This is a genomic window from Paraburkholderia sp. GAS333, from assembly GCF_050435665.1.
GTDB classification, from domain to species: domain Bacteria; phylum Pseudomonadota; class Gammaproteobacteria; order Burkholderiales; family Burkholderiaceae; genus Paraburkholderia; species Paraburkholderia fungorum_A.
In genome coordinates this window covers 743,578-974,263 of record NZ_JBNDKS010000001.1, presented here as the reverse complement: position 1 = coordinate 974,263, position 230,686 = coordinate 743,578, and the positions used below count along the sequence as shown (strand labels likewise).

Sequence of the window (230,686 nt, the reverse complement as noted above, 5' to 3'; positions counted from 1 at the left end):
CGCTCCCCGCCCCAATAATGTCCGTATCGGGCGAATGATCCGCACGGCGCGCAGCGCGCGTGCGCCACCCCGCCGATTACCCGTTCACCCGCGTCAGACAGGAAGCCTTATGTCCACTACCCCCTCGAATCACGACAATCCGCTCCTCGATTTCTCCGACCTGCCGCGCTTTGGCGAAATTCGCCCTGAACACGTCACCCCCGCCCTCGATGTCCTGCTCGCCGACGCAGCCGCCGCTGTCGAACGCGCGGCGTTGCCGATCACTCCCGCGTCGTGGGCCGACGTGGTCGAGCCGGTTGAGCGCGCCACCGAACCGCTGTCGCGAGCATGGAGCGTGATCGGTCATCTGAACGCCGTGGCCGATACGCCCGAACTGCGTGCCGTCTATGGCGAAAACCTGCCGCGCGTCACCGAGTTCTGGTCGAGCGTCGGACAAAATCTCGCGCTGTACGAAAAGTACAAGGCACTTAACGCGAGCAGCGATTTCGCATCGCTGACCGGCGAGCGCAAGAAAATCCTCGGCAATGCGTTGCGCGATTTCCGCCTGTCCGGCGCGGAATTGCCCGAAGACAAAAAGCCGCGTTTCGCTGAATTGCAGGAACAGCAGGCCGCGTTGTCGAAGGCGTTTTCCGACCATGTGCTCGATGCGACCAACGCGTATGCGTACGTCGTCGAAGCCGGCAGCGAAGCGCAACTCGCGGGGCTGCCCGAAGACGTGATCGAAGCCGCGAAAGAGGCCGCCGAACGCGAAGGCAAGACCGGCTACAAATTCACGCTGCACTTCCCGTCGTATTTCCCGGTGATGCAGTATTCGGAAAATCGTCAGATGCGCGAAGCGATGTATCGCGCGTACGTGACGCGTGCTTCCGAACTGGGGACGCAATACGGCAACGGCAAAGCCGAATGGGACAACACGTCGGTACTCGCCGACCAGTTGAAGCTGCGCGCCGAAGAAGCGCACATGCTGGGCTACAACAACTTCGCCGAAGTGTCGCTCGCGCCGAAAATGGCCGAGTCGCCGGCGCAGGTCATGGCGTTCCTCGAAGACCTCGCCACTCGCGCGCGGCCGCACGCCGAGCAGGACTGGAAGGAGTTGCGCGAGTTCGCCGCGAACGAACTCGGCATGACCGACCTGCAACCGTGGGATACGACGTTTGCCGCCGAGCGTCTGCGTCAGAATCGCTATTCGTTCTCCGAGAACGAAGTCAAACAGTATTTCCCTGAAGACGCCGTATTCAAGGGCCTTTTCAAGGTGACCGAGACGCTGTTCGGCGTGCGCATCCGTCGCGACGACGCGGCTGTCTGGCATCCCGATGTGCGCTTCTTCCGCGTCGAGAACCAGGACGGCGGTCTCGTCGCCCAGTTCTACCTCGACCTGTACGCACGCGAAGGCAAACGCGGCGGCGCCTGGATGGACGACGCGCGCGGCCGTCACAAGCACACGCACGGCAGCGTGCAAACGCCGGTCGCGTATCTGACCTGCAACTTCTCGGCACCGGTCGGCGGCAAGCCAGCCTGTTTCACCCACGACGAAGTCATCACGCTGTTCCACGAATTCGGCCACGGGCTGCATCACATGCTCACGCGTGTCGATGAACTCGGCGTGTCGGGCATCAACGGCGTCGAGTGGGACGCAGTCGAACTGCCGTCGCAATTCATGGAGAATTTCTGCTGGGAGTGGGACGTGCTGTCCGACATGACTTCGCACGTCGAAACCGCGAAGCCGCTGCCGCGCGACCTGTTCGACAAGATGCTGGCCGCGAAGAATTTCCAGAGCGGTTTGGGCACGCTGCGTCAGATCGTGTTCTCGATGTTCGACATGCAGTTGCACACCGGCTTCGATGCAAGCGGCACGAAGAGCGCGACCGAACTCGCGAACGAGATCAACCAGCGCTTCCACGTCGTGCCGCAGGCCCCGTTCTCGCGCTGGCCGAACACGTTCAGCCACATCTTCGCGGGCGGCTATGCGGCGGGTTACTACAGCTACAAGTGGGCCGAAGTGCTGTCCGCCGACGCGTACGCGGCCTTCGAAGAAGCCGCGCAGGCGGCGAGCGGCAGCGTGCTCGATCAGGCGACCGGCATGCGTTATCGCAAGGAGATTCTGGAAGTAGGCGGCAGCCGCCCGGCGATGGAATCGTTCAAGGCATTCCGCGGACGCGAGCCGAATATCGACGCCCTGCTGCGCCACAACGGCATGACGCCGGGCGCGGCGCATTGAGCGGTCGATGAAAATGTTCGCGCGTTGATTTTCGCGCGCGCTTAACAAAAAGCCGGTGCCTGTTCGTTCAGGTCACCGGCTTTTTTATGTCACCCACGCACACGCGCCGTCGCGGCAAGCACGCTTTAGCTCAGCCGCGATGCAGCTTGAAATCCACCTGCTGCGGCCGACCTTCGAGCGACAACGCCGCCCGCGCCGCCGGCGCACGACTCACCACTTTCCCGCGACTCACCACGGCTAACCGCGCGGCGCGCAAACGGATCGCCTCGACCGGATCGCGTGCGTCGAGCAGCACGAGATTCGCCGCGCAACCCGGCGCGATGCCGTAGCCTTCGAGGCCGAGAATGCGCGCGGCATTCACCGTCACCGTATCGAAACACGCGTGCATCGCATCGACGCCCGTCATCTGCGCGACGTGCAAACCCATGTGCGCGACTTCGAGCATATCGCCCGAACCGAGGCTGTACCACGGGTCCATCACGCAGTCGTGGCCGAACGCGACGTTGATGCCGGCCGCCATCATCTCCGGCACGCGGGTCATGCCGCGCCGTTTCGGATAGGTGTCGCTGCGGCCCTGCAACGTGATGTTGATCAACGGATTCGCAATCGCCGATACGCCTGCCTCGCGGATCAGCGGCAATAGCTTGCTGACGTAGTAGTTGTCCATCGAATGCATCGACGTCAGATGCGAGCCCGTTACGCGGCCATGCAAGCCGAGCCGGTGCGTTTCGGCGGCGAGCGTTTCGATGTGCCGCGACATCGGATCGTCCGATTCATCGCAATGCATGTCGACGCGCAAGCCCTGCTCCGCCGCGTACTCGCACAGCATGCGCACGGATTGCGCGCCATCGGCCATCGTGCGCTCGAAATGCGGAATGCCGCCGACCACGTCGACGCCCATTCCGATCGCCCGCTTCAGATTCTCGAAAGCGCCTGGGCTGCGCAGCACGCCGTCTTGTGGAAACGCCACCAGTTGCAGATCGAGATACGGCGCGACGCGGCGCTTCACTTCGACCAGCGCCTCGACGGCAAGCAGGCGCGGATCGCACACATCGACGTGGCTGCGAATCGCCAGCAAGCCGCGCGCGACCGCCCAATCGCAATACTGCAACGCACGATCGATCAACGCCTGCTGCGTCAATTCAGGTTTCAGTTCGCCCCAAAGCGCGATGCCCTCGAGCAGCGTGCCCGATGCGTTCACGCGCGGCAAACCGTACGACAGCGTGGCATCCATGTGGAAATGCGGATCGACGAACGGCGGCGTGACGAGCGAACCGGCGGCGTCGATTTCTTCGCGTGCGGTCGCGGCCAGATTCGGCTCGACGGCCACGATGCGCCCCGCATCGATACCGATATCGACGTGTTGCCCGGCATGTCGGGACTGCGCCTGTTGCGTCTGTTGTGGCGAGGCGCCAGGCGGCAGCACTGCGCGGCGGATGATCAGATCCATATGTCGCTCCCTGTTGATCGCTTGCGGGTCGCTTGTGGGTTACTCGCGGGGCGCCTGATTTGCGCATGGGCCGCGCCCGCCTGAGTACGATTCTATCGATGCCAGAAAGTCGGCGCCCGCGTTTTCTCGACGTGCCGTACCGGCAAGCGGCACCTAATCCGTACCGGCTGCGCGTGGTGCTGCGCGCCTATACTCGACCTTCGGCGAGTCATCAGCAAACGGAGACAGTATGAAGACGATCGGCGTGATAGGCGGCATGAGCTGGGAGTCGTCTACCGAGTATTACCGGTTACTCAATCGCCATGCGAAGGCGCGCCTTGGCGGCCACCATAACGCACGTAGCCTGATGCTCACGGTCGACTTCGCGTCGATCGAAGCCAGTCAGCGAGCGGGCGACTGGACCACGCTCGGCCAGCAGATGGCCGATGCCGCGCGTCAACTCGAACGCGGCGGCGCCGATCTGGTGATGCTCGCGACCAACACGATGCATCGCGTGTATGAATCGATCGAGCAGGCAATCGGCGTGCCGTTTCTACATATCGCCGATCCGACGGGTGAAGCACTGCGCGCTGCGGGAATCGAGCGCGTCGGCCTGCTCGGCACGCGCTATACGATGGAGCAGACGTTCTACACCGGACGCCTGCGCGAGCGCTACGGTCTGGACACGGTGATTCCCGACGAGGCCGAACGCGCGGACGTGCATCGCATCATTTACGACGAGTTGTGTCACGGCAAGGCGCTCGATGCGTCGCGCGCGGTGTATCGAAGCGTGATCGAATCGCTGGCCGCGCGTGGCGCGCAGGCGGTGATTCTCGGTTGCACGGAAATTACGTTGCTGATCGCGCAGGAAGATTCGGCGCTGCCGGTGTTCGACACGACTGCATTGCATGCGCAAGCGGCAGTGGAATGGGCGATTGAATCGGAATGAGGTTGAAGCGTGCCGAGGTGTGTGATGCACGCTCTGCCTGACATTCGAAATGTCGCGCTTGGTACGCGATAAAGACACGACAAGCACGCGCTAAAAATCGAAAAGCCCGCATGGCTTGCGCTATGCGGGCTTTCAACAATACTTGGTTGCGGGGGTAGGATTTGAACCTACGACCTTCGGGTTATGAGCCCGACGAGCTGCCAGACTGCTCCACCCCGCGTCAGAGAAAAAGAGTATAGCCTGCTGTCATCCAAACGTCAAACACTTGCGCGAATTATTTCTCGAATACGCTGGACGTGCACGTGAATCGGTATCAAAGATCCTGCACAGTCGCGCCTTCCACCTTGCCGTCGATGATGTCCGCGCCGTACTGGCTTGCACTACGTTTTGCGACGCCAAAATCGGAAATGGTGGCTGGCAGCACGAGACGGAATACGCGGCTCGCCTTCGATCCGCTGATCGCGCCAGGCCGGCACACTCGCACCGCGACGTCGTAACCTTCGGAATGACGCTTATGGCCGTCGAATTTGTCGAAGGCACGCGAAAACACCAGCGGGTGCACTTCGAAGTCCTTATAGAGCGCGGGATAAAGTTCGGCCATGATGACTCTCCAACTCGCGAGAGCGAGTGACTGTGTGGACCCACTATACGCTGTGGCATGAGGCGTCCGCGCTTTTATTTTCCGGCCCGCGAACAGGCAATTTTCACAGTCGCCTGTGTCGCGCGATAAGATGCTGGGCTAATGGAATCGCACGCAAAAATCCGCTGTGCGACTGGCCGCATGATTGCCGCTTCGTTTCCTGTGCGACCGTATAACCCGCCGCCGTGCCGTCAACCGATACGCGCGGCAGGCCGGGATGGTCGGGCGAAATCAGAAGATCGGGATCGAGGCCACGATAAAACCTTGCCCCGCAAGAATGTGAGAATGTCATGAAAATCGCTACCTGGAACGTCAACTCTCTCAAGGTCCGCCAGCAACACGTGATCGACTGGCTCGGCACCAGCGGCACCGACGTGCTGTGTCTCCAGGAACTGAAGTTGACCGACGATAAATTCCCGCGCGCCGAGCTCGAAGAGAAAGGCTACCGGAGCTGGTTCGCCGGTCAGAAAACCTATAACGGCGTCGGCATTCTGGTGCGCGACGGACTCAACGTCGACGAAAGCAGCGTGGTGCGCAACATCCCTGGCTTTGAAGATCCGCAGCAACGCGTGATCGCCGTGACGGTAGAAGGCGTGCGCATCATTTCCGCCTATTTCCCGAACGGTCAGGCGCCGGGCACCGAGAAGTTCGCGTACAAATTGCGCTGGCTCGACGCGCTGCACGACTGGGTCGCGAGCGAAATGGCGCAGCACCCGAAGCTCGCGCTGCTCGGTGATTACAACATCGCGCCGGACGACCGCGACGTGCACGATCCGAAAGCGTGGGAAGGTCAGAATCTGGTGTCGCCGGAAGAGCGAGCAGCATTCGTTCGCCTGATCGCACTGGGTCTGCTCGACGCGTTCCGTCAGTTTGAACAGCCCGAAAAACTCTACTCGTGGTGGGACTACCGGATGATGGCATTCCGCCGGAATGCGGGCGTGCGCATCGACCATATTCTGTTGTCGAAGGCACTGGCCGACGTGTGCACGTCGTGCGATATCGACAAGGTGCCGCGCAAGTGGGAACAGCCGTCGGACCACGCGCCGGTCTTCGCGCAACTCGGCTGAGTATTCAACGTAGTAGCCAACGTAGTAGCGCGCCGCATCGAATCCCGTGCAGCGCGCCAAGCGTTTGTCATCCGGCCGAAGAACCGGAGCCGTTCAACACGCTCCACAGAAACTCGAACACCATCGCATCGTGCTCGGCCTGCTCCAGTTCATCGGAGCCGCCGTGGCCGCCTTCCGTGTTCTCCCGGTACCAGACCCTGTCCGCCCTCTCCGCGCTCAACGCCTGCATGCGCGCAGCCATTTTGCGCGCGTGACCGGGATGCACGCGGTCGTCGGCAGTCGAGGTCGTGAACAGCACTTGCGGATAAACCACGTCCGCCGAAACCAGGTGATACGGTGAATAGGCAGCGAGCGCACGCGCGTCGTCAGGGTCGTCGGGATCGCCGTATTCGTCGATCCACGACGCGCCCGCGTGCAGCAGATGGAAGCGGCTCATATCCAGCAACGGCACTTCGCAAACCACCGCGCCGAACAACTCGGGACGCTGCACCATGCACGCCGCGACCAGCAGGCCGCCATTGCTGCCGCCCTGAATGCCGAGTTGCGCGGCACTGGTCACGCCGGTGCTCACGAGCGCTTCAGCCACCGCGATGAAATCGTCGAAAGCACGCTGACGGTGTTCGCCTTGCGCCGCCGTATGCCAGCGCGTGCCGAACTCGCCGCCGCCACGAATATGCGCGACCACGTAGACGCCGCCGCGTTCCAGCCAGCCGATGCCCTGCCCCGTCAAATAACTCGGCAGCAACGGAATCGCGAAGCCGCCATAGCCGCTCAGCAAACACGGACGCGGACCGGGCTGCGTGGAACCCGCACGCGGCGCAATCACCGTGTACGGAATCTGCGTTCCATCGGCCGATAAAGCATGCCCATGCGTGACGGCAAAGCGCGTCGCGTCGAACTGCGTCGGCCAGCGATCGAGCAACTCCCACTCGCCCAGATCATCGCGCGCGAGATCGGTGAGCCAGTATGCAGGCGGCTGCAGATAGTCATCGGTATCGACGAATACTTCGTCGTTCAGCGTCGATTCGATCGGCGACACATCGGCCTGGGTATCGTCGCGCGATGGAAACACGCGCTGCTGCCAATGCCACTGCTGCTGCGCATCCTGCGATGCCGTCCACAGCACGGTCCGGTTCTGCACATCTTCGAGATACGACACGATCAGATGATTGCGCGTATGCGTCCACTCGCATGCCGAGGTTTGGGAAGTGGGCGTGAACAGCGGCACCACGTCGCGTTCGCCACGCAAAAATGCGTCCTCGCGGATCGCCAGCAACGAGCCGCCCGGATAGCACGCGCCCTCATGTTCCCAGTCGAGGCGCGGTTCGAGCAGCAGCCAGCCGTGCCAGCCGCCGACCGCGACGTGCGCGGACAAATCGTACTTGCGCCAGGCGTCGGGGGCACCGTCTGCGGTATCGAGGTAATACGTGTGCGAATCGAAAAAGTCGATGCTGCTGATCACCGAATGCCGGCGTTCGAGCGGATCGTAATGCGCCTCCACGCCGATATCGCCGAACGCGCCCCTGAACACCACCGGCGCATCGGCCAGCGCCGTGCCGCGCGTCCAGCGCCGCACTTCACGCGGATAACCGGAGCGCGTCAGCGTCTTGCGGCCATTGTCCCAGCCGATATAAAGCGTGTCCCGATCGATCCACGATGCGGTGTGCTTGCCGGCCTTCGCGATCGCGAAGCCGTCGTCGACGAAACGCTGTGCTGCGATATCGAACTCGCGCACGACCAGCGCATCGGAACCGCCCGGCGACATCGTGATAAGCGCGCGATCGCCATCGGGATAAAGAATGTCCAGTTCGACGCAAACCCACGGCGTGCCTTCAGCCGCGCCCAGCGCGTCGAAGTCGAGCAGGGTCTGCCAGACCGGCGCACCGCTGCGCCATGCCGCCCACGTCGTACGACGCCAGATGCCTTTGGGATTGCACTCGTCCTGCCACAAGTCGTACGCCCAATCCATCCAGCGGTCGGGGATCACCGGGCGTTCACGCGGCAGGTAGGCATCCGCGAGACGCTGCCGCAGCAGTTCGAATGGCGGACTGCTGCACCACGCGGCGCGCGTTCGGGCGTTCTGCTGCTCGACCCACGCGAGCGCATCGGGGGCGTCGAGCGCTTCGAGCGACAGAAAAGGATCGGGGGAAAGCGGCCAGGAAAACTGAGTGGGAGATGCGGGCATCGTCGGCTGTCGAATGAAAACAGCGTTGATTATGCCTTGTGATGCAGGAAGGCCCGCTCGACGCGCGATCTTCGAGTCCACAATGGAAAACGGACCGGGGACGCCTGCGCGCCAACCCGGTCCGTCAATACCGCGCAACTCAACGCCAATCAGGGTTCGAGATTCAACTCCTGAATCTTGCGCGTGATCGTATTGCGGCCGATACCGAGACGCTCGGCCGCTTCGACTTTGCGTCCGCGCGTGAAGTCGAGCGCCTCGCGAATCACCGCCGCTTCGAAACGGCGCGCGAGTTCGTCCATCACGTCTGCGGCGTTTTCACGCAGCATCCGCGCGACTTCGGTGCGCAAACCGCCTTCCCATGCACTGACGGGCGTCGCGACCGGCATGCCGGTCGAACCCGCGGGCAGAGTCGCCGCGCTGGTGCCGTTGATCGGCGCAATGCCGGTCAAATTGCCGTCGCCCGCAGCGGCCACACCGCCGCCTGCACCGCTCAGATCGCTGACGCCGGCCTGCGCCGGTCCGAGATCGGGCGGCAAGTCCTTGATCTCGATGGTCTGCGCGGGCGCCATCACCGTGAGCCAGTTGGCGAGATTCTCCAGTTGACGCACGTTGCCAGGAAACGGCAGCGAAGCAAGATGCGCGAGCGCCTCTTCCGACACACGCTTCGGTTCGACGCCGAGATCGCGCGCGCTCTTCTGCAGAAAGTGTCGCGTGAGCAGCGGAATATCTTCGCTACGTTCGCGCAGAGCCGGCAGGCGCAAACGGATCACATTGAGCCGGTGATACAAGTCCTCGCGGAACAGGCCCTGACGCACGCGCGATTCGAGATTCTGGTGCGTCGCTGCAATCACGCGCACGTTGGCGCGCAACGGGTTATGCCCGCCGACGCGATAGAACTGCCCGTCCGACAGCACACGCAACAGACGCGTCTGCAAATCGAATGGCATGTCGCCGATTTCGTCGAGGAACAGCGTGCCGTTCTCGGCCTGCTCGAAACGCCCCTGACGCATGGCCTGCGCGCCGGTGAACGCGCCGCGCTCGTGGCCGAACAATTCGGATTCCAACAGATCTTTCGGAATCGCGGCGGTGTTCAGCGCAATGAACGGACCGTTCGCGCGTGGGCTATGTCGGTGCAGCGCGCGCGCGACCAGTTCCTTCCCGGTGCCTGATTCGCCGGTAATGAGCACGGTCGCCGCCGAATGCGACAGGCGTCCGATCGCGCGGAACATGTCCTGCATCGCCGGCGCCTGGCCGAGCATCTCGGGCGCTTCGGCCGGACGGTCGTCCCACGTCTGCTCGCCGCGCATGCTTTCGTCGACCGCGCGGCGGATCAACTCCACCGCCTTGTCGACGTCGAACGGTTTGGCGAGGTACTCGAACGCGCCGCCCTGGAATGCGGCGACCGCGCTATCCAGATCCGAGAACGCGGTCATGATGATGACGGGCAAGCCCGGCACCTTGTCGCGTACGGTTTGCAGCAATTCGAGGCCCGAGCCGCCCGGCATCCTGATGTCGGACACCAGCACCTGTGGGCTGTCGTGATCGAGCGCGGCCGATGCCTCGCGCACATTCGCGAAGCTGCGGGTCGCGAAGTTCTCGCGTGCGAGCGCTTTTTCAAGCACCCAGCGAATCGATTGGTCGTCGTCTACTATCCAGATCGGCTTCATATAGGTCGGTCAGAAGTCTTGAAATGCGTGTGGTGTTAGCAGTCGAGCGGCAGCAAAATCTGAAACTCGGTGTGGCCCGGCCGGCTTTCCACTTCGATCAGACCGTCGTGCTGCTGCACAAAAGTCTGCGCGAGCGTCAGACCGAGACCGCTACCGTCCTCGCGCCCCGACACGAGCGGATAGAAAATGCGGTCACGGATTTCCTCGGGAATGCCAGGGCCGTTGTCAGTGATATGCAAGTCCAGTGCCAGCTTACATAAGCGTTTCGACACGGTGATCTTGCGTGCAATGCGGGTGCGCAATTCGATGCGCGCGTCGCCTTGCGAAATACGTTCGCGCAGTGCTTCGGCTGCATTGCGCACGATGTTCAGCAGCGCCTGGATCAACTGTTCCTTGTCGCCGCGCAGGTCGGGCACGCTCACGTCGTAATCGCGCTCGATGGTGAGGCCGCGCGGAAACTCCGCGAGAATCACCTGACGCACGCGCTCGCATACTTCATGAATGTTCACGTCGCCGACGATATGCGGATGACGGTGCGGCTCAAGCAAGCGGTCGACCAGTGTCTGCAGCCGGTCCGATTCCTTGATGATGACCTGCGTGTACTCGCGCAATTCGTCGCGCTGACGCTCGCCGAGTTCGAACTCCAGCAGTTGCGCCGCGCCGCGAATGCCGCCGAGCGGATTCTTGATCTCGTGAGCGAGATTGCGGATGAGTTGCTTGTTGACCGCCGTGAGGTCGTTGATGCGCTCTTCACGATCGGTACGCAGATGCCGCTCGTTCTCGAACAGTTCGAGCAGCACGTAGTCTTGCGCGCTTTCCAGAAAGCCGACGATCGCGTGCACGTGCAGCGGTTCGTGGCCGGGACGTTCGAGCACGGCGTCCAGATGGGTCGCGTGAAAACGGTGGGCGGCGATCGCGGTGATGGTCGCGACCAGTTCGTCCGCATTGGAGAAGATGTCGGGCCACGTCATCTGCGTCAGTTGACGTCGCGACATCTCCAGCATCGACTCCGCCGAAGGATTCGCGAACGCGACGCGCAGCGAGCGTTTTTCGAGCACCAGCACGACGGTGGGCAGCGTCTCGAAGCCCGGCAGCAGACCGGAACTGACGAGCTGCGCATCGTCCGACAGTGACTGCTCGTGCCCTTTCCTTGCCTTGATCAGATTCTTGAGAACCATCTTGCAGTCTGGCCGATAGGAGATGGTGATAAATCAGGGAGTGCTGCTTCGGGGAAACCTGGCGTAGTGCCTTCTGCTCCCTCATTGCAAACATAGGCAGCAAACGAAGGCATCGCCAACGTTCGGTCCGGTCCAACAAAAAAGGGACGGCGCCGCCGTCCCTTCGTGACCGATCGCGAGCGTCGGGCAGAGTGCTTCGCCGTTTGAAGGGCGAAGCACCATTGCCGCTTACAGCGAGTAGTACATTTCGAATTCGATCGGGTGCACCGACTGACGATAGCGTTGCAGCTCGCCCGTCTTCAGTTCGATGTACGCGTCGAGCATCGAATCCGTGAACACGCCACCGCGCGTCAGGAACTCGCGGTCGCCGTCGAGTGCGTCCAGAGCCTGGTCGAGGCCGGCACACACGGTCGGGATCTTTGCATCCTCTTCCGGCGGCAGGTCGTACAGGTTCTTGTCGGCAGCTTCGCCCGGGTGAATCTTGTTCTGCACGCCGTCCAGACCCGCCATCATCAGCGCGGAGAAGCACAGGTACGGATTCGCCAGCGGATCCGGGAAACGCGTTTCGATACGACGGCCCTTCGGGTTCGACACGTGCGGAATACGGATCGATGCCGAACGGTTGCGTGCCGAGTAAGCCAGCTTGACCGGTGCTTCGAAGTGCGGCACGAGACGCTTGTACGAGTTCGTACCCGGGTTCGTGATCGCGTTCAGCGCGCGAGCATGCTTGATGATGCCGCCGATGTAGAACAGCGCGAATTCCGACAGACCTGCGTAACCATTGCCTGCGAACAGGTTCTGGCCGTCTTTCCAGATCGACTGGTGAACGTGCATGCCCGAACCGTTATCGCCGACGACAGGCTTCGGCATGAACGTTGCCGTCTTGCCGTACGTGTGCGCGACGTTGTGGATGATGTACTTCATTTGCTGCAGCCAGTCGGCGCGCTGAACCAGCGTCGAGAACTTCGTGCCGATTTCGTTCTGGCCTTGACCAGCGACTTCGTGGTGGTGCACTTCGACCGGGATGCCGATCTGTTCGAGCAGCAGACACATTTCCGAACGGATGTCCTGGAACTGGTCGACCGGAGCAACCGGGAAGTAGCCGCCCTTCGTGCCCGGACGGTGGCCGGTGTTGCCGCCTTCGAATTCCTTCGCCGACGACCACGGTGCTTCTTCCGAACCGATCTTGATGAAGCAGCCCGACTGATCCGTGTTCCACTGGACCGAGTCGAAAATGAAGAATTCGGGTTCCGGACCGAAGAAGGCGGTGTCGCCGAGGCCCGTGCTCTTCAGGTACGCTTCAGCGCGCTTTGCCAGCGAGCGCGGGTCGCGCTCGTAGCCCTTGCCGTCTGCCGGTTCGACGACGTCGCAGGTCAGCACGAGGGTCGATTCTTCGTAGAACGGGTCGATGAAAGCCGTGTTTGCGTCCGGGATCAGCAACATGTCCGATGCTTCGATGCCCTTCCAGCCGGCAATCGACGAACCGTCAAACGCATGGCCGCTTTCGAACTTGTCTTCATCGAATGCCGACACCGGCACCGAAACGTGTTGCTCTTTACCGCGCGTGTCGGTGAAGCGAAAGTCGACAAACTTGACGTCTTCGTCTTTGACGAGTTGAATGACGTCGGCCACGGATTTACTCATAACCTATCTCCTGATTAACGAATTCGGCGGATTCAGCCGCCGCCCAATCTAGCTGACCCGTCCCGGCACGTCCACCCCTGAATCGAGGGAGTGAGACAGAAACTCTTGTCAGGACAAATCGATCGGCACCAATAAAGCAGCTTCTGTGCCACCTCTGCGCCAACCCGGCGCAATTCCTGACTGCACGCGCGTTTGCGGGGAATCTCCCGATCGAACGACGTGCATTGTCCAAATCTTCGAGCGCCATCAAGCACCATTTCTGTGCAGTCACTATGCGCGAGAAGTTCGATAGTTCCATTCTGGTGCATTTATCCTTATTTGCACCAGAATAAAGCATCGACGCAGCGAGTCTGGGTCCGCGTAGCACGGTCAGCCGGGCGCGCGGCGGCGGGTTACCCCGCGCTAGAATGTTCATTTGGTCCGAAGGAGACAGGCACTCATGAGCACGCTCGAACAGCTGTACGCCCAGGCGGAAACCCGCCGCACCGAGAACCAGTTGCCGTACGCAGGCGCGCTGTCGCCCGCCGAAGCATTCGAACTGTTGCAACTCGATCCGCGCACGCGCCTGGTCGACGTGCGCACCCGCGCGGAACTCGACTGGGTCGGCCGGCCGGTGATCGGCGACGGGCAGTACGCGCACGTCGAGTGGACCCGCTACCCGGGCGCGGTGCCGAATCAGGAATTTCTCACGCAGTTGGGCCAGATAGCGTCGTCCGATACGCCGGTGCTGTTCCTGTGCCGCAGCGCTGCGCGCTCGAAGCTCGCCGCGATCGCCGCTACCCAGGCCGGCTTCACGAAGGCGTATGACCTGCTGGAAGGCTTCGAAGGCGACAAGGACGGCCAGGGGCATCGAAAGACGGTCTCGGGATGGTGTTTTCGCGGCTTGCCGTGGCTCGGCGCGTGAGGCTGCGTAGCAGCGCGACTCATGAGCGCGTTTGGGGAACCGCTGAAACCCAGTGGCGGTTGCGTAAGCCCGCTGAAATAGAACGCGCCGACGACACATTGACTGCATCGTCGGCGCAGGGTGTGACACTGCGATGTCGGGGCGAAGGCTTCTGCTCGCGACCGGCAGCCACCTATTTATCGGGCGTTGCCGCCCGATCACCCCACCGCTGCGCTTACTGCGCCGCGGCAATCCCGAACACGTGCAACTTGCCGGCGCTAACCTGCTTCGGCAACGTGACGCTCGCCACCGTCTTGCCGGGAGTCAGCGGCACGGTCTGCGCGAACAGATAAGTCTTGACGGCGTTGTTCGTGCCGTCGCCACTGTTGCGGTACGTCGTGGTCAACGCGATCGGGTTCACGGGTGCTGCGCTGCCGCCGTTGAGCGTCCAGTCGTCGAACGAGAGCGTGAAAGGCGTGGTCGTGCCGTCGGCGTAGGTCACGAGCGCCGCGCCCGAACCCGGCCCATTGTTGGCCGAACCCAGCAGAACCAGCGAGCTGCCTCTCGTACCGCGCGGCATCGCGATGGTCTGCCCGACTGCGACGGCGTTATCGAGCGGGCCGCCTGACAGCATGAAACTGGCGCCGTCGAAAACGAACGGCTTACCCGGCGACGCACCCGCGCTCGCCAATGCCTGCGACGAGTAGCTGTAAATCGAACCGTCGAAGTCCGCACCCTGGCCGTCGGTATTCGTGCTGCCGTCCGTGCTGATGCCGTGGTTATTGAATGCATCCGCGACGTTGCGCGCGACCGGCAGACCGTACGACGGCGGCGCATCGGCGGCATCCGTTCCCCACTGCGACGGCGTCGAGCCCATCGCGAAGTTCAGCGTCGCCCCGCGCGACAGCGCGTTGATGTCGAGCCACGAACTGTTATGGGCCGCACCATTCACGGTCAGGCTTTGCACGTACGTGGCGCTGGGCGCGCCCGGCGCATTGATGCGCAACGTCTTGCCATTGCCCAGATGCACGGTGATCGACGAGAACTGCGGGCTGCCGATCGCGAAGCCGCCCACCCCCGGAATTTCCGGATACAGACCCAACGCGCCCCACACATACCAGCCGGATACCGCGCCGAGATCGTCGTTGCCCGGCAAACCGTTCGCGTCGGTGCTGAACGCGCTTGCCATGATCTGCTGGACGGTGCTCTGCGTGCCAGACGGCGAACCGGCCCAGTTGTACAACCAGGGCACCTCGAAAGTCGGCTCGTTGCCCATATAGAAATTGGGCAGGCTCATCCCTGCATTCAACACCGTGAAGAACGTATTCAACCGCGATACCACGGTCGTGTTTCCGCCAAGCTGCGCGAACAGTCCGGCCGGGTTGAACGGCACCATCCACGTGTATTGCTCGGCGTTGCCTTCCACGTAGTTGTCGGTGCTGGACGGCGTTTCGGGGATCCAGCTGCCGTCAGCGTTGCGACCTGCGTTCAGAGGCGGCGTCAACGATGTGTTGAGCACGTTCTGCCAGTAAGCCGAGCGGCTCAGCATCATTTTCTGGAAGGTGGAATTGCCCAGTTCGCCGGCAAACTGCGAAATGGCGAAATCGCTGCTCGCATATTCCAGCGTGGACGATGCCTGCCCCCACTCGCCGCTCGTGATGTAGCCGGTTTGCAGATAGCTGGCGCGGCCGCCGTTGGTGGTGACCCCGTTGCACGCAGTGCCGGGAATGTTGGCCATCCTGATCATGTGGTTCAACGCGCCCGACGTATCGAAATTGCGCGCGCCGAATCCGTACGCACCTGCCAGGATCAGCGACCCGGCGTCACCCGGCATCACGCCGTCTTCGACGTTGTCATTGACCCAGTGCGGGATCGCGCCGCACTGATCCGCGTCGTTGACGAGCGACTGCGCCATGTCGCTGGTTTCTTGCGGATACAGCACGGCCTTGAGCGGAATCAGCGAGCGATAGATGTCCCAGCCCGAAAAACTCGTGTATTGCGCCGCATGTCCCGCGCTCACCTTATGGACTTTCTGGTCGAAGCCGACGTATTGACCGTTGATGTCGCTGAATACGCTCGGCGCCCACGACGCATGGTAGAAGGCGGTATAAAACTTGGTCAGCGCGGTGGTGTCCTGGCTCGTTACCTGAATGGTATTGAGGCGCTGATTCCATATCGCATCGGCCACCGCCTTTACACCATTGAAATCCCACGAAGGATTTTCTTTTTCCAGATTATCTTTTGCATTAGCGACACTGACGTATGAAATACCGATTTTCATCAGCACCGTTTCACCTTTACCGAAATTCATTACCGCACGGCCATTGGTAAAGGAGGAATTCGTTGCAAACGGCTGATTGAATTGCGCGTAGAAATACACCGGGACATTGGTGGAATTTCCGCAGAAATGTCCGCCGGTGGTATTACCCGAAATAGTCTTTGCATCTACCTGCGTGACCGAGCCCGCCACGCCGGTTGCCGTGTTCGTATAAGTGGTATCGAGCACGAGCGCCGCGCCCTGCTGATCCGGGTAGATGAAGCGGCCGAAGCCGGTGCGCAGGGTCGCCGTCAGTTCGACCTTGATCTGGTTGTCGAGCAGCACGGAATAGGCGCCCGCCACCGATTTTTCGTTGGCGTGACTAAAGGTTTGTGCGAGCGGTTTGGTAGCATCCAGCGTCGGCATGACGGGGAATTCGCCGTCGTTACCCGAGCAACCTGCGCCGCTCATATGCGTGAGGCTGAAGCTCTGGATCGAATTGATGTCGTAGTAGTAACCGGCCGGAGAACCAGGCTCCGCGCTGTTTGCCGGAGCCGACGTGGTGTTCGTGTCGGGCGCCCATTGCACCATGCCGTTCGGCAGACCCGCCGCCGGCACCACGCTGCCGGCCTGCCCGGCTGGGACGGGGTTCGGAGAGTTGCTGGCCAGTGTACCGATGAGCGGATTGACGTATTGGGTCAAACGCATCGTGGCGCGATCGGAGCCCGGCGATTGCTGGCTGTTGTCGGTTGCGCTGGCGTTCGACTGACTGGAGCCGGCTGCAGTGCCGCCCTGACTCGGTCCCTGAAGCTGGTTCGCGGCGACCGCAGCAGAGCCGGCCTGGCTGCCCGGACTATCTCCTCCACAACCGGTCAACGCGCCAATGAAAATCAACGCAACCGAAAGACGGCGTAAATCTGGCATGGCTGTCTCCTGAGTGTTTTTAAGTCATGCCCAATTATTGATTTTTCAATTGGGGTCAATGACTGAAAGCCATGCTATACGACGCTTTCGAATTGCGTCAATCAATTATCCATTAGCCATTTATGTTTATTTTAATTTACTAAACAAACTAAAAACCTATCAAATCTTTCAATAAACATTAAATAGAGATGTGTTGCATTGTCAGACATGATCCAGTCATGCGCGACGGATTTTATTTAATAAATTCGAGAAAATTTATTGCAATGCCGCAATAGCGGCGAATGATGATTTATGGGGATTGACGCGAAGCGACGAGGAATCGGCTCCGGCTCACCGGAAATGACCGGCAAGCCGCGCGACAAGAATGGGATGGAAGCCGGACCTGCCGCGAGCGGCATTGTCCGGCCTTGCGCAGCCCGTCAGCCAGGCGCGGGCCGCGCGTGCGCCTAGCCGCGCGGTTTGCCCGCAGCCGCTGCAGCGGCCGCCGCTTCCGGCTCGACAATATCGCCGCCCAGCAGATGCACGCCTTCCCGCAGCTTGACGAACGCCGCCGCAACGGCTTCCGGCTCGCCCTTCACGCCCAGGTCGATGTGATGTCGCGCATACACACCACCGCGCTCCGCGTCGCCGACGCTCGGCAGACTGAATACCCGCACACCCGGAAAATCGTGTTCGATTTTCTCCATCAGCGGCGTGATGCGCGACTCCGGCAACTCGAACACCAGCAGCGACTTTTCCGCATGCGGCATCGCGTGATGCAGGTGCGCGTAATGCGTATCCAGCACCCACTCGATCATCGGCCACGCCATCACCGGAAAGCCCGGCACGAAATGGTGTTCGCGGATCGAAAAACCGGGAATCTTGTTGTAGCCGTTCGGGATGATCGACGCGCCCTGAGCATACGTGCCCATATTCAGCCGATGCCGGTTCTCCGGCGACTCCAGATCGAGCGGCGCCGCGGCATTCGCCGGATGCATGTCGCGAATGCGCTCCTGAATCAGCTTCGCGGCTTCAGGATGCAATTCGAGCGGCACGCCGAGCGCGGCCGCCGCGCATTGCCGCGTGTGATCGTCCGGGGTCGCGCCGATGCCGCCCGTCGAGAACACGATGTCGCCGGAAGCGAACGTGCGCCGCAGCGTGGCCGTGATCCGCTCCGGGTCGTCGCCGATGTACTCCGCCCAGCCGAGCGACAGTCCACGCGCGCCCAGCAACTCGATAACCTTCGGCAGATGCTTGTCGACACGCCTGCCCGACAGAATTTCATCGCCGATGATGATGACGCCAAATGCCATTGTCGCCTCTTTCACTCAATCAATATCAATAGGGAACCGGCGCCGTGTGACGCACGCCGCCATGCTCTTCCGCGCGCATGCGCTGCAGCGCGCGCAAACAGTAATAGCCGAACCACAAAGCCGAAAACACGAGGATGAACGCATAGATCCAGATCGTCACCGCAGTGATGACCGGGAACAGAACGATCAGCCAGACCGACGACGCCCAGATCAGCGTCGGCAGCGAACCGAGCAGGCCGCTCGCGATACCGATCAGCAGCAACGGCAGCCGGAAGCGCTTCACCAGCGCGCGACGCTCGTCGGCGCTTGCATGCAGCGCGAGCGCGTCGTACGTCATCACGCGGTAGGTGAGCCAGCCCCACAACAGCGGCGGAATCAGCGCGAAGAATGGCGGCACCAGCCACAGCGGCAACGTCACGATCAGCAGCACCAGACACACCAGCGTCGTCCATAGCGCCTGCCCGAGGCTACCGTACCACGTTCCGCCACGACGCATTTCCAGCGCGGGAAACTGCCGCGCGGACAGAAAACGGATCACGGCTGGCATCGACAGCGTGGCGATCAGCAGCAGCACCGTGACGACGATCAGCGGAATCGCGATCGCGATCACGAAGAACGGCGCCATGACCGCATGCAGCGCCGAAAAACCGAGCCAGTCGAACAGGTGATAAAGCGTGACCGTGAACGACCAGTTGTCGAGCCAGCCGCGAGTCGCGCCGATCAACGTCTGCCAGGAAAACCACAGGAGCACGCCCCAACCGATCGTCGCCGCGAGAAACGGCATGAAGGTCAGCCAGAGCATGCGCGGGTGGAGCGCGCTGGCGAGCGCGCGCCCGAACGAGCGCAAAAGATCATTCATGCGAGCCAGTGCCCTTGAACGGAACGACGGAATAAAAGGAAACGCGCGACGATCCGGCCTGCAAACCAGAAGCGCGCGAACGGACGTGCACAGGATAAACCACGTGACGCGCCGCCGGGGAAACCGGCGGCACACGAGAAAAGAGACGAGAAAGGAGACTCAAACGGCGGCAGTGTCGCTGCGTTCGCCCGGGGCGGTATGGTTCTTCGATGTCAGGCGTTTCGCGATGCGCACGAACGCGAGCCAGTGCTGCGCCCAGAAACCGTCGCCGTAACGGCGGCCGTCCAGCTGGTCGGCGATACCGGTCGGTTCCATCTCGCGGCTCCACGACACGCTGCGGAACAGCATGTCCCACCACGGGAACAGCACACCGAAGTTGCAGCCGTATTTCAGCCCTTCATGGCCGTAACCGATTGCATGGTGACGTCGATGAAAAGTCGGACTGACCAGCAGCCGCTCGCCAAGCCAGCCGAAGTACAGGCGGATATTTGCGTGCTGCACGCTCTGCGCGAGGTTGGTGATCGCCACCAGCACGACGAATTGCGACGGCGGCACGCCGATCACCAGCGCGATCACAGCGAAAAACGACGCCTGCATCAGATCGTCGAGCAGATGATTGCGGTCGTCGGCCCACAGCGACATCTGCTGCTGGCTGTGATGCACCGCGTGCAACTCCCACCACACGCCGATCCGGTGTTCCCAGCGGTGATACCAGTAACCGGCAAAATCGAGCACCAGCAGATACATCACGAACGTGACCAGCGGCTGCGTGGTGACACCCGGCCACAGATTGTCGAACTCGATGTTCGCGATGTTGTGCATCCGCAACCAGCTCTGCACGCTGTCGAAAAACGGCTGCAGCGCGAAGAAAAAGAACAGGTTGAGAATGCCCAGCTTGGCGATCCACGTGTACAGCACGTCGACGCGCACCGCCTTGCGGTTTTCCCACTGCTCGACCGGACGCAGCGCCTCCAGCGGGCGCAGCACCGCGTACATGGCGAGCACCTCGAACACGCCCACGATCACCCAGTACAGCGCGTCGTACGTGTCTTCGTCGTAACCCATCAGGTCGAAGCGGAACAGCAGCGGCTGCACCACGTTCACGTACAGCAAGGTCTGTACGGTTGAAACGAAGCTGTCGAGCGATGAAAAAATCAGATGGAACATGGAACTGACCTGGTGACTTCGTCCGTCATGGCTTGCCGCGACGCCGTATTGCTACGGCGCTCAGGCGCCATTCGGCGCCGTAACCGGCGCACGATTGAAGAAATAAATACCGTGTGGCGAACGGCCGACGGCAATCGTCTGGATCAGCTTGCGCGTAGTCAGATCGATGATGCCGATGTGCTTCGCGAAACGGAACGTAACCCACAGATAGCGTTTGTCCGCGGAAAGTTCCATATCGTCCGGCCCCGGCATCAGACCGGTGATGTCGCCGACATTGGTCAGCGACTCTTCGTCGATGATACTGATCGTGCTCGCCACACGGTTCGACACCGCGACGTGTTTGCCGTCGGCGAGCGAACGGAAATTGTGCGCGCCCTTGCCTGTCGGGATGGTCTTGACGATTTTCTGGTTGCGCCAGTCGACCACGGCGACGTAATCCGCGCCGGTCATGCCGATCAGCAGATATTTTTCGCCCGGCGTCATCCACAGACCAGCCGGTACCTTGCCGACCTTCATCTTCCACTTCACGGTTTGCGTGGCCAGATCGATCGCGGCGAGTTCGCCCGACACCTGCAGCGTGACGAACACCGTCTTGCTGTCGTTCGTGAACGCCATATGGCTCGGCATAACCGCGAGCGGCAGGCGCGACGCCAGCGTCATCTGGTTCTTGCTGTCGTAGTGATAAATGTCGAGGCGGTCCAGACGCAGACCCGTCGTGACGAGCCACTTACGGTCGGGCGAAAAACCGATCTGATACGGGTCTTCGATATTTTCGACCCATCGTTGTACCTGACCCGATTTCGGGTCGACGAACATCAGGTTGTTCGATACCGAGTTCGCGACAATCAACGACGAATTGTCCGGCGTGGCCATCAGGTGATGCGGCTCCTTACCCGTTGGCACCGTGCCGACGACCTGGCGGCTGGCCTCGTCGATCAGGCTCAACGTGGCTTCGCCGGAATTGAGCACGATCACGTTGTTGGCGAAAGCCGCCGGAGAAAAAAAGCCTGCGGTGGCTACCAGAGCTACGCCCGCTGCGAACGTGGCAGTCAAGCCGGGAAGAAGAAATTTGCGCATGAAAACTCACTTCGGAGAACAACTGTCATTGTAGAACGTTTGCTGGTGCCTAAGGTTGACCCAGATGGCCCCTGATGCAGAGTAAATGACGGGCGCGTTGATTTAAAACAGCCGCCGCGCGGCAGCGCGCGCCGCGCTGTCGAGAAGTGCTTGCGGCGTGGCAAAGGAAGAAAAAGGGTGCGCCGTTTCGCGCTATAACTTCGGCACGCGCTCTCAAAAATCCAAATGCTTGAATTATTTTTTATAAGAACAATCACGAATATTAACGACCCTAATTAATAAAACTCAAATTCACGAAACATATATTCAGATCGAAATTTCGCGTTATTTTTATTTAGGATTTTACTGATATAACGCTGCGAAAGCCTGCCAGAAAATCCCTTTAGCTCATCGCCAAAACAGTTATTCGGCGGACTTAAGAGCGTAATGTGGGTGTCTCGAACGTACCTGAAAACAAAAGCACCAGCGCGTGACGACCGCGGTTCATTTGCCATTTATTTCGCGCGTTTTATAAGGGCGATGACGCCTCTGCGATTCCCTGCATTCGCGCGCTGTCCGCAAAAGTACCGTGGAGACTCTCACACAATGAATAGAAGTATTTCAATCGTTCAATGCAAAACGACCAGAATCCGGCTGACTGCTCATAAAAACGTTGGCGGCAAAGAGACTCTCGCCACGGCGCGGAAAAAGGCCGTCGTTCGTGCCGTGCTGGCTGCGGCGGCGTTGGCGGGAGGAACATCGGCCTCACACGCTTCCGACGATCTCACCGGTACCGGTATCGGCTCGATTCAGGCCGGTCCAGAAGCTAGTGCATTGAGCGACCACACAATCGCGCTCGGTCAATTTACGACCGCGACCGGCGAAAGCTCGGTTGCACTCGGCGCGCAAGCCCGGACGGAATCCGAAGGCGCGGTTGCGGTTGGCCTGAACGCCCGTGCGTCGGGTGCCGGCGCATTGGCTATAGGAGCGGGATCGGTCGCCTCCGAGAAGACCGCCTCGGCATTCGGCTCGCTCGCGACGGCATCCGGCTTCGTGTCCGCCGCGCTCGCCTATGGTGCAACGGCCAGCGGTGCCGCAACCTTCGCCGCGAGCGCGTGGGCCACCGCAATGGCTGACAACAGTATCGCAATCGGCACCTATTCAAACGGAGCCGCCACTGGCGCGGTGGCGCTCGGCGCGTTCGCGGAGGCCGGCGGCGTCAATTCCGGTGCATTCGGCTTCCAGGCAACCGCGACGGGCGCCGATTCGATCGCATTCGGTAGCTACGCCAAAGCCAGCGCCGACAACAGCATTGCATAGGGTGCCAATTCCACCACCACGGCTGATCCGGCTCTGCACGGTTTTGTCCCGTCCGGTGCGGACACAACCCTGATAGCGGCACCGGACACGCAAGGCGAAGTCTCGCTCGGCTCGTCGAGCAACGAGCGGCGTTTGACCAACCTCGCAGCAGGAGCAGCGCCGACCGACGCAGTCAACGTCAGCCAGTTGAGCGCGGTGGACGGCAAGCTCGATGCGCTAGCCCAAAGCGGCACTCAGCGTTAATTCAAGTCCACCGGCAACGATGCCGACGACGCCGTGGCAAGCGGCGAACATTCACTCGCTGCGGGCGCCGGCGCTGAAGCCACCATCGACAACGCGATAGCAGTCGGGGCGCAGGCGAGCGCGAGCGGAACCGGCTCTGTCGCGCTCGGGGCCGCAGCAAACGCTGGCGCGGACAATTCAGTCGCGCTAGGTCAAGGCTCGGTCGCGGACAGGGCGAACACGGTGTCGGTCGGTACGGCAGGACAGGAGCGTCAGATCACCAACGTCGCCGCGGGCATTCAAGGCACCGACGCGGTCAACGTCAACCAGTTACAGCAGAGCGTCGGCAGTGCGGTTAGCTAGGCCAACAGCTACACCGACGATCAGATCCGCTCGGCTCGCCGTGACGCCAACGGGGGTACGGCATCCGCGTTAGCGATGGCGGGCTTGCCGCAGGCTGTACTGCCGGGTCGCGGAATGGTTTCGATGGCAGGCGGTACATATGGCGGCCAATCGGCTTTGGCAATCGGCGTGTCGCAGCTCTCTGCCACCGGCAAGTGGGTCTACAAGATGCAAGGCACTACCGACTCCCGTGGTCAATTCGACGCGTCGATTGGCGCGGGGATGCACTGGTAAGCGCAATCCATCTGGCCACAGTTCGCCCTTTTGAAGTTACGGTCAAGATGGTTAGAACTTCGTGCTGGAGAAGCGGGCTGGGCTAACAAAGCCTGGCCTCTCGTTGGGTAACGTCGTTCGCATAAGTAATGACGTCCCGCTCTGCGTTCAGCCACTCGAACACGCATCCGGCGGCGCTGAAGCTCTTGCAGCCGAAGCCGAAGCCGAAGCCGAAGCCGAAGCCGAAGCCGAAGCCGAAGCCGAAGCCGAAGCCGGCAGAGTTTAAGCGGTTGGCGGTTGGCGGTTGGCGGTTGGCGGTTGGCGGTTGGCGGTTGGCGGTTGGCGGTTGGCGGTTGGCGGGTAGCAATTTACCCTTCATCACAAACACCCCCAATCAACCACTAACCCCCAAACGCAAGAACCACGCCCCACCCTCACCGCTGCATCGACTCCCAAACCTTATACAACCGCTTCACCGAAACCGGCATCGGCGTACGAAGTTCCTGCGCGAACAACGAAACGCGCAACTCCTCCAACAGCCAGCGAAACTCCGACAAACGCGGGTCAAGCACGCCACCGCGTTGCGCAACCGCCCGCTGATAGTTCTGCAACAGCGGTTGAAACTCCGCGAACTGCCGGGCATCGCGTGCAGAATCGGCCTTAAGCTTGTCGACGCGCAACGCAATCCCCTTCAGATAGCGCGGGAAATGCGCCAACTGGGCATACGGCGTATCGACGACAAAACGCTTGCCGATCAATCCGTCAAGCTGGCTCTGCATGTCAGCGTGTGCTGCCGTGAACGACTTGGCCTGCACCAGCTTCTTCGTCACGCCCGCGTATTCGGTGAGAATCTGCCCGACCAGACGGGCGATTTCCTGCGCCAGCAACGTCAGACGGCTGCGTCCTTCGTCACGTCGCGTGTGGAAACTGACATCGTCGGCGGGAAGCGGGTCTTGCAGACAGGCCCGATCGAGCGCTGTATCGATCAACTGATCGCGCAATTCCTCCTGCGTACCGCGCGGCATGAACTGCATCGCCATTTCACGCAGGCCTGGCAGATTTTTCTCCAGATACTTGATCGGCTCTTTCAACTGCAACGCGAACAGCCGGCGCAATCCCGCGCGATGAATCCGCGCGGCTTCGTCCGGCGAATCGAACACTTCCACGTCGCAATGGGTGCCGCGATCCACCAACGCCGGATAGCCGAACAAGGTCTGGCCGCCACGGCGAATTTCCAGCAACTCGGGGAGCTTGCCGAAATTCCACGTCGTCAGTTTTTCATACAACGCCGTGCCCGCCGCGCCATCCTGCGACGTGGTTTGCGGACCTGACGCAGCGGCTCCCTTGCCGCGCTGTGCAGCACCGCCACTTGTCGCGCCGCCAGCCTGCGAAGGCGGTGCGACGCCACCGCCGCCGCCCGCATCCGCCAATGCCGCGCCCGCCGCACTCGACGCAATTTTCTGAAAATGCTGTTGCGCCTGGCCGCCCAGTTCGGCTCGCAGTTGCGACATATTGCGGCCCATCGCGAGCTGTCGTCCGTGCTCGTCGATGACCTTGAAATTCATGAACAGGTGAGCCGGCAACGTCTCCAGCTTGAAGTCCGACTGCTTCATCGCGACCTGGGTCTGCTCGCGGATATCGGCGATCAACGACTCGAGCAAACCGCCCGCGCCAAATCGCGGACCGCTCTGCCGCTCCACGAAACCTGCCGCGAATTCCGGCAGCGGAACGCAGTGCCGACGCAACTTTTGCGGCAGCGACTTCATCAGCAGTTGCGCTTTTTCCTTCAGCATGCCGGGCACGAGCCATTCGCAGCGGCGTGCGTCGACCTGATTCAACGCGTATAGCGGCACGGCGAGCGTGACGCCGTCGCGCGGCGAACCCGGTTCGAAGTGATACGTGAGCGCCATTTCGACGCCCGCCATCGTCATCCGTTTCGGGAACAGATCCGTCGTCACGCCAGCGGCTTCGTGGCGCATCAGATCGTCGCGCGACAGATACAGCAAACGTAGCTTGTCCTCGCTCTGTCCGCTCTTTTTCACCTCATCGCGATACCAGCGCTCGAAGGACGCGCCGGTATAAATGCCATCCGGCAGCGCCTGATCGTAGAACGCAAAGATCAACTCGTCGTCCACCAGTACGTCCTGGCGACGCGACTTGTGTTCCAGTTGCTCGATATCGGCGAGCAGCTTGCGATTGTGCGCGAAAAATGCGAGTTTCGTATCGAATTCGCCTTCGACCAGCGCGCCGCGAATGAACAACTCACGCGCCCGCGACGGGTCCTGCTTGCCGAAGCTCACGCGTCGACGGTGATAAATCGGCAGGCCGTACAGCATCGCGCGCTCGAACGCAGAAACCTGCGCGGCGCGCTTCTCCCAATGCGGCTCGGAAAGCGACTTCTTCAGCAGATGCGCGCCAACCGTCTCGACCCACTCCGGTTCGATCTTCGCGATGCAACGCGCGTATAGCCGGCTCGTCTCGACCAGCTCGGCGGCCATCGCCCACTTGCCCGCTTTCTTCACGAGCGCCGAGCCCGGCCACAAATAGAACTTGATGCCGCGTGCACCGAGGTAATACGGCTCGTCGTCGGCTTTGAGGCCGATGTTGCCGAGCAGGCCGGTCAGCAGCGCCAGATGGATCTGCTCGAACGTGGCTTCCGCTTCGTTCACGCGCCAGCCGTGCTCGCGCACCACGGTCAGCAACTGCGAGTGCACATCGCGCCATTCGCGCAGACGCAATTGCGACAGGAAGTTCTTGCGGCACTCCTCGTGCAACTGCTTGTTCGACTTCTTGTGCGCGATCGCTTCTTCGAACCAGTTCCAGATTTTCAGCCACTGCAGGAACTCCGAACGCTCGTCGGCGAACCGCTTATGCGCCTGGTCGGCCTGCTCCTGCGCCTCGATCGGCCGGTCGCGCGGGTCCTGCACCGACAACGCGCTCGCAATGATCAGCACTTCCTTCAACGCCTGCTGATCGCGCGCGGCCAGAATCATCCGGCCAACCCGCGGATCGAGCGGCAGGCGAGCGAGTTCGCGGCCGAGCGGCGTCAACTGGTTGTCGTCGTCGACGGCACCGAGTTCGTTGAGCAACTGATAACCGTCGGCAATCGCGCGACCCGGCGGCGGCTCGATGAACGGGAAAGTTTCGATCGCCGTCAGATGCAGCGACTTCATCCGCAGAATCACCGACGCGAGCGACGAGCGCAGAATTTCCGGATCGGTAAAGCGCACGCGCCCCTGGTAGTCGCTTTCCTCGTACAGACGAATACACACGCCATCGGCGACACGGCCGCAACGCCCCGCCCGCTGATTCGCGGCGGCCTGCGAAATGGACTCGACCTGCAACTGCTCGACCTTGTTTCGATACGAGTAGCGCTTCACGCGCGCGAGGCCTGTATCGACCACATAGCGAATGCCCGGCACCGTCAGCGAGGTTTCGGCGACGTTGGTGGCGAGCACGATCCGGCGCGCGTTCGATATGCGGAACACGCGCTCCTGCTCGGCCGCGGATAAACGCGCGAACAGCGGCAGAATTTCCGTATGCGGCGGATGATGCTTGCGCAGCGCCTCGGCGGCATCGCGAATTTCGCGCTCGCCGGGCAGGAACACCAGCACGTCGCCGGGGCCTTCGCGGCAGAGTTCGTCGACCGCGTCGACGATGGCGTCCATCAGATCGCGATCGGTTTCGCGCTGGGTTTTCGGGCGTTCACGCGACGACGCAGCCGTCGACGTGCCCTGCGCCGCCTTCACGGCCGGGCTGTCTTCGACGACCGGCCGGTAACGGACTTCGACCGGATACAGACGCCCGCTCACTTCGATCACCGGCGCGGGCTTTTCCTCGCTGCCGAAGTGCCGCGCGAAGCGATCGGCGTCGATGGTCGCCGAGGTCACGATCAGTTTCAGATCGGGACGCTTGACGAGGATTTCCTTCAGATAGCCGAGCAGAAAATCGATGTTCAGGCTGCGCTCGTGCGCTTCGTCGATGATCAGCGTGTCGTACGCCTTGAGCAGCGGATCGGTCTGCGTTTCGGCGAGCAGAATACCGTCGGTCATCAGCTTGACGGACGCGCCCGGCGACAGGTTGTCGGTAAAGCGCACCTTGTAGCCGACCACTTCGCCGAACGGCGTGCCGAGTTCTTCGGCGATCCGGCGGCCGGTCGCCGACGCGGCGATCCGGCGCGGCTGTGTATGGCCGATCAGACCCGCGCCGCCGGCACCGAGGCCGCGTCCGAGCGCGAGGCAGATTTTCGGCAACTGGGTGGTCTTGCCGGAGCCGGTTTCGCCCGACACGATCACCACCTGGTTTTCGGCGATCGCTTTGGCGATCTCGTCGCGGCGGCCGGAAACCGGTAGCGCTTCGGGGAACGTGATCGGCGGAATCGGGTTGGGTTCGACGATGCGTTGCGCGCGTGGCGGACGCTGGTCGCGCGGCGGGCGTGGTTCGCGCGAGCCGCCTGTTGCGCCCGTTTGTCCCGACTCCTGTCCGGCGTGCCCGCGTCGGTCCTCGCCACGCTGCGGCCCTTCACCGCCGACCCGCGCGGCCCGCTGACCGCCCGCGTCACCGCCACCCTGCCGCCGCTCGCCATGCCCCGCATTCTGCTTGCCGCCCCGCTCATCGCGTGAATGGCGGCCGTTCTCGCCACGCGCAGACGATGATCGCAAATCACCGCCGCTCACATTCGCCGACGCACCAGCGTCAGCGCCTGAAACGCGCGAAGCCTCCGGCACATTTTTCTGTTGCTCCGACGCGCGCGCGCCCTCCACCGCACGGCGCGTTTCGCGCGCCGTGTCCGGCGGGTTGCTTTGAGCGTCCTGCGCAGGGCGGCGATGGGCGTCGCCGGAGTTCTTTGGATCGGCGGCCGAAGCCGGATTCTCGTTCGCCGCAGCGGGACTTTTGGGTACATTCGACATGGGGGCGCATTATAATCCCCGGCATGAATTCCCAAACCGACCTCGTCCCCGCGCCTGCGAGCGTTCCGGCCCCCACCGGAACACCGGAAGATCTCGCACAGCATGCGCAATTCGTCGACTGGATGCGCTCAGTCGCCCCTTACATCCATGCGTTCCGTAACAAGACATTCGTTGTCGGTTTCGGCGGCGAAGTGGTGCATCAGGGGCTCCTGAATGCGCTCGTGTCCGATATCGCGCTGCTGCAGGCCATGGGCATTCAGATCGTGCTGGTGCACGGCTCGCGACCGCAGGTCGAAGAGCAGATGAGTCTGCACGGCGTGGAGTCCGAGTTCTCGCACGGCATGCGAATTACCGACGCGCGCGCGTTGGAATCCGCGAAAGAGGCGGCCGGTGAAGTGCGTCTGGATATCGAGGCGGCGATCAGCCAGGGCTTGCCGAACACGCCGATGGCGCACGCGCACATCAGCGTGGTTTCTGGCAATTTCGTGACAGCACGGCCGGTCGGCATTCTGGACGGCGTCGACTTTGCGCACACTGGCGTGGTCCGCAAGATCGACGCGGATTCGATCCGCCATTCGCTCGCGAGCCGCAAACTGGTGCTGCTGTCGCCGCTCGGCTTCTCGCCCACTGGCGAAGCATTCAATCTGTCGATGGAAGACGTGGCTTCGGCCGCGGCCATCGCGCTGCGCGCCGACAAGATCGTGTTCCTGACCGAAACGCCGGGCCTGATGGAAGTCGGCGAAGAAGGTCCCGAACTGGTCCGCGAACTCTCGCTCGACGACGCGTACAAGCTGCACGAAAGCGGCGAAGTCACCGGCGACGCAGGCTTCTATCTGAAGCATTCCATTCGCGCGTGCCGAGGCGGGGTTGCGCGGGCGCACATCATCCCCTATGCGCTCGACGGCAGCCTGCTGCTCGAACTGTTCCTGCACGATGGCGTGGGCACCATGATCTCGTACGAGAACCTGGAGAGCCTGCGCGAAGCCACGCCGGACGACGTCGGCGGCATTCTCTCGCTGATCGAACCGCTCGAATCGGACGGCACGCTGGTGCGGCGCGGACGTCACCAGATCGAACGCGACATCGACCACTTCTCGGTGATCGAGCACGATGGCGTGCTGTTCGGCTGCGCGGCGCTTTATCCGTACACGCAGGAACGCATCGGCGAAATGGCCTGCCTGACGGTCGCGCCCGAAGCGCAAGGCACCGGCGACGGCGAACGCCTGCTCAAACGCATCGAGCAACGCGCACGGGCGCGCGGCCTGACGCGTATTTTCGTGCTCACCACGCGCACCGAACACTGGTTCCTCAAGCGCGGCTTCGTCAAGGTCACGGTCGACGACCTGCCTGAAGACCGCCGCCGGCTCTATAACTGGCAGCGCAAATCGCTCGTGCTGATGAAACAGCTCTGAGCGTCGCCCTATCAAGCGACTGCCCGCCCCCAATACCGATTAAAGGAGAAGCACAGCATGACTCGTATGGTTCAATGCGCGAAGCTCGGCAAGGAAGCCGAAGGTCTCGATTTCCCGCCGCTGCCGGGCGAACTTGGCAAGCGGATCTACGAAAGCATTTCGAAGGAAGCCTGGCAGGCCTGGTTGAAGCAGCAGACCATGCTGATCAACGAAAACCGCCTGAACATGGCCGATCCGCGTGCGCGTCAGTATCTGATGAAGCAGACCGAAAAGTTCTTCTTCGGCGAAGGCGCGGATACTGCGCAAGGGTATGTGCCGCCGTCCGCCTGATTGGCGCACGACCCGCGTTCTCGCGGTAGAAGCTGAAAAATCCGCGCCTTGGGCGCGGATTTTTTTTGCCCGCGGCGGCAGGTCGCCGCCAATTTTTATCGCTGATTTCGCCGCTGCCGGTTCTCGCTACCAGCTTTCCGCCGCCTTCGCGCCGGCTCCTGGTCGCACTTTCACCCTGGTTTTTGCCCGTCGTCTAGCGCGTATATTCGCCACGCACACCCCTAGTTTTCGCGACGATCGCCGCTCCATCAGCTGCCATCAACTCCGCCGGAAAACCTACCTCAGATCCGCTCCAAAAATTAACCAAACAGTTCATTTCACCTGCTTTTAAGCCCCCTTTCCAAACCCTCTGAATCCGCCTGAATCCCCCACCCCACAAGGGCTTGAGCGCCCTCGACCCACTCCCCGCCGGACACCGGGTTTGCACGATCCTCCGTCATCGTGCTATCATGTGCATCGTTCCAACAGCAATTCACCTTCATTCACGTTCGTTTCAACATGGCGCGCAACGCGTGTGCCAACCCGGATCGAACAGTTTTTATACAAGAAGGCTCGTCGGTCGCATCACCGCCTCATGTCATTTCAATGTCACTGCGTGGCATTGCATGAGCGGCGAATAAAGCAACCGGCCTTTTTCGTTTCAAGCCTTCCAGCGGCGCGTGGGCCAGCTTCCAGCCACCCCAGCGTCCTCATGCATCTGCCCCCCTTCCACGGCCACGCAGGTGCAACAGCAAGCACAATCTAGACGAGTGTTTTTTCGCGACATGTCTCGCGACGCACGGGCGTTCTGTTTTTTCCTTTGCGCCCACCCATCTCATCGCCGGCTTTGGCGAGGAGTTGCCGTCGCCTTGCTCGCGAAATTACACTTCCCCAGCACCCGTGGCGGAACGTTCATGCGCAACATGAGTTTCGTCGCAGTCATTGGAGTTTTCACCTTGACCGCTTCCAGCAACGGCTTCTGGCGACACCACAAAGAAGAACAACGCCTCTCCCTCGACGACATCACCGTGGTCGACAAATCCCTCCTCAAGCGGGCCGTCGGCGCGATGGCGCTCGGCAACGCGATGGAATGGTTCGATTTCGGCGTGTACAGCTACATCGCTGTCACGCTGGGCAAAGTGTTCTTCCCGTCGGCGAGTCCGGCTGCGCAGTTGATCGCCACGTTCGGCACGTTCGCCGCGGCGTTCCTCGTGCGCCCGGTCGGCGGCATGGTGTTCGGGCCGCTGGGCGATCGCATCGGCCGTCAGCGCGTGCTGGCGATGACCATGATCATGATGGCGCTCGGCACGTTCGCGATCGGTCTGATTCCGAGCTACGCATCGATCGGCATTTTCGCGCCGGTGCTGCTGCTGGTCGCGCGTCTGGTGCAAGGCTTCTCGACCGGTGGTGAATACGGCGGCGCCGCGACCTTCATCGCCGAATTCTCGACGGATAAGCGCCGTGGGTTCATGGGCAGCTTCCTCGAATTCGGCACGCTGATCGGCTACGTGCTCGGCGCGGGCACGGTCGCGGTGCTGACCGCGACGCTCTCGCACGACGCGCTGCTGACGTGGGGCTGGCGTGTGCCGTTCCTGATCGCGGGTCCGCTGGGTCTGGTGGGTCTGTATATCCGGATGAAGCTCGAAGAAACGCCCGCGTTCAAGAAGCAGGCTGAAGAGCGTGAAGCCGAAGACAAGGCCGTGCCGAAGCAGTCGTTCCGCGAATTGCTGATGCAGCAGTGGAAGCCGTTGCTGCTGTGCGTCGGCCTCGTGCTGATTTTCAACGTGACCGACTATATGGCGCTGTCGTATCTGCCGAGCTACCTGTCGGCGACGCTGCACTTCAACGAAACGCACGGCCTGTTCCTCGTGCTGCTCGTGATGGTCCTGATGATGCCGATGACGCTCGCCGCCGGCCGTCTGTCGGACACGATCGGCCGCAAGCCGGTGATGCTGTTCGGTTGCGTGGGTCTGTTCGCGCTGTCGATTCCCGCGTTGCTGCTGATCCGTATGGGCACGGTGCTGCCGGTATTCGGCGGCCTGATGATTCTCGGCATGCTGCTGTCGTGCTTCACCGGCGTGATGCCGTCGGCGCTGCCGGCGCTGTTCCCGACCAAAATCCGCTACGGCGCGCTCGCGATCGGCTTCAATATTTCGGTGTCGCTGTTCGGCGGTACGACGCCGCTGGTGACCGCGTGGCTGGTCAACAGCACCGGCAATCTGATGATGCCCGCGTACTACCTGATGGGTGCGTCGCTGATCGGTATCGTGTCGGTGCTCGCGCTGCGCGAAACGGCTCGCAAGCCGCTGCTTGGCTCGGGTCCGTCTGTGGCCACGCGTGCCGAAGCGCACGCGGTGCTGCGCGGCGTGCGCGAGGCGGCGGAGATGGATGAGGTTTATGCGGCGGCCGCTACGGCGCGTGCGTGATCCTGAAGGATTGAAGCCGCGCGATTGGCTGAGAGTTCGCGTTTTAGTTTGACGCTTCGGCGCTGACTCCAAGGCGCTTTCAAGCGCTTCGGCATCCAGCCAGAATCGGCAGCCTCAAAAAAAAACGGGCCGGCAAATTTATTTTGCCGGCCCGTTTTGCTTTCAACTCACGTCAACAGCGAATCGAAGTTTGCCCTCGCCTGCGCACCGTCGACGATCAGCATCCCCGCGCTCACCGGCAGCTTGAAACGCCGTGGCCCCGCACTGCCAGGATTGACGAACAGCACGCCGTCTCGCTCGACGATCGACGGCTTGTGCGAGTGACCGCTCACCACCACGCCGACACCCTCACCGCGCGGATCATCGCCCAGATCGGCGATATCGTGAACGACGCGGATCTTCACCTGCTGCACGGTCAGAGTCGCATGCGTCGGCAGCGACGCGGCCCAGTCGCCGGTATCGTTATTGCCACGCACTGCCGTGACCGGCGCTATCTGTGTCAGCGCATCGAGCACGGCCTCGTTGCAGATATCGCCTGCGTGAATGATCGCGTCGCAACCCGCCAGATACGCCAGCGCTTCGGGACGCACGAGATTGTGCGTATCGGAGATCAACCCGATTCGCGTGATTGAAGAAGCTGGTTTGAGAGCAGTCATGCTGTCATGTTGGTCGGGCATTGCAATCCGAGGGCTGCACGCAGTACATCGCGCATCGGCCGGTGTACCCGGCAGCTCACGCCGACGCGCGTCATTCCTTCATCAGAGTCTCGATCCGCTGGTCGGGTACCAGCCACCATGCGGCGGCGAGCGCATACAACACAGCCGAGGCCCAGGGCGCCACGAACGCAAGCCCGACGCCCACCAGATAGATCACCACCGACACCTTGCCCTTGAAGTCGTTGCCCAGCGCTTTGGCCAGCGTGGAGTTCTCGCCGTGGTTGCCGATCAGCGTGCGCGTCAGAATGAAGTACGCAATCGCCGACATGAACAGCACGATGCCGTACAACGCGGTCGGCCACGCCGCCATATGATTTTCGCCAACCCAGTGCGTGACGGCCGGCAGCAGCGACAGCCAGAACAGCAAATGAAGATTCGCCCACAACACCGAGCCGTTGACCTTCTGCACCGCGTGGAACATGTGATGGTGATTGTTCCAGTAGATGCCGACGTAGATAAAGCTCAACACGTACGCGCAGAAAACCGGGATCACCGGCCGCAGCGCCGCGAGATCGAAGCCTTCCGGCACTTTCAATTCGAGCACCATGATCGTGATGATGATGGCGATCACGCCGTCACTGAAGGCTTCGACACGTCCCTTGCCCATCGTTGGTTTTCCTGATGATGAATGCGGTTGGGCGCACAACCCGGCGGCGTCTGCCTGACCAAACGCACGAGCCGCGCCGCCGCCGATTATCCGCGATGCTGTCGGGCTTTGTCGATCCGCTTGCAGCGCGCTTTCAATGCTTTTAATCCGCTCGACACGTTCAGCGCCCGTGGCCGCCGGGGTAGTAAACCGCAAGCCACACACTCGGCTCGCTGTCGCTGGTCCAGGCCACACGGTGTCGGCAATGCGCGTCGATCAGTACGTGATCGCCGGGCTTCATCTGACGTAGTTGATGGTCGCATTCGAACTCCAGCGTGGCCGCGCCGCTCAGCAGGACCACCCATTCGGCGCGCGGGCTGTCGTACCAGAAGTCCGGCGGACTCGCGTGCCCCATCGAGACAATGCGCTCGATCGTCATGCCGCCCTGCTCGACGAGCGTATCGACCTGTTCGTCCGCGGATTTCGGCGCGAGCGCGTCGAACAGGTTGCCGCCGGGAAGCGGACGTTTGGTCATGGGTGAATTCGGCTGGTCGCTCATTTCATCGGCTTGAGGCCGTCGAGCAAAGTCGGCACCAGTTCGCTGATGGTCGGATGAATGTGCATCGCGTATTGCAGCGTCGGATACGGCGCCCCGGCGGTCATGATGTCGATGAACGTGTGGATCGCTTCGTCGCCTTCGACACCGTGAATCGCCGCACCGAGAATGTTTTTGCTCTGCGCGTCGACCATCACCTTCATGAAGCCGTCGGTCTCGCCGCGTTCGCGGGCGCGGCCCACGCGCGACATCGGCATCGTGGCGATCAGCGCGTCCTTGCCCGCCTTGCGCACGTCGGCTTCGGAAAGGCCGACGCGAGCCAGCGGCGGATCGACGAAAACTGCGTACGCCATGATTCGTGTATCGACGCTGCGATTGCCGCCGCCCAGCACATTGGCCGCGACGATCTGGAAATCGTCATACGACGTGTGGGTGAACGCACCGCGCCCGTTGACGTCGCCGATCGCCCAGACGCCGGGCACATTGGTACGCAACTGACCGTCGACTGGAATCGTGCCGTGTTTATCCACGGTGATGCCGGCGGCGTCCAGGCCGAGATCGTCGGTATTCGGCTCGCGGCCGGTGGCGAATAGCAGGTGCGACGCTTCCATCGCCGGAATGTTCTGCTCGAAGCCCACGCATACGTCGTTCTCGCGATGCGGATGCGGCTCGACCCGCGACGGCTGCACGCCGAAGCGGAACTCGACACCTTCGCGGGCGAGCACCTTCTGCACCGACTCCGCGAAATCGGCATCCTCGCGCGTGAGCACACGTTCGCCGCGCACGAGCACGGTCACGCGGCTGCCGAAACGTCGAAAGATCTGCGCGAATTCGAGCGCGATATAACTGCCGCCGACAATCACCAGATGCTCCGGCAATTCCGTCAGTTCGAGCAGATTGGAGTTGGTGTAATAACGAATCCGCTCGATACCGTCGAGCGGCGGCACGACGGCGCGCGTCCCAGTGTTGATAAAGATTTCATCGGCGCTGATCTGGTCGGTCACCGAACCGTCCGCGCCGCTGATAGCAAGCTCGTGTGCGCCCGTGAAGCGCGCGTGTCCGTTGAAGACGGTGACATTGGCCGTGTCGCGCAGCCATTTCTCGACGCCGTCGCGCGACTGTCCGATGATTGTGTCTTTACGCGCCTTGACCGCCGCGAGGTCGACGCTGACCGAACCGCTCACCTGCACGCCCAGTTCCGCGGCATGGCGCGCGACATGTGCCGCGCGGGCACTGGCCACATACGACTTGGTCGGCGTGCAGCCGACGTTCACACAGGTCCCTCCGAACGCCGCGCGTTCGATCACTGCGGTCTTACGACCGCTTTCACCTAGCCGGACCGCGAGCGGCGAGCCGCCTTGTCCGGTACCGATCACAACTGCGTCGAAGTGCTGTGGCATGGCAACTCTCCCCGGGCTGGGATGCAGGTCGTAGCATCTTACGCTCAGTGCTTCGCGCCGTTATTCGTTTACCGTGCGCGCCGTGAAGTTGCGATGTCTTTGAACAGTAGCCGAACCGGTTCCCGTTTTATTTCAGACCTGGCAATGCGCGGCGCAGATCAATTCGCGCGAACGTTGCAGCGCGACCCGCGCGCCACGTGCGGCGACCACCCAGCCGACCTGCCCGAGATTGAAGTCCTGCGACACCATTACCTGCATGAGCGCGACCATCGGCAGGACCACCGAAGGCCGGTATAGCTGATTCCTGATCAAGTCCGGCATGACTGCTCCCATCGCGCGCCGCCGCTTTGGCCACGCGCTCCACTTACATTGTCGATGGGTGGATTCTAGAGAGCGCGGGCGCGCGGATAAATACCGCGAACGCGAAGGCACTTGTTTGGGAAACTGAACAATCGGATTGTCGAATCTGTGCGGAACCGCCGCCGCAAAAGGGCTGCGGTTGCGGCCGCGCCTCTCAGGCAGGCAACATGCCCGGAAGATACCCATACGCCGGCCGGGGCTAATCCGCGTTGGCCATGCCCATCTGCGGGTCGCACAAACTGCGTGCATACGCGCTCGCTCCGACCGGCCGGCTGTACAGATACCCCTGCTGCTTGTCGCACGCGATCGCCCGCAGGAAAGCCGCCTGCTCGGCCGTCTCGACACCTTCGGCCGTGACGTTCATCCCCAGCGAATGCGCCATCGCGACCACCGCCTGCGTGATCGCAATCGAGTCCCGATGATCCGGCAATCCCGCGACAAACGAGCGGTCGATCTTCAGGTTATGCAGCGGAAAGCGCTTCAGATACGACAGCGAGGAGTAGCCGGTGCCGAAGTCGTCGACGGAAATGCGCACGCCCATGGCGCTCAGCGCGGCCAGCATGGGGAGCACGGATTCGCTGTCGCTCATCAGCAGCCGCTCGGTGATTTCCAGCTCCAGCGCCGACGGTTCGAGCCCGGATTGCTTCAGACAGCGTTCGATCCGCTCCAGCAGCCCGTCGTTGAATTGCCGTGGTGACAGGTTCACCGCGACGATCAGATCCGGCGCCAGCTCGCGCCGCCATTGCGCGACCTGCTCGCACGCGCGCGCGAGCACCCAGTCGCCGATCTCGATGATCAGACCGGCGTCCTCGGCCACCGGAATGAACTCCGCCGGCGACACGTTGCCCAGCTCGCTGTTGTACCAGCGCAGCAGCGCCTCTGCGCCGATCGTCCGGCCGTTCTGACTGTCGACGATCGGCTGGTAGACGAGGCTCAGTTCGTTCGAAGCGAGCGCGCGCCGCAGCGACTGCTCGATCGTGAAGCGGCGCTGCAGATGCTGGTTCAGCTCCGCGGTGAAAAACTGAAAGTTGTTCCGGCCGCGCTGTTTCGCGTGATACATCGCCGAGTCCGCATTGCGCAAAAGCGTGGCGACGTCCTGGCCGTCGTCGGGAAACAGGCTGATCCCGATCGACGCGCCGAGGTAATACTCGTTGCCCGCCACCGCGAACGGCACCGCGATCATGTCCAGAATGCGGTGCGCGAGGCCGATCAGATGGCCGGTGTTGTCGTAGTTGCTGTTCACTATCACGAACTCGTCGCCGCCCACCCGCGCGAGCGTGTCGTCGCGGCCGATGCACGCGGAAAGCCGGTCGGCGACGCTGCATAGCAACGCGTCGCCAGCCTCGTGACCGGCGGTGTCGTTGACCTTCTTGAAGCCGTCGAGATCGACGAACAGCACGGCGACGCTGAGCAGTTCGCCGGCGCGGTCGAGGCGGCCCGGCTCGACCAGTTCGCGCATCCGCTCCGTGAGATAGGCGCGGTTGTAGAGGCCGGTGAGCGAGTCGCGGGTCGCGAGGAATTTGAGTTGCCGCTGCGCCTCGCGTACCGGGCCGATGTCGGAGAACGAGATCAGCACCGACTCCGGCTGCGTGTCGCCGGGCCGGAAAATCGGCACGATATTTTCAGTGATCCAGACGATATCGCCGTCGATCAGCTCAAGCCCGATCGTCACGCCGAGCATTGGCTTGCCGGATGCCAGCACCACCTCGGTCGGGCGGCTGGACTCGGTCACGGGCGTGCCGTCCTCGTAAAAAGCGCCCGACAACACCGTGGCGATACTGCGGCCGATGATCTGCGGCGTAGTGCGCAACATGCGCTGCGCACTCGGATTGCAGGCCATCACCACGCCGTCGCGCGACTGCACGATGATGCCTTCGCGCAGATGATCGACGACTAGCCGGTAATGTTCCTCGCTGTGCGCGAGACGTTGCGCCATGGTGTCCTGATGAACCGCGAGCCCGACGCTGCTGCCGATGTCGCGCAGCATCGCTTCTTCTGCGGGGCTGGGGCGCCGGCCGGTGCGGTAATAGACCGCGAATGCGCCGAGCACGGTGCCGGCGTCGTTTTCGAACGGCACGGACCAGCACGCGCGCAAACCGATGGACAACGCGATGTCGCGGTGGCCGGCCCACAGCGGATCGGTTTCGATGTCTTCGACGACGACCAGGCGGCGCTCGTACATCGCGGTACCGCACGAGCCGGCTTGCGGACCGATCAGAAGGCCGTTGATGCTGGCGCTGAAATGCGGCGGCAACGATGGCGCGCCGCCGACTCTGGCGTGTACGCCGTCGGCGTCGAGCAGCAGGATTGAACAGGACGCACCGACGCCCAGCAGCGCTTCCGCGCGCCGGCAGACTTCGTCGAGCAATTCCGGCAGCGGCGTGTTGCGGGTAATCAACCGCAATACGCTGCGCTCCGACGCCAGCATCTCTTCGGCGAGATGCTGGCCGTAGCGTGTGCCTTCCGGCGTTGCTTTGATCGTGCCATCTATCGTGCCATCTGATGTCGCTTCGCGATTCATAGGTGCGCCCCCCAACCCAACATCGGCAAATCAGTGTAATCGGCGTAGCCGGGTTTACGCTAAGCCAGTGAAGAAAACTCGAGATGCATGACGAACGGCTGGTGTGGCATGTGATGACACGATAATTGCTGGCGCAGGGTTATCTGGTTCTGTTGCTCGATGGCTCTGTGCTTCATCGGCGGAGTTGCTGGATTGTTCCCGACGAAGGAAATGGCTTCGACGATGGATTGCGTCAGCTCCGGCATCGTCGCCGACAGGTGGCTCGTCGGTTTGAGCCCGCCTTGGCCGCGTTTGCGAGGCGGGCTCGCAGCCTTGAAGCATGCAGGCCGGTCGATGATGGAAGCTGTTTGAGGCGGTTGTTTGAGGCGTTTGATCCCCGCGGCTTATTCGCTTGCCCGGTCAGGTCATGCAAGCGATCGAACCGGGCACCGTGTTTGGACAGCCGGGGTTAGCCCAAGCTCTCCCACGAGCCGGGACGGCTTTTCCAGCCGTCCCGGCTCGCGAGTATCAACTTCCCGGCGGCCTGCCTCCACCGCCGCCCCCACCTCCACCACCTCCACCACCGCCGCCTTGAGAACCGCCACCCTGAGGACGATTGCCGCCACCGCCCTGTCCACCTCCTCCAGGCGGACGACCGCCGCCGCCATGCTCACCACCTTGCGGCGGACGACCACCCGCATTCCCCGGTTGCTGACCTCCCGGCGGACGACCACCTTCGTTCCCCGGCGGACGGCCGCCCGGATGCCCACCGTCATACCCCGGGTGCCCACCCGGCGGACGTCCCCCCGGATACCCGCCGCCCGGCGGCCGCCCCGCGCCAGGTCGCGGCGGCGGTGGCGGCGGATGGTGCGACCAGCGCGACTGCTGGTTATACCAGGGCCGGCCGCGATAATAATTGCCCCAATACTCGTTGATCGAAAAGCCGAGAATCGGCAGTCCAAGCATCCCGCCATAGGTCATCAGCGGGACGTTGTTGCCTTGATACGGAGAAGTGAGCCGCGACGCATAAACCCAGCCGCGCAGATTCGGGCCAGCGACATCGCACCACTGAAAATTGCTGATGCAGCCCATCACCGTCACCGGAACGCCGCCGGGCAATTGCTGCACGATCGGGTAATCGGAGGCGGGGCCCGCCCGCACGTTGACGACGCTATTGGTATAAGCCTGCGACTGGGCGTTGGCCGCAGCGGGCAGCGCCAGCAAACCGGCCGCCACGTAAAGACATCGGACCAGGTGTTGTTGCATTCTTTCTCCCGTTTTCAAAGGCGGCATTCAAGCTGCCGCCTTGCCTGCATGGTGACTAGTCGTTAGGAATAGTTCGGAGCGTTTCGAATTCTGCTTCATGCCTCTGAATCGAAGACCTTTGCCTTCGCCCATGCTTCATCGTGCTCCGGTCGCACGGCGCATGCCTGAAAGCGCCCAGTCAACATTTCCTCTGATACCTCGGTGCGCTCGCGCCGTCGTCGTGCGAGGCAATATCTGGTAACAACCTCGCCGAAGTCACGCGTTTTCCGGGCGTCTGCGTTTCGACATTACGGCGATCATCCTTGGCATCGAAAACCCTCGCACTGCCGGGACCGCCATGAAAATCTTCCGTCCACTCCTGATCGCCGGCCTGATGCTCACGCACCTGGCTGCCCACGCCACCAGCTTCGACTGCAACCGGGGACGCTCGCTCACCGAAAAAATCATCTGCAACGATCCCGCGCTGTCAAAACTCGACGACACGCTGGGGCAACTTTACTGGAAAGCGCGTCGGCGGGTCATCAACCGTCGCGCCTTTCTCACCGACAGCGATAGCAAGTGGAGCTGGCGGGAAGAGAACTGCCGCGACGCGGCATGTCTGGGGACCTGGTATGCAACGCGGATCGATCAGTTGCAACGGCTGATCGAAAGCATGCAGACAGGGGAAGCGGCGGAGCAGCCGGAGGTGCAGCCGATCAGGACACAGCCATCGCCGGAACCGGCTATTCAGCGCAAAACGTCGCTGGCGACAGCGCGCCCGATTGAACCGGCGCTGCTTCAGTGCACGGCCGCGAATCCTGGGCTGGTGGTCAACGATCAATGCTCCACGGTGCTGAAGCAGGCGGGTGCGGGTGGTCAGTGGAAATATCAGCCGCGCGGCGGCGACTGGTTCTGCGGCGTCGCCACGCTGCCGCAGCCGTCGATGCAAACGCAGGTGGATGCGGCGCAGTGAGATCGTAAGCGCCGATGGATGAACGGGCGACGTCAGCAGGCTCGTGGCGTCGTCGTGCTCAGTGAACCGTCTTAGGGGGATGTGGCGGAGCGCGGCAATGACGCGGCCTGTGCAACATGCAACGACTCAACAGTCAGGTGCGGTCGTGATTGCACCGTCTTGTACATCATGGCGGCATGAAGTCTCCTTCATGTCCGCTGCATGCAGTTCGATGTGTCGAGAGCGCCCCCGCTCGCAACGGTGCGGCGGCGAACGGCACGCTATCTGCCGCTCCAGAACCTTCGCTGAACCTCCATCACCTCGGCTTCCACCTCCGCAACCGGCCCGATCACCTCGACCGGCTTCTGGCAATGATCGAAGACATAGCGGCAATCCACGCTCATCGTCGGATTCTCCGAATGATCGCCGGTTGCCTCCAGCAAACGCTTCTCGGTCATCCCGAATACGACCCGGCCGATGTTCGCCCAATACATCGTGCCCGCGCACATGCAGCACGGTTCGACCGACGTGTATAGCGTGCAGCCCCACAAATACGCCGGCGTGAAGTTCAACGCCGCCACGCGAGCCAGCACCGATTCGGCGTGATTGACCGTATCGACATTGCCCTGCTCCATCAGCACGGTCTCCTGATCGGGGCCGACCAGCACCGCGCCGAACGGATGATGACCCAGCAAGGTCGCCCGCTCGGCCACCCGGCTCGAATGCCGCAGATGCCGGACGATCTGCTCGGGCGTCGGCGTCAATCCCTGCGGCGGATAGCCCTCCGGCACACCTGCGCCAGCGGCATCGTTCGAAACGGTCAGACTCACGGGCGATCTCCTTGTCGTGATGTAGTCAGGCAGTCACGCACTCACTTCGGCAGCGCACCGTCGACACCCTGCACGAACCAGTTAAGGCGCAACAATTCCGCATCGCTCAAAGACTGGCCCGCCGCGACCTTCACCGTGCCGGACTGATCCGCGATCGGGCCCGCGAACGGGTTGAACTTGCCGGAGATGATGTCGTCGCGCTTCTGGCTCAGCGCCTTCTGCGCAGCCGGGGAAACCGCTTGCGTGTTGATGTCGGCGAGATCGATCGCGTGTTCTTTCAGGCCCCACCAGACCGGCGCGTTATTCCACGAACTCGACATCACCTGATCCACCAGATGCGTGTAATACACGCCCCAGTTGCTCACGCACGCACCCAGTTGCGCGTTCGGGCCGAACTTCTTCATGTCGGAATCCCAGCCGAATGCATGCACTTTCTTCTGCTCGGCGGTTTGCATCGTCGCGGTCGAATCGGTGTTCTGGATCAGCACGTCCGCGCCCTGGCCGATCAGCGTTTCGGCGGCCTGCTTTTCGCGGCCCGGATCGAACCAGCTGTTGATCCACACCACCTTCACGCGCGCGTTCGGATTGACCGAGCGCGCGCCCATCGTGAACGCGTTGATGTTACGCACCACTTCCGGCACCGGCACCGAGCCGACAAAGCCCAACGTGTTCGACTTGGTCGTATAGCCCGCGACCAGTCCGGCCAGATAGGCGCTCTGATAAGTGCGCACGTCGTAGGTGGCGAAGTTCGCGGCTTTCTTGTAGCCGGTCGCGTGTTCGAACACGGTGTCCGGGAAATCCTTCGCGACCTTCAGCTCGAAGTCCTGGAAGCCGAAGCTCGATCCCACCACGATCTTGTTGCCCTTGGCCGCGAGATCGCGGAACACGCGTTCCGAATCCGCCGATTCCGGCACGTTCTCGACGCGCGTCACCTTGATCTTGTCGCCGAACTTCGCCTCGACTTCCTTGACGCCCTGCTCGTGCGCATAGGTCCAGCCAGCGTCGCCCGGATTGCCGAGGTAGACGAACGCGATGCCGACCGGTTGCGTGGCCGCTGCCGACGCCGTCGCGGCGCTGAACGCGAGAGACACGCCGACGCCCGCGCCGATGGCAGCAGCGAGCACGGTACGGACAGTTTTGATGCGCAACGAACGATGCAGCGCACGCGCCAGCTTTGTTTTCATGGACTCTCCGAAGTGATTTGAAGGCGCCCGCCACGGTATTCGAGGTTCCGTGGATCAGGCTCCGGCATAGGGGTCATATTCGAAGGCCAAATTCATAGGAAAAAATAGTATTCGTTATCCCCTTCATAACGGATCGCGTATTCTGGTCGCGCCCTGATGACTCGAGCGGTCGCCAGAAACATGTTCGATATCTTCGAACGAGTACATCGGCAAAGTGGTACGGCAAGCGTCCCTGAGAAGCGCACTATCCCAATCACCAACCCGCAACACTCTTTCGGAGAAACAACATGACTCGCTTTCAAGGTAAATCGGTTCTCGTCACCGGCGGCAGCAGCGGCATCGGTTTTGCAGCGGCAAAGGCATTCGCCAGTGAAGGCGCACGCGTCGTCATCACCGGACGCGATGCGGATGCGCTCGACACCGCGCGGGCCGCTCTGGGCGCGAATGCCGTAGCGGTGCGCAACGACGCGGGCTCGGTCGCGGCAGCTCGCGAACTGGCCTCGGCCATCGATGCCGCAGGCATCCGGCTCGATGCGTTGTTCGTCAACGCGGGCACGGCGAAATTCGCATCGTTCGCGGACGTGGACGAAGCCTTCTGGGACGCCACCTTCAACACGAACGTCAAGGGCGCGTACTTCCAGATTCAGGCACTGCTGCCGCTGTTCAACAAGGGCGCGTCGATCGTGATCAACGGATCGATCAATGCGCATATCGGCATGCCGTCGTCGTCGGTGTATGCGGCGAGCAAGGCCGCGGTGATCTCGCTGGCGAAGACGTTGTCGGCGGAATTGCTGCCGCAGGGGGTGCGTGTGAACGTGGTCAGCCCGGGGCCGGTTCAAACGCCGCTGTACGGCAAGCTCGGACTCGACGCCGCCCAGCTCGAAGCCACCGCCGCGCAGATTCTCACGCAGGTGCCAGTGGGCCGCTTCGGCACGCCGGATGAAATCGCGTCGACCGTGCTGCATCTGTCGGCGCCGGAATCGGCGTTTATCGTCGGCACCGAAATCATCGCGGATGGCGGGATGAGCCAGCTTTAACGTGTGAGAGGAAGGGCGCGGTTCTCATGTCGCCGCGCATCGGCGGCGACGCGAGAACGGCCCGTGTCGATCTCAATGAATGCTTGGCGGCGGTTCGATGCCGCCGTCTTCGTCCGGTTCGTCTTCGGCGAACAACTCCGCGCACAGCCCCTGGCCGATCTCGCTCAGGCGCGCCGACCCGGCGCCCTCCTCGTTGAACGAGGTTTCCACGAAACCGTTGTCGACCAGCGCCGTCAACTGCCGCCGCAACCCGCTCATCGGCACGCCCGCCTGCTTCGACAGCTTGGCGAGCGACCACGTGCCGCCCGGCTTCTCCTGATGCGCGCGCCAGAGTTGCGCGAGCACGGCGACCAGAACCGGGTCGATGTCATCGTCATCCATGGGTCTCTCCCTTGTATCGTGTTGCGTCGTCGTGTTGCGTCCTGCGTCACGCCATCTGCGTGACCAGCTCGCCCAGGGTCCTCAGCGCCGCCTCACTTTGCGCGGTCCACGGGTAGCTGTAGTTAAGCCGAATAAAATGACGGAAATCGTTTCGAGTAGAAAACATCATGCCCGGCCCCACGGTAATGCTGCGTGCAAGCGCCGCCTGATAAAGCCGCATCGAATCGACACTCGCGGGCAATTCGACCCATAAGACATAGCCGCCCTGCGGCGTCGACATCCGCGTGCCGACCGGGAAAAACCGCTGCACCAGCGCCATCATGATGTTCGCCTGCTGCCGGTACACCTTGCGCACATGCCGCAAGTGGCGATCGTAGCCATCCTGCCGCAAATAATCGGCGACGGCGACCTGCGGCACCGACGGCGTGGTCAGCGTATTCAGGAATTTGAGCTTCTCGACCTGCGCCCGGTAACGGCCAGGCATCGCCCAGCCGATCCGGTACGACGCGGTCAGGCTCTTCGAAAACGACGCGCAGTGGAGCACCAGGCCTTTGCTATCGAAGTTCTTCAAAGTAGAAGGCCGCGTGTCGCCGTAATACAACTCCTGGTACACATCGTTTTCGATCGCCGGGATTTCGTGCGCGGCGAGCAGTTCGACCAGTTGCCGCTTGCGTTCGTCAGGCATCTGAAAACCGAGCGGATTCTGGAAATTCGGCATCACCATGCACGCGGCGATTTTCTGCTTGGCGATGACCTGCGCGAGCGCATCGATATCGATTCCGTGGACCGGATGCGTCGCCACTTCGATCGCGCGCATGCCGAGCCGCTCGATCGCGTGCAGCATCGCGTAATACGTCGGCGATTCGACCGCGACCGTATCGCCGGGTTTGGCGACCGCCTGCAAGCTGAGGTTGATGGCCTCGGTCGCGCCGAGCGTGATAACGATTTCATCGGGATCGACCGGCACGCCGTTCTCGGCATAACGGCGCGCGATCTGCCGGATCAACTCGGGGTTGCCCGGCGGCAGATCGTCGATCAGATTCCAGCTCGCATGCCGCCGCGCAATCGCGTTTGCATACTGGTTGATGCGCCGCCACGGAAACAGCGAGGGATCGGGATACGGCGAGCCGAACGGCACGGCGTCGTGCGCGCGGATGCTGCGCAGCGTGGACAGCACCAGCCGGCTCACGTCCACCTCGGCGGCGACCGGCGGCGTTTCGCGCGCGGCTTTGCGGCCGGCGGATGGAATCGCATCCGCCGCGAGCGCCTTCGCCGCCGCCTCGCGCACGAAATAGCCGGACTGCGGACGGCTTTCGACAATCCCCCGGCTCTCCAGCAACGCATACGCGTGCAGCACCGTCTTGATGCTGACGCCGTGCTGCTGGCTCGCCTGCCGTACCGACGGAATCCGCTCGCCCGACGCGAACACGCCGCGGCGTACGGCTTCGGTCATCTCATCGGCGAGTTTTTCGTACAGTTTCAAGGACTTGGCTCAGGCAAATCGCGGCTTGGAGCGCCAGTGTATGCCGAAATCCGCCAACTGTATCCCTCTCTTTTCCAAATTTCTGTATGCAGCGCACCATTTGGAACACAGTAGGCTGGCACTTATTGGCATAAAAGCCTCGTCCAGACCGTCTCCAGCGGCATCGTCATGAAGAAACCTGAAGCTCGCATCGAACCGTACACGCACCCGGCCGCGGGCTGGGGCGCCCTGAAGTACGTCGCCATCAACCTGATCAAGGAGAAGGTGACGGGCGGCAACTACCGCACGCTGCTCAAGCAGAACCAGCCGGACGGCTTCGACTGCCCCGGCTGCGCATGGCCGGATCGCGAACACGCGTCGACCTTCGAATTCTGCGAGAACGGCGTCAAGGCCGTGGCTGCCGAAGCGACCAGCAAGCGCGTCACGCCCGCGTTCTTCGAACAGCACACGGTCGAAGAACTGATGGCGCAGTCCGACTTCGAACTGGAACAGCACGGCCGCCTGACCGACCCGCTCGTCTACGACGCGCTGCGCGACCGTTACGTGCCGATCGGCTGGGACGAAGCGTTCGATCTGATCGCGCGTCACCTGAAGCAACTCGACGACCCCGACCGCGCCGCGTTCTATACGTCGGGCCGCGCGAGCAACGAAGCCGCCTTCCTGTACCAGTTGTTCGTGCGCATGTACGGCACCAACAACTTCCCCGACTGCTCGAACATGTGCCACGAAGCGACCAGCCGCGGCTTGCCGGGCACGGTCGGCATCGGCAAGGGCACGGTTACGCTGGACGACTTCGAACACGCGGACACGCTGCTGATCTTCGGCCAGAATCCGGCCACCAACCATCCGCGCATGCTCGGCGAATTGCGCGAGTGCGCGAAGCGCGGCGCGACCATCGTGTCGATCAATCCGCTGAAGGAGCGCGGGCTCGAACGCTTTGCGAGCCCGCAGCACGCGCTCGACATGCTGTCGCCGAAGGGCACAAAGATCAGCTCCGTGTTCATCCGTCCGAAGATCGGTGGCGATTTCGCGTTGATCAAGGGCGTCGCCAAGCGCGTGATCGAACTCGACGACGAAGCACTCGCGTCCGGCCTCGAACGTGTGCTCGACGTCGGCTTCATCGCCGAACACACGGTCGGCTTCGACGCGTTCGCCGACGACCTGCGCGCCGAGAACTGGGACACCATCGTCGCCGAAGCGGGCGTACCGTTCGACGACGTGCTGAAACTCGCCGACATCTACGTGAAAGGCCGCGCCGTCATTTCGACGTGGGGCATGGGCATCACGCAGCACAAGAACTCGGTGGCGACGGTGCAGTTGCTGTCGAACCTGATGATGATGCGCGGCAATATCGGCCGCCGTGGCGCGGGGCTGTGCCCGGTGCGCGGACATTCGAACGTGCAGGGCGACCGCACGGTCGGCATCGAGGAAAAGCCGACTCAGGCGTTTCTCGACCGCCTCGGCAAGGCCTACGATTTCGAGCCGCCGCGTGAACACGGCTACGACGTTGTCGAAACGATTCACGCGATGCTCGAAGGCAAGGTGAAGGTGTTCATCGGCCTGGGCGGCAATTTTTCGATTGCGACGCCGGATACGCCGCGTACGTGGGAAGCGATGCGTTCGTGCGATCTGACCGTGCACATCACGACCAAGCTGAACCGCAGCCACCTGATTCACGGCCGCGACGCGCTGATTCTGCCGACGCTCGGCCGCACCGAAATCGATCTGCAGAACGGCATTGCGCAAGGCGTGACCGTCGAAGACTCGATGAGCATGGTGCACATTTCGTACGGCATGAACAAACCGGCGTCGGAGAATCTGCTGTCGGAAATCGCGATCGTCGCGCGGATGGCGCACGCGACGCTAGGCAGCAACAAAGTGGACTGGCTCGGGCAGGCGGCCGATTACTCGCTGATTCGCGACGGCATCGAGAAAGTATTCGACGGGTTTCAGAACTACAACGAGCGGTTGAAGAATCCGGGTGGTTTCCACCTGGGTGTCGCGTCGCGCGATCGCGTGTGGAAAACGCCGACCGGCAAGGCGCAATTCATGGTCCACGCCATTGCTCTCGATACACCGATTCACCAGGCGCGCAACGAACATGGCGAACGCCTGCTGACGCTGATGACAACGCGCTCGCACGATCAGTACAACACGACGATTTACGGCCTCGACGATCGCTATCGCGGCGTCTACGGTCAGCGCCGCGTGCTGTTCGCGAACAAGGACGATCTGGCGATGCTGGGTTTCGCCAACGGACAGTGGGTCGATATCACCAGCGTGTGGGCGGATGGCATCGAGCGTCACGCCGATGGCTTTCTGCTGGTGGAATACGACATTCCGCGTGGCTGCCTCGGCGCTTACTATCCGGAGACGAATCCGCTGGTGCCGCTCTCGTCCATTGCGGACGGCGCGGGTACGCCGACTTCGAAGTCGATTCCGGTGTTGCTGAAGGCGTCGGCGGTTCCGCTTCAGGCAATCGCGGCCTGATTACAGGAGGACGTCGAGCGCCTCACGTCACCCGTGAAGCGCTCGATTTTCAACTCTGGTTCTTCGTCAAATCGCGATGCGTCAGATAAAGACGCAGGTCGAATTCGATCTGATGGTAGCCCGGCTGCATGAACTCGCAGAGCCGGTAGAAAGCCTTGTTGTGATCGCTTTCCTTCAGATGCGCGAGTTCGTGAACGACGATCATTTTCAGAAACTCCGGCGCGGCCGCCTTGAATAGCGACGCAATGCGGATTTCCTTCTTCGCCTTCAGCTTGCCGCCCTGTACGCGGGAAATGCTCGTGTGCAGACCCAATGCGTGACGCACCACATCGAGCTTGCTGTCGTAGGTGACCTTGTCGATCTGCTCGGCGCTGCGAAGATGCTCGCGCTTCAATTCCGCACAATATGCGTAGAGCGCGCGGTCCGTTTGCACGTCATGCGTGGCCGGATATTTCGAAGAAAGATAGGAACCCAGTTGCTCGTCGGCGATGAGCTTCCTCACCTTCTCCTGCAAGGTCGGCGGATAACCGGTCAGGTATTTCAGTTGGGACATGATCAGGCGATGCAGTCTTCCCAATACCGCAGCGGATCGCGATGGTCGGGGAATTTCTTGTCGAGCCAGTCGGAAACGACTTTCCATTGCGGATGATTCGGGCCGCTGCGGGTATCCCAGAACGAATCCTTCAGCACCGCGTTTTTACTCGCGCGATCTCGCACGACGATCCGGCAGTGATCGTCGGAATCGTGAAACTCGGCTTTCAGGTAATAGCGCGGCAGGATCTGCAACGCGGCGCCTTCGACCAGCCGCCCTTCGGCGCGCACCACGCCGCCCCGCTCGATCCGCAGCACGCCGTCCACCGATTTATCGGCGCGCCAGCCGACCGGCAGCCTCACCACGCACTCGTCCTTGCCGATCTTGATCCAGTCCATCCGCCAGATGCGGGCCAACGCATCGCGCATCGCCGCGACATCTTCGTAGCCAGGCGGCAGTTCGATGTCGGGCGGCAGTTTCACCAGTTCGTCGTCGAACGGCGAATGGCTGGTCGACCCTTTGAACGGATCGTCACCGAACGGATTCGCGGGACGGCTCGCCGATGTGCTGCTCCTGCTGCCCACATTGCCCTTGCTGCCCGTGGCCGCGCCGGGCGGGTCTCCGAACAGGCTTTCGGCCGCAAGACGTGCGCGCTTCGATTTTTCGGTGGCCATGAGTTCTCCGTGGGATGGGGTATGCGGCAGGCAGATAAGAGATTTATACACTGATCCGGCGGCAGCCCGACGCCGTCAGTTCGCAGCCCGGGATACCGATGGCCGCGAGGCGGTCCGCGAATAAAAAAACCCGCACAGACGCATCTGATGCGGGTTTTCGCTGTGTTTCCAACGCCATGCAATATGCAACGGGAACCTGGTGCCGGGGACCGGACTTGAACCGGCAAGCCGTGAGGCGGCGGATTTTAAGTCCGCTATGTTTACCAATTTCATCACCCCGGCAGGGGTCGCAATCGCGCGTGGTCGCGAATTCTACCACTGCCCGGCAGACGCACCAAACTGGTGTGAACGGCCGCCGTTTCCCACCCTCGCCTGCTCGTTGCGCCGATAAAAATGGAGCTCGCCCGGAGTCATCTGGAAGTCACAGAGCTTCCCGATAATCCGCTCACGAAAACGTTTACAGCAGAGCGGAAACCATGATCCCGACGATCAAAGATGTCGCCGCCCACGCGGGCTTTTCCATTGCCACGGTATCGCGCGCGATCAATGCGCCGCACACCGTGAACCCTGTCACGCTCGACAAGGTGCGCCAATCCATCGACGCGCTGAACTTCCGCCCGAGCCCCCTCGGCCGTCAATTGCGCGGCGAGCGCACGCGTCTGATCGGCGTGGTGCTGCCCACGCTCGCCAATCCGGTATTCGCGGAATGTCTGCAAGGCATCGACGAACTCGCGTCGGCGCAAGGCTACCGGTTGATGCTGATGACCACCCAGTACGACGCGGACCGCGAACGCCACGCCATCGAAACGCTGCGCGAGCAACGTGTGGAAGGGCTGATCCTGACCGTCGCCGATGCCGACACGCATCCGCTGCTCGACGATCTGGACCGCGCCGGACTGCTCTACGTGCTGATGCACAACGACACGGTCCGTCGCCCATCGGTGTCGGTCGACAACCGCCTCGCCGCATACGACGGCGTGCGTCAACTGATCGCGCACGGGCATCGCCGCATTCTGATGCTGGCGGGCACGCTGGCCGCGTCGGATCGCGCGCGTCAGCGGCATCTCGGCTATACGCAGGCGATGCAGCAAGCCGGCCTCACACCCGCGCCCGCGCTCGAAGTCGATTTCAACGCGGCCGAACTGTCGCCGTCGGTACTCGCGCATCTGACCAGCGGCCCGAACCGCCCCACCGCCCTTTTCTGCAGTAACGACCTGCTGGCGATGGTCGTGATGCGCGGGCTGCGTCGCGCGCGTTTGCAGATTCCGCACGACATGTCGATTCTCGGCTTCGACGGCCTCGCGATGGGCGAGCTTTTGTCGCCGCCGCTCGCGAGCATCTGCGCGCCGAATCGCGAGATTGGCTGCGCGGCGTGGCGGCGTCTGCTCGCACGCGTCACCGGGAATTACGAGGCGCTCGGCGAAACGTCGCTCGCGCTGACGTTGCCGCACAGCTTGCGCGAGGGCGCCACCATCGCGGCGATTTCGAATCGCGATGAAACCTCGACGCCGCCCAAGGAAGCCAATTCTGAAAATACCTACGCGCGCAATGTCGCGTGAATTTCAGCGCGTCGAGCTTTTAACCAGACACACTTCGAACCACCCGCTCTCTTCTTCTCCAGGAGACCCGCAGTGATCCGCTCTTCTTCACACTTTGATTCGTCATCCAGATCATTATGGCGACGAGTCGTTCACTCGACACAAGCCGCGCTCGTGATCGCCGCCACCGCGCTGACCGTGCTCGCACCACAATCCGCGCACGCCGATGAAACCGCGATCTGCTACAACTGCCCGCCCGAATGGGCCGACTGGGCAAGCCAGATCAAGGCAATCCAGCAGAAGACCGGGATTCGCGTGCCGTTCGATAACAAGAACTCCGGCCAGTCGATTGCGCAACTGATGGCCGAGCAGAAGAGCCCCGTCGCGGATGTGGTGTATCTCGGCGTGTCGTCGGCCTTCCAGGCGAAAGACAAAGGCGTGATCCAGCCGTACAAGCCCGCGCATTGGGACGACATTCCCGCGAACCTGAAGGACCCGCAAGGTTACTGGTTCGCGATTCACTCGGGCACGCTGGGCTTTTTCGTCAACAAGGACGCGCTCGAAGGCAAGCCGGTGCCGCGTTCATGGGCCGATCTGCTGAAGCCCGAATACAAAGGCATGATCGGTTATCTCGATCCGTCGAGCGCGTTTGTAGGCTATGCGGGCGCGGTCGCAGTGAACCAGGCGCTCGGCGGCACGCTCGATAATTTCGAACCTGGCCTCGACTGGTTCCGCAAGCTGAAAGCAAATGCGCCGATCGTGCCGAAACAGACTGCGTACGCGCGGGTGATGTCCGGTGAAATTCCGATTCTGCTCGACTACGACTTCGACGCCTATCGCGCGAAATACAAGGATCACGCGAACGTCGAATTCGTGATTCCGAAGGAAGGCACGATCTCGGTGCCGTATGTGATGAGCCTGGTGAAGGGCGCGCCGCATGACGCGAATGGCAAGAAGGTGCTTGATTTCGTGCTGTCCGACGAAGGTCAGAAGCTGTGGGCCGAAGCCTACCTGCGTCCCGTTCGTGCAAGCACGATGAGCGCGGAAACCGCCGCGAAATTCCTGCCCGCGAGCGACTATGCCCGCGCCAAACCGGTCGATTTCGGCAAGATGGCCGAGAAGCAGTCGAGCTTCGGCGAGCGCTATCTACAGGTGATGCATTGAACGACATCACGTTCCCGCTGCGCTGGCGCATCGCGTTGATCGCGCCCGCACTCGCGGTTTTCATCGCATTCTGGCTGCTGCCGATGGCCGCGCTCGCGCAAATCAGCGGCGACGGCCACGCGTTCGCCACCTATCGCGCGATGCTGACGAATCCGCGCTACATGTCGAGCCTGGGCGCAACGGTCGTGCTATCCGCAGCGGTCACGGCGACGACGCTGGTGCTGTCGGTGATCGCCGGTTTGCTGCTGGCGCGCCGCGAGTTTCCGCTCAAGCGTACGCTGCTCGCGTTGCTCACCTTTCCGCTCGCGTTTCCCGGCGTGGTGGTCGGCTTCATGGTCATCATGCTCGCGGGACGCCAAGGGTTGATCGGCGCGTTGTCGCTGAAACTCACCGGCGACCGCTGGGTGTTCGCGTATTCGATGAGCGGCCTCTTTCTCGGCTACCTGTACTTCTCGATTCCGCGCGTGATCGTCACCGTGATGGCGTCGGCGACCAAGCTCGATGCATCGCTCGAAGAAGCCGCGCGTTCGCTGGGCGCATCGCCGTGGCGTATTACGCGCGACATCGTGTTGCCCGCGCTTTCGCCCGGCCTGATCGCGGCGGGCGCCGTGTGCTTCGCGACCGCGATGGGTGCATTCGGCACCGCGTTCACGCTGGCCAGCGACATCGACGTATTGCCGATGACCATCTACACCGAGTTCACACTCAACGCGAACATGGTGACGGCTGCGGGTCTCTCGATCGTGCTCGGCATCGTCACGTGGGCGGTGCTCGCGCTGGCGCGCAACGTGAGCGGTTCGGCGGTGGCGGCGAGTGCCTGACATGAAAGCAGCTTCACGACCCGGCCTCTCCAATCCGGATGACGACAACACGATGAATTCCATTCCTCGCGCCTTGCATGAAGCGACGACACCGCGAGCGCGGCTGCGTTTGCCCGACACGCGAACCTGGCTAGCAGTCGGTCAATGGTGCGTGACCTTGCTGCTGTGTGCGTTTCTGATCGTGCCGGTGATCATGTCGATCATGGCGGGACTGACGGTCAATTACTTCAAGGGCATTTCAAGCGGACTGACGTTACGCTGGCTCATCGAAGTGTGGACCCAGTATCACGATTCAGTGTTTCTCTCACTCGAAGTCGCGGCGGCGACACTGTTCATCACGCTGCTGATCGGCGTACCCGCAGGCTATGTGCTCGCGCGCAGCAAGACGCGACTGTCGCGTGTTATCGAGGAATTTCTGGTGCTGCCAATCGCGCTGCCCGGCCTCGCGTCGGCGCTCGCGCTGCTGGTGGTGTATGGCGGCTTTACAGCGTTTCGGATGAGCGTCGCGTTCATCGTCGTGGGCCATGTGGTGTTCACGCTGCCGTTCATGGTGCGCGCGGTCGCGGCCGTGTGCGCGAGCAGCGATCTTCGCACGCTCGAAGAAGGCGCAGCGAGTCTCGGCGCGAGTTTCTTCCAGCGCTTCGTGACGATCGTGCTGCCGAATGCGCGGCCGGGTATCGTCGCGGGCGCGCTCGCCGTGCTGACGCTTTCGATCGGCGAATTCAATCTCACGTGGATGCTGCATACGCCCGACACGAAAACCCTGCCGGTCGGTCTCGCCGATACGTACGCGTCGTTGCGGATCGAAATCGGCAGCGCGTACACGATCCTGTTTTTCATCATGACGATGCCCTTGCTCGTCGCCATGCAATGGCTCGGCGTCGATGCAACCGGCCAGCGTAGCGCCGCGAAAAAGCGCGCTGCCGCTTCCTCTTCGACCTCCATCAAGACGCCATGAAACTCGCTTCTTCCCTGGTTCCCGCTTCTGTGCCCGCTTCTGTTCCTATCACGCTGACGCAATGCGCGAAAACGTTTCGCGGCACGCGTGTGCTCGAACCGCTCGACCTGAAGATCGATGCCGGTGAAACGCTGGTATTGCTCGGGCCATCCGGCTGCGGCAAGACCACGACGCTGCGTATAATCGCAGGACTCGAAACACCCGACGCGGGCGGCCGCATCGCATTCGGCGACGACGACGTCACTACGTTGCCGATCGAAAAGCGCCAGGTCGGCATGGTGTTTCAGAGCTACGCGCTGTTTCCGAATCTGACGGTGCGCGGCAACATCGGCTATGGATTGAAGATCAAACGCGTGGCTGCCGATACCGCACGCAAGCGGGTCGACGAATTGCTCGACATGATGCGCCTGACCGCGCACGCCGATAAACCCATCGATCAACTCTCCGGCGGTCAACGGCAACGAGTCGCGCTGGCTCGCGCGCTCGCCGTGCAGCCGCGCGTGCTGCTGCTCGACGAACCGCTCACGGCTCTCGACGCACGTTTGCGCGACACGTTGCGCAGCGAAATGAATACGCTGCTGCGCGAGTTGGGCATCACGACCATCTACGTCACGCACGACCAGGCCGAGGCGATGGAACTCGGTGACCGCATCGTCGTGATGAGCGCGGGCCGTATCGAGCAGATCGGCTCGCCACGCGATATCTACTACCGCCCCGCCAACCGGACGGTCGCGCAGTTCGTCGGCACGATCAACCGGCTGGCGGGCGAACTTCACGACGGCATGCTCAAAACCACGGGGGGTGCGGTGCCCGTGCCCTCACGCACCGCTACCTCAGGCACGCTTTCGTCACACGAAATTTTCTTCCGGCCCGAGGATGCATGGCTCGCCGATCCCGCTGACGCGCAATTGCGCGGCCACGTCGAAAGCACTGCGTTTCTCGGTGAACGCACGCGCCTGACTATCGGCGGCGCAGCACCGGACGCGTTGCTGATCGATGTCGCGGGCCGTGTCGAACTGGCGCGCGGCACGCCCGTCGGCATTTCGATCGCGCAGGACGCGCTGATTGCGCTATTGTAAAAACGCCGCGCTGTGTTTTTAGCGCGCAACAAAAGGACTTCCCCATGCTGCTGGCTCAAATTAGCGATCTGCATATCAAGCGGCCGGGCGCGCTCGCTTACCGGCGCGTCGACACCGGTGCGTATCTCGCGCGTTGCGTCGCCGCGCTCAATGCGCTCGAACCGCGCCCCGACGCAATCATCATGACGGGCGATCTCGTCGATCAGGGTGACCCCGAGCAATACGAGTACCTCAAAACGCTGCTCGCACCGCTTGAAATCCCCTACTTCCTGTTAGTGGGCAATCACGACGAACGCAACGCGTTGCGCGCGGCATTCCCCGATCGCGCGGAATTGCGCAGCGGTGGCGAGTTCGTGCAATACGCGGTCGATGTCGGTCCGTTACGCGTGATCGCGCTCGATTCGATGGTGCCGGGACAAAGCGCGGGCAATCTGTGCGAGTCGCGCCTCGCGTGGCTCGCGGCACAACTCGATGCGGCTCAGGGCAAGCCGGCTATCGTGGCGCTGCATCACCCGCCGTTTGTGTGCGGCATCGGACATATGGACGAATTGCGACTCGACCCCGTCGCCGCCGACAAACTCGCCGCGTTGATCGCGCGTTATCCGAATGTGGAGCGCGTGATGTGTGGACACGTGCATCGGCCGATGTTCGTGCGCTTTGGCGGCACGATCGCGTCTGCAGTGCCTTCACCCGCTCATCAGGTCGCGCTCGATCTGCGCGACGATGCGCCGTCGGCATTTATGATGGAACCGCCCGCGTATGCGCTGCACCGCTACGATCCGGCGACCGGCATCGTCACACATCACGCGTATGTCGATGCGGCGGACGGCCCGTACCCGTTCTACGAACCTGAGGGCGATCTGATCGATTGAATACGCAGACGCAAAACTCACGCGTCGATGAACGTCTGCTGCACGCGCCGGGACCATCTGAAATACGGTATCCCGAGCGCAGCGGCGACAGCGGCCTGAGCAAGACCGTCTAGCGGCACGGCGATGTCGATACCGATAGCGCCCGTCATATAGGCGCCCACCAGAAACGCGCCGGTACGCATCAGCAGAATCATCAGAAGCCAGGCCTGCACCTGGGTCCTGAAACGCGCCGACTTGCGCGATACCAGCAGCGCCAGCCAACCCGCTCCGGCAACAACAAACACGCTGACGATCACGTCGAGGCCGACCATGGTTAATACCGTGCGATACCAGCCATGCGTCTCATGACGGATGAACACCGCCAGCAACTCCCATTCGAGCATCAGCTTCAGCGGTTCCCGTACCACAAACGCGGTGAATAGCGCCCATGCGGCGAGACAGATCAGGACGAACAGCAGGCCGCCGCCGATTGGGCGGGACTCGCGTTGAGGGGTCGATATCATGTTATTCGCTGGCGCGATCGCTGCTGATGGGGCGCCGATTCTACGAACTAAATCCAGAAGACCATCTCAATTTGACAGCGGCGCGTTCGGTCGATGGACAGGCGAACCAGGCGGGCTCCATGCAGGCGGCAGAAGCGTTGAGGGATCCGTTATTGCTGGCATCGACCTCCCAGCAGCAGTGACAGCGATAAGCACTCCCGGCACACATCCCGCCATTCCCGCGAATTGCGCCCCCGTAGCGGCCGTCAGCAGGAACCGCCCCGCTCCGGTATGATCGGCACGCTCGAGACCGCGCATGGGCCGGTCCGCCGATCCTCCTCTCTCATGGCCACTCCCGACGCTTCCTCCCCCGCTTCCGCCGACCGGTCGTTGCGCGGCCTGCTGTTTCTGCTCGCCACCATCGCCGGTGTGTCGGTCGCGAACATCTATTACAACCAGCCGCTGCTGGATAACTTCCGCTCGTCGTTTCCCGCCAGTGCGTCGTGGGTGGGTGCGGTGCCGGCCGTCACGCAACTCGGCTACGCGGCCGGCATGCTGCTGCTCGCACCACTCGGCGACCGCTTCGACCGGCGTCGTCTGATCCTGCTGCAGATTGTCGGCATGTGCGTCGCGCTGATCGTCGCGGCCACCGCGCCGACGCTGTTCGTGCTGATCGCCGCGAGTCTAGCGATCGGCGTGCTCGCCACCATCGCGCAACAGGCGGTGCCGTTCGCGGCCGAACTCGCGCCGCCTTCCGAGCGCGGCCACGCGGTCGGCACGGTGATGAGCGGTCTGCTGCTGGGCATTCTGCTGGCGCGGACCGCATCGGGCGTAATCGCACAATATCTCGGCTGGCGCGCGGTGTTCGGCGCGTCGGTGGTGGCGCTGCTCGCGCTGGCCGTCGTCATCATCCTGCGTCTGCCGAAAAGCCAGCCGACTTCGACGCTGCCGTACGGCAAGCTGATGGTGTCGATGTGGCATCTGATCGTCGAGCATCGCGCACTGCGTGAAGCGTCGCTGACGGGCGCGGCGATGTTCGCCGCGTTCAGCATCTTCTGGTCGGTGCTTGCGCTGCTGCTCGCCGGTGCGCCATTTCATCTCGGGCCGCAGGCGGCGGGGCTGTTCGGTATCGTCGGCGCGGCGGGTGCAATGGCCGCGCCGCTCGCCGGCAAGTTCTCCGACAAGCGCGGACCGCGCGCGATCATCACGCTGTCGATCGCGCTGGTGGCTATTTCGTTCGTCGTGTTTGGTGCGTCGTCAAAGAGTATCGCGGGCCTGGTGGTCGGCGTGATCATTCTCGACATCGGCGTACAGGCCGCGCAGATTTCGAATCAGTCGCGCATTTACGCACTCAAGCCCGATGCGCGCAGCCGCGTGAATACGGTGTACATGGTCGCGTATTTCATCGGCGGAGCGCTTGGCTCGGGCGTCGGCGCCGTGGTCTGGCCGATGTTCGGCTGGCTGGGCGTGAGTGCAGCGGGCGTGGTGTTCGCGGGGCTTGCCGCGTGGAATCATTTACGGCTTCCGGCACGGATTGCCGCGCAATAAAGCCGTTGGGTATGAATGTGGTTTGTTGTCGGGCGCGTGGCGAGGATGGGCAAGGCACTAGTAACGGCCCGCTCGCTGCGGCCTCGACAGACCATCCGGCTCCGTCACGTCACTGATGGTCGACCCGAACGGCGAACGCCCACGCGCCGCTCAATGCCCGCTTCTCGCCGACGCATACTCATGCAGCGCGTCAAGCACGCGGTCGAATTCGAACGACTTGTCGTAGAAGTGGCGCACGCCATATTGTTCGCAGCGTTCCCGATATGCGGGCAATGCATGGTTGGTCAGCACCGCCGCGAACACCGAGTCGATCAGCCCTTCTCGCTGCAAATAAGCCAGCACCGGCACGCCCGACCCCTGCTTCAACTGCAGATCGACGATCACTGCGTCGAACGCTTCGTCGTTCAGCAGCGCGATGGCCTGATCGGCGGAATCCGCGTAAGCGGCCACCCGCAGCAAGCCGGAGGAATCGATTGCTTCCACCAGGCTGCGGCGGATCAGCGGCGAATCCTCGATCAGCAACACGCGCAACGGTGCGCGGCCGGCTCGCTCGTCAACGGTGTTCGGTTCGCTGTTCATCAGGATTTCTCGATCGTCCATTATTCGATCAAGCCGTTCTTGATCGCGTAATAAGTCAGATCGGCATTGTTCGCCAACCGCATCTTTTCGAGCACGCGTGCGCGGTACGTGCTCACCGTTTTCACGGACAAATGCAATTCCTCCGCGATATCAGTGGGAATCTGCCCCGCCGCGAGTTTGCAAAAAATCTGGAACTCGCGCTCGGACAGCGCTTCATGCGGCCGCCCCGCTGCGGGCTTGTCGAGATTGTCAGCGAGCGTGTCGGCAACCGCCTCCGACAGATAACGGTGACCGCGCGCCACCGAGCGAATTGCCCGCACGATTTCGTCGGGCTCGCAGTCCTTGTTCAGATAACCATTCGCGCCCGCGCGCAGCAGGTTGATCGCGTACTGGCTCTCGGGATAGCCCGACAGAATCAGCACGCCCTGCTCGGGACGCACCTGCTTGATCACGCGCAACGTGTCGATGCCGTTCTTGTCCGGCATCGCAATGTCGAGCAGTACTACGTCGAACGCCTGCTCGCGCACGAGGCTGATGACCTGGTCGCCGGTCGCGGCTTCGGCAGCGACGCACATATCCGGTTCGTCGGCGACGAACTGTTTAAACCCGCCCCGGACGATCGCATGGTCGTCGGCTATTAACACTCGAATCATCGGCTTGGTGTCCGTGCAATGGAATCGGAAGCGCTCCAGAGCAGACATTGTAATGACCTCCGGCAGGTTTTTAACCGGAGAGTCCCGAACCGGGCGACGCCTGCCCACGCGGACCCATCAACCTGCAGACCCGCCCGCGCCCGCCGCGCCGCCCGAATTGCCGTTCTCACTCGCGACCTTCGAGCAGGTCCGCCATGTCGTCGGCATGTTCTTCTTCGACTGCGAGAATTTCTTCGAACAGACGGCGCGTGGTCACGTCCTTCTCGCCGATATAGCGAATGATCTCGCGGTACGTGTCGATCGCAATGCGCTCGGCGATCAGGTTTTCCTTGATCATGTCCGTCAGATTCTCGCCTTCCTGATACTCGGAATGCGAACGCGCCACCAGGCTGTCAGGCGCGAAATCGGGCTCGCCGCCGAGTTGCACGATGCGTTCGGCGATGCTGTCCGCGTGGCCCTGCTCTTCGTTCGCGTGCTCCAGAAACTCCGCGGCCACGGCTTCCGAATTGATGCCCTTTGCCATGAAGTGATGGCGCTTGTAACGCAATACGCAGACAATTTCCGTCGCCAGCGAATCGTTGAGCAACTTCAGCACCGTCTCGCGATCGGCACCGTAGCTCGGCGTGACCGGGCCGTCCGACATATGCTTGCGGGCGTCTTCGCGAATCTTTTTAAGGTCCATCACGAACGGATCTTTGGTTTGAGCCGACATTGAACTTCTCCTTTAACCGGTATGGGGGAACTGCGCATCCCGCACGAATCGCGCCTGATGCGCCGGTAGAGGGATTGGCACGATTACGTTCGCGCCGTTATGTTCGGAACACGCCGAGCAGCAACGTGACGACGAACACGACCAGGAAAATGTAGAACAGGATCTTCGCAATTTCTGCCGCCCCCGCCGCAATGCCGGTAAAACCGAACACGGCGGCAATGATGGCGATCACGAAAAAGACGATGGCGTAGTGAAGCATGGCGACTCTCCCTGCTTGAGTGATTGACCGGGTACCTGCCTGTCGTTATTACCCTGAATGAATATCAGGAGAACACGCATCCGCACGGGCCGGCGCTAATCGACGATTTTCTTCGTCACCACGAATCCGAGCACGAGGAACACCACGCACAGAATCACGAACACGACGAACAGGAATTTCGCGATTGCCGCTGCGCCGGCGGCTATGCCGGTAAAGCCGAGAAGGCCGGCAATCACCGCCACGACGGCGAATATCAACGCCCACTTCAACATGATGGCTTCCTCCGAAACGATGGTTTAACGATCAGACACATCGTATCGATCGACAACGCCGCGCGCATTCCGACGCACGCCGGTTTTCGTGTGAGAATCCGCTGACATTGGATTACGGTGACGTTACGCCGGGTCGTAGAGCACGGCGATCGCCCCGCTCGTTCCATGACGCGAACCTGCATCGAAGCCGCGGACGTTACACTGGTGCCCCACTTCAGGAGCCGAATGTGCCGAATGTTCAGAACGTGTCGACCACGCCGAATCCCGGGGCCGCAGCGCGTCTGAGCGACTGGATGCGCAACCGGAGCTGGGCGATCGCGATGACGGTGGCGATCGTCATCACCGTGGGCGGTCTCGTGATTCTCGAAACCGCGCGCGAGCGCATCGCCGCCGAATACGAAACCGCGCTCGGCGCGCGCGACGTCACCGTGCAACTGAGCACGCTCGCGAGCTTGCTATCGCGTCTGAGCGCCCAGCAGAACCATTTTCTTCTGACAAAGGAAGAGGCCTCGGCGAACGACTTCTGCGCGACCGTCGCGCGAATCCGCCAGGGCAAGCAGCAGTTGAACCAGTTCTACCGCAGCGGCAACGCAGACAGCGCCGAACTCGCGAGCTTCACGCAGATTTTCGCGCTGATCGAAGGGCGCATCGGCGCGGGCGCGGCCGCAATACAACGCGCGTCGCCGCATCCGCTCGATCTCGGCGCGTGCGGCAGCACCCGCGAAGTGAATGCCGCCGATGCATCGCTGATCGACAGCACGCTCACGCTGCTGCGCGACAACGAGGAGCGCCGCGCGCAACACGCGCTCGCCGCGAGCCGCGCCGATCAGCGCATTTCCACGCTGGCGGCGGCAGGGTTGTCGGCGCTGAACATCGTGCTGTTCATTCTGCTGTTCCGCAACCTGGGCATTCAGATCGACCGGCAGGCGCGCGTGCAGCGTCAATTGATCACGCAGCAGGAAGAACTCGACCAGCTCGTCAACGAGCGCACGCGTCAGCTCGAAGCGCTCGGCTGGCACCTGCAGGCGGTCAGCGAAAACGAGAAGACGCAGCTAGCGCGCGAACTGCACGACGAACTCGGTGCGATTCTCACCGCCAGCAAAATGGACGTGGCCTGGGCCAATCGCAAACTGAAAGACACTGAGCCCGACATCTCCGACAAACTGAAACGCGCGCTCGCCAATCTCGACCAGGGCATCGCGCTGAAGCGGCGCATCATCGAAGACATGCGGCCTACCGTGCTGGCGAATTTCGGCCTGGTCACCGCGCTGCGCACACTCGCCGACGAAGCCGCGCAACGCAACAGCTGGACGCTCGAACTGCACCTCCCCGCCGACGACATCAAGCTCGACGAACAGACGGAGATCGCGCTGTTCCGCGTCGCGCAGGAGTCGCTGACGAATGCGGCCAAGTATGCGCGGGCATCGAAGGTGTCGATCGCGCTGCAGGTCGGCGACGGCCAGGTGGCGCTGCATATCGCCGATAACGGCGTCGGTATCATGCCCGCCGATCTGAAGCGCACGCACACGCACGGGCTGCTGGGCATGCGTCAGCGGGTCGCCGCGCATGGCGGGCGGTTCGATATCCGGCGCGGCGTGCCGAACGGCACCGACATCGACGTGGTCATGCCGAGCGTGAGCACTGCCACGCCGTCGATCGATCTGCCGCCCGCTACGCCGTCGCGAACGCCGGTGTAGAGGCGCGTCGCGGCTCGCTCGCGACGCGCGGAAAAAACCCTTGTAGGAGTGCGCCGACGCAAACACCGGCATGCGCCTACACGAAAATCGCAGCGCAGCCGACAGCGCCGCCTCCGCCCTTTTTTTAACATGCAGTCAGACCGGTCGACTGTGTACAGGCTCAAGGCCCCGGTCGGACGATAGCTAGCGCGTGCCGTAAAACACGGACACGTCAACCGATGCACTCTCGACAAGGAGAACTTTCATGACTCGACTGATCGCTTTGCTTCTCATTGCAGGGACGGCCATGCTTGCCGGTTGCAATACGATGGCCGGCGCCGGCCAGGATATTTCGAAGGGCGGCGACGCGCTGACGAACTCGGCGGACAAGGCCAAGTAAGTTCGCGATGGCAGCGCGCAGATTGGCGTGCTGCCATGTAGGAGAAAACGAAAAACCCGTCGCGGGAAACCGCGACGGGTTTTTTCATGGGGGTTTTATCGATTGGGCTTGGGCTCACACCTGATTGCGAACAGAACAAAACCAGAAACAAAACGGCGACCCACTCACGTGGATCGCCGCTCCGTCCTCCCCAGGACTTACCGCTTTTTGCGCAAACTCGCGGACTTAAACGCCCGTCAACGTATTCGTCAACTCGATGCTCGGCGTGCTCGTATTGCCGTTCTGCACGACCAGCAGATGGATCTGGCCCGGCAGAAGCTGCGACAACGTACCGGCGATCGGCACCGACGTCACGATCCAGTCGGCGTTATTGCCGAGCGCGAACGAAGCCGACTGGAAGATCGGCGTCTTGCTGCCGGCCGCGGTCGCGATCAGCACGTACTGGCCGCCGGTTACGTAGAGCGAGTCCGCGCCGCTTGCCGGCACGGCGTTATTGAACGCGAGACCGGCCATGGTCGGCGATACGTTGGTGATGTCGGTCGCGTTCGCCTGGACCAGGTACAGGTCGAGGTTGGTCGCATTCGCCGACGCGTTGAAGCCGCGTACGCGCGCGCTGTTGGACAGCAGCCCCTTGTCGAACGGATCGTCGATCAGGCCGATACCCGAGCCGGTCAGGCTCGGCAAGCCGATCACCGTGTATTCATGACCGTTCGCGGCATCCGGGAAATTACCGCTGGCAAGCGCAGTCGTCGTGCCGGTGAGCGCATAGCCCACGTTGGTGTTACCCGACTTGATATTGGTGAGATTCGTCACGCCCTTGTAGCTGACGTTGGTTTGTCCCGAAGGCGCACTGCCGTTCACGAGAAAGTCGACTGCCGGGCTGCTCGGAACGGCGTTGACGAAGTGGATCTCCGGATCGGTCAGCCCCAGTTCCTTGGCCGCGTCGTCGCTGCCGCCACCGCACGCGCTCAGAACAGATGCAACCGCCGCTACAGCCGCCATGGTTCGGATCATTTTCATTGTGTTCACCTATATCGATACTGGGCTCTCAACCCAATTGGTTTTTGTGAGCGTTCTGCTTCGGACAGCGGTTTCAAGCGCTCTCCCAAGCAGACACTCCCTCCTATCCCTGCCGCACATTGCGCCGGTTTTCTCGACTGACGCTGTCCGTGTCGATGGACGCTCGCTATGAGCAATGCGTGTGCCGCAGGCGTTCGATATGGCTGACGACGGCTGATGAATGTCTTACGGAGTAAAGAATTGCGAGGTTTAGAATTTTTCCTCGGCGGATTGGCACAGGTGCGCGGTGTATTGTTCGTGCGCACCCAATAATTACACGGCTCCCTGCATGTCTTACCAACACTTACTCGCCGAACTCGACCTGGGGTTCACCCGTCTGCGCAATCGCGTCGTGATGGGTTCGATGCATACCGGCATGGAAGACCGCTTCTGGAATTACCCGAAGCTGGCCGCGTATTTCCGCGAGCGCGCGAAAGGCGGCGTCGGTCTGATCGTCACGGGCGGGATTTCGCCGAACCGACAGGGATGGCTGCTGCCGTTCGGCGGCACGCTGAACTCCGTGTTCGATCTGCGCAATCACCGGTTGCTGACTGAGGCTGTGCATGCCGAAGGCGGCAAGATCGCCTTGCAGATCCTGCACGCGGGCCGCTATGGCTATCAGCCGTTCGTCGTATCGGCTTCGGCGCTCAAGTCGCCGATCTCGAAGTTCAAGCCGCGCGCGCTGAGCATCGGCGGCATTGCGAAGACCGTGCGCGACTATGCGCGCTGCGCGCGGCTCGCTCAACGCGCGGGTTATGACGGCGTCGAGATCATGGGCAGCGAGGGTTATCTGCTCAACCAGTTCCTGTGTCCGCGCACCAATCGCCGCGACGATCAATACGGCGGCAGCATCGAGAACCGCATGCGGCTCGCGCGCGAGATCGTCGAACAGGTTCGCGCGACGTGCGGCGAGCGCTTTATCGTCGTATACCGCATTTCGTTGATCGATCTCGTTGAAGGCGGCAACACCTGGGAAGAAACCGTGCAGGTCGCGCAGGCGCTCGAAGCGGCCGGCGTCACGATCTTCAATACGGGAATCGGCTGGCACGAAGCGCGTGTGCCGACCATCGTGACCTCCGTGCCGCGCGCCGCCTTTGCTGAACTGAGCGCGCGTCTGAAGGCGGCGGTCAGGGTGCCGGTGATCGTGTCGAACCGGATCAATACGCCGGAAGTCGCCGAAGAACTTCTTGCGCAACGCGCGGGCGATCTGGTTTCGATGGCGAGACCGCTGCTCGCCGATCCCGATTTCGTCGTGAAAGCCGCTGAGGGGCGCGCGCAGGAAATCAACACCTGTATCGCGTGCAATCAGGCTTGCCTCGATCATACGTTCAAGAATCAGCGCGCAAGTTGCCTCGTGAATCCGCGCGCGGGACGTGAGACCGAACTGGTCTACCGCCCTGTTTCCGGCGCGCAGGCGGTGCGCTCAATCGCGGTGGTCGGCGCGGGACCGGCGGGCCTGTCTGCGGCGACAGTCGCGGCGTCGCGCGGGCATCGCGTGACCTTGTTCGATGCGGGGGCGGAGATCGGCGGACAGTTCAATCTGGCGATGCGCGTGCCGGGCAAGGAAGAGTTCAGCGAGACGATCCGCTATTTTCAGAGCCAGTTGCAGCGTCACCGGGTCGACGTGCGGCTCAATACGCGCGTCGATCCGGCGTTGCTCGCGGCGGGCGGCTACGACGACGTGATCGTCGCGACCGGCATCGTGCCGCGACGGCCGTCGATTGCGGGCATCGACGGGCCGAATGTGCTGTCTTACGTCGACGTGCTGCGTGGTGCGCCGGTCGGCAAACGCGTGGCGGTGATCGGCGCGGGCGGTATCGGCTTCGACGTGAGCGAGTTTCTGCTGCATCGCGCCGATGAACCGCTGCCTACGCCGCGCGATGCGTGGCTCGACGAATGGGGTGTCGATCTGACGGTACGCGAACGCGGCGGGCTGAAGCCGCCGGTTGCTGCACATCCTGCCCGCGAAATCTGGCTGTTGCAGCGCAAGGCGGGCAAGCTCGGCATGGGGCTTGGGAAAACGTCGGGCTGGGTGCATCGCGCGACGCTCGCGAAAAACGGCGTGAAGATGCTGGCCGGCGTGTCGTATCTGGAGATCGGCGCGCGCGGTCTGAAAATCGCGCGTGACGGAGCCGAGGAATGGCTCGAAGTCGATTCGATCGTCGTATGCGCGGGACAGGAGTCGCTGCGGTATCTGCATCCGGGCGACGCGGCTAGCGCTGCCGGTCCGCGTTTTCATCTGATTGGCGGAGCGAAGGTTGCGACCGAACTGGATGCGAAACGCGCGATTCGCGAAGGCGCGGAGGTGGCTGCGTCGCTGTGAAGGGAACGGGCCGCGCTCACGGGGTGAACCGTAAGCGCGGCTTGGTGGGTTGGGCTCGGTGGATTAGGCTCGGCGGTTCAACTCAGGCCAGCCCCTTCTTCCGGTAATCGAACCAGAACGACAAACCGACGCTCGCCAGAATCACGACAGTCGCGATGACCGTCGAATGCGTAACCGGCTCCCCCAGCAGCAGCGCGCCGAGCGCGACGGCGACCACCGGGTTCACATACATGCAGCTGCTGGCAATGATCGGACTCGTATGGCGGATCAGGAACCCATACGCGACATACGCGGCCATCGTCCCGATCAGCATCAGGTAGAGAAACGCCAGCAAGGGCAGGAAGTGCATCTCGAGCATCCGTTCGCCCGACACCCACGCGACCAGCGTCGACATCGCGCCGCCCAGGCCGATCTGCAAGGCAGTCGACAGAAACAGGTCCGAAGGCAGCTTCAAACGCCCCGCCAGATGCGCGCCGCCCGCCCAGAACAGCGCGCCGCACAGAATCGCGAGACTGCCACCCGCCGAGCCGGGCGCGCTGTCGCCGTGGCTGAGAATCGCGATACCCAGCAGCCCCAGCCCGACAGCGAACCACTCGCCCCGCCCGATCTTGCGGCCCGCGACCGCTGCGATCACCGTGGCGAACAGCGGCACGGTCGCGACCATCACCGCCGCGGTGCCGGTGCCGACAGTGCGCATCCCGTAGGCCAGCATGCCGCTCGACAACCCCACCAGCATCGTGCCGACGATCCCGGCATTGCGGACCTCGGCGGCAGTCGGCCAGACCGGCTTGCGGCGCGCGGCGAACACGAACAGCCCGATGCCGGCAAACAGGTTGCGCAGCCCGGACATCAACAGCGGCGGGAACGAGCCGAGCGCGACATGCACGGCGAGATACGTCGAGCCCCAGACGAGATAAACGACGGCGAGAGCCAGCGCGATCTGACCGTTACGCGATTGCGGCAAACGGATCGGGAAACCACGCGAAAAACGGTTTGGGAATTGCAGCGACATGGTTCAACCCGCCCATGCCGCTCGAGGTGCTGCGCCCCCGCTGAAAACCCTGTGGCGGGATGGCGGATACCGCATCGGTGATGCGGTCTGACGGGCGAGGCTGGCGGACATGTCGGTGGAACGGAAAGACGATAGATGGCCAATGGGGCCACAACGCCGCGGCAAACGGGAGAATCCGGGCCTCGGCGAACACGCGCCTAAAGGTTGGCGCGCACGGCATTATGCAGTAAGCGCCCACCGCGTCGAGCGAAAGAATCGTAACTTTTTTGCGTGGTTACAACAGGGAATTTGGGGCGCGTGTTGCGGCGTTTTTTCGGGATGCCGGCGCGGGTTTGCTTTAGTTATCCCGATTGCATTTAAACGGCGGCGGATGGCCACCGGTTGTATTCAGGGCCGTGAAAGCGCAGGCAGCATTTTCCGCCTGACCGGCTTTCGTCAGCAGCGCTTGAGTATGAAATTGCAGACGTCGATGCACCGCCGTTCGCACGCGCCTGCGTCAATCGCAATCCTGACGATTAGCCGGCCGCACGGCCGGCTAGCTGCTCGCCCATTCAGTCATAACTCATGACGACAATCACCGGCGTAGCCGAACCAGCCCGTTTCGGCGATAACGACAGCACCCCACCGTCGCGGCCAACCCGGTAGTGCCCGTCGTGCGCAGCGCCTACCCAGCGCCCGGCGTCGACGAAACGCGCCGCCACGGCATCACGCGACGTCCCGGCGCCGACAACCTGCAGCGCCACTCAGCGCCCCCTCTCGCGATGCTGGATGACGGCCTCTCCCAAACCTGCTTTAACGGCATCGCCACAACGAGCTTGAATTGCCGCGCGATCCGGGGCTGGGCATCAAAGCGGGGATAAACCGAGATCCGTTCGCCGCCATGCCGAATAAAGATACAAACGCCCCGTGCTAACATTCACCTTTCGATCGCGCTGCCTTATTCGTTGTCCGCGCGTGCCTCACCCTCCTCTATTCGACATTCCGGCTATCACGATGCGCTTTCCGACTTCCCGTGTGTTCACCCGCTTGCGCCTGCGCCGCGCAACCGGTTGCGCGCGCGCGGATCTCGCACCGCGTCGCGCCGGCAAGCCGTCCCGAACGCTCCCGCTTCACGCCGCCCGGCGCCCGATCTAACGCTGTTCGCTCCATCACCCGAGCCGCGTTTGTCAGGCTCCGGGCCGATCTCATCCGCACGCAGTTCCCTTATATGCAGATCGAATTGGAGTATCCATCGTGAAAAAGACGAAAACCTGTTACCTCACCGAACTCGACGTCGCCCGTTTGGAGAAGCATGCGGCCGCGCCCGGTGCCGACGCCCGTCTGCAGGACATGCTTGACGACGTGCTCGAACGCGCCGTGATCGTCGACGCGCGCGAGATTCCGGCCAACGTCATCACGATGAATTCGCAAGCCACGCTGATCGACGAAACCAGCGGCGAGCAGATGACGTGGACCGTGGTCTATCCGCCCAATGCGGACTTTGGGCAAGGTCGGCTGAACGTGTTCTCACCGGTCGGCCTGGCGCTGCTCGGCGCGAAGCGCGGCGAACGCATCCGCTTTACGCCACCGAGCGGCACGGAGAAGGTGCTGAAGCTCGACAAGATCCTCTACCAGCCCGAAGCCGCCGACGACTTTTCGTTGTGATTTTTTGCTGTTTTTCGCTGCAATTCGTAGCGCATAAGACACGAAATAACCCATGACGACACATGGATTCGCTCGCAAAAATCGTCGTGAATCCGCTCTCAAAGACGCGGGCCTGCGGCATTGAAAACACCGCCCCGCGCGTCGTTCCGCCCGCTTTGAAACCGGCATAAAAGCTCGCCCGGGCTTTGCCTGACAACTCGCTGACTTCTCCTGCACAGGTTGCCAAGCCCCCGGCAGCCGGTGTATCGTGTGCGCTGCTAACGCGGGGGTCCTGCGTCGCACGGAGGTTGGAAGTCCGTGCCGCGCGGGTGAGAAATACCCTTTGAACCTGATCTGGATAATGCCAGCGCAGGGAAGCGTACGGATTTCGCACCCAAGCCTTATTGCCTCATTTCCTCGCGATTTCCGACAACTTCCGTCTCGTCTCCTGCTTAGCCGCCCCACATTGCATTTGCAAGCGGCCAGAGTGAGACGTCAAAGCGTCAACTCCGGCCGACACACGGAGATACGCATGAACGCCAACCCGAAGTTTCTTTCCGCCGACGCCCACGTCGATGAAGCCGCCGTCGCGCCGCTGCCCAATTCCCGCAAGATCTACGTGACCGGTTCGCGTGCGGACATTCGCGTGCCGATGCGCGAAATTTCGCAAGCCGACACGCCGGACAGCTTCGGTGGTGAAAAGAATCCGCCGGTTTATGTCTACGATACGTCGGGTCCGTACTCGGATCCGGACGCGAAGATCGACATTCGCGCAGGTTTGCCCGCGCTGCGTCAGGCGTGGATCGAAGAACGCGGCGACACCGAAGCGCTGACGGGTCTGTCGAGCGATTTCAGCCGCGAACGCGCCGCCGACACCGCCACCGCCGACCTGCGTTTCCAGGGCCTGCACCGCACGCCGCGCCGCGCGATCGCCGGCAAGAACGTGTCGCAGATGCACTACGCGCGTAAAGGCATCATCACGCCGGAAATGGAATACATCGCGATTCGTGAGAACCAGCGCCGCGCGGAGTATCTCGAGACGCTGAAGACGAGCGGCCCGAACGGCGAAAAGCTCGCCGCGATGATGGGTCGTCAGCATCCAGGCCAGGCGTTCGGCGCGAGCGCATTCGGCCCGAACGGCCTCACCGCGATCACGCCGGAATTCGTGCGCGAAGAAATCGCACGCGGCCGCGCGATCATCCCGAACAACATCAACCACCCGGAAAGCGAACCGATGATCATCGGCCGCAATTTCCTCGTGAAGGTCAACGCGAACATCGGCAACTCGGCGGTGACGTCGTCGATCGGCGAAGAAGTCGACAAGATGACGTGGGCGATCCGCTGGGGCGGCGACACGGTGATGGATCTGTCCACCGGCAAGCATATTCATGAAACGCGCGAGTGGATCATCCGCAATTCGCCAGTGCCGATCGGCACGGTGCCGATCTATCAGGCGCTCGAAAAGGTCAACGGCAAAGCCGAAGATCTGACGTGGGAAATCTTCCGCGACACGCTGATCGAACAGGCCGAGCAAGGCGTCGACTACTTCACGATTCACGCGGGCGTGCGTCTGCAATACGTGCCGCTCACCGCGAAGCGGATGACCGGCATCGTGTCGCGCGGCGGCTCGATCATGGCGAAGTGGTGCCTCGCGCATCACAAGGAAAGCTTCCTGTACGAGCATTTCGAAGACATCTGCGAAATCATGAAGGCGTATGACGTGGCCTTCTCGCTCGGCGACGGCCTGCGTCCCGGTTCGATCTACGACGCGAACGACGAAGCGCAGCTCGGCGAATTGAAGACGCTCGGCGAACTCACACAGATCGCGTGGAAGCACGACGTGCAGACGATGATCGAAGGCCCGGGCCACGTGCCGATGCAGTTGATCAAGGAGAACATGGACCTGCAACTGGAATGGTGCGACGAAGCGCCGTTCTACACGCTGGGACCGTTGACGACCGACATCGCGCCCGGTTACGACCACATCACGTCGGGCATCGGCGCGGCGATGATCGGCTGGTTCGGCACGGCGATGCTCTGCTACGTCACGCCGAAGGAACACCTGGGCTTGCCGAACAAGGACGACGTGAAGACCGGCATCATCACGTACAAGCTCGCCGCGCACGCCGCCGATCTCGCAAAGGGTCACCCCGGCGCGCAGGTGCGTGACAACGCGTTGAGCAAGGCGCGCTTCGAATTCCGTTGGGAAGACCAGTTCAATCTCGGCCTCGACCCGGACAAGGCTCGCGAATTCCACGACGAAACGCTGCCGAAGGACTCGGCGAAGGTCGCGCATTTCTGCTCGATGTGCGGCCCGCATTTCTGCTCGATGAAGATCACGCAGGACGTGCGCGAGTTCGCGGCGCAACAAGGCGTGACCGACGACGAAGCGCTGAAGAAAGGCATGGAAGTGAAGTCGATCGAGTTCATGAAGAAAGGCGCTGAGATCTATCAGCGGCAGTAAGGTAGGGATCGCGGGCCGGCTATCTTTTTTACGCCAGCCGGCCCGCCAGATCACTGCGTTGCAGCATCGAAGCCCGCCTCCGGCGGGCTTTTCCGTTTGTGGCGGGGCGGGCACGTCGCATGCTTGAACAGGGGAAACATTTGATTACGAAACCGTCAGTCCGCTGACAAGCGCACACATCCGGATACGGACTGCGCCGCTAAGATCAAATGCATAGGGGACATGGTTATCTGTCCATTTCGACGACTGCTTCCAACGACATAAATGGAGTCAACATCATGAAATCGATTCGAACCCTCGGCACGCTTGCGGCTCTCGTTGCGCTCGTTGGGAGCCTCTCGGCATGTGACGGTATGAGCCGTCAGGGCCGCGACACGGCAATCGGCGCAGGTCTGGGTGGCGCAGCGGGCGCGGCGCTCGGCGGTAGCGCGCTGTCGACGGTGGGCGGTGCGGCGGCGGGCGGCATCATCGGTAATCAGGTGGGTAAGTAAGCGGGCTTTGGTGATGCGGTGACTGCTGCCTCGACCTCGGCCGCGCGCTTCAGTTCGCGTTTTGCAATGACGCGAAATACGCAGTTACGCTTTTGCAATCGTGTTCGCGTAGCGGGAGCGTAAGCTCGGAAAACGACGCCCCGGTACCGGCGTCGATTTAACCAGGAGCGCGTCATGAAGTCCCGCGTCATCAACACGGATCGCGCGATGAGCCTTTGGCCATCGCGCGGTCTTTCACGTTGCTTTTCAGATTTTCCGCGAGCAAGGCGTGCAGGTCTTGCCGTCGGCGCCGCCATTTGCGCGATGACGCTGTCGGGTTGTTATTACCCGTATGGATACTATCCATCCGGCTATTACGCACCGGCCTATGCCACGCCACCTGCTCTCCCCCCGCAGCAAGCCGCCGATCAGGCCGATTCGGCGGACACGCAGCAGCAGGTCCAGGCTCAGGCACAAGTTCAGCCAGTCCAGCAGGTCCCGCCGCCAACGTACGCCGTCGCCGCGCCGCCGCCCGTTTATGTGGCGCCGGCTTATCCCGCGTATTATCCGCCGCCGGTGTATCCGGCCTATTACGGATACGGCTATGGCTACCCCGGCTACTACGGACCGTCGGTTTCGATCGGTATCGGCGGATATTGGGGTGGTGGCTGGGGACATCATTGGCATTGAATTTTTACGGCGTTTAACGGCTCGCGTTACGTCACATCACGCCGCATCACGTCACATCACGCCACGCGGATCTACTTCACCCAGGATGCAGATCCGCGACGGCAGCCGCTCCGCCCCCCTCCGGTAGTTTCCCTTCTTGACGCGCCCGACCAGCGCTCTATGCTTCGAAAGTCACACACAGTATCTGCTTAAAAACGACGAGATTCCCCGTGCGCGTCGAGGATGCTCATCCACACTGCCATCGCGACGCGCCCTGCCCAGCGTAGCTCCGCGTCGATTCGGATAACAACGAACAACAACGAAGGAGACATGATGTTTCACCAACTACTCACTCCTGTCGGCAACTCGCTATTGCCGTCGTTTCTCGTCGCTGCCCTTCCCATCTTCGTCGTGCTGCTTCTGCTCGGCTGGGCCCGCAGACCGGCCTGGCAGGCGTCGCTCGCCGGATTGATCGTCGGCCTGGTGGTCGCCGTTTTCGTGTGGCAGTTTCCGGTCGGGCTCGCGATCAACTCGGTATTCGCGGGTGCGGTGTTCGCGTGCTGGCCGGTCATGTGGATCGTGTTCACAGCGATCCTGCTCTACAACATCGCTCAGCGCTCGGGGCGCTTCGCGGCCTTCCGCATGTGGATGATCGACAATCTGCCGAACGACCGGCGCGTCGTGCTGGTCGTGATCGGCTTCTCGTTCGGCGCGCTGCTCGAAGGGATTTCCGGTTTCGGCACGCCGGTCGCGATCACCAGTTCGCTGCTGATCCTGCTTGGCTTTCCCACACTCGAAGCACTCACGTTCACGCTGATCTTCAACACCGCGCCAGTCGCCTTCGGCGCGCTCGGCGTGCCGATTACCGTGCTCGGCGCGGTCACGCATCTGCCGTCCGATCAGCTCGCCAAAATGGTCGGCCGTCAGTTGCCGTTCTTCGCGTTCCTGCTGCCGTTCTACGTGATCGGCGTGTACGCGGGATTTCGCAACATGCTGCGCGTGTGGCCGGTGCTGCTGGTGTCGGGTGCGAGCTTCGCGCTGACCCAGTTCGTCGCGTCGAATTATGTGAACTACAGCCTGACCGACGTGCTGTCGTCGATGGTGTCGCTGATCCTGACCATCGCGTTCCTGCGCGTCTGGAAACCCGCGGCCGATCCGAAGTTCGCGATCAACATCGACCGTGTGGGTGAAGTGCGCGGGAAGATCGGCGGAGCGCAGGGCTGGTATCCGTGGATCATCGTGTCGGTCGTCGTGATCATCTGGACGGTGGCGAAGGTGTTCACGATCGGCGATATCAAGGTGCCGTGGCCCGGCCTCGACAAAGCGGTGTTCATCACGCTGTACAACACGCCGTACGGCGCGATCTGGGACTTCCAGCCGCTTGCCACGGGTACCGCAATCCTGGTCGCGGCGCTCATCACGACAGCCGTAGTCGGCCTGAGCGCGGGTGAATTCGTCAAGGCCATCGGCGATACGTGGGTACAGACGCGGATCGCCATTCTCACGGTGGCGACGATCGTCGGCCTCGCCTATCTGATGAACTACTCGGGACTCACCTACACGCTGGGGCTCGGCGTGGCGTCGGTCGGACCGTTTTTTCCGCTGGTGTCGGCGTTCCTCGGCTGGGTCGCGGTGTTCCTGTCCGGCAGCGATACGTCGGGCAATGCGCTGTTCGGCAATCTGCAGGTGGTCGCGGCCAATCAGCTCAATCTCAATCCTGTACTGATGGCGGCCACCAATTCGTCGGGCGGCGTGATGGGCAAAATGATCTCGCCGCAGAACATCTCGACCGGCGTGGCGACCACCGAACTCAAGGGCAAGGAAGGCGTCGTGTTCGCGAAAACCTTCAAGCACTCGATTCTGTTGACGGTGCTGCTCGGCGTGCTGGTCTGGCTGCAGCAGAATTATCTGCAATGGATGATTCCACATTGACCGTGGGCGGTGCGTGCGGCGGGTTCGGCCCTCTCTGAAAGGCCCCCGCTACGTACGCACTGCTGCAAAATAACTCACGATTTTCCAGGTACGCGCCCTCGGGGAGTGGGCGCAACACCTCTGCGCAGTGCATCTGATCGTAATTTTTCTCACATCAGCGTGAGAATTGCTCGCTTTGCAACCGAACCGCTGCAGCCTACGATCACGATTAGCCAACGTCCCCTCATCTCCCGAAACTTGCCGTTTCATTCCAGACTGAAACGTTTCGCGTAGTCGCGCTGTTACGATGCGCGGGCGTCTCGACTCAACCGTGCGCGGCGCCACCTCAATGAAACCTGCCAATCTCGTCCAACTGTTGATTCTCGCTGCCCTGTGGGGCGCGTCGTTCCTGTTTATCCGCGTCGGCGTGACCGACTTCGGCGTCGCCCCGCTGATGGCGCTGCGAGTCGGCATCGGCGCACTCTTTCTGCTGATCGTGCTGGTCGCGCGACGCCCGCTCAGGCAATCGGCGACGATCCTGCGCACGCACGCGTTCCCGCTGCTGGTGGTCGGCATTCTGAATTCGGCGGCGCCATTCTGCCTGTTCGCGTATGCCGAGTTGACGCTATCGGCGGGCGTTACGTCCGTGATCAACGCGACCACGCCGTTGTGGGGCGGACTGGTCGCCTTTCTCTGGCTGCGTGACCGGTTGAGCGCAATGCGTACGCTCGGTCTGGTGATCGGTTTCCTCGGCGTACTGATGCTGGTCTGGGACCAGATCGCCGCGCCAAACGGCTCCGCCACCACGCCGACGACCACCGCGCTCGCTGCCGCCGCCGCGCTCGGCGCGACGCTGCTGTACGGCATCGCCGCCAACTACACCAAGCGCTATCTGACCGGCGTCGATGCGTTGACCGTCGCCGCCGGCACGATGACCGGCGCAACGATCGTGCTGCTGCCGCTCGCGGTGATTTTCTGGCCGTCCGCGCCGGTGTCGCTGCATGCGTGGGGCGCGGTGATCGCGCTCGGCGTCGCCTGCACGGGCGTTGCGTACATGCTGTTCTTCCACCTGATCGCGGTAATCGGACCGGCGCGCGCGATCACTGTGACCTTCGTGATTCCGATCTTCGGGATTCTGTGGGGCGCGCTGTTCCTCGGCGAAGGCGTGTCGCCCGGCATGCTGCTCGGCTGCGGCGTGATTCTGGTCGGCACCGCGCTCGCTACCGGCGTAGTCAAACGTCTGCCGGGGATCGGCACGCGCCACGCCGATACCTGAACCGCCAAGCTTTTCCGCGCGACGCCTCCCCGGCGTCGCCGCCTTCAGTCCCCTGAAGTTTCATCGATCTTCGTGGTTTCCGTGGCCGCTTCTGGTGACCGCATCAGGTGACCGCCCCCACTCCCCAGTCGCAAATTCCCGCCACAAAAAAAATAGCCCGCACTCCAATCGGAGTGCGGGCGAAACCGTCGCCCTACGAGGATAGGCGACGGGGCCACCGGGGCCGCGCGCAACGCGCGCAGGCCAACATCGGGTACGGCACCGGCTGGTCGGCCGCTGCCAGAAATGCCTGGGAACCGTTTGAGCGCGGATTCGCTGCAAACTCAGGTCGGCTGATTCAATCCGGCCCCATGAATCTTTAAAAGCAGCTTGTGTGCCAGTTTCGAAAAATTCTCAGGATATTTTATTAACCCATTGATTTTTATGAGAATTTATCTTTAAGGCAGAGAACGAAACGAGGGGAATTGAGGCGCTTAGGAAGGTTTTGAAAGTTACGTCACAGGGGTAACGTCACGTTACGTACGCCGCACAGAGCGGCCGTACGTAACGACGATTCACGCGAATCGCATATCAAACACGACGAGCCGGCCACTTCGCGCGCGAGTGAGCGCCGTGGACATCCCGTGCCAGCAATCTCGCCGGCTTCCGCGATTCGCGCGGATTCAATGCTGCGCCGCACACGAGCGCGAGGACAAGGAGGCTCGCCGCCCACATCCAGTAAGGGATCACGTCGAACATGGCCAACTCCGCTGGTTCAGGTTAGTAACGCTCAGCCGGTGTCAAGCAAAACACGTGCGCGTTTCGTGCGGCCATAAAAAAACCGTCCGGGAATATATCCCGGACGGTTTTTCGTGACTGCGATTCTGGCTGACGGAGCCTCGTCACCAACGCAAAAACGCCGAAGCCTCGCTGCCAGTGGCCTCGATCAGTGAAGCTGATCGACCATCAGACTCATGATCTGCTTGGCCTGCGAGCTTTCGTCGATCGCACCCTTGTCGTCGACCACTGCGACACGCGTCTGGTCAGGCGTCACCGCGCGCACATTCACGCGATATTGCTTGGCAACTTTTTCCTTCTTGCCGTGGAAAACCTGGTTCCAGAAGCCCTGTTCCGCCGACGACAGATCCTTCGGATCGACGTAACGGACGAAATAGAGGCCACGGCTCAGATCGCGGTCGTCGACCGTGAAATTGCTGCGGTCGAGCGCGAGGCCCACACGCAACCATGCGCGATCGTACGGCTCGCCGAGCGTGACTTCGGTCGACGTCACCTGCGCCGGCTGATTACCCGCGTCCAGATCCGGAATGGGTTGCTGTGCCGACAGCGACACGTTGCGCGCCGCGTTAGCCGCTGCCGCCGAGTTGGCACCCGCCGCCGCGTTCGGCGCGACCTGCGCACCGGCCGGCGACAGAACGGCGTTCTGCGTATCGCCCGACGCGCGCGAATCGGCTTGCGACAGCGCCACCATCAGGCGCTTCAGGTATTCCTGCTCGAGGCCCGGATCATTCGGCTTCGGTTCCCACTTGCTCGAATCGTTGTTCGTGCCGGTGAGCGCTTCGCGCATACCTTTCTGGCTGACGAACACGTAAGTGCCGCCGTTCGGCGCCGCTTCGAGGCGCGTGCGGTACTTGTTGCGCTCCGACGTGACGTAGCTCGTGCCCATCGCCTTGGACAGCGTGTTGCGGAGCAGGCCGTCATTGATCTGCGCGTGCGACTCGTTCCAGTCCGTTTCCATCACGCCCTTGTCGCGCTGGTCGACCACCAGCAGGAAGCCTTGCTCCTGCCAGAAACGGCGAATCTGCGCCCACGCCTGTTCCGGCGATTTATTGTCGATGACGAGCCAGCTTTCCGTGCCGTCACGCTGGATGTGCATGTTGCTGACCTGCGGGACCACCGTCAGCGTGTTGCTGCCGGCCGGCGCCTGCGCCTGAACCTGCTTGAGCGCGGACAGCGAGGTTTCGCCGCCTTGCGGGGGCAACGAACGCTGATCGGACGTCTCGTCGATCATGTTCGGCGGAACGGCAAGCGACACCTGCTTGGATTTGGAGTCGCTCTTGTAGTCGATTTTGGTCGGCGACGAAGTACCGCAGCCGGCGACCAGCCCGCCCGCCATCAGCATTACTGCGAACCGCTTGGTAAGACGAAGATCAGTCATGTTCGGGGAATCCTTCCGCTACGTACGCCACGGCAAGTTTCCGTGGATCAACCCAACATTTTACCGATCCCGGCGGGTCATGTGCAAAAACCGGGGTTTGTCGGCGAAATGAGTCGCGTCGGGGACGGCCGGGACGCGCTGTGGCGCGGCATCCGGCACGGTATCGGCGGATTCCTTCCACGCCATTTTCCGACGACGAACACCCCCTGCTTATTGCTCCACGAGCCCCTCCCCGATCCGCGGATTTAACATTTCCAGACATTTCCCAAATAGCTGTAGGACTAGTAAGAAAATTCAGCGTAAGCGTTGTTTTAAAACGGACTTCCCGATTCCGCCGCAGGTCGTTTTTGAGATCGGCATACCCCCGGAGAGGCGCACCAGGTAACGATCTGGACGCCTCGCTGCTATCTTGAATTCACCCTTTCAACCACTGTGAGCGGCCTCATCATGAAATCCATCGACCTTCCCAGATTCTCCCTTTCGACCGCTTTCGCCGCGACCTTCATCGCACTTGCCACGCTGACTGCCAGTCGCCCTGCGCGTGCGGAACTGGACGGCGCGATGCCGGCCCAGACCACCCGAACTGTTCAGGCGACTACAGCGTCCCAGCCCTCCGCCTCCATGGTGCAACCGACCCTGATGAACGGCGCGATCCGCCTGCGCACGCTGACCGACGCCGGCGGCACGACCCTCAACGAGTACGCGACGAGCACGGGCCGGATCGTCGCCTACACATGGGAAGGGCCGACCATGCCGGATCTGCGCGCACTGCTGGGCGGCTACAACGCGTCCTATCTCGCGGGCGCGGCGGCAGCGCCGGCGGACAGCAACCTGCATTCGTCGAGGGTCGTCCGTTCCGACGTGATCGTGGAATCCGGTGGCCCGATGCGCGGTTATGTGGGCCGGGCGTGGCTGCCTGCGGCCTTGCCGCCCGGCGTCGCCATCGACGATCTCCAGTAACCCGCTGTGCCACCTGGACACCATTGCCATGACAGACCATCAAGCAACCCATTCCGCAGCCCAGCTGCACACCCTGCTCCTCGTCTGCGCGATCCTCGCCGGTTGCGGCGGCGGAGGGGGCGGAGACGGCACGGTCGCAAGCGCTTCTCCGAACACATCGGCGTCTTCCACGACACCCGCGAGCGGTGCGGGCACGTCCGTCACTTCAGGCCTATCCGGCACGGCAGGCGCGCCGCCGGCCAGTTCGTCCCCGAGCGTGCCGCAATCGACCATAGCCAATATCCAGCCGATCTCGGTGACCACAGCCCCCGGCCTGACCCGCAACATGCTGACGACGAGCGTCACCGTCTGCCAGTCCGGCACCAGCAACTGCGCGACGATCGACGATATTCAGGTCGACACCGGCTCGAACGGTCTGCGGATTCTGGCCTCGGCGCTGCCGGCGAGTCTCGCGCTCCCCGCCATCAGTTCGGGCAGCGGCGTCACCGGCGAGTGCGCCGTGTTCGGCGGCGGCTATGCGTGGGGAGCCGTGCGCAGCGCGGACGTGCGCATGGCAGGCCAGGTCGCCGCATCGCTGCCGATTCATGTGATCTCCGATCCCACAGTGCCCACCGTTCCCACCGTTCCCGCCGATTGCGCGAGTGCCGGGCCGGCCATGCTGCAGCTGTCAACCCTGCGCGCCAACGGCATTCTCGGCATCGGCCTGTTCGCGACCGACTGCGGCAGCGGTTGCGCAGCGACCGCGCTGCCGCGCTGGTACTACAGGTGCGACGCGAGCGGCGCCTGCACCGCCAGCACGCAGTCGCTGGCGCAGCAGGTCACCAATCCGGTCGGCCGCTTCCCGCTCGATAACAACGGCGTCGTGATCGACCTGCCGGCCATCGCCGACGCGGGCGCCGCCAGCGTGACCGGATCGCTGACTTTCGGCATCGACACCCAGGCGAACAACACGCTGGGCGCCGCCAGCGTCATCAGGACGAATGCCTCGAACGGCTACATCACCACGAACGCGGCGGGCTACACGAACACCTATAGCTACATCGACAGCGGCTCGAACGGCATCTTCTTCCGCAACAGCCAACTGCCGCAATGTGGCTACTGGTACTGCCCCGCCTCTGCGCAGGCGACGACCGCCACGATTTCCGGCAGGGACGGCGCGTCGAGCACCCTTTCGTTCTCGATCGCCAACGCAAGCTCACTGTTCGCGTCGTCGAATAACGCGTTCAGCAACCTCGCCGGGGTTGCCAGCAGAAGCTTCGGCTGGGGCTTACCCTTCTTCTTCGGACGACGCGTCTACACCGCCATCGCCGGGCGCGAAACATCGGCCGGACAGGGACCCTACTACGCGTTCTAGCCGCGCCATCGCCTTCCACGCGGAAAATTCGCAAATTCGTCGAAGCGGAAATTATGGTGTCCTGAGGCTGCGATAATCGCGGGCTTTTCGACCGACCTGATGTTGGTTAGTCATGCATATCTTGAAAAGCGGCCCGATGGAACAACCCACTTTTTCGCTCGACGATTTCGAGCAGCTCGTTTATACGCGGCAGTATGTGAAGGCCTCGCTCCAGTTCATCGCCGCGCTCGCGCTGCTCCAGCAAAAGCGCGGCGAACTGGACGAAAGTTTCCTGGCCTCGGGCATGACCGGCCTGTCGTCCGCGGAGCAGCAACGGCGCTTTTTCACACGCCTCGCAAGCGCCGCGTCGACGCTGTTCGCCAACCCGCAATTCGAATTACCCCCCGGCTGCCTCGATCTGCTTCTGACGCTGCACGAATGGATCGGCCTGATGTTCGGCGCCACGCCGTTCGGCAATGCCGATCACGTCACGCGTCATCTGAATCCGCGTGGGCCGCACGACATGCAGTTTCTGACCGGCGACCGTTTTGTCGAAAAACTCTGCGTGTTGTATTCGACCGATTCCGAACTCGAACTCGACCTTGCCGCGCTGTGGACGTACGACAAAACGCTCGCCGCGAGTCTCGCTCTGGTGCTGCTGTCGCCGGTATTTAACGGTTCGGCGAATGCGCATCTGAAGCGCGAGGCGCTGATCGAGTGGCTGCCCGGCAAGCTGCAACAGATCGACGACCTCGACGATCTGCCGAGCGCGCTGCTGCACAACGCCTACATGTTTTGCAGTTACGCGGATACGCCGCGGCGGCACGAGATCAAACGCGATATCAACGTGCTGGTGCGCCGCAAGCTGAAGCGCCTCGGTTTGACCGACCTCCCCGCGCGGCAGCCGAAAACCGTCGGCGGCCACGCGCAACGCGGCAAACCATCCGGCAGGAAGCCGCTGATGATCGTCGTGCTCGAATGGTTTGGCGGCGCTCATTCGATTTATCGCACGCATTCGCGCACGCTCGAAGCGGCGCGCGAGCATTTCGAGTTGGTGGGCTTCGGTTTCGGCTACGCAGTCGACGACGCCGGGCGAGCGGTGTTCGACCGGTTCATCGAACTAGAAGACCCCACTTACATCGGTGAATGCCTGAAAACGATTCGCGAGTTTGCCGACGCGGAACAGCCCGATGTGCTGTATATGCCGAGCGTCGGCATGTTCGTGCTGACCATCTTCATGTCGAACCTGCGGGTGGCGCCCGTGCAGATTGCCGGAATCGGCCACCCGGCCACGACGCATTCCGACCGGATCGACTATGTCAGCGTCGAGGAAGATTATGTCGGCGACCCCGGTTGTTTCAGCGAGCGCTTGCTGAAATTGCCGAAGGACGGCCAGCCTTACCGGCCATCGGTTGCGCTGCCGGATATCGCCGCCAGCATTCCGCCAGCGCGCGAACGGCTGGCGATCGTGATCACAGCGAGCGCGATGAAACTCAATCCGGGTTTTCTCGATACATGCCGCGAGATCGCCGCACGCGCGACGACACCGGTCGAGTTTCACTTCATGAGCGGCGTGCCGAGAGGTGTGCGGCTGGAGCGGATACGCGAAGTGATCGGCGCAACGGTGCCTGGCGCGACCGTGCATGGCTTCCACGGCTATGGCGCGTATCTGGCGCGGGTCAATTGCGCGGATCTGTTTCTCAGCCCGTTTCCGTTCGGGAATACCAACGGGATCGTCGACGCGTTGACGATGGGCTTACCTGGCGTTTGCAAACGAGGACCGGAGGTGTTCGAGCGGATCGACGGAGCGCTGTTCGAGCGTGTGGGGATGCCGGCGTGGGCAATCGCGGATAGCGTCGACGAGTACGTGGCGGCTGCCGTGCGGATGATCGATGGGCATGCTGAGCGGGTCGAACTGCGGCAGCGTTTGATCGATACGAAGGCTGTAGAGCGATGCTTTGAAGGCCGGGCGGAGGCTTTTGGGGAGAGGGTGTTGGGGTTGGTGGCAGGCGGGGTGGATTAGGCTTGGGCTGGGGCTGGCCTTAGAGCGGCTCGGGCGGAGTTGCCCTTTGGTTAAGGCTCGGGGCCGCGTGATTTTTCCAACTCGCTCTAACCCGCCAAAGCGTCGTGCCAAGAACCTGCGCGGCCTGATCAATGAGAAACAAGCCCGGTACGCGACAACGCGTAATCAAGGAACACGTGTAGCGAAGCGCCCCCCGCTCATCTGAAGTCGCAACGACGCGTGTTATCGAAGTTATGCAGGTTAGCCAGATGTCGCGCTGGCCGCTTCGTCGGCGGGTGTTACAAGCTTTGCCGGTGCGAGCCAGCGGAACACGTTCAGATCCGCGCCGTGAAACGTGCATTCGGCGGCCGTTGCGGTAACGACCGTGGTTGGTTTAGCCGGTTTCGTCGAGACACTTTTGGCTTCCGAAGCGCTTGAAGCAGCCGATGCGTCCACCGATACAGCCGAGGCCGGCGACGTCGCCGACACTGCCGACGCGACGCCCACCCCCGATGCTCGCGTCGCCGATACCCCCGAAGCCCCGTGCGCCGAAGCCGCCGCAACCCGAGCGGCAGAAGCCGCCGTGGCCGCCGTCGCTGCCGCTTCCGACGCCGTCGTCACATGCTCGATCGAACCTTCGATCACCACTCGCGAGCCGTGGATGCCCGCGCCCCGATGGGCGACCTTCAAGGTATCCGCCGATGTATCGGCCAGCTTGCCACGCATCAACTGCTCGCACGCGTCCGAGTTCCTGAACGTGGCCGTGCAGGCCGCGAGCAAGGCGACAGCGGCCGTGATGCAGGCGATAGAAAGAATCCGAATCTTCATTGATGTTCCGTTTTTCAAGCCGTCGGGAATTGTAGCTTACGGGGTCCTCACGCGACGATGGATTGGGGCCGGTGCGACCTCTCCTTTCTTACGTCGGCTCAAACAGCGCAAACATGCGCCGTTTGCATAACCCAACGCGCTCGTCGCTTCCGGCATTCCCAACCTTCCAGCCGTAAGAAAACGTAATCGCTTGACCTCGGCGGCTCGCGTCGGCATCGTGTTGCCCGGCGATGTCTCCGTCGATCCGCCGCCGCTCCTGTCGCGGCCATCAAGATGACGCGCCGCCATCCCTCATTTTGCATCGACAGGCTTTTTCCGCATGCTCAGCCTTGCCCTGCTCGCCATCGCGGCCTATGCCGCGACCAACGTCGACAACCTGTTCGTCCTGCTCGCCTTTCTGGCGGAAGCGGGGGCTGAGCGGCGTCGTGTGGTCGTCGGGCAATATGCGGGCTCGCTGGTCCTGATCGCAGGGTCGCTGATGCTTGCGGCACTCCTGACGCATTTGCCCGCTGGATATGTCGGCCTGCTCGGCGTCCTGCCGATATGCGTGGGCCTGAGCAAAGCGTGGGAACGCTTCGGTCCCCGCCACGCGCGTAGTCAGGACGACGACTTGCCTGAATCCGTCCGCGAATCTGGATCCGCCAGATCCGGCGCGCCGGCCGGCAGCGGCTCTTCATGGTGGACGGTTGCGTGCGTGGCGCTCGCCAATGGTTCGGATAACGTCGCCGTCTACGTGCCGTTGTATGCGAGTCATTCACACGGAGATCGCGCGTTCATCTCGCTGGTGTTCGTCGCGATGATCGGGCTGTGGTGTGTCGCCGCCGTGCAACTCGTGGAGCACCCGCTGCTCGGCGCGCCGATCCGGCGCTACGGTACGGCCTTGCTGCCACCGATCCTGCTGACGATCGGCGCGTCGGTGATCGTTCAGAACGATACGCTGCGAATCGTGTTCGGGATGTGAATCGGCGAATCGGCGGGCGAAGAAAGGCATTGGCCACGGTCTGTGTCAGGATGCGCCGCCGTTAGGCGAGCGATGCGGCAACGACCGTCGTTTGCTTCAAATCGTCAAAATCGTCAATTGGCCGGAGCCTGCGGCTGCACGTAAGTACGCACACCGGCAAGCGGGGCGCCGTATCCGCCCGCGTTGGTGTGGTTCGGCAAACCGTTGACCAGCTGTGCACGCGGATCGGTCGGATTCAGATTCAACTCGCCCGCCTGCTGATTGCCATGCGTCGGATATTCGCTGCCGCGCGCCGCGTTCGGCATGAGCCGGGTGCTGTTTTGCGGCGCGTTCATGTCGTCCTGCGGACTCAAGCCCTGCGCGTGCGCCTGTGCGGCGAGCCCGCACAGCGCCGCCGCGCACAGCAGAATCCGCGTTGCTCCCGATGTCCTCGATATTCGTTTCATACCTGCCTCCGGCAAAGTGAAATGAAGCGATCGCGTCCGCGTTTTCGTGCGATTGCATCAAATGCGGCAAACGCTGATCACTTCATTTATACGCACGACGACGTGCTTCGGTTTCGGCGAGTTCGGGGTTTGGTTCGATGAAGCGGAGGCGCGCACCCGCGACACCGCGCGATACCCGCGACACCCGCGACACCCGCGACAAAATGCAGCCCCATGCCGCCCGCCGCTGCCTTGTCCCGGGCAAATTCACCTGCTGCCTATCCTTATGCCTATTGGCGGCTTCCGTCCGTCACGATCGCGCCCGATAATGGGCGTCATGAACGCCCAACCCAAATCCAGCCGACGCGCGGTGCGCACGACCCTCGCGACATTGGCCGCAGTGTTGCTAATGGCCGCCTGCGCCGCCCCGGGAACATCGACAGGGCCGTCGGCATCGACCATATCGTCAACCGCCAGTTCAGCCTCCCTCGATGCCGCAATTTCCGGACCGCAACGTGACACGAAGGCGCGGCAGCGCGACATCTACCGTCATCCGGAAGAAACCTTGCAGTTCTTCGAGCTGATGCCGTCGCAAACGGTGCTCGAAATCGCGCCCGGTGGCGGCTGGTACACCGAAATACTCGCGCCTTACCTGCATGACCACGGCAGGCTCTACGAGGCGGAATACGACGGCCCGCAGGGTGCGCCTTCCGCGGAAGCCCAGGCCGGACGCGCCGCGTTCGCCCGCAAACTGGCAGCCACGCCCGACGTCTACGGCAATGTTGTGGTCGGCACATTGCATAAGGGCCGATTCACCGGCTTTCCCGCCGACGCCAGCGTCGATCGCGTGCTGACGTTCCGCAACATCCACAACTGGATCAAGGACGGCGAAATCGATGCGAATCTGCGCGCCTTTTACGCGGCGCTCAAGCCCGGCGGCATCCTCGGCGTCGAGGAACACCGGGCCGCGCCGGGCACATCGCTGCAACAGACCATCGATACCGGCTACGTCACCGAAGACTACGTGATCGCCCACGCCAAGGCTGCGGGCTTCGAGCTGATCAGCAAAAGCGAGGTGAACAGCAATCCGCGCGACACGAAAAATTACCCGCATGGCGTGTGGTCGCTGCCGCCGAGCTACGAAGGCGGAGATGCCGATCGGGCGCGGTTTGCGTCAATCGGCGAGTCGGACCGCATGACCCTGCGCTTCGTCAAACCGGCCCATTGAACACGGACGGCGCTTGACGCCGTCCCGATAATATGTTCCTATTGCGCTCTATGTACCGCGCCCAGACCATCCTATCGCTACTACTAGCCCCCTCTTCCGGGCTAGGTCTGCTGCTGCGCGCTTCCATCTGATACACCGAAGCATCGCTTGATTCCCCAGTAACTGACCCAGCCCCGGTTCCCGACCGGCGGCCCAGCATCACATCTTCGTCGTCCGGTCGACACCAGCCTTCTGGTTCCAACTCACGGATGATGAAAATGTTGAAAAACCCTGCTACCAAATACCGTTCGTTCAAGCCGATCAATTTGACGGATCGCCAGTGGCCGTCGCGCGTCATCGAGCGTGCGCCGATCTGGATGAGCACCGACCTGCGCGACGGCAATCAGGCATTGTTCGAGCCGATGAACGCGCAACGCAAGATGCGCATGTTCAAGACGCTGGTGCAGATCGGTTTCAAGGAAATTGAAGTCGCGTTTCCGTCCGCATCGCAGACCGACTTCAATTTCGTGCGTGAACTGATCGAAGGCGGCCACATTCCCGACGACGTCACGATCGAAGTGTTGACCCAGGCGCGCGACGATCTGATCGAACGCACCTTTGAATCGTTGAAGGGCGCACCGCGCGCCATCGTCCACCTGTACAACGCGACCGCGCCGGAATTCCGCAAGATCGTGTTCGGTCTCGATCAGAACGGCGTGAAAGAACTCGCGCAGAAGGCCGCACGCACCATGAAGCGTTTCGCCGATGCCGCGCCGGAAACGCACTTCACGTTGCAATACAGCCCGGAAGTGTTCAGCGGCACCGAACTCGAATTCGCGAAGGAAGTCTGCGACGCGGTGTTCGACATCTGGCAACCGACGCCGGAACACAAGGCGATCGTCAACCTCCCCGCTACCGTCGAAATGGCGACGCCAAACGTCTACGCCGACCAGATCGAATGGATGCACCGCAACCTCGCGCGCCGCGATTCGCTGATCGTGTCCGTGCATCCGCATAACGACCGCGGCACCGCTGTCGCGGCGGCAGAACTCGCGGTGATGGCCGGCGCGGACCGCGTCGAAGGCTGCCTGTTCGGCAACGGCGAGCGTACCGGCAACGTCGACCTCGTCACGTTGGCGTTGAATCTGTACACCCAGGGCGTCGATCCTGAACTCGACTTCTCGAACATCAACGAAGTCGCGCGTACTGCTGAAGAATGCACGCAGTTGCCGGTGCATCCGCGTCATCCGTATGTCGGCGATCTGGTGTTCACCGCGTTCTCGGGCTCGCATCAGGACGCGATCAAGAAGGGCCTCGCCGTCCAGAAGCCGGACGCGATGTGGGAAGTGCCGTATATGCCGATCGATCCGAACGATCTCGGCCGCACGTACGACTCCGTGATTCGCGTGAACAGCCAGTCGGGTAAAGGCGGCATCGCGTATCTGCTGGAGCAGAGCTATGGCGTCGTGTTGCCGCGCCGCTTGCAGGTGGATTTCAGCTCGGCCGTGCAGCACTTCACCGACGACAGCGGTGGCGAAGTCACGCCGTCGCAGATCTTCGAATTGTTCCAGCAGGAGTACGTGCAGAACGTCGAGCCGATTCGTTATATCGGCCACAGCCTGTCGGAGAATGACGGCCGCGAACACATCAAGCTCAAGGTCGAAATCAACGGCACACCGCGCGTGTTGAACGGTGCAGGCAACGGTCCGCTCGACGCGCTGATGCACGCAATCGGCGCACCCGTGCGCATTCAGCATTATGAAGAACGCGCATTGACGCAAGGCGCCGATGCCCGCGCAGTGGCGATCGCAGAAATGGCCGGCGCCGATGTGACCGGCAGCGCGTTCGGCGTCGGTATCGACGCGAATCTGGTGACGGCGTCTATCCGCGCCGTGATCAGCGGCGTCAACCGTGCTTATGCTCGCGCCAACGCAAATGCGAAAGAAAGTTTCTTTGACGCTGCATTGAACGATGCAGCGGAAAGTGCCGCGGTTTAAGGCCTTACAAGGGCATTGACCGGGGCCTCGCCCAGACCCTACCCGGGTGTTCGATGAGGCCGATTTGAAGTTTCAATAGGCTTGAGCCAACGCTGCCGATCCAGCGTATTGAAAAAAAGGGGAGCGTTTTTAACGCTCCCCTTTTTCATTTGTCAGCCACTCAGTGAAGCACATCCTCGCCGAAGTACTTCTGCGAAATCTTCTGATACGTACCGTCTTTCCTCATGCCCGCGAGCGCCGCATTGATCGCCGCGCGCAATCTCGGGCTTCCCTTGCGCATCAATACGCCTGACTCGTCGGTACTGCCGGGCGCGTTATCGAATGCGACGATTTTCACGTGGGCATCCGGCCGCCGTTTGATGAAGTAAAAAAACGATAGCGAGTCGTTCACGGTTGCATCGACCCGTCCCGAGATCAGCAGATCGAGCGCTTCGTTAAAGCCCTGCACGGGTATCACCTGCGCGCCATAGGCGCTTGCAACCGCGCCGAAGTGACTGGTCAGCGAATTGGCGGACTTCCTGCCTTTCAGATCACCGAACGATCTGATCCGGCTGTTGCTCGACGCGACGATCAACGCCGGATATGACGTGATGTACGGGTCGGAGTAATCGTATTTGGCCTTGCGCGCCTCGGTGATCGACACCACGTTGATCACCACGTCGTAGCGATTCACGTCGAGGCCCGCGATCAGACCGTCCCACTGACCTTCAATGAATTGCGGCTTCGCGCCGAGACGCTTCGCGATTGCCGTGCCGATCTCGACGTCGAAACCTGTCAGCTTGCCCATTTCGTCGTGATACGTGAACGGCGCATAGGTGCCTTCGGTGCCGATCCTGAACACCCCGGAGGATTTGATTCTATCGAGGTCGTCGGCTGCGAAAAGCGGGCTGATCGTCACGGCCTGCAATAACGCGATCAGCAGAATGCAACGAATCGACTTCATCAGGAGGCTCCGTCAGTGTGCTACGTCATAGGCGAGTTCTGCCGACGCTCAGGATCGGCAGAATGGGCGGACTGTAGCAAACCGGACGGAGTTTGACAAAAAACCGGTAGTTGGATCGATAGGCGCACAGCGGATAAAGACAAGCCGCGACGCCAGAGGCGCTGCGGCTCGATAAACCTCAAACCCTCTACCGCTCCACCGGATGCGGCTCCTTGCGCTTGTTGGCAACGCGGATCGCGTCGAAATAAGCCGGGTTCGGCGGCCGTTTCAGATAGCGGCCCGCGCCGCGCTCCGCGCGCAATTCGCCGTTGGTCCACGCGAGCGCGCCACGTGTGAGCGTATGCATCGCGACGCCCTGCACCGTCATCCCTTCGAACACGTTGAAGTCGACTTTCTGATGATGCGTCTTCACCGAAATCGTCTTGCTGGCGTTCGGGTCCCACACCACGAGGTCGGCATCCGCACCAACCTGCACCGCGCCTTTACGCGGATACAGGTTGAAAATCTGCGCAGCATTCGTCGACGTAATGCGCACGAATTCATTCGGCGTGAGGCGTCCTGAATTCACGCCGTGATGCCAGAGCACCGCCATCCGGTCCTCGACCCCGCCACAACCGTTTGGAATCTTCGTGAAGTCTTCGCGGCCCATGGCCTTTTGCGACGCGCAGAACACACAGTGATCGGTTGCCGTGGTATGCAACTGGCCGGCCTGCAAACCTCGCCACAGCGCCTCACGATGCTCGGCGGAACGGAACGGCGGGCTCATCACGTGCGCGGCCGCACGGGTCCAGTCGGGGTCGCGATACACCGCTTCGTCGATGACCAGATGGCCTGGCAACACTTCGCCGAACACGCGCAAGCCTTCGCTGCGAGCACGCGCAATCGCGTCGACGGCATCTTTCGCGGACACGTGCACGATATACACCGGCACACCCAGCACCTGTGCGATGCGGATCGCACGATTGGCCGCTTCGCCTTCGACCTCAGGCGGGCGGGATAACGGATGCGCCTCTGGACCCGTAAATCCTTTGGCCAGCAACTGACGTTGCAACTGGAACACCAGTTCGCCATTTTCCGCATGCACGGTCGGCAGCGCGCCGAGTTCGAGCGAGCGCGAGAAGCTGTTCACGAGCACTTCGTCATCGGCCATGATCGCGTTTTTGTAGGCCATGAAATGCTTGAAGCTCGACACGCCGTGTTCGTGTACGAGCGTCCCCATGTCGCGATAAACCGAGTCATCCCACCAGGTGACTGCAACGTGAAAACCATAATCGGCCGATGCCTTTTCCGCCCAGCCGCGCCACTCCCTGAACGCTTCCATCAGCGGCTGCTTCGGACTCGGAATCACGAAGTCGATGATGCTGGTCGTGCCGCCCGATAGACCCGCAGCGGTGCCGGTATAGAAGTCGTCGCTCGCCGTGGTGCCCATGAACGGCAATTCCATATGCGTATGCGGATCGATGCCGCCAGGCATCACATACTGGCCGCCTGCATCGACAATCGTCGCGCCCGCCGGTGCTTCCAGGTCCGCGCCGATCTGCAGGATCGTGCCGCCGTCCTGCGGGTCCGCACACAATACGTCCGCACGATACGTGTTCTCCGCGTCGATAATCGTGCCGCCGCGAATCAGGGTCGTCATGTTGCCGCCTCCTTTTGAACTGCTGGTTTCGATGCTACGTCATGCATTTTTCTACCGCTATTGCTATTGCGATCGCATCCGGTTCAAGCGCTGGCCGTTCGCGCACTCGGTCCCTTGCTCAGCTTCATCCACGCGCTATATACGATCGACGCCAACGCAAGTCCCACAAACCAGGCATACGTATAGAGCGTATTGAAGAATGCAGGCACATTCGGAAACGAAGCCGGAAACGCGGTATGCAGAAAGCCCGGCAAATTAGGCAATACGCCGATCAGCAACGCCACCACTGCGCCGATATTCCATCCGCCTGTATAGCTGTATTCGCCCTGCTCGTCGAACAGTTCGCGCATATTGAGCCGTGTGCCGCGAATCAGAAAATAGTCGACCATCAGAATACCCGCCACAGGTCCGAGCAACGCCGAGTAACCGACCAGCCAGGTGAAAATATAGCCCTGCGTGGTCGCGAGAATCTTCCACGGCATCATGACGATCGCGATGGTCGCGGTAATCATGCCGCCGACGCGATAAGAAATACCCTTCGGCCACAGGCTCGAAAAGTCATAAGCTGGTCCGACGAGATTGGCCGCGAGATTGCACGACATCGTGTCGAGCGTGAGAATGATCAGCGCGACGCCGACGCCAATGCCGGTCATGCGGCTCGTCAGGTCGATCGGGTCCCAGATTGCCTTGCCGTAGATCACCACCGTGGCGGACGTGACCACGACCGAAATCACCGATAGCAACGCCATCGGCACAGGCAAGCCGATGGTCTGTCCGATGATCTGATCGCGCTGCGTTTTCGCGAAGCGCGTGAAGTCGGGAATGTTCAACGCGAGCGTCGCCCAGAAGCCGACCATCGCGGTGAGGCTTGGCCAGAACGTGACCCAGAACATGCCTTCCTTCTTGCCGCCCGGCACGAATTGCGACGGCGCCGACAGCATCGAGCCGAGCCCGCCCGCTTTCGAAGTCGCCCACCACACCAGCGCGATACACATCACGATCTTGATCGGCGCGGACCAGCTTTCGAGCCGTCGAATTGCTTCGGTGCCGTGCACGATGAAATAAATCTGCAATGCCCAGAAAACCAGGAAGCACGCGAGTTGCGCAATCGAGATGCCGAGGAACGGCAGCGCGTCGCCATGCAATGCATTGTTGGTGAGAATGTTTAACAGCGTGTAGATCGCGCTGCCGCCGAGCCAAGTTTGAATCCCATACCAGCCACACGCGACGATCGCCCGTAGCAACGCAGGCAGTTTCGCGCCGCTCGTGCCGAACGACGAGCGCACCAGCACCGCGTACGGAATGCCGTGTTTGGCGCCTGCGTGGCCGATCAGCAGCATCGGTACCAGCACGATCAGATTGCCGAGCAGCACGGTCACGACGGCCTGCCACGGCGACATGCCCTGCTCGGTCAAGCCGGCGGCCAGCATGTACGACGCGATGTTCATCACCATCCCCACCCACAACGCGGCGAAGTGATACCACCGCCACGTTCGCTGTGCGGGGCCGGTCGGCGCAAGATCGTCGTTGTATAGATCGCTGCCTTGCGCGCCGGCCGCGAATTGCGGATCGACGGATTGCGCTGTCTGCTTCATCGAAAGATCTCCACGTGATCGTTGAGGCCCGCCACGCTTCTGGTGGCGTGTCGGGCCTTTGGGGAACGACAGGTTCAGTACAGCGCGTTGCTAGATCGCTTCGTGTTTCATGCGGCCTTTGCCGCGTGCGCATGTGCGCCTGCAGTAGTTGCAGCTTCGCCTTCGACCTCGGCCGCCGTTGCACCCGATGCAGCATTCACGCGCGCCGGATTGTTCGGATGCGTGGTCCAGTTCGCGTATTCGCCGTTGTCCACGCGCTCCATCGTGATGCACTGCTCGACCGGACACACATGCATGCACAGATTGCAGCCGACACATTCGGAGTCCATCACTTCAAAATGCCGAACGCCATCTTTTTCTTTCATGATCGCCTGATGCGCGGTGTCCTCGCATGCGATATGGCACAGCCCGCACTGAATGCATTTGTCCTGATCGATGCGCGCCTTGATGTCGTATTTGAGGTTCAGGTACTTCCAGTCAGTGACGTTGGGCACCGCGCGGCCGCGAATGTCGTCGAGCGTGGCGTAGCCTTTTTCGTCCATCCAGTTCGAGAGGCCGTCGGCGAGATCGGACACGATGCGAAAACCGTAGTGCATCGCCGCCGTGCAAACCTGCACGCTGCCCGCGCCAAGCACCATGAATTCGGCGGCGTCGCGCCAGGTGGAAATGCCGCCAATGCCGGAAATCGGCAGATCCGGCGTTTCCGGGTCGCGTGCGATTTCGGCGACCATGTTCAGCGCAATCGGCTTCACTGCTGGCCCGCAGTAGCCGCCGTGCGTGCCTTTGCCATCGACCATCGGCAATGGCGACATCGCGTCGAGATCCACTGCGACGATCGAGTTGATCGTGTTGATCAGCGACACGCCATCTGCACCGCCTTTAAAAGCCGCGCGCGAGCCGACACGGATGTCGGTAATGTTCGGCGTGAGCTTCACGAGACACGGCAGCTTCGAGCCTTCCTTGACCCAGCGTGTGACCATTTCGATGTACTCGGGCACCTGCCCCACCGCTGCGCCCATACCGCGTTCGCTCATGCCGTGCGGGCAACCGAAATTCAATTCGACCGCATCGGCGCCGGTGTCTTCGACCAGCGGCAGAATCCATTTCCAGTCGCGTTCATTGCACGGCACCATCAGCGAAACGATCATGGCGCGGTCGGGCCAGTCGCGTTTGACTTGCGCGATCTCACGCAGGTTGACGTCGAGCGGACGGTCGGTGATCAATTCGATATTGTTCAAACCCGCGATACGCTGACCGTTCCATTGCACCGCGCCGTAACGCGAGCTGACGTTCACCACATGCGGATCGAGGCCGAGCGTCTTCCAGACCACACCGCCCCAGCCCGCTTCGAATGCGCGGTTCACGTTATAGGCTTTGTCGGTCGGCGGTGCGGACGCGAGCCAGAAAGGATTCGGCGAAGTGATGCCGGCAATCGTACAGCGCAGATCGGCCATGTTCGGCTCCTTGGGGACTGCTGTTTTTTGTATGCTTGCGGATGCGTTTTTCGTGTGTTCGCGCGGACCAGGCTAAGCAGCCTTGATCGCGGTGCGGGCGAATTGCGCATCGATTGCAGCGGCCGCGATCTTGCCGTCCTGCACCGCCTGCACAGTCAGATCGACACCGCCTGTCGCCGCGCAATCGCCCCCCGCCCACACGCCGGACAACGACGTTTGCCCGCTCGCATCGACCGCGATGCGGCTGCCGTCGAGCGTCAACAACTCGCGCTCGATACCGACCGCCACCAGCGTTTGCCCGATCGCCTTGAGCACCATGTCGGCCTCGACGACGAAGCGCTCCTGCGCGCCATCGCTCGACGTGCGTTCGAATTCGACACCCGTTACCGCGTTTTCTGCACCGATCAAGCGCGTCGGCGTGGCATGGGTGATCAACGTGACGCCGTTGGTCTGCGCGAAATCGCGCTCGACCCACGTCGCGCTCATCGACTCGACACCGCGCCGGTACACCATCGTCACCGATGTCGCGCCGAGCTTGCGGCTTTGCACCGCCGCATCCACCGCCGTATTGCCGCCGCCGATCACGACCACCCGACGTCCCACCGGCACCGTGCCGAGGTCGCTCGCGGTGCGGATCTGTTCGATGAAATCCACCGCGTTCATCACGCCGCTCAGGTCCTCGCCTTGCATCGCGAGCGAGCGCACGCCCGTGAGTCCGATGGCAAGAAACACCGCGTCGTATTGCTGCCGCAAAGTATCGAGTTGAATATCACGCCCAAGCGCGACGCCATGCTCGATTTCAATGCCGCCGACGGAGCACAGCCACGCCACTTCACGCTGCGCGAAATCGTCGACGGTTTTATAAGCGGCGATGCCATATTCGTTCAGGCCACCGGCCTTTTCATGCGCGTCGTAAATCGTCACGCGATGACCCGCCAGCGCCAGACGATGCGCACAAGCCAGCCCCGCCGGCCCCGCCCCGACCACGGCGACGTGCCGCCCCGTTTCAGCGGCACGTCTGAACAGGGGCTCGCCGCGCGCCATCGCCCAATCCGTTGCATGCCGTTGCAATGCGCCGATGGCAACAGGCTTCGCATCCTGGTGATTACGCACGCATGCGCCTTCGCAAAGAATCTCGGTGGGGCAAACGCGCGCGCACATGCCGCCCATCGGATTGGCTGACAGAATATCCACCGCCGCGCCCTTCAGATTGCCGTTGCCGATCTTGCGGATGAAGCTGGGAATGTCGATCTGCGTCGGACACGCGTTCACGCACGGCGCGTCGTAACAGTAGTGGCAACGGCTCGCTGCGGCTGCCGCCGCGCTCGCGTCGAGCAACGGCGCGATGTCGGAGAACTCGCACGAAAGCTGCTCGGGCGATAACCGTTGAGCGGCTATATCGCCAGTTTGCTTGATGGCCATACACGTTCCTTCTTCGATGTGAGGACGTAGCCGTACCTGCCGGCTGCGCTGCGAGCGGAGTCGGGACGGCATGTTTTATGGGCACTACGATGACTGACGGCCAGCGTCTGGCCGGACCCGCTACGGCGTTATGAAACCGGCTCGCACGCTCGTTCAAGCATGGCATGCAGCAAAACGTTCGCGCCTGCCTCGATCCATTCGAAGGTGGCGTCCTCGACTTCGTTATGGCTGATGCCGTCGACACACGGCACGAACACCATCGAAGTCGGCGCGACCTGCGACAGATAACACGCATCGTGTCCCGCACCGGACACCATGTTGCGATGCGGATAACCAAAGCGTTCGGCTGCTGCGCGCACCGACTTCACGCACGCTTCGTTGAACGCGATCGGCGCGTAGTAAAAGATCTGTTCGAGTTCAGTTTGCAGACCGATGCCGTCCGCAATCTCAGCCACGCCTTTGCGCAAGGCGGCGTCCATTTTTGCGAGCACTGCATCGTCGGGATGACGGAAATCGACGGTGAAAAACACACGGCCCGGAATCACGTTGCGCGAGTTCGGATAGACCTGCAGCATGCCGACCGTCGCGCAGGCCAGCGGCGCGTTATCGAGTCCGATACGGTTGACGAGATCGACGACACGCGCAGCACCGAGCAACGCATCGCGACGACGCGGCATCGGCGTCGGGCCCGCGTGCGCTTCCTGCCCGGTCAGCGTGATTTCGTACCAGCGCTGACCTTGCGCATCGGTCACGACGCCAATGGTTTTCTGTTCGGCCTCGAGAATCGGCCCTTGCTCGATATGCAATTCGAACGCCGCATGCAACGGCCGGCCACCGCACGGAACATCGCCCGCGTAACCGATGCGCTCGAGTTCTTCGCCGATGGTTTTGCCGTCGACGTCCTTGCGCGAGAGTCCGTATTCCAGCGAGAACTCGCCGGCGAATACACCGGAGGCGACCATCGCCGGTGCGAAGCGCGAGCCTTCCTCGTTGGTCCAGATCACGACCTCCACAGGGTGCTCGGTTTCGATCCCGTGGTCGTTCAGGCTGCGGATCACTTCGAGGCCGCCCAGCACCCCGTAGATGCCGTCAAAACGGCCGCCGGTAGGCTGAGAGTCCGCGTGCGAGCCGGTCATCACCGGAAGTGCATCCGGGTTGCGTCCGGCGCGGCGCATGAACACGTTGCCCATCTGATCGACGGTGACCGTGCAACCGGCCTCCTTCGCCCAGCTCACGATCAGATCGCGTCCCTGCTTGTCGAGATCGGTGAGTGCGAGACGGCACACACCGCCTTTGGGCGTCGCACCGATCTTCGCCATCGTCATCAGGCTATCCCACAACCGCTTGCCGTCGACCTTGATCGACGTGCTCAATTCCGCGCGCTTCAATGCTTCGGATACCGCATTCATTCGTCTCGCTCCTTTCGGTGAACCGACGTGAAACTGGTGCATCGGCGACGGGTTTTGGGGCGTCGCCGCACGGCGTCGGTGCAGATTCGCCACACCGGATCGCGTCATCAACAAAGGGCTAACCCTGGGGCATCGCCCGCTCTGCCAATCCTGTCCAGTTGGACAGGTTGTAGACGATTAAGCCTGCCAGATCAACACCTTTCGTACGGCGAGAAACATAGCGAGAAGCATGCCATTGCACTGCAGCACGGCGTTTTCACCCATGACGATTGCGCGTGTGAGCGTCGGTCCAAACGACTAGAATGAAGCGCGACGCGGCGCAGATGCCGGCGAAGGCAAACATGAGAGACGACGACGTGGCGGCCGACATCACCGAAACCGACGAAACGCGCGCGCCATTGCGGCGGCGCAAGGCACACATTCGTGAGTCGAACGAGGCGCATCTTCTGGCGTGCGCGGAAGCGGTTTTCGCCGAACGGGGACTCGACGGCACCAGTACGGCGATGATCGCCGAGCGTGCTGGCTTACCAAAAGCTAACGTGCACTACTACTTTCCGACCAAGCTCGCGCTGTACCGGCGCGTGCTCGAAGACCTGTTCGAAGACTGGCATCGTGCAGCGGATACGTTCGAGTGCAGTGACGATCCGGTTGAAGCGATTGGCGGGTACGTCCGAGCGAAAATGGAATTGTCGCGGCGCCGGCCGTTAGGCTCGAAGGTATGGGCCAGCGAAATCATTCACGGCGCCGTGCATATGGAGGACATTCTCACGGGACGTGTGAAGCCGTGGCTCGACAGCCGAGTGAAAGTGATCGACGACTGGATTGCGCGCGGCCTGCTCGCGCCGGTGAATGCGCAGACGTTGATGTACATGATCTGGGCGACCACCCAGCATTACGCCGACTTCGACGCGCAGATTCGTGCACTCAAGGGCAAGCGCGCGTTGACGCAGAAAGCGTTCGAAGCGACGACGGAGGAAGTCGTGCAGTTGGTGATTCGTGCGTGCGGGGCGGTGTCGCCTGCAGTTGCTGGCTCGCGCTCACGGCCGCGTTCGGAAAATGAAAATAGCGCGGAGTCTTCAGGCTGAAGCGTGTAAAGAGACCGCGAGCAGGTCGAACAACAATCATAAGGTGATTCATGCAGAACCCCGTTTCCGGCACTGCCGCCACGATCGTCGATACGTCGGCTAGCAGCTTTGCCGACCTGCCCGCCACGGTCTCGCACGGGCCGTTGCGCATCGAATACCGGTGGATCAACGAGGCAGCAGCAGAGGCGCCGATTGCTGTGTTCCTGCACGAAGGACTCGGCTCGATCGCCATGTGGCGCGACTGGCCGCAAGCACTGTGCGAGCGACTCGGCATGCGCGGCCTCGTCTATTCGCGGCCCGGTTACGGACTGTCTACGCCACGTCCGCGAGAAGTGAAATGGCCCGTCGATTACATGACGGCGCAAGCACGCGAGATCCTCCCCGAGTTGCTCGATTCGCTTCAAATCGGCATCACGGAGCGCAAACGGATGTGGGTGATCGGCCATAGCGACGGCGGCTCGATCGCGCTGCTGTCTGCAGCGTTGCATCCCGATGCGCTGGCGGGCGCAGTCGTCATCGCGCCGCACGTGTTTGTCGAGGACATCTCGGTGCAAGGCATCGTGCAAACGAAGCAGCTTTACGAAACCACCGACCTGCGCGAGAAACTCGCCCGCTATCACGCGGACGTCGACTCCGCCTTCTACGGCTGGAGCGACATCTGGTTGAATCCCGACTTCAGACAATGGACGATCGGCGCGGAACTGTTGGCGATTCATCAGCCGCTACTCGCGATACAGGGACACGACGATCACTACGGCACGATGGCCCAGATCGACAGGATCGCAGAGCGCGTTTTGCATACGCGACTGGTCAAGCTCGACGCTTGCGGACACTCACCGCATCGCGATGCGCCGGACAGGTTGAACGATGCAATTGCGGAATTCATTTCATCGCGGCGTTAATGGGTTATCGGCTCGTCGCGCGACTGAAGCCGCTTTAGGCAGACTTTCTTAAACCGGTTAATTGCCACCGCTGGCATACGCGCAAGAATGACTGCGATTCGATCGGGCGATTCAATATCTCACTCTAAAGAGACCATTGCAAAATCGTTCAATATGCTTGTAGACTTTAATCCTGTTTTGCTCACGCGCCTAATCGTCTCAGGCATCAAGAACAACAAATTCGCTTAAACATCAATACCGCTTCAATGCAAACGAACGACCCGCCGTTCCGCCGTATGAAGCCGCCTCACAGCGACCTCACCCCGCGAATTCATTCTGCCTCCCGCTTTGGCGGCTTCAGAAAAAACCATCTCATTTTCTGTGCGAATTTGCCGTAGCAATTATGTTTTTTGCATGTCACCACCGGGCCGTGAACACGAATCGATTTAACTCGACGGCCTATTCCTTTCTGCCTTCCCAACTGATAAATCATCGACATGGGCCAGATCATCGTTATTCTTTTTTTTGCTATTTTTGCCGGTGCGGCAGTCGTATTTTCATCTAGATCACTGCGTAAAGATCATCAACCGAAAATCGGTTATGGGGTCGCCGCATTCCTCGTCGTTGCGGCTATCGGTATGCTGTTTGCCAGCTTCACTCAGGTCTCGCAATCGCACATCGGCGTGGTAACGACGTTCGGTCACATCGAAGCGGAAACGTTGCCCGAAGGGCCGCATTTCGTGACGCCCGTCTCACGGGTTCACGAAGTCTTCATCGGGCTCGATGTTGCGCGAGTAGAGGGTGCACAGGCAGCGTCGAAAGATTTGCAGTCGGTGCATACTGATCTGACGATGAACTACCGCGTCGATCCGAGCCGGGTGCGCGCGCTGTATGCAATGGAGCCGTCGCTTCAGTATGAGGTGTCGTACGTACAGCCTGCGATGTTCGAAGTGTTCAAGGCCGTCGCAGCCCGCTACACCGCGGAAGAACTGGTCACAAAACGCCAGCAGGTCTCCAGCGACATCATGAGCGGACTCATCACGAAACTCAGAGGTTACGGTTTCCTGATTCAGGACATCAACATCACGAATTTCAAGTTCAGTGCCGCGTTCGACCAGGCGATCGAAGCCAAGGTCACCGCGAGCCAGCGTGCCGAACAGGCAGAACGGGAACTGGCGCGCGTGAAGTTCGAAGCCGATCAGCAGATTGCCAAGGCGCGCGGCGAAGCCGAGTCGATCGCGATTCAGGCGCAGGCGGTCAAGACCAACGGCGGCCAGGAATATCTGCAATTGCAGGCGATCAACCGGTGGGACGGCAAGCTGCCCACTTACATGGGTTCGGGAGCGCCGTTGCCGTTCCTCAATATCGACAAATAACGCGCAGGCTGTGCGTCCTTGCCCGTCATCACTCGCGTCTCCTGATGCTTGTGTTGCCGGGCAAACTTACCGCCGCGTTTCCGCACCGACCGACTTTCCATTCCTCACCACCTCTTCACAAAACTTACACAGGTCAGCGATTAAGCTGCTGCATCGCTGACCTCGGCACACGCATGCCCTGGCAAGCCTTCCCCATGTCGGAGACATTGTCATGTCCGTTGTGCCGAAGCTCGCTCCTGTTTTACAGCGCAAACGTTTGGCATTCGCATTGATCGCCGCGTCGCTTTGCATGTCGATCGCAGCGTGCGGTAACGACGACAAACCGGACGACGCTGCCGCAACCAGTTCGAGTTCCACCGATAGTCCCGCTGACAACAGCAGCACGCAGGCAGCGACGCAAGACAACCCGCTAGCCGCCTCGTCCGCGCCTTCAGCCGTTACGATTCAAACCCCTGCCCTACCCGCATCTGGCTCCGACGCCGCGTTGTCAGCCGCTGCGTCCACCCCGCTCGCCACACCCGTCATCCATACCGTCGACTGATCGCGCGCCGCTCACGCTCGCGCGCGCTGTTTCGTTCTGTTCCGTTCCTCCACCGAAGATCGAGAGCCATAACCATGACTTCAAAAAATCGCCGTGATTTTCTGCGCTCAGCAGCGCATGCCGCCGGTTCCGCCACGGCATTGAGCATGTTGCCGCTGGGCATTCGCAACGCGCTGGCCATTCCCGCCAACAATAAGACCGGCACGATTCAGGACGTCGAACATATCGTCGTGCTGATGCAGGAAAACCGCTCGTTCGACCATTACTTCGGCTCGCTCAAAGGCGTGCGCGGTTTTGGCGACACCCGCGCGATCAATCTGCCGAACGGCAAGCCCGTGTGGTATCAACCGCTTGCAGGGGATCTGGGGGATGTATTGCCGTTTCGCCCCACTGCGCCGAATCTCGGCCTGCAATTCCTGCAAGATCTCGCGCACGACTGGGGCACGACTCACACCGCGTGGAATGGCGGCCGCTACGATCAGTGGGTGCCATCGAAGGGCACCACGACGATGGCCTACCTCACGCGCGACGACATTCCGTTTCACTACCAGCTCGCCGACGCGTTCACCATTTGCGACGCCTACCATTGTTCGCTGATGGGGCCGACCGACCCGAACCGCTACTACATGTGGAGCGGCTGGGTCGGTAACGACGGCAACGGCGGCGGTCCGGTGATCGACAATTCCGAACTCGGCTATGGCTGGTCCACGTACCCCGAAGTACTGCAAAACGCGGGCATTTCGTGGAAGATCTATCAGGACATGGGCACCGGCCTCGATGCAAACGGCTCATGGGGCTGGACACAGAACGCGTACATCGGCAATTACGGCGACAACTCACTGCTCTATTTCAACCAGTACCGCAACGCGCAACCAGGCACCCCGCTCTACGACAACGCGCGCACGGGCACCAACGCGGCGAATGGCGACGGCTACTTCGACATACTCAAGCGCGACGTGCAGAACAACGCGCTGCCGCAAGTCTCGTGGATCGTCGCCCCCGAAGCGTATTCCGAGCATCCGAACTGGCCGACCAATTACGGCGCGTGGTACATCGATCAGGTGTTGCAGATTCTCACGTCGAATCCCGACGTGTGGAGCAAAACCGTACTGCTGATCAACTACGACGAAAACGACGGCTTCTTCGATCACATGCCGCCGCCGTTCGCACCGTCGTCGAGCGCCAACGGTTTGTCTACCGTCGACATCAGCAACGAAATCTTTCCGGGCAACTCAACCACACCAGCGGCTCCGTATGGGCTCGGACCGCGCGTGCCGATGATCGTGGTCTCGCCGTGGTCGAAAGGCGGCTACGTATGCTCGGAATTGTTCGACCATACGTCGGTGATCCGCTTCATCGAAAAACGCTTCGGCCACCAGCACAACCTCGGCGAGTCGAACATTACGCCGTGGCGTCGCGCGGTATGCGGCGATCTGATGTCGGCGTTCAACTTCAGCAACCCGAACAGCTCCGTGCCGGCGCTGCCGAGCACGAGCGGCTACGTGCCGCCCGACCAGAATCGCCACGCCGATTACATTCCGCTGCCGCCTGCTGTCCAGGCGGTGCCGAAGCAGGAACCGGGCATCCGCCCCGCTCGCGCCTTGCCGTATGAACTATTCGTGCGTGTGCAAGGCGAAGCGTCGAGCGGCAAGCTCTCGATGCGCTTCGTCAACACGGGGCGCGCCGGTGCGGTGTTTCTGGTCTACGCCGCGCAGAGCGCCGACGCGCCGCGCACCTATACGGTCGAACCGGGCAAGCGTTTGCAGGATCAGTTTCCGCTCAATGCAGATGGCAGCTACGACTACACCGTGTACGGCCCGAATGGATTCCTGCGGCGCTTTGCGGGCAAGGTGGTCGCGCACAACTGGTGGGGCGGATCGGAAACGGCGCGTCCTGAGATCGCCGAGGGTTACGACGTATCGAACGGCAATCTGCAATTGCGTCTGGAAAACGTCGGCAGTGCGCGTTGCCAGTTCACGATTGTGAATGCGTACGACGCGAACAATGTGATCAAGCATTCGGTACGCGGCGGCGATACCGAGCCGCTTTATCTGGATCTGCGTAATGCTCATGGCTGGTACGACCTGGCCATTACGGTCGATACGGACTCGTCATTCGCACGACGCCTTGCGGGACACGTCGAAACTGGCAAGAGCAGCATGAGCGATCCTGCGTTGGGTAGCTGAGTTTTTGCCGGGCATATGCGTATGTAGGGGTAAAACGGCCGCTGCTTTTTATTCGCAGCGGCCGTTTTTTTAAGTCGCGAGCGCAAGCCTCCGCGATTTCATGCGGCGACTGCCGCTGTCAATGACGCACGCTCTTTCGCTTTCTCACGAATTGCGCGCACGATGAACTCCGCGTCGCGCGCGACGCCGGAGAAGCGTCCTGAACCCCACGTATGCAGCCACGGCAGGCCGACAAAATACAGGCCGTCGATTGGCGTGATACCTCGCGTATGTGCGGGATAACCGCGGCCGTTGAAGACCGGCGCATCGAGCCAGCTAAAGTCCGGCGTGAAACCGATACACCAGATAATCGCTGCGATCCCGCTCGTTTCGACATTGAGCGTGGTCCGCTCTTCCATCGGACGCCAGACAGGTTCGTACGGCTCGCCTTCTGGCGCATCGATAGCATGCTTGACGATGAAGCCGTCGATGCTCGCGTTAATCCGGTTATACGTGTCGTCCGCCGAATCGAGATTCGACGCAAGCGTGGGCGCGAAATGAAACTGTCCGTCGCGCAGATCATCGAGTCGGCCGTACAGTTCCATGCCTTCGGCTGCGAACTTTCGCAGGTCGATATCGCGTCCGCCGTCACGGCCGGTCACATAGTGATTGGTGTTGTCGCGCACGCCCTCACGCAGAGGATGCTTCTCGACCGGCATGTCGTAATACTGCATGTCCGCGAGCCAGTCGACCACGTCGCGGCCCCGATAGAAGCGCGCGCAACGCGGCGCTTCGCCCACCGCGAGCACGACTTTGCGTCCTGCCAGATGCAGGTCTTCCGCGATCTGCGCGCCGGATTGACCGGTGCCGACCACCATCACCGCGCCTTCAGGCAAAGACTGCGGATTGCGATACGCAGACGATTGCAACTGCCCGATATGTGCAGGAAGGCGCTCGGCAAAACGCGGCACGATTGGCGTGTGATATCCGCCCGACGCCACGACGACCTGATCCGCGGTGAAATCGCCGCGCGATGTTGAAATCGTATAAACACCGTCTTCGCGCTGCTTCACGCGGCGCACTTCCGTTCGCTCGAGTACAGGTGCTTCGACGTGTGCAATAAAGCCGTCGAGATATTGAATGATCTCGTCCTTCTTCATGAACCCATGCGGATCATCGCCCTGATACGGATAACCCGGCAACGCACATTGCCAGTTCGGCGTGACCAGACAGAACGCGTCCCAGCGTTGCTCTCGCCATGTGTGCGTCACCGTGTTCTTTTCGACGACCAGATGGTCGATGCCGGATTGCTTCAGGTGATAGCTGACCGACAAACCGGCCTGCCCGCCGCCGACAACGAGCACGCTGTAATGCCCTTCGGCGCGCGCGTGATGTGCTGGATTCGACATGATGCGTCCTCTGAGAAAATGTCCGCCTAGCTGAACTCGATAACCTTGACCGTCGCGTCCGGTCGATCGCGAAAACGCTCAGCGTCGCGCTCGATTTGCGCTAGCTGATCCATCGCCGCCGAACAGGCGAAGCCGTACTTTTCGCGCACTCGATCCGACGCGATATTCAGCGCCTGTCGCGAACGTGTGACGAAATCGTCTAGTGGATAGGCCTCACCGGGTTTAAAAAAATCGCCGATCACGAGCGACGGCGAATAACAGTTTGCTTCGTCGCCGTCGGGCCATTGAATCCGAAAGTGCATGACAGGCATTGCAATTCCTCAAATCAGTTGATGGGTAGCTCGTACGTCGCGAGAAAGTGGTGGTAGGCGTCGACGTGACGCTGCGCACTCGCGCGCCAGTTGAAGCGCGCGAGTAATGCCGGGACGGCGTGATCGAAATCGATCGTCGCAGTGTCGAGCGCATGGAGCAATGCAGACGCGATTGAATCGATATCGGTGGGATCGGCCCAGCAGCATGTCGCGTTGTCGAGGTACTCGGTGAATGGGGCAATTGCCGAGGCCACTACCGGTGTTCCGCTCGCTAACGCCTCCAGTACCACCAGGCCGAAGCCTTCTCGCAGCGACACCATCGACAGCACATCGGCGATTCGAAATAGCGCCGGCATGGCGGCGTCTTCTAGCGGGCCGGTAATCACCACGCTTTCTCGCGGACCGGTAGAGAGGCCCAATTCCTCTACTCGCCGGAGTACGCCGCGAGTGTAGGCGTCGTGGTCTAGCAGACTCGCACCGCCAGCGATAACGAGTTGCACCTCCGGCCGAACGTTACGTATAGAAGCAAACGCTTCCAGCAGGGCCAATGTGTTCTTGCGCCCTTCGATACCGCCCACGGAGAGAACAATCGGTCCATCTCCAATGCCGAAACGTTGTCTGATTTCAGAGTCGTAATCATCGGCACGAGAGGAAAAGCGTTGGATGTCTACCCCGTTCGGGACGGTGATCGCATCGATTCCCCACGCCGCTTTCATCTCGCGAGTCCACGTATCGCTCACACACAGCACCTGATCGGCGTCCTGATACGCGCGCAATTGCCATGCAGCCAGACGCGGATTATCGAAATGGTCCAGATGATGCACAGTGCGCACGAAACCGCGGATCAGCCCTTGCGCCTTCAACTCCGCGAGCGCGTTGCCGCTTATGCTGTCCTGCGCATGCAACACGTCGAACGAAGCCGGATCCTGTTCGATCAACGCGCGATGAAACGCATCGATTCGCGCTTCCACCATCTCCACAGTACTGGCTTGCGACAACGTAATCGGTGCATACACCACACGGCACGGCGGCAATCGGAACAGCGTCTCTCCCGGAGCGGCGGGCACGAACACCGTCACGTCATGTCCGAGCGAAGTCAATGCACTCGCCAATTCAAGCGTATGCACCACGCCGCCACGCGGATTAACCGAATGCGCCAGCAACGCAATGCTTAGCGCCCGATGAAACGTATTCATCGCGCACCTTCCTTTGCAACGATGAACGGCTCGCGTTTGAAGTCCCACAACACAGCCGAGTCGTTTTGCTGATGCAGCGATACTTCGAGCGAATCATCGACGACACCGATTACCGCACATGCCAGCGAGCGAGAATCGAAAAGTGCCTGTACGGCCGCGATATTCTCCTGACGCACAGATAGCAAATAGCCGAAACTCGGAAACGCGGTCACCCAACGCGACAATGCAACATCGGTTGGCTTCGGGATACGCGCGAGATCAATCTGCGCGCCCACCTTCGAACATTCGAGCAACATCAGCGCGGTGCCCAATGTTCCCGCCATGCTAATATCTTTGGCAGCGTCGCAGAGTCCGCTCTCCGCGAGTTGCGGCAGCAATTCCAGATCGGCGCGCAAACGTTCGGACGGCGCATCCACTGAAGCATTCCAGAATGGATAAGGTTCTTCGAAACGGCCACGCAGATCGACCGCCATCATCAGCGCATCGCCCGGCTTTGCATTGAAACTCGATAGCAATGCTTTAGCGCGTCCGATAATCGACACCGCCAGTTGTGCCGCATCGCTGCGCGCATTCGTGTGACCGCCGACAATCGGCACGCCATACGCAATTGAAGCAGCCGCCATCCCTGCCAGCACCTGCTCCGCCGCGCCGATGTCGCGGCTCCATAGCGCGTCGACAACGGCCAGCGGCCTGCCGCCCATTGCATAGATATCGCTGACGTTGACCATCACGCTGCTGTAGCCCGCGAACCACGGCATTGCGCTGACAAAATCGCTGACCATGCCTTCGATCGCGAACAGGAGATAACCGTCTCCATCGGCGAGCGCCGCGCAATCGTCGCCAAGCGCAACGGCTTGAGCCAGATCGTGCGCGCCGCCGGGCAAGCGACGCGCGAGCGAGCCGACCACCCCGGCAATATCTGTCTTGTGCCGGAACCCGCGGCTTTCGCGCAAGCTGGCGACAAGATCGGCCACGCTCATGGTGTTCGCGCCACTCATGCCGCTCATGCCGCTCATGCCGCCCTCCGCAGCGAAGAACGAGCCGACTGCTGCGTCAGCGTGACGAAACCGCCGTGCGGTGTAACGCACGGCGGGTACGCATCCATCTGCGCCTGCATCAGATGATGCGGCCTGCCCAGCAGCATTTCTTCGGCCAGCACGTCCCAGTGCATCGCCTGAAATAGCGGTACATTCTGACTCTGCACGTGAGCGAGAAACGTCTCGCAACCGAGCGCATTTGCACTGCTCACAGCGAGGCGAATCAGCGTCGCGCCGATCTTTCCATAGCGGCGAAACGCTGCGTGAACAGCGAGCCGCGAACCAAACCATACATTGCCGTGATCGCGGTGAATCCGCACCGTGCCGACCACCTGTTCAGGCATACCCGCCACGCAACTGACAGCGACCAGTTGCTGCGCGTGTCGATCGATATCATCCCGGTCGTCGCCGACAAAGATACCCTGCTCGATGCAGAACACCGCACGCCGCAAATGGAACGCTTCTTCTGCTTCCCAATCCAGCGTGGTCCATTTGATGCGGAATTCACTTGGCGAAAAGGGAGCGAAAAGAGCATGACTCTCTAAATCCATTTCGCCTTCGAGCGCTTCGCCTGCAATCGCCTCACCGAACATGATCACTCCTCGTACGACGACAACGACGAACACGCACCGCATTTTCCGCAACCGGCCTTGATGTCGGCCGAACGCATTGCAGCGGCGTTGAGCATGGCGCCAAGCGGTTGCAGCACCGACTTCATGAATCCAGGTGTCGGAGCCGGATGATCTTCGAGTGGCGTGCCGCTGATCGGCACGAACGGCACGACGAACGGATAGACGCCGAGATCGATCAACTCGCGCGACATCGCGAGAATCGCCTCGACGCTGTCGCCCAGGCCCGCGAGAATGTACGTGCTGACCTGTCCGCGTCCAAACACTGACACTGCTGCCTTGAACGCCTCCATGTAACGCGAAAGCGGCACACTCGCTTTGCCCGGCATGATGCGTTCGCGCAAAGCCGGCGTCACTACTTCCAGATGCATGCCGAGCGTGTCGATACCGCTTGCTTTCATTCGCGCGAACCAGCGGTCGTCGTCGGGCGGCTCGCATTGCGCCTGTATCGGCAGATCGACAGCAGCCTTGATCGCGAATGCGCTCTCGCACAGAATCTGCGCGCCACGATCGGGGGTAGGCGGCGTGCCGGTAGTCAGCACCATATGCTTGACGCCATCGAGCAATACGGCCGCACGCGCGACTTCGGCCAGTTGCTCCGGCGTTTTGCGCGCGATCGTACGACCCGCGGCGAGCGACTGACCAATCGCGCAGAACTTGCAACTCTTGCGACGGCTCTCGTAGCGAATACAGGTTTGCAATACCGTCGTGGCTAAAACATCCGCACTATGCAGAGCGGCGATATGCGAATACGGCACGCCATCCAGTGTCTGCAAGCTGGAAAAACGCGGCGGTTTCGGAAAGCTGATATTCGCAATCGGAATTGACCCGCGCAGCAATGCACTCGAACCGGTCGCGTCCGGCGTCTGCGCGACGAACGGCGAGTGCCATGCCGTACTGGTATGCACAGGCACCATGATCGTTACGCCGTCCACCGTCACCGCCTTGTGGTCCGACGGACCCGCACCGCCGCGCCGGCTCGCCGCGCCCGCATCCGGTGACACGAGCCGCAAGCCTGCCGACTGCAATTCGGTCATCAATTGACGGCTTTCAGCCGACAAAGTCTCGCTGGAGTTCATCGCTCGCCCCTACGGTTGAATTGAAATCGGCGCTCTCTGCGTTCATTGCACCGGACCATGCCTGCATCGGCGCAACGGTTTCAGCAGGGCGCCGGTTGATCGCGAGACTCAACAATTCCGGCCGCGCGTAATGGCCGACCGAATCCATCATGCGTTTGCGTTTGGTGATCAATGACATGTCGAGATCGGCAATCACCATGCCCTCGCCTTCGCGCAACGGCTGCGCCAGGTGCTGACCTTCAGGCGACACGATTGCGGTATTGCAACCGCCGCGCAGTGCCTTCTGCAAGTTCGTATCCGGCGTGACCGACGCAATCTGCGCTTCGGTCAGCCATCCCGTTGCATTGACGACGAAGCAACCCGACTCCAGCGCGTGATGACGAATCGTCACCTCGATCTGGTCGGCGAAAATCGGCCCCACCAGTGAGCCGGGAAACTGGCTGCAATGAATTTCCTCGTGCTGCGTCATCAATGCATAACGCGCGAGCGGGTTGTAGTGCTCCCAGCAGGCCAGCGCACCGACACGCGCGACCGCCGTGTGCGCGACTTTCAAACCGGCTGCGTCGCCCTGCCCCCAGATCATCCGTTCATGAAACGTCGGCGTGATCTTGCGGCGCTTAAGCACGAGTTGACCATCCACGTCGAAGATCAATTGCGTGTTGTAGAGGCTGCCGTGATCGCGTTCATTGACGCCAAGTACCACCACCATCCGGTGCAACCGCGCACGCTCGGCTACCGCCTGCGTCACCGGACCCGGCACGACCACGGCTTCCTCGTACAGTTTCATGTGATCCGCGCCGGAGGCGACGGGCGGCCGTACGAAAGAAAAGTACGGGTAATAAGGCACGAATGTCTCGGGGAACACGATCAGTTGCACGCCTTCGCGCGCCGCTTTTTCCATTGCCTCGCAGACTTTTTCAAGCGTGCCGCCGCTGCGCTCGAAGTCCGGTGCGATCTGGACTGCGGCAGCGCGCACGATGCGTTTGTCGGCCGGTTTGTCGGACATGGTGGTCACTCGCCTCTCGTCAAACCGTCCACGTATGAATGATCAGCGCGTTGTCCTTACGATGCAGCAGCTGAATGTCGAGCACGTCGAGCGGACTGATCGGGCGAATACCTTCGATCAGCGACGCTTCGCCATGGCCATATAGCGCCTGCAATGCAAAGCGGCACGCGTAGACCTTGCCGCCCTCTTCCATGAACTTCATCAGTTGCTTGTTGAAATTCAGGTGACCGGGAAACGCTTCGTCGCCGATAGTCGGGAAGCCGCGTTGCAGCCCGAGCGTGACGCCCGGCCCATACAGCAGAACCGACGTTTCAAAGCCTTTTCGTTGCAGACGTGTGGCCTGCAAAAGATTGACGAAGCCGATTGATCCTTCGAACGCGACGGTATGAAACGTGACCAGCGCCTTTTCGCCCGGCTCCGCTTTTACGTCCTCAAAGACTTTCTCTTCGTAGTCGACAAGGTAATCGCCTTTCTGATGCAGCGGTTTGTTGACGGCTGGCATGACACTCTCCGATCAGGTTTGCTAAGTAAAAAAGGAAGCGCGTTCAGGCAGTGCGCGCTTCTTCTAATGCAACGGCTATGCCATTGATCGGCCAGGGAAATGCGATCAATCCGCAATCAATTGCTTGTCGATTCGAAGTGCGACCGGAAAAAATTTTCAGGCGAAGGTTGCACGAAGGTTGCATATAGCTCGAACGTACAGAGCGATCGCCGGAGAAGCCGATAAATCGCACCAGCCGGGTGCGATTCGCGCAGTGCAACGTGTCGGCATGGTGCAGTCATTCACCATGCTCGATCAATCCGATCATTGAGCTCCTGAAAATCCGATCATTGTCTTTTCACCCCGAAACGAAGCCCGCACGCAATGAATAGCCCGACGCATCACTGGATCAAACGTCTCGCCGATATCCGCAAACCGGCTTATCTGGCTATTCCCGATCTGATCGAAGAAGATCTCGCTACGGGACGGCTGCGTCCGCGTGACCGCTTGCCGGGGTTGCGCGATCTCGCCGAAGAACTTGCGCTGAACTACACGACCGTAGCGCGTGCCTATGCGGAAGCACGCAAGCGTGGGTTGCTCGATTCGCGCGCGGGCAGCGGCACTTTCGTGCGCGGCCGCACAGCCACGTTGCCGCTGGCCGGTGGCAGCAGCATCGAAATGTCGATGAACACGCCGCCGGAACCGCCCGATTTCGCGATGCGTCTGCGCGATTCCGCCGCTCGCCAGATGGCCGCGAGCGACCCGTACCAGTTGCTGCGCTATCAGGATTTCGGCGGCTCGGCGGCGGACAGGGAGGCGGGCGCCGAATGGCTCAAGCGACGCGTGCCGCATTGCGATGCGCAGAACGTGCTGGTGTGTCCCGGCATTCACAGCGCCCTCGTCGCACTCGTGTCCCAGTTGGCACGACCAGGCGGCACCATCTGCCTCGATACGCTCGCCTACCCCGGCATCAAGGCGATTGCCGCGCAACTGGGCGTGCGTCTGCAGGCACTCCCCCGCGATGACGAAGGTCCGCTCGCGCATGCTTTCGAAGCGCTGTGCAAAACGGACAAACCCAGTGCGTTCTATTGCAATCCGACCTTGCAGAATCCGAGCACGCTGACGCTCACACATAAACGTCGCGAAGCACTCGCGGATGTCGCGTTGCGCTACAGCGTGCCGATCATCGAAGACGACGCGTATGCAATGCTGCCGCAAACTGCGCCCGCCGCACTCGCGAGTCTTGCACCAGAATTGACTTACTACGTGACGGGTTTATCGAAGAGCTTCGGTGCGGGCTTGCGCGTCGCGCATCTGCATGCGCCTACCGCGCGGCAAACGCAGCGCCTTGCCGGCGCATTGCGCGCGACCACGGTCATGGCGAGTCCCTTCACCGTGACGCTCGCCACGCAATGGATCGCCGACGGCACCGCTGTCGACATGCTCAACGCAATCCGCAACGAATCGCGCGCACGTCAGGCTATCGCGTCGCGCGTACTGGAAACGTGGCCTTACGAAGCGCATCCTGACGGCTTTCATTTGTGGCTGCCGGTGCCGGTGGAAAGCGGCTGGAGCGCGTCGGAACTCGCGCTCCAATTACGCAATCAGGGAATCGCCGCAGTCGCGGGCGCCGCGTTTTCGACCGACGGCAATCCGCCTAACGCAATGCGCGTTTGTCTCGGCGGCTCGAAAACGCGCGACGAATGCGAGCAGGCGCTGCACATCGTGGCGGAAACGCTCGACCATCCGCATCATCTGCATTCGCCGGTGATGTAGCGCGGGCTCGCGATATTGTCATACGGATACAACGACGGCCGACGTTTAGCGCATCCACTATTTCAGCATCGACCGAAAAGACCATCGCACAGCAAAAATTTTTTAAAGAAGCCGTGCACCGCTGCTGGCGGCTTCGCGCACAAGCTTAAGAAACTGAAAGCATTCACTGCTCAAGTCTGTGCGCGCACCGCCGTATACGCGGATGAGGCCACTGCCTCGCCGATTTCGGCTCACCGCTCACTCCAGAAAACTCCCGACATGTTCTCCTCAATTCGTGCGCGCATCGTCGCCTTGTGCGTCGCTATCGTGGTGGTCGCGCTCGCTGCCAACGCGGCTCTCAACTATGTCGTCACCAGCTCGTATAACAACGATGCAATCAATAGCAACCTGACCGCAGTCGAGAGCGGCCACGCCGACGGCATCGCAGATTGGGTCGCCTCCAACAGTCAGATGATCAACTCGTTGCAGGACACCGTTCTGCAAGCCGACCCGGTCCCCGCGTTGAAACAGACGGCGGCAGGCGGCGGCTTCACCAATGTGTACGTAGGTTTCGCGGACAGGACGGCGAAGTTCTCCGACGCGACCGGCATTCCGGCCGACTACGATCCGACTGGGCGCCCGTGGTACAGGCAGGCCGTTGCAGCGGGCAAGCCTGTGGTGACGCCGCCGTATGTCGACGTGGGCACCGGCAAGCTGGTGGTCGCGTTCGCCGCACCCGTGGTGCGCGACGGCGCGGTGAAAGCGGTTATCTCCGGCGACGTCGCGATGGACAGCGTGATCGCCAACGTCAAGGCGATTCATCCGACGCCTTCGAGCTTCGGCATGTTGATCGATGCAAGCGGCCACATCGTTGCGCATCCGGATGCAAAGCTGACTTTGAAGCCAGTGTCCGATCTCGTACCCGCCTTGAGCAGCGACAAACTCGCCGCGCTTTTTAGCGCCGATCGTCCGCTGGAAATGGACGTGAACGGCAGCACGAAACTGCTGCGCGCGCAGGCTATTCCGAACACCGACTGGTATGTCGTCGTCGCGCTCGATAAAAGCGAAGCGACTGCGGGCATGCGCTCGGCGCTGACGAGTTCGTTGATCGCCTTGATCGTGATTGCGGCGCTCGCCGCCGTGATCGTCGCCGCAGTGACGGCCGTTTCGTTTCAGCGTCTGTCGACAGTGCGCGATGCGATGGACGCGATCGGCTCCGGCGAAGGCGATCTGACACAACGACTGCCCGCTATCGGCAACGACGAAGTTGCGCAGATCGCGCGCTCGTTCAATACCTTCGTCGACAAACTCAGTCACGTAATGCGGCAGATTCGCGACGCCAGCGAATCCGTACGCGTGGCCGCCAATGAAATTGCAGCGGGTAACGTCGATCTATCCGGACGCACCGAATCGGCAGCGGCGAGTTTGCAGCAGACCGCCGCGTCGATGGAAGAAATCACGGCGACGGTCACGCAATCCGCAGGCGCCGCGAAACAGGCCGACGATACCGCCGTATCCGCATCGCAAGTCGCTTCGCGCGGCGGAGTGGTGATCTCCGAAGTGATTACGACGATGGGTGAGATCGAGAAGGCCTCGGTGAAAATCTCGGACATCATCGGCGTGATCGATGGCATTGCGTTTCAGACCAATATTCTCGCGTTGAACGCGGCGGTTGAAGCGGCGCGTGCGGGTGAACAGGGTCGCGGTTTCGCGGTGGTGGCCGGTGAAGTGCGCAGCCTCGCGCAACGCAGCGCGCAAGCCGCGAAGGAAATCAAAGCGCTGATCGAAGCCACCGTGGCAAGCGTCACGTCAGGTTCGGGCCAGGTTCGCCAGGCCGGCGAGACCATGACAGAAATCGTCACGAACGTCGCGAGCGTGACCACGATCATTTCCGAAATCACGCAGGCGGCCAGCGAACAGAATCGCGGTATTCAGGAAGTCAATCGCGCGGTTAGCCAGCTTGACGAGATGGTTCAGCAGAACGCGGCACTGGTCGAACAATCGACGGCGGCGGCGACTGCGTTGCAGAGTCAGGCGGTGAGTCTGTCGAGCGCGGTCACGCAATTCAAGCTGGATTAGGCCGCCGGTAAAAACGCGCAACGGGCCGTAGACATTGCGCGTTTCTTACGATTCGAAATCGAGTCCGCCAAGTAATGCCACCGGCTCGCCCTGCGTGTGCGACAGAAAATCCAGTTCGCGCGCGTGGGTCCACGCCTTCAGTTTGCGAGGCAACGCAGCGAGATAGTTAGCGAAACGGGCGTCGCCCGGCTCGTTCATCAGGCGCTCTATCTCGTCGCTATCCCAGGTTAAGTACAGATTCAATGGATGCGGATAGTGGCCCATATCCTCAATCGGTGCCGCGTAAATCCGCACGCGGGTGGGATGACCATGACCGCCATACGGCAGAACTTCGGTATGCACGGTGGTGGGAAAACAGGCGGCAATCGCCTCGGCAATTCGAGGCGCAAACTGTTCATCGAAACGGGCGGCACTCTCCAGGCGCATCTATGTCTCCGATCTTTATACGCGATTAGCGAAGCATCGTAGCATGTGGGCGCTGGGCCACCTGTTGCGTATTCGTTACGGATTCGCTGCGTTTTTCCTGCGTGATCGCGATGTCTGCAGTCGAAGCCTATTCGGTTTTCGGAGAGTTTTCTATAATCCGCGCCTGAACCGCACAATAGAGACTGAAAAATGTTTAACCCCCGGTTCAATACCCGGCTTTTTATTTTTATTGCAGGGAGTGGTTTGCTCGGCAATCACGCTATGGCGGCCGATCTGATCGCCACGAAGCCAGGCGTCATGTGTACTTCGACTCAGGCACTCGCTCAACTCACGCTTCCCGACGGCAACAGCCGCACTCACGGCGACACCGCGACACCCGCTCAAATCGCTGAAGCGCAAACAGGCGGCTGCGTCGATATTCAGCCGGGCATGACGGTGAGCGTGCAAACGGCGCGCAAGAATACGTCGGTAGTCAGCTACCAGCGGCCAGGGTCGAATGCACAGGAAACGTTCGTGATACCGAACGTCGATTTCGTCCCGGTCTTCGCGGAAGACGACGCACCGTAATCACAGCTTCATGCTATTGCACCGGATCAAACTGTCTTCAGGATTCGCGGTCTCGTCTCGTTGACTACAGTTGCAAGCTCCGGTGTTGTATCGGTTGCGCTCGTGCTGTTTTCCTTACGCATCGACAGATAGCGCAAACAGCACACGCGCAGAAACGACGCGAAATTAGTCGGCATTTCGCCGCGCAGCGCGATCAATTCGTCATACAGTTTCACAGCGAATTGACTTGTCGTCATGCTCTCGCGCGCGGCGATTTCATGCAGTACGTCCCAGAACAGATTCTCCAGACGGACCGTGGTGATGACACCGTGAATCCGCAACGAGCGGGTACGCGATTCATACAGTATCGGATCGGCGTTGATGTAAATCCCACACATGGCGTGCACTCCATTGTTTGACGCAGCGTACTGTGGCCCATTGATATGCGCCACAGTACGCCATCCGTCATCGCCAAGATACGCCGGCATCGTGCGTCCGACCATTGCGTCGAACCCGGACGCCGCCCTCCACTACTCCACTTCCGCAGCGCCTACACGGTGCGCTTACTCATCTGCGACGCAATGTGATCGGCCTGGCGGATTGCCAGCGTGACGATCGTCATCGTCGGGTTCTCTGCCGCGCCGGTCGTGAACTGACTGCCATCTGAGATGAACAGATTCGACACTTCGTGAGTCTGGCCGAAGCTGTTGCAAACGCCGTCTTCAGCGCGCGCGCTCATGCGAGCCGTGCCCAGGTTATGGGTCGACGGATATGGCGGCACGCGATACACCGCCTTCGCGCCCGCTGCTTCGTACACCGCCGTGCCCTGTTTGTACGCGTGCTCGCGCATTGCTTCGTCGTTCGGATGGTCGTCGAAATGCACGTTGGCGACCGGCTGGCCGTATTGATCTTTCACATCGCTATTCAACGTCACACGATTGCTCTCGCGCGGCATATCTTCGCCGACAATCCACATTCCCGCCGTGTACGCGTACTGATCCATTGCCTGAGTGAAGGTCGGCCCCCATGCGCCGGGGTCGAGAAACGCCGCGTAAAACGGCAGTCCGAGCGAAATGGTTTCCATGTGATAGCCGCCCGCGAAACCACGTTGCGGATTGAACACCGCCTCGTCTTCGATAATGCCGGCCATCGTGGTGCCTTTGAACATGTCCACCTTGTCGTTGAACACCGCATACACGGAGCCGGTGGTGTGACGCATATAGTTGCGGCCCACCTGCCCCGAGCCGTTCGCGAGGCCTTGCGGAAATTTGCTCGAATGCGAATTCAACAATAGCCGCGGCGTTTCGATCGAATTACCGGCCACCGCGATAATGCGCGCCTTTTGCCGCTGCAATTTGCCCTTACTGTCGTAGTACAGCACCTCTTTCGCTTTGCCGCGCGCATCGGTTTCGATTCGCACGACGTGCGCCTGTGTGCGCAATTCCATATGACCGGTAGCCTGCGCGCGCGGCAGCTCGGTGTAGAGCGTCGACCACTTCGCTCCAGTGCGGCATCCCTGAAAACAGAAGCCGCGCTGAAAGCAATGCGCGCGATCGTCACGCACGATGCTATTGATCGCCATGTGCCCGGTGTTGCATTCCTTGTAGCCGACTTTCATCGCGCCGGCCGACATCACCTTGAAGTTGTTGTTGCCCGGCAAGCCAGGCAAACCATTGGTACGCGTCACGCCCATCTTCGCCTGCGCACGGTCGTAATACGGATCGAGTTCTTCGCGCGTCAACGGCCAGTCGAGCAGACTGGTGTCTTTTATATCGCCGTAAGTCGTCTTCGCCTTGAACTCGTGCGGCTGGATACGCAGGCTCGCGCCAGCCCAGTGCGTTGTCGTGCCGCCGACGGTCTTGCAGATCCACGCTGGCAGATTTGGAAAGTCTTTCGCGACCCGCCAGTTGCCGGAGGTGGTGCGTTTATCGAGCCACGCCAGTTGCTGGAACGACGCCCATTCTTCTGTCACGTAATCGGCCTGCGTATGCAGCTTGCCCGCCTCCAGCACGACCACGTCGATACCCTTTTGCGCCAGCTCGTTCGCCAGTGTGCCTCCGCCCGCGCCCGATCCGATGATTACGACGACCTTGTCGTCGTTGTGCGAAAAACGCACCTTGTTGCTGTCCTGATCCATGCTCTGTCTCCGATGTTTTTTTCGATGCCCTGACTGGTTGCCAACGCTCTAGCTGTCGGTCGGAATCGGACCGCTCGCACCCGGCGGCGGATTGGGCAACCACGAAAGACTGTCGAAGCCTTTGGTCAGGTAACCGCCATCGCCCTCCGATGCGCCGTAGCCGAAATGCGCATACGCCATCGTGTTGCTGTAAAGCGAGACGACGGCCGTGCTGCGCACTGTATTGAAGAACGGCGATCCCGCGAGCGCTGCGACGTCTTCCGCCTGCGCAGCCGGCGTGCGTGTGAGCCAGTTCGAACCGGCTTTTGCGTCGAGTTGTTTGACGCCGTCCGCGAGTTGCTGACGCACCGACGGATCAGCTTTCGCTTTTGCGTCGAGATCTTTAACCACCAGTGCATAGACCGCGCTGTCGAGCGTCGCGTGCGGATAGAGTTGACGGGTGAACGCGAGTATCACCTCGCCTTGATGCGTATCCAGACCCTGTAGTTCGAGCGCCCACGCGCGACTCGGTGCGAGCGTGGACAGCACAGAAGAGAATGCGAGCGTGCCCATTAACACGCCGGTTCCTTTTAGCAGTTCCCTCCTCGTCAGAGGAATGCGCAACGCCGCAGAGGCCGCCTTCGCAGCATCATGTTCATGGGGATGATCGTGATCATGCGCGTGACGCGCGCGATGGGACTCGACGATCGGAATGACCGTTGTTTTCATGTCTGTCTCCTTGTGGGGCAATGCAACTACGCGCGGCGGCCGTCTGGATTACTTTCTATTGATAGTGGCCATAGCGTTCCAGCACTTCGATCTTGTAGCCATCGGGGTCCTGAATGAAAAAGTAGCGCGCCAGCAATTCACCGTTGTCATTGTGAAATTCGCGCAGATCGTTGGGGGTCATGCCGAGATCGATCAGACGTTGGCGTTCGCTCTTCGCATCGTCGACACAGAACGCGACGTGACCGTAGCCGTCACCGTGCGAATAAGGTTCTGTGCGACCTTTATTCCATGTGAGTTCGATTTCCGAGTCGGCTTCGCCATTGCGCAAATAAACGAGCGAGAAATCCGGAAAGTCGAGCCGGTGCGACACATCGAAATTGAAAGCCTTTTGATAGAACTGCAGCGAGCGCGGCAGATCCTGCACGCGAATCATCGTGTGGATGAGTTTGGCCATCGGTGTCCCCTCCTGTTTCAATGAAGTTTAGGAGGCCACTCACGCGAGTGGTAATGCACGGCTAAATCATTCCAGGGACTTGCCCTATGTTGCAAGCGCGTCGAGCGTCTTACGTTTTACGCGTATTGATAGATGCAATCGCTAATGGGCGGGACGTCGCGTGAGGTTGCAACGCAGCACACGGCATCGACGCACGGTCACTGGGGATTACGGCATCAGGCTAAACCCGATAACGATGCAGTGCGTCGATGGTCGTCTTTCTGTTTGCCAAAAGCGAATGCGTGAATGAGATGGCGAATGGTTACGCGCGTGTCGTCTTCATGTTTTCGAAGAGAGCGTGCTCGTATCGCTACCGACTTCCGCGCGCAACGCTTTGCGAATCACCTTGCCAGTCGCCGTCATCGGCAAGCTGTCGACGAAGCGAATCTCGCGCGGATATTCGTGAGCAGCGAGCCGCGTTTTGACGTGCTGCTGAATCTCGCGCACGAGCGCTTCGTCGCCGACAAAACCGGCTTTCAACACCACGAACGCCATGACGATTTCGGTACGTTCGAGATCTGGTGCGCCGATTACCGCAGCCATCGAAACGGCCGGATGACGCAGCAAAGAATCTTCAATCGATGCTGGCCCAATACGATAACCGGCACTCGTGATGACATCGTCACCACGTCCGACAAAACGAATAAAGCCTTCCGCATCGCGTGTGCCGAGATCGCCGGTCACCAGAAACCGGCCGCGAAATTTTTCGCGCGTTGCGGCCTCGTTGCGCCAGTAGCCGAGAAACATCACCGGGTCGGGTGAGGCGACGGCAATATCGCCGATTGCACCGGGTGGCAACTCATCGCCATTCGCATCGATAATCGCTACATGATGCCCCGGTGCCGCGCGGCCAATCGCGCCCACGCTCGGCTCGAAAAGCGCCGCGCACGACGACACCACGACGTTGCATTCGGTCTGGCCATAGAACTCGTTGATCGTCACGCCAAGTGCCCGACGTCCCCAGCCGATCAGTTCCTCGCCGAGCGATTCGCCACCGCTTGCCACTGAGCGCAATGCAAGGTTCCAGCGTTCGGGATGCTCGACTCCACGCATCATCTTCAAAGCAGTGGGCGGCAAAAAAGTATGCGAGACCGCGTGACGCGCCATCAGATCAAAAGCGGCCTCACCATCGAATTTCGCAAAGCGGCGCGCGAGTACTGCCACGCCGTGATGCCATGCCGGTAGCAACACGTCGAACAGGCCGCCGATCCATGCCCAGTCCGCCGGCGTCCAGATCAACGTGGCGTGCGCGGGAAAGCCCTGTTGCGACATCTCGACGCCGGGAAGATGGCCGAGCAGCACGCGGTGACCATGCAATGCGCCCTTCGGCTTGCCGGTCGTCCCCGACGTATAGATGATGACGGCGGGATCGTCTGCATTGGTGTCCGCAGGCGTGAATCCAGCGGACGCGCTATTTAGCGCATGCCAGAACGAATGCACCGGCGCGGCGGCGACAACGTCGTCGTGTCCGATATCGACACTGAACACATCGCGTAAAGCCGGCAACGAAGCGCGGATTTCGTCGATCTTCCGCACGCCGGCCTGATCGGTTATCAACGCCACTGCGCCGCTGTCGCCGAGACGATGTTCGATCGCATCGACACCGAATAGCGCGAACAGAGGCACGGCCACCATACCGGCCTTATACGCGGCGAGATGCGCGATGGCGGTTTCGATCGACTGCGACAGGAAGATGCCGATCCGGTCGCCGCGTTGCGCGCCACACGTCAGCAACGCGTTCGCAAAACGATCGGACAACATTCTCAATTCGTCGAACGTGTAGCGCGTTGCGTTGCCTTCAGGGTCTTCGTAGATCAACGCGAGGCGGCGTGAACCATCGGCCCATTTATCGCAGACGTCGACACCCATGTTGTAGCGCTCGGGAATGCGCCACGCGAAGTTTTCTGTCAGCGATTCATAGGTTTGGCCGTCGAGATTCATCGCGTCTCCTTGGTGTCTTTAAATCGATGCATCTATATGTATCACTTTTAAGCAATCATTTGCTAATGCCGTCAACGCATTTGAAATCAGCAGATTGAATTCGGCATGTATGACATGCGCACCCATTTTCCCGGCCTGATTTACCGACAACCTCAACGATTCGCGACAACTGATGTGCATTTCACGCCGATTGTGCAATGCGATAAATCTGCCCGACTAACTACTATCCGGAGAACGGCTTGCCACGATGCGCTGCCTGAATACCTCTGCCCGTCACTCTCGCTTGTCGTCACCGGGCGCTGTCCCGTTCAACAGAATGGCCTCTTCAGGATACTTTATGAGCAAAGCGCGATTTGCGTCGTTCTGGCATGGCCCTGATCTTTCCCCTTATGAATTGGCGTGCCTGAGATCGTTCACCGCTTACGGTAACGAGGTCGCTTTATACAGTTATCACGAAGTCAAGAATCTGCCGAAAGGCGTCGTTGCAAAAGACGCCAGCGTCATTCTCTCGTCTGATTCACTGAACGATTTCCCGATTCACGGCGTGCCTTCGATGGCGCATTTCACGGACTATTTCCGCTTTGAGATGTTCACGAAGACCGACGAGATCTGGGTCGATACCGACATGCTTCTACTGCGTGATTTCGATCTCGCGCTAGCCGGCGATCTTATCGGCAAGGAATCGCCAACCAGCATTTGCACCGCATTACTGCGACTCGATCCGGCTAACGCGCGTTTGAAGGATCTGGTCAGGCGCGTCGAAGCAATGAAAGGGACCAACATCAATTGGGGCGATACCGGTCCGCGTCTTCTCACCTCTGTCTATGGCGTCAAGGCGGGGCTGCCCGAAAGTGTTTTCTATCCAGTCCATTTCGACGACTACTACAAGGTTTTTCTGCCCAAGTATATGGACGAGTGTTCGGCCTTATGCAAAAGCGCCTATACGCTGCACCTCTGGAATAACCGTGTAGTGAAGATGGGGCTGTTCAAAAGAATCGGACCGCCTGCGGGCTCGTTTCTGCATCACGTGTTCGCCACGTTGGGCGCCAACAGTCTGTTCCGCGATTTCTATCCGGCCAGCGTCATGGAAACGATGATCGATAACGCGGTGCAGAAAGTCGGACGCGATGAAGGCGTTCGCAAACTTCTGCAAGTAGGTGTGCCGCTGGTCAAGACCGCCATTGGACGCAGGCTTCGCCCTCAATAAACAGCCTCTAAACCGGTCCCCCTCTACCGCTTCCATGCGCCTGCTGCAGGATAAATTCGATAAAAGTCGCAGCAGCGCGCGTGTGATGCCGGTTCGGCATATACAGCATGTACATATGCGTGCCGAAGATGCTTAAGCGCCACTCGTCGAGTGCGGTCACCACGTCACCGCGTTTCAGGTCTTCCTGCACGACGTAATCGGGCACTAGCCCTACTCCCAACCCCGCCTGTATCGCCTGACGCAAAAACAGAAAGTTCTCGGAGATGATGGTCGGCTCCAGCAATACTTCGTGCCGTTCGTCTCGCAGATAAGCGGCTACGCGCAACTGCTTGCCGACCACGGCAGCGGTAATCAGCGGCGCGGTGCGCAAATCGTCGAGTTTCGCGGGCATGCCATGCGTTTCCGCAAATTCGGGCGATGCACACGCCACATAGCTCACCGGCCCCATGTCGCGCGCCACCAGGTTTTGCGGCGGCTCGGACATCACGCGCACGGCGATATCCACTTCATCGCGCATCAGGTCTTCGACGCGGTTCTCGAACAGCACGTCCAGCACGATGCCCGGATAAAGCCGCTTGAACGCGATCAGCCAGTCGGACATCACCAGTTGACCGTAGCCGCTCGGCACGCTGAGCCGCACGCGGCCCTGCAGGGTTTGCCCGAGGGTCGTGACCGATTCGCGCGCGGCGAGCAACGCGTTCTGGATCGTGCGGCCGTGCTCGTATAACTGCAGGCCGATCTCGGTCGGCTCGACGCGCCGCGTGGTGCGCCTGACCAGTTGCAAGCCAATCGAGCGCTCAAGCTGGTTCAGGTGATAGCTCACGTTCGCGCGGCTCATTTTCAGCCGGCGCGCAGCCTCGCTCAGATTGCCCGCGTCGAGGATATCGACCAGCAGGGTCAGCGAATTGACGTCCATGGCAGTGCCGTTGTCAAAATAATTTTGACAGTCTGTCAATCGTCCATGTGATTGTCAATAAACCTTGACCACCGCACAATCAGGCCAATTCGCGAGACGCGGCTTGCCCTGCGCCGCCGCCCATAACAGTCAGGAGACGACACCCATGAGCCTCACCCCTTCGACCGACGTTGTCACACGCGAGCTACGTGGCAAGGTGCTGCTGGTGACCATCGACCATGCGCCGGTGAACGCGCTATCCGCCGACGTGCGACGCGGGCTGCTCGCGGCCATCGAAGCCGCCGATATCGACAAGGCCGTCGCGGCGGTGCTGATCGTCGGCGCGGGGCGCAATTTCATCGCGGGTGCGGATATTCGCGAGTTCGGCAAGCCGCCGGTCCCGCCGTCGCTGCCGGACGTGTGCAATCGCATCGAAGCGTGCACGAAGCCGGTGGTCGCCGCGATTCATGGCGCGGCGCTCGGCGGCGGTCTGGAAGTGGCGCTCGCCGCGCATTACCGGATTGCCGTCGACGGCGCGAAGCTCGGCCTGCCCGAAGTGCAACTCGGCCTGCTGCCGGGCGCGGGAGGCACCCAGCGCACGCCGCGCCTGATCGGCGCACAGGCAGCCCTAGACCTGATCCTCAGCGGCCGCCATGCGAGCGCTAAAGAAGCCTTGGCGCTGGGTCTGATCGACCGTATGGGACAGAGCGGCGACGTGCTTGCCGAAGGACTCGCGTTCGCCCAGGAATTGCTGGCAAACCAGGCGCCAGTGCGCCGCACACGCAACGCCACCGCGCTCGACGACCGGACCGCCAGCCTCGCGGCGGTCGCTGCCGCACGGACAGAAACGGCAAAAAAGTCCCGAGGCCTGTTCTCGCCGCTGAAGATCGTCGACGCCGTTCAAGCCGCTATCGAACAGCCTTTTGACGAAGGACTGCGCGTCGAACGTACGCTGTTTCTGCAATGCCTCGAAAGCCCGCAACGCGCCGGTCTGATTCACGCGTTCTTCGCCGAGCGTGAAGTGCTCAAGGCGCCCGAAACGCGCAACTCGACACCGCGTGCGCTCAACACGATCGGCGTCGTCGGCGGCGGCACCATGGGCGCGGGCATCGCCGTCGCGGTGCTCGACGCGGGCCTGCCGGTGACGATGATCGAACGCGACGACGCATCGCTCGCGCGCGGTCGTGCGCACATCGAAAAAGTCTACGACGGCCTGATTGCGAAAGGCCGCATGAGCGCGGAGAAGAAAGCCGGCATCATGACGCGCTGGAACGGCAGCACCTCGTACGATGCGCTCGCCGAAGCGGACCTTGTGATCGAAGCCGTCTTCGAAGATATCGACGTGAAGAAGGCCGTATTTGCGGAACTGGATCGCGTTTGCAAACGCGGTGCGGTGCTCGCAACCAACACGTCCTATCTCGACATCGACGCCATTGCAGCCAGCATCTCGCGTCCTCAGGACGTGATCGGACTGCACTTCTTCTCACCTGCCAACATCATGAAACTGCTGGAAGTCGTGGTGCCGAAACAGGTCAGCGCGGACGTGGTCGCCACCGCATTCGAACTCGCGAAGAAGCTGCGCAAGACACCGGTGCGCGCGGGCGTGTGCGACGGCTTTATCGGCAACCGCGTGCTCGCGGTGTATCGCGGTGCGGCCGACGCGATGATGGAAGACGGCGCATCGCCCTATCAGATCGATGCAGCAGTGCGCGCATTCGGCTTTCCGATGGGGCCGTTCCAGGTTGTCGACCTCGCGGGCGGCGACATCGGCTGGGCGACGCGCAAGCGCCGCGCGGCCACCCGCAATCCGGCCGCGCGCTATGTGCAGATCGCCGACCGCCTGTGCGAGCGCGGCTGGTTCGGCCAGAAAACCGGTCGTGGCTTTTATCTGTATCCCGAAGGTTCGCGCAATGGCGCACACGATCCGGAAGTCGAAGCGATCATCGACGCCGAACGTACGCGTGCGGGTATCGCGCCCCGCGCTTTTTCCGATGACGAAATCATGCGCCGCTATATGGCCGCGATGATCAACGAAGGCGCGAACGTCGTGCACGAAGGCATTGCGCTGCGTCCGCTGGATGTCGACGTGACGTTCCTGTATGGCTACGGCTTTCCGCGCTATCGCGGCGGTCCGATGAAATATGCGGATACGGTCGGCCTGCCGACGATCCTCGCCGACATCCGCGAGTTCGCTAAAGAAGACCCGCTATTCTGGAAGGCATCGCCGTTGCTGATCGATCTCGTCGAACGCGGTGCTGATTTCGCGAGCCTGAATCAAACGGCTTGAATCAAATAGCTCATATTCTGATACATATCGACCGGCGCTGAAACGAAACGCCGGTCGGCTCGAACCTCACGGAAAACCGCCATGGATCTGAACTTCACCCCGGAAGAAGAAACGTTTCGCGCGGACGTACAGGCGTTCTTGCGCGACAACTTGCCCCCGCGTCTGTCGAGCAAGGTACTTGGCGGACGCCGCCTGACCCGCGACGACATGGCCGAATGGCACGCGATTCTCAACGCACAAGGCTGGCTCGCGAATCATTGGCCGACAGAGTACGGCGGCCCTGGCTGGACCCCGGTGCAGAAATTTATCTTCGAAAACGAATGCGCTTTAGCGGGTGCGCCGCGTGTCGTGCCGTTCGGCGTGAACATGCTCGGGCCGGTGCTGATCAAATACGGCAACGAAGCACAAAAACAGCATTGGCTGCCGCGCATTCTGAATGGTGACGACTGGTGGTGCCAGGGTTATTCGGAACCCGGCGCGGGCTCCGATCTCGCGGCGGTCAAGACGACTGCCGTACGCGGCAACGACGATCAGGGCGAGTACTACATCGTCAACGGCCAGAAAACGTGGACTACGCTCGGTCATTACGCGAACATGATTTTCTGCCTCGTGCGTACCGCCACCGATGTGCGCAAACAGGAAGGCATCAGCTTCCTGCTGATTGATCTGAATACGCCCGGCGTCGACGTACGCCCGATCATCACGCTCGACGGCGAGCACGAAGTGAACGAAGTCTTTTTCACCGATGTGCGTGTGCCGGTCGCGAACCTCGTCGGCGAAGAGAACAAGGGCTGGACCTACGCGAAATATCTGCTCACGTATGAGCGTACGAATATTGCGGGCGTCGGTTTTTCGGTGGCCGCATTCAGCCGGCTGCGCAAGATCGCTGCCAGGCAGCGGCGCAATGGACGCCCGCTTTCCGAAGACCCCGCATTCGCCGCGCGCATGGCACGCGTCGAAATCGATCTCGAGAGCATGAAGACTACCAACCTACGCGTGATCGCCGCGGTAGCAGGCGGTGGCGTGCCTGGCGCCGAGAGTTCGATGCTGAAGATTCGCGGCACAGAAATCCGTCAGGAAATCTCGTCGCTCACGCGGCGCGCGATGGGGCCCTATGCACAGCCGTTTATCGAGGAAGCACTGCACGACGGTTACGACGGCACGCCGGTGGGTCCCGACGAAGCCGCGAGCGCAGCATCGCTTTACTTCAACAATCGCAAGCTGTCGATCTTCGGCGGTTCGAATGAAATCCAGAAGAACATCATTTCCAAAATGATCCTCGGACTGTAAGGGGCGCATGTCATGAATTTCCAGCACACCGAAGATCGCCGCATGCTTGCTGACACGCTCAACCGTTTTATCAGCGAGCAATACGGGTTCGACATGCGCGACCGGATTGCACGTTCGGCGCAAGGTTTCAGCAGCGAATTGTGGGGCCGTTTTGCGGAACTCGGCATCATCGGCGCATTGTTCGACGAAGCGGACGGCGGCTTCGGCGGCGGCGGCTTCGATATCAGCGTGGTATTCGAAAGTCTGGGCCGCGGACTCGTAGTCGAACCGTTTCTCGATACGTTGATCGTCGGTCGAGCTATTGCAAAGAGCGGCAACGAAGCACAAAAAACGCTGGCTGGCGAATTGATCGATGGATCGCGAATCGTTGCGCTCGCGCATGGCGAACCCGACAGTCACTATGAACTGGCGCGCGTCACCACGCGAGCGCAACGCAACGGCGATACGTGGCACCTGAACGGCGCGAAGGCGGTGGTTCAGCAAGGAGAACACGCAGCCGTGTTTCTGGTGTCCGCGCGCACCGGCGGCGAAGACGATGCGCAAGAAGGCCTGACGCTTTTTCTCGTTCCTCGTGACACGGCGGGCGTGAACGTGCGCGGCTATCGCAAGATCGACGGCGGGCGCGCTGCCGAAGTGACATTCGATAACGTCAAACTCGGAGATCACGCCCTGCTCGGTGCAACGGGTGAAGGCTTTGCGACGCTCGAATACGCGATTGGTTTCGGCGTGCTGGCGTTATGTTCCGAGGCAATCGGTGCGATGGACGTCGCCAAGGAATACACGCTCGAGTACTTGCGCACGCGTAAGCAATTCGGCGTGCCGATCGGCAGCTTCCAGGCGTTGCAGCACAGAATGGCCGACATGCTGCTCGAAATCGAACAGGCGCGTTCCTCGGTGATCAACGCGGCCGCCGCGCTCGGGGCCGAACGCAAGGTGCGTGAACGCGCGTTGTCTGCGGCGAAATACAGCGTCGGCAGAATCGGCGCGCTGGTGGCGGAGGAATGCATTCAACTGCATGGCGGAATCGGCATGACATGGGAATTGCCGCTCGCTCACTACGCGAAGCGCCTTGTGATGATCGACCATCAACTCGGCGATGAAGATCATCACCTTGAAAGGTTCATTGCGCTTGGTGCCGACTGAAGTCAATTCAAACGGATTCTGTTAGATTCATGCGGGAGAACGGCCTTGCAGACGCCGCTCTCCCGCATTTTGCGTTTTCGACGCCGTCGCGTCGCGGCAAAGCGGCCTTGGTGACACCACAGTAGAAAGCAGCACGAGTAAGAGTCTGCCCCCGTAGCGGAGGAAACATGGATTTCCTGAAGACGCTTCTCGAACATCAGCCTTTGATGACGCTGTTCCTCACCATCGCCATCGGCTATTTCGTCGGCGAAATCAATATCAAGGGATTCTCGCTCGGTGTCGGCGCGGTGTTGTTCGTCGCACTCGCGGCCGGCTGGTTCGCACCGAAATCTGCACCCGCGCCTATGGTCGGCACGCTCGGTCTTTCGCTGTTCCTCTACACCGTCGGCGTTCAGTACGGCACACAGTTTTTCCTCGGACTCACCAGCGCGGCCGGACGGCGCGCGAACCTGCTCGCACTGATCGGCGTGCTATGCGCAGGCGCGACGAGCTTCGCGATCCAGCGAGTCATGCAGATCAATCCAGGCCATGCGCTCGGCCTCTTCTCCGGTGCAGGCACCAGCACCGCTGCATTGCAAGCCGCCATTGCCGCGCTCGGTAATGACGATGCCGCAGTGGGTTATTCGGTTTCCTATCCATTCGGTGTGGCGGGTCCGATCCTGTTGCTCTATATCGCGTTCCTGATACGTCCGCAAAAGATCGCCGCTGCGGCAAACGCCGGACTCGAAATCCTCGAAATCGCGCTGCGCAACCCAGCGTTCTGCGGCAAGACGCTCGCCGAAGCACTCACGGGTCTGCCTGCCAACGTGCAGATCGTCGCCGTGCGTAGCGCTCACCATAACGCGCCGGCGTCGCCCGAACTCGTGCTGGCGGAGAACGATGTCGTGCTCGCCGTCAGCCCGGATGGCGCAGCGCTCGCGGAGACTCGCAGGAGCCTCGGCGAAGCCGCGCCCGGACGCGTACTGCGCGATCGTGGTGATCTGGACTATTTGCGCGTGTTCGCGTCACGCGCGACGGTGGTGGGTCGACAGCTTGGCGAGCTTGAATTACCGGACGGCTCGATCGTCGCGCACGTGCGGCGCGGCGATGCGGACATCATGCCGAATCCCGAGTTGGTCCTCGAATACGGCGACCGGGTGGGCCTGCTGACCGGACGCGCGACCTTCCCCGAGGTGCGCGCTTTTTTCGGCGATTCGATTAAAGGCACCGCGGAATTCAGCTACGTTTCGGTCGGGCTCGGGATGGCGTTGGGTTTTCTGGTCGGCGCAATCCAGATTCCTTTGCCGGGTATCGGCAAGCTTGCGCTGGGTTTGTGCGGCGTGTTGATCGTCGCGCTGATACTGGGGAAATACCGCCGAACCGGCAGCATCCACTGGACCATGCCGTTGCCTGCAAACCTGGTGATGCGCAATCTCGGACTCACGATTTTTCTGGCGCAAGTGGGTATGTCGTCAGGACCGAAATTCGCGGCGACGGTTTCGCAAACGGGACTGCTGATGCTCGGCCTCGGCGCGATCGTGCTGATTGCGCTGGTGCTGCCGATTCTGATTCTCGGCTTGCTGGTGTACCGGCTTCCCTTCGACGAAGTAGCGGGCATTGTCACGGGTGCTTGCGGCAATCCGGCGATTCTGGCGTTTGCGAACAAGCTCACGCCGACCGAGAAGCCCGACATCGGCTACGCGATGATTTTCCCGGCCATGACGATCGTGAAGATATTGTTTGTGGACATTCTTCCGGCGTTTTGGTGACGGGCCGTGCTGCGAACGCACAGTGCCTAAAAACGCGGCGCCGAAACGAAAAAGCCGCAATGCTTTGTGAGCATTGCGGCTTTAATCTTGTGGTCGGGGCGAGAGGATTTGAACCTCCGACCACACGCCCCCCAGGCGTGTGCGCTACCAGGCTGCGCTACGCCCCGAACAGAGAAAAATTATAACAGACACTTTATTCGATTAGAACCATCTCACGCGAACAAAGCGTTAATGGCCCAACAAATCGATGACCTGCAGCAATTCCTTACGCAACTGCTCGACATCAACCGCGGCGGTCGTAGCAGCGGAGGCTTGCGCAGCGACTGCGCCCTCGCCTTCCTCAACCATCGCATCCGGCGATCCACCCGGGCCGCCATGCGCCCCACCACCATGCGAATCCAACCGGTTGCGCGCACCGTTGATCGTGAAACCCTGCTCATAGAGCAACTCGCGAATCCGCCGGATCAGCAGCACCTCGTGATGCTGGTAATACCGGCGATTGCCGCGTCGCTTGACCGGCCTCAACTGCGTGAACTCCTGCTCCCAGTAACGCAACACATGCGGTTTGACGCCGCATAGTTCGCTGACCTCACCAATCGTGAAGTAGCGCTTCGCCGGAATCGGAGGCAAGACGACTTTTTCGATCGTCGCTGTCATCGTCAGTTAGCCGTCGTGGTGGGTTGCGCAGGAACGCGCCGGTCGATCAGCGCGTGAAGCTTGCCTCAGCGCCGTTCTCAACCAGCGCTTTCAGCTTTTGACTTGCATGAAACGTCACAACACGGCGCGCGGCGATTGGAATCGCCTCGCCGGTCTTCGGATTTCTGCCGGGACGCTGGGGTTTGTCACGCAACTGAAAGTTGCCGAACCCCGACAGCTTCACGCTGTCGCCACTCTCCAGCGCATCGCGGATCACCTCGAAAAACGCTTCGACCATGTCTTTCGCTTCCCGCTTGTTGAGTCCGACATTGTCGAACAGCAACTCGGCAAGTTCAGCTTTGGTCAGCGTCGGCGTTTCTGTGGAAACGACGGCGGGTGATGTCGGAATATCGCGAATCATGGCGCTGCGTTGCGCCGTAAGAAGGGCTTCGAAATCACTCGAGTTCATTTCATTCATATCTATCAAATGGCGCGCCAAGCAAAAAACAATGGATGCGGAAACAGCCGTGCAATTGTTAAATGCGGGTTATCCGCGCAACCGTGCGCCATATACTCGAGCCAGACGTTCCACCAGAGTTTGAATGGCCAGATCGACCGTTTCATCCTGAAGGGTTCCGCCAGTATCTTGCAAGGTCACACGGAACGCAAGGCTTTTCTCGTGAGCAGCCAGGCCACCGGAAGTGTTTGATTTTGGACGGAATTCGTCGAAAAGCACAACCTTCTGGACGCTCTTGCAAGCGGCTTCGGACTGGGCCTTCTGAAGCTCGTCGAGCAGTGCCTGAACCTCGATTTTCTGGTCCACGACAACCGCAATATCGCGACGCACCGGCGGGAATTTAGAAACTTCCGACGGAATCGGCAATACGCGCTGCATTAATGCTTCAGCTTCGATTTCAAACAGAATCGGCGCATGCGGTAAATCATATTTTTGCATCCAGCGCGGATGCAATTCACCAATCCAACCCACTGCGCGGCCATTAACTTCAACGCGCGCACTGCGTCCCGGATGCAATGCCGGATGCTCCGCTTTCACGAAACGAGCCACCGCCGGCGACAGCAGCGATTCGAGGTCGCCCTTCATATCGAAGTAATCGACGGTGCGTGTTTGCGCGCCCCACTGCTCGTCGAGCGCGGGACCGTACGCGAGCGCGCCGATCATCTTCGGCTGCGCGAAACCTTCGACCGTCAATTCGCCTGCCTTGATCGACGGATCGTGCAGGAACACGCGTCCGGCTTCGAACACACGCACGCGATCTGCCGCGCGACGATTCAGGTTCGTACGCAGCACGTTGATCAGGCTGCCGAACAACGTCGTGCGCATCACCGACAATTGGCTCGCAATCGGATTCAGCAGACGGACCGGCTTGTCGTTACCGGCAAAGTCCTGTTCCCACTCAGCGTCGACGAAACTGAAGTTGACCGTTTCCGCGTAATCGCGTGCGGCGAGCGCGTGACGGATCACGTGGACCGAGCGCTGCGTTTCGTTGGTCGCCAGCATCTCGCTCGTGGCGACCGGCGGACGCGCCGGGATCTTCTCGAAGCCGTATATGCGCGCGACTTCTTCAATCAGGTCTTCTTCGATTTCGATATCGAAACGATACGACGGCGGCATCACCGAGAACGTGTCGCCTTCGTGCTCGAACGTGAGGCCGAGGCGCGTGAAGATTTGCGCGATTTCGTCAGCGTCGATCTTGATGCCGATGATGCGGTTCGCGCGCGAAACACGCATTTTCACGGGCTCGCGCTGCGGCACGTTGACGGTCTGGTCGTCGACCGGACCCGCATTGCCGCCGCAGATATCGAGGATCAGTTGCGTGATGCGTTCGATGTGCTCGACGGTGGTTGCATAGTCGACGCCGCGTTCGAAGCGATGACCGGCGTCGGTCGAGAAGTTGTACTTGCGCGAGCGGCCACGGATGCTATCCGGCCACCAGAACGCAGCTTCGAGGTAGATGTTGGTGGTGTCGAGCGTGACGGCCGTGCTGTCGCCGCCCATGATGCCCGCGAGGCTTTCGATGTGCTGCTCGTCGGCGATCACGCCGACGGTTTCATCGAGTTCGACCCTGTTGCCGTTCAGCAGCTTGAGCGTTTCGCCCTTGCGACCCCAGCGCACATCCATGCCGCCGTGGATCTTGTCGAGATCGAACACGTGCGACGGACGGCCCAGTTCGAGCATCACGTAATTGGAGATGTCGACCAGCGCCGAAATGCTGCGCTGACCCGAGCGTTCGAGACGTTGCACCATCCACGCCGGCGACTTCGCGCGCGCGTTGACACCGCGAATCACGCGACCCGAGAAGCGGCCGCACAGATCCGGTGCCGAGATTTTGACGGGCAGCGTTTCGTTCAGCGTCACTTGAGCCGGCTTGATGTCCAGCGGACGCAGCGATGCGCCAGTAATCGCCGACGTTTCGCGCGCGACACCGAACACCGACAGACAATCCGCCTTGTTCGGCGTGAGCTTGATTTCAAAAACGGTGTCGTCGAGATTCAGCGTCTCGCGGATATCCTGGCCGATCGGCGTATCTTCCGGCAGGATCATCAGCCCGCTATGATCTTCCGATAGCTTCAGTTCGCGTGCCGAGCACAACATGCCCTGGCTTTCCACGCCACGCAGTTTCGAGAGCTTGATCGCGAACGGTGCGCCGCCCTCTTCGGCCGGCGGCAATTGCGCGCCCACCAGCGCGACCGGCACCTTGATGCCCGGCGCCACGTTCGGCGCGCCGCACACGATGTTCAGCGTTGCGCCCGTGCCGGCGTTGACCTGGCACACGTTGAGTTTGTCCGCGTCCGGGTGCTTGACGACTTCCAGCACCTGGCCGACGACGATCTTCGTGGTCGGCGGCGCAGCCGGTCGCAGGTCTTCGACTTCGAGACCGGCCATCGTCAACGCGTGCGACAGTTCGTCGGTCGTCAGTTGCGGATCGACAAAGGTTCTCAGCCAGGATTCCGGGAATTGCATGGTTCTGTGTACGTTCTGATCAGGTTAGGTCCACGTCCGGCGGCGGCTTCATGCATCTCGGTATTCGTGAGACTGCAAGCCACTGCCGGGGACGCTGGCGGCACGCATCGAATCCGTGCCGCGCTCTATGCTTGTCGCGTTCGACCGCGCAGGTTCACGCGAATTGACGCAGGAAACGCAGGTCGTTTTCGAAGAACAGACGCAGGTCCTGCACGCCGTAACGCAACATCGTGAGGCGCTCGAGGCCGCTGCCGAAAGCAAAGCCGATGTAGCGCTCCGGGTCGAGGCCCATGTTGCGGATCACCGTGGGGTGAACCTGGCCCGAGCCGGAAATTTCAAGCCACTTGCCAGCGTTCTTGCCCGTTTCGAACAGCATGTCGATTTCGGCCGACGGTTCGGTGAACGGGAAATACGACGGACGGAAGCGCACCTGAATGTCGTCGCGTTCGAAGAATTTCTTGAGGAAGTCGGTATAGACGCCCTTCAGATCCGCAAAGCTGATGTTCTCGTCGATCCACAGGCCTTCGACCTGGTTGAACATTGGCGAATGCGTTGCGTCGCTGTCCACACGGTAAGTACGACCCGGCACGATCACCTTGATAGGCGGCGTATTGGTGCGTGCATAACGCACCTGCATCGGGCTGGTGTGCGTGCGCAGCAGCAGCTGACGGCCGTCGGCATCTTTGCCGTCGACGTAAAAGGTGTCCTGCATGGAACGCGCCGGGTGGTTTTCCGGGCTGTTCAGCGAGGTGAAGTTGTACCAGTCGGTTTCGATTTCGGGGCCGTCGGCCACGTCGAATCCAATCGACCGGAAAATCTGTTCGACGCGCTCCCACGTGCGCATCACCGGGTGCAGGCTGCCTGCACCGGTGCCGCGACCTGGCAACGTGACGTCGATGGCTTCAGCGGCGAGACGCTGATTCAGCAACGCGTCGGCCAATGCCTGACGGCGAGCCGTCAACGCGGCTTCCACCTGTTGCTTGACGAGGTTGATCCGTGCGCCTTCGGTCTTGCGCGTTTCGGGATCGAGTTTGCCAAGGCCCTTCAATAGCTCGGTCAGCGCACCCGATTTACCAAGAAAGCGGGCTTTCTCGTTCTCGAGGGTGGTGACGTCGGAGGCTTCTGCGAAGGCTTTTTGCGCGTCGGCGACAATCTGGTCCAGATCCATTGATCCCATCATTTCAACGTCAGTGTTCAATTGAAGCAAAACTGGTTCTACCAACAAAAACGGGGCTCGGTGAGGAGCCCCGTTTTTGCTGCAGCGTCACCGAGACTACCGGATGTTCGCTGCAACGAACCACGCAGTTTTAATTGCCAGAAGCGCAATCAGGCTGCAACGGCGGCTTTCACCTGCTGAACGATCGCAGCAAAAGCAGCCTTGTCGAACACAGCCATGTCGGCCAGCACCTTGCGGTCGAGTTCGATCGAAGCCTTCTTCAGGCCGTTGATGAACACACTGTACGTCATGTCGTGCTGACGCACCGCCGCGTTGATACGCGTGATCCACAATGCACGGAACACACGCTTCTTGTTGCGGCGATCGCGGTAGGCGTATTGGCCTGCGCGCATGACCGCCTGCTTGGCGATGCGATAGACGTTATTGCGACGGCCGCGGTAACCCTTAGCCAGCTTGATGATCTTCTTGTGACGGGCCCGTGCGGTAACCCCACGTTTTACTCGAGGCATATCTTGCTCCTATGAGTTTCAGTTAAGGGTTAAGCGAACGGCAGCATTGCGCGCACGGAGTTCATATCTGCATCATGAACTGCCGTCGAACCGCGCAAATGGCGTTTGTTCTTGGTGGTCTTCTTGGTAAGAATGTGGCGCTTGAAGGCCTGACCGCGCTTGACGGTACCGCCCGGACGCACCACGAAGCGCTTTGCAGCACTCTTCTTGGTCTTCATCTTCGGCATGACAACTCCATTATTAGATGGATATGGGTGTGCGGTCGGCCTGATGGCCATTACCCGCCCTTCGAAACCCACTCCACTTGGTATGCAGACCGCCTATCTTGCCGACGGCCGCTTTTCGGGAAAGGCGTTAAACACCCACCTTTCCGAAACCTGCCGATACTGCGCCAGACACCCAGCACAGCATCGTTCAAAACTTCAGTCACTGGAGCGCGCGCCATTTGGCGCGCCGCTGCTCCAGCGACTTACTTCTTTTTCTTAGGAGCGATCACCATGATCATCTGGCGACCTTCCATCTTCGGCATTTGCTCGACCTGACCGAATTCGTCGAGGTCCGTGCGCAAGCGCTCAAGCACGCGCATACCGATTTCCTGGTGGGCCATTTCGCGGCCACGGAAACGCAACGTGATTTTCGTCTTGTCGCCGTCGTCGAGGAAGCGAATGAGGTTGCGCAGTTTGACGTTGTAGTCACCGTCATCCGTACCTGGCCGGAATTTGACTTCCTTAACCTGGACGATCTTCTGCTTGAGCTTGGCCTCGTGTTGTTTCTTCGCTTCCGAGTACTTGAACTTGCCGTAGTCCATCAAGCGGCAAACCGGCGGAACCGCTTGCGGAGCGATTTCGACCAGATCCACATCTTGCTGTTCCGACATGCGGAACGCATCAGCGAGTTTCACGATGCCGAGCGGTTCGTTCTCGACGCCGACCAGACGCACCTCGGGTGCCGTAATTTCACCGTTGATGCGGTGCGCAGACTTATCAGTAGCGATGTTACGTTTCCTCTAAAAATTAAAAAAACGAGCCGGGCTGCAAGTGGCTCACTTGAACGACTGCACGTCCTGGCGCAGACGCTCAAGGAAGGTATCGAGGGGCATCACGCCCAGATCGACACCACCACGGGCACGCACGGCTACCGTTTGGGCTTCACGCTCTTTGTCGCCGACCACAAGCAGGTACGGCACCTTTTCCAGCGTGTGCTCACGTATTTTATAGCTAATCTTCTCGTTGCGCAAATCGGCCTCAACTCTAACCCCTTGTTTTTGCAACGATTGGGCTAAAGACTGCGCATATTCGGTCTGACTTTCCGCGATATTCATCACGACAACCTGCATTGGCGCGAGCCAGGACGGCATTGCACCAGCGTGGTGCTCGATCAGAATGCCGAGGAAACGCTCCATCGAACCGACGATCGCCCGGTGCAGCATGATCGGACGGCGGCGGCTGTTGTCTTCGGCAACGTATTCCGCGCCCAGACGCTCCGGCAGCACCATATCGAGCTGCAACGTGCCGCATTGCCAGGAGCGACCCAGCGCATCCTTGATGTGATATTCGACCTTCGGACCGTAGAATGCACCTTCACCCGGAAGCTCTTCCCACGTCACGCCGCAAGCGGTGAGCGCCTCGCGCAAGCCCTGCTCTGCGCGATCCCACGTTTCATCCGTACCTGCACGGGCGTCGGGGCGCAGCGACAGCTTGATCTCGACATTGTCGAAGCCGAAGTCCTTGTACACGCTCATCGCCAGCGTGTTGAACGCGATCGATTCGCTGATGAACTGGTCTTCGGTACAGAAAATGTGCGCGTCGTCCTGAACGAAACCGCGCACGCGCATCAGGCCATGCAACGCGCCCGACGACTCATTGCGGTGGCACGAACCGAATTCCGCGTAACGCAGCGGCAGATCGCGGTACGAGCGCAAACCGTGGTTGAACACCTGCACATGGCCCGGACAGTTCATCGGTTTAATCGCGTAATCGCGCTTTTCCGACTCCGTCGTGAACATGTTTTCACGATAGTTCTGCCAGTGACCCGACGCCTCCCACAGCGAGCGGTCCATGATCATCGGCGTCTTGATTTCGAGGTAGCCAGCATCGTTCACGCGACGACGCATGTACTGCTCCACCTGCTGCCACAACGTCCAGCCGCGCGGATGCCAGAACACCATGCCCGGCGACTCGTCCTGCATATGGAACAGATCGAGTTGTTTGCCGAGCTTGCGGTGGTCGCGCTTCTCCGCCTCTTCGAGCATGTGCAGATACGCTTCCTGGTCTTCCTTCTTCGTCCAGGCCGTACCGTAAATGCGCTGAAGTTGCTCGTTTTTTGAATCGCCGCGCCAGTAGGCGCCCGCGACCTTCATCAGCTTGAAGACTTTCAGCTTGCCGGTGGACGGCACGTGCGGTCCACGGCACAGATCGGTGAAACCGCCGTGCGAGTACAGCTTGATGTCGTCGCTGGACGGAATCGATTCGATGATCTCGGCCTTGTACTTCTCGCCGATGCTCTTGAAGTATTCCACCGCCTCTTCACGCGACACCACGCGGCGCGAAACCGGCTCGTCTTTCTTCGCGAGTTCCTGCATGCGCTTTTCGATCTTTTCGAGATCTTCGGGCGTGAAGGGACGGTTGTATGCGAAGTCGTAGTAGAAACCGTTATCGATCACCGGGCCGATCGTGACCTGCGCTTCCGGATACAGATCCTTCACCGCGTACGCGAGCAAATGCGCCGCGGAGTGACGGATGATATCGAGGCCGTCTGCGTCTTTTTCAGTGACGATGGCGAGCGCCACGTCATGATCGATCAGAGCTGACGTGTCGACCAGCTCGCCGTCGATCTTGCCGCCAAGCGCGGCCTTTGCGAGGCCGGGGCCAATCGAGGCCGCCACTTCGGCGACGGTCACTGGATGCTCGTACTGTCGAACAGAACCGTCAGGCAGACGTATCGAAACCATTGCGTTCTCCGTGGTGCCGACCGGCGGCGGCACATACAACCAGATCAAAAATCCCAAAAAAAATGCGGCCCCGCTTTCGAGGGGCCGCATTCACATTTCCTGCAAACTACCTTGGCGAAATTGGTCCTCGACTAGCGTCGCTCCGAAGTGGTTTCGGTCAACGTTCGCGGTGTCATAACCGTATTCGCCTTTTGCGCCAAAGGCGCTTACTGCAGTTTGCGAAACCCCGGAAAACCGGAATTTCTCTTTCGTTGGTAGGCTCGATTGGACTCGAACCAACGACCCCCACCATGTCAAGGTGGTGCTCTAACCAGCTGAGCTACGAGCCTGAAGAAACGAGATTATATGGAGCGCCACACCGCTTGGCAAGTACTTTTATGCATCGACTTTAAATTTTCTTCTTCACCACCGCTGCGGCTTCGCACGTGCGCGCCACCTGTCAGCCACACATCAATTTTTTCGCGACGCGCGCACCACGCCCGTGATTTCGCCAAGCACCGTACACGCGCGCTGAATTTGCGAAGCGCTTGACACCTCGACGGTGAATTGCATGAACGCGGTGTTACGGCGCGATTGAGTCTTCACACCGATTACGTTCATTTTCTCGCGCGCGAAAACTTCGGAGATATCACGCAACAATCCCTGACGGTCCGTTGCCTCGATACTCAGATCGACGGGATAAACGGATTGACCGCGCCCGCTCATTACGTCTGCCGACCACGCCGTTTGCAGCACACGCTCCGGCGCGCGGTCGGCCATGCGCTGGAAGGTTGGGCAATCGCTACGGTGAATCGACATGCCTTTGCCGCGCGTGACAAACCCGCTGATATCGTCGGGCGGCGCAGGCCGGCAGCATCGCGCGAGTTGTGTGAGTAATGCGTCGACCCCGACCACCAGCACGCCGGTGGACGCGCCGCGCGCCACGCTCGCTCCGCTGCTGCGCTTCTCGAACTGCTCGGGCGCCTCGACCACGGGTTCGGGCGGCGGCGCATCGTGCAACGCCTGCTCGACGAGCCGCAGACTGAACTCTTCCTTGCCGACCACGGAAAACAGGTCGTCGGTCGTCTTGAAGCCCAGCTTCGCCGCCAGCTGATCGAGATTGACCGATGTCTTGCCTTCGCGCTGCAAGGTCTTTTCGACCATCGCGCGGCCGCTCGAAATGTGCTCCTGCACCTCGACCGCGTTGAACCACGCGCGCACCTTCTGCCGCGCGCGCGGACTATGCAGATAGCCGAGTTGCGGGTTGATCCAGTCGCGCGACGGACCGCCCTCCTTCACCGCAACGATCTCGACCGTCTGGCCGTTCTGCAATTGCGTGTTGAGCGGCACCATCGCGCCGTCCACGCGTGCGCCACGGCAGCGGTGCCCCAACTCGCTATGCAGGTGGTATGCGAAATCGACAGGCGTGGCGCCGTGCGGCAACGGAATCACCCGCGCCTGCGGCGTCAGCACGTAGATATGGTCGTCGTCGAGTGTGGCCTGGCGCAACTGCTCCCACGGTTGCGCGGCACGCTTTTCGCCATGCTCGCCCTCGGAGACTTCATCCTTCCACGCGAGCAGTTGACGCAACCACGCAATCTTCTCGTCGTACTTCTCGTTCGCGGTAACCTGGCCACCGTAGCCGCGCGAACCCGCTTCCTTGTAGCGCCAGTGCGCTGCCACGCCATACTCGGCGAACTGATGCATTTCCTGCGTACGGATCTGCACTTCGAACGCGCGACCGTCATCGCCCACGACGACCGTATGCAGAGACTTATAGCCGTTCGGCTTCGGCCGCGAGATGTAGTCGTCGAACTCTCTGGGCACCGGTTGCCACAGGTTGTGCACGATGCCGAGCACGGTGTAGCAATCCTTGATGTCCGGCACGATCACGCGAAAGGCGCGCACGTCGTACAGTTCCGCGAAATCGAGTTCCTTGCCGCGCATCTTGCGCCAGATGCTGTAGATGTGCTTCGGCCGCCCGCTCACCTCCGCTCGAATATGAGCGGCGGCCAGCTCCTGCTGCAGACGCTCAATAGCCTGCGCCACATAGCTCTCGCGCTCGATGCGCTTTTCGTCGAGCAGCTTGGCAATGCGCTTGTAAGTGACCGGCTCTTCGAAGCGGAAAGCGAGATCTTCGAGCTCCCACTTCAGTTGCCAGATGCCCAGCCGGTTAGCAAGCGGCGCATAGATGTCCAGCGTTTCGCGCGCTACGTCCGGCGAAGGCATGATCTTCGCCGCCGCGTAATAACGCAGCGATTGCAAACGCGACGCGAGCCGGATCAGCACCACGCGAATGTCCTGCGCGAACGCGAGCAACATCTTGCGCAGCGCCTCGACCTGCGCACGGCGCGCGGCCTGTGCGTCGCGCCCGGCCTCGGGCATCGCATTCTGCGCGGCGCGCAGGCTGACTGTACCGAGGCGCAGCAACTTGCGCACGTCGCTGACCAGTTGCGCGACCTCTTCGCCGAAGTTGTCGGCGATCACACGCTCCGGGTCCTGCAAATGCGGCGTCAGTGCGAACAGCGCCGCCGCGAGCACCGCGGGCGGATCGACGTTCAACGTACGCATGATCGAAGCCGTCCCCGCCGCATGATCCGCCAGCAATTCGCCCGAAGACAGCCGCACCTCGCCCGCATGCTTGCGCACGAAGGTCATCGCTTCGTCGAAAGAAGGGATGGGAGGAGGCGTGCTCGTAGCGATTTCGGTATTCATGGTGCGACGGCCCACCGGGCCAGACGAATCAAAAGGGTTTCAATAACGACAACGGGCGCTTAACGCTGCGCAGCGACCACGACGATCTCGACGAGGCACTTCGGGTTCGCCAGCTTCGCCTCGACCGTAGCGCGCGGCGGCGTGTTGCCTTGCGCGACCCACTCGTCCCACACGGCGTTCATGCCGGCAAAGTGTTCCATGTCCGCGATGTAGATCTGCACCGACAGCAGATGCGCCTTGTCGCTGTTCACTTCGCCCAGCAGACGGTCGATATGGCCGAGCACTTCGCGCGTCTGACCCGTGATGCCCTGATCCGTGTCTTCGGCGATCTGGCCCGCGAGGTACACGGTACCGTTATGCACGGCGATTTCCGAGAGGCGCTTGTCGACGTAATGACGGATAACTGCCATGGAGAGTCCTGAATTTGGTTGAAAATTAACGGGCATGCATCTCGCATGACGCCCCGCGTGGGCGCCGCGCGAAACCGCATATTATGACGCGTCAAGCGTCTGACCGATAAAGAACTGCCGCGCGATGTCAATCTGGTCGGCCGCGAGAAACGCCGGTGCGTGCCCGACCCCGGCAATCTCCACGCTCGAAACCGCCTTGCCTGCTTCGACCATTCTGCTCACCGTTTCACGCGAGAGCAGATCGGAGTGCTCACCCCGCACTACCAGAACGGGCCCTTGAAACGACGCTAGCGAATGCCATAGCGCGACCTCGCCGAGCTTCGCGGATTCTTCAGTTATCGCGGTAAAAGGCTGCGCGATACGCGGGTCGTAACGCAAACGCCAGGCACCACCCTTCTCGTGCAACAGCGGCGTGTTGATCTCCCGCCATTCGTCCGGCGACAGCGGACCGAATGTCTGCGCGAGCAACGCGGCGTAGTCGATACCCTGTTGAAGCGTTTCGAACTGCACGGGCTTGCCAAGGTAATCGCCGATACGCTGCACGGCCACAGGCTCCAGATGCGGGCCGACGTCGTTCAGCAACAGCTTGCGGATTGGCGTGTCGGGCAGGCCCGCGAGCGCCATGCCGATCAAACCTCCCATCGACGTGCCGAACCAGTCGACCGTTTCGACGTTCAGCCGTGCGATCAGCGTGACCATGTCGGCAACGTATTGCGGCACGCTATAGAAGTTTGGGTTCGCGAGCCACGATGACAAGCCCCGCCCCGCGACGTCCGGGCACACCACGCGATACGTGCTGGCAAATTCCTCGGCGACACGATCGAAATCGCGCCCGGAGCGGGTCAATCCGTGCACACACAGCAGCACGCGCGGATTGTCCGGGTCGCCCCATTCGGTGTAGGCGACGCGATGCAGGCCACCTCCGCTCGCGCACTGCACGTGACGCTGGCGCGGCGCGAGCCGCCCGGTGTTGGAAGCGGATGTCGTTGCGGTCATCTGGGTTCCTTGCAAAAGCGCTGCGGAATTGGCCCCGGCACGGCCGGGATCGAACGGTATCAAACGGAACAGACAGGCACTCAATCTTCAAACGATTGTAAACCGCTTTGCCGCGCGACAAGGATCGTCCGAACGGCCTAGGACGCCCCAGGAATCGAGGGAAAAACCTCCGCAAAAAGCAAAGCGGGCAAGACTCGCGTCCTGCCCGCTTCACAAACCAGTTTGCCACCAGTTGCTCGTCAAAACGAGCCTAAGCCCACCTACTCAGCTCACCGCGCTCACATCGAGCGGTGCGCCAGTCTTGGCCTTGATTTCCTCGACCGTCACGCCCGGAGCCAGTTCCGTCAGCTTCAAACCATCTTCCGTCACTTCGATCACGCCGAGGTCCGTGATGATCTGATCGACGACAGCCACACCCGTCAGCGGCAACGTGCATTCTTCCAGAATCTTGTGCTGGTCGCCCTTCGCGACGTGCTCCATCAGCACGACCACGCGCTTGACGCCCGCGACCAGATCCATCGCGCCGCCCATACCTTTGATCATCTTGCCGGGGATCATCCAGTTCGCCAGATCGCCCTTCTTGCTGATCTGCATCGCGCCCAGAATCGCCAGGTTGATGTGGCCGCCGCGAATCATCGCGAACGAATCCGCCGACGAAAAAATCGACGAACCCGGCAGCGTGGTGACCGTCTGCTTGCCCGCGTTGATCAGGTCGGCGTCCACTTCCTCTTCGGTCGGCGACGGGCCGATACCGAGCAGCCCATTCTCCGACTGCAGCCACACTTCGACGCCGGCCGGCACGTGATTGGCCACCAGGGTGGGCAAGCCGATACCGAGGTTCACGTAAAAACCGTCCTGCAATTCCTTCGCCGCGCGCGCGGCCATTTCGTCACGAGTCCATGCCATGATCAGTCTCCTTTCGCGCGGATAACGCGTTGTTCGATGCGTTTTTCCGGATGCGCATTCAGCACGATGCGCTGCACGAAGATGCCTGGCGTATGGATCGCGTCCGGATCGAGTTCGCCTACCTCAACGATCTCCTCGACTTCGGCGACCGTGATCTTGCCGGCCATCGCGCACATCGGGTTGAAGTTGCGCGCGGTGCGGCGATAGATCAGGTTGCCCGACTTGTCGGCCTTCCACGCTTTCACGAGCGCGACGTCGGCGGTCAGCGAATGTTCGAGCACGTAGTGGTTCTCGCCGAACTGGCGGGTTTCCTTGCCCTCGGCGATCAGCGTGCCGTAGCCGGTATTGGTAAAGAACGCCGGAATGCCCGAGCCGCCCGCGCGCAGCTTCTCGGCGAGCGTGCCCTGCGGCGTGAATTCGAGTTCGAGTTCGCCAGCCAGATACTGGCGCTCGAACTCCTTGTTCTCGCCGACGTACGACGAAATCATTTTCTTGACCTGGCGCGTTTCGAGCAGCAAACCGAGGCCAAAACCGTCGACGCCCGCGTTGTTGCTGATGCAGGTAATGCCCTGCACCTTCGAATCGCGCAGCGCACCGATCAGCGCCTCCGGAATGCCGCACAGCCCGAAGCCGCCGACGGCGAACGTCTGGCCGTCCTTGACGATGTCTTTCAGCGCCTCGGCGGCGCCTGGATAGACCTTATTCATCAGTATGTCCCTTCCTTTATGGAAACCCGAATCCGGATCGTTACGGCTCTCATGGCGTTGTTCGAGCCTGGCTCGACACGTCATTCTAGTCATCCCCGGCAGGCTGTGCGCTCAGGTTGCCCTGACTGCGCCCGATGCCCGCCGCGGACGCTCTCGCCGCGTTGTCATGTGCCCGAAAGAGTACGCTGCGCGCGCCATACGGCACAATACGCAAAACTACATAAGTACTTGCCGCCAACCCATGCCTGCCCTGGATTACCGAACCGCGTTTCACCTTGCCCCGATCGGACTCGTGCTGTCGCGCGAACGCAAAATCGAAGACTGCAACGACGAGCTGGCGTCGATTTTCGGCACCACGCGCGAGGCGCTGCTCGGACAGTCGTTCCAGGTGCTCTACCCGTCGGCGGACGAATTCGAGCGGATCGGCGCACGAATTCCGCCCATCATGACCGCGCAAGGCAGTTACGCGGACGACCGCATCATGAAGCGCGCCAATGGCGAATTATTCTGGTGTCACGTGACAGGACGCGCGCAGCAACGCGCCGACGCGCACGCAGCGGGCGTCTGGACTTTCGAGGATTTAAGCGCGACGCGGCGTGTCGCCGTGGAATTGACGCCGCGCGAACGTGAGATCGCCGCGCAACTGGTGACGGGCAAAACCAGCAAGCAGATTGGCCGCGTGCTGGAGATCAGCCCGCGCACGGTCGACGTCTACCGGGCGCGGCTGATGCGTAAATACGATACGGGGAATGCAACCGAACTGCTGCAGCGGCTGCTAGGTAATTGAAGAAGGAAGTCAGGCCGCTTTGACCAGCGCTGCCCGCTCGATGGTTTCGCGCAGCAGATCGGGCACCGGCACCGACTTGCCCGCCGCGTAATCGATCCATACGCAACGCGCCCCACCGCGCGCATAAACCGTGTGAGGATCGTCGGCGCGCACCAGTTCAAAGCCCGTGTCGAAACTGCTGCGGCCAGGCGTGGCAACCGTCATCCGGCCGATTACGTCGCCGGGATAGTGCAGTTGCTTCAAAAATTCCATCGACGCGTTGACGATCACCGGCCCCTGCCCGTCCGCGTTGCTGCCGGCCATGCCCAATTGTTCGAACCACGAAATCCGCACCTGCTCCATATAGCGGAAATAGACCGTGTTGTTCACATGGCCGAAGGCGTCCATGTCGCCCCAGCGGATCGGCATCGACATTTCGAAAACTGCGTGAAAATCGCTCATCGTACTTCCGTTCTTCTCGTTACTTTAAAGTGCTGAAACCAGCGTGCTGCAAACATAACGCCGCCCCCTCCGCGTGAAAAGGCCGGTGCATGCAAAACACTTTCTTCGGGTTTGGACAAATACGCGCGACGGCCTCAGGCGAGCCCGAAACCGTCGTCGGCGGCGATCACCGAGCCGTTGATGAACTGCGATTCGTCAGCGGCGAGCAGCAGTAACAGCCCGTCCAGATCGTCGGGCTTGCCGACCCGATGACGCGGCAGCATCGACACCAGCTTTTGCCCCTGCTCGGTCGACCAGTGGTGATGGTTGATCTCAGTATCGATATAGCCGGGGCAGATCGCGTTCACGTTGATGCCGTGCTTGCCCCACTCCAGCGCCATCGCCTTCGTCATGTGGATGACGGCCGCCTTGCTCATCGAGTAGAGGCCGATTTGCGGCAGCACACGCAAACCCGCCATCGACGCAATATTGATGATTCGGTATGACGGCTTCTGCGCACCGTTGCCGCGCATGATCATGCGCTTGGCAACTTCCTGCGCGACGAAAAACGCGCCGCGCGTGTTCGTATCGAACACGTATTCGAAGTCGGCGGGCGTGACTTCCGACAGCTTCTGCGTAGTCGATACACCGGAGTTGTTAACCAGAATGTCGATCGTGCCGGCCTCGGTTTCCGCATGGGCGACTGCCGACTTGATGCTCTGATAGTCGGTCACGTCGAGCGAAACCACATGCGCCGCGCCGCCCGACGCCTCGATCTCGGCGCGCAATTCCTTTAGACGCTCAGTGCGCCGGCTCGCCAGCACGACCTTGGCGCCCGCCTGCGACAGCACCTGAGCAAAGCGCTTCCCCAACCCGCTCGAAGCGCCGGTGATCAGCGCGACCTTGCCTTCCAGATTGATCGAACGGCCCATTGTCGTTCCTTGTTCGGTAGTAAAGACAGATGCGGTGGACAGGTACGGTAAGACTTGTCGATGCGGGTCAATACCGTATCATAGAAATAGAACGATCGTGCTAATCTTTGCTCATCTGGTTGCAGTGCGGGAGTCGTTCGCCCACAATACGATCCCGAAAAAAGCATTCTAACGGTAAGAGGAGCATCAATGACCCCCGCAAGTCTCATTGAGCAATACGGTCCACGCGAGTCGATGGAATACGACGTCGTGATCGTAGGCGGCGGCCCGGCTGGCCTGTCCGCCGCGATCCGCCTGAAGCAGCTGGCGGCTGAAAAAGGCGTCGAGCTAGGCGTGTGCGTGCTGGAAAAAGGCTCGGAGATCGGGGCTCATATCCTGTCGGGCGCGGTGATGGATCCGCGCGCGATCACCGAACTGATCCCGGACTGGAAGGAAAAAGGCGCGCCGCTGACGGTCGATGTGACCGAAGACAAGTTCCTGTTCCTGACCGAAACGGGCTCGAAGAGCGTGCCGGTGTGGGCGCTGCCGGACAACTTCAAGAACCACGGCAACTACGTTATTTCGCTGGCCAACGTCACGCGCTGGCTCGGTCAGCAGGCTGAGGCGCTGGGCGTCGAGATCTTCCCGGGCTTTCCCGCTGCCGAGATTCTTTATAACGACGACGGTTCGGTCAAAGGTGTCGCCACCGGCAACCTCGGTATCGGCAAGGACGGCGAGCCGACCGAAAACTTCCAGCTCGGCATGGAATTGCACGCGAAGTACACGCTCTTCTGCGAAGGCGCGCGCGGGCACCTCGGCCGTCAGCTGAACGATAAATTCAAGCTGCGCGAAGGCGTCGATCCGCAGGTCTACGGTATCGGCATCAAGGAACTGTGGGAAATCGATCCGTCGAAGCACAAGCCGGGTCTGGTGATGCACACGGCCGGCTGGCCGCTGGAGAACGACACGTACGGCGGCTCGTTCCTCTATCACATGGACAATAACCAGGTGGTGGTGGGCTTCGTGGTCGGCCTCGGTTATTCGAATCCATATCTGTCGCCGTTCGAGGAATTCCAGCGCTACAAGACGCATCCGGCGATCCGCGCCGTGCTCGAAGGCGGCAAGCGCGTGTCGTACGGCGCGCGCGCGATTACCGCGGGCGGCCTGATGTCGCTGCCGAAGCTGGTGTTCCCGGGTGGCGCGCTGGTCGGCGACGATGCGGGCTTCCTGAACGCGTCGCGCATCAAGGGTTCGCACGCGGCGATCAAGACTGGCATGCTGGCCGCCGAAGCCGCTTTCGACGCCGTGCAGGCAGGCCGCACCAGCGACGAACTCACGGCCTACCCGGAGAGCTTCAAAACGTCGTGGCTGCATACCGAATTGCATCGCGCGCGCAACTTCAAGCAGTGGATGAGCAAGGGCCTGTACCTGGGCACGCTGATGGTCGGCATCGAGCAGAAGCTGCTGGGCGGCAACGTGCCGTGGACGCTGCATCATCAGCACTCGGACCACGAGATGCTGAAACCGGCTTCGCAATGCAAGCCGATTACGTATCCGAAGCCGGATGGCAAGCTGACGTTCGACCGGCTCTCGTCGGTGTTCATCTCGAACACGAATCACGAAGAGAATCAGCCGGCTCACCTGACGCTGAAAGACCCGTCGGTGCCGGTGAACGTGAACTGGCAGACCTATGCGGGCCCGGAAGCGCGTTACTGCCCGGCTGCGGTGTATGAATTCGTGAAGAACGACGACAACACCGAGCGCCTCGTGATCAACGCGCAGAACTGCGTGCATTGCAAGACGTGCGATATCAAGGACCCGACGCAGAACATCGTATGGGTGACGCCGGAAGGTGGCGGCGGTCCGAACTATCCGAATATGTAAGCAGGTTTTTGCATGACTTCGCGACGCCGTCCTGTTTGTCGGCGTTGCGAAGATCAGGTCTTTCAACCGCGCGTCAACGCTTCGATTTTTTTCCGCACCTTCGCCACGACCGGCGTCCAGTCGCCGATTCGCGGCTGCCGAAACACCTCGATCGAGTCATACCAGGCCGTTCGCGCCGAATCGTCGCCCCAGAACCACGCGGAAACGTGATCGATCATCAGACAGGTCGGTACGCCGAGCGCGCCCGCCAGATGTGCGGGGCCGCTGTCGATCGTCACGACGAGATCCAGATTCGCCAGCAACGCGCCGACACCGTCGAAACCGGCCTGGAAATGCCCGGTCATGTCGACGACATCGAGCCCTTTCGCACGCCACTGCGCGACCGTTTCACCCCGTCCCGGCGACAACGCGAAATAGCTGACACCCGGCACATCCAATAACGGCTCGAGTTGGCCGATGGGCACCGAGCGCCGCATGTCGCGGATATGCTCCGGATTGCCGTTCCACACCAGACCCACTTTGCGATTGCCGCCGCACGTCGCGGCCATGTGCGCGTCGACGCGCTCACGCCACGTTTGCACCAGCTCGGAATCGGCTTGCAGATAAGGCGCGCCCCAGCCAGTCGAGTCGACGATACCGAGGCGCAGCGGCAGGCTCATCAGCCCGCAATGAAAATCGGGGCGCGTTTCGAGACTGGTTTCTATCGGCAAATCCGCGGGCAAAATGCGCTCGAACAAATGCCGCAACGGCCCGTCGTGACCGAATATCACGCGCCCTCCTTCGCGCCGCGCCCGTTCGGCCAGCAGCGGCAGAAAGCGCACGGCCCACAGGCAGTCGCCATTGCCCTGCTCGCCATAGACGACCAGCGTCTTGCCGGCCAGCGATTCGCCCTGCCAGTGCGCGCTGATCGCGGCGAGCGCGGTCTGCGCGTTATTCAGGTCGTCGGCGAATGCGGTGCGTGACTCGTAGTGCTGCCAGCCTTGAGCAAAACGTGCACTGCGAATTTCGAGTTCGGACAGATCGAACAACGCATGGGCGTTATCCGGCGAGATGGACAGCACGTGGTTGAGCAACGCCTCGGCTTCGGCGAAACGTGCCTGTTCCTTGACGCACAAAGCCAGCTTGTGAAGTACCACATGATTGCAGGGCGCGACGCGCGCCGCTTCCCGCAGCAGATCCTCGGCGGAGTCGAAGTCGTTGCGCTGCTGGACCGTGGCCGCGCGCCAGACCAGCGCGTTGACGTCCCCGGCGTTATGGGCGAGCAGAATCCCGGTCGCGGAATCGAGCAGCGCCCAGTCGCGCACGACAAACGCCGTCTGCGCAATCGTGCTGAGCAGTGATGGCTCGCAGGCGGGATCGAGTTGATAAGCGCGCACTAGCGCAGCGAGTGCCTCGCGTTGACGGTTTTTGTCACGCCCCGCGCGTTGCACCGCCAGCAGACCGAAGGCTAAAAACTCAGCCGCCGTAGCATCCGGCGACGACGCACGCGCGTGCAACGCCGCCAGGCGGCACGCCACCTGGTCATCGGCATTCAGATTGGACATGACGACTCCGCGCGCGGCGCGTGGCGTTGAGAAGCAGAAGTCGTCAGATAACGGCGATCAAGGCGCGCTGGCCGCGATCTTCGGGGTGGTGACGGCGACGTCGCCGCACTGCGCACGATGACGCAGCGCGTGGTCGATCAGCACCAGTGCAAGCATCGATTCGGCGATCGGCGTGGCACGAATGCCGACGCACGGGTCATGCCGCCCAAAGGTTTCGACGACAGCCGGATTGCCCGCCTTGTCGATCGAACGGCGCGGCGTGCGGATGCTCGAAGTCGGCTTGATCGCGATCGACACGGTGATGTCCTGCCCGGTCGAAATGCCGCCGAGTACACCGCCAGCGTGATTGCCGACAAAGCCTTCCGGCGTCAGTTCGTCGCCGTGCACCGAGCCGCGTTGCGCGACGCTCGCGAAACCCGCGCCGATCTCGACGCCCTTCACCGCATTGATGCCCATCATGGCATGCGCGATGTCTGCATCGAGCCGGTCGAACAGCGGCTCGCCCAAACCGACCGGCACGCCCGACGCCACGACGTTGATACGCGCGCCAATCGAGTCGCCGTCTTTGCGCAGCGCATCCATGTAGGTTTCGAGTTGCGGCACGATGTCGGCATTCGGCACGAAGAACGGGTTTTCTCGTACGTGCGCCCAGTCGACGAACGGCACATCGATCTCGCCGAGCGCCGCCATGTAGCCGCGAATCTCGGTGCCGAACTTCTCGCGCAGCCACTTCTTCGCGACCGCGCCCGCTGCAACCGTGGGTGCCGTGAGACGCGCCGACGAACGGCCGCCGCCGCGATAGTCGCGGATGCCGTATTTTTGCCAGTAGGTGTAGTCGGCGTGGCCGGGACGGAAGGTGTCGACGATGTTGCCGTAGTCCTTGCTGCGCTGGTCGGTGTTGCGGATCAGCAGCGCGATCGGTGCGCCGGTAGTTTGTCCTTCGAACACACCCGACAGGATTTCGACCTTGTCTTCTTCCTGACGCTGCGTGACATGGCGCGACGTGCCCGGCTTGCGGCGGTCGAGTTCGAGCTGGATGTCGGCTTCGTTGAGCGCCATGCCCGGAGGGCAGCCGTCGATCACGCAGCCGATAGCGGGGCCGTGCGATTCGCCAAAGGTCGTGACAGTGAAAAGCGTACCGAGTGTGTTGCCGGACATGGGCGTCGTCCAAAGAAATGCGGGGAGAACGCTATTATGCCAGCCCTGTGGCGTCTGGGCCTTGCCGCCCGGTGGTTCTGGCCGATTGGCCAGGAGTGGGTGGGGCACCGGGTGGGATTTGCCTGACAGGTACGCCCGGCAACGGCACTCACCAGCCGCACCCGCCCCGTCACTTCCGCGCGCCGCGCAACTCAGTCACGATCTCCTGCAACTTCTCAGGCGTCGCCTGCGCGGGATCAATCGGCTCGCCCACGGCAAGGCTCAACCGGCTCATCACGCCCTTCTGGATCGGCCGCGGCCAGCGCGCGTCGTTCGCCCGCGAGAACACGCTGCCCCACAAGCCGCGCAGCGCCATCGGAATGACCGGCGCCGGCGTCCGTTTGATAATCTCAGTCACGCCGTGACGGAACGGGTTCATTTCGCCCGTCCGCGTGAGCTTGCCTTCCGGGAAAATGCAAACCAGCTCACCCTCGGCGAGCGCCTGCGCGCAGCGCTCATAGGCCTGCGCGAGCAGCGCCGCGTCCTGATGCGCCGGGGCGATCGGAATCGCCTTCGCGTGACGGAACACCCAGCCCGCGAACGGCGATTTGAAAATCTGGTGATCCATCACGAAACGGATCGGCCGCGGGCTCTCGGCCATGATGACGATGGCATCGACGAAACTCACGTGGTTGCACACGAGCACGGCCGCGCCCTCCTCGGGAATCCGCTCTGCATGCACCAGCCGGATCCGGTAAAACGTGTGCACCAGCATCCACGCGATAAAGCGCAGCAGAAACTCCGGCACCAGCGAATAGATATAGGTCGCCACGACGATATTCAGCAACGCGGTGACGAGAAAAATCGCCGGAATGCTGAAGCCCGCCGCCGTCAGGCCGATCGCCATCAGCGACGAAACGATCATGAACAGCGAATTCAGAATATTGTTCGCGGCGATGATGCGCGCCCGGTGGCTCGGCTGGCTGCGGCTCTGGATTAACGCGTAAAGCGGCACGCTGTAAAAGCCGCCGAACATCGCGAGCAGAAACAGGTCGGCCAGCACACGCCAATGCGCGGGCCGTGCCATAAATTCGCCGACGCTCAACAGATGCCCTCCCGGCGGCAATGCGTGGCTCGCGAAAAACAGGTCGATCGCGAACACGCTCATGCCGATCGAGCCGAGCGGCACGAGACCGATTTCGATGCGCCGCTTGGAGAGCTTTTCGCACAGCAGCGACCCCAGCCCGATGCCGAACGAGAACGTGCCGAGCAGGACGGTCACGACATCCGGATTCGCCGACAGCACGTTCTTCGCGAAACTGAAAAACGACGACAAAAACGTCGCGCCGATAAACCACAGCCACGAAATGCCGAGCAGGCTCAGGAACACGGTACGGTTTTCGCGCGCGAGCTTCAGATTGCGCCACGTCTCACTGAACGGATTCCAGTTGATGCGCAGATCGGGCTGCGGCGCGGGCGTGACCGGCACGAAGTTCGATACGACACGGCCGATCAGCGCAATCGCGACGCACGCGCAGGCCAGCACGACCGCGCCGTGCTCGACCAGCCCCGCCCCCGCACCGCCGATGATGGTGCCGACCAGAATCGCGACGAACGTGCCCATCTCGACCAGCCCGTTGCCGCCCACCAGCTCCGGTTTCGACAGATGCTGCGGCAGATACGAGTACTTGACCGGGCCGAAGACGGTCGAGTGGACGCCCATCAGAAACGTGCACAAGTACAGCAGCGGTGCGCTATGCAGCCAGAAACCCGCGCCGCCGATCAGCATCACCGCAATTTCGAAGGTCTTGACGAAGCGCGTGAGCATCGCCTTGTCGTACTTGTCGGCGATCTGGCCGGAAGTGGCCGACAGCAGCACGAACGGCAGGATGAAAATCGCCGAAATCAGGAACGCGGCAGTGGCCGGATCGACGCCCGAAAAGCGTGCCGCCTGATACGTGACGAGCGACGTGAAGCCGATCTTGAACACGTTGTCGTTCATCGCGCCGAGAAACTGGGTCCAGAAAAACGGCGCGAAACGGCGCTGACCGAGCAGCCGGAACTGCGATTCGTGCGCCTCGTGCGCGCGGGTGGCGCGACGGGCGGCGGGTAACGGGCTATCGCTCATGAAGTGGAAAGTTAGACCAGAAGAACAACGCGGACGTAAGCGGTAGAAGCGCAGTGGCCGGCGCCACGTACACGCGATTTACCCTGAACGGGTGACGGCCGATTCGCGAGGCAAACTCGCGCGTCGCGCATCGATGCTTTCATACCGCGCGCCGTGCGAGCGGACACAAAAAAAGCGCGCGCTTTCGCGCACGCCCTGGCTGCATTTTCGCGCTCACGGCCATGGCCCGAGCGCGCCGGTAAGTGACCGGACATTAACGCGCCGGTTGCTGTTCCTGCTGCTCTTCCGGCCAATCGCGGATATATGCCTTGAGCATGCGGTTTTCGAAACCCTGCTCCTCGACCACCGCCTTCGCAACGTCGTAGAACGAGATCACGCCCATCAGCGTGCGGCTTTCGAGCACTGGCAGATAACGCACGTGATGCTCGAGCATCATGCGGCGCACTTCGTTGACGTCCGTTTCCGGCGTGCAGGTGAGCGGGTGGTCGTCCATGACCTTGCGAATCGTGGAAGTGCCGACGCTGCCGCCGTTCTTGCTGAGCGTCTGAATGATTTCGCGGAACGTCAGCATGCCGACCAGATCGCCGTATTCCATCACCACCAGCGAGCCGATGTCGTGCTCGGCCATCGCATTGACGGCTTCGTGAAGCGTGGTATCCGGTGTGACCGTGAAAAGGGTGTTGCCTTTGACTTTAAGAATGTCGCTGACTCGCATGATCTGTCTCCGTGATACCCGCTAGCTGGCAATGCAATGAATGATTTTCGATCCTAGCGGAAAGGCCCGTAAAAGGAAAGCGGCCCGCCCACCAAGGCGCAGCGGGCATCCGCGGGCGGCAAACCGCATTGTTTCGCGCCCGTGCCTCGGGAAAACCGCGCTTGAAGCCGCCGATGCCGGTGATAGCATGGCCGCCACTTTCACCCTTCGCGAGGCCGCTCGTGGCCCCGCCGTCCACGATGTCCGCCAACCGTTTCGATACGCTTGCGCTGCATGCCGGCGCCGCCCCCGACCCCGCCACCGGCGCACGCGCCACGCCGATTTACCAGACCACATCGTTCTCGTTTCGCGATTCGGATCACGCCGCCGCGCTCTTCAACATGGAGCGCGCCGGTCACGTTTATTCGCGGATCTCGAACCCGACCGTCGCCGTATTCGAAGAACGCGTCGCCGCACTCGAAAACGGCGCGGGCGCAATCGGCACGGCCAGCGGCCAGGCGGCCTTGCATCTGGCCATCGTGACGCTGATGGGCGCGGGCTCGCACATCGTCGCGTCCAGCGCGTTGTATGGTGGCTCGCATAACCTGCTGCACTACACACTGCGACGCTTTGGCATCGAGACGACCTTTGTCAAACCCGGCGACCACGACGCATGGCGTGCCGCGCTGCGTCCCAATACGCGACTGCTGTTCGGCGAGACGCTAGGCAACCCGGGCCTCGATGTGCTCGACATCGCCGCCGTCGCCCAGATCGCGCACGAGCACCGCGTGCCGTTACTGGTCGACTCGACTTTCACGACGCCGTGGCTGCTCAAACCGTTCGAACACGGTGCCGATTTCGTTTATCACTCGGCGACCAAATTCCTCGGCGGACACGGGACGACGATCGGCGGCGTGCTGGTGGACGGCGGTACGTTCGACTTCGACGCGTCGGGGCGCTTCCCCGAATTCACCGAGCCCTACGACGGCTTTCACGGCATGGTGTTCACCGAGGAAAGCACCGTCGCGCCGTTCCTGCTGCGCGCGCGCCGCGAGGGTCTGCGCGACTTCGGTGCCTGCCTGCATCCACAGGCCGCATGGCAATTGCTGCAAGGCATCGAGACGCTGCCGTTGCGGATGGAGCGGCACGTCGCGAACACACGTCGTGTGGTCGAATTTCTGGCCGCTCACACCGCGGTCGAAAGCGTTGCGTACCCGGAATTGCCGACGCACCCCGACCACGCACTCGCGCAACGACTGCTGCCGCGCGGCGCCGGGGCAGTGTTCAGCTTCAATCTGCGCGGTGACCGTGCGGCCGGACGCAGCTTCATCGAAGCGTTGTCGCTGTTCTCGCACCTGGCGAATGTCGGCGACGCGCGCTCGCTCGTGATTCACCCCGCATCGACGACGCACTTCCGGATGGACGCCGCCGCGCTCGCCGCCGCGGGCATTGCCGAAGGCACGATCCGTCTGTCGATCGGTCTCGAAGACCCGGACGATCTGATCGACGACCTCAAGCGCGCGCTGAAGGTGGCGCAGAAGGCGACACAAAAACCCGCTGGCGCCGCGCCCCAGACCCGCCCGGAGTCCGCATGATCCTCACCGTTCAACACAAAGCCGCGTACGCGTACACCGGCGGCAAACCGTTCGATGCAAGCCTGCCCACGGCGGTATTCATCCACGGCGCAGAGCACGATCACAGCGTGTGGGCGTTGCAAAGCCGCTATTTCGCGCACCACGGCTTCAGCGTGCTCGCCGTCGACCTGCCTGGCCATTGCCGCAGCGACGGCCCGGCGCTTACCACCGTGGCAGACATGGCCGACTGGCTGGCCGCGCTGCTCGATGCCGCCGGCGTGGAACGCGCGTTCGTCGCGGGACACAGCATGGGGTCGCTGATCGCGCTCGACTTCGCCGGCCGCTATCCGCTGCGCGTTACGCACCTCGCGCTGCTAGCAACCGCAGTGCCGATGGCCGTTTCCGATGCATTGCTCGACGCCGCGCTGAATCGTGAAGCGGATGCGATCGGCATGGTCAACCAATGGTCGCATTCGACGCTCGCCGCAAAGCCCTCCTCTCCCGGTCCCGGCTTCTGGCTGCACGGCATGAACCAGCGCCTGATGGAGCGTGTTTCGGCAAGCGGCGAACCGCACCTGTTCCACACCGACTTCACTGCCTGCAACACTTACGCGGACGGCCTCGCCCGCGCCGCTCAGGTGCGCTGCGCCACGCGGCTGATCGTCGGAAGGCGCGACGCGATGACTCCGCCACGCGCCGCCAAAGCAGTCGCCGACACGCTTGCCCAGGCCGGCGTTACGGTCGACACGCTCACACTCGACGCGGGCCACGCGTTGATGACCGAGCAACCCGACGCCACGCTCGACGCCCTCTTCAGCCTGGCTTCCCGCCCGTTCAGGGAAGCGAAATAAAGGGCCGGCGAGTGCTCAGGATATCTACGTTGAATGAGCCGCGCCATTAGCCGGATGGCCAGGTTGCGCACCTGGCCCGATAGCCGCACAATGGCTCAAACCCGTTCTGTTTCAACCAGATGCGTCACGCATCCGGCATGTGTTGAAGCAACTGGGAGCGACGGGTAACAGCGTAGAAAAGCGTCCATACGGAGGCCGTCATGGCTCAAACCGCACATACCGATCACTTCGCGAGTTTCGCGGAGTTCTATCCGTACTACCTGAGCGAGCATCGCAACCTCGTGTCGCGGCGGCTGCATTTCGTCGGGTCGCTCGGCGTGATCGGCTGTCTCGCGATGGCGCTCGCCACCGGCGACTGGCTGTGGCTACCGGCGGCCGTTATCTGCGGATACGGCTTTGCGTGGGTCGGCCATTTCTTCTTCGAGAAAAACCGGCCGGCCACCTTCCGTCATCCGCTTTACAGCCTGATGGGCGACTGGGTAATGTTCAAGGACATTTGCGTCGGCAGGATTTCGTTGTAGTTTTGCGGCGGCTTGTGGACAGGCCGCCTGTTTTGCCTGGTCCGACTGTTTTGCAGTCGAGCGTTGCGTAGCGCCCCCGGCAAATCTCAAATCGCATCACGCCGTTTGATGCGGCATCGTAGTTTCAGCGGGTTCACTTTCGCCAGTGCGTGCCGCGCGAGCCGTCGCGCGCGCCGCGAGTAACGCGGCCAGCGTCACCTTCAACCTGTCGTTGTCGAGCGCGGTTAAAAGCGTCCCGCTATCCACCCGTGTCGATTCGAGTTCGAGCTGATACTGAAGCTCTGCGCGATCGACGATGAACAGGTCGAACAACTGTTCCACCGTGATCTGCGCCGGATTCGCCAGCAACAGAAAATGCGGACGTGCGCCGTCTTCTTCCAGACGCGCGATCCATTCGATCTCCTCGAGTTTCTGCAGCAGATTCACCGTGATGTCCATATCGCGGCGAAGCATGCGTGCAAGCTCGGGCATCGTGTAGCCGCGCTTGCCGGCGTCGCGTGCTTCCGAAAGCCGCGCGAGCAATTCGAGCGAATCGAACAGATTGCTGCCCTCGAACGTGGGCCGATGAAACTGACCGATGCGAATAGCCGGCAATGCCGATGCGATCATCGCGCCCGCCAGCGTGATGAACCAGCACAGATACATCCACAACAGGAACAACGGGACGGCGGCGAACGCACCGTACACCGCCGTATAAGTCGGAATACGCCGCACGTAATAGCCGAAACCGCGCTTCGCCAACTCGAAAGCGATCGCTGCGGTCACGCCGCCGATTACCGCATCACGCCACTGCACCCGGCAGTTCGGCAGATACACATAAAGAATCGTGAAAGCCACCGCGGTAAGCGGAAGCGCCGCGCCTGTGAGCGCCCACTCGATGACCGGCGTCATGCGCTGCGCCGCCGTGAACGTCATGGATTGCGTGAACACGTACGAGGAAATCGACAGGCTCACGCCGATCAGCAGCGGACCCAGCGTGATGATTGCCCAGTACACGAGAATGCGCTGCGCGATGGGCCGCGCCTTGCGCACCCGCCAGATCACATTGAACGCGGACTCGACGGTCATCATGGTCATCACTGCCGTGAGAAACAGCAGGATCATGCCGATCGTGGTCAGCCCTTTCGCCTTCGACGCGAACTGGTTCAGATATTTGAAAATCTGACTGTTCAGCTGCTCCGGCATCAGATGGTCGGCGAGAAAAAACTGCAGCGACTGTTGGAAGGAGCTGAAAATCGGGAAGGCGGTGAACAGCGCGAACGCCACCGTGGCAAGCGGCACGAGCGCGAGCATTGCTGTGAACGTGAGACTGCCGGCCACCTGCGGAATGCGGTCTTCGCTAATACGCTGCGCAGCAAACCGCGCGAGCCGTTTGAGCGTGTCAAGATCAAAACGCACCCTGGACAACAAACCCACCTCCTTGCTTTCTGAACCGGTGTTTCAGGACTTATTTCACGACCCCGGCCGGACCTGGCCGAATGGCTACGAATGGCTTGCAGTGGCCTCTCGCGCGGACCCAGCCCCTATAATACCCGTTCACCGATGAGGCCTATGAAAGACATTCTCGTGCTCTATTACAGCCGTCACGGCGCCACGCGCGAGCTTGCGCTGGCGATCGCGCACGGCGTCGACAGCGTCCCCGGCATGCAGGCGCGCGTGCGCACGGTGCCGCCGGTTTCCACCGTCTGCGAAGCGACCCAGCCGGACATTCCGGCCGAAGGCCCGCCCTACGTCGAGTTGCGCGATCTGGAAGAGTGCGCGGGTCTCGCGCTCGGCTCGCCCACCCGCTTCGGCAACATGGCGGCGTCGCTCAAATACTTTCTCGACGGCACCACGCCGCAATGGCTTTCGGGCGCACTGTCCGGCAAGCCTGGTTGCGTGTTCACGTCCACGGGCAGTCTGCACGGCGGCCAGGAATCCACCTTGCTCTCGATGATGCTGCCGCTTCTGCATCACGGCATGCTGATTGTCGGCATCCCGTACACGGAGAGCGCGTTGAGCACCACGCAAACCGGCGGCACACCATACGGCGCGTCACATTTCGCGCGTGCGGGCACGGCTGGCCAGGGCATTTCCGCGGACGAAAAAAACCTCGCCATCGCACTCGGCGCACGCGTCGCGCGCACGGCAGCATCCATGAGCGAAAGGCCGTGAGCACCGGGCCGGACGTCGAATCGACCGGCACGCCGGATGCGAATTCCGCGATGAAGGCGTCGCTGCGCGCCGCCGCTGTGCCGGTTCGGGCCAACCCGGTTGCCGCGCTCGGGGCGAGCGCTGCGTTGATTGCGCTGATCGTTCTGTCCGTAGCGTGGGAATGGTGGCTCGCGCCGTTGCGTCCGGGAGGGTCGGCGCTCGTGCTCAAGGCGGTGCCGCTTGTGCTCGCATTGCCGGGCGTCTGGCGGCGACGCCTTTACACGCTGCAATGGGCGTCGATGCTGATCCTGCTGTATTTCGCCGAGGGCGTCGTGCGCGGCTGGAGCGATCGTGGCCTGAGTGCGCGTCTGGGCTGGTTGCAGGCGGCGCTTGCGGTGGTGTTTTTCGTCTGCACGTTGGCTTATGTCGGGCCGTTCAAGCGAGCGGCCAAGTGGGCTACGAAACGGAAGGCTTCAGACACGGCTTTGCCGAATACGTCACAGGCGACCTCACAGGCCGACGGGCAATCGGCTTCGCAGGCCAGCGGACACCCGGCGGAAGAGGATGCGCAACAAGCCGGAGCACATACCACGGCGCGCGCTGCATCTCACGCAACAAGCGCCGAAACAACGCTGGCAGCATCTCGCCCGACCGCCGACAACGGCAACGGCAACGCCCCCGGCGCATCGCCCGCTCGACCGTCAGACGCAGCCCGATGACAGCCGCGCGCCCCACCCAACCATTCGCCAGATCCTCAGCCCCTATCCGCTGACCGACCATCATGACCCAGACCGCTTTCCTCGACGCCTGCCGCGACGCCATCGGTGCAGCCCAGGTGCTGACCGATCCGCACGACACCGCCCCGTATCTCACCGACTGGCGCCGCCGCTACACCGGCGCGGCCTGTGCGGTGCTCTGCCCCGGCACGCCCGCTGAAGTCGCGGCGCTCGTCAAACTCGCGGCCGGGCATCGCGTCGCACTGGTGCCGCAAGGCGGCAACACGGGTCTCGCCGGCGGCGCCACTCCCGACGCGAGCGGCGCGCAGGCGGTCGTCAGCTTGCGGCGCCTGAATCGCGTGCGTGACATCGATCCGCATAACAACACGATCACCGTCGAAGCCGGCGTGATTCTCGCCGACGTGCAAAGGCACGCGGAGGAAGCCGGCCGGCTGTTCCCGTTGAGCCTCGCCGCCGAAGGCAGCTGCACGATCGGCGGCAATCTCGCGACCAACGCGGGAGGCACCGGTGTGCTGCGCTACGGCAACACACGCGAACTGTGTCTGGGCCTCGAAGTGGTCACGCCGCAAGGCGAGTTGTGGGACGGGCTGCGCGGACTGCGCAAGGACAACACGGGCTACGATCTGCGCGACCTGTTCATCGGCGCGGAAGGCACGCTCGGCATCATCACCGCAGCCGTGCTCAAGCTGCATCCGCAACCTGCCGCGCGTGTTACGGCGCTCGCCGCGCTGGCGTCGCCCCACGCGGCGCTCGATTTTCTGTCGCTCACGCAAAGTGTCGCCGGGCCGCTGCTCACTGGCTTCGAACTGATGTCGGATTTCTGTCTACGGCTGGTCGGCCGGCATTTCGAGCAGATGCGTTATCCATTCGCCGGATCGCATGCGCAGGTCGTGCTGCTCGAATTGTCGGACAGCGAAAGCGAGGAACACGCACGCGCGCTGTTTGAGCGTCTGATGGAAACGGCGCTCGAAAAAGGGCTCGTGGAAGACGCGGTGGTCGCGGAAAACCTTACGCAGTCGCAGGCGTTCTGGAATTTGCGCGAGCATATTCCGCTCGCGCAGGCCGAGGAAGGTTTGAACATCAAGCACGATATCTCGGTGCCGATCTCGCGCATCGGTCACTTTATCGAGGCCACTGACGCGGCGGTCGCGCAAGCCGCGCCGGGCGCGCGCATGGTGACGTTCGGGCATCTGGGCGACGGCAATCTGCACTACAACGTGCAGGCGCCCGAAGGCGTCGACGCGAAGACGTTCCTCAAGCAGTACCAGAGCCCGATCAACAAGATCGTCTACGACAACGTGCATGCGCATCGTGGCAGCATCAGCGCCGAGCACGGGCTGGGTCAGTTGAAGATCGACGAGGCCGCGCATTACAAGCAGGACGTCGAGGTGCAAATGATGCGCGCCGTCAAACACGCGCTCGATCCGCTAAACCTGATGAACCCGGGCAAGGTGCTACGCTAGGTATCTGAAGAGCCTCCGCTGCCCCGCGCGGAGGCCGTTGCAGGAGCCGTCTTCGTGAAGATTCGAGTGCTGTCCGATCTGCATCTGGAAAACGACGAACCCGAGCTGGTGCCGCACGCGCACGCCGATCTGATCGTGCTGGCCGGCGACATCCACAATCACGCGGCCGGGCCGCGCTGGGCGGCGCAGACCTTCGACGGCGCCGTGCCGGTGGTCTACGTGCCGGGCAATCACGAGTATTACGACGGCGAGTTCGGTGCGCTCGAAACGGCGCTCTACGACGCGGCGGCGCAGGTCGACAATGTTCATGTGCTGAATAACGCGGCGCTGGTCGATCCGCACGGCGAATGGCGCGTGCTCGGCACGACTTTGTGGACTGACTTCGCGCTATACGGATCGAACCCGCAGGCTCTGGCCGGATCGATCGACGCATCGCGGCGGGTCATGCTCGATTTCAAAGGGCTGATCCAGATGAACTGGCCGCACGATACCCGCGACGCCACCCGCGATTTCTCCCCCGACGATTCGCTCGCGCTGCACCGCCACGCGCGCGCGTGGCTGGAAGACGAACTGGCGAAGCCGTTCGGCGGCAAGACCATCGTCGTCACGCATCACGCGCCGCATCGGCTGAGTCTCGCTGAACGGTATGCCGAAGACCGCGTGTCAGCCGGTTTCGTCAGTCATTTGCCGGAACTGGTGCACGAGCCGGTCGCGCTGTGGATTCACGGCCTATGCGCAAGTTGAGGGGCTAAAAGTTCACCTGGCAAGTCACGCTCGAATGGACAAATTCTCCAAACAAGAGCGCCGCCGAAAGTAACTCGAATGTCCCTTCGACCTCACGCCCTCAGAGTGCAGGCGTCCTTTGATGAGTCCGACGACATCGCACACTACCGTTTATCAAAAATTAATATATAAATCCGAAATAGCTACTGCGGCGCCGACCACGTCACGTAGCGAACCGCCAGCTGCTGATACCTTGGCCTTTATAGACAGACACGTGCCAGTAGTGCATCGATGGTCATAAGCGAACAACGCCGAGTCAGATAATTATGCAAATCCAGTTAGCGTCAGACCTTCACCTTGAAATGATAAACCGCAATTTTCCACGCGAGCGGCTTATCGAGCCCGCGCCGGATGCGGAGCTTCTGGTCTTGGCAGGCGATATCCACAACGGCTCAACAGCATTTAGTCTTTTCAGAGACTGGCCGGTCCCGGTCATTTATGTCGCCGGCAACCACGAGTTTTACGACGGTATTTTCGACACAGTCCTCCAAGAATTGGAATCGGACTCGAAAGGGACTTCAATACATTTTCTCGAACGAGAATCTTTCGTAACTGGTGAGCTACGTATATTAGGCTGCACTCTCTGGACAGATTATCAACTTTATGGCTCAGACCTAGAAAGTCGGCGTAGGGCGCAGGATTATTGCGACAGCCACCTACACGACCGAAGGGCAATTTCGTCGGGTGCCGGACCATTTACAGCGCAGTTAGCATTGGAACAACACTAAAATGCTCGTTCTTGGCTGGAATTAGAATTATATAAACCTTTCAATGGACAAACGGTCGTAGTAACCCACCACGCACCGCACCCTTTTTCAATCAACGAAAAATATCAGGGAAGCCCGTCGAATCCCGGGTTTGTGAGTAATTTAAGCGACTTACTCGGTCGTGCACAGTTTTGGATGCACGGACACTGCCATGACAATGCCGACTATCAAGTCGGAGGCTGTCGCGTAATAGCCAATCCTCGTGGTTACGCACTTGATTCAGGGTCTTCTCGGGTTGCTTCCGAAATGAGTTTTGAGAATCCTCGATTCATCCCGGACCTCGTCATCCGCATTTAAATAGCCGGTTCGGTCTAAATCCCAGTAGAGACGGAAAAGCCATTGCAACTTGGCATTACGCGGCTCTTATTGTCGGTCCTCGGGACATTTACTGTGCATAGGGCGAACGGGCAACGTTGGCATCCGGCCAGAGCCCGTTCAGCTTCTAGCCAATGTGACGTCTCGCCAGCTAAAGGTGTACCTTAACGGCCTCGCTCTTGGCGGCCTTTTTTGCACCTGCGCAAATGCCGACCTGGGGACAATCACGCCGCCTTCGTTGCACCCTCGCTTTTCGCAGCGAACTACCGCTTTGCCTTCATGCCATGCGCCCATGTCTGCCCACCGGTCAATTCACGGGCGGAGCAATTCAATAGGGTCCACACCAAGCGCCATAGCGAGTCTTTGTATGTTGTCGAGCGTGATGTTGTTTGCGCATCGCTCAACTTGGCTAACGTATGACCGATGGAAGCCGCACTGCTCTGCGAGTGCCTCTTGAGAGATTTGCCTTTCCAGACGTAGCCTCCGGAGATGTTCAGCCAGTCGCCGCCTGAGGAAAGGGTCGAAGTCGTTGTTGTCAGTTTCGGTCATGGCCAGGAGGTTGGCGCAACACGACCTTTACGTCTACCGCTTAAACGTCTACTCCATATTCATCTACTGCCTATACATCTACTCTGTATACGTATACAGTAGAAATATGTACCGTCAACTCCTTAAATGCTCGACTGAGGTAACCCCGATGCCACCACGGAAGCGCAATCTCGCCTTGTTAGCGCCTGATGTCTATTTGTCACGCTGGAGAATCTTCGAAACCGATGACGGTTTGCCACGTCTTGTAGGCTATGACTCCGGTGACTGCGGGCACGTGAGTTCTGCTCTCGTCAGGTTCAATACTAAGACGATGCACGTGCAGACGAGCGACGGCCTTACCTACCGACTCCTTGGCGAGCCAGGAAGCTTTCGGGATGTTATCGACACCTGGGACATCTGGTTTCACTCCATCACCGGCGGACAGGGCGGCGCCGTTAAAGATGTGACAGAACAGATGCGCCGAAACGATATGGGTAATGGCGATGCCTAGCGTTCGAAAATCTCATGCGCACGCAGCGCGAGTCATAAGAAGCGCGGAGCCGAGATACCACAGCGAGCCCACTCTCCGCCGACAAGTTTTAGCTTTGTTTAAGTAAAGGAATGGCCATGCCGCAGTCCGCGGATGCTACAAAGAACATCACATCGCTCGATGACGTACGGGTGCAACATGTCATTCGTCGCGTTGTCGTCGCAGCCATCCTGTGTGACCCGAAAGCCACAGAAACGTTTCTGAATATCCCCGACGCGGCGCTCGGCCGTATGTTCAAAAATCATCTCTGTAAAGTCGCCGGCTTAGCCACAGTGTACGGAATTGACCTTGTCGCGCTCCTGGAGGAGGAAGAGAATCTTCGCAAGCGCACCGAACGTGCATCGAAGCAGCCTCCCGAAAGCGAACCTCTGCCTGGACCGAGTAAGTCGAACGCTGAGCGCTACCCTCTTGTGCTTCAGGGTAAGCTCCTTCGCACTCACGACTTCTGCAAGGCAGCCGGCATCACGGAAAAGATGCTGGACAAGCTCATCGCCGCAAATCGGATGTTCCGAGTCTACTTCGGCGCCGAACTCTACTGTCCGGCATTCTTCCTCACACCTATGATTTTCCGCGACGACTTCCGGAAGGTCATTCGTAGTCTTGGCAAAACCGACCCATGGGCCATGTTCGACTTCTTCACGACACCGATTGAGTCGTTGGGACTGGGCGTCCCGGCTACGCCGCTTCAACGGCTATCAGTCGAAGATGTTGAGCCAGTAGTCCAAGAAGCGGCGGCATTTGCCGAACAGTATGCACGCCTGTCTCCATAGGCAAAAGACCGCGGCTCCTTGGGCCCGCTGACCATGAAAGAGCTCCTGGATTACGCCCTCAATCACCCCGCACTTCTGGTCCTGCCGGCAATCGGATTTGCCCTCAGTTTGCTAATACTGCGCATCAAAAGGCGATACGTCCAAGAGGGAATTCTGTTTAGACGCAAGCCTACAACGGAGCGTGATGACCGCACCTCCAAAGGGACGAACGCAACGGTTCCCACGCCATCCGAAACCGATGCGATGGCACTCACTCGTGAGCGTATGGAAGAGATGTTTCGGAATCTGGGCTCCCGGATACCTGCCGAGGTTCAACAAGAACTCTTCAGCGGCGTGGCCGCGATAATTACCGAGATTCAGAACCTGCACTTCTCGCAGCAGCCTGACGCCGACGATTTCATGACTACCGCCGATGCGGCGAATCTGCTATTCGTTTCCCGTCGACATGTGGCGAAGCTGCTCGAGCAAGGAAAACTCAACCTTCATCAAAAGACGGGTAACAACCGATACGTGACAAAGGCATCGGTGCTGGAATATCAAGCCAACCAGCATGCAGCCGAAAAAGCTTACCAGGCCTCGACGGGTGAAGAAGATTGAGCCGAACGCGGCCAACCGGGTCGAACAACAGGTCAGACGGCTCGACTGAGCACGTCGCGGTTAGCAGACTCCTTTCGAAGATTTTGCGCCATAAACCCGAGATGATTGGAATCTGTCTCGACAGTCAGGGCTGGGTATCTGTCGACGAGCTGATAAGGCGAAACTTATGACCACTCCATACGAACGGACCAAGGCGGTTATCGAGACTCGCAGCTTTCTGCAGATGCTCGCGTCCGACGAAAATCTCACTGACCTCAACAAACTCCGAGAGGCGGCCTTACGACTCCTTCGACACTACCCGCTTGACGTCGACCTTGCGGTGTCGGCTGCGGCATTTCCTAACGTTTGGACAGCTCCCGAACGGTCGACAAGAAAGTGACGCAAGGTACTCACCGCTCGATTATTAGGAAAGAGTGCTGCACATTGTTGATTTGAAACTCGCATCCGGCAGACACGTGGCAATAAGACATTCTGCTTCTTGCCGTACGTCTGACCAACCATCACGCAGAACCCGCATGCATTCATCCACTGAATCATAGCTAAGTGCGAAGTTATCGATGTCCGAAATGTTCATCAGCGCTAGGTCACTGGCCGACGCCTCGCCGTTCCAGATTCGGGAGACCAGAATGTCTGCCAGGACACCGGCATCGTCCGTCTCGCCGCTTAAGATGGTTTCGGCCACCAGGCCTCCCATACCAACCAAAACTTTCCAATTCTGGGGTAGCGGGGGAACATCAAACCCTTGCTTCCTCGCAACCTTTTGCATCGCCTCTGGACAGGTGCGCGGACGAAACTGCCCACGCCACGCAGTCTCCTCAGGATTCCCGCTCTGGTTTCGCCAGACGACCGCGTCACCCGCACCGCCAAAGCGCTCATAGAGCATTTTGTGACCTGCTTCATGGTACGCAGCGATGCGGAGTTCGTTCAGCGTTATTTGTTCGTCAGTAACGTCAAGCATTTCAGTTACACCTTTAGATTTCGTGACATCAAGGTATAGCTCGATGAGATGCCATGAAACGGGTGATAGCTACGAGAGATTTCTGCGTGCAAATGCTTCCGATAGCAAAGCCGAATTTCGGCGGAGAATGGAGCCGCGTATGACCAAACTAGACACCACACCCGTCGGAAAGCAGCTATCAGGGGAGTCAGATAACCCGTCCGAGGACTTCAGCCGAAGCTGGCAGATGAGGAAATCCCCTAGCTGCGGCGCCATTTTCTCAGGACCTATTACAGGGAAGTGGTGCGTGTTCGTGCCTTCGTCTGATGTTGACTTAGCGTGGGCGAGAATTAAGGGCGCCGTGGAGGCCGACGAGCTCTTGTTTGCCAAGGTGTCCACGGCGCTGCGCAGCAAAACCCGAGACGGCCATGTTATATGCGTGTACACGCGAGACTGGAACGACACACAGGAACTCATGCGCACACGTGAGGTATTGAGGTCGTTAGGCTTTGTGGAGGAACTCGGATACAAGCGTGACGTTGATACGCTGAACAGGGTTTATGGCCCCGATGAATGGTTCCTTCGTGCTTAGCAAGAGTGGAACCAATATAGCAACGTGGCAGTTCCCGCCAGGCGTACACCGTCGACATGGTGTCGCGCGAAACCCGTTCACAGAGACGCTTTCTAAGATGACCGATTGGCTGAATGAAAAGCTGGAGAAAGCTGCTGGCTGGCTGCGAGAGGCGGATGGGATACTAATCACCGCCGGTGCTGGCATGGGCGTCGACTCGGGCCTTCCTGACTTTCGCGGCCGCGAAGGTTTCTGGCGCGCTTATCCAGCGCTTCAGCATCGTGGCTTCTCGTTCGAAGACATGGCAAACCCTGCAAGGTTTGCGGAACATCCGACGCTCGCGTGGGGCTTTTATGGACACCGCTTGACGCTCTACCGTGAGACCGTCCCGCACGAGGGCTTCGCGATTTTGCGCCGGTGGGCGGACCGCATGCCCCTTGGTGCATTCGTTTTCACGAGCAATGTTGATGGGCAGTTTCAAAAAGCGGGCTTCGCCGCAGACAGGATTCACGAATGCCATGGGTCGATTCACGCGCTTCAATGCATAGAAAGATGCACGAACGATGTGTGGTCGGCCGAGGGGTTCCATCCGCTTGTGAATGAGAAGACATCCGAGTTGGAGAGTCCGATGCCACGTTGTCCCCACTGTGGCGCCCTTGCACGTCCGAATATTCTGATGTTCGGAGACTGGGGTTGGATTGACTTACCTTACGAAAAGCAGCGCGAAGGATTAGCGGCTTGGGCTTCGACCGTTTCGAAGCTGGTTGTCATTGAACTTGGCGCGGGGAAGGCGCTCCCGACGGTGCGGCGCTTCAGCGAGCGAAGCGCGCGCCAACGGCTCATTCGGATAAATCTCCGCGAGTCTGTTACAAACCCAATGCATGGCGTGGGATTTGACGGTGCAGCCGAGGCTACACTTCAGCTAATCGACACGATGATAGCGTGACGAGCCCTAGCCCCAGTTCGGCCACGTAGAATTGTGATTTGAACGCCAAGTCAAGGTGGCAAATTGACTGTCGTCGCTCCGGATGTGCACGAGAATTTTTATCGGCTGTCTTGTGCGCGCTAACGATTGCTATAACGGGCGCAACCTGCAATTGACTGTCGAAAAGCTCAAGCAATCGAGAAATTGGTGTCCCGTGTCAGCGTTACCAGTGAGTCAACAATTTGCAGGGGTTCTCGCGTTCCTAAAACCCACTGGGCCGCTGCAACCGGTTCGCCGCTGCACTTCCATTTGTCTTCGAGACTGCCGCATTTTCTGAAAATAACGCTGAAGCCACCAGAGAAAAAGGGGCCGCACTTTCGAAAAGCGGGCCCAACTCCTTTGGAGACAATCGAAGCATCGTCGGCATATTCAAGTTCCAAGTTCACGCTGCCGGAACGGAGCCTTCCCATGCTCGCTGCAGTAGCGCTCTCAGTGGTTGTTCCTCGATGGGCCGCGGGTTCCAGTATGGATTTGAGAGTGCTACCTCGCACGCCCGGTCCAAGTCCAGTTCTCTCAGGCCAATCTCCCGCAGTCCTTGCGGCACGCCCAGTTCCGCATTCAACTGATAGAGTCCGTCCGGCGCTGACTCAACATTTAAAGCCCTCGCGATTCGACTCATAGCGTCATCTGCGACAGTGCTATTGTAGGCGAGCGCATGCGGAAGGACGATTGCGTGTGTCTCTGCGTGTGGCAAATTGAATGTGCCACCCAACGTATGACAAAGCTTGTGATGCAGTGCCATACCGACATTGCCGAGCACCATGCCGCACAACCATGCCCCGTACAGACACTCGCTGCGCGCCGACTTGTCCTTGCTGTTTTTCTTCACGCCGCGCAATCCATTGGCGAGAGAGCGGATACCTTCTTCCGCCATCAATGACATGACAGGGTTTCCATCCTTCGCATACAAACCCTCTGCTGCATGGGCGATTGCATTCAGTCCACTCACTATTGAAAGTTGGACCGGCAGCCCGACCGTCAACTCCGGGTCGTACAGGACGGTCTTCGGAATCACCCTGACATCGCGGCCTGTCTTCTTCAACCCGTTCTCTGTAATGCCATAAATGGGAGTCATCTCCGAACCAGCATATGTCGTCGGGATGGCGATGATGGGCAGCGAAGATTCTAGCGCTATCGCCTTCCCAAGGCCAATCGTTGACCCTCCTCCAATCGCGACTGCACAGTCCGCATTCACTTCCTTCGCGTGTTCGCGTGCGCGGCGAGCGTTCTCAATTGGGACATGCATCTGCGCGCCGTCGAATACCCCTGCACTTGAAGGGCCGAGGAGCGACGACACGACTTCAGCTTGAGCCTTCTGCTCCGGGGTGCAAAGAACGAGCGCCCGACGCGCGCCAAGAGTCTCAACCTCCTGCTGAATCAGCTTCATACTTCCGGCGCCGAACACAACTCGCGCCGCTTGCGTGGTGTAGGTGAATTCATACATAAGAGTTAGCTTCCTGTATCACCGGCCAATATGGCTCGCTTAGACATAATCGACTTGATGTCGCGCGATGCGAATGTCACCTATGACTTGCTTCACCCGCAGATGCTCAGGATGTGACGCATATGCTTCAAGCGACTCCTGGCTTTCGAATTCCGTGTAAAGGACAACATCGCAGGCGTAATCAACGGCGCTCACGTCTAGACCAACTTCCAGCTTTGTGAGCCCAGGAATCTTCCCACTCAAACTCTCGAACGCAGTCTTTACCAGCAACGCAGACTCCTTCTTTTGCTGGGATGTTTCGCCACGAACGTTCCACATCACGATATGCTTGACCATATTTATTTCCCTTAGTAATGCGTATGACCAGGCCAAATTTTCGAGATGCAATCCCATGCCACAAGTATGCACGTCAGCGAGGCTGAGCCTAGGCGCAGAGCCCAGCTGACTCTATATCTGGTCTGCCGTAGGATTCGATTACGCCTTGTTTTTGTTGTACACGTCGACAAACACAGCCGCGAGCAGGACAACGCCCTTGATGACCTGCTGGTAGTCCACGCCGATGCCCATGATGGACATGCCGTTGTTCATGACGCCCATGATGAAGGCGCCCACAACAGCTCCGACAACCTTGCCAACGCCGCCGGAAGCAGATGCGCCACCGATGAAGCATGCTGCGATGACGTCGAGCTCAAATCCGGTGCCGGCCTTAGGCGTTCCACTATTCAGTCTCGCGGCGAAAATCAGCCCCGCCAATGCAGCCAGTACACCCATGTTCACGAACGTCAGGAAGCTGACTGCAGGAACGCTGACACCTGACAGCCGCGCGGCCTTTGCATTACCGCCGACCGCGTAGATTCGGCGGCCGATTGTCGTGCGATTCATGATGAACGTGTACACACCAATCAGCACACCCATGATGACTAGCACGGTAGGCAAGCCACGGTAGGACGCGAGGAGATAGCAAAAGAACACAATTAGCGCCGTGAGGACGACATTCTTTGTCACGAACATTGAGAACGAGCCACTCCCAACGCCATGTTTCGCTGCGCCCGCCCGGTGCCGAAGCTCAATCAGAAAGAAAAGCGCACCGACAGCCACGCCGAGGAGAATCGAAGTGATGTGCAGGTTCTGTCCGTGAAAGATGTCAGGAATGAATCCCGAACTTACTGCGCCGAAGGCATCCGGAAATGGACCGATGGACTGTCCTTGCAGGACGAGGTTTGTCATACCGCGAAACACCAGCATGCCTGCCAACGTCACGATAAACGACGGCATCCGCCAGAACGCAATCCAGTAGCCCTGCAAAGCGCCAATTAGCGCGCCGGCCACCAGACAGATGATGGTCGCCCAGACATAGTTGATTTCAAACTGAACCATCAATACTGCGGCCAATGCGCCCACAAGGCCTGCCGTAGAGCCAACAGAAAGGTCAATGTGCCCCGAGACAATCACCATGAGCATGCCGAGGGCCATGATGACGATATAGCTGTTTTGAAGCACAAGGTTCGTCAGGTTGAGCGGCTGCATCAGCACGCCACTGGTCGCGACCTGAAAGAACACCATGATGATGACGAGCGACAGAAGCAGCCCATACTCGCTGCCGATACGCTTGACCATTCCGAAAACTTCGCTTTTCTTGACCTCGGTGCCTTCGGCGGCCACCGGAGAGAGTGCCTTACGCATTTTCGATGTCTCCATTTCGCATGATTGCCCGCATGATGTTTTCCTGCGAGGCATCTTCTGCGGTTAGTTCGCCGACAAACCGGCCTTCGTTCATGACATAGATGCGGTCACACATGCCAAGAAGCTCGGGCATTTCCGAGGAAATCATGACCACACACTTACCTGCAGCAACAGCCTGATTGATGATGTTGTAAATCTCATATTTCGCGCCGACATCAATTCCTCGCGTCGGCTCGTCCAGAATCAACACTTCAGGCCCTGAAAATAGCCACTTGCTAATGACGACCTTTTGCTGATTCCCGCCCGACAGATTGCCCACGACGTGGGTGACACCTTGTGCGCGAATTCGGAGTTTCTTGAGAAATTCAGTCGCTACCGTTATCTCTTCATGTTCGTTGACGACCCCGAGCTTCGATATGCCCGTGAGGTTCGCCAGGGTGATATTTCGCTTGATGTTGTCGTCGAGAAGCAGACCATTACCCTTCCGGTCCTCCGTGACGTAAGCGATACCCGCCTTGATAGCTTTCTGGACCGATGAGGTATCGACGGCCTTTCCATGCATCAGCACCTGGCCGGTGATGTCCTGTCCGTAGGTGCCGCCAAAGACACTCATGGCGAGCTCCGTCCGCCCGGAACCCATCAGGCCGGCAATGCCGACGATTTCACCCTTACGTGCCTTCAGATTTACACCCTTGATGACAGCCCGGCTACGCTGCGTTGGGTGCTGGACGCGCCAGTCCTTGACTTCGAAAATAATGTCGCCGATATCTGGCGTACGCGGCGGATAGCGGTCGGACATCTCGCGACCGACCATCGCCTTGATGATGCGGTCTTCGCTTACAGCGTCTGTGCGGCAATCGAGCACATCGACAGTCGAACCATCGCGGATGACGGTGATGCCGTCGGCGACCCGCGATATTTCATTGAGCTTGTGCGAGATGATGATTGACGTAACACCACGCGACTTCAGTTCAAGCAGAAGAGTAAGAAGCGTATCGCTGTCTTTCTCATTCAAGCTGGCAGTAGGCTCATCCAGAATAAGCAGACGAACCTCTTTCGACAATGCCTTCGCAATTTCTACGAGCTGTTGTTTGCCAATCCCGAGGGTACCGACTGCGGCGTCTGGAGAATCCGTAAGGCCAACTTTGGTCAGCAACTCCTTGGCTTTCGCACGCGACACCTGCCAATCGATGACGCCGCGCTTGGATTGTTCGTTACCAAGAAAAATGTTCTCGGTAATCGACAGCATGGGCACAAGAGCGAGTTCCTGATGGATGATGATGATTCCGACAGCCTCACTATCCGAAATATCGGCAAACGAACGCTCCTGGCCGTCGTAAAGGACATCACCGACATAAGTGCCGTGCGGATAGACGCCACTGAGAATCTTCATCAGGGTCGATTTTCCCGCGCCATTCTCTCCACAAATGGCGTGAATCTCGCCTTGGCGCACACTCATGTTCACGTTATTCAGAGCTTTGACAGCGCCGAAGCTTTTCTGAATCCCGCGCATCTCCAGAATGGTATCCATGGTCAATTCCTTTGATTGGTCACGCTCGGGGCGTGCCTGCGTTAGACGGGTGCTTCACCAGAAGACCCCGTCACGCTGGTATTCCGACGGCCTACTTGATTTGCGCCTGCGTGTAATAACCGCTCGTCACCAGTTCCGCCTGATAGTTGGCCTTATCGACCAGCACTGGCTTGACGAGATACGTCGGGACAATCTTCACGCCGTTGTTGTAGCTCTTCGTGTCGTTGATAGGTACCTGTTTCCCGGTGAGCGCATCGTCGACCATGTCAGCTGCGACGCTGGCAAGCTTGCGTGTGTCCTTGAACACAGTGGAGGTTTGCTCTCCGCGGACGATGCTCTTCACGTTCTGAACGTCTGCATCCTGTCCCGTGACGATGGGCATTGCCTGCTGTCCGGAGCCGTAACCGACGCCCTTGAGGGACGAGATGATGCCAATCGCCAACGAGTCATTCGGAGCCCAAACAGCGTCGAGGTGGTCTTTGCCGTAGAAAGCGCTCAGCAGGTTGTCCATCCGTGCCTGAGCCGTCGCACCGTCCCAGTTACGTGTCGCGACTTTTTCGAACGCGACCTGCTTGCTGCGAATGACAAACTTGCCGCTGTCGATGTACGGCTTCAGAATTGACATGCCACCCGCGTACACCATGTGAGCGTTGTTGTCGTCCGAAGAACCACCAAACAGTTCGATATTGAAGGGCGTCTTGCTACCGGCTTTCTGCCATGCGCTGACGATGCTCTGACCTTGGAGGACGCCGACGCCATAGTTGTCGAAAGTCGCGTAGTAGTCGACATCCTTGGTCTGACTAATCAGGCGGTCGTACGAAATCACCTTGATACCTTTCTTCTGCGCGAGTGCCAGAGCGTCCGAGAAAGTTTTACCGTCGATGGGCGCGATGACGAGTGCCTTGACACCTTTGGCGAGCATGTTCTCGACCTGATTCACCTGCGTCGGCACGTCATAATTTGCGTACTGCAGGTCGGCGGAGTAGCCCTTTGCCTTCAGGGCGTCGACCATGCTCTTACCATCGGTAATCCAACGGGACTCGGTTTTGTCAGGCAGGGAGATTCCGACAACCCCCTTATCCTGGGCGGATGCGGTGCTGGACATCGCCGAGAAAGCCGTCGTCGCGGCGAGAATGACCAAAACACTTTTCAAGATTTTCATGACATCGTCTCCTAGTTAGGAATACATAGTTATTGGTTCAGTTTTTTACCTGGAAAGCTCAGTACTGACGCCGGATGGCGTCAGTACTCAAAGCTATCGTTCGATAGCGACCTCGGCACCGGCTTCCTTGGAAGACGCGAACATGGCTTCGATTACGCGGCTGATGTTGTATGCCTGCGTGGCAGGTACAACCGACTGTGTGCCATTGCGCAATGCGTCGAAGAACGCGTTCGACTCGCGGTCGAAGTAGACGGGGTTGCCAATCTCTGCAATGTCCGGCGAATACTCGGTCTTCTTGGTCGCCCAGATTTCCGGGAAGCTGGTTTCCTGCCACTCGGTCCAACCTTCCGGATGGTTACCTTTGCCTGCGTCATAAATCTTGTAGCTCGCGGGCAGCGAGCGTGACGACATGATGCCTTCCGTGCCGTAGGCGGTGATGTCCCAACTTTCGGTCCAGGGCAAAACGTCCCACGACATGAAGTCGACTGTGACAATCTTGTCGTCGTAGTTCAGCACGGCGCCCGCGGCGTCTTCACGCGACTCGTCGCCGTGGAAGTTCGGGAACTTGGTAATGCGAGCATTCACCGACCGTGGCAGGCCAAAATGAAGAAGAATGCGGTCGATAAGGTGACATCCGATGACGAACACGGCGCCGCCAATGTCGCCAGGCTGCGTCATGTGCGGAGTCCCCGCCTCGTCGTGCGAACAGCCCCCGTGAGCGCGCACCTGCACGACCTTTCCAAGACGACCACTTTTGAGAGCTGCCTGCATCGCGTCGACCGATGGTGCGAAGCGCCAGCAGTAGCCGACCTGCACCAGACCGCCAGTACGCTCAACCGCGTCGACAATACGCTTGGCGTCGACAGAACTACGGCCTGCAGGCTTCTCGCACAAAACAGCCTTGCCTGCTTCAAGCGCCTCGATGGTCAGGTCGGCCATCTTTTCGCTCTTCGAGTGGACGAGTACGACATGCACGTTCTCGTCCGCCAGAATGTCTTCCTTCGAGCGTGCTTCAAGGCCAAGCGCATCGACGAACGGTGTAAGCAATGGGCTCTTGTCCCAGGCGCCCAGCATCTTAGCGTCGGTTCGACGCTGGATAGCTTTGACTCGCCCGGAAGTGTGCGGGTGAGTGATGCCAAGGCATGCCACACCCAGCGTTTCATTCGGACCAATCTTTCGTGCCATGACGTATCTCCTCCAGATTTCCTGTTAGACCTTGACCGCTTTGCCCGTCAGCGCGGACTCGAGGGCGGCATCCGCCAGGCGCAACGCCTTCAGCCCGTCCTGCACGGACGTCGGCAGCGGCGATTTCGCGTTGAGCGCATCAACGAAGGCTTCGAGCTCCGCCTTATAGGCGTCAACGTATCGCTCGAGGAAGAAGTTCAGGAGCGGCTCGCGGGCATCCGTGGTTTCCTTCGTCCAGCGGCGAATGGTTGAAGGACGGAGGTTTTCCTGCAGAAGCATCCCCTTGGACCCAGAAACCTCCATACGCTGGTCGTAGCCGTAGACCGCTTCGCGGCAGCAGTTGATGTGGCATTGCTTTCCAGAAGCAGTGCGCAACAGAACCATTACCGTATCGAAGTCTGTCAGTCCTTCCAGCGACGGGTCGATGAGGCGGCTTGCAGTCGCCATAACTTCGACAGGTTCTTCGCCGAGCAGCCAGCGAGCCATATCCAGGTCGTGGATAACCATGTCGCGGAAAATCCCGCCGGAATGCTCCACATAGTCGCGCGGCGGCATGCCCGGGTCCCGGCTCGAAATGATGACCTGACGCACGTCACCCACTTCGCCTGCGTCGATGGCCTTGCGGAAGGCTTGCGAGGTCCGGTCAAAGCGGCGATTAAACGCGAGCATCACGCGACCGCCCTGACGTTCAACCTCGTTCGCAGCGGCGAGCGACTTTTCCATATCAAGGTCAATCGGCTTCTCGCACAGGACGGCCTTGCCGCGCTTCACCGCTTCGAGCATGAACGTGATGTGAGTGTCCGTCGGCGTACCGATGACCACAGCGTCAACGTCGCTGCGCTCAAGAACGCCCGCAGGGTCCGTCGACGCTTCACAGCCAAGCCGGCTAGCGAGTGATGTTGCTGCGCTTTCGACGGGGTCCGCGACGACGACCAATTTGGCATTCGGGCTTGCTGCAACGTTGGCAGCGTGAATGCGACCAATACGGCCAGCTCCGAGTACGGCGATTCGAATCATTTGAGTCTCCAGAAATACGTTGTCTTTTGAACGTCGAAGTCGTCAGGCGGCAGCGGTCGACTCGGCCGAGAACTGAGCGATGGTGGTGTCGTACGCCCGCTTTGCCATTTCGTCGAGCGGAAACTTGCGATGTACCTCAGAGATAAGCTCAACGCCGTAGTAGGGCAATGTGCAGCCTGCCTTGTCGAGGGCATCGACGAACGCGCGGCAGTCGCCCACGCCTTCGCCGCAGAGCTGACGGTTGAAGGTCGAGTCATCGAACAGCGAACCCTGAACCTGCGCGGCAACATCGTCCATTTCCACGCCCTTGATGAATCGCGCGGGGATTTGCGCGACCTCGCTGTAAGGCGTATTGGCGCGTGCAACGTGCCAGTGGTCGACCATCAGGCCGCCGTTCGGCTGATTTGCACCTTCTGCAACCCTCAGCGCTTCAGCGACGTTCAGGATGGGGGAAAAGGGCATGAACTCGATTGCGACTGTTGCGCCGACCGTTGCCACGTCTTCGCAAAGCTTCCCGAATTCATCAGTCATATGGGGAAAGTCGGGCGGGCTCTTGTCGAACGGACTGGCGCCGATTTTTAGATTACGCATTCCGAGCTCCCCGCCCAGTTCAATGAACCGGCGACGGCAATGGTCCGACTTCGCACGTGCCTCACCGGCGAGATACCAGTCCATCAGGATTTCGAGTTCGAAATACTTCATGCCCGTATCATCGAGAATGGCTTTGACGCCTGACAGTCCATATTTCTCGATGCTGTGTTCGAGGTCGTCAAGGATAAGGCCAACTCCGCTCCAGCCGGCACGCATTGCCGCTTCGCAACGGTCGCGCAGTGGGAACGGGCTGATTTCGTTCGCTGCACAGGGATATACATCGCCAGCGAGGGTCCAGTAGGCAGCCAACAGCTCTTTCTTCGCACTCATCTTTAGTACTCCTGTATCTCTCAATTTCATGGACTTGTTCGGATGCACGCTCTAACGTGCAAAGCGACTACTGGATTGCCCGCATGGGCTTGTCAGACGTCGCGAGAGTGAAGTCCCATGACACTGACCAGAACGGCGACGACATCCCGACACGCTTGCCTGCTTCCGGGTCGTCAATCTTGTGGAAATCGGCGATTAGTTCTCGCTTGACCCCGAAGACTGCATCTTCGGGCAGATAGGGGCAGTCAGGCGTGAAGATGTGAGTGATGACCGCTTCGTATCCGGGTGCTGTCACGATGAAGTGCAGGTGCGCAGCCCGGTTCGGATGGCGGCCCATTGCGCCAAGGAGCTTTCCAACAGGGCCATCCGAAGGAATCGGATAGTGACGAGGTTTGACGGACTTGAACCAGTACCGGCCTTCGGCGTCTGAAGTGAATACGCCGCGTAGATTCGACTCAGGTTGGACGCCCTTTTGCTGAACGTCGTAGAACCCGTCGTCGTTCGTCTGCCAAACCTCGAGCTTTGCGTTGGGTATCGGCTTCCCGTTGATGTCCGTTACTCGACCTTCAACGACCATGGGCTCACCTTTTCCATCAAGGCAAATGTTCTCGCCATTAGCATATTCGGGCGCGTTGGCTACGTAGAACGGTCCTAGAATCGTGTTGGGCGTTGCGCCGCTCGGACGACGATGATTGATGGCATCGACCAGCATGGACACACCAAGAATGTCCGAAAGCAGGATGTACTCCTGGCGCCAGTCGGTACACATCTGACCTGTCTCAGTGAGGAAGCGGATAGCGGTGAACCACTCTTCATGCGTTGGCTCAATTTCCTTTACCGCAGCATGCAGGTGTTTGACCAGAACGGACATCACTTGGCGCAAGCGAGCATCAGCACTTTCGCTCATTCGCGCATTGACAACCTCCGCCGAACGGGCTTCCTCAAAATAGGGTGACGTGGACTGAACTGTAGAGGGTGCGCTTTGCATTGAATGTCTCCATCAATCTTTTCTGCAGCTTTGAAACGAGTCTATATTCTCCGTGGCTGGCAAAACAGAGCTAGAAAGGGAAAGTCTTTCGCGCTGAGTGGGAAGAAGCCGCAAGTCCCACCAGGAAAGCATTTACGCTGTCCAATGCCGTTCGTATTCGGCCTGCTGGAAGCGCTCGACAAGCGCGTCAATAAACAGTCGCACCTTCACGGGCAGATGCGAGCGGGTTTGGAACGCGATGTTCATCGTCAAGCGAGGAAGGTCCCAATCGTCAAGCACCGGGACGAGGCGACCAGCTTTGAGGTCGTCGTAGATGATGTATTTAGGTTGAACCAGAATTCCCATGTTATCCAGCGCGGCGATACGCAGTATCTGGCCATCGTTCGACTCCACGAGTGGCTTGACTTTGACGCAAACCGACTCGCCATCTCGTGTGAACGACAGCTCCCGCGGATTGTCCGCAAGCTGATAGTTGAGTAGGCGGTGCTTGGCGAGCTCAGCAGGAAAGCGGGGGCACCCGTTCGCCGCAATGTAGCCAGGTGAGGCAGCCAATATTCGTCGCGTCGAGGCTAGCCTTCGAACCGTTATGCTGCTGTCTGGTTCGAGAACCTTTGTTCGAACTGCGACATCAATTCCATTCTCGATGATGTCGTAGTAGCGGTTGTGCGCGAGAACGTCCACCGTAATGTCGGGGTATCGAGCCGTGAAATCAGGAAGCATTGGCGCGATATGAAGCATGCAAAACGATAGGGAAGCTGTAACTCGAAGGATGCCGCTCGGACGTACCACCGCCTCTTTGATGACGGCTTCAGCTTCACCTAGGTCCGAGAGGATGGACTTGCAGCGCCTATGGAATTCGGCTCCGGCCTCGGTTAGATAGAGGTTGCGCGTCGTTCGTCGCACCAACTGGACCCCGAGCCTCGCCTCCAGCGAAATCAGATACCGGCTTGCTGCTGAGATTGAAAGCTCAACGGCTTCCGCAGCCCGGCTGATACTGCCTGTCTCGGCCACTTCGACGAATAGTTGTAGTTCTTTGAACTGGTCCATGCCATTGCACCATTACGCTTTGTCTCCACCCGCATCCGTGCGGATGCGGCAGCATGTGCGAATCTGGCTGAACCACCTGAGGTCGCACAAGCATCATAATAGTGCTTCAAATCTATCTTTGATTGACAAAAATCCATCAATAATCTATCAAATCTGCGTGTCGTCCGGCGCACGCCGCCATGCCTGAGCAAGCAACGCCTGAGCGAACGCTGGTGGCTCCCAATCTTCCTTTAGAGCTCGGAGCATCAGTTGGTTCTGACTCTCAGGCGCAAGGCCACCCGCCGGCGGGTCCCTATCGAGGTTGGTCGGGAATGAATATCCTTCAGCGCATGAATTGATGACCGACATTACTTCCATTTCGGTCATGTTGCCGGCCTTCAGCTCAGCTCGGAGCACCGGATATAAAACCTCGGACATGCGAGACCGATTGACTACCTCCATTGCTCTTCCATATGCCGACGAGATTTGTAGAAGGTTTGCCATTCTCTGGATGCCGCTCGTCCGGTTTGAACCCGCAGCGTGGAACACGGCTGGATTGAAGAAAATGGCATCACCTTTCGCCAAGGGCATCTGGACATAGTTACTTTCGAAATACTCCCGGAAGTCGGCTCTGCGCCAAGCCACATAGCCTTGAGCATATCGCTGTGAGTACGGCAGCACCTTGGTTGGTCCGCTTTCTACCGGCATATCGCTATGGGCGACAGCCCCCTGCAAAGTCAGGAAGGCCGACATTTCGTGCACATGCGGGGGAAAGGACGCAGCCACTTCAGATGTCTGGAAACCCAGGTGGTAATCGCGATGCGCCTGCTGCGCTTGCCCGCCGGGCCTCACGACATTCACCTGCGACGTAACTTGGTAGAGCGGGCCCAGCCACGCTTCAGCGGCGGCCGACAACCAAGGATTTGAAAAGTAGCGGGCAAAGACGTCAGGCGCAGTCAGACAAAGCTTTTCCTGCGCGTTCCAGATGCGGTCATTTGCACCAGCTTTCGCGAAGTGGTCGGCCTTCCGTCCCGAATTTCGCTCCCGTTCAATGACTGATTCGAAGACCGCCGTGGCGTCATCAATGCACCTGGTGTCAGCAAACGCTCGCTTGAGCACAAAAATACCCGCCCCATCCCGCAACACGGCCGCCCACTCAGCCAGCAGAGCAAGCTTTGCGGTGTGGTTCGAGACCACCTCCGCCAAATCGCCGCATTCGTACAGAGGAATTTCTTCCGTCGACTTCGACGCGTAGCGCAACGCTGGCCCGGTGTGCGCTCGAAGCGCGGCAACAAAGTCGCCCAGAACGCACTCATTTTCATGGTACCAGGCAGGTTGCTCAGCGCGGTAATTTTGAAGTCGGTAGCTCATCCGTGCCTCCTATTTTCGATGTAGGATAGCTTGCAAAGCACCAATGGGAATCTCATAAAAACATCAATAATCTATCAGCGAAGGAGAGTCAGATTGGCTCACCGCTTTTTGATTAAGGAAATCGCCCTACAGGCAGGGCTTGGCGTAGCCACTGTAGACAGAGTTCTGAACGGTCGGGCAAATGTTCGGGAACACACGCGCAACCGCGTTGAGCAGGCGATAAAAGAACTTGAGACACAAGAGCGGAACCTGGCTAATACAGGTCGGAAGCTCATGATTGACGTGGTGGTTGAGGCACCAGAACGATTCAGTGACGAAATTAAGAGCGCGCTCGAAGCGGAGTTGGCGCTCATGCATCCGGTGGTCGTCCGCCCGCGCTTTCAGTTTCGGGAAACGATGACGACGGCCGAGGTCGTAGACACCCTGCGCTCTATTGCTCGAAGAGGCAGTCATGGCGTTTTTCTGAAAGCCCGCGATGTCCCCGAGATTTCGGAGGAAGTTGGTGAACTGCAGCGCCTCGGCATTCCCGTCGTTACAGTATTTACCGATATCCCGCTGTCAGGTCGCATCGCTTACGCCGGACTCGACAATCGCGTTGCGGGAGCGACGGCTGCATATCTCCTCGGTCTGTTGCTCGGCCCACAGCCAGCCAACGTGCTAATAACGATGAGCGACGAGCATTTCCGCGGTGAGGAAGAACGCGAGATTAGTTTTCGGCGAGCGTTGCGCAAGCACCATCCCCGTCTGAAACTGATTGATGCTAGCGGCGGCCATGGTCTCGATTCTCCGACCGAAGAGCGAGTCCGAAGCGTCCTCAATGATGGCGCTGACATCGCCGCCGTCTACTCCATGGGCGGAGGTAACGTTGCAATTCTTCGCGCATTGGAGGCACAGCAGGAAGCTCCGGTGTGTTTCATTGGCCATGACCTGGACAGGGATAACGTACGGCTTCTAACGACTGGAAAAATCCAGGCAATCCTGTATCACGACCTGCGACAGGACATGCGGTCTGCGTGCCATCATGTCATGCATTATCACAAGCTCCTGCCAGCATCATCCGTTGCGTCGTCGTCTTCGGTCGTGGTTGTCACACCGGAGAATATTCCTGACTACATCGCGAGTCGCTTCCGCGAGTGATTCGCGAGCCAAAACCGCGCCATGGCCAGTTCTTTCCTACGTGGCACATGGCTGGTCGGGTGTCTTGAATGTGCAAATCCGAACGGGTGCAACGCTGGGAAGGTCCGGGGGAAGTCTTTACCCGGACCCACCTGAGATATCAAAACTGCGTGGCCACCCCCGCAATCACGCCGAACTGGCTTTTCCCGAAGTTGGGGTTTGTGCTCGAACTGTTGCCGTTGACGGGGTCATCATTGACATTCGCGCCGTACAATCCGCTGTCGAGACCGATGTTCGACGACGAACTGTTCCGGACGTACGCCAGCTCCGTGTACAGGAGGGTCCGCTTGGACAGCGAATAGTTCGCGCCGAGTGTGAAGAGGGTGGCGTTACCGTTGCCTTTGTTTGCATTGGCGTGATAGACGGCACCGGTGATAGCCAAAGCCGGCGTCGTCAACCAGGTTGCCCCAATCCACTCATGATTGACGGTTGTCGGAAGCCCGGCGCCAGCCGGCAACGCGGACGGAGTTGCCGTCCCGAAGTAGCCTGCGTTCGACGCGTCGGGTGCGCTAAGGTGCTGGTAGCCGACGTAAGCAGTTACAGGGCCGAACCCGTATGTAAGGCCGGTGAGAATTGAGCGTGACGTCAGGTACACGTTACTGAACTGGCCGTTCTCGTCACGAACTTCGTCATAGGTGGCTTGCCAGAAGAGCCCCTTGTTGGCGTACGAAAGTTTGACACCGTCCGAGCGACCTTGGGCGCTTCCGAGTCCGCTGGACGTGCCAAGCTGGCCGGGCGCGCTCCCGGGGTTGCCGGCGTTCCACTTCGACGAATTCGTCAAGTCATACTGGCCTTGGAGGGTGAAGCCCGCGAGCGTCGGCGACAGGTACTCCACGCCATTCGCAGCCTGCGAGAAGATGCGACCGCGGACCAACGTGCCAATCGAATACCGCTTTGTTTGCTGAGGGTCAACGTCGCCTGAATACTGGCTGATTTCGGCCGAGCCCATGTTTCCGAGCTTGACCTGCCCCCATGTGTCGTTGTGGAGGCCAACCGTAGCCTGCCCCTCAAAGAAGCTGCCGTTCGCAAAAGAGCCGTTCATCGTGTTAAGACGGGACTCAAGCTGGAAGATTGCGTGAGTACCGCCGCCGAGGTCTTCGGCGCCCTTGAGACCGAATCTTGACTGAGCCCAGCCCCCACTTTGCGCACCGAACACGTGCCCCTTCGGTTGGTTCGTCTCGTACACGATACCGTTGTCCACGATACCGTATAACGTGACGCTGCTTTGAGCCATGGCTGTTGCAGTCGCCGACAGCGCGAACAAGCCAAACATAAGATTCTTCATCAGCATCTCCTTTAATATAGTTGTACTACGCAATACATTTACCTCGAGCACTCTCAAGTTCTACGTTCGCTACGGATTTTTCTCTCTCCGGGGTTCCCGCTTACCGTTTATCAGACGCAACAATCTCAGCATTGGGCAGTCGCACAAGCGAATGGGCTGAAAAATCAGATGGGATTGCAAGCAGATATGCGAGGGCGCGCCCTACGGCGACGATTTTCGTGAAGCACGTCTCCTGCACTGCACTTATCTAATTTGGCCCGAGTCTATATTCCCTATCCGCTTGAACAAAGAGCGGAAGGGAGAAACTCTTTCGCGATACCAGGGAAAATGCACCTCAAAGCAAGCGTGCATCAGCGTTTTAGCCCTAAGCTGTATCGACTCCTCGCGGTTAACCCCTGTATCCCCGTCAGCATGTGTTCAATTACGGTTCAGGCGTTCCGACGCGAAGAAAAGCGTTCTGTGGAACCAATTCAAATCGTCCGTGAGCGAGCAAGCTCACGTCGTCTAACGCGACCGTACGGAGATACTTATGAAGTTCAAGCAACTGTCTCTTTTTGTCATCTCAGCAGGAATAGCTCTGAGCCTTACATCCTTTTCGATGTCTCAGGCAAGCGCAGCCACGAGCGATAGCGCGGCCTCGGACAGCACCATGTCGAAACAGGAGCTGAAGGCACAGAAGAAGGCCGACCGAAAGGCACGGCGCGCTACCAAGAATGCCGAACTAAATAAGCTTGAAAAGAATGGGTATAACCCTGCGGGAAATCAATCGAACTACCCGCAAAATCTGCAAAACGCGCAGCAGAAAGCTGCGGGCCAAAAACCTACCAATGCACCTGCTGTGGCACCCTGACGGTCTCTCGGGGACGGGCTTTTTTGTTCGGCCGAGCCGCTAGCGGCTCGAGCCGCACCAACGCTGTTGCGACAGCACGGTAAGGGAAGTTGAGCCCCGCCATTTCCTAAGCGAGGCCTTCAGACACGCTCCAAGCATCATAAGATGCCCCTCGAAGCCAGCGTCGCCGGTCAGCCGTTCGCCTCAGGGCGATAGTTTCGCCACCCTATCCGGTATCTCAAGGCTATCCCACAGCACCGGTTGTGCCGCAACCACTGCCGGTGATGTCCGACCGGTCGCGCGACCGCATCGAGGGACGGGCAGCAGTGCGTATACCGCCAGACTGGGGTGATGAGTTCGCGTCGGAAGGACGCGCGCGGAAATCTGGCCGTGGGCAAGGGAGATTTGCTCGAAAATAAGTTTCAGCAAACTGGAGCCAGCTATTGACGGCCGGTCGTAAACCCATTCTACTCGCGACGAGCGAGAAGCAACCAAGCCGCCCGTGAACGTGAGGTGCTTTTATTTCCGAAGCCCATGCGCTCTACAGTTAGCCTCGCGGGTCAGCCACGTCGCTGCATCTCAAGTCAGTTTGACGGTCACTCTTTCCATTCTTCCAGAATCTGTTGCGCAAGATAATCGCAAGGAGGCCGATTTGATTTGGCGCTTCGCGCGAGGACTACCTCGACATCATTCATCGCAGGTACGCCATCGCTCTCTGTGAGCTGAATGAAATTTGGCGGGATGCTGCATTTCGCGAGAGGCGCTATCGCGAGACCTGCCTGGACCATGGCGAGCAGACCGAGGAAGCTCGGGCTCTCATAGTTCATCCGGAACCTGATATTGTCCCGCCTCAGCGCTCGCACTGCATGGTCGCGCGCCGTGCTGCCGTCCGCGAATACTGCGATGGGTAAGGGACGCTCGAGCCAAATCTTTCGCTTCTCAGTGCCCGTCCATATGATTGGCTCGTGCCTGATGAATTCGCCGGCCAGTCCCTTTACCTTGGTCAGGCAGGCCAGGTCTATGCTGTTGTCCTTCAACATAGGCACAAGGGCGATGCTGGGTAATCCGATAACGCGAATGTCCACACGTGGATGCATGACCGCGAACCTGGCCAGCACCTGAGGCAACAAAGAAGACACATAGTCATCGGGGACGCCGATAGTGACTTGTCCTTCGACTTCGGGCCGAACGACCGAGGCCCACGCTTCATCGCGCATCTCCAGCATGCGACGTCCGTAGTCCGCCAGTCTCTTGCCTTCCGCAGTGGCCGCCACGTTGCGAGTGTCGCGCACGAAAAGCTGCTTCCCGAGCGATTCCTCGATTGTGCGGATTTGCATGCTGACGGCCGACGGCGAGCGAAACACTGTCTGCGCCGCCTTGGCAAACGAACCCGAGTCCGCCACTGCTACGACCATCTCGAGCACGTCCAAATCGAGCTTTTTCATATTATTCAGAAAATCTGAGGAGTTGACGCAGTTTAATTCGTTTCTCTTCAGATGCGTGTAGTCGGAAAATAGAGTTCTCAAGCTTCTCGAGGTGACTGCAATGCACGGTTCAGCGTCGATGTACCAATTTCTGGCGGTGGGCGGGATGCTCGCGATTACGCCCGGCCCGAATATGGTCTACGTGATGTCACGCTCGATTGCGCAGGGTCGCGGCGCTGGCCTTATCTCGTTAGCCGTTGTAATGCTCGGATACCTCTTCTACATGTTCAGCGCGGCGTTTGGAATCACAGCACTCGTACTTAAAGTGCCGGGTGCGAGCGCGATTCTTGGTGCGGCCGGCGCCGCTTACCTTCTTTATCTTGCATGGCAAGCTGTGAGGCCCGGAGGACGCTCCCCATTCGAAGTGCGTCAGTTGCCGCAGGAGGCACCGCTTCGGCTGCTTGCTAAGGGTGCGACAACCAGCCTGCTGAATCCCAAGTTGGCGATGCTCTTCATTTCGCTGCTGCCGCAGTTCATTGACCACGGACGAAGCGATGTGTTTGGTCAGTCCCTCACGCTCGGCTCGTTGTTGATTGCGGCGTTCGCTCTGGCGAACGGCTCCGTCGCCATTGCGTCCAGCGGGATGGCCAGATTTCTCAAGGGCAGGCCTGGTCTGATGCTCGTTCAGAGATGGGTGATGGGAGTCATGCTGTGCGGGCTTGGAATAAGCCTGGCGATGGACGCTGTGAAGTATCTTGTCACGGTCTGACCGCGGCGCGGCGCCACGACGCTAAGGAGGGTCGTCGTGGTCACCGGTCCGCACTCTGGCGATACGCCTTTCCATTTAGACCATCAATATCGCTGGGATGGCTGCTGACTCGGCAAACAACGTGTCATCGGCTTCCTCGAGGTGTCGCGTTGCCGCGCCCACCACCGGACGGGTTTCCAGTTGTGCTCGGCCAGTTGCCACCGGAAGAGCCCCCGCCCGACCGGCCGCCGCTCCCGGTCGATTTGGCCCCGCTGGACGAGCCCTTCGACGCACCGCCCGAATTGCCGCGCGCGCCACTTTGGCTGCCGCCTGTCCCTTTGCTCATCGCCGCCTCCATTGAACATGTAGGATGCTACTAGCCGCTTCCGATGGGCCGGATTGCACATCGGAATTGCGACCATCACACCAAGATACTCTCAGGGTGCCACTTCCGCGAGTCGCTGGATAATTTAGTCGGAAAATATGTGGTTCACCCGGTACATAATTTCTTCTGCAATGTCTGTTGGAAAGAGCGCGGGGTCATCGGTAACTATTCGAAGCCTTCTATACTTCAGCCTTTTGCCAAGCCGTTATGACCGTTCATGGGAAAAATAAAAATGATAGCCAATGATTTGAAGACCGTTATAAATGATTCGTGGAATACCGCAAAGCTTGAGGGTAAAACTAAAGAGCCGGAGCTTGCAGCTGCCTTCATGAAGGCGTTGCTGTCTCAGCATACGGTAAGCGAAATAGCGCGGTCACTATCGAGCCAGCTACCTAAAGATAGCTCTTTGGTTGTAAGAGGCATCTTTGCTCATCAGAATCCGTATGCGAATTTCAAGAATTCGAAGAATGAGGAAGGCAAATCTGAACTTGCCGACCTCGTTCTGCTGCGTGAACACGTCGCCGATGGAGGGAACGTTCAGAAGCGGGGATTTCTAATCCAGGCAAAATCAAAAGAGCAACCCAATACGGGAGCGATTACCGACTCCAGAGAAATAAGGCAGTTTGAGCTTTATGCATCCTGGCCAAAATTTAAGCTAACAAAAAGCTTTTTAGCAAACTACAAAGCCTTTTCTCCACCGACGGGAGACATTAATTTCGCTACCGGGTATAACTCTCAACAATCCAGATACGGTATCGTTGCAAACAAAGAAGCCGTTCTTGCATCGGCCCCATGGGGCGAAGATTGTGCGTGGGTCATCTGCCAAGATACACTTGGTCCGCCATCCCACACGGCAACATCAGGAGCCGTTTTTGAGGCATCGATGGATGACGTCCTGCAACGCTTCTTTCACTTCGGGTGGGGGCGAGACTATGGCGCAGCGCAACCCGGGGACTGGACGCAATTCCTAGAGTTCTTGTCGAAACTCGTTAAGGCAGACAAATTTCAGCATAGCCTAGTCCAAAATCGAGCCCAAGAGTCTCGAGCAAGAGTTCAGGCGCGTTCTTGGCAAGACGGAAGGTCCTCGTTTATGACGAGGGACGTTGTACGCAGTCAACTTACTTATTTTCATACTTTGAACAGGTTGGGCTGGATACATTTTCCGCCTTCCTATTGGGTGCCATTTTTCTTGGGCAGATACCGTAAAGTGCCGGTCAGTATCCTTTATATCGGCACTACGTCTCCTCAGCCTTGGACTCATGACTAAGGGCGAATCTCTAGTGAAAAAGGGGTGTTCAAATCAGCGCCAATGTGCATGGAAGCGCTAATTGTGGTCGAGGAGTGATACCGACTACTTCCCTATTTGACTGATTAGGCACAGCGCTACCATTTTCAGCAGAAATTCCGACTGACAGCCGTGAGCCCGCCGAGAAGGTGGGACATGTCGACGAGCCGTTGAGCGACGAGGTGGCGGACCTCGCCTTCGCATTGCCACGTCCCATACACCGCGAGCAGTGACGCCCCGAGCGCTTCCAGGCGGAACTTCTCCTGCAGCGACGGCCAGATGATGACGTTCACGTTGCCGGTCTCGTCCTCGATGGTTACGAACATCACACCCTTTGCCGTTCCAGGACGCTGACGTACCGTGACCAAACCACAACCGCGCGCAAGCCGGCCGTCGCGGTAGGTCATGAGCGTTGCTGCCGGCACAAGACGTTGTTCGAGAAGCACCGGTCGCAGTAGCGAGAGCGGATGCCGACCGAGCGTGAGACTCATCGAGTTGTAGTCGGCGACGATGTCTTCGCCCTCCGACGGCGTGCCGAGCACCGGCGTCCCGTCATCCACGCCAGCATCGACAAGGATGTCGCGGTCTGGCACTGCGGCCACGGATGCCCAGAGTGCTTCACGCCGATTGCCAGCAAGCGATGACAGCGAGTTCGCTGCGGCCAAAACCTGAAGGTCTTTCCGGTCGAGCTGGGCGCGCCTGGCGAGGTCGCTGACCGTTGCGAACTGTCTCACGGCTCTCGCCGCTTCAATGCGCTCCGCGGCGCCGTCCTTCATGCCCTTCAGCAGTGACAAACCAAGGCGTACGGCCGGCCTCGACGCCGCGTGACGGTTTTCGAGAACCGAGTCCCAGTTGCTGACAGTTACGTCCGCAGGCAAGACCTTCACGCCGTGCCGCTGTGCGTCCTGAATCAGCTGCGATGCGGAATAGAAACCGAGCGGCATGCTGTTGAGCATCGCTGCAAGAAACGCTTCGGGCTCGTGGCATTTCAGCCAGCTGCTCGCGTACACGAGCAACGCAAAGCTCGCGGCATGACTCTCCGGAAAGCCATATTCGCCGAAGCCGTGAATCTGCTGGAAGATGGCTTCGGCGAACGCCTTCTCGTACCCACGCTCCATCATTCCGTTGACGATGCGGTCGTAGTATTTGTCGAGACCACCCTTGCGTTTCCAGGCTGCCATCGCACGACGCAGTTGGTCTGCTTCGCCGGGTGTAAAACCGGCAGCCAGGATGGCGACCTGCATAACCTGCTCCTGGAAGATGGGCACACCTAGCGTCCGCCCAAGCGCAACCTTTAGCGCTTCGCTGGGATAAGTCACGGGTTCCAGTCCTTGGCGACGGCGCAAATACGGATGCACGGCGCCACCCTGAATCGGACCAGGCCGCACGATGGCCACCTCAATGACGAGGTCGTAGAACTCGCGAGGCTTCATGCGTGGCAGCATGCTCATCTGGGCGCGCGACTCAATCTGAAACACGCCGACCGTGTCAGCCCGAGAAATCATGTCGTACGTCGCCGGGTCTTCGGCGGGTATGTCCTGCATCTCGAAGCGTTCCCCGCGCTGCTCAGACACGATGTCGAGCGTGCGCCGAATCGCCGACAACATGCCCAGCGCGAGAACATCTATCTTTAGCAGGCCCAGCGCTTCAAGGTCGTCCTTGTCCCACTGAATCGCGGACCGGTCCGCCATCGCGGCGTTCTCAACCGGGACGAGCCGCGTGAGCTTGCCGCGACTTATGACGAAGCCGCCCGAGTGCTGCGAAAGATGTCGAGGGAAGTTAAGTAGCTGCGCGGCCAGCTTCGCCCAGAGACCAATGAGCGGATTCTCCGGGTCGAGGCCGGATTCCGCGAAGCGTTGGAGCAGGTCCGCAGAGTGGTCGAACCACTGATGCGACTTCGCGACCTTGTCCACAATCTGCGGGTCAACACCGAGAGCCTTGCCGCTTTCGCGCAACGCGCCGCGCGGCCGGTAGGTCGATACTGCCGCTGCGATGGCTGCACGGTCTCGCCCGTACTTCCGGTAGATGTACTGGATGACCTCTTCGCGTCGCTGGTGCTCGAAGTCGACGTCGATGTCGGGCGGTTCACCACGTTCCTTGCTTATGAAGCGCTCGAATAGCATGTTGCCGCGAGCAGGGTCGACCTCCGTCACGCCGAGGCAGTAACAGACCGCGCTGTTTGCAGCGGACCCGCGCCCCTGACACAGGATGTGCTGGCTGCGCGCGAAGCGCACGATGTCATAGACCGTGAGGAAATATGCCTCGTATTCCAGTTCACGGATGAGCTGCAGCTCATGCTCTATTTGCTCCTGCACGTGGTGTGGAATGCCACTTGGATAGCGCCGGTGTGCACCGATGTATGTCTCCTGCCGCAGATACGCTTCGTGCGTGAATCCATCTGGTACAAGCTCGTCTGGATATTCGTAACGAAGTTCGTCGAGCGAGAAGTTGCACCGCTCGATAATGTTGAGTGTCTCGTACAGCGCGTGCGTCGGATAAAGGTTGCCCAGTCGGAAGCGTGAGCGCAGATGACCTTCTGCATTGGGGGCGAGGTCGTATCCGCATTCGGCGACGGTCTTCCGAAGCCGGATTGCCGTCATCGTGTCCTGCAAGGGCTTACGCGAACGGACGTGCATGACGACATTACCTGTCGCCACAACCGGCACACGATACTGGTCAGCCACATGTTCGACGATGCCGCGGTGGATGTCATCCATCGCGCGCTGGTGCATGGTGAGCCCTACCCATGCACGGTCCGCAAACACATTGTTCATCCACTCGAGTTGAGCCGCTAGCGTATCTTCTTTCGCCGGGAAGTCCGGCACCAGAATGGCGAGGCAATTCTGCATGCCCCTCAGATGCACGTAGCCTTTCTCAGGCTTCGAGATGTCGTGCGGTGTGAGCAGGTATTCACCCTTCGCCGCGCGCATGCGCCCCAACGTGATGAGCTCCGAAAGGTTGCCATAGCCCTCACGGTTCTGTGCCAGCAAGATGAGACCGAAGGCCGGCGTCCGGTCCGCATGCACAAGCTGAAAGTACGAACCGATGACAAGCGGCAGTTTTTCTTTTTTAGCCTCGACATGTGCGCGCACGACGCCGGCGAGTGAACACTCGTCGGTTATTGCGAGGCCCGAATAGCCAAGCTGTGCGGCGCGTTGCACCAGCTCTTCCCCGTGCGAGGCGCCACGGAGGAACGAGAAGTTGGTGAAGGCAAAAAGCTCCGCGTAGTCAGGAAGCGTTGAAGATGGAAGGTCCACGAGCGCACCGTCCTATCCAAATAGGCCGTGGAGAAACCAGCGCACTTCTTCCGTTTTGACGACGGGCCGTTCGCGAAAAATCCAGTAGCAGCTTTTGTCGGCCGCTTCCGCCACGTAGTAATCGCGCGTGACCGCTTCACTGTCGTGCCACCCAGCTTCGATGCGCTCGCCGGTCGAGACGAGCCTGAGGGGCGAGCCGTAGAACGGCCGATGGTTCTTCATCATGAGCTTGATGGGTTCTTCGAGCAGCCAGGTTGGACGTGGCAGCTCAGGGGGCGGGACCTGCGCCTTTGCGTCGTTCTGGATGGGCACCCACCGGTTTGCCATCTCCGGCCGATGGTCGGACGTCGGCGCCGCGCGCTCCACGTTCTCCGCGCCGAGTCGCGCGACCAGCAACTCAATGAGGCGGTTGTGGTCTTCTGCCGAACCGCCCGGCTCGGGAAAGAGCGAATCACTCGGAGGTTCGGCGGGCTGCGTGCTGGTTGCGGTCAGGCGAACCGCGAGGACAGCAGCGGGCAGTTCGGTGCGCCCCAAACGCTCCTTCAGAAGACGGACGAGGTGCTCCTCGTGCCAGGTCGGTTCGGCAAGCGCGACTTCGAGAACAGTCGGCTCAACAGCTTCGCGGCCGCGCTCATGTTCGAGCGACACCGTGGCGTGGGTCAGCGCGAGTTGTTGGGCGCTCAACCATCCGCACATCTGGACGATGAGGCGCTTCGCCGAAAACAGGATGGCCTCGGCGTGTTCGACACGGTCAGGAAGCTCGGTGCGCGCGCTGAAAGTCGGCGGCAGCTCCAGCCATCGATACAGTTCGGGCGACAGTCCATAGGCCCGGTCAAGCGCATCCAGCAAATCCACGCCGCAACGTTTTTTCAGCCCCGCGCGCGGCAGGCGGCGGATGTCGCCCAGCACCCGGCAACCGAGACCTTGAAACCAGTCAGCAAACCCGCGCAGTTCCTGCACGACAGTGAACGGCAGCGCGTTGAGGTTTCGCTCGAGCGATGGCATCTTGAGCACGCGACAGTGGCCGCGCTTTGCGAGCAGGCAGGCGCCTTGTCCAGTGGGTGCGACGCTCATGCGAATTGTCACGCCGATTGACTTCACGACGTCGCGCATCAACGCGCAGACGCGTCGGATGCCGCCGAAAAGCCGCAAGCTGGCTGTCACGTCCATCACGATGGTTTCCTCATCGCAGACGGCGACCTGCGGCGAGAAGCGAAGCAGGCCGAACGCGACCTCGCGCTGCATGTCGCGCTCGCGCTCGACGCTCCGCTCGTACATCAGGGTGTCAGGTGACAGCGTCGTCACACCACCTCGTTTCATTCCCGGGAGCACACCCGCCTCCCGTGCTTTCGAATCCACCACCACAACCTTGTCGCGCTCCAGCACGACGCAGCCATGCTCAGTGCGAGGTGACCACCTCGGACGGAACACCTCCAGCGAAAGCCGGGGCAGGAAGATGGCGACGAACACGGCCATAGGGGCTGAGAAGAATCGGTGACGGTTGCAGGGTGATGGACAACATTTCGCTTTGTGTTGGGCCTCGTCGCTTGACCACATCGACGACGAGGCCACCGTCAGCCGGCCTGACTCCGAGCCGCAAGGTGGCGGGCGACGCGTCCTGTGCACTCGCCAGTGGCCGGATGAGCACAAGAAGCGTTTCTGACGCCTGCGCCGCCAGATGTAATCGCCGCAGCGCCTCAGTCCGGATGTGCTGCTGCCAAAGAATGAGCGCGCCGCAGCTTGCCGCCTGAAGTACGCGCTCCGCGCACCAGAGCGCGTCCGCCGTCTTCGGTGCCCGCAATCTCATGAGTCGCTCTACCGGCAACCCGAGATACGAGAACGCCAGCGAATTGGGTACATGCGGCGGCTGCAGCAGCGCAATCGGCCGCGTGCTCAATTCCGCAAGCGCGGGCTTCAGGAGCCGCATCTCCCCAATTCCTGGCTGCTGAACAAGCAACTCCACGAGTGCGCCCAACGGCCAGCCACCGCCAGGAAGCTCGGCAGACAGAGCCGCGTAGCCGGTATCGACCGTCCTGCCGTGTGCACGCGCGAGTTGCGCCCCGCGCCAGAGCGCTGGGTGAATCGACTCGACGTGTTGGGGCAAGGTGGTCATGTTGCAAAAATACTGTATGGATGTACAGTATCGTATATCAAAAACCCAGTTTGTGAAGTGCCCCTTTTTCGTCGCGACGGGAGACGCCAATGGACATGCCTGTGCGCAAGCACCCGATGCCGGAGATTGCAGCGTTCGTAGCCGAATTGCGTCACGCGTTCGGGGATGCGACCATTGACCAGGCGGTCGCGCGTGGAAAGGCAGGCGAACCGACATTCTTCGCGTGCGAGAACGGCCGGACGGTGGGCACGAAGGCAACAGACGCGGTGAACTGCTGGAGAGTCGACAATAGTGTGCGGGACCGGCACTTCTGCCGGGGATGTGACGGGTCATGCATCGGGACCGAAACACGGTGCAGTCAACGGAGATGACGCATGTGCTACTCGGCTCAAATCCTGGCGGACTACCGTCGCTATGTCCGGATGTTCGGCGCCCACATGGACATCGCCGAATTTGCGCGACTCTACTTCCTTCAGGCAGAAGGCAGTAGCGCGAAGACGCCCAAGGCGCTCGACGAAGCCTTCCGCGACCAGCAGAGCGATGGCGAGCGTGACATTTGGCAACTCATCGACAAAACGCGCGCCCAGCAGAAAACGAAGCTCGAGGAGGAACTCTTCAAGCAGCGAACGCGCCTAACTGACGCCGAGCGCAAGTTGCAATCGAAGGTGACGAAGGCAGCGACCGAGAGCCGACGAATCGCCAACGACAAAATCGAGGCTGCGCTACGCCGCATCGAGGACATCAACCGGACCGAATCGAAGCCTCGCGACTCGCGCATCTTCCCGGGGTGGTACGCACCCGTGCTCGTGATGGAGAACGGCGAGTATGTAGTCAAGCCGATGCGATACCAGTGCCGGGTTGCCGGCACACCGGCCAGTTTCGACGTGAAATATCCAGGCACGTATAACGCCCGAAAAAATTCATTGGAGGGCTTCTGGAAACCGTGCTTTGGTCACACGCATGGCGTGATGCTTGTCGAGGTGTTCTACGAGAACGTGAAGAAGGCGAAGATGGAAAGCACCTTGCTTGAGACGCACAACAAGGACGAGAGCGTCGTCCTCGAGTTTCGCCCGAGTAACCGGCAGTTGATGCACGTCGCCTGTCTGTGGTCGCGATGGACCAAGCCTGGCCAGCCGGACCTGCTCTCGTTCGCGGCCATCACGGATGAGCCACCGCCCGAAATTGAAGCAGCCGGCCACGACCGATGCATCATCCCCATCAAGCCGGAGAACATCGAAGCTTGGCTCAATCCCGAAGCATCAAGCTTGGAAGCGATGTACGCCATCCTCGATGATAAGGACCGGCCTTACTACGAGCATCGTTTAGCGGCTTGAGGTCGCGGCCTCTTTATCTTCTCCTTGGCCCTGTGGCGTCCACCCTCCAGAAAAATGCCGCAATGCGCCGCGAGCCACGTTCTCTCGTTAGCTTGATTCGAACGGTTCCGATGCGTTTTCGGCCCCTTGGACAGCAACACCAATCGCGATGAGAGCTCGCACGAATGAGTCCAACAATTGCCGCGATTGAAAAATATGTAAAGCATCGCGGTCAATGTGTGCACTCTCGTAAGCTCCCGTGAGGTCTTTGCCGCCGAGGTGTGCGTCCGCCAATCTCAAATCGTAGGTGCCAAAAAGTGGACCGACGATTTCGTGAGCTCGTGCTCCGGGAACGAAAGTAGCAAGCACCTTCTCGAGCGACTTCAGAGACCCCCATTTTTGTCCTTGGGGCGGAGCGACGATTTTTTGCAATGCCTGGGCATCGATACTGTCAGCAGTGAGCCGCGCGAGGTCCTTGGCAAGAGCCAACATTCCGTGCTGGTCAACGCCCCTGAACCGGTGGCAGCGGCCGACGATGTCCGAATACTCTTGATGCGGACGAAACAGCGCGGTTCCGTAGCGCTCTCTGAACGCGTTATCGATGAAGCTCAGAACTTCCGGCAGCGCATGTTCGGGGGCTTCAGTGTTCGCCGGAGAAGCGTCCATTTGTGATGCCCAAAGCTCGGCTGATACCTTGCCTTCGGGCGCCACAGAATGCGCCGCCCAGACCTGCTGTTGCCAGTCGTCTAGTTGGCCCATGTCTTTGGCGTAGATGTTAACCAAACCAATATCATTGATGCCGAAATGTACAGTGGAGTCCGAGTTCGCACCGACGGCACCTGTATCACACGTGTACCAATGAAGAGAGCTATCTCTGAAACGCAGGAGCGCATTGACAACGTCGGGTCTGAACCACAGCCATTTACCTTCCGCAGCCAACGTGTCACGGTTCTCACGTTTGCCTGACGCGTCGGTCAGAAAGTACACTGTCGCCGGTACAAGGTCCCGACGAACCCGGGGGCTTTTATCGGCGGGCTCAATCCATTCGCTCTTCCACAGCTTTCCCATCGCGCGAAAAAGCTTCTTACCTTCCGACTTGACGCGCCAGTTCTGGCTTTTCGCGTTCTCGCCACCAGGAACGGAGAATACTGGGACGTCGTCGTTCTTCGCTTCGCTGCTGTTCGCGATGTGAAAGACGGCCGTCTCCGTCCCATAACGGTGGCCGTTACCCTCGTGGATTGGCATGACAATGCCTTCCCACTCAATTCCATCTGACTTGACCGATGCCTTACCGTTTGGCCACGCGATATGTGAAGCATCAGAGAGGATTTCGTCGCGGTCGGTGTAGATGGACGTGAAGAGTCCCATCTTCCTTGCGGCAAGGTAATCCTTCAGATGCTCGGTGCGGATTTTCAGTTCGTTCGGCCGGCCGTCCTTCGAACGGGTCAATTTCGCGACTTCGACGTATCCTTCAGACGGGCGAACCCAAACGTCACCCTCGCGGTAGAGGTCAAGAGCAATGACCAAGTCTTGGCTCAGATGCCATTCTTTGCCTTTTGACCCGCAACCTGGTTGCTCCAGGACGAGGTTGATACCAACAAAGTCACTGCTCCGACGATACAGGTCAACTGGATAGTATTCGTCGTCGTTGATGCCCGGGCTATGTGAGTGACTAATGCCGGCGTCCATCCAGCCAAGCTTTTGCGCATGCTCCTTATCCTCTGCAGCGCAGGCGACCGAGCCGAGCCCGAAGAACGTTTGAATCCAGCCCGGGAATGCATACTTCCCCCGCTCATCTCTGATGCTCGCGCGCAATGGCACCCACGATGAGGTCGCCAGCGCACGACGCTGCGCTTCCCGCAATTCAAACCATTCCTGTTCCATTTGTGGTTATATCTCCCCGCATATTCTTAAGTGCTATGCCGGGCATTATGACCGACCAAGTAGCGCTCACGCTTGAAACCCAAAAATTTGTACGACTGTTTATCGCTTTTATTCAATTCGCATTATGGCCGTTTGAGCCAGCGCCGGAACTGCAGAGTGCAGCAAAAATTTCCGTCACATGCTGCGTATGCTTGGTAAGATTGCTTACGTCGGCGCACGCAGCGCGCATCTATGATTCGCTGCTCCGGCGGACACTTTCTCGAGAAAAGTCACGCTCAAAAAATGGCGGACCACGAATACTCTATTCTTGACCACGACCGGGGAAGAATCTTCCAGTACATTGGCACGGTTATCACCGCCGCGGCCGCGCTGTACACCTCTCATCTCGGTTTAATCACTGACCTAGTCAACCACTTCTATCCTTCGCTGGATAGCGGGATTCCAAAGACCTTGGACGCAGCCATAGCATTCGCCGTCCTGTACTGGATTTTTAATCATTGGTTTTGGCGAAACTGGCTGTGCAGAAAGCTATTCAAGTTCCACGACATCAGCGGTGACTGGAAGGTTGAAGCAACGACCCTAGGCCCGGCTGAAAATCTCGCTCCCGAGGGTAAGCCGCGTCCTTGGACGGCGAATATAAAAATCAATCAGCAATGGACGAAGATTGGTGTGCGGCTGCAGACCACCTCTTCGGAATCGTTCAGTAAGTCTGCGGCGCTACAGGACATTGATGGTCGAGCACTTCTGATGTACTCGTATGCGAATACGCCTTCGGTTCGAAGTAGAGCCACGGACGGGCTGGAGTCGCACTATGGCTACTGCGAGCTGAAGTTCAGTGATGATGGGAAGAGCGCGGAAGGGTTCTATTTCAACAATATGGGGCGCGTCACGCACGGAGAGATGCGGCTGACAAAAGTAGAGTGAGGCCAATGAGCACAAAATATTCGGATAAGCTCCAAAAACTACGGAATCGGCGCACACCAACGGTCAAAGGCATGACGTTTGACTCAGTGCCAAGGCCGGTAACGGAGTCGTTTGAGACGAAGGGCAAAGGGGACGCGACGCGATATGCGTTGGGCTGTATGGCACAGGTGCCGCCTGAATACACAAGGATTTCGCTGCGTGATGGCCAGCGTGTTGCTGACCAACTCACTTCTCAGAAGGTCTATGCAGTTGAAACCCGGCTGCAAGGCTCCGTGCCGCTGAATGTCCACATCTACTCGTCTTCTGACGTTGACTTACTCGTGCTGGCAACTTGGTACTGCCAGGTCGACCAGCCAACCATCCAGCCAAATAGCTACAACTTCGCGACAGGTCCGAAATCGATGCTCAAAGAGCTCATGGACTTGCGAACCTACTGTGAAACATATCTCGCGCAGAAATATCCAGCCGCTGACGTTGACACGAGTGGCGCGAAGGCCATTGCCGTCTCGGGAGGGTCCCTAGCACGCAAGGTCGATGTTGTCCCATCCCACTGGATTGATACGCTCGACTACCAACGTTTGCACCTGGAATACTTTCGAGACGTTGCCATTCTCGATAAACACGCCCACACGACGCTACGCAACAGCCCCTTTAAGCACATGATGCTTATCGATGCAAAAGACAAGGCGACGGACGAATCGGCAAAGAAAGCTATCAGATTATTAAAGTGTCTTTGCCGTGACGCAGATGCCGACATCGGGCTATCGAGCTATGAAATCGCAGGGCTTATCTATCACATGCAGGACGAGAAGCTCAAAGTTAATCCCTACCTTCCTTTGACGCTCCTAAGCCGTGTCGACGAACATCTGCACCAACTGGAGGACCACCCTTCGTACGCCAAGAGTTTGAGAGCGCCGGATGGGAGTCGCTTCATTCTCGATACGGCTCAGAAAGTGAATGCTGTAACGGCGCTACGGTCAGAGTTGAACGATACGATTAACAACGTTGCCGCTGAATATGATACGAGTCAGCAATTCTTATTCGACCGCTCGCTCGCGCTAGCACGTGCAAGGAGAACGCTCGACAGCACACTCATTTATTGACGAATTGTGCGCGGCGGCGAGAACCGTAGCAGACCAAAGGCGACGTCGCCCTGCATTTCGCGTTCGCACTCGATGCTCCAGTGGCGCCTCAAACCGTCAGGCGATAGCGTCGTCACGCCACGCATTCTGCGCAGCAGCCTTTCGAATATCTGCATGTCAAACATCGGGACTGCTCCGGCAGGTATTCGTTCCATTGTGACGCGTTGCAGAAGGTCATATTCGCTCCAGCCTTACCGGCGTTATAGCCAGTGGGCGCCCTTGCGGGATTGCGCGCCATAATGAGCAGGCAGAATAACCATGTACGGAATAAAATTGTCCACCGGTGGCCCACGCCAGAAGTAGGATGACGTCTCGTCGATGACTATCACCTGGTCCTTACTATCCACGGGACCCAGCGCGTGCAAAACGATTGCGATGACGGCCTTCATCGACTCCATGCGCTCGATGGATGAGATAACTTTTTCCATCCGCTTAGCCTCAACACCAGGGCCTTCCAACGTCTCAAATGCGACATGCAGGACTGCGAGTTGGTCGTCGGGAAGCTGGCGTACGGCGCGCGCTATTGTGGTCTTTACGTCTCGGGCTTTCCGCTCGATTGCGTCGTCTGCATTGCAGCTGAACGTCGCGCCGCTCGCCCAATCCACCGTGTCGAGAAACGTCGAAAAAAAGCCAGGAGTCGCGCTAGAGTCTTTTCTCTCGCCTTCCACCGACAGTGATGTAATCGCATTTTCTGGCACCCAGTCGCCGCCGAGTAAGTGACGCAACTTCGAGCCAGCCAACTTCAACGAGCTCCATTTAAGGTCAGATTCGAGTGCTTTACGGTCGATGAGTCGTACCCGAACAGTCGCATTCTCGTCGGACGAAGTTGCTTCACTCTCCTTGAGTGGCAGTAGCGCCGCAATCCGATTTGACAACCAATCGTTCGGCAAGGTCTCTAAGCTAACGTGCGCCACGACATCCAGCCAAACCGACTGACCCTGTCCGCGCAAGGACGGGACGGCTTCCTCCCAATGGCGTCTCCAAAGCGCCTCTTCTTCAATCGCGTACTGGGAGCGCGACGACATTCGCTTGCACTCGATGAGAAGTTTTTCCCCGAACCGTTCGACGCACATATCAGGCGTTGGGTCACTACCCTCAGGGAGGAACTCCACGGTCCATCCCAATTCGGCATACGAGAGCGCCACAATCACTTCGAATATGAATCCATCCGGCTCGCGCTTGCGGTCCGTCATCGTCTCTCGAAGCTTAGCATCCAGATTCTTAACGGACTTTGCATATTGCAGCTTGCGTCCAATGACCCCTATGAATGGAAGCGCTCGCGAGGAGTAGTAAGTCGGCATCTCGTATGGTCGAGCAATAGCCAATTCGCACAAGTAGAGATACCAAGCGATGGTGTCGTCGAATGCAAGCAAGGGCGCATCGACGTAGCCCATGAGCTCGGCAGATTTTCTCTGAAACTCTGCGGCGATGGCATCGCGTCGGATGAGCCAAGCGTCGACTCCAATTTGAACGATAAAAGCATCGAACGCACGGCGCAGTACGACAGGGTCCGGCTCCGAGACTTCGACGTCGGAGTCGTCGGCCGTCAGCGCCGACACCTTCGACCACGTCGCATGCGTACGCATGAGGCTTTCCAGCCGGCGCTCGTTGTCGCTCATTTCTGTATCTGGCTTGGTCACGGTAGCTTTTTTAATATATCGAGTCGAGTTCAGAAGTCTATTGCAGGGCGTCAGGCACGCGAGTCACATATCAGGGAAAGACTGCTGCTTCGCTGCCGGTAGCGCAGCGATGTTCCAAAGCTTCGTCGCAAGTGGATGACGGGCAAGATGGATGAGGCGATACAACGGCCCTTTATTCATGTTGACGAACAGCGGCTTGGATTGCGCTACCTGCATCTTGGTGAGGTCCGTAACGAGCGACTCCCAGTACTCCAGATACGCTCCGACCTGCTCGCGCTTGGGGACCTCTTTCAACCGCAGCTTGCTGCGCCAACCTGGCGCGGCGGCATCGAGCCTCGAACTGGACAGATTGAAGTCGCCGCCGATGTTTCGCTGGACATCCATCACACTGAAGTGAATCAGCAGGTCGATGTTCGGCCGCGCAGCAAGCTTGCGGATAATCTCGAAATCGAGGTGCTCGATATTGAATGGGTCCAGGAAGGCAAAATGCAGTCCATGCGGAAGCTTTCCGAGCACCAAATCGACGGTCGTGGACGCGCTGCCGACATATGCCTGCACCTTGGCGCCGGAGCTTCTGAGCCGCGCAGAACAAGCATCCACGCTTTCACCATCGGCATCCGCGATGAATATCTCGTTAAACGGTGCGCCACCGCGCTCCGACATGCGCCACGCGGAGAGCACGCCACCATCTGATATAACGCCCGATTCACGGTTCAGAACCCTCCCCGGTCCAGAGAAAAGGTCTATAAACGACGCATATGGCCACTTCGCACGAGCCTTCCGAGCCGCGTCGATATAACGAGACAGAGCAAGATGTTTGTCTTCCGACCAGGGACCAACCTTCATGACCGGAAGGCCGTCCGCCGGGTCGATGACAATCTCGTCGTTGTTTTTCATAGTGACGCATCTTCGTGTATTTTGAGCGCTCGGTGGGGAGCTCAAATAGTATGCCGTTATTTCGAAAAATTTACTAAAACCTGATAATCTTTTGCGAGACCAAAAGCCCCACAAAACCAAGAATGGCGAAGACAGAAGACAAGTATTTCTGGCAGGTTGGGCATCGCCCACCTATTCTCGACCAGCACAGTGCCGTCAAGCATTCGATTGTCGAACAGTACGTTCAACAGTACATCGAAACGCTGATGAGTATGCCCACCATGCCCAAACTAACATTAACGTTAGTGGACGGGTTCGCTGGTGGCGGGGAATACCTTAACAACAAAGCTGAGTCCGTCGACGGCACGCCATTACTTATGATGCGCGGCGCATATTTGGCACGTGCCAATCTGAACGTTGGGCGGCGTACACAGCGCGAGGTTGATGCCGAGTTTTTCTTCGTAGAGAAGAAACGAGAATCCGCGGAGTATCTCGTTGAACATCTGGAAAAGCGACGAGCTGAAGGCGGTGTCTCGCAACAGGATTTCGCGCAGTCCAAAGTCCTGAATGGCGGATTTCTCGACGAACTACCGGGTATCGTGAAGCGCATCAAAGAGCGCAAAGGCGGTAACCGGGCGATTTTTCTGCTCGACCAGTACAGCTACAACGCTGTTTCGATGGACAAGCTTCGGTGGCTGATGACGGAGTTGCCGAACGCCGAGGTCATCATGACCTTCAATGTTGACTCTCTCCTTACCTACATCAGTGACAGAGAGGCGAATCGCAAGGCTGTTCGCGGCATCGGAATCGAGCAGTACATCCCTTGGGCCCAGCTAGGCCGAATCAAGGCGGAGCATGGCCGGGCAGCGCTCCAGCGATACGTTGCCCACGGGATAAAGGCTGAAACGGGCGCGCCGTTCATGACGCTGTTCTTCGTCCGGCCAGACTCGGCGACCCCCTGGAGCTACTGGCTCGTGCACTTATCACGGCAGTACAAGGCCCACGACGTCATGAAGTCGCTGCACTGGGAGCATTCGAGCGAGTTCGGACACGAACTCGAGCCGGGGCTCTTCATGCTCGGCTATGACCCGAAACGGGATGAGCAACATACCGGTCAGTCCATCCTCTTCGATGCCGGCGGCGCCGAGCTTTGTATCGAGACGTTGAAGGACGACCTCGGCCGGGTATTGTCGGGCCGACCGGAACCGCTTACCGTGCGGCAATTGTTGACCGAACATATCTCAAACACCATCGCCGACGAAACGCGGCTACAAATGGTCATCCGGGGTCTGCACGCCGAGGGCAACATCGTGGTGTCGAACAAGGACGACAGAAAGCGGCGGCCGTCAAAGCATTACAACGCATCCGACATTATCGAATACTCGCCACAGCGGCGATTCTTCAGGTGAACAGTACGCGGTCGGGCATGTCGTCCCAAGTCCGACCATCAAGGAGTCGGCCATTCGCGCCCTTTGAGCGACGTACACCGTCGCGACCCCACGTACCCCACTGCTTGAAGAAGAACTTCACGCCTTGCTCCTCGCACTGAACCTTGACGTTGTGGACCCATTCCTCGCGCATTGGACGCGCTTTAGGCCCGGATTCTCCGCCGACGATAACCCAATCGATATTCTTAAGATTCAAGGTGCCAAGGTCCTCAAGCAGAGGCTCGACTGACAGGAAGCGCACACCGCCATCCACGTCGCGCAACTCGTCGATTCGAGGTACCCCATATCTGCGGTCCTCCACTGTCACGCCGAGCCAGGCATTCGCCGGAATGTCTCGGCGACCGCAATAGCTCGCCAGGCGCTCTGCACGTTTCGTAAGAATCTGGAAAGTGTGCTGCGGACATGCTCGAATAGAGTCGAACACCTGTGTGATGTACGCGTCGGGGACGGAGCGGTGAAACAGGTCCGACATCGAATTAACGAAGTACACCGTCGGACTCTTGCGCTTCAACGGCTCGTCGAGGCGACCAGGCAGAATATTCAGCTTAAACCCGTTCTCGTAGCCAGGCGTGCCCATGGCGTGCAGGCGCTTTGCCATACCTTCGGCATAACAGTTCTTGCAGCCCTTGGAGATTTTCGTGCAGCCCACCGTCGGGTTCCACGTGCGCTCGGTCCACTCAATCTTGCTTTGCCCACCGCTCATTATTCGACCTCTCAATTTGGTTGCGATTTTATCGGGCTTCCTGCGGCCGCTGCGAAATAGCCATGCTTCTGTCATGTGCTCGCGTGCTCGCGATGCTCGAAATCGACGACATACCGCCCTCCGCCGCAGTTCTGCCTTCGCAGTATAGAGTCGCCACTGTATATTCATACAGTAAGCTGGGAAAATGATTGCCTTCACCTGCGCGGACTATGCTCCAAGACCCATGGGAAACCAGATTCACGAGAGCCGGGACGTGAGCGCACCTGGCCCAGTGATGACATGCGACTGACTGCGCGACGACGAAACGAGCCATTTCTACCGGCCATGTTCGGCTAGCGTTTTCAAACACGTCTTCCCCGTGCTGATGTAGCTGTGCTTCCGGTAAACCCGACCGGTATCGCACCATAGCAGCCAGCTCCCATGTTTGCATTCCGAGCCGTGCACACCCGAGCGTCACCTCGTCACACGTGGCGAGCGGGCCATCGAGTTCGCCGCTATTCCGAATGTATCGCGCAGTCTCTCGATGGGCATTGGGGAACTCATGCAACTTCGCCGCTATATCCATCGGCAACCACTTCCATTGGATTTCCTTCGGGTACGTCAAAGTGGAAGCCGCACCCGACCCAAAGGTTCGTAGCTAGCGTAGCGACTCTCCTCTCCTCCTGTGCTTCGCTGTCTGTGTAAATCATCTGAACGCAGGAACGCATGTAGGCTTAGAGTTCTTCGACCGCAAGCAGCGCAACCAGGAACGCCTCCCGGCCCCGCTACGCCTGTCTTTGCCTCATGCGAACAACCCGTTAATTACAAAGCTCACCACCGAGCCGAAAACGGCCGACGATGCCGCGATTTTCAACAAGTCGTAAGTCTCGAGTGCCATAGAGTTCCATGCGGCTGTCGTTTTGCCGGCCGCTGAATCCAGTGCATTTGTCGCTGGCGGTCGCGCAGCCAAGCTTGCTTGTGGAAGCCGCACGGTCGTCGCAGGGCAGATATATCTTAAAACTCATAAAACGCAAGGCAGTGAACGTGGCCCAAATCGCCATCGACTTCTGCTAGAGCCCGTCCAAGCTTGTCGTCGGTAATATTGTATCTGTGTGACATTCGAGAGTCGGTCGAGGCCCGATACAAGTGAGACGCGGAACCGCGGTATATTGAACTCCGACACCGGTCGGCGTCAGCGTCGGCACTAGCTCCCCCCCGCAATGTTGCGCCGAGGTGTATGTATGCGTGCGGAGAAGCGCACACGCCTCTTTTCTCTCAGAGCTGCTATGACGGTCGCTCACCCGAACGACAAGCCACATTCAGCCTGATGTGGATACGTCAAATGAATCGGTCGACCGCCTTGCGTCGCCCCGTGCGACTCGTTCGTTTTCCAACCATCCACCGACATCACGGGACTCGCCAAGTAATGTTTAACAGCCTAATTGCGTCTGAATTCGAAAAATATACCATCCAATACCGAAAACCGGCGACCAACACCCCTAACTCAATCAATTCTCGCAAATGGATGCCTCTATACTATATTGACTTACACAATCAAGGACCATAAATAAAATAATGAACGTACGAAAGCGCAAATTCTCATAAAAATTTTCGCTGCCCTGTAGTCAGAAAATTGCACGAAATAACTCATGAAACAAAGAGTCATCATGGGCCCGAGGCTACGGAACCCAAACGTGCAAAGATTTCCCAAAGCGCTACGACCTTAGCGCTCCGCTCCTCCCACCACGCAAACAGATAACATTTCGAGAGAGCTTTATTTTGTATAGCATACAAATCGCATTTAGCATCCAGTCAAATTTATATAGCTATCCCTCTTATCATCTACGTAATTATTTTTGAAAACTCTTGCATTCGCTTATCAAGCCAGGATACATTCTCGATTCAGGCGCAATGCCTGGCGGTAAAATAGACACCAATACGAAAACGCAATGCAATCTCGGGCACCCTTTTTATGAAAGGGTATCTTTTGTGAGAATGCGATGCGATGTGAAAAAACTAGATGGCTGTATCTTCTGTGCAAGACATTCGAATTAGCCTCCGAAGCACTGAAGAACGGCTACACCGAGTCCGGACTAAGCTTTCTCTCGACTGTAAAGCATCCCGCGTTAGGCCGGGCGCCTGTCTCCGCGCTTCATGTGTGGCGCGGGCTATCGGCACACCGTCTATCTTCTCGCCTATCCTTTCGCACGACCAGCACGTCCGTCGCGACCAGGGTCTGCGCAAACCCCAAAGGAGTCGCTCAAAACAGTCTAACTTTAGGCATACATGCGCCACGGTCAGGTATCCGGAGTCGTATCACACGTGCGGAACGACCGTTGACGAGGGGCGCTTCTGACACCCACCGAATTCACATAACTTCCAATGACATAAACGTCATTTGGTCGTCCCTTGCTCTACCGCAGGCCAGCGAAAGACTGAACGTCAGGCTGGAAAGCTATGAAACCAGAGAGGAACGCAAATGACTTCTCTGGCCAAAAGAAGAACCTTGCCTTGTCTGCAACTCACGCAGATTGCCAACGCGACTGGCGAGCGTACAACACGCGTTTGCCTTCCTTGTGAGGATGGCGATACGTTTGTCTATCACACAACAACTATAGTCGACGAGACGTCGGGGGAGCGACTAGACCGAAAACCTCGGTGGACTCTCGGCGAATTCCCGCTGTATCCCGCCGTTCTTAACTCCGATGGCTCTCCGTGGCTCGAGGCGAACATTTGGATGATGGACGTTCTGGAAGGAAAAATCGACCCAAACATGCTCACGGCGGCGACTGTCGCAGACGACTTGGCTGCATATCGCCAGTTCCTGGATAACCAGGATGTCGAATGGTTAGTTTTCCCCGTTCATAAGCTAAGGCGCCCGACCTATCGTTACAACGGTTTTTTGAAACTCGCCGTGGAAGCTGGTGAGATTTCAAGCAGTGTCGCCAAGCGCAGAATGGGTACCGTTGTTCGATTCTACCGATGGTTGATTAGCGAGGCATCGCTTAAGCCTGCCCACGCGCCGTGGGTCGACTTCGACCGGTTCGTTAGCTGGAAGAATGCTAGGGGATTCGGCGGCATTCTCGCTGTAACTACGACTGATGTCGCGTTGAAAGACAAGCCTCTTCTCGATGCGTGGAAGGAGTACATCAACGACGGCGGAAAATTGAGACCTCTTCCGCAAGCTGAGCAGAGGATTTTGCTGCAAGTGTTGGCGGATTTAGGCAACACCCAGATGACGCTCATTCATTTGATTTCTCTATTCAGCGGTATCCGTATTCAATCTGTTCTCACCATCAAAGTTCGACATGTGGCGCAGCCGCCGTCAGCATTTATTGGCGACGACTTTCGTCTTCTAGCTGGCCCGGGCACAGGTATCGACACAAAGAACGGTTCTCCTGGCGTCATCCATTTGCCGCGGTGGTTATACGAACGGCTGCATATCTACGCCAATAGTCCAAGCGCGCGCTCCCGTCGACAGAAAGCTATCGACGGAGACCATCCTGAGCAAGCATTGTTTCTGAGTCACAAAGGAGCCGCACTCTATGAGGAAAGGCGCCGCCGCGGCCTTAGGGCTCGTGGCTCGGCCCCCGTTCGACACGCTAAGACCGGGCAAGGCGTTCGTCAGTTCATCAAGGAAAGGTTGCTCCCTGAAATGCGCCGTCGACTGAACAGCCCGCGATACAGCTTTAGCTTCCATGACCTCCGTGCCACTTTCGGGTTGAATACAGCCGATTTCATGAATGGGCAGATTGAAGAGAAGAAGATGACATACGGGCAGGCCCTAGAGCAAGTGCAGACGCTGATGTGGCACACCCGCGTATCAATCACTGAAGACTACCTCAAATATCGGGAAACGCTGGCGCTATTTGATGCCGTTCAGGATGAATGGAACCGCCGTCTAGTCCGTTTGGCCCAAACCGCTCTCGGACAGGAGGTTAGCGATGACGCGGCGGTATGAAGACGTCTTGATGCCGGCATCTGAGAATAGCGTCATTTTGCATCCGGAATTCGCACTTCTTAAGTGGCCGACCCTCGAGCGTCGCCTTGACGTGGGCCAGCTTTGCTACCTCAGTCGTGACACATCAAGCAAACGGCGCGAGCATCATACGTTCGACCCCGAGAGTATTAGTGTCGAACGAATTTCAGCAGTGCGCACGCTGATTGCGCATCTTTCAGAGCGTTCAGCCATCGGCGCTGCTAGGCCCGCGACGGCTTATGAGGATGGACGGTGTGTCGTAAAGTTCGTAAATTGGTGCGACAAAATGGAGCATCACCGGTGTCTGTGCGATAAGCACGAGACGGAAGTTGCCATCGCAGCCTACTTCTCTGCACTTCGGGAACGTGCTTCGCAGAGCAAGCTAAGCCGAAACACCGTCGCGAACGAGCAAAGAATCCTGCTTTCTATTTTTCGAGACTTGTTTGATGACGACCATTTCGCCGTCGGGCTGCAAACAATGCGATTTCGTCGAAGTCATGTTGTGTCAACGGAAGTTCCGAGCAGCGAACGTCAGAGTCTGTTGCTGGCGTGGGCTGAAGCGATTTTTGCGAAAATCAGCGCTCACGTTTTGCAATATGGCCGATATCCGTTTGCCATTCATGGCGCGGCGAGAGAAACAGTCTGGATGCTTCCAACCCAGTACGGCAGTCGACGTGACGGCATGTCACGAGGCCTCCGCGGTTGGAATTTGGAAACCGGGAAATTGATACCCTATAAGGAACTCGCTCAACAATTCAAGCACGAGGAAAAGCGCTTTTTTAGGCAAGCGGCCCAACGCGTCGCGGATGCTGCAAAAAAGCAATTAGCAATAGCTAATGCAGATGCGCGCGCGCCCGTGCGACTCACACATGCCGCTATCGCCGCGTACGCATTCGCGCTCCTGTTCTTGGCTGAGACAGGCGTCAATTTATCGCAACTCCTCGCTATCGAGTGGAGTCCCGAGCTAGAAGAATCCGTTTACACACCCTCCGTTGTCCGACAGAAATTTCGCGAGGTGAAGTATCGCGCAGGGGGAGCGGAGTTTGCGTTCAAAGTATCTGTCGGATTCATGCCAAAGCTGAAGACGTTTTTGGTGCTTCGCAAGTACTTAGTTCAGGATAAAAAGGTTGCTGAACTCTTCATCGGTACGGGACTAACTCGCGGCTTGAAATCTCAGTTCTTAACTATATTCTACAAACGCCTTGAGACTCTTGGCATTACGTTGCCGCAGCTAAATTCACGAAAGTGGAGAGCTGCTAAGCAAGATTGGGCGATTACCAAGCATGGCCCTGCTGTTGCGGCAAGTTTGCTAGGGCACACCCTCGAAACGGCCCTTCGCTCGTATTCGAACGGCACGGATGCAACTCAGACTTCCGAAGTGGGTGCGCTGCTTGCAGCCTTAGAAGAAGTAGTGCTTCCAGCTGGAAAAACGGCACCAAAAGGTGTCAACAACGCTGTGGGGATTTGTCTCAAGTTTCAGAAACCCGAATCCATCAAATCTTCTGCGGCAGTTAAAGCAGACTGCAGGTCATCTGAAGGGTGTTTGTTTTGTAAGCAGTACCGTATCCATGCCGACGCTATCGACATTCGAAAGCTGCTCAGCTGCAGATATTGTCTGCGGATTACCTACGGCCTTGCCGGTTCGTTAGAACAATACGAAAGCTCATTCGACGCTGTGCATAAGCGAGTCCAATTTCTTCTCGATGAACTAAAGAGCCACGACAAAACTCTTGTTGATACCATCGAGCACGAGGTTGACGTATTGGGCAATCTGGATGCCTTTTGGGCTGCCAAACTTGAACAATTACTTGAACTGGGACTCGCATGACTGATTCGCGCACGATTCAAGAAGACACCTCGTCGGACAAAATGCACGCGAAGGATGAGTGGCGCCGCATCGCCGACGACGTTGTTGCTACATTTGATAAGGAGGGTAAGCCAAAATCCTCATTTAGAGAAGACTGTTGGAATTTAGATGCGTACGCTACAGACGCGAGAAATTCAAATCTCCATTTTCGGGGCCATGCATCCGCAGAGTCAATCCGGCGCCTATGCAACGTTTCCAAACAACAGTGGAAGCAGGTCATGTACCTTTTAATGTATAAAGCGACCGATAGCATGCCCGCAAATGAGACTCTGCATAACAAACAGGCAGTGCTAAAGCACTTTATCCGTTTCGCGACTCAGCAAGGAATTACGTTCTATCAAGCGATGTCTGACGCGAAGTTAGTTATTAGATACATACTAGTCAAAGGCAACGAAAAACGGTCGATAAGACTACACGCCATCTTGGTACATTTGCATCGGCTTGGCCCGTTGGTTACCGGAGTTCATATCCCGCTGGTGCAACTTCATGAACCAATGTTGGTGCGTGCAAATGAGCGTACAGAAGATTTGCAGCATCCGGTTATCCCAACACGCATCTACCAGAGCTTTCTAGCCACTTGTGAGAGAGAGCTCGAAATGCTTGAAGGAGTTGCCATCTCGTTAGAACAACAGCTTGAGAACGTGTATGGTGATAGACCACAGTCGCCATGTCCAGAACTTACGCAAGTCGCGAGTTATTTCGATTGCGACGTAAGATTCTACCTTGCAACTTTTGTCAACGAGATTTTCGCCCTCTGCCAAATACTAGTACTGGCCTTTACTGGCATGCGCGCCAAGGAAGCGGATACGCTTCCCTATGATTGTTTGCAGGTATCCGGGCAAAACGGCGTAGACCACTACGTGCTAGAGGGGGTTACAACCAAATTCTCCGATGGAAGACCAAAACGTGCGCGTTGGATTACCAGTCGTACCGCGGCAAGGGCAGTTCGACTTACACAGCGGATATCCGGCGTTGCCCATCGCCTAAATGGTGAAAAAAGCTACATAAATTCGCGTGATGGCCGTCATCTACTTTTCTGTCGTATGGGCTTGTATTCCTCCAGCGAATACGTTTCTGACAAAGTACCAACCAATCTCCAGGCTGCTCTTCGCAACCTTTGCAAGCGAGCCTGCACAGCGATTCGTTCAGAAGATGTTGCTGAGTTAAAAAATATCGAGCCCCATAGAGCATGGGAAACAGAGGCAGAATTCTCTGTCGGGAATCCATGGCCATTTACAAAGCATCAACTTCGTCGAACTCTCGCTCTGTACGCACATCGTAGCGGGTTGGTTTGTCTCCCCTCTCTGAAGAGGCAGCTGCATCACATAACAATCGAAATGTCGAGGTATTACGCGCGAGGCTCGGCATTTGCAAAGGACATCGTTGCCGGACACAAAGGACACTTTGCATTGGAGTGGGCTAATAGTAAAGGTCTGTCTGATTACTTGGCGTATGCTGCGCAAGTATTGTTTTCAGATGAGCGTCTGTTCGGAGGACATGCAACTTGGGTTTCTAGCGAAGCTGTTAAGCAGTCTCCCGTGTCAGTTTTTTCACGTGAAAAGACCATCTCAATGTTTAACAAAGGTGAACTAGCTTATAGCGAAACCGTATTAGGAGGCTGCGCAAGTATTGAGGAATGCAAAATCTCTCCGCTCAATTTTCTTCCAATAGAGTGCTTGGAGAAAGATTGTAAAAACTTAATAGGTTCGCCGGCCAAACTCCATCGAGTAATCGCCACACAAAAAAAACGCGTGGAAAAACTATCAATAATCGACAACAAAAGCGTGGAATATCGTATGGAATATCAAACCTTGACGACCCTCCAAGCGGTACAAAAATCGATTAACGAAAAGGGAAATAGATGACCGACTCACTCGCAGAATATTTCGCTGCTCTCGGTAGGTTGAAAAATAGAAAAGAGAAGATTAACAATGATACTGTTTCGATTGAGGCTGGTCGCAAAAAGGGGAGCATAAAGAAATCCAGACCTCAGTTTAAAGCGCTGATTCTCGCCATTGAAGATGCCCAGACGAGCGCCGAGAATCCTAAGGCGGATGAAACGAAGGAACTAGATGATGCCAAAGAAAACGCCAAAAGTTTAGAGCGTCAGCTCAATGCGTCATTGTGCAGAGAACTCTCGTTGGCTCGCGAGGTCTTCCAACTCCGGAAAGAGTTGGCCGCGCTTCGGGGCGGCAGCGTCATCCCTTTCCAGCCCCCTGCGCAACCATCAGCGTCCGAATAGCCAAGTTTGAAGATGGACATCGATGCAGCGAATCTGTCCATTTTCTTGCTAACGCGATGTACAGCATAGAAATCGCTAAATAGTTGGTTAGTAACGATTTATGCAAGTCCATTCTCGCTACACTTAAGCATAACGGCCACACCCATACTTCGTTCGACTACACCGTGAACGGCACGCGCGTGGTGTGCAATCCGCGCGGCTATCTCGACCGGCGCACCGGGCAGCCGGAGAATCCGCTGTTCGCGTGGGATAAGGTCGTCGAAATCTAGCGCCGGCCTGGTGCCGGTCCGGGTAGCGCGACGCGGGCGAGCGGATTAGGCTGGCGTCGTCGGTCATCCACGGAGGTCGCGCATGTGTGGTCGAATCAGCCAGTACCGCGATCCGCGTCTTTACGCCGACCACCTCGGCCTCGCCGATCCGCTGATGCTGTTCGATGCCGCCGATCGCCGCCCCGGCTATAACCTCGCTCCTGGCACGCATCCGCTCGCGATCTATCCGGATCAGACGCTCCATGCCATCCACTGGGGATATTGCCCCGACTGGGCGCGCGAGCAGCATCTGCCGCAAACCATCAACGCGCGCGCCGACGCCGCGCCGACTGCGCGTTACTTCGAGCAATTGTGGAAAACGGGCCGGGTATTGGTGCCGGCGGATGGCTGGTTCGAATGGCGCGTGGAATCCACGTTCAACGACAGCGACGTGGATGGGGATCGATCGCAACAGGAAGCGTCGGAACGACAGCCCTACTTCGTGCATCTGAAAAACGATGCGCCGATGTATCTGGCGGCGTTGTCGAGCGTGCGCGGCACGGAACCGCAAACGGAGGGGATGGGACTGGTGATCGTGACAGCCAGCGCCGACGCGGGTCTGGTCGACGTGCATGGCCGCCGTCCGCTGGCATTTTCACCGGATGCGGCGCGCCGCTGGCTCGACCCGGCGTTATCGCCCGAAGAACTGGAGCAGCTGGCGCGCGATGCCTGTTTGCCCGCCAGCCGTTTTCGCTGGCACCGGGTAAGTCGCGAGGTGGACCGGGCGCTCAACGATGAGCCGGGATTGATCGAAGCGCTGCATTGAGAAATGCGATGAACGCAGTCCTCGGCTTCGATCAGAAACTTCTCATATAGCGTGAGGCATTTGCCTGTCTAGGCACCGGAGAAGGCGCCGCGACGGAGCAGACAAACCCAAACTCAACGATCGCGCCGCTGACCCTGCACATCCGGGCGCTCGACCTTGATCGGCACCAGTTGAGGCTGCTGTTCGCGCAGGCGGCGCAGCAGGTCGCGCGATGCGGCGATTCCGATCAGTCCAAACATGACAGCCACGCCGATCATCAGATGCGTATCCATGTGTCCCTCGTCCTTCAGTTTGTTGCGGTGTGCCGAACGGCAGCGATCTGGGCGCGTCCGGCTGAAGCGGCCGCGCATGAACGACACATTAGCAAATCGACCCTGCGCGAGAAGTAAGGAAATGTTGCGACGCGGCAGTTGTGTAACACGCTGTCATGCGACCTCGCGCTGCCGCGTCAACCTTGGCGGGACGTCCGTCGCGCCATCGGCTCAGGCACGCGCAAACTGGCGTAATTCTTCCTGATCCACGGCGAGCGTGGCCGGCAATTCATCGCGCAAAAACTCGACCCATGTGCGGATTTTCGCGTCCAGATACTGCCGCGACGGATACAACGCGTACAGATTCATCTCCTGCGACGTGTATTCGGGCAGCAGCCATACCAGCTCGCCGCTACGCAAACCGCTGATCGCGGAGTAGATCGGGATCAGCCCGACGCCCATGCCGCTGCTCACCGCCACGGCCATCGCCTCGGCTACGTTCACCTGGAACGTGGCCGCTCCGAGCACGAAGGTTTCTTCGCCGTTCGGGCCGTCGAACACCCATTTGTCGGTCGGAAAAATCGGCGTGACCATTTGCAGGCACGTGTGATTCGTCAGATCCGCCGGGGTTTGCGGCACGCCGCGCCGCTCCAGATAAGCCGGCGACGCGCACGCGATGCTGAACGCGCTGCCCAGCCGCTGGGACACCAGACCCGAATCCGGCAGGCCGGTGGCGAGCGTGAGCGAGACGTCGAAACCTTCGTCGAGCAGATCGGGCATGCGCTGCGCGAGCGTCAACTCGACGTGCACATCCGGATAGCGCTCCTGATAACGGCCCACTGCCGGCACGACATAGTGCTGGCCGAAGCTCGTCATTGCGTGAACCTTGAGTTTGCCGGACGGACGCGCGTGCGCGTCGCTGGCCTCGGCTTCCGCCTGATCCACGTACGCGAGGATCTGCTCGCAGCGCTGCAGATAGCGCTCGCCGGCCTCGGTCAGCGCGATGCGGCGCGTGGTGCGGTTCAACAGACGCGTGCGCAAATGCGCTTCCAGATCGGAGACCGCGCGCGACGCGTACGCCGTCGTCGTATTCAGGTGCTGCGCGGCACCCGTGAAGCTGCCTGCTTCGACGACGCGGACAAATACGCGCATGTTTTGAAGCGTATCCATACCCATTCCTTTGTCGGCAGGAGTTAGCGCTTTAGCGCTTACTCCTGCCCCATGCAAAGCTGTCGGTGTGAGTTGGCGCTTTAGCGCCTACTCACACCCCATGCAAAGCTGTCGACCGCAGTTAGCGCTTTAGCGCTTACTGCGGTCCCATGCAAAGCTGTCGGCAAAAGTAAGCGCTTGAACGACGCTTCCCCCACCCCATTCAAACCTGCCGGCAGAAGTAGCGCTCTCAGCCCACTCCCGCCCCACACAACCCGCCACTTTCACCCCAAAACCAGTGCTTTAACGCCCACTTCGGCTCAATGCAGCGGAGTTGCGATTGATCGGTAGCGATTGTTACACGATTCGCAAAGGCAATTATCTCACATACTGTAAAAATGCCTTGCATCTTTACCAGTTATTCCCCAATCAATCAAAAAATATAATGACGCACTAGCATCTATAGCCAATTTTGGAGGAAATCGTGCAGTCTCCGGTACAAAAAGGGATCGCCGCAGCAGCGGTTCTTACGATCCTATTAACAATCGCCGGCTGTGCAAGTACCGGAGGCGTCGCGCCGCAAGACCACAGCGTCGAACCCTCCTCGCTCGACGCAGGCAAGGCCATCCGCGCAGCCAACCAGGACGCCCAGTGGCCCGCCACCGACTGGTGGCGCGCCTATAACGATCCGCAACTCGATCAGTGGATCGCCGACGCTCAGGCCGGCAGCCCCACCCTCGCCGCCGCTCAGGCGCGCGTGCGCGAAGCCATGTCGATCGCGGGTGTCGCCCGCTCGGCGCTGTCGCCGCAAGTCAACGGCAGTCTGTCGATCCAGCGTCAGAAGTGGGCCGACAATCTGTACTACGGCCCGGGTGAGCTTGCGGGCGAGCAGTCGTGGAACAACACCGGTACGCTGGGCTTGTCCTATAACCTCGATCTCTGGGGCAAGGACAAGAACGCCGCCGAACGCGCGCTCGATGCCGCGCACGCCAGCGCCGCCGATGCGCGCGCCGCTCAGCTCGAACTCGAAGGCAACGTGGCGCGTACGTACATCGGGATGTCGATGAACTACGCGCTGCTCGACATCGCCAAGGCCACGCTCGCGCAACAGCAACAGATCGTCGATCTCGCGAACCGTCGTCTGAAAGGCGGGATCGGCACGCAGCTCGAAGTGAGTCAGGCCGAAACGCCGATGCCCGAGTACGAGCGTCAGATCGACGAAATCGAAGAAAAGATCGCGCTCGGCCGCAATCAGCTGGCCGCGCTGGCCGGCAAAGGTCCGGGCGCGGGCGATTCGATCCAGCGCCCGGCGCTGTCGCTGGCCGCGTCGCCCGGTTTGCCGAGCGCGTTGCCCGCCGACCTGATCGGCCACCGGCCGGACGTGGTCGCGGCACGCTGGACCGTCGCCGCGCAGGCGCGCGGCATCGACGTGGCGAAGGCCGATTTCTATCCGGACATCAACCTGCTGGCGTCGATCGGCGGTTATGCGGCGATGGGGCCGCTGTTCCAGTTCCTGAAGAATCCGTCGCATAGCTGGAGCGCGGGTCCGGCGCTGTCGTTGCCGATTCTCGACGGCGGGCGGCTGCGCTCGCAACTCGGTGCGGCATCGGCCGGCTATGACGAAGCGGTGGAGCGCTATAACCAGTCGATCGTCGGCGCGCTGAAGGATATTTCCGATCAGGTGATCCGCATCCGCTCGCTCGCGACTCAGGCCGACGACGCCGATCGCTCGGTCGCGGCGGCTCGCCGGAATTACGAACTGTCGCGCGAAGGATATCGGCGCGGTCTGACCGATTATCTGAACGTGCTGGTCGCGCAGAACCAGTTGCTGCGCGCGCAGGAAGGCGTCGCGAAGATTCAGGCCGAGCGGCTGGGCGCGCATGCTTCGCTGGTCACGGCGCTGGGCGGCGGGCTGGACGATCCGACCAACGGTCCGAAGGACAACGAGACGCTGCCGGCGCATGGCAAGGGTAAGGCGAAGCCGGCGGTGGCCGGTGCGGCTTCTGACGCCTCGGCTGATGCATCCGCCAACGCGCAGGCAAAGCCGCAAACGGCGGCAGCCAGCGGCGCGGCCGGTTCCACGCCCGCTAGCGCTGCGACCGGCTCTAAAGCCGTGAACGGTGCGGGCGTACGTAGCTCGAAGACCAACGCCGCATCCAACGCCGCCAAAGCAGCAGGCGACGCAAGCCTCAACACCGCAGCAACCCAGCCGCGCGCCGCCGCGCCTGCGACCGAGTAAGGACGCCGACCATGTCCGCCTCCCCTTCCTCCGTCACGCGCCCGAAGTCGCCCGGTGCGCTGTACGCAGCCGCCGCCGACTGGGCTCGCACCGACGGCCTCACGTGGGTCTATCTGTTCAAGGCGCTCGCCGCGTGTTTTCTCGCGCTCGGCATCGCGATGAAACTCGACCTGCCGCAGCCGCGCACCGCGATGACCACCGTGTTCATCGTGATGCAGCCGCAAAGCGGCATGGTGTTCGCGAAGAGCTTCTACCGGATCTGCGGCACGCTCGTCGGCCTCGTCGTGATGCTCGCGCTGATCGGCCTGTTCGCGCAGACGCCCGAACTGTTCATCATCTCGACCGCGATCTGGGTCGGCATCTGCACGGCGGGCGCCGCGCGCAACCGCAACTTCCGCTCGTACGGTTTCGTGCTGGCGGGCTACACGGCCGCGCTGATCGGCATCCCCGCCGCTCAGCATCCGGATGGCGCGTTTCTGAGCGCGCTCACGCGGGTTGCCGAAGTGGTGCTCGGCATCGTCTGCGCGGGCGCGGTGAGCGGCCTCGTGTTTCCGCAATTCGCGGGCTTGCAGATGCGCAGCACCGTGCGTGCGCGTTTCTCGGCTTTCGTCGAATACGTGTCCGCGTCGCTGGCCGGCCGTAACGACCGCGCGCAGATCGAAGCGACCAACGCGCGCTTCGTCGCCGACATCGTCGGTTTCGAAGCGGCGCGCAGTGTCGCGGTGTTCGAAGGCCCCGATTCGCGGATGCGCGGCGGCCGCCTCGCGCGTCTGAACAGCGAGTTCATGACCGCGTCGACCCGCTTCCACGCGCTGCATCAGTTGATGAACCGGCTGCGCGCGACGAACACGGACGCGTCGACAGTCGCGGTCGATGCGCTCGAACCGTACTTCAAGGAAATCGCCCCGCTGCTCGCGAAATCCGGCGAACCGGTGTTGAGCGCCGCCGACGCCGCCCACGCCGCCGCCCAACTCGACGCGTACAAAGCCGCGCTGCCGGGCCGCGTGCGGGCGACGCGCGCCGAACTGGAAACGCAACCGGACGCGCTGCTGCTCGACTTCGACACTGCCGCCGAACTGCTGTATCGCTTCATCGACGACCTGCATGCGTACGCGGCTACTTACGCGTCGCTCGCCGTCGATACGCACGAGCGTGAACGCTGGATCGAGCGCTACGAACCGAAGACCAACGGGATCGCCGCGGGCGTGTCGGGCGTGCGGGCCGCCATCGTGATGATGGTGCTCGGCGCGTTCTGGATCGCGACCGCGTGGCCGAGCGGCTCGACGTTGACGCTGAATGCCGCGGCCGTGTGCGCGCTGGCGTCGTCGTCGCCGAATCCGAAACGCACTGCGTTCCAGATGGCCGGCGGCACGCTCGCCGCGACGCTAATGGGCATGATCGTGGTGTTCGGCGTGTTCCCGCACGTCGACGGTTTCCCGATGCTGTGCGTCGCGCTCACGCCGTTCCTGCTGCTCGGCGTGTTCATGACCACACGGCCCGCGCTCGCCGGTTACGGCATCGGCTATTGCATCTTCTTCTGCTTCCTGGCCGGTCCGGACAACGTGATTCACTACGATCCGACCTCGTTCATGAACGACGCGATGGCACTCGTGCTGTCGATGCTGGTGTCGTCGATCGCGTTCGCGGTGTTGTTGCCGCCGTCCACGCCCTGGTTGCGCAACCGGCTGCTGGTCGACCTGCGCCGTCAGGTGGTGCTGGCGAGCCGCGCGGGCTTGCGCCGGGTGCGCTCGCGCTTCGAAAGCGGCGCGCGCGATCTGATGTCGCAGATCAACGCGCTCGCGCCGACCGAGCCCGAACTCAAACGCGACACGTTGCGCTGGCTGTTCTCGGTGCTCGAAGTCGGCAATGCGGTGATCGATCTGCGCCGCGAAGTTGCCGCGCTGCCCGCCGATGCGCGTTACGCGAAATCGATGCCGTGGCGCGTGTCGCTGCGGACCATGCGCGATTCGTTGAGCGCGCTGTTCGAGCATCCGCGCGAGGACCGCTTCGACCGCGCGCTCGCTACGACCGCCGACGCGATCGCCGCACTTCAGCAGATGCTGGCCACCTTCACGCCGCCGCGTGACGAGCGGCATCAGTTGCAGCGGATTTTGAGTCAACTGCATTTCATTCGTACCGCGCTGCTCGATCCGCAGTCGCCGCTTGCACCTTTGATGAGCGGACCGGCCAGTGTGTCAGAAGGAGTTCTCCATGCCGCGTGATATCGCCGTTTTCGACGCTTACGTGCCGGCCATCGTGCTGCTGTTTATCGCGGGCGCCGCGCTTACCTGGGTGTTGGACCGCGTGATCGCCTATACGGGCCTGTATCGCGTGGTGTGGCATCCGTCCTTGTTCCGGGCCAGCTTGCTCGTGTGTGTGTGCGGCGTGCTGGGTCTCGCCGTTTATCGTTGATCAGAGTCGAAACATGACCATCCGAAATCTTGTTGGCTTCGTCGCGACAGCCATTATTTTTATCGTCGCGATCCTGTTGGGCCGCGTGCTGTGGGTTCATTACATGGATGAACCGTGGACCCGCGACGGACGCGTGCGCGCCGAGATCGTGAACGTGGCGCCGGATGTGTCGGGCGCCGTGGTCGATCTGCCGGTGAAGGACAACCAGCTGGTGAAGAAAGGCGATCTGCTGATGCAGATCGATCCGTCGCATTATCAGATTGCTGTCGAGCAGGCGCAGGCTGCCGTGGCTGCCCGCAAGGCCGAATTGCAGATGAAGCGCGACGATGCGCAGCGGCGTGCGGATATGGATTCGCTGGTTGTATCGAAGGAGAGCCGCGAGAATGCGACGCACACGGCTTCCGCTGCTGAGGCTTCGTATCAGCAGGCGCTGGCCGCGCTTGATGCCGCGAAGCTGAATCTCGAGCGTACGCGGGTGGTGTCGCCGGTTGACGGCTATGTGACCAACCTCAGCGTGTTTCGCGGCGACTATGCGACTGCTGGAGCGGCGAAGCTCGCGATTGTCGATAGTCACTCGTTCTGGGTTTATGGGTACTTCGAGGAAACCAAGCTTCCGCATGTGCGGGTTGGCGATAAGGCCGAGGTTAGGTTGATGAGCGGGGGCACTTTGCAGGGGCATGTCGAGAGCATCTCTCGCGGGATTTACGATCGCGATAATCCCGAGAGCCGGGAGCTGCTCGCGGATGTGAATCCGACTTTCAACTGGGTCAGGTTGGCGCAGCGCGTGCCGGTGCGGGTGAGGATTGATTCGGTGCCCGATGGGGTTGTGCTGGCGGCGGGGATTACCTGTACGGTTGTTGTTACGCCAGGCTGAAGTGTTGTGCCGTGTGGCTTGGTTGTGGTCTTTGGGGTGTTGGCCTTTCCTTGTTTTCACGGTGGTCTATTAGCACTGCCCCTGTGCGGGGCGGCACTCACTTTCTTTGCCGCCGCAAAGAAAGTAAGCAAAGAAAGCGGGCTCACACCGCTAGCTTTGAAGCGGAGCCCCTGGCTTGGAGGGGGCAGTGGTTCATCTGGAATCCGTGCCCCCGCACACTCCGCGTTCGTGACAAGGCAGTCATTCTTCCGGCGGCGCTTCGCGCGCCCCTGCGGTCGTTCTGATGCGGTCGTTCTTTTTATCGACCGTCTCCTTTCTTCAGTGATTCGGCACCCAGGCTGAAGGCCTCATTCAAAGCCCGGTTTATCACTCCGGTCTTGCTTTCACGGGGTCTGTCGTTGCCACTAACTCCCGGTCTATCAGTTCCAGTTTCAACGGCTCGTCTGCCGAGAGCTTTTTCTTCGGCACTACTCTGCGCCAGCTTCCGTTCGAGTCCGGGTCGCGATAAAACGCGACAATGCCCACGTATTCCGTGTCGGCGTGCATCGGCTGCGTCACGCTCGCGGACGCGCCGGGGTTGACCACCGTCCCCATGCTGTCCTGCAGATCCCGTGCAAGCACGGTCTTGTCGTTCTTCAGCAGATCGTCATAGGACGCCTTGTCGAAGAGCTTGCGATCCTTCAACTGGTACACACGTACGGCGACCGACGTCGAACGCTTCGCTTCGTCGGGATTGATCGACGCACGCGCGGTGAGGTCGACGTTCAACACCTTCACCTGTTTGTAGAAGACGGCGTGATACGCACCCGACGTCGAGTCCGATACGGATTGCCACGCGCCGCAGGCACTGAGCAGCAGGCTGGCGGCAACGAAGGTCGTGGTTAATGTGGCCAGGCGGGTGAACATACAGCTACTCCAGAATCAGGCAGATGGTGCAAGGAACGGATTCGGGCCCGGCGTCGGAAACGCTTCGTAAGAGCCGAGCGGAATGGTAATCATGCGTTCGTTGCCGGAAAGCAGGACCGTGGTCCACGCAAGACGCGGCGCCGGACCTTCGTGCGTCGCGCCGATTTTCGGTGCGGGCGCGATTCGTGACGAGACCTCCATGCGCAGGAACACATCGGCCTTCGTCCCGGCGTAGAGGCGGATAAACGCCATCAATTCGCGGTGCAGCCACGCGCCCGGCAACAGGTCGTGCGCCTGTTCCGCAGATACAGGCCGCAACGTCACGCGTGCAGCCCGGCTGCGATAAGTCAACCGCGTGCCGAGCACGTAGCCGCCACCGAGGCCCCGGCGTCTGCCATCGGTACTGCCCACAGACGTGAGCGGTTGCGGTTTGCCGGCTCCTTTGACAGTCGGGAAGAACTCGTCGACGCGAACCTCGACACCCGGCGCGGCAAGAGCGACGACACCGGCCAGTCCTTCAGACGTGCGCGTTCGCTGGATCAGCAGACCCAGCAGCGCGAGCACCCGCGAATCCGGCAACCCTGCCCGCGCGGGCTTCTCGCCCCAGCCAAAGCCGGCCAGAGACAGCAGCTTGCGCGAATGCGGATCGGTGCCGCCAGCACGGAAGCCGACCGGATAGCGGTACTTCTTCCACGCGCGGTACAGCAGCGTGACGATCCGGTGATTGAACTGATCGAGAAACGCTTCGAGCGCTTCATGCCCTTCGGTGCGCAGCACGATGTCGTCGATCATGTGCGACGGCATGGTCGCATCCACGCCATACAGGCCCATGAACGTCGTGCGCACGGTCGGCGGGACATTGGGTCCGTAGATGGCGCCCTCCTCGTCAAATTCGACCGACGCGATTTCGCCCGCCGGAAAACCGACCCGCGCTCGCGGACGGAATCGCACGGGTTCGTGTTCAGGCGTGTCGCGCGTACCGAAGCCTGGGCGCTCTGGAACGCGCACTTCGAGCAACTGACAGAGCTGCATGAAGTTCATCGTCGGCGCGCGGCGAAGCAGCGACGCGACCAGCGGCTCAAGGTTGGGAGGGTTGGGGATATCGCGGTGCTTCATAGCGGGGAGCGCTCCGCCTTGCTGCGCGGCCATTCAGTGCGTTGCTGCGACGGCAGGCTAACGATCGCGAGCTTCGTGAACAGATTGATTTCCGCGTACAGCGCGAAGAACCGGTGCAGCAGTTCACCGAATAGCATCACATCACCGACGCCCGCGAATGCGTGACTGTCGAGCGTGACTTCGATCAGCACGCCTCGTTCGACTGCCCCACCCGACACCTCTTCAAGCAATTCCTCCGATACATGCAGAATGGCCGCGAGGCGCCGCCGGTTCAGTTCGTCGTTGGTCCAGTCGTAGAGCGCCAATGCGCCGCGCAACACTTCCGCGTCCATCATCGACAGGAAATTCGGCGCGAGGTGCGACAGTACGCGCCACTGGAAGCGGTCGCCGGTCGGCGGATAAAGCGGCAGCGTCGGCGCGGCCAGATTGCGCACGGCCGACACATTCGGCGTGCTCTCCGCCAGTTCGTTGAGGCTCGCTTCGCGCAGCCCTTTTCTTGGCAACAGACCGTTGGTGCCGGTCACGCGCAGCGACAGGTTTTCCGCCGGCAGGTCGGTCATCGACTCCCACGCGTGGCCGCCGAGAATGACCCAGGTGTCGTGCAGACCCGTCACGCCCTGCCTGACGCGAGTGTGGAAATACCGCTCCGGCGCCTCGTGCCGCAACATCCCGCCACGATGACGGAACGTCGCGAACGGCACGTATTCGTAACGTTGAGCGTTGGCATGATCGAACGATTCGATTGCGTCGACCGAATAGGTTTCGATGTTGGCCCCCTGATGACCCGCTGCCACCACACGGTATTCCGCTTCGTGATGGTTCACGTCGATCGGCTCGGCGTCGAGCGGAAACAGGTTGATGACCGGCGTGCAGAAGAGCCGCACGTTCTCCGCCGTGAAGCGCTGGTCGGACGGATAAGCGTGTTCGAGCGCGATCTCAAGTTCGAAGCTGGATGCGTTGGCGGGCAGCTTCGCGATATCGAGACCGCACAGGTCGACGAACAGAAACTTCTCGCGGAACGTGAAGTATTCGAGCAGCAACTGGTACTTGTACAAAGCGGTCACGAGCGGCCAGACGCTGAAGTCGATCGAGATCAAGTGGTACAAGATCGACGATGCGGGCAAGGAGAAGGAGTACTTCAACACCAAGCTCGACAACGTGAAGGTCGTCGCGGTCAAACCGAAAATGCTCGACATCAAGAATCCGTCGTTCGAAAAGCACAACCACCTCGAAGACGTCGAACTGCGTTACGAAAAGATCACGTGGTCGTACAAGGACGGCAACATCATCCACGCCGACAGCTGGAACGAACGCTCGTAAGGCTCTCCGGGAGGCCGGCGCCCATTTGATCCAGAAGATCGAATAGTTGCCGCCTCCATTCGCCAGCGCGTCCTGCGCGCGCTGGCGCTTTCTATTCATATCCTGCGACGCCGGATCGGTCGCAGGCTCTCATTTTCGTGACGATCATGACGCTGCGCGACGACCGAAGGGGGTCCCTGCGGGACTCAACGCATCTGCTTCGCAAGCTCGGGGCGCATTGCGCGAACGCGCTCGCCGATGCAGCCAGCCTGTGCAACGCTCGCCTGCATGGCGAGATTACGCCCGAACACTGGCTGCTGAAACTGATCGAACATGACGATGGCGATATCCCCGCGATCCTTCGCCACTACGGGATCGACATCGATACGGTGTGGGATCCGCTACTCGCGTCGCTTGAGCGGCTGCCGCGCGATCTGCGCGGCAAACCTGCGCTGTCACGAACGCTCGCAGAAATTCTGGAAGGGGCGTGGTTTCACGCATCCGTCGCCGACGTGGCCGCCATACGTTCGAGTCACGTGTTGCAGGCGCTGATCGACGCGCCGCATTGTCTGCGTGCCACCGACGCATGGCCGCTGCTGTCCGTCAGTGCGGTGCAGATCCAGCGGCTCGCGGCCGTGATCGACCGTCATTCGGTCGAAGCCGACGTCAGCGCAAATGCCAATGCAGCCGACAACAATCCATCCGCGCGCCCGACCGCGACGGAAGACGGCTCACGTCCTGACGCATCGGCGAAACCGCAACCCAGCAAGCGTGCGGGACAACCTGAAGGTGAAGCCCTCGCCCGCTTCGCCGTCGACCTGACGGCACGAGCGCAACGCGGTGAAATCGATCCGGTTTTCGGCCGTGATCGCGAAATCCAGCAGGTTATCGACGTGCTCGCGCGGCGCCGCAAGAACAACCCGATCCTGGTCGGCGAACCGGGCGTGGGCAAAACCGCCCTCGTCGAAGGCCTGGCGTTGCGAGTCGCTGAAGGAACCGTGCCGACCGTGATCCGCGATGTACGCATCCTGACACTCGATCTGGGATTGCTGCAGGCCGGGGCCGGCGTGAAAGGCGAATTCGAGCAGCGCCTGAAAAATGTGATCGATGAAGTCCAGCAATCGGAAATGCCGGTGCTGCTGTTTATCGACGAGGCGCACACACTGATTGGCGCCGGCAACGCAACCGGCGGAGCCGATGCCGCGAACCTCCTGAAACCGGCCCTCGCCCGTGGCGAATTGCGCACGATCGCCGCGACCACCTGGTCCGAGTACAAAGAGTATTTCGAGCGCGACGCGGCGCTCGAACGACGCTTCCAGGCGATCAAGGTCGACGAGCCTGATGACGCCGCCGCGTGCCTGATGTTGCGCGGCCTGGCGAGCCGCTATGCGAAACACCACGGCGTACACATCCTCGACGAGGCCATCACGGCGGCGGTCAAGCTGTCGCGCCGCTATATTCCGGCCCGTCAGTTGCCGGACAAGGCGGTCGATCTGATCGACACGGCGGCCGCGCGCGTGCGCATGGGACTGGAGTCACCGCCGGCCGAACTTCAGCGGGCGGGCGCTGCGGTGGCCGCACTCGAACTCGAAATCAACACGCTCGTCGCCGATCAGAAGGCGGGGGCACAAAACCTGCACGAACGTCATGACGCACTGCAGACCGCACTCGCCGAAGCGCGCGCGCAGCGGGATACGCTGCAACAGCGCTACACCCACGAGCTTGAACTGGTCAACGCTGTGCACTCGCAGCGCGATTCGAATCGGGACGCAGCAGTTCAGAACAACGAGGCGCTCTCCATCGCGAGGCGGGCCGTGCTCGACGCGCAAGGCAAAACGCCATTGGTCTTCGTCGACGTGGACGCGCAGGCGATTGCCCGCGTGGTTGCCGAATGGACCGGCGTGCCGGTAGGCAATCTTCTCGACGACGAACTGACCGGACTGCTCACGCTCGAACAGCATCTCGCCACCCGTGTGGTCTCTCAGGACGACGCGCTCGGTGCGCTCGCCGAAAGTCTGCGCACGGCGAAAGCGGGTCTGAAAAACGAGCACTCACCGCTTGGCGTGTTCCTGCTGGCGGGACCTTCCGGGGTCGGCAAGACCGAAACGGCGCTCGCGCTAGCCGACCTGCTTTTCGGCGGCGAAGCTGCGCTGACCACCATCAACATGTCGGAGTACCAGGAGGCTCACACGGTGTCGCAGTTGAAGGGCTCGCCTCCCGGCTATGTCGGATACGGCCGTGGCGGCATTCTCACTGAAGCCGTCCGGCAACGGCCCTACAGCGTCGTGCTGCTCGACGAAGTGGAGAAAGCGCATCGGGACGTGCTCGATATGTTTTACCAGGTGTTCGATCGCGGCACGATGCGCGACGGCGAAGGACGCGAGATCGACTTTCGCCACTGCGTGATCCTGATGACGTCCAATCTCGGCAGCGCGCAGATCGACGAGGTCACGGCGGAGAACCCCGCTATTTCGCAGGGCGAACTGCTCGACGCAATTCATCCTCCGCTCGTCGCACACTTTCAACCCGCGCTACTCGCGCGCTTCCAGACGCTGGTCTACCGGCCGCTCGATGCCAATGCGCTTGCGTCGATCGTGCGCCTGAAAGTCGCGAAGGTGGCCGAACGCCTGCACCGTCTCTACAACGTCGCGCTCACCTGCGACGACGCGCTGACCGCGTCGCTCGCCCAACTCTGCCTCGCGCGCGAGTCGGGAGCACGCAATGTCGACGCGTTTCTCAACCAGCGCATTCTTCCCGCCGTATCGCGCGAGCTTCTGGCGCGGATGGCCGGAGGTAAGCTGCCCGCGGAAATCCATCTGTCGATGTCTGAAGACGAGAGCCTCGTGATCGACTTCATCGACCGCCGCGACACGCCCTCTGCTACGGGCGTGTCGCTGGACGATCCTGTTGCAGTCGCTGTCTGACGGAGCCCGTGATGCCGGTCGGCCCTTCGCTGTATGACAAGCTACTCGGCCAGATCGGCGGAGAGCCTCTGGACGCCCATGACGACAGGACGCTCGAAATTCTGAGCGTCCAGCAGAATATCCGCCGCATCCTCAATGCACGAGCAGGCGCGCTCAAGCATCTGCCCGACTATGGGCTGCCGGATCTCACGAATATCTACAAGGCGTTGCCCGCGTCGGCGCATCTGCTCAGGCAGCAGATGGAAGCGACCTTGCTGGTGTACGAACCGCGCATCCGTTCAATCGATGTGGAGTACATCGACAATCTCGATCCCGGGGTCCTGGTGAGCTATGAGATGACGTGTCATCTGAAGAAGGCTGGACTGGTGCGCTTCGGGACGTACTTCGAACCGCCGGGCCGCATGCGTGTGCAGCGGATCGAGCGTGAGCGTTGACGAAACCGGCATCGGGGAACGCGCATACCGCATGCGCTTCCCCATCCACCGTCTACACCCGGAACTTCCCCACCACGACTTTCAACCCCTTCGCCTGGTCGTCCAGCGAACGCGCCGCCGCCGTCGCCTGCTCGACCAGAGCCGCATTCTGCTGCGTCCCGGAATCCATCTGCGTCACCGCGAGGTTGATCTCCTCGATCCCCGCGCTCTGCTCGGAAGACGCCGCGGAAATCTCGCCCATGATGTCGGTCACACGCTTAACCGCCTTCACGATTTCATCCATCGTCTGGCCTGCATGCTGCGCGAGCGTCGAACCGTTGCCGACGCGCTCGACGGACGTGTCGATCAAACCTTTGATCTCCTTCGCCGCCGACGCACTGCGCTGAGCCAGATTCCGCACTTCGGCGGCGACCACCGAAAAGCCGCGCCCTTCCTCACCCGCGCGCGCGGCTTCGACCGCCGCATTGAGCGCCAGAATATTCGTCTGAAACGCGATCCCCTCGATCACGCCGATGATGTCGCCGATACTGCGCGCGCTCTCGTTGATCTCGTTCATCGTCGCGACCACGCGGTTCACGACCACACCGCCCTTCTCCGCGATCTCCGACGCGTTGTCGGCCAGCGTGCGCGCCTGCTTCGCGTTGTCGGCGTTCTGGCGGACTGTGGAGGTCAGCTGCTCCATGCTGCTGGCGGTGCGTTCGAGCGCCATCGCCTGCTGCTCGGTACGCTGCGACAGGTCCAGATTGCCCATCGAAATCTCACCCGACGCGGTCGCAATCGCATCCGCGCTCGACGCAATATCGGCGACCGTGGTCGCCAGGCCGCTCTGCATGTCGTGCAGCGCGTACAGCATGCTCGATCGATCCTTGCGCGCCAGCACGATCCGGTTCGACAGATCCCCCGCCGCGATCCGGCTGGCGATTTCCTTCGCGTACGCCGGCTCGCCGCCAAGCTGCCCGGCAAGACGACGCACCACCCATTCGCTGATACCGAACGCGAGCACGATCAGCCCGACCGTCATCAGCGCGATCATCACGAACGACGAGTGGTAGATGAAACCGGACGCGTCGATGGTCGCCTTCGCCGCCGTCCCGCGTTGCGCGACGAGTTCGTCGACGAGCTTTTCAAGCTTGCCGGTTTCGACCAGCAACGAGATGTCCTGGGTGCCCACCTGCCAGTTCATCTGCGTGAGATCGAGCGGTTGCGTTTTGACGAGTGTGACGAAGTCCCGCAGATGCCCGCTCCATACGGTAACCGCTGCGGCGAACGCCTTCTGTTGCGCGAGCGCTTTGGCGTCGGAGGTGTCGACGTACTGCTGCAGCGTGCCGAGTTGCGCGGACAGACCGGCGAGCGCCTGATCGACGTCCGCACCAAGTTCGTCGCGCTCCTTCGCGGTGGTCGCGGTCAGCAGCATTTTTTGCGCGCGGCTTGCACGCAACATGTGGCCGCGCGCTTCTTCGGCCGCGCGACTGGCGATATGCCCCTGATCGTAGATGGATTGTGCGGACGCGTTCAGCCGGCTGATCTGCGCAAGCGAAAACACGCCGACGAGCAGCGTGCCGACGAGCAACACCGCGAACGCGAGCCGCAATGTGGTCTTGACCGACATGCCCTTGAACCTCGCCGCGCGCGGCGTCGCGTGCACCGCCTGTGACTGCGGCCCGGACGCCGCACCGAACCCCGCGCCGCGCCGGCTGCCCTGCGAAACTGCTTTCATCTTCCCCGTCCCCACTTTTAGCCTGTTCAGACCTGCCGGAAAGGTCGGTTCCGGCATTACCGCCTATCAGTCCGGGTCTGCGTCGGGGAGATCTGCGATCTTCGATGCCGCTCACGTCCGCCGACCGCTTGCTGCCCGGTCCCTGACGCGCCGCTTTGTAAGCTTCGCGCCCGCGACACGTTTTATACACGGCCAAAAATCGCCCGAACCGTATTTATCAGACGACTTGCCGCGAACCCGGTGCTGCGCAACGCAGGTTGGCGGCGAGACCCAACGCATTTCGCCCGCTCCCGCCGATGTCCGATTCGCGACAAAACTTGTCCTTACAATTCGCTCAAGCCACATTAAACTTCGCTAAATAACGAAATGCACTAGAAGTCGCGTCGAATTGCCGCACCAGACGGGCGTATTCCCACGCGACGCCCCGGTCGCCGCTGAACAATTTTCGCCATCTAATCCGCCACCACCCATCTCTTTTATCCAGCATATGGAAACGAGTCTCGAAAAAAGCGCCCTCGCTGGCGCATCAGCCGGAAGCGGTGCTTCCAACCCTGCATCCGGGGCCGCGCAACCGGCGGCCAAGGTCCAGCGCACGGTCTATTCCGTGCTCGGTGCAATCAGCTTCTCGCACCTGCTCAACGACATGATCCAGTCGTTGATCCTCGCCATTTACCCGATGCTGAAAGACAACTTTTCGTTGTCGTTCGGACAGATCGGCCTGATCACGCTGACCTACCAGATCACGGCATCGCTGCTGCAACCGTTGATCGGCATTTACACCGACAAGCATCCGAAACCCTATTCGCTGCCCGTCGGCATGGGCTTCACGCTGTCGGGTCTGCTGCTGATGTCGGTGGCGTCCAGTTTCGGCGTGCTGCTGATCGCGGCGGCGCTGGTCGGCTGCGGTTCGTCGGTGTTCCATCCGGAATCGTCGCGGGTCGCGCGGATGGCGTCGGGCGGCCGCCACGGCCTTGCGCAGTCGCTGTTCCAGGTCGGCGGCAATGCGGGTTCGTCGCTCGGACCGCTGCTCGCCGCACTGATCGTGATTCCGCACGGCCAGCGCAGCATTGCGTGGTTCTCGGTGGCGGCGCTGGTCGCGATCGTCGTGCTGACGCAGATCGGCCGCTGGTACAAGCGTCATCCGTCGGTGAAGAAGGCACGCAATCAGGCCGGACACGCCACGCTGCCGCGCAACAAGGTCATGTTCGCGATGAGCGTGCTGGTGCTGCTGGTGTTCTCGAAGTATTTCTACCTCGCGAGCATCAATAGCTACTTCACGTTCTATCTGATCGACAAGTTCCATCTGCCGGTACAGGCAGCTCAGGTCCATCTGTTCGTGTTCCTCGCGGCGGTGGCGGCGGGCACGGTGATCGGCGGTCCGATCGGCGACAAGATTGGCCGCAAGTACGTGATCTGGGTGTCGATCCTCGGCGTCGCGCCGTTCACGCTGCTGCTGCCGTACGCGAACCTGTTCTGGACCGGCGTGCTGACGGTGATCATCGGCGTGGTGCTGGCGTCGGCGTTCTCGGCGATCCTCGTGTATGCGCAGGAGTTGATTCCCGGCAAGGTCGGCATGGTCGCGGGGTTGTTCTTCGGCTTCGCGTTCGGTTTGGGCGGCGTCGGTGCGGCGGTGCTCGGGCAACTGGCGGATGCCACCAGCATCGCATTTGTCTACAAGGTCTGTTCGTTCCTGCCGCTGATCGGCGTGCTGACCGTGTTGCTGCCGGATATCGAAGGCAAGCGCGCGAAGGCGTGAGTGAGCCCTCAGTCGATTGCATTGTGGAAAAAGGCGCTGCGGCGCCTTTTTCTTTTTGTGCGAGCGATGATGGTGACAAGTGTGGCGGTGCCGGCTAGAAGCCCCGGTTGAAAATACCGGCTCGCGAGCGAGGTTCGCACGTCAAACCAAATCACCGGAGTAAAGCTGACCGACAAGCACAGGCTGGCCGCCCGCCGCGTCTTCACACCCCAGCAAATCAGCCGCGTCGGCACGCATTGCGCTCATGGTGAACCCGCGTTGTCCGCCGCGTCGCGCGTGCTCTATCCTTGAGCGGACATCGCTGCCGCTTTCGCGCCGCGCAACACGGCGACATGGCTGCCTGACCCGACTGTTCCCTCCCGCCGCACAAGGATCGCCGCAGATGACAAGCTATCGCGACTTCCACCGCCGTTCGATCGAGAATCCCGAGGATTTCTGGCGCGAACAGGCGCAGCGGATTCACTGGCACACGCCGTTCGACGACGTGCTCGACCGCTCGAATCCGCCGTTCGCGCGCTGGTTCGTCGGCGGCCGGACCAATCTCTGTCACAACGCGGTCGACCGTCATCTCGCCGAACGCGCGCAGCAGAACGCGCTGGTGTACGTGTCGACGGAAACCGGGATCGAACGGCGCTACACGTATGCCGAGCTATACGGCGAAATCAACCGGATGGCCGCGGTAATGCGTTCACTCGGCGTGAAGCGCGGCGACGTCGTGCTGCTCTATCTGCCGATGATCCCCGAGGCGCTGTTCGCGATGCTAGCGTGCGCGCGCCTGGGCGCGATTCACTCGGTGGTGTTCGGCGGTTTCGCAGCGCCGAATCTCGCGGCCCGCATCGACGATGCAAAGCCCGTGCTGATCGTGACCGCCGACGCCGGTGCGCGCGGCGGCAAGGTGATCGACTACACGCCGCTGATCGACGAGGCGCTTGTGCGCGCGATGCACAAGACGCCGCACGTGTTGCTGATCGACCGGCAACTCGCGCCCGAGCGCCTGAACGCGCAATATCTCGTCGCCTACGAGCCGCTGCGCGAACAGTTCTTCAACGTGCATGTGCCGTGCGAATGGCTCGAATCGAACGAACCTTCGTACGTGCTGTACACGTCGGGCACGACCGGCAAACCGAAGGGCGTGCAGCGCGACGTGGGCGGCTATGCGGTCGCGCTGGCGGCGTCGATGGAACATATTTTCGAGGGCAAGCCCGGCGACACGATGTTCACGGCGTCGGACGTGGGCTGGGTGGTCGGCCACAGCTACATCGTCTACGCGCCGCTGATCGCGGGCCTGACCACGGTGATGTACGAAGGCACGCCGATTCGCCCGGACGGCGGCATCTGGTGGCGCCTCGTCGAGCAGCACAAGATCAATCTGATGTTCACCGCACCGACCGCGCTACGCGTGCTGAAAAAGCAGGACTCCGCGCTGCTGAAAAAGTCCGATCTGTCGAGTCTGCGCACGCTGTTTCTGGCCGGCGAGCCACTCGATGAACCCACCGCCTCATGGATCGCCGACGCGCTCGGCAAGCCCGTGATCGACAACTACTGGCAAACCGAAACCGGCTGGCCGATGCTGGCGATTCCGCGCGGCGTCGAAGGGTTGCCGTCGAAGCTTGGCTCGCCGGGCGTGCCGTCTGCCGGGTTCAATCTGACCTTGCGCAACGAGCTGAGCGGAGACGCGTGCGCGCCCGGCGAGAAAGGCGTGCTGACGCTGGACTATCCGTTGCCGCCTGGTTGCATGTCCACGGTATGGGGCGACGACAACCGTTTCGTCAGCACGTACTGGTCGAGCATTCCGAACCAGCAGGTTTATTCGACCTTCGACTGGGGCGTGCAGGACGAAGACGGCTACGTGACGATTCTCGGCCGCACGGACGATGTGATCAACGTCGCCGGCCACCGGCTGGGCACGCGCGAAATCGAGGAAGCGTTGTCGAGCCATGCGGCCGTCGCCGAAGTGGCCGTGGTCGGCGTGACGGACGCGCTGAAGGGTCAGGTGGCGATGGCGTTCGTGGTGCTGCGCGGCGCGCAGATTTCCGCGGACAGCAGCGAGCGCGCAAGGCTGGAGGCGGAACTCACGGCGACGGTCGAGCGTCAGCTCGGCGCGATCGCGCGGCCTGCGCGCGTGGTGGTGGTGTCGATGTTGCCGAAGACGCGTTCGGGCAAGATGTTGCGCCGTGCAATCGCGGCGCTCGCCGAAGGACGCGATCCGGGCGATCTGCCGACAATCGAAGATCCCGCGGCGTTGGTTCAGGTTCGGGAAGCGTTGGGCGGGGTTGGGACGGGCTGACGGAAAGCGGTGACGCGCGGAAAAGAGATTGGCCGTTGAAATCCGGAAAGTTCGGCTAAAAACACCCGCTAGTTATGAAACGCGTGGCGGCGGATAAATCCGCCGCCACGCGTTTCATCCGCGAAATTTTTTAAAGCTCAAACCGCTCCGCGCGCGCCGAGAAAGCGCGTCAGGATCGCATTCGAATACGTCCCGGCAATTTCCGTCAAAAACGAGACGAACGATTGGGTCGCGTGATCGTCGGCGGTATCGGAGATCGTGCGCACCACCGCGCACGGCACGCCATATTCATGACAGACCTGGGCGATCGCCGCGCCTTCCATCTCAACCGCGAGCGCGTCCGGCAACGCGTCGCGTAACGCCTGCACGCCGACGGCGCTGGCCACGAACTGATCGCCACTGATGATCAACCCGCGATGCACGCGCGGCTCGCGCGTGCCGAAGCGCGCCGCCGACGCCGCGCCCTCTTCCGCGACAAAACGCTCGCAGGCGGCGGCGAGCCGGTCGGCGAGCGTGGCGTCGGCGGCGAATCGCGACATGCCCAGCAAAGGTACTTCGAAACGCGGAAATAGCGGCGACGCGTCGAGATCGTGCTGAAGCAGTGTATCGGCGACCACGATATCGCCGACTCGCACCTCCGCTCCTACTCCGCCCGCGACGCCGGTGAACACGACCGCTTCGACATCGAATGCATGGATCAGCGCGCTGACGGTTGCCGCCGCCGCGACCTTGCCGACGCGCGCCAGCGTCACGACGCACGGCGTGCCGTGGACGGTGCCGAGGTGATAGTCGCGGCGGCCGTGCGTGATGGTGCGCACGCCGGATTCGGCGCGCATGGCGTCGATCAGATCGCCGAGTTCTTGCGGCAAGGCCGCCAGAATCCCCAGCGGACGATGCGAGACGGGCGCGCCGTTCCGGCTCGGATAGGGTTCGGGTGAAGCTGCCGCGGCGGTGTTGTGTCCTTCGGCCGGGATCGCATTTCCGATGCCTGTAGCGCCGGCGCCAACGCTGACGCCACCGGCGGTTTCCACGCCAGCCGCCGCGCCTGAAGCCGGCGAACCCGAAGCTGCATCACCCTGACTCATACGATCCGCTCCCTCGCCACGCGCGCTCACTCGACCGCCTGCAATTTGGCGACCGCGAGCGCCAGCCACTTCTCGCCGTGCCGCTTGAATTTGACCTGCGCTTTCGCGTCGGTCCCGCCACCTTCGAGCGCCGTAATCGTGCCCTCGCCGAACTTCGTGTGAAACACCTGCTGGCCGACGCGGAATCCCGTTTCCGCTGCGCGCTGCTCATTCGCGAAAGCGGGCAACTGCGCGGGCGTCGACGAAGCCGGGCCGGTGTAACCCGGCCGCGCAAACCAGTCGCGCCCATAACCCGCGTTGTCTGAGCGGCCACCCCAGCGCGCGCCCGCCTCGATCTTCGGCGTGAGCCACTTGAGCGTTTCCTGCGGCAATTCCTCCAGGAAACGCGAACGGATGTTGTAACGCGTCTGACCGTGCAGCATCCGGCTTTGCGCGAACGACAGATACAGCCGCTCCTTCGCCCGCGTAATCGCCACGTACATCAGACGACGCTCCTCCTCCAGCCCATCCGATTCCATCGCGCTGTTCTCGTGCGGAAACAGTCCCTCTTCCAGACCGGTGATGAACACCGCCGTGAATTCGAGACCCTTGGCCGCGTGCACGGTCATCAGCTGAACGGCTTCCTGGCCGGCTTGCGCCTGGTTGTCGCCCGCTTCGAGCGACGCGTGCGACAGGAAACCGGCGAGCGGCGTCATGGTGTCCGGGTTCTGCGCCGGGTCGGCGACGCCGGGCGCGTCGAGCACGACGGTGTTCGGGTCGTCGGTAGCGACGACCAGTTCAGGCGCGGCAGTTGCGCCCGGGCGCAGCGGAATCGACCGCGCCGGCGTGTCCATCCCGTAGCCTTCCTCGCTGACGAAAGCCGCCGCCGCATTGACCAGTTCCTGCAAGTTTTCCAGCCGGTCCTGGCCTTCGCGTTCGTTCTTATAAAACTCCGACAGACCGCTCGTGCCGACCACGTACTCGACGGTTTCCGGCAGGCTCATCTGCTGCGTTTCCGCGCGCATCTTGCCGACCAGGTTCGCGAAATTCGCGAGGCTCGACCCCGCCTTACCCGCAACATACGGAATCGCCGCGGCCATCGAGCAGTTATACAGACGCGCGGCGTCCGCGAGTTGCTCGATCGAACGCGCGCCGATGCCGCGCGTCGGGAAATTGACGACACGCGCGAACGCAGTGTCGTCGTTCGGGTTGTCGATCAGACGCAAATACGCGAGCGCGTGCTTGA

At 60.5% G+C, this 230,686-nt stretch carries 192 protein-coding genes, 4 tRNA genes, 6 pseudogenes and 1 riboswitch (1 of these 203 cut by a window edge); of the genes and pseudogenes, 87 read left to right on the top strand and 115 right to left on the bottom strand.

Annotation, left to right across the window (positions count from 1 at the left end; all coding sequences use genetic code 11):
- Positions 1-109 precede the first annotated feature (109 nt).
- Positions 110-2,218 (top strand): M3 family metallopeptidase, encoded by a 2,109-nt coding sequence (locus ABH945_RS04435; RefSeq protein WP_429249838.1) that lies wholly within the window; start codon positions 110-112, stop codon positions 2,216-2,218.
- 130 nt (positions 2,219-2,348) lie between these two features.
- Here the strand turns inward: ABH945_RS04435 and ABH945_RS04430 are convergent, their stop codons facing one another.
- Positions 2,349-3,668: an amidohydrolase family protein gene (locus ABH945_RS04430; protein ID WP_429249837.1), complete on the bottom strand. Its 1,320-nt coding sequence runs from the start codon at positions 3,666-3,668 to the stop codon at positions 2,349-2,351.
- A 229-nt stretch (positions 3,669-3,897) separates the two neighbouring features.
- Between ABH945_RS04430 and ABH945_RS04425 the strand changes: the two genes are divergently transcribed.
- Positions 3,898-4,596, top strand: coding sequence for an aspartate/glutamate racemase family protein (locus tag ABH945_RS04425; protein WP_429249836.1), 699 nt, complete (start codon positions 3,898-3,900; stop codon positions 4,594-4,596).
- A gap of 143 nt (positions 4,597-4,739) precedes the next feature.
- Here ABH945_RS04425 and ABH945_RS04420 read toward each other — a convergent pair.
- Together ABH945_RS04420 and ABH945_RS04415 are read right to left on the bottom strand one after the other, a co-directional pair.
- Positions 4,740-4,816 (bottom strand) — tRNA-Met (locus tag ABH945_RS04420).
- A 93-nt stretch (positions 4,817-4,909) separates the two neighbouring features.
- The gene (locus ABH945_RS04415) at positions 4,910-5,197 is read right to left on the bottom strand and encodes a hypothetical protein (protein WP_074764460.1); all 288 of its coding nucleotides are present in this window, start codon (positions 5,195-5,197) and stop codon (positions 4,910-4,912) included.
- A gap of 329 nt (positions 5,198-5,526) precedes the next feature.
- Here ABH945_RS04415 and xth point away from each other — a divergent pair, with 329 nt between their 5' ends.
- A complete protein-coding gene (gene xth, locus ABH945_RS04410; RefSeq protein ID WP_429249835.1) occupies positions 5,527-6,303 on the top strand; it encodes an exodeoxyribonuclease III in 777 nt (258 codons plus the stop codon).
- Between the two features lie 67 nt (positions 6,304-6,370).
- On the opposite strand, the gene ABH945_RS04405 is transcribed toward xth, so the two are convergent.
- From ABH945_RS04405 to glnA, 4 genes are all read right to left on the bottom strand, one after another.
- Positions 6,371-8,488 (bottom strand): prolyl oligopeptidase family serine peptidase, encoded by a 2,118-nt coding sequence (locus ABH945_RS04405; RefSeq protein WP_429249834.1) that lies wholly within the window; start codon positions 8,486-8,488, stop codon positions 6,371-6,373.
- 149 nt (positions 8,489-8,637) lie between these two features.
- Positions 8,638-10,155 carry a nitrogen regulation protein NR(I) gene (gene ntrC / locus ABH945_RS04400; RefSeq protein ID WP_074764466.1) on the bottom strand — a complete coding sequence of 506 codons (1,518 nt, stop codon included), beginning with the start codon at positions 10,153-10,155 and terminating at the stop codon, positions 8,638-8,640.
- Between the two features lie 35 nt (positions 10,156-10,190).
- Positions 10,191-11,333, bottom strand: coding sequence for a nitrogen regulation protein NR(II) (glnL, locus tag ABH945_RS04395; RefSeq protein WP_074764468.1), 1,143 nt, complete (start codon positions 11,331-11,333; stop codon positions 10,191-10,193).
- A gap of 228 nt (positions 11,334-11,561) precedes the next feature.
- Complete coding sequence (gene glnA / locus ABH945_RS04390) at positions 11,562-12,977, bottom strand: type I glutamate--ammonia ligase (RefSeq protein WP_074764470.1); 1,416 nt, start codon at positions 12,975-12,977, stop codon at positions 11,562-11,564.
- Positions 12,978-13,416: 439 nt separating this feature from the next.
- Here glnA and ABH945_RS04385 point away from each other — a divergent pair, with 439 nt between their 5' ends.
- Positions 13,417-13,881 (top strand): rhodanese-like domain-containing protein, encoded by a 465-nt coding sequence (locus ABH945_RS04385; protein ID WP_074764472.1) that lies wholly within the window; start codon positions 13,417-13,419, stop codon positions 13,879-13,881.
- Positions 13,882-14,095: 214 nt separating this feature from the next.
- Here the strand turns inward: ABH945_RS04385 and ABH945_RS04380 are convergent, their stop codons facing one another.
- The 5 genes from ABH945_RS04380 to ABH945_RS04360 all read right to left on the bottom strand — a co-directional run bounded on the left by ABH945_RS04380 (position 14,096) and on the right by ABH945_RS04360 (position 21,436).
- Positions 14,096-17,041, bottom strand: a complete 2,946-nt coding sequence (locus ABH945_RS04380; protein WP_429249833.1) for a GH92 family glycosyl hydrolase — start codon at positions 17,039-17,041, stop codon at positions 14,096-14,098.
- A gap of 446 nt (positions 17,042-17,487) precedes the next feature.
- Positions 17,488-18,333 (bottom strand): competence/damage-inducible protein A, encoded by an 846-nt coding sequence (locus ABH945_RS04375; protein ID WP_074764476.1) that lies wholly within the window; start codon positions 18,331-18,333, stop codon positions 17,488-17,490.
- A gap of 25 nt (positions 18,334-18,358) precedes the next feature.
- Positions 18,359-19,192, bottom strand: a complete 834-nt coding sequence (locus tag ABH945_RS04370) for an EI24 domain-containing protein (protein ID WP_429249832.1) — start codon at positions 19,190-19,192, stop codon at positions 18,359-18,361.
- 159 nt (positions 19,193-19,351) lie between these two features.
- Complete coding sequence (locus ABH945_RS04365) at positions 19,352-20,359, bottom strand: sterol desaturase family protein (protein ID WP_429249831.1); 1,008 nt, start codon at positions 20,357-20,359, stop codon at positions 19,352-19,354.
- Positions 20,360-20,419: 60 nt separating this feature from the next.
- Positions 20,420-21,436 carry a beta-propeller fold lactonase family protein gene (locus tag ABH945_RS04360; protein WP_429249830.1) on the bottom strand — a complete coding sequence of 339 codons (1,017 nt, stop codon included), beginning with the start codon at positions 21,434-21,436 and terminating at the stop codon, positions 20,420-20,422.
- A 585-nt stretch (positions 21,437-22,021) separates the two neighbouring features.
- Here ABH945_RS04360 and ABH945_RS04355 point away from each other — a divergent pair.
- Positions 22,022-23,593 (top strand): annotated as a pseudogene (locus tag ABH945_RS04355) (YadA family autotransporter adhesin).
- 82 nt (positions 23,594-23,675) lie between these two features.
- On the opposite strand, the gene ABH945_RS04350 reads toward ABH945_RS04355, so the two are convergent.
- Positions 23,676-23,951 (bottom strand): hypothetical protein, encoded by a 276-nt coding sequence (locus ABH945_RS04350; RefSeq protein ID WP_429249829.1) that lies wholly within the window; start codon positions 23,949-23,951, stop codon positions 23,676-23,678.
- A 55-nt stretch (positions 23,952-24,006) separates the two neighbouring features.
- Positions 24,007-28,482, bottom strand: coding sequence for an ATP-dependent RNA helicase HrpA (hrpA, locus tag ABH945_RS04345; RefSeq protein WP_429249828.1), 4,476 nt, complete (start codon positions 28,480-28,482; stop codon positions 24,007-24,009).
- A 23-nt stretch (positions 28,483-28,505) separates the two neighbouring features.
- On the opposite strand from hrpA, the gene argA reads away from it, so the two are divergent.
- The 3 genes from argA to proP all read left to right on the top strand — a co-directional run bounded on the left by argA (position 28,506) and on the right by proP (position 32,629).
- Positions 28,506-29,894 (top strand): amino-acid N-acetyltransferase, encoded by a 1,389-nt coding sequence (gene argA / locus ABH945_RS04340; RefSeq protein ID WP_074764491.1) that lies wholly within the window; start codon positions 28,506-28,508, stop codon positions 29,892-29,894.
- A gap of 57 nt (positions 29,895-29,951) precedes the next feature.
- Positions 29,952-30,224, top strand: coding sequence for an oxidative damage protection protein (locus ABH945_RS04335; protein ID WP_007181244.1), 273 nt, complete (start codon positions 29,952-29,954; stop codon positions 30,222-30,224).
- Between the two features lie 902 nt (positions 30,225-31,126).
- Positions 31,127-32,629, top strand: a complete 1,503-nt coding sequence (gene proP, locus ABH945_RS04330) for a glycine betaine/L-proline transporter ProP (protein WP_253189676.1) — start codon at positions 31,127-31,129, stop codon at positions 32,627-32,629.
- Positions 32,630-32,796: 167 nt separating this feature from the next.
- On the opposite strand, the gene ABH945_RS04325 is transcribed toward proP, so the two are convergent.
- The 7 genes from ABH945_RS04325 to ABH945_RS04295 form a co-directional block, all read right to left on the bottom strand.
- Entirely contained in the window at positions 32,797-33,285 is a 489-nt protein-coding gene (locus tag ABH945_RS04325) for a metallophosphoesterase family protein (protein ID WP_429249827.1), read from the bottom strand.
- A gap of 91 nt (positions 33,286-33,376) precedes the next feature.
- A complete protein-coding gene (locus ABH945_RS04320) occupies positions 33,377-33,952 on the bottom strand; it encodes a TMEM175 family protein (protein ID WP_074764493.1) in 576 nt (191 codons plus the stop codon).
- A gap of 160 nt (positions 33,953-34,112) precedes the next feature.
- Positions 34,113-34,466, bottom strand: a complete 354-nt coding sequence (locus ABH945_RS04315) for a cupin domain-containing protein (protein WP_429249826.1) — start codon at positions 34,464-34,466, stop codon at positions 34,113-34,115.
- Between the two features lie 20 nt (positions 34,467-34,486).
- A complete protein-coding gene (locus ABH945_RS04310) occupies positions 34,487-35,887 on the bottom strand; it encodes an FAD-containing oxidoreductase (RefSeq protein WP_429249825.1) in 1,401 nt (466 codons plus the stop codon).
- A 132-nt stretch (positions 35,888-36,019) separates the two neighbouring features.
- Complete coding sequence (locus ABH945_RS04305) at positions 36,020-36,208, bottom strand: hypothetical protein (protein ID WP_074764499.1); 189 nt, start codon at positions 36,206-36,208, stop codon at positions 36,020-36,022.
- A gap of 238 nt (positions 36,209-36,446) precedes the next feature.
- On the bottom strand, positions 36,447-38,768 hold the full coding sequence (locus ABH945_RS04300; RefSeq protein WP_429249824.1) for a putative bifunctional diguanylate cyclase/phosphodiesterase: 2,322 nt from the start codon (positions 38,766-38,768) through the stop codon (positions 36,447-36,449).
- A gap of 507 nt (positions 38,769-39,275) precedes the next feature.
- Positions 39,276-40,013, bottom strand: a complete 738-nt coding sequence (locus ABH945_RS04295; protein WP_429249823.1) for an SH3 domain-containing protein — start codon at positions 40,011-40,013, stop codon at positions 39,276-39,278.
- A 337-nt stretch (positions 40,014-40,350) separates the two neighbouring features.
- Between ABH945_RS04295 and ABH945_RS04290 the strand changes: the two genes are divergently transcribed.
- Positions 40,351-40,965: a lysozyme inhibitor LprI family protein gene (locus tag ABH945_RS04290; protein ID WP_429249822.1), complete on the top strand. Its 615-nt coding sequence runs from the start codon at positions 40,351-40,353 to the stop codon at positions 40,963-40,965.
- Positions 40,966-41,225: 260 nt separating this feature from the next.
- Here ABH945_RS04290 and ABH945_RS04285 read toward each other — a convergent pair whose 3' ends face one another.
- Together ABH945_RS04285 and ABH945_RS04280 are read right to left on the bottom strand one after the other, a co-directional pair.
- Entirely contained in the window at positions 41,226-41,774 is a 549-nt protein-coding gene (locus ABH945_RS04285; protein WP_074764511.1) for a nucleoside deaminase, read from the bottom strand.
- A gap of 41 nt (positions 41,775-41,815) precedes the next feature.
- Positions 41,816-42,958, bottom strand: coding sequence for a BMP family ABC transporter substrate-binding protein (locus tag ABH945_RS04280; RefSeq protein WP_429249821.1), 1,143 nt, complete (start codon positions 42,956-42,958; stop codon positions 41,816-41,818).
- Between the two features lie 287 nt (positions 42,959-43,245).
- Between ABH945_RS04280 and ABH945_RS04275 the strand changes: the two genes are divergently transcribed.
- Positions 43,246-43,995, top strand: a complete 750-nt coding sequence (locus ABH945_RS04275) for an SDR family oxidoreductase (RefSeq protein WP_429249820.1) — start codon at positions 43,246-43,248, stop codon at positions 43,993-43,995.
- A gap of 72 nt (positions 43,996-44,067) precedes the next feature.
- Here ABH945_RS04275 and ABH945_RS04270 read toward each other — a convergent pair whose 3' ends face one another.
- Both ABH945_RS04270 and ABH945_RS04265 read right to left on the bottom strand, forming a co-directional pair.
- Positions 44,068-44,376: a helix-turn-helix domain-containing protein gene (locus ABH945_RS04270; protein WP_429249819.1), complete on the bottom strand. Its 309-nt coding sequence runs from the start codon at positions 44,374-44,376 to the stop codon at positions 44,068-44,070.
- A gap of 46 nt (positions 44,377-44,422) precedes the next feature.
- Positions 44,423-45,859 (bottom strand): PLP-dependent aminotransferase family protein, encoded by a 1,437-nt coding sequence (locus ABH945_RS04265; RefSeq protein ID WP_074764519.1) that lies wholly within the window; start codon positions 45,857-45,859, stop codon positions 44,423-44,425.
- Positions 45,860-46,027: 168 nt separating this feature from the next.
- On the opposite strand from ABH945_RS04265, the gene ABH945_RS04260 reads away from it, so the two are divergent.
- A complete protein-coding gene (locus ABH945_RS04260; protein ID WP_429249818.1) occupies positions 46,028-48,349 on the top strand; it encodes an FdhF/YdeP family oxidoreductase in 2,322 nt (773 codons plus the stop codon).
- Positions 48,350-48,398: 49 nt separating this feature from the next.
- Here ABH945_RS04260 and ABH945_RS04255 read toward each other — a convergent pair whose 3' ends face one another.
- The 3 genes from ABH945_RS04255 to ABH945_RS04245 form a co-directional block, all read right to left on the bottom strand.
- Positions 48,399-48,902: a M48 metallopeptidase family protein gene (locus tag ABH945_RS04255; RefSeq protein WP_074764523.1), complete on the bottom strand. Its 504-nt coding sequence runs from the start codon at positions 48,900-48,902 to the stop codon at positions 48,399-48,401.
- 2 nt (positions 48,903-48,904) lie between these two features.
- Positions 48,905-49,555 (bottom strand): hypothetical protein, encoded by a 651-nt coding sequence (locus ABH945_RS04250; RefSeq protein WP_429249817.1) that lies wholly within the window; start codon positions 49,553-49,555, stop codon positions 48,905-48,907.
- A 197-nt stretch (positions 49,556-49,752) separates the two neighbouring features.
- Positions 49,753-49,837 (bottom strand) — tRNA-Leu (locus tag ABH945_RS04245).
- A gap of 194 nt (positions 49,838-50,031) precedes the next feature.
- Between ABH945_RS04245 and ABH945_RS04240 the strand changes: the two genes are divergently transcribed.
- The 6 genes from ABH945_RS04240 to ABH945_RS04215 all read left to right on the top strand — a co-directional run bounded on the left by ABH945_RS04240 (position 50,032) and on the right by ABH945_RS04215 (position 55,987).
- Positions 50,032-51,114: a LacI family DNA-binding transcriptional regulator gene (locus ABH945_RS04240; RefSeq protein WP_074764527.1), complete on the top strand. Its 1,083-nt coding sequence runs from the start codon at positions 50,032-50,034 to the stop codon at positions 51,112-51,114.
- Positions 51,115-51,186: 72 nt separating this feature from the next.
- Positions 51,187-52,257, top strand: coding sequence for an ABC transporter substrate-binding protein (locus ABH945_RS04235; protein WP_429249816.1), 1,071 nt, complete (start codon positions 51,187-51,189; stop codon positions 52,255-52,257).
- On the top strand, positions 52,254-53,078 hold the full coding sequence (locus tag ABH945_RS04230; RefSeq protein ID WP_429249815.1) for an ABC transporter permease: 825 nt from the start codon (positions 52,254-52,256) through the stop codon (positions 53,076-53,078). Before ABH945_RS04235 ends, ABH945_RS04230 begins: the two co-directional genes overlap by 4 nt.
- A 52-nt stretch (positions 53,079-53,130) precedes the next feature.
- Entirely contained in the window at positions 53,131-54,036 is a 906-nt protein-coding gene (locus ABH945_RS04225; RefSeq protein WP_074766472.1) for an ABC transporter permease, read from the top strand.
- A complete protein-coding gene (locus ABH945_RS04220) occupies positions 54,033-55,115 on the top strand; it encodes an ABC transporter ATP-binding protein (RefSeq protein WP_429249814.1) in 1,083 nt (360 codons plus the stop codon). The genes ABH945_RS04225 and ABH945_RS04220 overlap by 4 nt, the downstream gene beginning before the upstream one ends.
- A gap of 44 nt (positions 55,116-55,159) precedes the next feature.
- On the top strand, positions 55,160-55,987 hold the full coding sequence (locus tag ABH945_RS04215) for a phosphodiesterase (RefSeq protein ID WP_429249813.1): 828 nt from the start codon (positions 55,160-55,162) through the stop codon (positions 55,985-55,987).
- 17 nt (positions 55,988-56,004) lie between these two features.
- On the opposite strand, the gene ABH945_RS04210 is transcribed toward ABH945_RS04215, so the two are convergent.
- Entirely contained in the window at positions 56,005-56,490 is a 486-nt protein-coding gene (locus ABH945_RS04210) for a DUF2569 domain-containing protein (RefSeq protein WP_429249812.1), read from the bottom strand.
- A 324-nt stretch (positions 56,491-56,814) separates the two neighbouring features.
- Here ABH945_RS04210 and ABH945_RS04205 point away from each other — a divergent pair, with 324 nt between their 5' ends.
- Positions 56,815-58,017, top strand: a complete 1,203-nt coding sequence (locus ABH945_RS04205; RefSeq protein ID WP_429249811.1) for an MFS transporter — start codon at positions 56,815-56,817, stop codon at positions 58,015-58,017.
- Between the two features lie 150 nt (positions 58,018-58,167).
- Here the strand turns inward: ABH945_RS04205 and ABH945_RS04200 are convergent, their stop codons facing one another.
- The 5 genes from ABH945_RS04200 to ABH945_RS04180 form a co-directional block, all read right to left on the bottom strand.
- Positions 58,168-58,596: a response regulator gene (locus tag ABH945_RS04200; protein WP_074766474.1), complete on the bottom strand. Its 429-nt coding sequence runs from the start codon at positions 58,594-58,596 to the stop codon at positions 58,168-58,170.
- Between the two features lie 20 nt (positions 58,597-58,616).
- Positions 58,617-59,249, bottom strand: a complete 633-nt coding sequence (locus tag ABH945_RS04195) for a response regulator (protein ID WP_074764543.1) — start codon at positions 59,247-59,249, stop codon at positions 58,617-58,619.
- A 166-nt stretch (positions 59,250-59,415) separates the two neighbouring features.
- Complete coding sequence (locus tag ABH945_RS04190) at positions 59,416-59,961, bottom strand: ferritin-like domain-containing protein (RefSeq protein WP_074764545.1); 546 nt, start codon at positions 59,959-59,961, stop codon at positions 59,416-59,418.
- A 97-nt stretch (positions 59,962-60,058) separates the two neighbouring features.
- Positions 60,059-60,220, bottom strand: a complete 162-nt coding sequence (locus tag ABH945_RS04185; RefSeq protein ID WP_006052455.1) for a DUF1328 domain-containing protein — start codon at positions 60,218-60,220, stop codon at positions 60,059-60,061.
- Positions 60,221-60,315: 95 nt separating this feature from the next.
- Positions 60,316-60,492, bottom strand: coding sequence for a DUF1328 domain-containing protein (locus tag ABH945_RS04180; protein WP_074764547.1), 177 nt, complete (start codon positions 60,490-60,492; stop codon positions 60,316-60,318).
- A gap of 227 nt (positions 60,493-60,719) precedes the next feature.
- Here ABH945_RS04180 and ABH945_RS04175 point away from each other — a divergent pair, with 227 nt between their 5' ends.
- Together ABH945_RS04175 and ABH945_RS04170 are read left to right on the top strand one after the other, a co-directional pair.
- A complete protein-coding gene (locus tag ABH945_RS04175; protein ID WP_429249810.1) occupies positions 60,720-62,189 on the top strand; it encodes a sensor histidine kinase in 1,470 nt (489 codons plus the stop codon).
- A 244-nt stretch (positions 62,190-62,433) separates the two neighbouring features.
- Complete coding sequence (locus ABH945_RS04170) at positions 62,434-62,568, top strand: entericidin A/B family lipoprotein (protein ID WP_074764551.1); 135 nt, start codon at positions 62,434-62,436, stop codon at positions 62,566-62,568.
- 225 nt (positions 62,569-62,793) lie between these two features.
- On the opposite strand, the gene ABH945_RS04165 is transcribed toward ABH945_RS04170, so the two are convergent.
- Positions 62,794-63,588 carry a DUF4397 domain-containing protein gene (locus ABH945_RS04165; RefSeq protein ID WP_429249809.1) on the bottom strand — a complete coding sequence of 265 codons (795 nt, stop codon included), beginning with the start codon at positions 63,586-63,588 and terminating at the stop codon, positions 62,794-62,796.
- Between the two features lie 328 nt (positions 63,589-63,916).
- Here ABH945_RS04165 and ABH945_RS04160 point away from each other — a divergent pair, with 328 nt between their 5' ends.
- Complete coding sequence (locus ABH945_RS04160) at positions 63,917-65,950, top strand: FAD-dependent oxidoreductase (RefSeq protein ID WP_429249808.1); 2,034 nt, start codon at positions 63,917-63,919, stop codon at positions 65,948-65,950.
- Positions 65,951-66,032: 82 nt separating this feature from the next.
- On the opposite strand, the gene ABH945_RS04155 is transcribed toward ABH945_RS04160, so the two are convergent.
- Both ABH945_RS04155 and ABH945_RS04150 read right to left on the bottom strand, forming a co-directional pair.
- Positions 66,033-66,962 (bottom strand): EamA family transporter, encoded by a 930-nt coding sequence (locus ABH945_RS04155; protein WP_429249807.1) that lies wholly within the window; start codon positions 66,960-66,962, stop codon positions 66,033-66,035.
- Between the two features lie 551 nt (positions 66,963-67,513).
- Positions 67,514-67,705: a hypothetical protein gene (locus ABH945_RS04150; RefSeq protein WP_429249806.1), complete on the bottom strand. Its 192-nt coding sequence runs from the start codon at positions 67,703-67,705 to the stop codon at positions 67,514-67,516.
- A gap of 490 nt (positions 67,706-68,195) precedes the next feature.
- Between ABH945_RS04150 and ABH945_RS04145 the strand changes: the two genes are divergently transcribed.
- From ABH945_RS04145 to ABH945_RS04120, 6 genes are all read left to right on the top strand, one after another.
- Entirely contained in the window at positions 68,196-68,606 is a 411-nt protein-coding gene (locus tag ABH945_RS04145) for a GreA/GreB family elongation factor (RefSeq protein ID WP_171910222.1), read from the top strand.
- Between the two features lie 254 nt (positions 68,607-68,860).
- Positions 68,861-68,979: riboswitch (TPP riboswitch) on the top strand.
- A 138-nt stretch (positions 68,980-69,117) separates the two neighbouring features.
- Positions 69,118-71,049, top strand: coding sequence for a phosphomethylpyrimidine synthase ThiC (gene thiC / locus ABH945_RS04140; RefSeq protein WP_074764565.1), 1,932 nt, complete (start codon positions 69,118-69,120; stop codon positions 71,047-71,049).
- Between the two features lie 278 nt (positions 71,050-71,327).
- A complete protein-coding gene (locus tag ABH945_RS04135) occupies positions 71,328-71,540 on the top strand; it encodes a glycine zipper 2TM domain-containing protein (RefSeq protein ID WP_074764567.1) in 213 nt (70 codons plus the stop codon).
- Positions 71,541-71,714: 174 nt separating this feature from the next.
- Positions 71,715-72,209: a hypothetical protein gene (locus ABH945_RS04130; protein WP_429249805.1), complete on the top strand. Its 495-nt coding sequence runs from the start codon at positions 71,715-71,717 to the stop codon at positions 72,207-72,209.
- 312 nt (positions 72,210-72,521) lie between these two features.
- A complete protein-coding gene (locus ABH945_RS04125) occupies positions 72,522-74,120 on the top strand; it encodes an L-lactate permease (protein WP_429250365.1) in 1,599 nt (532 codons plus the stop codon).
- Between the two features lie 328 nt (positions 74,121-74,448).
- Positions 74,449-75,375, top strand: a complete 927-nt coding sequence (locus ABH945_RS04120; RefSeq protein WP_429249804.1) for a DMT family transporter — start codon at positions 74,449-74,451, stop codon at positions 75,373-75,375.
- A gap of 570 nt (positions 75,376-75,945) precedes the next feature.
- Here the strand turns inward: ABH945_RS04120 and ABH945_RS04115 are convergent.
- A complete protein-coding gene (locus tag ABH945_RS04115; RefSeq protein WP_171910223.1) occupies positions 75,946-76,113 on the bottom strand; it encodes a hypothetical protein in 168 nt (55 codons plus the stop codon).
- Positions 76,114-76,300: 187 nt separating this feature from the next.
- Complete coding sequence (gene bamC / locus ABH945_RS04110) at positions 76,301-77,530, bottom strand: outer membrane protein assembly factor BamC (RefSeq protein WP_074764575.1); 1,230 nt, start codon at positions 77,528-77,530, stop codon at positions 76,301-76,303.
- A gap of 447 nt (positions 77,531-77,977) precedes the next feature.
- On the opposite strand from bamC, the gene ABH945_RS04105 reads away from it, so the two are divergent.
- The 3 genes from ABH945_RS04105 to ABH945_RS04095 all read left to right on the top strand — a co-directional run bounded on the left by ABH945_RS04105 (position 77,978) and on the right by ABH945_RS04095 (position 81,846).
- Positions 77,978-78,490: a DUF2844 domain-containing protein gene (locus ABH945_RS04105; protein WP_074764577.1), complete on the top strand. Its 513-nt coding sequence runs from the start codon at positions 77,978-77,980 to the stop codon at positions 78,488-78,490.
- Between the two features lie 28 nt (positions 78,491-78,518).
- Positions 78,519-79,844 (top strand): DUF3443 domain-containing protein, encoded by a 1,326-nt coding sequence (locus ABH945_RS04100; RefSeq protein WP_429249803.1) that lies wholly within the window; start codon positions 78,519-78,521, stop codon positions 79,842-79,844.
- A 136-nt stretch (positions 79,845-79,980) separates the two neighbouring features.
- Positions 79,981-81,846, top strand: coding sequence for a glycosyl transferase family 1 (locus tag ABH945_RS04095; RefSeq protein ID WP_429249802.1), 1,866 nt, complete (start codon positions 79,981-79,983; stop codon positions 81,844-81,846).
- 240 nt (positions 81,847-82,086) lie between these two features.
- Here the strand turns inward: ABH945_RS04095 and ABH945_RS04090 are convergent, their stop codons facing one another.
- Positions 82,087-82,653 carry a hypothetical protein gene (locus ABH945_RS04090; RefSeq protein ID WP_429249801.1) on the bottom strand — a complete coding sequence of 189 codons (567 nt, stop codon included), beginning with the start codon at positions 82,651-82,653 and terminating at the stop codon, positions 82,087-82,089.
- Positions 82,654-82,972: 319 nt separating this feature from the next.
- Here ABH945_RS04090 and ABH945_RS04085 point away from each other — a divergent pair, with 319 nt between their 5' ends.
- Positions 82,973-83,614 carry a cadmium resistance transporter gene (locus tag ABH945_RS04085; RefSeq protein ID WP_429249800.1) on the top strand — a complete coding sequence of 214 codons (642 nt, stop codon included), beginning with the start codon at positions 82,973-82,975 and terminating at the stop codon, positions 83,612-83,614.
- A 113-nt stretch (positions 83,615-83,727) separates the two neighbouring features.
- On the opposite strand, the gene ABH945_RS04080 is transcribed toward ABH945_RS04085, so the two are convergent.
- Entirely contained in the window at positions 83,728-84,060 is a 333-nt protein-coding gene (locus tag ABH945_RS04080; protein WP_074764587.1) for a hypothetical protein, read from the bottom strand.
- Between the two features lie 307 nt (positions 84,061-84,367).
- Between ABH945_RS04080 and ABH945_RS04075 the strand changes: the two genes are divergently transcribed.
- Entirely contained in the window at positions 84,368-85,267 is a 900-nt protein-coding gene (locus tag ABH945_RS04075) for a class I SAM-dependent methyltransferase (RefSeq protein ID WP_429250364.1), read from the top strand.
- Positions 85,268-85,524: 257 nt separating this feature from the next.
- Positions 85,525-87,243 carry a 2-isopropylmalate synthase gene (gene leuA, locus ABH945_RS04070; RefSeq protein WP_074766476.1) on the top strand — a complete coding sequence of 573 codons (1,719 nt, stop codon included), beginning with the start codon at positions 85,525-85,527 and terminating at the stop codon, positions 87,241-87,243.
- Between the two features lie 160 nt (positions 87,244-87,403).
- On the opposite strand, the gene ABH945_RS04065 is transcribed toward leuA, so the two are convergent.
- The 6 genes from ABH945_RS04065 to ABH945_RS04040 form a co-directional block, all read right to left on the bottom strand.
- Positions 87,404-88,186 (bottom strand): amino acid ABC transporter substrate-binding protein, encoded by a 783-nt coding sequence (locus ABH945_RS04065; RefSeq protein ID WP_429249799.1) that lies wholly within the window; start codon positions 88,184-88,186, stop codon positions 87,404-87,406.
- A gap of 187 nt (positions 88,187-88,373) precedes the next feature.
- Positions 88,374-89,825 (bottom strand): dihydropyrimidinase, encoded by a 1,452-nt coding sequence (gene hydA, locus ABH945_RS04060; RefSeq protein ID WP_074764593.1) that lies wholly within the window; start codon positions 89,823-89,825, stop codon positions 88,374-88,376.
- An 83-nt stretch (positions 89,826-89,908) separates the two neighbouring features.
- Entirely contained in the window at positions 89,909-91,420 is a 1,512-nt protein-coding gene (locus tag ABH945_RS04055; RefSeq protein ID WP_074764595.1) for an NCS1 family nucleobase:cation symporter-1, read from the bottom strand.
- A gap of 107 nt (positions 91,421-91,527) precedes the next feature.
- Positions 91,528-92,874, bottom strand: coding sequence for an NAD-dependent dihydropyrimidine dehydrogenase subunit PreA (preA, locus tag ABH945_RS04050; protein ID WP_429249798.1), 1,347 nt, complete (start codon positions 92,872-92,874; stop codon positions 91,528-91,530).
- Between the two features lie 72 nt (positions 92,875-92,946).
- A complete protein-coding gene (locus ABH945_RS04045) occupies positions 92,947-94,296 on the bottom strand; it encodes an NAD(P)-dependent oxidoreductase (protein WP_429249797.1) in 1,350 nt (449 codons plus the stop codon).
- Between the two features lie 128 nt (positions 94,297-94,424).
- Positions 94,425-95,705, bottom strand: coding sequence for a Zn-dependent hydrolase (locus ABH945_RS04040; protein WP_429249796.1), 1,281 nt, complete (start codon positions 95,703-95,705; stop codon positions 94,425-94,427).
- Positions 95,706-96,046: 341 nt separating this feature from the next.
- Between ABH945_RS04040 and ABH945_RS04035 the strand changes: the two genes are divergently transcribed.
- The 5 genes from ABH945_RS04035 to ABH945_RS04015 all read left to right on the top strand — a co-directional run bounded on the left by ABH945_RS04035 (position 96,047) and on the right by ABH945_RS04015 (position 101,774).
- Positions 96,047-96,790 carry a TetR/AcrR family transcriptional regulator gene (locus tag ABH945_RS04035; protein ID WP_143026249.1) on the top strand — a complete coding sequence of 248 codons (744 nt, stop codon included), beginning with the start codon at positions 96,047-96,049 and terminating at the stop codon, positions 96,788-96,790.
- 50 nt (positions 96,791-96,840) lie between these two features.
- Positions 96,841-97,692 (top strand): alpha/beta fold hydrolase, encoded by an 852-nt coding sequence (locus tag ABH945_RS04030; RefSeq protein WP_429249795.1) that lies wholly within the window; start codon positions 96,841-96,843, stop codon positions 97,690-97,692.
- A 617-nt stretch (positions 97,693-98,309) separates the two neighbouring features.
- The gene (locus ABH945_RS04025) at positions 98,310-99,047 is read left to right on the top strand and encodes a prohibitin family protein (RefSeq protein ID WP_429249794.1); all 738 of its coding nucleotides are present in this window, start codon (positions 98,310-98,312) and stop codon (positions 99,045-99,047) included.
- 211 nt (positions 99,048-99,258) lie between these two features.
- Positions 99,259-99,588 carry a hypothetical protein gene (locus ABH945_RS04020; RefSeq protein ID WP_429249793.1) on the top strand — a complete coding sequence of 110 codons (330 nt, stop codon included), beginning with the start codon at positions 99,259-99,261 and terminating at the stop codon, positions 99,586-99,588.
- A 74-nt stretch (positions 99,589-99,662) separates the two neighbouring features.
- Positions 99,663-101,774, top strand: coding sequence for a phosphocholine-specific phospholipase C (locus ABH945_RS04015; RefSeq protein ID WP_429249792.1), 2,112 nt, complete (start codon positions 99,663-99,665; stop codon positions 101,772-101,774).
- A gap of 98 nt (positions 101,775-101,872) precedes the next feature.
- Here ABH945_RS04015 and ABH945_RS04010 read toward each other — a convergent pair whose 3' ends face one another.
- Genes ABH945_RS04010 through ABH945_RS03975 form a run of 8 tightly spaced genes read right to left on the bottom strand, consistent with a single transcriptional unit; the run spans position 101,873 to position 108,922 of the window.
- A complete protein-coding gene (locus ABH945_RS04010) occupies positions 101,873-103,162 on the bottom strand; it encodes an MSMEG_0569 family flavin-dependent oxidoreductase (RefSeq protein ID WP_429249791.1) in 1,290 nt (429 codons plus the stop codon).
- Between the two features lie 26 nt (positions 103,163-103,188).
- Positions 103,189-103,473 carry an MSMEG_0570 family nitrogen starvation response protein gene (locus tag ABH945_RS04005; protein ID WP_429249790.1) on the bottom strand — a complete coding sequence of 95 codons (285 nt, stop codon included), beginning with the start codon at positions 103,471-103,473 and terminating at the stop codon, positions 103,189-103,191.
- A 14-nt stretch (positions 103,474-103,487) separates the two neighbouring features.
- Positions 103,488-104,669, bottom strand: coding sequence for an MSMEG_0565 family glycosyltransferase (locus ABH945_RS04000; RefSeq protein ID WP_429249789.1), 1,182 nt, complete (start codon positions 104,667-104,669; stop codon positions 103,488-103,490).
- Positions 104,666-105,649 carry a sll0787 family AIR synthase-like protein gene (locus ABH945_RS03995; RefSeq protein ID WP_429250363.1) on the bottom strand — a complete coding sequence of 328 codons (984 nt, stop codon included), beginning with the start codon at positions 105,647-105,649 and terminating at the stop codon, positions 104,666-104,668. Before ABH945_RS03995 ends, ABH945_RS04000 begins: the two co-directional genes overlap by 4 nt.
- Before the next feature lie 32 nt (positions 105,650-105,681).
- Entirely contained in the window at positions 105,682-106,299 is a 618-nt protein-coding gene (locus ABH945_RS03990; RefSeq protein WP_429249788.1) for an MSMEG_0567/Sll0786 family nitrogen starvation N-acetyltransferase, read from the bottom strand.
- 2 nt (positions 106,300-106,301) lie between these two features.
- Positions 106,302-107,414: an MSMEG_0568 family radical SAM protein gene (locus ABH945_RS03985; RefSeq protein WP_429249787.1), complete on the bottom strand. Its 1,113-nt coding sequence runs from the start codon at positions 107,412-107,414 to the stop codon at positions 106,302-106,304.
- Entirely contained in the window at positions 107,386-108,420 is a 1,035-nt protein-coding gene (locus tag ABH945_RS03980; protein ID WP_429249786.1) for a Nit6803 family nitrilase, read from the bottom strand. Before ABH945_RS03980 ends, ABH945_RS03985 begins: the two co-directional genes overlap by 29 nt.
- A 19-nt stretch (positions 108,421-108,439) precedes the next feature.
- A complete protein-coding gene (locus ABH945_RS03975) occupies positions 108,440-108,922 on the bottom strand; it encodes an MSMEG_0572/Sll0783 family nitrogen starvation response protein (protein WP_429249785.1) in 483 nt (160 codons plus the stop codon).
- 363 nt (positions 108,923-109,285) lie between these two features.
- Between ABH945_RS03975 and ABH945_RS03970 the strand changes: the two genes are divergently transcribed.
- Both ABH945_RS03970 and ABH945_RS03965 read left to right on the top strand, forming a co-directional pair.
- A complete protein-coding gene (locus ABH945_RS03970) occupies positions 109,286-110,677 on the top strand; it encodes a PLP-dependent aminotransferase family protein (RefSeq protein ID WP_429249784.1) in 1,392 nt (463 codons plus the stop codon).
- A 258-nt stretch (positions 110,678-110,935) separates the two neighbouring features.
- Positions 110,936-112,735, top strand: coding sequence for a methyl-accepting chemotaxis protein (locus ABH945_RS03965; protein ID WP_429249783.1), 1,800 nt, complete (start codon positions 110,936-110,938; stop codon positions 112,733-112,735).
- 45 nt (positions 112,736-112,780) lie between these two features.
- On the opposite strand, the gene ABH945_RS03960 is transcribed toward ABH945_RS03965, so the two are convergent.
- Entirely contained in the window at positions 112,781-113,161 is a 381-nt protein-coding gene (locus ABH945_RS03960; protein ID WP_074764626.1) for a DUF5594 family protein, read from the bottom strand.
- Positions 113,162-113,350: 189 nt separating this feature from the next.
- On the opposite strand from ABH945_RS03960, the gene ABH945_RS03955 reads away from it, so the two are divergent.
- Positions 113,351-113,728: a hypothetical protein gene (locus ABH945_RS03955; protein WP_429249782.1), complete on the top strand. Its 378-nt coding sequence runs from the start codon at positions 113,351-113,353 to the stop codon at positions 113,726-113,728.
- Positions 113,729-113,754: 26 nt separating this feature from the next.
- On the opposite strand, the gene ABH945_RS03950 is transcribed toward ABH945_RS03955, so the two are convergent.
- The 5 genes from ABH945_RS03950 to ABH945_RS03930 form a co-directional block, all read right to left on the bottom strand.
- On the bottom strand, positions 113,755-114,105 hold the full coding sequence (locus ABH945_RS03950; protein ID WP_429249781.1) for a ribbon-helix-helix domain-containing protein: 351 nt from the start codon (positions 114,103-114,105) through the stop codon (positions 113,755-113,757).
- Between the two features lie 152 nt (positions 114,106-114,257).
- Positions 114,258-115,844, bottom strand: a complete 1,587-nt coding sequence (locus ABH945_RS03945) for a GMC family oxidoreductase (protein WP_429249780.1) — start codon at positions 115,842-115,844, stop codon at positions 114,258-114,260.
- A gap of 48 nt (positions 115,845-115,892) precedes the next feature.
- The gene (locus ABH945_RS03940; protein ID WP_429249779.1) at positions 115,893-116,552 is read right to left on the bottom strand and encodes a twin-arginine translocation signal domain-containing protein; all 660 of its coding nucleotides are present in this window, start codon (positions 116,550-116,552) and stop codon (positions 115,893-115,895) included.
- 55 nt (positions 116,553-116,607) lie between these two features.
- Positions 116,608-117,006 carry a VOC family protein gene (locus ABH945_RS03935; protein ID WP_429249778.1) on the bottom strand — a complete coding sequence of 133 codons (399 nt, stop codon included), beginning with the start codon at positions 117,004-117,006 and terminating at the stop codon, positions 116,608-116,610.
- A 318-nt stretch (positions 117,007-117,324) separates the two neighbouring features.
- Entirely contained in the window at positions 117,325-118,986 is a 1,662-nt protein-coding gene (locus tag ABH945_RS03930) for an acyl-CoA synthetase (RefSeq protein ID WP_429249777.1), read from the bottom strand.
- 337 nt (positions 118,987-119,323) lie between these two features.
- Here ABH945_RS03930 and ABH945_RS03925 point away from each other — a divergent pair, with 337 nt between their 5' ends.
- Positions 119,324-120,193, top strand: coding sequence for a hypothetical protein (locus ABH945_RS03925; protein WP_429250362.1), 870 nt, complete (start codon positions 119,324-119,326; stop codon positions 120,191-120,193).
- 7 nt (positions 120,194-120,200) lie between these two features.
- On the opposite strand, the gene ABH945_RS03920 is transcribed toward ABH945_RS03925, so the two are convergent.
- Entirely contained in the window at positions 120,201-121,109 is a 909-nt protein-coding gene (locus tag ABH945_RS03920; protein WP_074764640.1) for a LysR family transcriptional regulator, read from the bottom strand.
- Positions 121,110-121,254: 145 nt separating this feature from the next.
- On the opposite strand from ABH945_RS03920, the gene ABH945_RS03915 reads away from it, so the two are divergent.
- From ABH945_RS03915 to ABH945_RS03900, 4 genes are all read left to right on the top strand, one after another.
- Complete coding sequence (locus ABH945_RS03915) at positions 121,255-123,375, top strand: 3-hydroxyacyl-CoA dehydrogenase NAD-binding domain-containing protein (RefSeq protein WP_429249776.1); 2,121 nt, start codon at positions 121,255-121,257, stop codon at positions 123,373-123,375.
- Between the two features lie 81 nt (positions 123,376-123,456).
- The gene (locus ABH945_RS03910) at positions 123,457-124,665 is read left to right on the top strand and encodes an acyl-CoA dehydrogenase family protein (protein ID WP_429249775.1); all 1,209 of its coding nucleotides are present in this window, start codon (positions 123,457-123,459) and stop codon (positions 124,663-124,665) included.
- A gap of 12 nt (positions 124,666-124,677) precedes the next feature.
- On the top strand, positions 124,678-125,808 hold the full coding sequence (locus ABH945_RS03905; RefSeq protein WP_429249774.1) for an acyl-CoA dehydrogenase family protein: 1,131 nt from the start codon (positions 124,678-124,680) through the stop codon (positions 125,806-125,808).
- A 167-nt stretch (positions 125,809-125,975) separates the two neighbouring features.
- Positions 125,976-127,556 carry an aspartate:alanine exchanger family transporter gene (locus ABH945_RS03900; protein ID WP_074764648.1) on the top strand — a complete coding sequence of 527 codons (1,581 nt, stop codon included), beginning with the start codon at positions 125,976-125,978 and terminating at the stop codon, positions 127,554-127,556.
- A gap of 90 nt (positions 127,557-127,646) precedes the next feature.
- Here the strand turns inward: ABH945_RS03900 and ABH945_RS03895 are convergent.
- From ABH945_RS03895 to ABH945_RS03825, 15 genes are all read right to left on the bottom strand, one after another.
- Positions 127,647-127,723 (bottom strand) — tRNA-Pro (locus tag ABH945_RS03895).
- Positions 127,724-127,784: 61 nt separating this feature from the next.
- A complete protein-coding gene (locus tag ABH945_RS03890) occupies positions 127,785-128,213 on the bottom strand; it encodes a MerR family transcriptional regulator (RefSeq protein WP_074764650.1) in 429 nt (142 codons plus the stop codon).
- Positions 128,214-128,259: 46 nt separating this feature from the next.
- A complete protein-coding gene (locus tag ABH945_RS03885) occupies positions 128,260-128,670 on the bottom strand; it encodes an integration host factor subunit alpha (protein ID WP_074764652.1) in 411 nt (136 codons plus the stop codon).
- A 69-nt stretch (positions 128,671-128,739) separates the two neighbouring features.
- Entirely contained in the window at positions 128,740-131,175 is a 2,436-nt protein-coding gene (gene pheT / locus ABH945_RS03880) for a phenylalanine--tRNA ligase subunit beta (RefSeq protein ID WP_429249773.1), read from the bottom strand.
- Positions 131,176-131,329: 154 nt separating this feature from the next.
- The gene (pheS, locus tag ABH945_RS03875; RefSeq protein WP_074764656.1) at positions 131,330-132,343 is read right to left on the bottom strand and encodes a phenylalanine--tRNA ligase subunit alpha; all 1,014 of its coding nucleotides are present in this window, start codon (positions 132,341-132,343) and stop codon (positions 131,330-131,332) included.
- Positions 132,344-132,501: 158 nt separating this feature from the next.
- The gene (rplT, locus tag ABH945_RS03870; RefSeq protein WP_006052502.1) at positions 132,502-132,861 is read right to left on the bottom strand and encodes a 50S ribosomal protein L20; all 360 of its coding nucleotides are present in this window, start codon (positions 132,859-132,861) and stop codon (positions 132,502-132,504) included.
- 29 nt (positions 132,862-132,890) lie between these two features.
- On the bottom strand, positions 132,891-133,088 hold the full coding sequence (gene rpmI / locus ABH945_RS03865; protein ID WP_012433738.1) for a 50S ribosomal protein L35: 198 nt from the start codon (positions 133,086-133,088) through the stop codon (positions 132,891-132,893).
- Between the two features lie 242 nt (positions 133,089-133,330).
- Complete coding sequence (gene infC / locus ABH945_RS03860; protein ID WP_074764658.1) at positions 133,331-133,855, bottom strand: translation initiation factor IF-3; 525 nt, start codon at positions 133,853-133,855, stop codon at positions 133,331-133,333.
- Positions 133,856-133,903: 48 nt separating this feature from the next.
- The gene (gene thrS, locus ABH945_RS03855) at positions 133,904-135,811 is read right to left on the bottom strand and encodes a threonine--tRNA ligase (protein ID WP_429249772.1); all 1,908 of its coding nucleotides are present in this window, start codon (positions 135,809-135,811) and stop codon (positions 133,904-133,906) included.
- Positions 135,812-136,063: 252 nt separating this feature from the next.
- A tRNA-Val gene (locus tag ABH945_RS03850) sits at positions 136,064-136,140 on the bottom strand.
- A 121-nt stretch (positions 136,141-136,261) separates the two neighbouring features.
- Complete coding sequence (locus ABH945_RS03845) at positions 136,262-138,505, bottom strand: RelA/SpoT family protein (protein WP_429249771.1); 2,244 nt, start codon at positions 138,503-138,505, stop codon at positions 136,262-136,264.
- Between the two features lie 59 nt (positions 138,506-138,564).
- On the bottom strand, positions 138,565-138,915 hold the full coding sequence (locus ABH945_RS03840; RefSeq protein WP_429249770.1) for a RidA family protein: 351 nt from the start codon (positions 138,913-138,915) through the stop codon (positions 138,565-138,567).
- A gap of 81 nt (positions 138,916-138,996) precedes the next feature.
- Complete coding sequence (locus tag ABH945_RS03835; protein ID WP_429249769.1) at positions 138,997-139,911, bottom strand: alpha/beta fold hydrolase; 915 nt, start codon at positions 139,909-139,911, stop codon at positions 138,997-138,999.
- A gap of 264 nt (positions 139,912-140,175) precedes the next feature.
- A complete protein-coding gene (locus tag ABH945_RS03830; protein ID WP_429249768.1) occupies positions 140,176-140,817 on the bottom strand; it encodes a CoA transferase subunit B in 642 nt (213 codons plus the stop codon).
- Between the two features lie 2 nt (positions 140,818-140,819).
- Entirely contained in the window at positions 140,820-141,524 is a 705-nt protein-coding gene (locus ABH945_RS03825) for a CoA transferase subunit A (RefSeq protein ID WP_074764675.1), read from the bottom strand.
- A 241-nt stretch (positions 141,525-141,765) separates the two neighbouring features.
- On the opposite strand from ABH945_RS03825, the gene ABH945_RS03820 reads away from it, so the two are divergent.
- A complete protein-coding gene (locus ABH945_RS03820) occupies positions 141,766-142,311 on the top strand; it encodes a LuxR C-terminal-related transcriptional regulator (protein WP_074764677.1) in 546 nt (181 codons plus the stop codon).
- Positions 142,312-142,320: 9 nt separating this feature from the next.
- Here the strand turns inward: ABH945_RS03820 and ABH945_RS03815 are convergent, their stop codons facing one another.
- Both ABH945_RS03815 and ABH945_RS03810 read right to left on the bottom strand, forming a co-directional pair.
- Positions 142,321-142,752 (bottom strand): acyl-CoA thioesterase, encoded by a 432-nt coding sequence (locus ABH945_RS03815; RefSeq protein WP_074764679.1) that lies wholly within the window; start codon positions 142,750-142,752, stop codon positions 142,321-142,323.
- Positions 142,753-142,886: 134 nt separating this feature from the next.
- The gene (locus ABH945_RS03810; protein ID WP_074764681.1) at positions 142,887-143,663 is read right to left on the bottom strand and encodes an SDR family oxidoreductase; all 777 of its coding nucleotides are present in this window, start codon (positions 143,661-143,663) and stop codon (positions 142,887-142,889) included.
- Between the two features lie 189 nt (positions 143,664-143,852).
- Between ABH945_RS03810 and ABH945_RS03805 the strand changes: the two genes are divergently transcribed.
- Complete coding sequence (locus tag ABH945_RS03805; RefSeq protein WP_429249767.1) at positions 143,853-145,526, top strand: electron transfer flavoprotein-ubiquinone oxidoreductase; 1,674 nt, start codon at positions 143,853-143,855, stop codon at positions 145,524-145,526.
- Between the two features lie 62 nt (positions 145,527-145,588).
- Here the strand turns inward: ABH945_RS03805 and ABH945_RS03800 are convergent, their stop codons facing one another.
- The 4 genes from ABH945_RS03800 to ABH945_RS03785 form a co-directional block, all read right to left on the bottom strand.
- Positions 145,589-147,070, bottom strand: a complete 1,482-nt coding sequence (locus tag ABH945_RS03800) for a glycosyltransferase family 9 protein (protein ID WP_429249766.1) — start codon at positions 147,068-147,070, stop codon at positions 145,589-145,591.
- 57 nt (positions 147,071-147,127) lie between these two features.
- Complete coding sequence (aroC, locus tag ABH945_RS03795; protein ID WP_074764687.1) at positions 147,128-148,228, bottom strand: chorismate synthase; 1,101 nt, start codon at positions 148,226-148,228, stop codon at positions 147,128-147,130.
- Between the two features lie 169 nt (positions 148,229-148,397).
- Entirely contained in the window at positions 148,398-150,335 is a 1,938-nt protein-coding gene (locus tag ABH945_RS03790) for an MFS transporter (RefSeq protein WP_429249765.1), read from the bottom strand.
- Between the two features lie 253 nt (positions 150,336-150,588).
- A complete protein-coding gene (locus ABH945_RS03785; protein WP_074764697.1) occupies positions 150,589-151,050 on the bottom strand; it encodes a CBS domain-containing protein in 462 nt (153 codons plus the stop codon).
- A gap of 239 nt (positions 151,051-151,289) precedes the next feature.
- Between ABH945_RS03785 and ABH945_RS03780 the strand changes: the two genes are divergently transcribed.
- The 3 genes from ABH945_RS03780 (at position 151,290) to ABH945_RS03770 (ending at position 153,975) form a co-directional block, all read left to right on the top strand.
- Positions 151,290-152,624 carry an O-acetylhomoserine aminocarboxypropyltransferase gene (locus ABH945_RS03780; RefSeq protein ID WP_429249764.1) on the top strand — a complete coding sequence of 445 codons (1,335 nt, stop codon included), beginning with the start codon at positions 151,290-151,292 and terminating at the stop codon, positions 152,622-152,624.
- Positions 152,621-153,454: an alpha/beta fold hydrolase gene (locus ABH945_RS03775; protein WP_429249763.1), complete on the top strand. Its 834-nt coding sequence runs from the start codon at positions 152,621-152,623 to the stop codon at positions 153,452-153,454. The genes ABH945_RS03780 and ABH945_RS03775 overlap by 4 nt, the downstream gene beginning before the upstream one ends.
- A gap of 200 nt (positions 153,455-153,654) precedes the next feature.
- Positions 153,655-153,975, top strand: a complete 321-nt coding sequence (locus ABH945_RS03770; protein WP_074764701.1) for an Mpo1-like protein — start codon at positions 153,655-153,657, stop codon at positions 153,973-153,975.
- Positions 153,976-154,071: 96 nt separating this feature from the next.
- Here the strand turns inward: ABH945_RS03770 and ABH945_RS03765 are convergent, their stop codons facing one another.
- Entirely contained in the window at positions 154,072-155,385 is a 1,314-nt protein-coding gene (locus ABH945_RS03765; protein ID WP_083379959.1) for a YihY family inner membrane protein, read from the bottom strand.
- A 141-nt stretch (positions 155,386-155,526) separates the two neighbouring features.
- Between ABH945_RS03765 and wrbA the strand changes: the two genes are divergently transcribed.
- From wrbA to ABH945_RS03740, 5 genes and pseudogenes are all read left to right on the top strand, one after another.
- Entirely contained in the window at positions 155,527-156,129 is a 603-nt protein-coding gene (gene wrbA / locus ABH945_RS03760; protein WP_074764703.1) for an NAD(P)H:quinone oxidoreductase, read from the top strand.
- A 50-nt stretch (positions 156,130-156,179) separates the two neighbouring features.
- Positions 156,180-156,593 (top strand): annotated as a pseudogene (locus tag ABH945_RS03755) (DUF2069 domain-containing protein); the annotation flags it as partial.
- 296 nt (positions 156,594-156,889) lie between these two features.
- Positions 156,890-158,308, top strand: a complete 1,419-nt coding sequence (locus ABH945_RS03750; RefSeq protein ID WP_429249762.1) for an FAD-binding oxidoreductase — start codon at positions 156,890-156,892, stop codon at positions 158,306-158,308.
- A 54-nt stretch (positions 158,309-158,362) separates the two neighbouring features.
- A pseudogene (locus tag ABH945_RS03745) lies at positions 158,363-159,037 on the top strand (metallophosphoesterase); the annotation flags it as partial.
- A 320-nt stretch (positions 159,038-159,357) separates the two neighbouring features.
- Entirely contained in the window at positions 159,358-159,819 is a 462-nt protein-coding gene (locus ABH945_RS03740) for a metallophosphoesterase (protein ID WP_429249761.1), read from the top strand.
- A gap of 666 nt (positions 159,820-160,485) precedes the next feature.
- Here the strand turns inward: ABH945_RS03740 and ABH945_RS03735 are convergent.
- Entirely contained in the window at positions 160,486-160,722 is a 237-nt protein-coding gene (locus ABH945_RS03735) for a helix-turn-helix domain-containing protein (RefSeq protein ID WP_429249760.1), read from the bottom strand.
- A gap of 148 nt (positions 160,723-160,870) precedes the next feature.
- On the opposite strand from ABH945_RS03735, the gene ABH945_RS03730 reads away from it, so the two are divergent.
- The 5 genes from ABH945_RS03730 (at position 160,871) to ABH945_RS03710 (ending at position 162,997) form a co-directional block, all read left to right on the top strand.
- A complete protein-coding gene (locus ABH945_RS03730; protein ID WP_429249759.1) occupies positions 160,871-161,212 on the top strand; it encodes a hypothetical protein in 342 nt (113 codons plus the stop codon).
- Positions 161,213-161,328: 116 nt separating this feature from the next.
- Positions 161,329-162,021, top strand: a complete 693-nt coding sequence (locus ABH945_RS03725) for a hypothetical protein (protein WP_429249758.1) — start codon at positions 161,329-161,331, stop codon at positions 162,019-162,021.
- 33 nt (positions 162,022-162,054) lie between these two features.
- Entirely contained in the window at positions 162,055-162,618 is a 564-nt protein-coding gene (locus tag ABH945_RS03720; RefSeq protein ID WP_429249757.1) for a helix-turn-helix domain-containing protein, read from the top strand.
- Positions 162,615-162,788: an RNA 2'-phosphotransferase gene (locus ABH945_RS03715; RefSeq protein WP_429249756.1), complete on the top strand. Its 174-nt coding sequence runs from the start codon at positions 162,615-162,617 to the stop codon at positions 162,786-162,788. The genes ABH945_RS03720 and ABH945_RS03715 overlap by 4 nt, the downstream gene beginning before the upstream one ends.
- Positions 162,785-162,997: a BPSL0761 family protein gene (locus ABH945_RS03710; protein WP_429249755.1), complete on the top strand. Its 213-nt coding sequence runs from the start codon at positions 162,785-162,787 to the stop codon at positions 162,995-162,997. The genes ABH945_RS03715 and ABH945_RS03710 overlap by 4 nt, the downstream gene beginning before the upstream one ends.
- Positions 162,998-163,021: 24 nt before the next feature.
- Here ABH945_RS03710 and ABH945_RS03705 read toward each other — a convergent pair whose 3' ends face one another.
- Positions 163,022-163,576: a hypothetical protein gene (locus tag ABH945_RS03705; protein ID WP_429249754.1), complete on the bottom strand. Its 555-nt coding sequence runs from the start codon at positions 163,574-163,576 to the stop codon at positions 163,022-163,024.
- A gap of 139 nt (positions 163,577-163,715) precedes the next feature.
- On the opposite strand from ABH945_RS03705, the gene ABH945_RS03700 reads away from it, so the two are divergent.
- Positions 163,716-164,147: a putative phosphothreonine lyase domain-containg protein gene (locus ABH945_RS03700; RefSeq protein WP_429249753.1), complete on the top strand. Its 432-nt coding sequence runs from the start codon at positions 163,716-163,718 to the stop codon at positions 164,145-164,147.
- A gap of 97 nt (positions 164,148-164,244) precedes the next feature.
- Positions 164,245-165,072: an SIR2 family NAD-dependent protein deacylase gene (locus ABH945_RS03695; protein ID WP_429249752.1), complete on the top strand. Its 828-nt coding sequence runs from the start codon at positions 164,245-164,247 to the stop codon at positions 165,070-165,072.
- Positions 165,073-165,493: 421 nt separating this feature from the next.
- Here the strand turns inward: ABH945_RS03695 and ABH945_RS03690 are convergent, their stop codons facing one another.
- From ABH945_RS03690 to ABH945_RS03640, 11 genes are all read right to left on the bottom strand, one after another.
- Positions 165,494-166,555 (bottom strand): maleylacetate reductase, encoded by a 1,062-nt coding sequence (locus ABH945_RS03690; protein WP_429249751.1) that lies wholly within the window; start codon positions 166,553-166,555, stop codon positions 165,494-165,496.
- 39 nt (positions 166,556-166,594) lie between these two features.
- A complete protein-coding gene (locus tag ABH945_RS03685) occupies positions 166,595-166,891 on the bottom strand; it encodes a Dabb family protein (protein WP_429249750.1) in 297 nt (98 codons plus the stop codon).
- A 138-nt stretch (positions 166,892-167,029) separates the two neighbouring features.
- A complete protein-coding gene (gene mmsB / locus ABH945_RS03680; RefSeq protein ID WP_429249749.1) occupies positions 167,030-168,238 on the bottom strand; it encodes a multiple monosaccharide ABC transporter permease in 1,209 nt (402 codons plus the stop codon).
- A complete protein-coding gene (gene mmsA, locus ABH945_RS03675) occupies positions 168,231-169,769 on the bottom strand; it encodes a multiple monosaccharide ABC transporter ATP-binding protein (protein ID WP_429249748.1) in 1,539 nt (512 codons plus the stop codon). Before mmsA ends, mmsB begins: the two co-directional genes overlap by 8 nt.
- 91 nt (positions 169,770-169,860) lie before the next feature.
- Complete coding sequence (gene chvE / locus ABH945_RS03670) at positions 169,861-170,931, bottom strand: multiple monosaccharide ABC transporter substrate-binding protein (RefSeq protein ID WP_429249747.1); 1,071 nt, start codon at positions 170,929-170,931, stop codon at positions 169,861-169,863.
- A 93-nt stretch (positions 170,932-171,024) separates the two neighbouring features.
- Positions 171,025-172,116 carry a Gfo/Idh/MocA family protein gene (locus ABH945_RS03665; RefSeq protein WP_429249746.1) on the bottom strand — a complete coding sequence of 364 codons (1,092 nt, stop codon included), beginning with the start codon at positions 172,114-172,116 and terminating at the stop codon, positions 171,025-171,027.
- A 24-nt stretch (positions 172,117-172,140) separates the two neighbouring features.
- Positions 172,141-173,133, bottom strand: coding sequence for an inositol 2-dehydrogenase (gene iolG, locus ABH945_RS03660; RefSeq protein ID WP_429249745.1), 993 nt, complete (start codon positions 173,131-173,133; stop codon positions 172,141-172,143).
- Between the two features lie 42 nt (positions 173,134-173,175).
- Complete coding sequence (locus tag ABH945_RS03655) at positions 173,176-174,054, bottom strand: sugar phosphate isomerase/epimerase family protein (RefSeq protein ID WP_429249744.1); 879 nt, start codon at positions 174,052-174,054, stop codon at positions 173,176-173,178.
- Between the two features lie 67 nt (positions 174,055-174,121).
- Positions 174,122-175,042: an intradiol ring-cleavage dioxygenase gene (locus tag ABH945_RS03650; protein WP_429249743.1), complete on the bottom strand. Its 921-nt coding sequence runs from the start codon at positions 175,040-175,042 to the stop codon at positions 174,122-174,124.
- A gap of 132 nt (positions 175,043-175,174) precedes the next feature.
- Entirely contained in the window at positions 175,175-176,089 is a 915-nt protein-coding gene (locus ABH945_RS03645) for a LysR family transcriptional regulator (protein ID WP_429249742.1), read from the bottom strand.
- A 147-nt stretch (positions 176,090-176,236) separates the two neighbouring features.
- Positions 176,237-177,439 carry a phytanoyl-CoA dioxygenase family protein gene (locus tag ABH945_RS03640; protein ID WP_429249741.1) on the bottom strand — a complete coding sequence of 401 codons (1,203 nt, stop codon included), beginning with the start codon at positions 177,437-177,439 and terminating at the stop codon, positions 176,237-176,239.
- Between the two features lie 93 nt (positions 177,440-177,532).
- Between ABH945_RS03640 and ABH945_RS03635 the strand changes: the two genes are divergently transcribed.
- Positions 177,533-178,576 (top strand): LacI family DNA-binding transcriptional regulator, encoded by a 1,044-nt coding sequence (locus tag ABH945_RS03635; protein WP_429249740.1) that lies wholly within the window; start codon positions 177,533-177,535, stop codon positions 178,574-178,576.
- A gap of 139 nt (positions 178,577-178,715) precedes the next feature.
- Here the strand turns inward: ABH945_RS03635 and ABH945_RS03630 are convergent, their stop codons facing one another.
- The gene (locus ABH945_RS03630) at positions 178,716-179,900 is read right to left on the bottom strand and encodes a porin (protein WP_429249739.1); all 1,185 of its coding nucleotides are present in this window, start codon (positions 179,898-179,900) and stop codon (positions 178,716-178,718) included.
- A 529-nt stretch (positions 179,901-180,429) separates the two neighbouring features.
- On the opposite strand from ABH945_RS03630, the gene ABH945_RS03625 reads away from it, so the two are divergent.
- Positions 180,430-180,750, top strand: coding sequence for a DUF4148 domain-containing protein (locus ABH945_RS03625; RefSeq protein WP_429249738.1), 321 nt, complete (start codon positions 180,430-180,432; stop codon positions 180,748-180,750).
- A gap of 575 nt (positions 180,751-181,325) precedes the next feature.
- Here ABH945_RS03625 and ABH945_RS03620 read toward each other — a convergent pair.
- Entirely contained in the window at positions 181,326-182,174 is an 849-nt protein-coding gene (locus ABH945_RS03620) for a LysR substrate-binding domain-containing protein (protein WP_429250361.1), read from the bottom strand.
- 100 nt (positions 182,175-182,274) lie between these two features.
- On the opposite strand from ABH945_RS03620, the gene ABH945_RS03615 reads away from it, so the two are divergent.
- Together ABH945_RS03615 and ABH945_RS03610 are read left to right on the top strand one after the other, a co-directional pair.
- Positions 182,275-182,922 carry a LysE family translocator gene (locus ABH945_RS03615; protein WP_429249737.1) on the top strand — a complete coding sequence of 216 codons (648 nt, stop codon included), beginning with the start codon at positions 182,275-182,277 and terminating at the stop codon, positions 182,920-182,922.
- 581 nt (positions 182,923-183,503) lie between these two features.
- Positions 183,504-184,553, top strand: coding sequence for a hypothetical protein (locus ABH945_RS03610; protein WP_429249736.1), 1,050 nt, complete (start codon positions 183,504-183,506; stop codon positions 184,551-184,553).
- 125 nt (positions 184,554-184,678) lie between these two features.
- Here the strand turns inward: ABH945_RS03610 and ABH945_RS03605 are convergent, their stop codons facing one another.
- From ABH945_RS03605 to imuA, 3 genes are read right to left on the bottom strand one after another with little or no spacing between them, the layout of a single operon-like run.
- On the bottom strand, positions 184,679-187,828 hold the full coding sequence (locus tag ABH945_RS03605) for an error-prone DNA polymerase (protein WP_429249735.1): 3,150 nt from the start codon (positions 187,826-187,828) through the stop codon (positions 184,679-184,681).
- A gap of 12 nt (positions 187,829-187,840) precedes the next feature.
- On the bottom strand, positions 187,841-189,304 hold the full coding sequence (locus ABH945_RS03600; protein WP_429249734.1) for a Y-family DNA polymerase: 1,464 nt from the start codon (positions 189,302-189,304) through the stop codon (positions 187,841-187,843).
- Positions 189,228-189,941: a translesion DNA synthesis-associated protein ImuA gene (gene imuA, locus ABH945_RS03595; protein ID WP_429250360.1), complete on the bottom strand. Its 714-nt coding sequence runs from the start codon at positions 189,939-189,941 to the stop codon at positions 189,228-189,230. The genes ABH945_RS03600 and imuA overlap by 77 nt, the downstream gene beginning before the upstream one ends.
- An 89-nt stretch (positions 189,942-190,030) precedes the next feature.
- On the opposite strand from imuA, the gene ABH945_RS03590 reads away from it, so the two are divergent.
- Together ABH945_RS03590 and ABH945_RS03585 are read left to right on the top strand one after the other, a co-directional pair.
- The gene (locus ABH945_RS03590) at positions 190,031-190,312 is read left to right on the top strand and encodes a hypothetical protein (RefSeq protein WP_429249733.1); all 282 of its coding nucleotides are present in this window, start codon (positions 190,031-190,033) and stop codon (positions 190,310-190,312) included.
- A gap of 3 nt (positions 190,313-190,315) precedes the next feature.
- Positions 190,316-191,275 carry an SOS response-associated peptidase family protein gene (locus ABH945_RS03585; RefSeq protein ID WP_429249732.1) on the top strand — a complete coding sequence of 320 codons (960 nt, stop codon included), beginning with the start codon at positions 190,316-190,318 and terminating at the stop codon, positions 191,273-191,275.
- An 87-nt stretch (positions 191,276-191,362) separates the two neighbouring features.
- Here ABH945_RS03585 and ABH945_RS03580 read toward each other — a convergent pair whose 3' ends face one another.
- On the bottom strand, positions 191,363-193,138 hold the full coding sequence (locus ABH945_RS03580; protein WP_429249731.1) for a hypothetical protein: 1,776 nt from the start codon (positions 193,136-193,138) through the stop codon (positions 191,363-191,365).
- Positions 193,139-193,369: 231 nt separating this feature from the next.
- On the opposite strand from ABH945_RS03580, the gene ABH945_RS03575 reads away from it, so the two are divergent.
- Positions 193,370-194,062, top strand: coding sequence for a hypothetical protein (locus ABH945_RS03575; protein WP_429249730.1), 693 nt, complete (start codon positions 193,370-193,372; stop codon positions 194,060-194,062).
- A gap of 5 nt (positions 194,063-194,067) precedes the next feature.
- A complete protein-coding gene (locus ABH945_RS03570) occupies positions 194,068-195,165 on the top strand; it encodes a hypothetical protein (protein WP_429249729.1) in 1,098 nt (365 codons plus the stop codon).
- Between the two features lie 239 nt (positions 195,166-195,404).
- Here the strand turns inward: ABH945_RS03570 and ABH945_RS03565 are convergent, their stop codons facing one another.
- Together ABH945_RS03565 and tcmP are read right to left on the bottom strand one after the other, a co-directional pair.
- Entirely contained in the window at positions 195,405-196,823 is a 1,419-nt protein-coding gene (locus ABH945_RS03565) for a hypothetical protein (RefSeq protein WP_429249728.1), read from the bottom strand.
- Positions 196,824-196,907: 84 nt separating this feature from the next.
- A complete protein-coding gene (gene tcmP, locus ABH945_RS03560) occupies positions 196,908-197,741 on the bottom strand; it encodes a three-Cys-motif partner protein TcmP (RefSeq protein WP_429249727.1) in 834 nt (277 codons plus the stop codon).
- Between the two features lie 122 nt (positions 197,742-197,863).
- On the opposite strand from tcmP, the gene ABH945_RS03555 reads away from it, so the two are divergent.
- A complete protein-coding gene (locus ABH945_RS03555) occupies positions 197,864-199,129 on the top strand; it encodes a three-Cys-motif partner protein TcmP (RefSeq protein ID WP_429249726.1) in 1,266 nt (421 codons plus the stop codon).
- Here the strand turns inward: ABH945_RS03555 and ABH945_RS03550 are convergent.
- Both ABH945_RS03550 and ABH945_RS03545 read right to left on the bottom strand, forming a co-directional pair.
- Positions 199,122-199,946 carry a DUF5131 family protein gene (locus ABH945_RS03550; protein WP_429249725.1) on the bottom strand — a complete coding sequence of 275 codons (825 nt, stop codon included), beginning with the start codon at positions 199,944-199,946 and terminating at the stop codon, positions 199,122-199,124. The two genes, ABH945_RS03555 and ABH945_RS03550, sit on opposite strands and share 8 nt — an antisense overlap.
- 722 nt (positions 199,947-200,668) lie before the next feature.
- Positions 200,669-200,911, bottom strand: coding sequence for a hypothetical protein (locus ABH945_RS03545; RefSeq protein ID WP_429249724.1), 243 nt, complete (start codon positions 200,909-200,911; stop codon positions 200,669-200,671).
- A gap of 1,418 nt (positions 200,912-202,329) precedes the next feature.
- On the opposite strand from ABH945_RS03545, the gene ABH945_RS03540 reads away from it, so the two are divergent.
- The 6 genes and pseudogenes from ABH945_RS03540 to ABH945_RS03515 all read left to right on the top strand — a co-directional run bounded on the left by ABH945_RS03540 (position 202,330) and on the right by ABH945_RS03515 (position 209,012).
- Positions 202,330-203,811, top strand: a complete 1,482-nt coding sequence (locus tag ABH945_RS03540; RefSeq protein WP_429249723.1) for a site-specific integrase — start codon at positions 202,330-202,332, stop codon at positions 203,809-203,811.
- The gene (locus ABH945_RS03535; protein ID WP_429249722.1) at positions 203,795-205,657 is read left to right on the top strand and encodes an integrase; all 1,863 of its coding nucleotides are present in this window, start codon (positions 203,795-203,797) and stop codon (positions 205,655-205,657) included. The genes ABH945_RS03540 and ABH945_RS03535 overlap by 17 nt, the downstream gene beginning before the upstream one ends.
- The gene (locus ABH945_RS03530; protein ID WP_429249721.1) at positions 205,654-207,561 is read left to right on the top strand and encodes an integrase; all 1,908 of its coding nucleotides are present in this window, start codon (positions 205,654-205,656) and stop codon (positions 207,559-207,561) included. The genes ABH945_RS03535 and ABH945_RS03530 overlap by 4 nt, the downstream gene beginning before the upstream one ends.
- The gene (locus ABH945_RS03525) at positions 207,558-207,938 is read left to right on the top strand and encodes a hypothetical protein (protein ID WP_429249720.1); all 381 of its coding nucleotides are present in this window, start codon (positions 207,558-207,560) and stop codon (positions 207,936-207,938) included. The genes ABH945_RS03530 and ABH945_RS03525 overlap by 4 nt, the downstream gene beginning before the upstream one ends.
- Before the next feature lie 131 nt (positions 207,939-208,069).
- Positions 208,070-208,207, top strand: a pseudogene (locus ABH945_RS03520) (metallophosphoesterase); the annotation flags it as partial.
- A gap of 82 nt (positions 208,208-208,289) precedes the next feature.
- Positions 208,290-209,012 carry an SOS response-associated peptidase gene (locus ABH945_RS03515; protein ID WP_429249719.1) on the top strand — a complete coding sequence of 241 codons (723 nt, stop codon included), beginning with the start codon at positions 208,290-208,292 and terminating at the stop codon, positions 209,010-209,012.
- Between the two features lie 113 nt (positions 209,013-209,125).
- Here the strand turns inward: ABH945_RS03515 and ABH945_RS03510 are convergent, their stop codons facing one another.
- Complete coding sequence (locus tag ABH945_RS03510; protein ID WP_171910225.1) at positions 209,126-209,284, bottom strand: hypothetical protein; 159 nt, start codon at positions 209,282-209,284, stop codon at positions 209,126-209,128.
- 210 nt (positions 209,285-209,494) lie between these two features.
- A complete protein-coding gene (locus tag ABH945_RS03505) occupies positions 209,495-210,433 on the bottom strand; it encodes a LysR family transcriptional regulator (RefSeq protein WP_074764713.1) in 939 nt (312 codons plus the stop codon).
- A gap of 463 nt (positions 210,434-210,896) precedes the next feature.
- Between ABH945_RS03505 and ABH945_RS03500 the strand changes: the two genes are divergently transcribed.
- From ABH945_RS03500 to ABH945_RS03485, 4 genes are read left to right on the top strand one after another with little or no spacing between them, the layout of a single operon-like run.
- On the top strand, positions 210,897-212,651 hold the full coding sequence (locus ABH945_RS03500) for an efflux transporter outer membrane subunit (protein ID WP_429249718.1): 1,755 nt from the start codon (positions 210,897-210,899) through the stop codon (positions 212,649-212,651).
- A gap of 11 nt (positions 212,652-212,662) precedes the next feature.
- Positions 212,663-214,873 (top strand): FUSC family protein, encoded by a 2,211-nt coding sequence (locus ABH945_RS03495; RefSeq protein WP_429249717.1) that lies wholly within the window; start codon positions 212,663-212,665, stop codon positions 214,871-214,873.
- Complete coding sequence (locus tag ABH945_RS03490) at positions 214,863-215,063, top strand: DUF1656 domain-containing protein (protein WP_063496755.1); 201 nt, start codon at positions 214,863-214,865, stop codon at positions 215,061-215,063. Before ABH945_RS03495 ends, ABH945_RS03490 begins: the two co-directional genes overlap by 11 nt.
- Positions 215,064-215,076: 13 nt before the next feature.
- Positions 215,077-215,937: an efflux RND transporter periplasmic adaptor subunit gene (locus ABH945_RS03485; RefSeq protein ID WP_074764717.1), complete on the top strand. Its 861-nt coding sequence runs from the start codon at positions 215,077-215,079 to the stop codon at positions 215,935-215,937.
- Between the two features lie 366 nt (positions 215,938-216,303).
- Here the strand turns inward: ABH945_RS03485 and tssJ are convergent, their stop codons facing one another.
- The 3 genes and pseudogenes from tssJ to tssF form a co-directional block, all read right to left on the bottom strand.
- The gene (gene tssJ, locus ABH945_RS03480; RefSeq protein WP_429249716.1) at positions 216,304-216,843 is read right to left on the bottom strand and encodes a type VI secretion system lipoprotein TssJ; all 540 of its coding nucleotides are present in this window, start codon (positions 216,841-216,843) and stop codon (positions 216,304-216,306) included.
- A gap of 15 nt (positions 216,844-216,858) precedes the next feature.
- Complete coding sequence (gene tssG, locus ABH945_RS03475; RefSeq protein ID WP_429249715.1) at positions 216,859-217,959, bottom strand: type VI secretion system baseplate subunit TssG; 1,101 nt, start codon at positions 217,957-217,959, stop codon at positions 216,859-216,861.
- Positions 217,956-219,008: pseudogene (gene tssF / locus ABH945_RS03470) on the bottom strand (type VI secretion system baseplate subunit TssF); the annotation flags it as partial. The gene tssG and the pseudogene tssF, both read right to left, overlap by 4 nt.
- On the opposite strand from tssF, the pseudogene tssD reads away from it, so the two are divergent.
- The 3 genes and pseudogenes from tssD to tssE form a co-directional block, all read left to right on the top strand.
- Positions 218,992-219,279, top strand: a pseudogene (gene tssD / locus ABH945_RS03465) (type VI secretion system tube protein TssD); the annotation flags it as partial. The pseudogenes tssF and tssD overlap by 17 nt on opposite strands.
- A 146-nt stretch (positions 219,280-219,425) precedes the next feature.
- Entirely contained in the window at positions 219,426-222,182 is a 2,757-nt protein-coding gene (gene tssH, locus ABH945_RS03460) for a type VI secretion system ATPase TssH (protein WP_429250359.1), read from the top strand.
- Between the two features lie 11 nt (positions 222,183-222,193).
- Positions 222,194-222,616 carry a type VI secretion system baseplate subunit TssE gene (gene tssE, locus ABH945_RS03455; protein WP_074764727.1) on the top strand — a complete coding sequence of 141 codons (423 nt, stop codon included), beginning with the start codon at positions 222,194-222,196 and terminating at the stop codon, positions 222,614-222,616.
- A 52-nt stretch (positions 222,617-222,668) separates the two neighbouring features.
- On the opposite strand, the gene ABH945_RS03450 is transcribed toward tssE, so the two are convergent.
- Positions 222,669-224,333 (bottom strand): methyl-accepting chemotaxis protein, encoded by a 1,665-nt coding sequence (locus tag ABH945_RS03450; protein ID WP_429249714.1) that lies wholly within the window; start codon positions 224,331-224,333, stop codon positions 222,669-222,671.
- Between the two features lie 487 nt (positions 224,334-224,820).
- Between ABH945_RS03450 and ABH945_RS03445 the strand changes: the two genes are divergently transcribed.
- Positions 224,821-226,089 carry an MFS transporter gene (locus ABH945_RS03445; RefSeq protein WP_074764729.1) on the top strand — a complete coding sequence of 423 codons (1,269 nt, stop codon included), beginning with the start codon at positions 224,821-224,823 and terminating at the stop codon, positions 226,087-226,089.
- 382 nt (positions 226,090-226,471) lie between these two features.
- Entirely contained in the window at positions 226,472-228,376 is a 1,905-nt protein-coding gene (locus tag ABH945_RS03440; protein WP_429249713.1) for a propionate--CoA ligase, read from the top strand.
- A gap of 137 nt (positions 228,377-228,513) precedes the next feature.
- On the opposite strand, the gene ABH945_RS03435 is transcribed toward ABH945_RS03440, so the two are convergent.
- Both ABH945_RS03435 and ABH945_RS03430 read right to left on the bottom strand, forming a co-directional pair.
- Positions 228,514-229,461 (bottom strand): 5'-methylthioadenosine/adenosylhomocysteine nucleosidase, encoded by a 948-nt coding sequence (locus tag ABH945_RS03435; RefSeq protein ID WP_429249712.1) that lies wholly within the window; start codon positions 229,459-229,461, stop codon positions 228,514-228,516.
- A gap of 26 nt (positions 229,462-229,487) precedes the next feature.
- Positions 229,488-230,686: the 3' portion of a UvrD-helicase domain-containing protein gene (locus tag ABH945_RS03430; RefSeq protein ID WP_074764735.1), read on the bottom strand. The gene runs 1,153 nt beyond the window's last position; only the last 1,199 of its 2,352 coding nucleotides appear in the window; its start codon lies beyond the right edge, outside the window — the gene reads right to left on this strand; its stop codon occupies positions 229,488-229,490.

What these genes read in the sequence shown, in the direction of transcription:
- tcmP (WP_429249727.1), bottom strand. Translation starts at nt 197,741, where the DNA reads ATGAAAAACAACGACGAGATTGTCATCGACCCGGCGGACGGCCTTCCG.
- ABH945_RS03820 (WP_074764677.1), top strand. Translation starts at nt 141,766, where the DNA reads ATGCCTGCCCTGGATTACCGAACCGCGTTTCACCTTGCCCCGATCGGA.
- ABH945_RS03435 (WP_429249712.1), bottom strand. Translation starts at nt 229,461, where the DNA reads ATGAGTCAGGGTGATGCAGCTTCGGGTTCGCCGGCTTCAGGCGCGGCG.
- ABH945_RS04170 (WP_074764551.1), top strand. Translation starts at nt 62,434, where the DNA reads ATGACTCGACTGATCGCTTTGCTTCTCATTGCAGGGACGGCCATGCTT.
- ABH945_RS03720 (WP_429249757.1), top strand. Translation starts at nt 162,055, where the DNA reads ATGAAAGAGCTCCTGGATTACGCCCTCAATCACCCCGCACTTCTGGTC.
- ABH945_RS04280 (WP_429249821.1), bottom strand. Translation starts at nt 42,958, where the DNA reads ATGAAAACAAAGCTGGCGCGTGCGCTGCATCGTTCGTTGCGCATCAAA.
- ABH945_RS04190 (WP_074764545.1), bottom strand. Translation starts at nt 59,961, where the DNA reads ATGTCGGCTCAAACCAAAGATCCGTTCGTGATGGACCTTAAAAAGATT.
- ABH945_RS04035 (WP_143026249.1), top strand. Translation starts at nt 96,047, where the DNA reads ATGAGAGACGACGACGTGGCGGCCGACATCACCGAAACCGACGAAACG.
- proP (WP_253189676.1), top strand. Translation starts at nt 31,127, where the DNA reads ATGAGTTTCGTCGCAGTCATTGGAGTTTTCACCTTGACCGCTTCCAGC.
- ABH945_RS03610 (WP_429249736.1), top strand. Translation starts at nt 183,504, where the DNA reads ATGGGAAAAATAAAAATGATAGCCAATGATTTGAAGACCGTTATAAAT.
- ABH945_RS03810 (WP_074764681.1), bottom strand. Translation starts at nt 143,663, where the DNA reads ATGGGCCGTTCGATCAATCTGGAAGGCAAGGTCGCGCTGATCACCGGC.
- ABH945_RS03935 (WP_429249778.1), bottom strand. Translation starts at nt 117,006, where the DNA reads ATGGCCAAACTCATCCACACGATGATTCGCGTGCAGGATCTGCCGCGC.
- ABH945_RS03540 (WP_429249723.1), top strand. Translation starts at nt 202,330, where the DNA reads ATGACTTCTCTGGCCAAAAGAAGAACCTTGCCTTGTCTGCAACTCACG.
- ABH945_RS04120 (WP_429249804.1), top strand. Translation starts at nt 74,449, where the DNA reads ATGAAACCTGCCAATCTCGTCCAACTGTTGATTCTCGCTGCCCTGTGG.
- ABH945_RS03695 (WP_429249752.1), top strand. Translation starts at nt 164,245, where the DNA reads ATGACCGATTGGCTGAATGAAAAGCTGGAGAAAGCTGCTGGCTGGCTG.
- ABH945_RS04350 (WP_429249829.1), bottom strand. Translation starts at nt 23,951, where the DNA reads ATGAAGGGTAAATTGCTACCCGCCAACCGCCAACCGCCAACCGCCAAC.
- ABH945_RS03570 (WP_429249729.1), top strand. Translation starts at nt 194,068, where the DNA reads ATGAGCACAAAATATTCGGATAAGCTCCAAAAACTACGGAATCGGCGC.
- ABH945_RS03780 (WP_429249764.1), top strand. Translation starts at nt 151,290, where the DNA reads ATGTCCGCCAACCGTTTCGATACGCTTGCGCTGCATGCCGGCGCCGCC.
- ABH945_RS03950 (WP_429249781.1), bottom strand. Translation starts at nt 114,105, where the DNA reads ATGTGTGGGATTTACATCAACGCCGATCCGATACTGTATGAATCGCGT.
- ABH945_RS04040 (WP_429249796.1), bottom strand. Translation starts at nt 95,705, where the DNA reads ATGAATGCGGTATCCGAAGCATTGAAGCGCGCGGAATTGAGCACGTCG.
- ABH945_RS04335 (WP_007181244.1), top strand. Translation starts at nt 29,952, where the DNA reads ATGACTCGTATGGTTCAATGCGCGAAGCTCGGCAAGGAAGCCGAAGGT.
- ABH945_RS03915 (WP_429249776.1), top strand. Translation starts at nt 121,255, where the DNA reads ATGAGCCTCACCCCTTCGACCGACGTTGTCACACGCGAGCTACGTGGC.
- ABH945_RS04430 (WP_429249837.1), bottom strand. Translation starts at nt 3,668, where the DNA reads ATGGATCTGATCATCCGCCGCGCAGTGCTGCCGCCTGGCGCCTCGCCA.
- chvE (WP_429249747.1), bottom strand. Translation starts at nt 170,931, where the DNA reads ATGAAAATCTTGAAAAGTGTTTTGGTCATTCTCGCCGCGACGACGGCT.
- ABH945_RS03730 (WP_429249759.1), top strand. Translation starts at nt 160,871, where the DNA reads ATGCCACCACGGAAGCGCAATCTCGCCTTGTTAGCGCCTGATGTCTAT.
- ABH945_RS03960 (WP_074764626.1), bottom strand. Translation starts at nt 113,161, where the DNA reads ATGCGCCTGGAGAGTGCCGCCCGTTTCGATGAACAGTTTGCGCCTCGA.
- ABH945_RS03825 (WP_074764675.1), bottom strand. Translation starts at nt 141,524, where the DNA reads ATGAATAAGGTCTATCCAGGCGCCGCCGAGGCGCTGAAAGACATCGTC.
- ABH945_RS03930 (WP_429249777.1), bottom strand. Translation starts at nt 118,986, where the DNA reads ATGAATCTCGACGGCCAAACCTATGAATCGCTGACAGAAAACTTCGCG.
- ABH945_RS03585 (WP_429249732.1), top strand. Translation starts at nt 190,316, where the DNA reads ATGTGCTACTCGGCTCAAATCCTGGCGGACTACCGTCGCTATGTCCGG.
- ABH945_RS03625 (WP_429249738.1), top strand. Translation starts at nt 180,430, where the DNA reads ATGAAGTTCAAGCAACTGTCTCTTTTTGTCATCTCAGCAGGAATAGCT.
- ABH945_RS03655 (WP_429249744.1), bottom strand. Translation starts at nt 174,054, where the DNA reads ATGAGTGCGAAGAAAGAGCTGTTGGCTGCCTACTGGACCCTCGCTGGC.
- ABH945_RS03640 (WP_429249741.1), bottom strand. Translation starts at nt 177,439, where the DNA reads ATGAGCTACCGACTTCAAAATTACCGCGCTGAGCAACCTGCCTGGTAC.
- ABH945_RS04010 (WP_429249791.1), bottom strand. Translation starts at nt 103,162, where the DNA reads ATGTCGAATCCAGCACATCACGCGCGCGCCGAAGGGCATTACAGCGTG.
- ABH945_RS03900 (WP_074764648.1), top strand. Translation starts at nt 125,976, where the DNA reads ATGGATTTCCTGAAGACGCTTCTCGAACATCAGCCTTTGATGACGCTG.
- tssG (WP_429249715.1), bottom strand. Translation starts at nt 217,959, where the DNA reads ATGAAGCACCGCGATATCCCCAACCCTCCCAACCTTGAGCCGCTGGTC.
- ABH945_RS03505 (WP_074764713.1), bottom strand. Translation starts at nt 210,433, where the DNA reads ATGGATACGCTTCAAAACATGCGCGTATTTGTCCGCGTCGTCGAAGCA.
- ABH945_RS03990 (WP_429249788.1), bottom strand. Translation starts at nt 106,299, where the DNA reads ATGTTCGGTGAGGCGATTGCAGGCGAAGCGCTCGAAGGCGAAATGGAT.
- ABH945_RS04090 (WP_429249801.1), bottom strand. Translation starts at nt 82,653, where the DNA reads ATGAAGATTCGGATTCTTTCTATCGCCTGCATCACGGCCGCTGTCGCC.
- ABH945_RS03910 (WP_429249775.1), top strand. Translation starts at nt 123,457, where the DNA reads ATGGATCTGAACTTCACCCCGGAAGAAGAAACGTTTCGCGCGGACGTA.
- wrbA (WP_074764703.1), top strand. Translation starts at nt 155,527, where the DNA reads ATGAAAGACATTCTCGTGCTCTATTACAGCCGTCACGGCGCCACGCGC.
- ABH945_RS03945 (WP_429249780.1), bottom strand. Translation starts at nt 115,844, where the DNA reads ATGGATCAGGACAGCAACAAGGTGCGTTTTTCGCACAACGACGACAAG.
- ABH945_RS04405 (WP_429249834.1), bottom strand. Translation starts at nt 8,488, where the DNA reads ATGCCCGCATCTCCCACTCAGTTTTCCTGGCCGCTTTCCCCCGATCCT.
- ABH945_RS04325 (WP_429249827.1), bottom strand. Translation starts at nt 33,285, where the DNA reads ATGACTGCTCTCAAACCAGCTTCTTCAATCACGCGAATCGGGTTGATC.
- ABH945_RS03750 (WP_429249762.1), top strand. Translation starts at nt 156,890, where the DNA reads ATGACCCAGACCGCTTTCCTCGACGCCTGCCGCGACGCCATCGGTGCA.
- ABH945_RS04045 (WP_429249797.1), bottom strand. Translation starts at nt 94,296, where the DNA reads ATGGCCATCAAGCAAACTGGCGATATAGCCGCTCAACGGTTATCGCCC.
- ABH945_RS04015 (WP_429249792.1), top strand. Translation starts at nt 99,663, where the DNA reads ATGACTTCAAAAAATCGCCGTGATTTTCTGCGCTCAGCAGCGCATGCC.
- ABH945_RS03490 (WP_063496755.1), top strand. Translation starts at nt 214,863, where the DNA reads ATGCCGCGTGATATCGCCGTTTTCGACGCTTACGTGCCGGCCATCGTG.
- ABH945_RS04260 (WP_429249818.1), top strand. Translation starts at nt 46,028, where the DNA reads ATGAAGAAACCTGAAGCTCGCATCGAACCGTACACGCACCCGGCCGCG.
- ABH945_RS04375 (WP_074764476.1), bottom strand. Translation starts at nt 18,333, where the DNA reads ATGGCATTTGGCGTCATCATCATCGGCGATGAAATTCTGTCGGGCAGG.
- ABH945_RS03555 (WP_429249726.1), top strand. Translation starts at nt 197,864, where the DNA reads ATGGCGAAGACAGAAGACAAGTATTTCTGGCAGGTTGGGCATCGCCCA.
- hydA (WP_074764593.1), bottom strand. Translation starts at nt 89,825, where the DNA reads ATGACGACCCTGATTCGCGGCGGCACGATTATCGACGCGGAGAACACG.
- ABH945_RS03710 (WP_429249755.1), top strand. Translation starts at nt 162,785, where the DNA reads ATGACCACTCCATACGAACGGACCAAGGCGGTTATCGAGACTCGCAGC.
- ABH945_RS03985 (WP_429249787.1), bottom strand. Translation starts at nt 107,414, where the DNA reads ATGAACTCCAGCGAGACTTTGTCGGCTGAAAGCCGTCAATTGATGACC.
- ABH945_RS03995 (WP_429250363.1), bottom strand. Translation starts at nt 105,649, where the DNA reads ATGAGCGTGGCCGATCTTGTCGCCAGCTTGCGCGAAAGCCGCGGGTTC.
- ABH945_RS03905 (WP_429249774.1), top strand. Translation starts at nt 124,678, where the DNA reads ATGAATTTCCAGCACACCGAAGATCGCCGCATGCTTGCTGACACGCTC.
- ABH945_RS03485 (WP_074764717.1), top strand. Translation starts at nt 215,077, where the DNA reads ATGACCATCCGAAATCTTGTTGGCTTCGTCGCGACAGCCATTATTTTT.
- ABH945_RS04270 (WP_429249819.1), bottom strand. Translation starts at nt 44,376, where the DNA reads ATGGATGACGATGACATCGACCCGGTTCTGGTCGCCGTGCTCGCGCAA.
- ABH945_RS04275 (WP_429249820.1), top strand. Translation starts at nt 43,246, where the DNA reads ATGACTCGCTTTCAAGGTAAATCGGTTCTCGTCACCGGCGGCAGCAGC.
- ABH945_RS03620 (WP_429250361.1), bottom strand. Translation starts at nt 182,174, where the DNA reads ATGAAAAAGCTCGATTTGGACGTGCTCGAGATGGTCGTAGCAGTGGCG.
- ABH945_RS03925 (WP_429250362.1), top strand. Translation starts at nt 119,324, where the DNA reads ATGAGCAAAGCGCGATTTGCGTCGTTCTGGCATGGCCCTGATCTTTCC.
- ABH945_RS04380 (WP_429249833.1), bottom strand. Translation starts at nt 17,041, where the DNA reads ATGCCAGATTTACGCCGTCTTTCGGTTGCGTTGATTTTCATTGGCGCG.
- ABH945_RS03980 (WP_429249786.1), bottom strand. Translation starts at nt 108,420, where the DNA reads ATGTCCGACAAACCGGCCGACAAACGCATCGTGCGCGCTGCCGCAGTC.
- ABH945_RS04360 (WP_429249830.1), bottom strand. Translation starts at nt 21,436, where the DNA reads ATGCGCAAATTTCTTCTTCCCGGCTTGACTGCCACGTTCGCAGCGGGC.
- ABH945_RS03575 (WP_429249730.1), top strand. Translation starts at nt 193,370, where the DNA reads ATGATTCGCTGCTCCGGCGGACACTTTCTCGAGAAAAGTCACGCTCAA.
- ABH945_RS03545 (WP_429249724.1), bottom strand. Translation starts at nt 200,911, where the DNA reads ATGGCGATTTGGGCCACGTTCACTGCCTTGCGTTTTATGAGTTTTAAG.
- ABH945_RS03580 (WP_429249731.1), bottom strand. Translation starts at nt 193,138, where the DNA reads ATGGAACAGGAATGGTTTGAATTGCGGGAAGCGCAGCGTCGTGCGCTG.
- ABH945_RS03805 (WP_429249767.1), top strand. Translation starts at nt 143,853, where the DNA reads ATGACCCCCGCAAGTCTCATTGAGCAATACGGTCCACGCGAGTCGATG.
- ABH945_RS04195 (WP_074764543.1), bottom strand. Translation starts at nt 59,249, where the DNA reads ATGATTCGAGTGTTAATAGCCGACGACCATGCGATCGTCCGGGGCGGG.
- ABH945_RS03590 (WP_429249733.1), top strand. Translation starts at nt 190,031, where the DNA reads ATGGACATGCCTGTGCGCAAGCACCCGATGCCGGAGATTGCAGCGTTC.
- ABH945_RS03530 (WP_429249721.1), top strand. Translation starts at nt 205,654, where the DNA reads ATGACTGATTCGCGCACGATTCAAGAAGACACCTCGTCGGACAAAATG.
- ABH945_RS04200 (WP_074766474.1), bottom strand. Translation starts at nt 58,596, where the DNA reads ATGAACAGCGAACCGAACACCGTTGACGAGCGAGCCGGCCGCGCACCG.
- ABH945_RS03785 (WP_074764697.1), bottom strand. Translation starts at nt 151,050, where the DNA reads ATGCGAGTCAGCGACATTCTTAAAGTCAAAGGCAACACCCTTTTCACG.
- ABH945_RS03450 (WP_429249714.1), bottom strand. Translation starts at nt 224,333, where the DNA reads ATGAAAGCAGTTTCGCAGGGCAGCCGGCGCGGCGCGGGGTTCGGTGCG.
- ABH945_RS03650 (WP_429249743.1), bottom strand. Translation starts at nt 175,042, where the DNA reads ATGCAAAGCGCACCCTCTACAGTTCAGTCCACGTCACCCTATTTTGAG.
- ABH945_RS04255 (WP_074764523.1), bottom strand. Translation starts at nt 48,902, where the DNA reads ATGTCCCAACTGAAATACCTGACCGGTTATCCGCCGACCTTGCAGGAG.
- ABH945_RS04220 (WP_429249814.1), top strand. Translation starts at nt 54,033, where the DNA reads ATGAAACTCGCTTCTTCCCTGGTTCCCGCTTCTGTGCCCGCTTCTGTT.
- ABH945_RS04105 (WP_074764577.1), top strand. Translation starts at nt 77,978, where the DNA reads ATGAAATCCATCGACCTTCCCAGATTCTCCCTTTCGACCGCTTTCGCC.
- pheS (WP_074764656.1), bottom strand. Translation starts at nt 132,343, where the DNA reads ATGGATCTGGACCAGATTGTCGCCGACGCGCAAAAAGCCTTCGCAGAA.
- ABH945_RS04100 (WP_429249803.1), top strand. Translation starts at nt 78,519, where the DNA reads ATGACAGACCATCAAGCAACCCATTCCGCAGCCCAGCTGCACACCCTG.
- ABH945_RS04000 (WP_429249789.1), bottom strand. Translation starts at nt 104,669, where the DNA reads ATGAATACGTTTCATCGGGCGCTAAGCATTGCGTTGCTGGCGCATTCG.
- ABH945_RS04250 (WP_429249817.1), bottom strand. Translation starts at nt 49,555, where the DNA reads ATGGCCACCGAAAAATCGAAGCGCGCACGTCTTGCGGCCGAAAGCCTG.
- ABH945_RS03840 (WP_429249770.1), bottom strand. Translation starts at nt 138,915, where the DNA reads ATGGCAGTTATCCGTCATTACGTCGACAAGCGCCTCTCGGAAATCGCC.
- ABH945_RS03975 (WP_429249785.1), bottom strand. Translation starts at nt 108,922, where the DNA reads ATGCCAGCCGTCAACAAACCGCTGCATCAGAAAGGCGATTACCTTGTC.
- ABH945_RS04130 (WP_429249805.1), top strand. Translation starts at nt 71,715, where the DNA reads ATGAAGTCCCGCGTCATCAACACGGATCGCGCGATGAGCCTTTGGCCA.
- ABH945_RS03920 (WP_074764640.1), bottom strand. Translation starts at nt 121,109, where the DNA reads ATGGACGTCAATTCGCTGACCCTGCTGGTCGATATCCTCGACGCGGGC.
- hrpA (WP_429249828.1), bottom strand. Translation starts at nt 28,482, where the DNA reads ATGTCGAATGTACCCAAAAGTCCCGCTGCGGCGAACGAGAATCCGGCT.
- ABH945_RS04085 (WP_429249800.1), top strand. Translation starts at nt 82,973, where the DNA reads ATGCTCAGCCTTGCCCTGCTCGCCATCGCGGCCTATGCCGCGACCAAC.
- ABH945_RS04305 (WP_074764499.1), bottom strand. Translation starts at nt 36,208, where the DNA reads ATGCCGGACTTGATCAGGAATCAGCTATACCGGCCTTCGGTGGTCCTG.
- ABH945_RS03845 (WP_429249771.1), bottom strand. Translation starts at nt 138,505, where the DNA reads ATGAATACCGAAATCGCTACGAGCACGCCTCCTCCCATCCCTTCTTTC.
- ABH945_RS03735 (WP_429249760.1), bottom strand. Translation starts at nt 160,722, where the DNA reads ATGACCGAAACTGACAACAACGACTTCGACCCTTTCCTCAGGCGGCGA.
- ABH945_RS03775 (WP_429249763.1), top strand. Translation starts at nt 152,621, where the DNA reads ATGATCCTCACCGTTCAACACAAAGCCGCGTACGCGTACACCGGCGGC.
- ABH945_RS03815 (WP_074764679.1), bottom strand. Translation starts at nt 142,752, where the DNA reads ATGAGCGATTTTCACGCAGTTTTCGAAATGTCGATGCCGATCCGCTGG.
- ABH945_RS03565 (WP_429249728.1), bottom strand. Translation starts at nt 196,823, where the DNA reads ATGAGCGACAACGAGCGCCGGCTGGAAAGCCTCATGCGTACGCATGCG.
- ABH945_RS04095 (WP_429249802.1), top strand. Translation starts at nt 79,981, where the DNA reads ATGGAACAACCCACTTTTTCGCTCGACGATTTCGAGCAGCTCGTTTAT.
- ABH945_RS04125 (WP_429250365.1), top strand. Translation starts at nt 72,522, where the DNA reads ATGTTTCACCAACTACTCACTCCTGTCGGCAACTCGCTATTGCCGTCG.
- ABH945_RS04025 (WP_429249794.1), top strand. Translation starts at nt 98,310, where the DNA reads ATGCTGTTTGCCAGCTTCACTCAGGTCTCGCAATCGCACATCGGCGTG.
- ABH945_RS03690 (WP_429249751.1), bottom strand. Translation starts at nt 166,555, where the DNA reads ATGTATGAATTCACCTACACCACGCAAGCGGCGCGAGTTGTGTTCGGC.
- ABH945_RS04310 (WP_429249825.1), bottom strand. Translation starts at nt 35,887, where the DNA reads ATGCCACAGCACTTCGACGCAGTTGTGATCGGTACCGGACAAGGCGGC.
- ABH945_RS03510 (WP_171910225.1), bottom strand. Translation starts at nt 209,284, where the DNA reads ATGGATACGCATCTGATGATCGGCGTGGCTGTCATGTTTGGACTGATC.
- ABH945_RS04415 (WP_074764460.1), bottom strand. Translation starts at nt 5,197, where the DNA reads ATGGCCGAACTTTATCCCGCGCTCTATAAGGACTTCGAAGTGCACCCG.
- ABH945_RS04210 (WP_429249812.1), bottom strand. Translation starts at nt 56,490, where the DNA reads ATGATATCGACCCCTCAACGCGAGTCCCGCCCAATCGGCGGCGGCCTG.
- ABH945_RS04215 (WP_429249813.1), top strand. Translation starts at nt 55,160, where the DNA reads ATGCTGCTGGCTCAAATTAGCGATCTGCATATCAAGCGGCCGGGCGCG.
- ABH945_RS03800 (WP_429249766.1), bottom strand. Translation starts at nt 147,070, where the DNA reads ATGTCCAATCTGAATGCCGATGACCAGGTGGCGTGCCGCCTGGCGGCG.
- ABH945_RS04365 (WP_429249831.1), bottom strand. Translation starts at nt 20,359, where the DNA reads ATGTTCCATCTGATTTTTTCATCGCTCGACAGCTTCGTTTCAACCGTA.
- ABH945_RS04185 (WP_006052455.1), bottom strand. Translation starts at nt 60,220, where the DNA reads ATGCTTCACTACGCCATCGTCTTTTTCGTGATCGCCATCATTGCCGCC.
- rplT (WP_006052502.1), bottom strand. Translation starts at nt 132,861, where the DNA reads ATGCCTCGAGTAAAACGTGGGGTTACCGCACGGGCCCGTCACAAGAAG.
- ABH945_RS04160 (WP_429249808.1), top strand. Translation starts at nt 63,917, where the DNA reads ATGTCTTACCAACACTTACTCGCCGAACTCGACCTGGGGTTCACCCGT.
- ABH945_RS03835 (WP_429249769.1), bottom strand. Translation starts at nt 139,911, where the DNA reads ATGACCGCAACGACATCCGCTTCCAACACCGGGCGGCTCGCGCCGCGC.
- glnL (WP_074764468.1), bottom strand. Translation starts at nt 11,333, where the DNA reads ATGGTTCTCAAGAATCTGATCAAGGCAAGGAAAGGGCACGAGCAGTCA.
- mmsB (WP_429249749.1), bottom strand. Translation starts at nt 168,238, where the DNA reads ATGCGTAAGGCACTCTCTCCGGTGGCCGCCGAAGGCACCGAGGTCAAG.
- ABH945_RS04135 (WP_074764567.1), top strand. Translation starts at nt 71,328, where the DNA reads ATGAAATCGATTCGAACCCTCGGCACGCTTGCGGCTCTCGTTGCGCTC.
- ABH945_RS03535 (WP_429249722.1), top strand. Translation starts at nt 203,795, where the DNA reads ATGACGCGGCGGTATGAAGACGTCTTGATGCCGGCATCTGAGAATAGC.
- ABH945_RS03705 (WP_429249754.1), bottom strand. Translation starts at nt 163,576, where the DNA reads ATGCTTGACGTTACTGACGAACAAATAACGCTGAACGAACTCCGCATC.
- thiC (WP_074764565.1), top strand. Translation starts at nt 69,118, where the DNA reads ATGAACGCCAACCCGAAGTTTCTTTCCGCCGACGCCCACGTCGATGAA.
- ABH945_RS03965 (WP_429249783.1), top strand. Translation starts at nt 110,936, where the DNA reads ATGTTCTCCTCAATTCGTGCGCGCATCGTCGCCTTGTGCGTCGCTATC.
- glnA (WP_074764470.1), bottom strand. Translation starts at nt 12,977, where the DNA reads ATGAGTAAATCCGTGGCCGACGTCATTCAACTCGTCAAAGACGAAGAC.
- ABH945_RS04180 (WP_074764547.1), bottom strand. Translation starts at nt 60,492, where the DNA reads ATGTTGAAGTGGGCGTTGATATTCGCCGTCGTGGCGGTGATTGCCGGC.
- ABH945_RS03790 (WP_429249765.1), bottom strand. Translation starts at nt 150,335, where the DNA reads ATGAGCGATAGCCCGTTACCCGCCGCCCGTCGCGCCACCCGCGCGCAC.
- ABH945_RS03440 (WP_429249713.1), top strand. Translation starts at nt 226,472, where the DNA reads ATGACAAGCTATCGCGACTTCCACCGCCGTTCGATCGAGAATCCCGAG.
- ntrC (WP_074764466.1), bottom strand. Translation starts at nt 10,155, where the DNA reads ATGAAGCCGATCTGGATAGTAGACGACGACCAATCGATTCGCTGGGTG.
- rpmI (WP_012433738.1), bottom strand. Translation starts at nt 133,088, where the DNA reads ATGCCGAAGATGAAGACCAAGAAGAGTGCTGCAAAGCGCTTCGTGGTG.
- leuA (WP_074766476.1), top strand. Translation starts at nt 85,525, where the DNA reads ATGTTGAAAAACCCTGCTACCAAATACCGTTCGTTCAAGCCGATCAAT.
- xth (WP_429249835.1), top strand. Translation starts at nt 5,527, where the DNA reads ATGAAAATCGCTACCTGGAACGTCAACTCTCTCAAGGTCCGCCAGCAA.
- ABH945_RS04020 (WP_429249793.1), top strand. Translation starts at nt 99,259, where the DNA reads ATGTCCGTTGTGCCGAAGCTCGCTCCTGTTTTACAGCGCAAACGTTTG.
- ABH945_RS04205 (WP_429249811.1), top strand. Translation starts at nt 56,815, where the DNA reads ATGGCCACTCCCGACGCTTCCTCCCCCGCTTCCGCCGACCGGTCGTTG.
- ABH945_RS03685 (WP_429249750.1), bottom strand. Translation starts at nt 166,891, where the DNA reads ATGGTCAAGCATATCGTGATGTGGAACGTTCGTGGCGAAACATCCCAG.
- ABH945_RS04080 (WP_074764587.1), bottom strand. Translation starts at nt 84,060, where the DNA reads ATGAAACGAATATCGAGGACATCGGGAGCAACGCGGATTCTGCTGTGC.
- ABH945_RS03550 (WP_429249725.1), bottom strand. Translation starts at nt 199,946, where the DNA reads ATGACAGAAGCATGGCTATTTCGCAGCGGCCGCAGGAAGCCCGATAAA.
- tssJ (WP_429249716.1), bottom strand. Translation starts at nt 216,843, where the DNA reads ATGTTCACCCGCCTGGCCACATTAACCACGACCTTCGTTGCCGCCAGC.
- ABH945_RS03495 (WP_429249717.1), top strand. Translation starts at nt 212,663, where the DNA reads ATGTCCGCCTCCCCTTCCTCCGTCACGCGCCCGAAGTCGCCCGGTGCG.
- ABH945_RS03725 (WP_429249758.1), top strand. Translation starts at nt 161,329, where the DNA reads ATGCCGCAGTCCGCGGATGCTACAAAGAACATCACATCGCTCGATGAC.
- ABH945_RS03955 (WP_429249782.1), top strand. Translation starts at nt 113,351, where the DNA reads ATGTTTAACCCCCGGTTCAATACCCGGCTTTTTATTTTTATTGCAGGG.
- ABH945_RS03740 (WP_429249761.1), top strand. Translation starts at nt 159,358, where the DNA reads ATGCAAATCCAGTTAGCGTCAGACCTTCACCTTGAAATGATAAACCGC.
- ABH945_RS04165 (WP_429249809.1), bottom strand. Translation starts at nt 63,588, where the DNA reads ATGAAAATGATCCGAACCATGGCGGCTGTAGCGGCGGTTGCATCTGTT.
- ABH945_RS03525 (WP_429249720.1), top strand. Translation starts at nt 207,558, where the DNA reads ATGACCGACTCACTCGCAGAATATTTCGCTGCTCTCGGTAGGTTGAAA.
- ABH945_RS04055 (WP_074764595.1), bottom strand. Translation starts at nt 91,420, where the DNA reads ATGAAGCAGACAGCGCAATCCGTCGATCCGCAATTCGCGGCCGGCGCG.
- ABH945_RS03940 (WP_429249779.1), bottom strand. Translation starts at nt 116,552, where the DNA reads ATGAAAACAACGGTCATTCCGATCGTCGAGTCCCATCGCGCGCGTCAC.
- ABH945_RS03665 (WP_429249746.1), bottom strand. Translation starts at nt 172,116, where the DNA reads ATGGCACGAAAGATTGGTCCGAATGAAACGCTGGGTGTGGCATGCCTT.
- bamC (WP_074764575.1), bottom strand. Translation starts at nt 77,530, where the DNA reads ATGACTGATCTTCGTCTTACCAAGCGGTTCGCAGTAATGCTGATGGCG.
- ABH945_RS04320 (WP_074764493.1), bottom strand. Translation starts at nt 33,952, where the DNA reads ATGGGCAAGGGACGTGTCGAAGCCTTCAGTGACGGCGTGATCGCCATC.
- ABH945_RS03645 (WP_429249742.1), bottom strand. Translation starts at nt 176,089, where the DNA reads ATGGACCAGTTCAAAGAACTACAACTATTCGTCGAAGTGGCCGAGACA.
- ABH945_RS03700 (WP_429249753.1), top strand. Translation starts at nt 163,716, where the DNA reads ATGACCAAACTAGACACCACACCCGTCGGAAAGCAGCTATCAGGGGAG.
- ABH945_RS04425 (WP_429249836.1), top strand. Translation starts at nt 3,898, where the DNA reads ATGAAGACGATCGGCGTGATAGGCGGCATGAGCTGGGAGTCGTCTACC.
- ABH945_RS04370 (WP_429249832.1), bottom strand. Translation starts at nt 19,192, where the DNA reads ATGAATGATCTTTTGCGCTCGTTCGGGCGCGCGCTCGCCAGCGCGCTC.
- ABH945_RS04005 (WP_429249790.1), bottom strand. Translation starts at nt 103,473, where the DNA reads ATGCCTGTCATGCACTTTCGGATTCAATGGCCCGACGGCGACGAAGCA.
- ABH945_RS04435 (WP_429249838.1), top strand. Translation starts at nt 110, where the DNA reads ATGTCCACTACCCCCTCGAATCACGACAATCCGCTCCTCGATTTCTCC.
- ABH945_RS04315 (WP_429249826.1), bottom strand. Translation starts at nt 34,466, where the DNA reads ATGACCAAACGTCCGCTTCCCGGCGGCAACCTGTTCGACGCGCTCGCG.
- tssH (WP_429250359.1), top strand. Translation starts at nt 219,426, where the DNA reads ATGACGCTGCGCGACGACCGAAGGGGGTCCCTGCGGGACTCAACGCAT.
- ABH945_RS03970 (WP_429249784.1), top strand. Translation starts at nt 109,286, where the DNA reads ATGAATAGCCCGACGCATCACTGGATCAAACGTCTCGCCGATATCCGC.
- argA (WP_074764491.1), top strand. Translation starts at nt 28,506, where the DNA reads ATGAATTCCCAAACCGACCTCGTCCCCGCGCCTGCGAGCGTTCCGGCC.
- imuA (WP_429250360.1), bottom strand. Translation starts at nt 189,941, where the DNA reads ATGACCACCTTGCCCCAACACGTCGAGTCGATTCACCCAGCGCTCTGG.
- ABH945_RS03515 (WP_429249719.1), top strand. Translation starts at nt 208,290, where the DNA reads ATGTGTGGTCGAATCAGCCAGTACCGCGATCCGCGTCTTTACGCCGAC.
- ABH945_RS04290 (WP_429249822.1), top strand. Translation starts at nt 40,351, where the DNA reads ATGAAAATCTTCCGTCCACTCCTGATCGCCGGCCTGATGCTCACGCAC.
- ABH945_RS03890 (WP_074764650.1), bottom strand. Translation starts at nt 128,213, where the DNA reads ATGACAGCGACGATCGAAAAAGTCGTCTTGCCTCCGATTCCGGCGAAG.
- ABH945_RS04115 (WP_171910223.1), bottom strand. Translation starts at nt 76,113, where the DNA reads ATGTTCGACGTGATCCCTTACTGGATGTGGGCGGCGAGCCTCCTTGTC.
- ABH945_RS04030 (WP_429249795.1), top strand. Translation starts at nt 96,841, where the DNA reads ATGCAGAACCCCGTTTCCGGCACTGCCGCCACGATCGTCGATACGTCG.
- ABH945_RS04065 (WP_429249799.1), bottom strand. Translation starts at nt 88,186, where the DNA reads ATGAAGTCGATTCGTTGCATTCTGCTGATCGCGTTATTGCAGGCCGTG.
- ABH945_RS04295 (WP_429249823.1), bottom strand. Translation starts at nt 40,013, where the DNA reads ATGCAACAACACCTGGTCCGATGTCTTTACGTGGCGGCCGGTTTGCTG.
- mmsA (WP_429249748.1), bottom strand. Translation starts at nt 169,769, where the DNA reads ATGGATACCATTCTGGAGATGCGCGGGATTCAGAAAAGCTTCGGCGCT.
- ABH945_RS04385 (WP_074764472.1), top strand. Translation starts at nt 13,417, where the DNA reads ATGAGCACGCTCGAACAGCTGTACGCCCAGGCGGAAACCCGCCGCACC.
- ABH945_RS04075 (WP_429250364.1), top strand. Translation starts at nt 84,368, where the DNA reads ATGGGCGTCATGAACGCCCAACCCAAATCCAGCCGACGCGCGGTGCGC.
- ABH945_RS03830 (WP_429249768.1), bottom strand. Translation starts at nt 140,817, where the DNA reads ATGGCATGGACTCGTGACGAAATGGCCGCGCGCGCGGCGAAGGAATTG.
- ABH945_RS04240 (WP_074764527.1), top strand. Translation starts at nt 50,032, where the DNA reads ATGATCCCGACGATCAAAGATGTCGCCGCCCACGCGGGCTTTTCCATT.
- aroC (WP_074764687.1), bottom strand. Translation starts at nt 148,228, where the DNA reads ATGTCCGGCAACACACTCGGTACGCTTTTCACTGTCACGACCTTTGGC.
- thrS (WP_429249772.1), bottom strand. Translation starts at nt 135,811, where the DNA reads ATGGTTTCGATACGTCTGCCTGACGGTTCTGTTCGACAGTACGAGCAT.
- ABH945_RS03885 (WP_074764652.1), bottom strand. Translation starts at nt 128,670, where the DNA reads ATGAATGAAATGAACTCGAGTGATTTCGAAGCCCTTCTTACGGCGCAA.
- ABH945_RS03630 (WP_429249739.1), bottom strand. Translation starts at nt 179,900, where the DNA reads ATGAAGAATCTTATGTTTGGCTTGTTCGCGCTGTCGGCGACTGCAACA.
- pheT (WP_429249773.1), bottom strand. Translation starts at nt 131,175, where the DNA reads ATGCAATTCCCGGAATCCTGGCTGAGAACCTTTGTCGATCCGCAACTG.
- ABH945_RS04300 (WP_429249824.1), bottom strand. Translation starts at nt 38,768, where the DNA reads ATGAATCGCGAAGCGACATCAGATGGCACGATAGATGGCACGATCAAA.
- ABH945_RS03600 (WP_429249734.1), bottom strand. Translation starts at nt 189,304, where the DNA reads ATGGCCGTGTTCGTCGCCATCTTCCTGCCCCGGCTTTCGCTGGAGGTG.
- ABH945_RS03615 (WP_429249737.1), top strand. Translation starts at nt 182,275, where the DNA reads ATGCACGGTTCAGCGTCGATGTACCAATTTCTGGCGGTGGGCGGGATG.
- iolG (WP_429249745.1), bottom strand. Translation starts at nt 173,133, where the DNA reads ATGATTCGAATCGCCGTACTCGGAGCTGGCCGTATTGGTCGCATTCAC.
- ABH945_RS03770 (WP_074764701.1), top strand. Translation starts at nt 153,655, where the DNA reads ATGGCTCAAACCGCACATACCGATCACTTCGCGAGTTTCGCGGAGTTC.
- ABH945_RS04155 (WP_429249807.1), bottom strand. Translation starts at nt 66,962, where the DNA reads ATGTCGCTGCAATTCCCAAACCGTTTTTCGCGTGGTTTCCCGATCCGT.
- tssE (WP_074764727.1), top strand. Translation starts at nt 222,194, where the DNA reads ATGCCGGTCGGCCCTTCGCTGTATGACAAGCTACTCGGCCAGATCGGC.
- ABH945_RS04225 (WP_074766472.1), top strand. Translation starts at nt 53,131, where the DNA reads ATGAATTCCATTCCTCGCGCCTTGCATGAAGCGACGACACCGCGAGCG.
- preA (WP_429249798.1), bottom strand. Translation starts at nt 92,874, where the DNA reads ATGGCCGATCTGCGCTGTACGATTGCCGGCATCACTTCGCCGAATCCT.
- ABH945_RS03445 (WP_074764729.1), top strand. Translation starts at nt 224,821, where the DNA reads ATGGAAACGAGTCTCGAAAAAAGCGCCCTCGCTGGCGCATCAGCCGGA.